The following is a 230,686-nucleotide window of genomic DNA, read 5'->3' as shown; positions in this document are numbered from 1 at the left end:
TTACGAATGGATACTTCGGATTCCGCGCCGGCCTTGACGCCGGCGCAAGCGCAGCGCGTGCTGGTTCTTCAGGGCGGCGGCGCGCTCGGCTCCTATCAGGCCGGCGCCTTTCAGGCGCTCTGTCACGCAGGCTTCGAGCCGGAATGGGTGGCCGGCATCTCCATCGGCGCGGTCAACGCGGCCATCATCGCCGGCAATGAGGGCCAGACGCGCGTCAAGCGGCTCAAGGAGTTCTGGGAGATGGTCTCGGCGCCGGTGCCGTGGAATCCGGTCTCCAATCATGACCGCGCCCGCTCGCTGTTCAACGAGACCTCTGCCGCCATCATTGCGACCTTCGGCGTGCCCGGCTTCTTCACGCCGCGCATTCCGCCGGCGCCGCTCTGGCCGCCAGGCAGCCCGCAGGCCGAAAGCTATTACGACACCTCGCCGCTGAAGAAGACGCTGGAGCGTCTCGTCGATTTCGACCGCATCAACGATCTGAAGACGCGGCTGTCGGTCGGCGCGGTCGGCGTCACCTCGGGCAACTTCAAATATTTCGACAATTACGAGTTCAAGAAGCTCGGCAAGACCATCGGCCCCGAGCACATCATGGCCTCCGGCGCGCTGCCGCCGGGCTTTCCTTCCGTGAACATCGACGGCGAACATTACTGGGACGGCGGCATCGCCTCCAATACCCCGCTCGACTACGTGCTCGATGAGGAGATTAACCGCGATCTGCTGATCTTCCAGGTCGATCTGTTCAGCGCCCGCGGGCCGTTGCCGGAGACCTTGCTGGAAGCGGCCGAGCGCGAGAAGGACATCCGCTATTCCAGCCGCACGCGGATGAACACCGACAAGAACAGCCAGATCCACAACGCCCGCATGGCGGTGCGCGACCTGATCGGCAAGCTGCCCGATTACCTGAAGAACGATCCGTCGGTCGAGCTGCTGCGCAAGGCGTCCAAGGAGAACACCGTCACGGTGGTTCACCTGATCTACAAGAGCAAGAACTACGAGAGCTCCTCGAAGGACTACGACTTCTCCCATGTTGCGATGGTCGAGCACTGGGGCGCGGGCGTCCGCGACGTGCATTTGTCGATGCGTCACAAAGAATGGCTAGAACGGCCGCAGTCCGGGGAGACCATGGTGACTTACGACCTCACGGGGGATGAACCCACGCCCCCCGCAAGCAAATAGGAGCGACCGATAATGGGTACGTTGACAGGCAAGACCGCCGTTGTAACCGGCTCGACCAGCGGCATCGGATTGGCTTATGCGCGCGCCTTCGCCGGTGCCGGCGCCAATATCGTTCTCAACGGCATGGGCGTTCCGGCCGATATCGAGAAGGAGCGTTCGGGCATCGAGTCCGACTTCAAGGTCAAGGCGATCTACTCGCCGGCCGACATGACCAAGCCCGCCGAGATCGCCGGCATGATCGCGCTCGGCGAGAAGACGTTCGGCTCGGTCGACATCCTCGTCAACAATGCCGGCATCCAGTTCGTTGCGCCGATCGAGGAGTTTCCGCCGGAGAAGTGGGACCAGATCATCGCGATCAATCTGTCGTCCGCGTTTCACGGCATCCGTGCCGCCGTCCCCGGCATGAAGAAGAAGGGGTGGGGCCGCATCATCAACACGGCGTCGGCGCATTCGCTGGTGGCCTCGCCCTTCAAGTCGGCCTACGTCTCGGCCAAGCACGGCATCGCCGGTCTCACCAAGACCGTGGCGCTGGAGGTTGCGACCCACAAGATCACCTGCAACTGCATCAGCCCCGGCTACGTCTGGACGCCGCTGGTCGAGAAGCAGATCCCCGACACGATGAAGGCGCGCAACCTGACGCGCGAGCAGGTCATCAACGACGTGCTGCTGGATGCGCAGCCGACCAAGGAGTTCGTCACCTCCGAGCAGGTCGCCGCGCTGGCCCTGTTCCTGTGCAGCGACGATGCAGCCCAGATCACCGGCACCAATCTTTCGATCGACGGCGGCTGGACGGCGGAGTAATTTTCCGGCGGGATTTGGCGGCCTAAGGAACAAGCCGGCCCTGATTGGATCAGGGCCGGCTTTCGTTTGAGGCGGCAAGCGTCGCCATCGCCCGGAGCCATCCCTTTTGGTGAAATTTTGCAGCTTTTTCCGATCGGATTCAGGACAATTTGGCGCGCCGTGGGATGATGGCATGGGCATTCCTGACGAGGAGCAAATCGGATGGAGCAGCGGCAGCCATATGACGAGGTGATGGGCAAATCGCATTCCGAACTTCGGCCCAGCTCGCAGCTACGGCTCAAGGGCGAGGTGGTCCTCGCCGGGAGCGCCGGTTACGACGAGGCGCGCAAAGTCTGGAACGGCGCCGTCGACAGGCGGCCGGCCATGATCGCCTACTGCGCGGATACCCAGGACGTGGTCGAGGCGGTGACGTTCGCGAGGTCCCGCACGTTCCCGGTGGCCGTTCGCAGCGGAGGCCACAATGTCGCCGGCCTCTCGGTCTGTGACGGCGGCATGGTCATCGACCTGTCGCGGATGAAACGCATCGATGTCGATCCGGTCAGCCGCACCGCGCGCGCGGAGGCCGGCCTCGATCTCGGCGAATTCGATCGTGCCACGCAGGCGCACGGCCTGGCGACCACCATGGGGGTCAACAGCGACACCGGCATCGCCGGGCTCACGCTTGGCGGCGGCTTCGGCAAGCTCGGGCGAAAATACGGGTTGACCTGCGACAACCTGATTGCCGCCGAAGTGGTGACAGCCGAGGGACAGGTTTTAAGGGCCAGCGCGACCGAACACCCCGACCTGCTCTGGGGCTTGAAAGGAGGCGGCGGCAATTTCGGCATCGTGACTGCGTTCGAATACCAGTTGCATCCGATCGGCACGTCGTTGCCCGTGGCGTCGACGCTTTATCCTTACGATCAGGCGCGCGAGGCCATGCAGTTCTACGATGAATTCGCCCGCAACGCTGCCGATGAGGTCAACGTCGACGCGGCCCTTGTGACGCTGCCGTCGGGCGAGCGGTTCTTCAACATCTCCGGTTGTTACGTCGGCTCGCATCATGACGGTGAGCGCGCCCTTTCGCCGATCGTCAAGTTCGGCTCGCCCGTTGAGACGCGCCTCGCAACCGTTCCCTATCTCGAGATTCAGTCGGGTGGTGATGCCCTGTTTCCGCGGGGACGCCGCTATTACTGGAAGGCGCAGTTCTTGCGCGAGATCGGTGCCGGCGCGATCGACGCGCTGCTCGACGCCTATGCGAGAGCCCCCAACACCGCGTCCTTGCTGGTTCTCCAGCATGTCGGCGGCGCAATTGCGCGGGTTCCGGTATCGAGCTCGCCTTACGCAAACCGCGATGCGGCGTTCGACTGCTTTCCGGTTGCGATCTGGGACGATCCGGCCGGTGACGAGGCGAACATGCATTGGGCACGCGAGCTGTGGAGTGCCGTCAGGCCCTATTCGACCGGCGGCGTCTATGCCAACAACCTGGGGGATGAGGGCGAAGACCGGGTGCGCGACGCCTATGGTGAAAATTACGGACGCCTCGTCGCGCTCAAGAACAAATACGATCCGACGAATTTCTTCCGCCTGAACCAGAACATCAAGCCGACGACATAGTTCTGGGCATCGGAGAAAATCCAAATGCGAAGCCGCTGGACCATTCTTGCTGCTCTGTTCGTCGCTCGTGCCACCATCGCCTTTCAGTTTCAGAGCGTCGCGGCCATCGCACCGCAACTCAGCCAGGGTCTGGGCGCGAGCCTGGCCGATATCGGCGTTCTGATCGGGCTCTACTTTGCGCCGGGCGCCCTGCTTGCCTTGCCTGGCGGCGCGATCGGCCGCCGCTATGGCGACAAGGCGGTGGTCCTTGCCGGTCTCCTGATGATGCTGGCAGGCGAACTGCTGATGACCACGTCAACGTCGTGGAGCGTGCAGATCGCGGGCCGACTGACTGCCGGCATCGGCGGCGTCCTCCTGAACGTTCTGATGACCAAGATGGTCGCGGACTGGTTTGCCGGCCGGGAAATCGCCACCGCGATGGCTATTTTCATCAACTCGTGGCCGGCCGGCATCGCAGTCGCTCTCATGCTGTTGCCGGCAATCGGAGCCACGCTCGGACTCCATGCCGTCAATCTTGCCGTCACCGGGGTGATCCTGATCGGTCTCGGCCTCATCGCTCTGGTTTATCGCGCGCCGGACGCGGCCGTCGCGGTTGAAGGCGAGCGCAGCAGCCTGACCGCCGACACGATCTGCGCTGTGATTGCCGCCGGACTGATCTGGTGTCTCTACAACATCGGCTTTGCGATGATCTTCAGTTTCGGTCCGTCGATGCTGGTCGAGCAGGGCTGGTCCGGGGCCGCAGCCGGATCAACCATCAGTATCGTGCTCTGGCTCGCCGCCCTTTCGGTGCCGTTGGGCGGCTTTCTCGCCGATCGGACCAAGCGCGACGAGGTCATCCTGGTCGCGGGCTGAATCGCCTTCGCGCTCCTGACATTGCTCCTGTCGCGCAGCGGCACGGTGCTTCCCGTCGTCATTGCTCTTGGAATCCTCTGCGGCCTGCCTGCCGGTCCGATCATGAGCCTGCCTGCGCGCGTGCTCGAGCAGAAGACGCGGCCGATCGGAATGGGAATATTCTACACCGTCTTTTACGCCGGCATGCTGGCTGGACCTGCGATCGGAGGAAAGCTCTCCACCGCGGTCGGCTCCGCGGGCGCGGCGCTCGACTTCGGCGCCGCCGTGCTCCTGGCTTGCCCGGCCGTTCTGTGGTTCTTCCGCCGCATGGTTGCCGGCCAGCATTGCGAGCGGGCGGACATCAGGCGCGCCTGACGGGCGCAAGGCTGAACGCGGTCAGGCAGGTTCCTCGGTCCGGCGACAGTCATGCATCGCACTATGCCCCGTCCGGCGCAATCCTATGACGCCGGCCGCCGCTTGCCGAATGCCAGCACGTGCAGGCCGAGGCGCGAGCGCACGACATAGAACAAGAGGATCGTCTCGAAGGTCAGCGACAGCGAGGTCGAGGCCGCGGCGCCCATGCCGCCGTAGCGCGGGACGAGGGCGATGCAGAGCCCGACATTCATCAGGAACGACACCGCATAGGCGGTCGCGCAGATCTTCTGCTGACCGAGCATGTTGAGCAGCCGCTCCACCGGCCCGATCGCGGAGCGCACCACGAGCCCGATCGCGGCGACGAACATGATGTCGTAGCCGACCACGAACTGCGGCCCGAACAGCCAGAGCAATGGCTTGCCAAGCGCCAGCAGCACGATTGTCGCGGCCAGCGACGGCCAGAACGTCCAGTTGATGGCGTGCGCCACATAGGCCGAAAGGCGCGCCTTGTCGCCGAGCGCATTGTATTCCGCGAAGCGATGCGCCGTCGTTGCCGACATCGCGTAGTGGATGAACGAGACCAGCGCCAGCGTCTTCACCACGGCGAAATAGACCCCGACCTCGTCCGAGGGACGGAATTGCTGCAGCACCAGCACGTCGGTGTAGGAGAGCAGCAGGTAGAAACTCTCGACCAGCAGGATCGGTAGTGAGACGGCGAGCCAGCCCCTGACGTCGTAGGCCTTCTCGCCCACCCCGAGATGGGCGGTGAGGCGGCGGTTGAGCACGACCATCTGGCCGATCGCCGCGATGTACACCGCGGCCGCGCTCGCGATCATCGCCGCGGTGGCGCCGAGATTGAGGCCAAGCGCCAGCGCGCCGGCGGTCAGCGCGATGATCAGCGCCTGGCGGATGATGAATTGCGGCATCAGGCCGAGCTGCATCCAGTCATGCGAGCGCGCGATGCCGTCCTGGGTGTTGGCGACGACGAAAGCAGGGAGGGTCATGCAGCCGATATAGAGCGGCACCACCGCGTTGGGATCGATCCAGGGCGAGGCGAGGTGGATTACGCCGGCCAGCAGCAGCGCGACCACGCTGGACGTCGCAAGCACCACCCAGCGGCCGCCTGAGAGGAAGCCGCGCAGCGCCGCGAGGTCGCCGCGCGTGCGGTACTCCGGGATGATCTTCTGCGCGGAGGCGGAGATGCCGAAATCCATCATGCTGCCGAGCAGCAGAACCCAGGTCCAGACATAGACATAGACGCCGTAGTCGGATGTGCCCATCCAGCGCGCAAGCAGAACCTGCGAGACATAGGCGAGCCCCGCGCTGATCACGCGGATGACGAAGATGGTGCCGGCGAGCCGCTTGGTGACCGACGCCTCCTTGGTGCCGCCGAGCGCGCGCGCGGCGAGGCTACGCAGGCGTGCGGCCCGGCCCGATGGCGCAGAGGTTGCGGATTGTGTCTCCATCACAGCCAAGGCGGAAAATTCCTAAAGCGCCGCGTGGCGGCAATGGCCTCCGATCTATCAACGAAACGTTAAGATTGGGTTGGGTGACGCACCCCTTCGGGGTCGTCCCGGGGCGATGCGAAGCATCGAACCCGGGATCTCGAGATTCCGGGTTCGATGCGTTGCATCGCCCCGGAATGACCTACGGCTCAATTCAAATTGATATTGAATTCGTAGCTTTTGTCGCCGCCGACCAGCGTCAGCTTCAGCGCGGCGCCGTCGGCCTTGGCGCCGGGCGGCAGGCCGTCGAGCTCGAAAGAAAAGCGCTTCACGCCCGGCGGCGCCTGCGCAACGAGCTTGGGCACCGGCAGCGCCCAGTCGGGCGTCGGCCCCTCGACGAACAGGCTGAGGTCCTTGCTCTCGGGCGCGGCGACATCGACCAGCACGTTGTTCTTGCCGTCGCGCTTGACGTCGCGGATCGAAAACGGGATCGGGTCGCCGATATTGGCGGGCTTCGGCACCGCGTTGAGTGCTTCCGACAGCGCGGCGTCCTCGGTCGATGCGACGCTCGCGAACGCCAGCTCGGCCTTCGCCTCCACCGGCACGCACAGCTTCTCGCACACCGCGTAGTTGATGTCGGCGCGCAGCACCAGCGGCTTGTCGGGATTCTTCGCCACGATGCGCAGCGGCAGCACCACCTGGTGCTTGTAGCCGAGCGAGGTGCCGCCGGCGCCGTCGTCGAATTGCCGCGGCGCCGGCCACATCACGGTGACCGCCTCGACGTTATCCGACCTGGAGAAGTCGAACCGCGGTGGAACGCCGGAATCGCCGGGTGTGCGCCAGTAGGTCTTCCAGCCGGGCTCGAGCTGGAACGCGATACCGCCAAGCAGGACCGCGCCGCTGCGCGATCCCGCCAACAACCGCACCGCGGAATGCGTGTCCTGTTGCCACGGCGAGGCGTCGTCGGCGCGGACCTCCGTTGCCATACATGCGACGGAAAACAGGGTGGCAACGCCAAATGCGGCACGCAAGGGAACTATGACGATCATGAGACGTCTTTACCTGTAACTTTCGGTGCAAACCATTGAATTGCTTGTGATGCATCGCCGCACGGCGGTCGATGGTTGATTGACAGAACCGCCACCCGATATCAGGATGCCAAATCAGCAGGAAAGGCCTTTGCGGATGCGCCCTGAAGGCAAAACAGGCAAGACTCGCAAGACCACCGCCGGCAGAAACCCGGCCGTCGGCGCCCATGCCGCCGAAGGTGGCTATCTCGACGGCCAGATGCTGATCGCGATGCCTGTCATGAACGACCCGCGCTTCGAACGCTCCGTGATCTACATGTGCGCGCATTCCTCCGAGGGCGCGATGGGTATCATCGTCAACCGTCCCGCCGGCAGCATCGATTTTCCCGGGCTGCTGGTGCAGCTCGACATCATCGAGAAGTCGGACCAGATCAAGCTGCCGGAGAATGCCGAAAGCATGAAGGTGCTGCGGGGCGGACCGGTCGACACCGGCCGCGGCTTCGTGCTGCATTCCAGCGACTTCTACATCGAGAATGCGACGCTGCGGATCGATGATGGGGTCTGCCTCACCGCGACCGTCGATATCCTGCGCGCGATCGCCAACGGCTCCGGCCCCAAGCACGCCATCCTCGCGCTCGGCTATGCCGGCTGGGCGCCGGGACAGCTCGAGACCGAGATCCAGAGCAACGGCTGGCTGCATTGCGATGCGGATGCGGATCTGATCTTCGGCGACGACGTCGACGACAAGTACGCGCGAGCCTTGCGCAAGATCGGCATCGATCCCGGCATGCTCTCGAACGAGGCCGGGCACGCGTAGCCTGTCGCTGAGGTCGTCGACGATCCGTCCACATTCACGGTGTCGTCCCTGCGAAAGCAGGGACCCATAACCACCGTATGCAATGCGGCACCGCGCTGGGGCCCACAGCGTCGCGCAACAACGGCGCTGCGTGGTTATGGGTCCCGGGTCGCGCTTACGCTTGCCCTGGGCGACAGCGGTGGTTTGGGTTACTGCGCCTGCTCCAGGAGGTGTCGTCCCTGCGATAGCAGGGACCCATAACCACCGCATGCAATTGCGGCACCGCGCTGGGGCCACAGCGTCGTGCAACAACAGCGCCCTGTGGTCATGGGTCCCGGGTCTGCGCTTACGCTTGCCCGGGACGACAGCTGTGGGTTCGACTACGACAGCGGTGGTTTGGCTACGACAGCCTTCGCGACCGCTACTCCGCCGCTTCCTGCGCCACCGTCGGCTCGGTTCCCGCCACCGTTGCCCTGCGCATGTCGCGAGGCTGCGACTGGTCGTAGCGGCGGACGCGGTGCATGGTCTGGCGGTTGTCCCACATCACGAGGTCATGCAGCTTCCATTTATGCACGTAGACGAATTCCGGCTGCGTCGCGTGCTCGTTCAGGTCGCGCAGCAGCAGCCGGCCCTCCGGCACGCTCATGCCCACGACCTTGCCGGCATGCGATGAGAGATACAGCGACTTGCGGCGATGGACGGGATGGGTCCGCACCAGCCGTTGCAGCACCGGCTTGAACATCTCCTTCTCCTCGTCGGTGTACTCCGTGAAGCCGAGCGATCCCCGCGAATACATCAGCGAGTGCTCGCAGACGAGGTCCTCGATCTCCGCCTTCGTCTCGTCGTCGAGCGCGTCATAGGCCGCGCGCATGTCGGCGAATTCGGTGTTGCCGCCCTTCGGGTTCACCACGCGCGCCGACAAAAGCGAGAATTTTGCCGGGATGGGACGGAACGAGCTGTCGGAGTGCCAGAGGCAGTTGCCGAGATTGAACAGATGCGCGCGGCTGTCCTTCGCAAGCGGCTTGCCGTCCTTGCCGAGATTGGAGACGTCGTTCAGGCCGGATTGCAGCCGGTAGTCCTTCTCCTTGGTCACGGTGCCGCCGCGCGCGTCCTCGCGCTGGCCGAAATTCAGCGCGAAAGCCATCTGCTGCTCGTCGGTGATGTCCTGGTCGTGGAACACCAGGACCGCATATTTGTCCATGGCCGCCTCGATGTCGATCGCTTCCTGCTTCGTCAGCGGCTTGCGCAGATCGACGCCGGAAACCTCGCCGACGAAATGCTTGTGAAGCTGCCGGATCAGGACCGTCATTGGCGTATCTCCCCGTCTGTCGCGGGCGGTTTTCCCGCTTCGTTTGACGAGAAGGCTACTCGCCGCGCGCGCGCTGTCAACGCTCGCGGGCCGTGCGCGGGTCAGGCATTGCGGGCCATCAGCCCGCCATCGACCGGAATCACCGCGCCGGTGAGGAACGATGCCGCCGGCAGGCACAGGCTCAGCGTCATGTGCGCGACCTCTTCAGGATCGCCATAGCGGCCGAGTGCGGTGCGGCGCTTGGCGTAGATGGTCTTGTGCTCCTCGGAGATGCGGTCGGTGATGGCGGTGCGGATCGGTCCGGGGCAGATGCAGTTGACGGTGATGCCCTCGCGGCCGAGCTCCACCGCCAGCGAGCGGGTGAGGCTGGCAACGCCGCCCTTCGCTGCCGAATACGGGCTGTGCAATGCGGTGGCCCCGAGCGCTTCGGTCGAGGCGATGTTGACGATGCGCGGGCTCTTCGACTTGCGCAGGTGCGGCAGCGCAGCACGGATGATGCGCGGATGCGCCGTCAGCATCACGGCGATGCCCCTGGCCCAGGCGTCCTCATAGGCCTCGTCGTCGATCGCGACACGCACGGAGATGCCGGCATTGTTGACGACGATGTCGATTGCCCCGAAATGCGCGGCGACATCGTTGACGACCTTGGTGATGGCGTCGCGATCGCTGACGTCGAGCGTCCAGGCCTTCGCCGAGCCGCCGCCTGACGAAATCTCCTTCGCCACCGTCTGCGTGCCTTCTTCGGTGAGGTCGGTGACCGCAACATTGGCGCCTTCATCGGCAAACACCCGCGCGGTGGCGCGGCCCATGCCGCTGGCGGCGCCGGTGACGAGAACGGTGAGGCCCTTCACCGAACGGCTGAGCTGCTTGTATTCGGACATGACGGACCCCCCGTTGATTTTTTGCGTTGTGAGAGACGGCAACGCTGGCACCGATCGCAAGATACGTCAAACCACTGATCCCATATCGGCATGCGCGCAGCGCGTTAACGCAAGTTTCCCGGTTGGCTTTTCGAGAAGGATCATGCTCAATCAAGACAACAGCACGAGAGAGGAACGCGCGATGAACGAGCTCGATTTCGGCGGCAAGCAGATATTGGTGGTCGGCGGCTCCAGCGGCATCGGCAACGGCATCGCGCAGGCGTTCCGCGCCAAGGGCGCGCGCGTCGCGATCTGCGGCACCCGCGCGCAGGCGAGCGACTATTCGACCGAGGAAGGCTCGCATCTCGAGGGCCTCGCCTACGCGCAGCTCGATGTCAGCAACCCGCAAGCGATCGAGGCGTTCAAGCCGTCCTTCGACAGGCTCGACATACTCGTGCTCGCGCAGGGCGCGGTGCTCTATCGCCGCGGCGAGTTCGAGATGGCCGGCTTTCGCAAGGTGGTCGAGGTCAACCTGATGAGCCTGATGGCCTGCGCGACCAAATTCCAGGCGATGCTGAGCGAGAGCAAGGGCTCGCTGATCATCGTGTCCTCGACAGCGGCCTATCATTCCACCATGGGCAATCCCGCCTACAATGCGTCGAAGACCGGCGCGGTCGGATTGACGCGGACGCTGGGCGAGGCGTGGGCCGAGGACGGCATCCGCGTCAACGGCATTGCACCCGGCCTCGTCGACACCAAGATGACGAAGGTGACGACCGACAATCCGAAGCGGCTCGAAGGCGCGCTCGCGCGCATCCCGCTGCGGCGATTGGGCACGCCGGCCGACATGGCGGGCGCGGCGCTGTTCCTGGCTTCGCCGCTGTCGTCCTACATCATCGGCCAGACGATCGTCGTCGACGGTGGGCTGATCCTGTAACCGCAGGAACCTGCGCGCCGTTTCCCGGTTAGCTCCCGGACAGATCAGGGAGCGTGACGATGGACAAGGATCGGATTTTCGGAACGGCGAAGGAGTTCGCGGGCAAGGCCGAAGGCGCTGTGGGCGACGCGACCGGCGATGCGCAGACCCAGGCCTCGGGCCGCGCGCGTGAAGCCGCGGGCTCGGTGCAGGATCTCTACGGCCAGGCCAAGGATGCCGCGCGCGACGCCGCCGACACTGCGGTCAACTACGCCAAGGACGCCTATGAGCATCGCGGCGAGACCGTTCGCAGCGGACAGAAGGCGATGGCGCATGAGGTGCAGGACAACCCGCTCGGTGCGCTGCTGGTCGCCGGCGGCATCGGCTTCGCGCTCGCACTCCTGATGTCGCGACCCGCGCGCCGCCCGCCGCCGCGCTGGCGCTATTACGGTTGAGCCATACGATGAAATCGCAGGGCGGGTTGGCGATAGCGTAACCCGCCCTCTCGCCGTGCGAGACGCCGCGCAAGACACGGCGGGTTACGGCTTCGCCTGACCCGCCGTGCAAGTTTCCCGCAAATTTCCAGCCATCAGCTAGCTTGTCGCGCGTGCGCGCCGCCTACTGCCACGGATTCCCCGGCACTGCGGCCCGCTGTCCGACACCGCGCGGCGGGCGCGGCGGCGGAGCGACCAGCGGGCGCTGCTGCGGCGCGCCGAACCCGAACAGATCGCGCAGCCAGGGCTGTGTCTGCGGCTGCTGTTGTTGCGGCTGGGCCTGGGTCTGGGCCGGACGGAACGCGCGCCTTGGCGGCTTCGGCGCGGTGATGATCGAGCCGTCGGGCGCGATCGCCGTGGTCGAGGGCGGCGGATTGGCCGGCCCGCCCGCCGGCGCGGCCGGCGTGGTCGCGGCAACCGGCACATCGCCTTTGGCTTGCTCGCGGCCCATCTCGCGGCGCGGCCAGACGAAATCATCGGCGCGGCCGGCGGGCGGCGCCAGCGCCTCGCCCTTCACCAGCGTGCGCGCGGCGAGCGCATCGACGGCGGCGGGCCGCGAGCCCGGTCCGCCGAGCAATTGATCGGTGCCGACCGTGGAGGCGACCAGCGGCAGCACCGGCCCCGCCAGCGGCCGCGGTGCGGGCTTGCCCGGCTCGGCGCTGGTATCGGGGGTGGCGGGCTCGCTCGGCAGCGCGATCGGGCCGGAGCGTGCCGCGAGCAGGCGCGTGATCTCGCGCTCGACATAATGCGCGAGCTTGCGCGCGCCGGCCTTGGTGAAATAGACGCCATCGGAGCTGCGGAGCTGACGGATCTGACCTTCGAAGTCCGGGCCCTTCTGGAGGAAGCGGCCGGCCTCGTCGACGAAGCCGTCCCACACGTCGACATAGGTGATGCCGGCCTTGGCCGCGCCCTCACGGTACAGCGAATCCAGGAACAGCGTGTCCGCGGTGCCCTTCGTTCCGCGAACAGCGGGCAGGCCGACCCAGAGCACCGGCACGCCCTTGGCCTTGAGGATGTTGGCGAGCTCCTCGATCTTCTTGCCGTAGAGCTCGACCCAGCGGTCGTCGCGGAATTCGTAGAGGCCGTTCGGGTTGCGCGCGGTCTTCTCCGGCGCGGCCGGCTGATCGTTATCGGCGTCGTCGGCCGGCAACTCGGGATCGGCGGGCTTGGCCTCAGCCTTGCCGTCATTCTTGGCGGCGGCATCGGGCTTGTCGCCGGGCTTGGCCTCCGGCTTGCCGCGCGCGTCCTTCTTCTCGTCCTTCTTGTCGACCTTCTTCTCCACGACAGATTCGCGGATCGCGGTGCGATCGTTGAGGCCGAGCATCACGACGATGGCGTCGGGGTTCTCGGTGGCGAGAATGCCCTTCGCGGCCGCGGCCCAATCCGCCGGGTCGCCCTTGGGCTGATAGCGGATCAGGCCGGAGACCGTCTTGTGCTTGCGGATCACGCCCATGTCGGGCTGCTCGCTGTAGGCGTCTTCCAGGCCGTAGGCGAGCCAGTCGGCCATGGCATCGCCGATCACCAGCACGTTGCGCTCGGCGGCGGCCTCGCGCTTGGCCGGTGCCGGAGCGCGCGAGAAATCCTCGCGCGGCCGCTGCGGCTGCGATGATTGGGGTTGCTGCTGCTGGAACGGCGCGAAGAAATCGCCGCCGAACCAGCCGCCACCGCCGTGCTGCGGCGGAGCGCGGCGCTGTGGTTGCGGCGGTCCGCCGCCGAAGCCGGGAAAGCCGAAGAATTGCGCCGAGGCGGGCTGGGCGATGCCGATCAACAGCGCAAGCGTAACCGTCAGCGCGACCAGCGGACCGGCTTCGGTGAATATGCGCAAAAAGGACTTTGGCTCTCGCATCGCGTTCGGTCGCAAATGATCTGGAAGTACGTGAGCATACTAGCGGAATCGGGCCGCAAGCGGGCAGCTTTTCCACCATAAATCGGGTGCCTCCGGCCGCCGTCAAGGTCGGCGGCAAATATCGGATTTCACGGTTACTTTCGGGGTGGAGGGGGGCGAATGTCGCCCCGACGGAACCGTGTCGCTTGCGGGGGAGGGAGAGCCGTAGCCTGGATGGAGCGAAGCGTAATCCGGGACCAGACCAGCCGCACGGCGAGAACCCCCGGATTTCGCTGCGCTCCATCCGGGCTACGGGGCAGCCGGTTCAGCCCTACCGCCCCCTGAGCCGCTCCAGCACCTCGGCGGTGGCAAAACCGTCGGCGGGGACCCCGATCGAGGCCTGGAAGTTGCGCAGGGCTTCCCGGGTCTGGCCGCCGAACTGGCCGTCCGGGGTGCCCTTGTAGAAGCCGCGCTGGGCCAGCAGCTGCTGCAGTTCCAGCCGCTCGGTGCGCGCCAGCTCGCGCTCCTGTCGCGGCCAGGGCTGCACGAAGGGCTGCCCCCCGCGCAAGCGATCGGCGAAATGGCCGATCGCCAGCGCATAGGCCTCGGCCGGGTTGTACTTCATGATGACGCGGTAGTTCTGCAGCATCAGGAAGCCCGGTCCTTGCGCGCCGGCCGGCGCCAGCAGATAGGCTTTGTCGGACGGCCGCGGGAACGGCTGGCCGCCCGGCCGCTTGACGCCGAGATGTTCCCACTGCGACAGCGTCATCCCCTTGGCGCGGTCGGCCAGCATGTAGTTGAAGCCCTGGGGCACCACGACCTCGTAGCCCCAGGTCTGGCCGGACTGCCAGCCGTCCTTCTTCAGGTTGTTGGCGGTGGAGGCGATCAGGTCGGTGGGATTGTCGACGACGTCGCGCCTGCCGTCACCGTCGCCGTCGACGGCGAAGCGCTTGAAGGCGGTCGGCATGAACTGGGTCGGGCCGAAGGCGCCGGCCCAGGAGCCGCGCAGCTGCTCAGGCCTGAGATCGCCGCGGTTGAGGATCTCCAGCGCGGAGAGGAACTCGTCCTTGAAATAGGCCTGGCGGCGGCCGATGCAGGCGAGCGTCGCGGTCGATTGCAGCACGCTGCGGTCGCCCATCTGCGTCGAGTAGTTGGACTCGATGCCCCAGATCGAGGCGATGATGTAGCGGTCGACGCCGGTGGCCCTTTCGGTGGCGTCGAACTGCGCCTTGTACTTGGCGAGAATTTCGCGGCCCTTGGCGAGGCGGTTGTCGTTCACCAGGATGTCGAGATAGTCCCAGATCGACTTGGTGAACTCCGGCTGCGAGTCCATGAGGTCCATGATGCGCAGGTCGGGGCCAAGGCCTGCGGTGAAGCGCTGAAAATTCTCCTGCGTGATGCCGCGCCGTGCGGCATCGGGCCACATCGCGGCGACGCAGTTCGGGAAGTCCGACGCGGCCTGGCGGATCGCCGCCGCGGTCATCAGCGGATGGCCGGAGGCGCCGTCTTCACCGCTCCACGGCGGTGCCGCGCCGTCCTGTCCGGTTGCGGCCTGCGGCGGCGTCGCGTTCGGTCCGGAAAAGATGCTGTCGATCAGGTTGGTCAGGCCGTTGCCCGCCGACTGGGCTTGCGTGCTGCCGGGCAGCAGCAGGGCCAGCGCGATCAGGCTCGCGCCGAAAAGCTTGGTCCTTGATGTTCCCACCGCGCGCATTTGTCGTGTGCCTGTCAAAATCGTGCTGTTCCAGAAGGCCCCGGCACGGTTTCCAATAACTTAACAAGGGCGAGATTTTGTTGCGGCCCGCATTGGCTGACGGGAACGGCGGAATTAAGCCGCACCACACATCCGCCTTTGTTGGCGGCTGCAAAACGGGGTACCAAAGGCATGATTCATTTCGTGCCGCCGTCCCACCCATTTCAAGGCTTCCGATAATCCCATGAAGATCCGCAAAGCTGTATTCCCCGTTGCCGGCCTCGGCACCCGCGTCCTGCCTGCCACCAAGGCGATGCCGAAGGAAATGCTGACCATCGTCGACAAGCCGCTGATCCAGTACGTCTATGACGAGGCGAAGGAAGCCGGCATAGAGCACTTCATCTTCGTCACCGGCCGCAACAAAAGTGTCATCGAGGATCATTTCGACCGCATGTTCGAGCTCGACACGACGCTGGCCGCGCGCGGCAAGAAGGCCGAGCAGGACATCCTGGCGCAGAACCAGCCGGAAGCCGGCGCCGTCAGCTTCACCCGGCAGCAGGCGCCGCTCGGCCTCGGCCACGCTGTCTGGTGCGCGCGCGACATCGTCGGCAACGAGCCGTTTGCCGTGGTGCTGCCGGACGAGCTCGTGCTCAACACGCCCGGCTGCCTGAAGCAGATGATCGACGCCGCGAGCAGGCTTGGTGACAAGTCGAACCTGATCGCGGTCGAGGCGGTGCCCGATCACCTGACCCACCAATACGGCATCTGCGGTGTCGGCAAGCGCAACGGCAAGATGTTCGAGGTCGACGGCATGGTCGAGAAGCCGGCCAAGGGCACCGCGCCCTCCAATCTCTCGATCACCGGCCGCTACATCCTTCAGCCCGAGATCTTCAAGATCCTGGAGACCCAGGAGCGCGGCGCCGGCGGCGAGATCCAGCTCACCGACGCCATGATCGGGCTCGCCAGGACGCAGAAGTTCTACGGCGTCGAGTTCGAGGGCGAGCGCCATGATTGCGGCTCCAAGCCGGGCTTCCTGCGTGCCAACATCGCCTACGGCATGAAGCGCCCGGAACTGCGCGACGGGCTGATCGCCGAGATGAAGAAGTATCTGGGGAAGTAGGGGGCGCGTCTTTCGCCGTGCTACGCGCGCCGGAACGGCAGTTTCGTAGGGCGGATTAGCGCTGCGTAATCCGCCGTCACGTGTCACCGCAGCGTGCGCCGGATTACGCCTTCGGTAATCCGGGCTACGGAATCGGACGATTCATTTCGCGAGAACGCGGATGTGTGAGTCACCGGCCGTGCAACAAACTTGCTGTCGTCCCTGCGAAAGCAGGGACCCATAACCACCAATGCCGATTGGCTCGCGCTATTGGAACGACGAGCCCCTCTCACAACACACGCCGCAGAGTATGGGTCCCTGCTTTCGCAGGGACGACACTTGTGGGTGTGGTCAGCATCGCGCGTCGACTACGCCTCAACGCGCGAGATCACGCCACCTTCCTTCGCCCCGCACGTTTCGCCGGCTCCTTGGCGCCATCCTGCTTCGGCGCGCGTAGGGCGCGGGCGGCGAGGCTGACGACTTCGGAGATCTGCTGGAGCTGCGCGGCAAGCGGAGAGGTCTTGCGCCAGACCATGCCGATGGTGCGCGAGGGCTGCGGATGTTTGAAGCGCGAGACCGTGACCGGCGCCGAGCGCGTCTCCACCGGCACCGCCATCTCCGGGATCAGCGTCACGCCGATGCCGGCGCTGACCATCTGGACCAGCGTCGAGAGCGAGTTGGCGTCCAGCATCTCGCGCGGCGGCGCCGACTGCATGTTGCAGAAGGAGAGCGCCTGGTCGCGGAAGCAGTGCCCCTCTTCCAGCAGCAGAAGCCGCATCTCGCGCATCATCTCGCCGCTCGGCACCGGCGTCTTGGCGTCCTCGCCCGGCCGCACCAGCAGGAAGTTTTCCGAGAACAGCGCGACCTCGGTCAGCGACGGTTCCGATACCGGCAGCGCCACGATCGCGGTGTCGAGCCGACCCTCGGCGACTTCCTTGATCAGCTTCGGCGTCAGCGTCTCGCGGACATGGATGTCGAGCTCGGGATGCAGTCGCGCCAGGTTCTCGATCACCTTCGGCAGCAGATATGGCGCAACGGTCGGGATCATGCCGACCCGCAGCCGCCCGGCAAGCTTGTCGCGCGAGGCGCGCGCGAAGTCGCCGAGCTCGTCGACCGAGCGCAGGATGTCGCGCACGCGGCGCAGCAGGTCCTCGCCAAACGCCGTCAGCGTCACCTGCCGTGCATTGCGTTCGATCAGCACGCCGCCGACCGCCTGTTCCATTTCGCGGATCTGCATCGACAGCGCCGGCTGCGATACCGAACAGGCCTCCGCGGCACGTCCGAAATGCCCATGGCGCGCCAGCGCATCGAAATATCTGAGTTGCCGGAGTGTGACATTTATCATCAGATTATCTTATTGCCGCGATCATTAAAGTCAATTTCACCTGATGGGTTGGGACGCGTAGAATCGTTCTTGGAAGAGCTCCAGCACATTCCAGAATCCATCACCTCGGAGAAGAAACATGGACGCAAAAACCGACGAAGGCGCGGGCAAATGCCCATTCACGGGCGGACCTCGCGGGCACACGAATCGTGACTGGTGGCCGGAGACGCTCGACGTTCAGGTGTTGCATCGGAACTCCAGCCTGTCCGATCCGATGGGCAAGGGCTTCGACTACGCCAAGGAATTCAAGAGCCTCGATCTCAACGCCGTGATCAAGGACCTCACGGCCCTGATGACGACGTCGCAGGAATGGTGGCCCGCCGATTTCGGTCACTATGGCGGCCTCATGATCCGCATGGCCTGGCACAGCGCGGGCACTTACCGCATCACCGACGGCCGCGGTGGCGCCGGAGCCGGTCAGCAGCGCTTCGCGCCGCTCAACAGCTGGCCCGACAACGCCAATCTCGACAAGGCGCGCCGTCTGCTCTGGCCGATCAAGCAGAAATACGGCCGCAAGATTTCCTGGGCCGATCTGATGGTGCTCGCCGGCAACGTCGCGCTGGAATCGATGGGCTTCAAGACCTTTGGTTTCGCCGGCGGTCGCGTCGACGTCTGGGAGCCGGAAGAGCTCTATTGGGGTCCGGAAGGCACCTGGCTCGGCGATGAGCGCTACAGCGGTGAGCGTCAGCTTGCCGAGCCGCTCGGCGCGGTGCAGATGGGCCTCATCTACGTCAATCCGGAGGGGCCGAACGGCAAGCCGGATCCGGTCGCTGCGGCCAAGGACATCCGCGAGACGTTCGCCCGCATGGCGATGAACGACGAAGAGACCGTCGCGCTGATCGCCGGCGGCCACAGCTTCGGCAAGACCCACGGCGCCGGCGATGCATCGCTGGTCGGTCCGGAGCCGGAAGCGGGCGCGCTGGAAGATCAGGGCCTCGGCTGGAAGAGCAAGTTCGGCACCGGCGTCGGCCCTGACGCGATCACCGGCGGTCCCGAGGTCACCTGGACCCAGACCCCGACGAAGTGGAGCAACAACTTCTTCGAGAACCTGTTCAATTTCGAATGGGAGCTGACGAAGAGCCCGGCTGGTGCGCAGCAGTGGACGGCCAAGAACGCCGAGGCGATCATCCCCGATGCTTTCGACAAGTCGAAGAAGCATCGGCCGACGATGCTGACGACCGACCTCTCGCTGCGCTTCGATCCCGTGTACGAGAAGATCTCGCGTCGCTTCCTGGAGAACCCGGATCAGTTCGCGGACGCCTTCGCCCGCGCCTGGTTCAAGCTCACCCATCGCGATATGGGCCCGATCCAGCGCTATCTCGGCCCGCTGGTGCCGAAGGAGACGCTGATCTGGCAGGACCCGGTACCGGCGCTCGATCACGCCGCGATCGACGACAAGGATATCGAGGCGCTCAAGGCGAAGATCCTGGGCTCCGGCCTCTCGGTGTCCGAGCTGGTCTCGACCGCCTGGGCGTCGGCCTCGACGTTCCGCGGCTCCGACAAGCGCGGCGGCGCCAATGGCGCGCGTATTCGTCTCGCGCCGCAGAAGGATTGGGAGGTGAACGAGCCGGCTCAGCTCGCCAAGGTGCTCGGCAAGCTCGAAGCGATCCAGAAGGAGTTCGGCAAGAAGGTCTCGCTGGCCGATCTGATCGTACTCGGCGGCGCGGCTGCGATCGAGAAGGCGGCCAACAACGGCGGCACCAGTGTGAAGGTCCCCTTCACGCCGGGCCGCACCGATGCGACGCAGGACCAGACCGATGTCGAATCGTTCGCTCCGCTCGAGCCGCGGGCTGACGGCTTCCGCAACTATATCGGCGGCAAGCATCAGTTCCTGCAGCCGGAAGAGGCCTTGGTCGACCGTGCACAGCTCCTGCGGTTGACCGGACCGGAATTGACGGTCCTCGTCGGCGGCCTGCGCGTGCTCGGCGCCAATGCCAAGAAGTCCAAGCACGGCGTCTTCACCGGCAAGCCGGGGACGCTCACCAACGACTTCTTCCTCAACCTGCTCGACATGGGCACGGTGTGGAGCGATGCCGGCCAGGGCGTCTATGAGGGCCGCGACCGCAAGACCAAGGCGGTGAAGTGGACCGCCACCCGCGTCGATCTGATCTTCGGCTCGCACTCGCAGCTGCGGGCGTTCGCCGAGGTCTACGGCCAGTCCGACTCCAAGGAGCAGTTCGTGAAGGACTTCGTCGCGGCCTGGGCCAAGGTGATGAACGCCGACCGCTTCGACCTCGTGAAGTAAGCGGCGAGCAAACGGCAATCAGGGCAGGGCGGCGCTTCGGCGCCGCCCTGTTTCATTTGGAGGACGATGAGGAAGGTTTTCGCGGTTTGCCGATCCCGTTCAATCATGCAGCTTCATGTCGCGGATGATCTCCTCGAACTCCGCCTGCGTCGGGGCCGCCAGTGCGACTTGCGGCGCGCTGCTTGTCGCGGTGGGCACGTCGCACTGCGAGGCACCGCGCGAAGGTTCGAAGATTGCGGTCAGGCTCGCCCAGCAGACGAGGAGGGCCACGATCCAGTCCAGTACATTGGATGCCGTCATTGCAGCACCAGCATCAGCATTTCCATGCCCTGACTGCGCGACGCTTGCGCAATTCGGAAGCTACGAAACGTAACTTCGGCGTTGCCGAGACGAGCGCCGACGCTGCGATGCTATCCGGTCCGCGCCCGGCGTCCCTCGATCGGATAGGCGGGGTCGTTGAAGCCCGGCGTCGAGGGATGGCCGGTGACGACGAGGCGGTCGATCAGGGCTTCGTCCTCGGCGGTGAAGCGGTAGTCGAGCGCGCGGATATAGTCGTCCCATTGCGCTTCGGTGCGCGGCCCCGCGATCACGGCGCTGACGAACGACGAGTTCAGCACCCAGGACACCGCGAACTGCCCGGCGGTGATGCCTTTGCTCTCGGCGTGGCGCTTGATCTCCTGCGCGAGCTCGAGCGATTCCGGCCGCCACTCGGTCTGCATCATGCGCTTGTCGTTGCGCCCCGCACGTGTGTCCGCGGGCGGCGCCGCGTCGGGTGCGTATTTGCCGGTGAGCACGCCGCGCGCCAAGGGGCTATAGGGCACGATGCCGAGACCGTAATAGGAACAGGCCGGGAAGTGCTCGACCTCCGGCATGCGGTTCATGGCGTTGTAGTAAGGCTGGCTCACCGCGGGTCGATCGATGCCGAGCCGGTCGCAGATGTTGCAGATCTCGGCGACGCGCCAGGCGCGGTAGTTGGAGACGCCGAAATAGCGCACCTTGCCCGCGCGGATCAGGTCACCCATCGCGCGCACCGTCTCTTCCAGCGGTGTCACGTGATCTTCCTTGTGCAGATAGTAGATGTCGATGTGATCGGTGCCGAGCCGCGTCAGGCTTTCGTCGGCGGCCTGCAAGACCCAGCGTCGTGACAGGCCGCCACGGTTCGGGTCGTTACCCATGGGGTTGGCGAGCTTCGTGGCGAGCACCCAGTTCGACCGGCTGTTGGAGATCGCGCGCCCCACGACCTCCTCGGACTTGCCGCCATTATAGGCGTCGGCGCTGTCGATGAAGTTGATGCCGGCCTCGCGCGCCTTCGCCACGATCCGCGCCGAGGTCGCCTCATCGGTCGGTCCGCCGAACATCATGGTGCCCAGGCAGATCGGCGACACTTTCAGGCCGCTGCGGCCGAGTTGGCGGTATTGCATCTGGCACTCCCTCCGGTGTCATTCCGGGGCGATGCGCCGGCATCGAACCCGGAATCTCGAGATTCCGGGCTCATCGCTTCGCGATGCCCCGGAATGACAGGATCAGCTGTCGTTCTTCAGGATCTTGAACACGCCGTTGGCCATCGCGATACAGCGCTTGTCGACGGTCACCTCGGCCGTCATGAAAATCAGGGTGCGGGTCGAGCGTACCACGCGCGGGCGGGAGATCAGGATGTCGCCGATCTGGCCGGCCTCGACGAAGTGGGTGTCGAGCTGCACCGTCGCAAGCGTCGGCTTGCCCGAGACGAAGCGTGCGGTCATGCCGCAGGTGCGGTCGGCGAAGGTCATCATCACGCCGCCCTGGACCATGCCACGGCGATTGTGGTGCTTGTCCTCGGTGATCAGCGCGAGTTCAAGCGCGCCGTCCTTCAACCGTTCCCACAACGGGCCGATCAACGTCAGGAATCCCGTGGTTTCGGCAATCTTCCAGCCGTCGGATTTGAGTTTGTCCGCGGCCTTGGCCGTCATGAGGTGGGGTCCGTTGCTTGCTGATGATTGATCGCAGGAGGCATGTGCTAGCAGTCATTTCATCAAACGCTGTTGTGTTGTAGTCAAGGTCAATGGCCCGCACATTTGACGATGCCACCCGGCGGAATATCGCAGAGCTCTGTGCCGCATTCGCACGCCTGGCGCCCGCGGACGCCGCGCCGACGCTGAAGCGCGCGGCGGTCGCGATCGCGCTGACCGAAGGCGATGACGGCAGCGGCACGGCGTTTCTGCTGACCCGCCGCAGCGCGCGCCTGCGCGCCCATCGCGGTCAATGGGCGCTGCCGGGCGGCCGATGCGATCCCGGCGAGACGCCGGTCGAAGCGGCGCTGCGCGAGCTCGACGAGGAGCTCGGGCTCGCGTTGTCGAAGCGCGACGTGCTCGGCATGCTCGACGACTATCCGACGCGGTCCGGCTATCTGATCACGCCGGTCGTGGTCTGGGCTGCGGGCAGCGGCGCGATCCGGCCGAACCCGGAGGAGGTCGCGTCCGTGCATCGCATCGGCCTCGATGCGATCGAGCCCGATGATGCGTTCAGCTTTGTCACGATCCCGGAGAGCTCGCGCCGCGTGATCCGCTTCCGCCTCGGTGGCCAGCAGATCCATGCGCCGACGGCCGCACTGATCTATCAATTTCGCGAGGTGCTGGCCGGCCGCAGCACCCGCGTCGCCGAACTGGAGCAGCCGGTATTCGCATGGAAGTAGCGACGATGACGCTATTTGTGATGCCGCTTGCGGGCGTTCATCTTCATTGATTTCCCCTGCGCACCAGGCGAATGCACCGCGACCTCGGGTTCCGGAGGCGCCCGCGACACATTCTCGTAACATGTGAAGCGTGAACGCGTATCCGGAAACGATCCGCAGTCCGGACGCTCGGCGCGCGCCGGTGCGGCGAGCGTCAACGCGCAGGCGGCGGCGAGCCAGAGTGCCATTCTCATCGCAAGCTCCAAGGCTTTCTCCAAGGCTTTCGTCGGAGAACACCGCATTGTGGCGAATATTCTGCATTGATCGCGGCATCCGGCCGCTGCGATCCGGACAATTCCGGGCTGACTTCGCGGCCGTGCTTGCTACAACGAGGCCATGCGCCCGCAATTGATTCGTCTGTGCCCTGGATTTTTCGCGCTCGCGCTCGTCGCCGGCGCGCCGTCCGTATTTGCCGGCGAGGCCGGCGCGCTGCCGCCTTCCGTCGCCAATGCGATGGCGCAGGCATCGCCGCAGGCGATCATGGAATATCGCCGCAAGCTGCAGGAATATCAGGAGGCGCGCGCCGCCTTCGAGCAGGATGCGAGCGCCTATTGGAACGCGATCGCCGAGAAGAGGCGCGGGCGCAATGCCAAGCGGCGCGACCGCGTGCAGATCTCGCTGGACGATTACGTGCTACAGCAGCCGCCGGTCTATGAGGGGCCGAAGCGGCCGGTCAATCCGGCTCCGGAAGAGGAGGAAGGCAAGCCGCCGCGTCCGCCCAAGACGCTCCCGGTGGCCTCGGATCTGGTCAGAGCGGCCGGCGAACACTACCAGTTCACGCCGCAGCGCCCGTCCAGCGAGCTCGAGTTCAAGCGCGCCTATGCGCGCTACGCATTGGCCAACGGCTTGACACGTGAGCAGGCGGTGCGGGTCTATTCGTTCGAGACCGGCGGCACCGGAAGTTACGACGTGCAGGCGGGCATCGAGCACGGCGGCAAGCGCGCGATCTCGACCGCGATGGGCTACAACCAGCTGCTGACGACCAACAGCGTCGAGCTGTTGGCCGAGCAGGGCCATGAACTCGTGCGGGATCTGACCGAGCGGGTTGCGAGGACGCAGGGGCCCGCGCGCAAGGCGATGGAGCACAAGCTCGCGGTGCTGAAGAAGATGGTCGCGTTCACGCGCACCGTGCCCGACGACTGGTCGGCGCATCAGCGCCTCGCCGATACGCCGCAGGGCTGGGCGTGCCACGCGATGGTGCTCGACATCGATATCGGCCCGATGCTGCAGACCCACAAGCTGCTGACGTCCGTGCTGTTCGCCCGCGCCAAAGGCTACACCCGACCGCTCTCCGCGGCCGAGCTCGAAATGATGAACCTCACTGGCGATGGCACCGGTCTCGACATGGTAACGATGCCGCAGGCGATGCGCGAGAAGGTGCCGACCTCGAACTTCTTCCAGCGCGGCGGCTACGAGCGCAATCCGGTCGCGATCCGCCACAACACGGTGGCCAAGCTGCTGGCGGTCACGGACGATCGGATGGACGTGAACAGCGGCAAACCCGGCGCCAGGGAATTGGCGGCGGCGTTTTGATGCCTGCCGAAAACCGTCAGGGTATTTCCTGCTCTGATCGAATCAGAACCGGAGCCCTGGACTCTTCATTTGACGCGTTTTCTTAACGCGAACCGGCGTCCACTTCGCTCGAAAACGCTCTAATTCGAGCCGAACTTGAACTTGCCGTCGCCTTCCAGATAAGGCCCGCTCCGCATGTAGAGCTGGCCGTTCTGGCCGATGAAGAACAGCGTGCCCTTCGGCACCTTCTTGGCTCCCTTCAGCAGCTCGCCGGCGTTGCTGGTACCCATTTTGTAGGAATAGGTTTTGCCGTCCCTGTCATAGGCATAGCCCATGTCGGGCTTGAGCTCCCAGGGCGCAGCCTCCTGCGCGAATGTGCAGGTCGTCATCGCGGCAAAAGCCGCAGTCGCAATAAAAGTCTTGGTCAAAAAATGCGTCATGATCCACCTCCGGCCGAGAAAACGGCGTCGTCCCCACGTTTTTTGAACAAATCACGAACGATGTTCGCGCGTCAATACGACAATCGGCGCGACCGCTCGCGGATCGGGGACTTTGTGATTTCCCGCATCAAGCTTGGCGACTATTTTCGCGTTACCGTTTACAAACGCTTTGATTGCCGGAAACACTACCTTGGGATGATCAGGATGAACCACGTCATGAAGATCGGAATCGGTGTCGCTCTGTCGTTCATGACGCTGGCGTCAGTCGCGCAGGCGGACGAGTTCAGGCTCTCCAACAACCAGCGGATCTCCTGCAGCCGCGGCCTGTCCGCCGGCAAGCTCAATACCGCGACCTGCAAGTCCTACACTTATCTCTTCAACACCAAGACCTCGGAATATTTCCGCTGCCAGGTTTCGCTGGCGCTGACCCGTGACAACAAGGAAGTGATCAACGTCCAGACCGACGGTGGCTGCACCAAGAAGTCGCGCATCTTCGAGACCGACGGAAAGTATGATTTCGACGCGACCGAGACCGAGCCGCCGAACACCAACTCGTTCTTCGGTCCCGGCGGTTATTCGGTCTGGGCCGCCGACGTCACGGCGCAGAAAGTGCGCGGCTGCATCATCATCTCCTCCGGCCTCGGCTCCGATATCTCCAAATGCCTGGACATGACGTTCCAGTGACGGCGGCGCTGATAGCGTGATGCGCAAGCTGCGCCCGGCCCCGCTGTGCCGCTCCTGGCTGTTTCTCGAAGGCGCCAACGAGGACGTGCTGCAGCACGCGGCCGCCAGTGGTGCCGACGTGCTGATCCACGAGCTCGAGGATTTTACCCCGCCATCGCTGCGCCCGAAGGCGCGGGCCCTGGCGGCCGAGCTCTACGCGGCCTGGCGCGACCAGGGCGTGGTGGTCGCGGTCCGCGTCAATCCGCTGGACCAGGACGGCATGGACGATCTCGCCGCCGTGATGCGCGGACGTCCGGATATCGTCGCACTGCCGAAGGTCGCCGAGCCGCACCATGTCGTCAGGCTCGACGAGGCGGTGACGCGGTTCGAGCGCGACTACGGTATCGCCGAGGGATCGACGTCGCTGCTGCCGAATATCGAGTTCGCGCGCGGTCTGGTGCAGACCGGTGCGATCGCCATGGCGAGCCGGCGCGTCATCGGTTGCCTGATGGCCTCCGAAGACCTCGCCGCCGATCTTGGTGCCGAGCGCGGCAGCGATGGCCTGGAGCTGGCTTACGCGCGGCAGCGCTTCATCGTCGAATGTCGTGCCGCTGATGTCGTCGCGGTCGATTGTCCCTACACCTGGAGCGACGCTGAAGGCGTCGAACGCGACACGATCTGGGCGCGGCGGCTGGGTTACACCGCAAAGAGCCTGGTCGATCCCGCGCATGCCTCGATCGTCAACGGCGTCCTGACGCCGAGCGAGGAGGAGATGCGCCAGGCGGGCAGGATCGTCGCGGCGTTCGAAGCGGCGCGGACAAAGGGCTTGGGGCGCGTCGAACTTGACGGCTCGTTGCTCGAGGTCCCGACCTATTCCAATGCAAAACGCCTGATCGCGCGCGGCGAAGCGCTGCGCGCGATCGATCGCGGCGTTCGAGCCTGATCGGCCGTGCCTCAGGAGGCCGACTCTTTCTCCGAGAAATGCATGCGTGAGCGGGCGAACTTCTTGACGCCCATCGGCTTGCCGAACAGGTAACCCTGGACCTGATCGAAATCCATCTCGTGCGCGGCGAGAAAGTCCGCGCGCGTCTCGACTCCCTGGGCAACAACCTGCGCGTCGTTGTCGTGGGCCAGCTCCACGACACGCCGGCACACCGTCTGCTTCAGGCGCTGATCCGCGCAGCCGGTGACGAATTGATGGTCGACCTTGAGCTGGACGAATGGAAAGTTCGGCAGTCCCAGCAAAGACGGCCAGTTGGCGCCGACATTGTCGATCGAGATGCCGATATTGTGCAGCCGAACGCGCCGGGCGACATCGATCGCCAGATCCAGATTATCGACCACGTCGGTGCTGTCGATCTCGATCAAAAGGCCGGCGAAGGCCGCATGATCCGGCATCCGGTAACAGAGCTCGCGCACGGCACGATCGTCGGCGAGGAAGGAGATCGGCAGGTTGATCGAGAGATTGACCGGCCCGGTCTGCTCGAGGAGATAGCGCCAGTCCTCGATTGCGCGCTCGATCACGAACTCGGACAGCGCATGAAAATGCGGATCGCTTTCGTCCGGGATGAAGTAGGCCGGCGGCACGACGCCCCAGGCCGGATGGCGCATCCGGATCAGCGCCTCGGCGCCGCTCGGCACCAGCGTCCGGAGATGAATTTTCTGCTGATACCACAGCTCGAGCCAGCCGGCCTTCAGCGCTTCGGGCACGTCCACCGCCGGGCTCGGCGCGGGTTCAAGCGGCATCAATGACGCAAGACTGTCGCGAAGGGTCCCGGCGCTGAACGGCGTCGACAGCGCCGGCAGCATGGCGATGCCGTACTCGTCGCCGATTTGCCGGACCGCCTTGACGATGATCGAGTCCGGCTGCCCGATGACGAGGACCTTGCCGCCATAGTCCTTTCTCACCAAAGTCTCGAGAATTTTACTGACTTCGATGCCGTCCACGGACACGCCGAGCACCAGGAGATCGGGCCGTTCCGCGTCCAGAACGGTGTCGAGTTCCAAGGCCTGGCTGCATTCACTGGTGATGAAGCCGAGGTCTTCCAGCGCCTCGGCGAGGAAGGTCCGAAGGTGTTTTTTGCTGTCCGCAATGCATGCGCGTGGGGTCAGCTTGCGATGTCCGAACCAGCCGGCTCGTGCGTGTCCGATGTGACTGATGTGATTCATGCCCCGCCTTGTCCGTAGTTACCCCGGCTTGACTCGTACATCCTAGAGCGGCGGCAATCATGGAAATTTCTGGTTCATACATTGATTGCCTCGCTAACCTTAAAGGATTCAATTCGATTCAAATGACCGTGGAATCGCGACGTCTCACCGCTGTTACGCGTGCAACAAATGCGTCATCTGACGGTCATAAGCGCGATCGCGTCCGACTTTGCGCATCGGCAGAAACTCTGTGCGCGTGTGTCATCGAGAGACGGCGTTAATGACTGTGTTGACGCGTCGACGCCGACGCGCAACTGCGTCATTGTCGGACATCGGATCGCATCACGCTGGGCGACTCATCGAGCGCGACCGCGAATCAGATCATCCGTTTTCTGACGCCAATGCAGATGTGCGTGACGTTGCCGCTGCCGCTCGCAACGTCTCCGGCATCAACGTGCAGTAGCCGATCAACCCGGCGCAAGCGACGGCTGCAAGGAGCAGGAATGCGGCGCTGTAACCGGCGTGGACAACAATGAATCCAGCGACAACCATGCTCAGCGCTCCGCCGAGGCTGGTTGCCGTGGCGATCGCGCCCTGGCTGACATTGAAATGCCCGGTACCGTCCGTGAGATCGGCAACCACGAGCGGGAACAACGCCCCGAATATTCCGGCGCCGATGCCGTCGAGCAATTGCACCGACACCAGCCAGTATGGATTGTCCGACAACGGATAGAGTGCGCCACGGATCGCCAGCACCGCGAGCGCGATCGCGAAGATCGGCTTGCGGCCCCAGACGTTTGCCTTGCGTCCGACCAGCATGGCGACCGGCACCATCACCACCTGCGCCGCGATGATGCAGACCGACATCAGCGATGTTCCGAGGTTGCGATTGACCAGTGCGAGCTTCTGCCCGACCAGCGGCAGCATTGCCGCATTGGCAAAGTGAAAGATCACGGTCGACACCGCGAAGATCAGCAGCGGCTTGCTGGTCAGCAGCACGCGAAAGCCGGATGGCCGGTCATGCGCTGTGCGGTGCCCTTCGACGATATCGTCGAGGCCGCGCGCAACCTGGTGATCGATGGCGGCGGGTGGGATCGACAGCGTCGCGGCAATGCTGGCGAGGGCCATTGCCGCGAGCAGCCAGAACACCACCACTGGACCGAACCAGTAGGCGGTGCCGCCGGCGATCGCGGCGGCCACCGCGTTGCCGGCGTGATTGAAGGCTTCGTTGCGGCCGGTTCGCGCCGCGAAGGTCTTGGGTCCGACAATGCCAAGCGTCACCGCGGCGATCGCCGGCGCGAACACCGAACCGGCGGCGGCCGCCAGCGCCTGGGTCGCGGCAACCAGTTCAAACCGGTCGAGCTGTGGCAGCAGGAGGCACGCGGCGGTCACGGCAATGGCGGCGGCGATCATCAATCCGCGCTTGGCGCGGCTGCGGTCGATCAGGGCGCCGGCCGGGGTCTGGGCGATGATTCCGGCGATGGCCGCGATCGACATCACCGAGCCGATCGAGGCCTCGTCCCACTGCCGTTCGGTCAGGAGGTAGATAGCCAGATAGGGGCCGAGCCCGTCCCGCACGTCGGCGAGGGAGAAGTTCAACGCATCGAGCGCCCGCCCAACGGTCGTCCCGGATGGCTGCAAGTCATACCTCGCGGCGAGATTGCGCATCTTAACCCGCCCGCAGGCGGCGAGTTCCCGCGCAGGTAAGGTAGTGTTGCCAGTGGGGATTTTCGCCGCGCATGCGTCATTTGGATGGGTTGACCCGGCGGGGGTGTCCGGCCAATTTCCGGCCGGCTTAAGGGGAGAATAATACTCATGAATTCCAAGTTGATGGCTGCCGCGATGGTGGCAGCCAACGTTTTGTCCGCGCCTGTCGCGCAGGCCGAGCAGTTCATCAACGTGCTGACCGGCGGCACCTCGGGCGTCTACTATCCGCTCGGCGTCGCAATCGGAAAGATCTACGGCGACAAGATTCCGAACGTGAAGACGCAGGTGCAGGCCACCAAGGCGTCGGTCGAGAATCTGATCCTGCTGCAGCAGGGGCGCGGCGAGCTGGCGTTCACGCTGGGCGATTCGCTGAAAGCGGCCTGGGACGGCGAGGAGGAGGCGGGCTTCAAGACCAAGCTCGACAAGCTCCGGACCATCGGCGCGATCTACCCGAACTACATCCAGATCGTCGCGACCGCCGATAGTGGCATCAAGACGCTCGCCGACCTCAAGGGCAAGAGCCTGTCGGTTGGCGCGCCCAAGTCCGGCACGGAGCTGAACTCGCGTGCGATCCTCGCGGCCGCCGGCATGAGCTACAAGGATCTCGGCAAGGTCGAGTATCTGCCCTTCGCCGAATCGGTCGATCTCATGAAGAACCGGCAGCTCAGCGCCACGCTGCAATCGGCCGGGCTCGGCGTTGCCTCGCTGAAGGACCTGTCGACGTCGAGCCCGATCACGGTGGTGTCGGTGCCGAAGGAAGCCGTCGACAAGATCGGCCCTCCCTTCGTCTCGGCGATCATTCCGGCCAAGACCTATACCGGTCAGGACAAGGACGTGCCGACTGCCGCGGTCGTGAACTACCTCGTGACCTCGAGTGCGGTATCGGACGATCTCGCCTATCAGATGACCAAGCTGGTCTACGAGTCGCTGCCAGAACTCGTCAACGCGCACGCGGCTGGCAAGGAGATCAAGCTCGAGACCGCAGCCAATGGCAGCCCGGTTCCGCTGCACCCCGGCGCGATCCGCTATTACAAGGAAAAAGGGCTGCTCAAGTAAGGCCAGTTACGCTTCGAGGGTGTCATGGCCGGCGCCCGTCCCCGACTTGATCGGGGACGACCCGGCCATCCATCTTTCCAAAGACGTTGATTTTTCGATGGATGCGCGGGTCGAGCCCGCGCATGACGTGCGGTGGGGCGCTATAAGCGCCGTTGGCACGGCGGGGGACTTAAATTCGATGCAGCAGCAGGTTGAGGGCGAGCAGCCCATCAAGGTCGAGTTCGATAATTTCGAGCATGGCTTCCCGGAAGGCTTCGGCCCGGGCGCCTGGGGGCATCTGGCTTACGCCATCGGTCTCGCCTTTGCGGTGTTCCAGCTCTATGTCGCCGCTTTCAACTATCTGCCGAGCCAGGTGGTGCGCGGCGTTCATGTCGGCTTCCTCGTTCTGCTCACCTTCGGCCTGATCGCGAACTTCACTGCGAAGAGCAATTTCGGCCGTGCGTTCGGCTGGGTGATCGGCGGCGCCGGCTTCCTCTGCGGCCTCTACCAGTGGATCTTCTACGCCGACCTGATCGCGCGCGACGGCGATCCGACCTCGATCTCGTGGTCGGCACTCTGCTCGCGGTGCTGATCTTCGAGGGCACGCGGCGCCTGATGGGCGCGGCGCTGCCGCTGATGTGCGGCGCGTGCCTGCTCTATTGGTTCTTCGGCCAGTACCTGCCGTCGCCGCTCAACCATCGCGGCTATGATTTCGACCAGATCGTCACGCATCTGTCGTTCGGCACTGAAGGATTCTACGGCGTGCCGATCTACGTGTCGGCGACCTACATCTTCCTGTTCATCCTGTTCGGCTCGTTCCTGGAGCGTGCCGGCATGATCCAGCTCTTCACCGACGTCTCGCTCGGCCTGTTCGGCCGCACCCGCGGCGGACCTGCCAAGGTCGCGGTGTTCGCCTCGGGCATGATGGGCACGATCTCCGGCTCGGGCGTCGCCAATGTCGTCACCGTCGGCCAGTTCACGATTCCCTTGATGATCAGGTTCGGTTACCGCCGCGCCTTCGCCGCCGGCGTCGAGGCGACGGCGTCGATGGGCGGACAGATCATGCCGCCGGTGATGGGCGCGGTCGCCTTCATCATGGCCGAGACGCTCGGCGTCCAGTACTCGGAGATCGTCAAGGCGGCGGCGATCCCTGCGATCCTCTATTTCGCGTCGGCCTTCTGGATGGTGCATCTGGAAGCTGGCAAGCACGGCCTCGTCGGCATGAAGCGCTCGGAAATTCCGAGCGCCTGGAAGGCGCTGGTGACGCGCTGGTATCTCGTGCTGCCGCTCGCTGCCCTGGTCTACATGCTGTTCGAGGGCTTCACGCCGCTCTATGCCGGCAGCATGGGCCTCGCGCTCACGGTCGCGCTGATCCTCGGTGCCAGCATCACGCTCGGCTTCTCCAACACCGTCGTGCGCTACATCTTCTGGATCGGACTCGCGCTCGTCGTCGCCGCGCTGTCGCGTGACGGTCTCCAGATCGTGCCGGTCGCAAGCGTCGTGGCCGGTTTGATCGTCATCGCGGCGATCACCCGCGGCGGCCGCGCCACGCTGAGAGCCTGCCGCGATGCGCTGGCCGAGAGCGCCAAATCCGCCATCACCGTCGGCATGGCCTGCGCCATCGTCGGCGTCATCATCGGCATGATGTCGCAGACTGGCGTCGGCACCATATTCGGCGGCTGGGTGATCGGGCTCGGCGAGAAGAGCCTGTTCCTGGCGCTGGTCATGACCATGCTGCTGTCGATCCTGCTCGGCACCGGCATCCCGACCATCCCGACCTACATCATCACCGCCGCGCTCGCCGCGCCGGCGCTCGCCAAGCTCGGCGTGCCGCTGATCGCGAGCCACATGTTCGCGTTCTATTACGGCATCATGGCCGACCTTTCGCCGCCGGTGGCGCTCGCCGCGCTGGCGGCGGCACCGATCGCCAAGGAGAACCCGGACAAGATCGGCTGGGAGGCGATGCGCATCGCGCTCGCCGGCTATGTCATCCCCTTCATCTTCGTCTATTCGCCGGCGCTGCTGTTGCAGACGGGCGATCCCATGGCGGCCAAGCTCGGCTTCTACGGCGCTGTGGCGCTGGCCGCCACCAAGGCGCTGGTGGCGATCGGCCTGTTCGGCATGGTTGCGATCGGCTTCCTGTTCACGCGGCTGACGCTGATCGAGCGCCTGGTCGCGCTCGGCGCTGCGTTCTGCCTGCTCGGCGAATTCCCGTTCTCGGATACGGCGGGCTTCACACTCGCCGCCGCTGTCGTGCTGTGGCAATGGCGGCAGCGTCCGCGCAATGCGGTAGCGGCGGCTTGAGCCTCTGCCTCGCTTCCGCGGGAGTCGTGAAGGCGCTGTCGATCGCGGCCTTCACGCTCGCCTGGACGCATTCGATCGAGAAGAGCGCCTGGCAGGAGGACTGGCTGGTCACGCCGGCCGGGCTCACGCTGCAACAGGCCCGCGTCAAGGGCACCGGCCCCGGCATGGAGCCGCCGCCCGAGGCGCGGCTCGTCGATGGCTGGTTTCAATGGCAGCCGAAGCGGGCGCCGATGCAAGAGGTCGTGCTCGGCAATTCCGGCGCCGCGGGCGAATGGCACCTGTGCCAGGAGGGACACTGCCAGACGTTATCGGAGATTTTCGGGCATCCGATCGGTGCTAATGTCACGACGATGAGTGCTTGCAACGATCCGTAGCCCGGATGGAGCGAAGCGCAATCCGGGAACAGTGGCCCCGGATTACGCTTCGCTCCATCCGGGCTACAATGACAAGGGAGAACAGGCGATGGATAGGCTCAAGGGCAAGGTTGCGATGGTGGTGGGCGCCGGCTCGATTGGCCCCGGCTGGGGCAATGGCAAGGCGACCGCGGTGACCTTCGCGCGCGAGGGCGCGCAGGTGTTTTGCGTCGATCGCAATGGCGCTGCGGCCGAGGAGACCGTCGGCATCATCACCGGCGAAGGCGGCAAGGCTGTCGCATTCACCGCCGATGTCTCGCGCGCCGGTGAGATCGAGGCGATGGTCGCGGCGTGCCTGAAGGCCTATGGCCGCATCGACGTGCTCGACAACAATGTCGGCATCGCCGAGATGGGCAGCGTGGTCGAGGTGAGCGAGGACAGCTGGGACCGCGTCTTCAGCGTCAACCTCAAGAGCGCCTATCTCGCCATGAAGCACGTCATCCCCGTCATGGTGAAGCAGGGCGGCGGTTCGATCATCAACATCTCCTCGATCGCCTCGATCCGCCATGTCGGCATTTCCTATGTCAGCTACAACGCGAGCAAGGCCGCGATGAACCAGATGACGCGCTCGACCGCGGTCGAGTTCGCCTCGAAGCACGTCCGCGTCAACGCGATCCTGCCGGGTTTGATGAAGACGCCGATGGTCGAGCATTCAGCGGGGCTTGCCGCCAGCTACGCCAAGGGCGACGTGGAAGCGATGTGGCGCGCGCGCGATGCGCAGGTGCCGATGGGCCACATGGGCGATGCCTTCGACGTCGCCAACGCCGCGCTGTTCCTGGCCTCGGACGAGTCGAAATACGTGACGGGAATCGAGCTCGTGGTCGACGGCGGGATCACCTCGAAGTCAGGCACGTGAAGGAGGCTATTGCGCCAGCGCCAGGATGCCGCCAGCAACGGAATGCCAGGCCGCCGAGGTGCTGATCGGCCAGTTCAACAGCTTCACCGCGACCAGTGCCAGCCCGCCATAGATATAGACCGGGTGCGGGCGGCCGCGGGTGCGCCAGTCGAACACGATCGCCACGACCAGCAGCAGATAGGCGACGAGGGCCGGTGCGATCGTGACCGGGACCGGAGGCGGCCCAACCGGTCCGGGAGGGGCGAGGAAGGTCAGGAACCAGCGCGCGATCGCGGCATCGAGGATCGAGACCGCCGCCAGCAGCATCAGGCGCTTGTGGGTCTCGCGGTCGCGCAGGCAGATGATCGCGAGCGCGAACACGACGGCGAAGAACAGGATGCCGCTGAGCGGAACGATGGCAAACGCAAGGCCCTCGCTGAGCTGTCCGATCGCAGCCGAACGCTTCATGACGCTGATCGAGGCCACGATGCCCATCATGGTCATCGCGGTCGCCAGCGAGATGCCGATCAATCCGACGCTGCGATGCCGTGCAATCCGCCCCGAGGCGGCAAGCCAGCTCTGGAACACGAAATAGAGTGTCCAGGCGAAGAACAGCAGCCCATGCAGGTGCACTACGGGAGGCGATGACAGCGAGCCTCTCGCCATCGGCATCCAATAGGTCGGGGCAAAGCCGAGAAAGGCGACCGCCATGCAGGACAGCGCCATATAGAAATAGAAGAACTTCGCCTCGACTTTCGCCGCGGCGCGCGGGGAATTGCGATCAATGAGGATTGTCATGATGTTAGGTCTGACAAACCCTGTGATGGTTCAAAGGATATTGCGGCCCGGCGCTACGCCTCCACGCTGAGCTCGGCGCGGTCGAGCTCTTCCTCGACCAGATGGAATGCGTCGTCGCCGATCGCCTCGGTGCGGCGCAGATTGAGCAATGCCTGACGCGCCGCGGCGATGGCGCGGCGGCGCAGCGGATCCGACGGCAGCTCGCGTGAGGTCAGGCCGCCATCGGGATCATTCTCCGCGCGCAGCAGCACGGCGCGATATTCGAGCCGCAGGATCTCGGCCTCCTCCGACGGGTCGGCGTCGATCTCGTCGAGCGCGGCGCGAAACACCACACCACGGGCATGGGCCGCCTCGCGTCCGACCGGATCGTCGTCAGCGAAATTCAACGCCAGGATCAACGGCCGCAGCGTCAGCCCCTGGATCACGAGCGAACCGAGCACCACGGCAAACGCCGTCAGCAGGATCAGATCGCGATACGGAAACCATTCAGGCAGCGCAAACGCCGCCGCCAGCGTGACGATGCCGCGCATTCCGCACCAGGATACGATGAAGCCGCGCTTCAGGGTCGGCACGGCGTCCACCACGTGGGCGGGCAGCAGGTTGCGCGCCTTCAGCGTGCGCAGCAGCGCGCCGTAGGGCATCACCCAGAGTATGCGGGCGAGGATCACGACGGCGAGGATCGCGGCGGCAAAGCTGCAATATTTCCACCGCACCTCGTCGTCGAGTCCGGACCAGATCGGCCGCATCTGCATGCCGATCAGCATGAAGGCGAGCACGTTGAGCACGAACACCATCGTCTCCCAGACCGCATAGGACGGCACCCGCAGCCGCGCCGGCATGCGTGCCGGCGCCGTGCGCGCGATCGCGATGGCATAGACCACGATGGTGAGGATGCCGGAGAGGCCGAGATGCTCGGCAATGATCCACACCATGAAAGTGCCGCCGAACTGCGTGATGATCGCGCTCGGCGCCTCGGTGATGCGACGCGTAATCATCATCCAGACCTGCGCGAACAGGAAGCCGGCGGCGAGGCTGCCGACCAGCGCAATCGTGATGGATGGCACGAACTCGCGGATCTTCATGTGCTCGGCAGCGACGAGGCCGACCGCGATGCGATAGATCAGAAGCGCGCTGGCGTCGTTGAGCAGGCTCTCGCCCTCCAGCACCTTCACCATGCGGTGGGGCAGCTTCACCTGGCTCAGGATCGCGACGGCAGCGGCCGCATCCGGCGGCGCGACGATCGCGCCGAGCGCGACCGCGGCGGCCCAGGGCATGTCCGGGCGCAGCCAATGTGCGACCACGGCGACCGCCGTCGTGGTGACGCCGACCGCGACCACCACCAGCGTCGAGACCGGCAGCCAGTTGTTGCGGAGATCGCGCAGCGAGGTGTCGAACGCGGCATCGAGCAGCACCGGCGCGACGAACAGTGCCAGCGCCAGTTTCGGTTCCAGCGCCCAGGTCGGGGCCCACGGCAGCAGGGTCAGCAGCACGCCGCCGAGCGCCAGGAAGGTCGGGTAGGGTACCTTGATCCGCCGTGCCAGCGCTGACAACGCCACCGCCGCAAGCAACAGCCCGATGATCCATTCGAATGTGAGCAAGCCGAACCCCCGATGCAGCCGATCGTCGCAATTGACGTATAATCCAGCGTGTGGTTTTGCGGCAAATGGCGCGCTGCCGGACATCGGAAGCCGGCGGTTCGGGCGCGGGAGAGGGACGATTTGTCGGCAATCGGGATGCGATGCAAACCTGCAAATCTGGCCGCGATGCTGGTCTGCGTCGGCCTGTCGGGCGCGCTGATGACGGGCGTTGCGCGCGCCACCGGCAGCGAGCCGGGCGAGGATGTGCAGGCCAATGCCGGCCCCTGCATCGCGGCGGCAGCGGCCGCCGATGACGACAAGACCATCGATGTCTGCGGCGCGCTGATCGACAATGAGAAGGCGGCGCGGCCCGATCGCGTCAAGGCGCTGATGGCGCGGGCAGGCGCCTATGACCGCAAGCAGTCGATCGACCGCGCGATCGCAGACTACGACACCGCGCTCAAGCTCGATCCGTCGCTTGCAGATGCGCATAATGCGCGCGGCGAGCTGTGGCGCCGCAAGGGCGACCGGCCGAAGGCGATCCTGGATTTCGGTGCTGCCGTCAAGCTCGACCCCAATCACGCCGCCGCCAGGGCCAACTACAAATCGCTGTCACTGGAGCTGGAGCGGATCGGCGCCATGATGGCGGTCGCCGGCAAGCCGAGCTTCGATTGCCGCAAGGCACACCGGCCGGTTGAGAAGGCGATCTGCGCCAATCCCACGCTTGCCGATCTCGATCGCGAGATCGTCGCATCGACGTTCCGCACCGTACGCGAGGCGCAGAATCCGCGCCAGGCGCGCGAGCTGCAGCGCGCGCAGGATCAGTTCATCGCCCGCCGCAATGCCGACTTCGGCAAGCCCGGCTACGACCTGGAAAAGGCGATGCGCGAGCGGCTGCAGCGGATCAACGGCGTCGACGGCTACTAGCCGGACCCGGCCGAAGGTCGCGGTCATTTCGGCTTGAAACGGCGCCACTTCCCGTGACAATGGTCGGCAAATGACGCGCGACCGCGCGAGGGAGAAACGCGATGAATATCCAGCAGAGCCGGTATCATGAGGTGTATGCCCGCTCGCTCCGGGACCCCGAGAACTTTTGGGCCGAAGCGGCGCGCGAGATCGACTGGATCGAGCCGGCCAAGAAGATCTTCGATCCCTCTGTGGGCGCCTATGGGCGCTGGTTCGCCGGCGCCGTGGTCAACACCTGCTACAACGCGCTGGATCGCCATGTCGCCGGCGGCCGCGCCCGCCAGGTCGCGCTGATCCACGATTCGCCGCTCACGGGCACGATCACCAAATTCACCTATTCCGAATTGTTGGAGGAGGTGCAGACGCTGGCCGCGGTGATGCAGGATTTCGGCGTGGCGAAGGGCGATCGCGTCATCCTCTATATGCCGATGGTGCCGGAGGCTGTCGTCGCGATGCTCGCCTGCGCGCGGATCGGCGCGGTGCACTCGGTCGTGTTCGGCGGCTTTGCGGCGAAAGAGCTCGCCACCCGCATCGACGACGCGCAGCCGAAGCTGATCCTCTCCGCGAGCTGCGGCATCGAGCCCGGCCGTATCGTGCATTACAAGCCGCTGCTCGACGAGGCGATCAGGCTCGCCGGCAGCAAGCCCGAGAGCTGCATCATCCTGCAGCGGCCGCAGCAGGCTTGCGAGCTCACCGCGGGCCGCGATCATGACTGGGCGACGCTGCGCCGCGCCGCGTTCGACGCCGGCAAGGCCGCGCCCTGCGTGCCTGTCGCCGCGACCGATCCGCTCTACATCCTCTACACCTCGGGCACGACCGGCGTGCCGAAGGGCGTCGTGCGCGACAATGGCGGGCATCTCGTCGCGGTGAAATGGTCGATGTTCAACCTCTATGGCGTCAAGCCGGGCGAGGTCTGGTGGTGCGGTTCCGACATCGGCTGGGTGGTCGGCCACAGCTACATCGTCTACGGCCCGCTGTTTCATGGCGCGACCACGATCATGTACGAGGGCAAGCCCGTCGGCACGCCCGATGCCGGCGCGTTCTGGCGCGTGATCTCCGAGCACAAGGCGGTGGCCTTCTTCACCGCTCCGACGGCATTCCGTGCGATCCGCAAGGAGGATCCGGAGGGAAAATTCATCCGGCAGTACGACCTCTCCAAATTCCGCACGCTGTTCCTCGCCGGCGAGCGCGCCGATCCGCCGACGGTGGAGTGGGCGGAGCAGCAGCTGAAGGTGCCGGTGATCGACCATTGGTGGCAGACCGAGACAGGCTGGTGCATCGCCGGCAATCCGGTCGGGCTCGGCATGCTGCCCGTGAAGCACGGCTCGCCGACGGTGCCGATGCCGGGCTACCAGGTCGATGTCGTCGATGAAGCGGCAAAGCCGGTCGGCCCCAACACCATGGGCTCGATCGTCATCAAGCTGCCGATGCCGCCGGGCTGTCTGCCGACGCTGTGGAATCAGGACGGGCGCTTCAAGGACGCCTATCTCAGCGAATTCCCCGGCTATTACAAAACCTCTGATGCCGGCTACAAGGACGAGGACGGCTATGTCTTCGTCATGGGCCGCACCGACGACATCATCAACGTCGCCGGCCATCGGCTCTCCACCGGCGGCATGGAGGAGATCCTGGCCTCGCATCCCGATGTCGCCGAATGCGCCGTGCTCGGCGTCAAGGACGCGATCAAGGGCGAGGTGCCCTGCGGCTTCCTGGTGCTGAAAGCGGGCGTGAAGCGCCCGCCGGCCGAGATCGAGAAGGAGATCATCGCATTGGTGCGCGACAAGCTCGGCCCGGTTGCCGCCTTCAAGCTCGCCATCACCGTCGGCCGCCTGCCCAAGACGCGTTCCGGAAAGATCCTGCGCGGTACCATCAAGAAAATCGCCGACGGCGAATCCTGGACCATGCCGGCGACCATCGAGGATCCCAAGGCGCTCGAGGAGATCGGGGAGGCGCTGAAGGGGAGGGCGTAGCTCTTGTTGCCTCGCCCCGCTTGCGGGGAGAGGCCGGATCGCATGGCAATGCGATCCGGGTGAGGGGAAGGCTCCGCACGCTCGCTGCATTCATTCTGCGGAGGCGGCCCCTCACCCCAACTCTCTAAGAGCGAGCTTCGCTCGTCTCGACCCCGCAAGAGCGGGGCGAGGGAGTGCTGGCACCTCCCGCGCCTGAGGTCGGCACCTGTGGAACAAGTCTTCCGCATTGGGAAGCAAAACGGCCTTGATTTTGATGGATTGCCGGGTCATCCCGGCCTCCCTGTCATATGCCACGAGATACGGACCCTCGGATGCGATCGATTTCCGCACGCGCGCCTCTTGCCTTGCTGCTCGCCCTGCCGCTGCTTGCAGGCTGTCTCGAGCGCGGCCGATCGCCGATCGCGGAGAGCATGGGGGACGACGATCAGTACTGCCAGGCCGGCGGCAAGGTGGCGGTCGGCTCGCCTGATTATGTCGCTTGCCGCAAGAACCGCGACGTGCAGCGCCAGAACGCCGAAGCCCGCACCGATCGAAGGCAGCGCGATCTCGGCGAATACATGATGAACAACCCCGACCGGCATTGAGCCGCGCCGACGGCCGCCGTCACGCCCATCGCATGCGCTTCCAAGCAAAAACGCGGCAGGTTGCGCTGCCGCGTTTCGTGTTCTGCGCTTCGAGTTGTGCGAGCCGCGCTTACTCCTCCTCGTCTTCGTGCTTCTTGCCGCCGAGCGTCTTCAGCTTGGCGAACACGGCGTCGACATTGAGGTCGTCGTGGCGTTCGATCGGCTGGTCGTCCAACTCGTCCTTGCGGGTGGTCTCGGAGGCCGGCAGCAGGGTCGCGCCGCCATAGGTTGCATCGATCGGCTTTTCCTTGGCAGCGCGCTGCACCTCGAAATCGAGCTCGATCTGCGAGCACAGGCCGAGGGTGACGGGGTCGATCGGGGTCAGCGCCGACGTGTTCCAGTGGGTACGGTCGCGCACGCTCGCGATCGTGCTCTTGGTGGTGCCGACCAGGCGCATGATCTGGGCGTCCTTGAGTTCCGGATGGTTGCGCAGCAGCCAGAGGATCGCGCTCGGACGTTCGTGGCGGCGCGAGACAGGGGTGTAGCGCGGCCCCTTCTTCTTGGCGGCGGAGGGCAGCACCACTTTGCTCTCCTGAAGCTTGAGGCGGTAGTTCTGGTCGCGCTCGCCGCGCTCGATTTCCTCGCGGGTCAGCTGGCCGTTGGAGAGCGGATCCATGCCCTTGATGCCCTGGGCGGCGTCGCCGTCCGCGATCGCGCGCACCTCGAGGGGATGCATCTTGGTGAAATCGGCGACCTGGTCGAAGGTCAGCGCGGTGTTGTCGAGCAGCCAGACGGCGGTCGCCTTGGGCATCAGAGGTGCGTTGCTCATGGCAAATCTCCTTTGTGCTTCGCCCACCCCTCTGGAGGCGAAACCGGTGGTCATCAGCGATGACAGGGAATTATAGGGTCTATATAAGCCCTCCGGGGGGAATGGCGCAATGGGCCAGCAAAATCGCCTTGACAGCGCCCGAAAGCAGTCCCAAGTCCTTACTCAAATTGGCCGTTCCCCGCCTGCCTGGCGAGGGGTTATTCGGTCCCGAGATTGCCCCGAGACAGCCCGATGTCAGCCAAAAAACCCGATCTTAAAATCGTGCTTTGTTCCCCCCGCGGCTTTTGTGCCGGGGTGGTCCGTGCCATCGACACGGTCGAACGTGCCCTCACCATCTACGGTGCGCCGGTCTATGTCCGGCACGAAATCGTCCATAACAAGTATGTGGTCGACAGCCTGAAGACCAAAGGCGCCATTTTCGTCGAGGAATTGGCCGAAATCCCCGACGATACCAACGCTCCGGTGGTGTTCTCGGCGCACGGCGTGCCGAAATCGGTTCCGGCCGACGCCCAGTCCCGCAATCTGTTCTCGCTGGATGCGACCTGCCCACTGGTGACCAAGGTCCACCGCGAGGCCGCGATCCATTTCAAGCGCGGCCGCGAGATTTTCCTGATCGGCCACTCCCACCATCCCGAGGTGGTCGGCACGCTCGGCCAGCTTCCGCCCGGTGCCGTGACCCTGATCGAGACCGCCGAGGACGCCAAGACGATCACGCCGAAGGACCCCAACAACCTCGCCTTCGTGACCCAGACCACGCTGTCGATCGACGATACCGCGGAGATCGTGGCGCTGCTCAAGGAGCGCTTCCCGAACATCAACGGCCCGCACAAGGAAGACATCTGCTACGCCACCACCAACCGCCAGCTCGCGGTGAAGAAGGTGGCGCCGGTGGTGGACGCCCTGATCGTGGTCGGTGCGCCGAATTCGTCGAACTCGCAGCGCCTGCGCGAGGTCGCCGAGCGCGAGGGCTGCAAGATCGCGGTGCTGGCGCAGCGCGCCACCGACATCGACTGGACCAGGTTCGGCGACATCGCCAGTCTCGGCATCACGGCGGGCGCCTCCGCGCCTGAAGTGATCGTCGAGGAGATCATGGACGCCTTCGCCGAGCGCTACACGCTGCATGTGGAGACGGTCTCGGCCGCGGAGGAGAACGAGTTCTTCCCGCTGCCGCGCTCGGTGCGCCCCGAAGCTGCCGCCGAGTAGACCTTTATGGCGGTCTACACCGACGTCGCCGCCGACGAGCTTGCGGATTTCCTGAAACAATACGATCTCGGCGAATTGCTCTCCTACAAGGGCATCGCCGAGGGCGTCGAGAATTCCAACTTCCTGCTGCACACCAGCAAGGGCTCGTTCATTCTCACGCTCTACGAAAAGCGCGTGGCGAAGAACGATCTGCCGTTCTTCCTCGCGCTGATGACGCATCTGGCCGAGCACGGTGTGTCGTGCCCGCAGCCGGCGCGCAACCGCAAGGGCGAGGTCACTAGCCGGCTCGCCGGCCGGCCCGCCGCGATCATCAACTTCCTCGAGGGCGTGTGGCCGCGGCGGCCGAACGTGGCGCATTGCTCCGGCGTCGGCGAGGCGCTGGCCAAAATGCACGTTGCCGGCCGCGATTTTCCGCTGGTCCGCAACAACCCGCTGTCGGTCGCCGGCTGGCGGCCGCTGTTCGATCTCGCCGCCGCACGGGCCGACAGCGTGCAGCCGGGCTTGCACGATTTCATCGCGCGCGAGCTCGATCATCTCGAAGCCGCCTGGCCGACCAATCTGCCGGAGGGCGTGATCCACGCCGACCTCTTCAACGACAACGTCTTCTTCCTCGGCGACAAGCTCTCGGGCATCATCGACTTCACCTTCGCCTGCAACGACATGCTGGCCTATGACGTCGCGATCTGCCTCAACGCCTGGTGCTTCGAGCCGGATCACTCCTTCAACGTCACCAAGGCGCGCGCTTTTCTCAACGCCTATGGCCGGGTGCGCAAGCTCTCCGAGACCGAAGAGGCGGCGCTGCCGCTGCTGGCGCGCGGCGCCGCGATCCGCTTCCTGCTGACGCGGCTGGTCGACTGGCTCAACGTGCCGCCGGGCGCGCTGGTCAGGCCGAAGGATCCCCTGGAATATTTCCGCAAGCTGCGCTTCCACCAGAGCGTCGCTGCTATCAACGACTACGGCATCACGCCGGCCGGGTGCGCGGCGTGAGCGAAAAGCCGCATGTGACTGTTTTCACCGACGGCGCCTGCTCGGGAAATCCCGGGCCGGGCGGCTGGGGCGCGATCCTGAGGTTTGGCGACAAGGAAAAAGAGCTGAACGGCGGCGAGCGACATACCACCAACAATCAGATGGAGCTGATGGCGGCGATCTCCGCGCTCGAGGCGCTGAAGAAGCCGTGCACGGTCGATCTCTACACCGACAGTCAGTATGTCCGGCAGGGCATCACGGGCTGGATCTTCGGCTGGAAGCGCAACGGCTGGCGCACCGCCGACAAGAAGCCGGTGAAGAATGTAGAGCTGTGGCAGCGCCTGGATGCCGCGCTGAAGCAGCACGAGGTCCGCTGGCATTGGGTCAAGGGCCACGCCGGGCACCCGGAGAACGAGCGCGCCGATTTCCTGGCGCGCGAAGGCGTGGCGATGGCGAGGTTGAAGAGTTAGGCGCGCCGCTTGTTGGCTGGGTAGGATGGGTAGAGCGAAGCGAAACCCATCATCTCAACGCACGGTACGAAGGCAATGGGTTTCGCTGCGCTCTACCCATCCTACGAAGCCGCGATCCGCGGCCATCGCCATGCCCATAACTGTCATCGCCCGCGAAGGCGGGCGATCCAGTATTCCAGAGGCGGTAGCGATTGAACCGAGACGCCGCGGCGTACCGTCGTCGCCCGGTCGAGCCGGGCGACGACAGCAAAGTATGCGGCGAAAACTCAGAGCTGCCCGAGCAGCGTATCGCCGCCGGAGACCTCGACCTTGCCGGGCATCGCCTCGAGGTTGAGCTTCTTGACCACGCCGTCCTCGACCAGCATCGAATAGCGCTTGGAGCGGATGCCGAGGCCGTTGGCGGAGGCGTCGAGCTCCATGCCGATCGCCTTGGTGAACTCGGCATTGCCATCTGCGAGGAAGACGGCCTCGTCGCGCTGGTCGGTGTCGCGCTTCCAGGCGTTCATGACGAAGGCGTCGTTGACGGAGATGATGGCGATGGTGTCGACGCCCTTGTCCTTGATGGCATAGGCGTTGAGGAAGATGCTCGGCAGATGCATCTTGTGGCAGGTGCCGGTATAGGCGCCGGGCACCGCGAACAGCGCCACCTTCTTGCCCTTGAAGATGTCGTCGGTGGTCTTCACCTGCGGGCCTTCCGCCGTCATCACGCGGAATTTGGCTTCCGGCAGCTTGTCGCCAACATTGATCGTCATCGTTGTTCTCCCTCGGTGAAGCGGAACTGTCTTAAACCCGGCGATTGGACGGCACAATACGGCCTGCTGCGAGAACGGCAATGCCGGAGGTGAGAGCATTTTCGAGCGAAGCGGATACCGGTTCGCGTGAAGAAAACGCGTCAAAACAAGAATCTAGAGCCCCGTTCCGATTCAATCGGAACGGAAAAAGACTCTGGTCACCGTTCCGTCATCAGCCGGAAAAACCGCCGGCGTCGAGAAAGTCCTGCTCCTCGGCCGTGGTCTGCCGGCCCAGCACGCGATTCCGGTGCGGGAAGCGGCCGAACCGGCGGATGATGTCGGCGTGGTCCTCGGCGTATTTCAGGTTGTCGGGATGGCAGTCATATTGCCCGAACAGCGTCACGCAGCGCTGCTGGTCGTCGAGGTCCTCCGAATGCTCGAACGGCAGATAGAGGAATTCGCGCAGCACGGGGTCGGTCCGCGCATCGACGCCGCGGTCGATGGCGCGCCTTGCCACTTCACGCGCCAGCGCATCGCTTGAAAAGGTCCTGGCGTCGCCTCGAAACAGGTTTCGCGGAAACTGGTCGAGCACGATGGTCAGCGCCAGCGCGCCCTCATCGCTCGCCTCCCATGACGACAATTCGCCGGCAGCCGCCTTCTGCCAGGTGGCGAGGAAGCGGCTGCGGATTTCGGCATCGAAGGCGTCGTCGTGCTTGTACCAGCGGTCGCGGCCGGCATTCCGCCAGAAGCCAAGCACGTCAGCCGGCGTCGCGAGGCTTGCGTCAGACATCGAACGTCAGTCCACTCACGCCTTAAGCCTCGGCCTTTTGCTCGTCGCGGAGCTGCCGGCGCAAGATCTTGCCGACATTGGTCTTCGGCAGGTCGGTCCTGAACTCGATGTGCTTGGGCACCTTGTAGCCGGTGAGCTGCTCGTGACAGAACGTGACGATCGCCTCGGGCGTGAGGTTCGGGTCCTTCTTGACCACGAAGGCCTTCACCGCCTCACCCGATTTGGAATCGGGCATGCCGATCACGGCGCATTCGAGCACGCCCGGATGGCTCGCGATCACTTCCTCGACCTCGTTGGGATAGACGTTGAAGCCGGAGACCAGGATCATGTCCTTCTTGCGGTCGACGATCTTGGTGTAGCCCTTCTCGTCCATGATGCCGATGTCGCCGGTGCGGAAATAACCGTCCGCCGTCATGACCTTCGCGGTGTCTTCCGGCCTGTTCCAGTAGCCCGACATCACCTGCGGGCCCTTGGCGCAGATCTCGCCGGGCTGCCCGAGCGGGACCTCGTTGCCGTCGTCGTCGCGGATCGAGATCCAGGTCGAGGGGACCGGAAGGCCGATCGTCCCGGAGAACTCCTCGATCGTGGCAGGATTGCATGTCAAGGTCGGCGACGTCTCCGACAGGCCATAGCCTTCCGACAACGAGATGCCCGTGACCTTCAACCATTTCTCGGCGACCGGCCTTTGCGTCGCCATGCCGCCGCCGTTGGAGATCTTCAGCTTGGAGAAGTCGAGCTTGTCGAATCCGGGCGTGTTCAGCAGGCCATTGTAGAGGGTGTTGACCGCCGGGAAGAAGTTGACCTGGTATTTCGCCAGCTCCTTGATGAAGCCGGGAATGTCGCGCGGGTTGGGGATCAGGAGATTGCAGCCGCCGGCGCGCACCGCGAGCAGGTAGCAGGCCGTCAGCGCGAAGATGTGATAGAGCGGCAGCGCGCAGACGATCATGAGCTGGTCGACATGCGGCGGCGCGGCGAGCGCCGGCTGGAGCCAGGCGTCGTTCTGCAGGACGTTGGCGACGATGTTGCGATGGAGCAGCGTCGCGCCCTTGGAGACACCGGTGGTGCCGCCGGTATATTGCAGGAACGCGACGTCATCGAGCGTCAGCGTCGGTTTGTTGAGCTTGGCGGCGCGGCCGGCCGAGAGCGCGTCGTTGAAGGCCACCGCCCCCGGCAGCGACCAGGCCGGTACCATCTTCTTGACCCGGCGGACGACGAGATTGACGATGATCCCCTTGAAGCCGAGCAGGTCGCCCATGCTGGCGACGATGACGTGCTTCACCGCGGTATTGGGAAGTACCTTCTGTACGGTGGTGGCAAAGTTCTCCAGCACGATGATGGCTTCGGCGCCGGAATCCTTGAGCTGGTGCTCGAGCTCTCGCGGGGTGTAAAGCGGGTTGACGTTCACGACCGTGTATCCGGCGCGCAGCACGGCGGCGGTCGCGACGGGGTACTGCAGTACGTTCGGCATCATGAGCGCGACCCGCGCGCCCTTCTGCAGGCCCTTGCTCTGCAGGTAGGCGCCGAGCGCCGTCGACATCTGGTCGAGGTCGCGATAGCTGATCGACTTGTCCATGCAGATGAACGCCTTGCGGTCGGCGAACTTGGTGAAGCTCTCCTCCAGAAGGTCGACCAGCGATGCATATTGTGTCGGCTCGATATCGGCGGGCACGCCGGGCGGATATTGCTTGAGCCAGATGCGCTCCATGATGGTCAATCCCCTCTCTCAAATTTGGCTGATGTCCCGGATTGCTTCCGGGTTTTCCGACCTTTGGCCGCGTTATTTCAGGCAGTATTGAGCGATGCCGCGGCCAATGGCAAGCCGCTGCGCGTTATCGACGCATTGGAGGAAATGACGGGCGGGCGCTGTGCTAGCCGGCCGGCTTGGCGTCGGCTTTCGGCTTGTCGGCAGCCTTGGGTTTGTCGGCCGCGGTCTTGGGCTTGGCAGCCGGCTTTGCCGCCGCCGGCTTGCCGGCGGGCTTTGCGGCGGCGGGCTTGTCCGCGGCGGTCTTCGCAGCTGCGGCATCCGGCTTGGCGTTGGCGTGACGGACGGGCTTGGCCGCCGGCTTGCTGTCCGACTTGGAGGCGCCCTTGGCGTCGGCCTTCGCGTCATCGGCCGCATCGGGCTTCTTGCCCGCGACGCGGCTGTGCTTGCCCTTGGCACGCTTGACCGGCTGCATCTTCTCGGTGTCGGCCTCGACCGCGGCGATCAACGCAGCACCGGTCTTGGTCGGCCCCGTATAAACCACGACCGGCTCGGAGGCCGCGGCCGGCTGCGCCAGCATGTCGGCCGGCTTGGTCGGCATCGCAGCCTGCAGGCCCGAGGCGAAGAAGCTGACGCCGCCGTCGCCATTGGTGCTGGAGCTTCCGGCGCTGGCGACGGTGTCTTCTGCGTCGTCGTCACTGGCCGGCCGCTTGCGGTGGGGCCCGCACATCTCGTCGCGCAGGTTCGGCGGCGAGGCGTCGACCGGCACGAGATTGTCGACCGTGCCGAGCGAGGGCCGCAGCCACGCCAGCCCGTTATTGGCAAAGCCGCGGTCCAGGAGCTGCGCGGCGCGGATCGCGCGCATGCGGCCCGAGGTGGCGCCGAGCACCACCGCGATCAGCCGGCGGCCGTTGCGCGTGGCCGAGGCCACCAGGTTGTACCCGGAGGCGCAGATGAAGCCGGTCTTGAAACCGTCGGCGCCGGGATAGCGGCCGATCAGCTTGTTGAAATTGCCGGTGACGCGTTTGCCGAAGCGGATCGCCGGGATGTGTACGAAGTACTCGTATTCTGGCAGGTCGCGCAGGAAGGCGCGCGCCAGGATTCCGAGATCGCGCGCGGACGTGATCTGGCCGTCGGCGGGCAGGCCGTTCGGATTGACGTAGCTCGTCTGCGTCATGCCGAGCTTCTTCGCGGTGTCGTTCATGATCGCGGAGAAGCCGTCGATCGAGCCGCCGACGCCTTCGGCGAGCACCACGGCCATGTCGTTCGCCGACTTGACCATCATCATCTTCAGCGCGTTGTCGACGGTGAGCTGCGTTCCCGGGCGGAAGCCCATCTTCGAGGGCGACTGCGAGGCCGCCGTCGGCGACACCGTGAGCAGCGTGTCGAGCGTCAGCCTGCCGTCCTTGACCGCCTTCAGCGTGACATAGGCGGTCATGATCTTGGTGACGGAGGCCGGATACCAGGGAATGGTCGCGTTGTCCGCCTGCAGCACCTTGCCGGAATCGGCTTCGACAACCAGCAGCGCCTCGGCTTGCGCCATTTGCGGCGTGGCGATGGCGAGCATCGCGACGGCCAGAATCCATTTCAATGACGGGCGAGGAAGGTGCACGAATCCGGTTCCGGTCCTTTGAGACCCGCCTTGAAATAAGGAGGTCTTGCGATTGTGACGTACGGGTTTCAAGCGTGTCCGGCGCCGCATTGCGGCGATGCAAACCCTATACCGGCTTGCCAGCAGAGAACAGAGGCCGGGGAATTATATCGTGGACGAAATCGGCTGAATTTCGGCAGCCGCCTCAATTGGAAAGGCGGGAATTATGGTGTCTCGATGCCGGCGCGCGCCTGTTCCTGAACCATGAACTGGGCCTTGGCGAGCTCGGCGAAATGGCCGCCTTTGGCCACGAGTTCATCGAAAGTTCCGCTTTCGATCACGCGCCCATTCTCGAACACCAGGATCCGCGTGGCGTTGCGGATGGTCGAAAGGCGGTGGGCGATCACGAAGGTGGTTCGGCCCTTCATCACTTCGTCGAGAGCGGCATTCACCTTGGCCTCGGTGACGGCATCGAGCGCGCTGGTGGCTTCGTCCAGGATCAGGATCGGCGGATCCTTCAGCAGCGCACGGGCGATGGACAGGCGTTGGCGCTCGCCGCCCGAGAGCATGCGGCCGCGTTCGCCGGCATTGGTCTCGAAGCCGCCGCTGCGCTCGATGAACGCGAGCGCCTGCGCGCGCTCCGCCGCCTTGCGCATCTCGGCCTCTGTCGCGTCCGGCTTGCCGACGCGCAAATTATCGGCGATCGAGCGGTTGAACAGCAGCGCTTCCTGGAACACCACGCCGATGTTTCGCCGCAGCGAGGTCAGCGTGACGCCGCGCACGTCCATGCCGTCGATCTTGATGACGCCGGACTGCGGATCGAAGGCACGATGCAGCAGCGCAATCGCGGTCGACTTGCCGGCGCCGGTCGGGCCGACCAGCGCAATGGTCTGGCCGGGCAGGGCGGTGAAGGTGAGGTCTTCGATCGCCGGCCGCTTGCCGTCATAGGAGAACGTGACGTCGTTGAACTCGACGAGGCCCGACAGCCGGCCGGCATCGATTGCGTCGGGCCGGTCGTGCACGGCGGGCACGGCGTCGAGCACATTGAAGAACTCGCGCAGGCGCGGGGCTTCCATGAACACGTTGTTGATGAAGCTCACGACCTGCTCGAGCTTCTGGATCAGCATCGTCGCGAAGCTCACGAACATCACGATTTCGCCGACCGAGGTGAGCCCCTGGTCGTGCAGGGCGATACCGAAGGTGAAGATAGCGAGCACCGTGATGGTGGTGGAAGCGCGTGTGATCACGGTGACCAGCGCCCACCACGACAGCACCGGCATCTGCGCGGCCAGCAGCTCGTCGGCGACGGAGCGCAGCCCCTTCACCTCGGATTCGACACGCACGAAACTCTGCACCAGCGCGACGTTGCCGAGCGCGTCGGAGGCGCGCGCGGAGAGATCGCTGTAATAGGCCTCGACCTCGCTCTGCATGCCGTAGGTCTTGCGCACCACCAGCGTAGTCAGCGCGGTGAAGACGATGCAGAGCACGAACAGCAGAATCGCCAGCCGCCAGTTCAGGTAGAGCGACAGCGGCAGCAGCACCACGACCGAGAGGATCGCGGCAAAATGCTCGCGGAAGAAGCCGAGCCAGAGCCGCCACAGCGCGTCCGTGCCGTTGAGCATCACCTTCATCAGCCGGCCGGAATGGGTGCCGGAATGGAAGGTCAACGGCAGCTGCAGGATATGCTCGAAATAGCTCGTCAGTACCGCCTGACGCTGGCGGTGCGAGAGCCGGTCGGCTTGCAAGGCCACGAGCGCGCTGCACGCGATGGTGAAGAGCCCGAACGCCGCCCAGGCGACGAGCAGCGGCCATGCCGAGGAGGTCGCGAACAGCCCGGTGACCGGCCGGCCCGACAGCACGTCGACGATCTTGCCGAACAGCACGGGCTCGGCGAATTGCGCGCCGGCGAGCAGCACGTTGGCGATGGCCAGGATCCAGCCGAGCCGCGCCTCCTTGCCGAGCAGTTCGAGGACGCGGGTATAGAGGCGAAGCATGGACATGCCGGCGGCACTCGTCAGCGGTGGGCGCCCGATCAGGCGGGAATGCAATTTAATCAGGGTTCGCGATGCAGGGCCAGCGGTGACAGCGCGTCATGCTCAGGGTGACGGTGATTGTGGCGACCGGCTCCCTACGCCGTCGTCCTGGCGAAAGCCAGGACCCATAGCCAACGAATTTGATTGGGAGCGGGATAGTGGCCCCAGCGTCGCGCAACAACAAACGGCTGGGGTAATGGGTCCTGGCTTTCGCCAGGACGACGCTGAACATTTGGTGCCGCTTCGCATGCTCTCAATTCACCAGGCGGCCGTCGATCGGCGGCAGAAAAGCCTCGTCGAAGATGTCGGCGGCGTGCGGCCGCTTCTGGAATTTGAAGTCCTCCGCGAGCTGGTCGACCGAGCGCTCGAAGCGCTCCGCTTCGATGCCGCCGATGCCGTCGCGCTTCACCTCGCTGGTCAGGATGTTGTCGCGGATGATGGCGTTCAGCCGCTCCAGCTCCAGATCACGCGAGCCGCCATCCATCCGGCTCGCGACCTCGCCGGCGGCGCGGGCCGGATCCTTGACCGCGAGGTTGGTGCCGCCGATCGCCGCGCGCACGAATCCCTTCACCGCATCCGGCTTCGCGGCGGCAAGGCGCGGGCTGACGATCACGGCAAAGCCGTAGGCCTCGCAGCCATAGTCGGCGAAGCGCAGCACCGCGAGATCGTCGGCGGGCACGCCGCGATCGCGCAAATTGATCGCCGAGAGATACGAGAAGCCGGTGACGGCATCGACCTGGCCGGCGGAGAGCATCGGCTCGCGCACCGCGGCGCTGATCGTGCTCTGCTTGACGCTCGACAGCTTGATGCCGTTCTGCTTCGCGACCGCGGGCCACAGCCGGATCGAGAGGTCGCCCTCGGCGACGCCGAGGCTCTTGTCCTGCATGTCGGTCAGCGTCCTGATGCCGCGGCTCTTGCGCGCGATGATCGCATAAGGCGCCTGGTTGAACAGCACGAACACCGCCTTGACGGGCGCAGCACCAGGCTTGTCGCGAAAGCGGATCAGCGAGTTGATGTCGACGAGGGCGAAATCGCTCGAGCCGTCGGCGACGCGCGCGATGGCATCCGCCGAGCTGGTCGCGACGTTGGTGCCGACGCTGAGGCCCTCGGCGCTGAACAGGCCGCCGGTCGACGCCATCACGAATGGCGCCGCGGCGGCATCAAGCGGACGGTCGAGCGTGAACTGGATGGTGAGCGGCGGTGGCAGATCGCTGGCGCGCAGCGGCGTCAACGCCGGCCACACGCCCCCCGCGAGGCCGATCATGCCGGCCAGTATCAAGCGGAGAACGGTGGTCCGACTTACCTGCATCATGACATCCGGGAGGCGAGACAAAGTGCCGCGCCGGCGCGCCTGCTTCATGACATCGAATGCGCCAGAGCAAGCGTCAATTTCAAGCGTTATTTGCAGGCATTTTGCCCCAGGCAAGGTGAACGGTCGATGACTGCCAGGCTTCGGCTTGCCATGTTTTCACCTCAGGTCGTTCAGCTTGCATTCGGTTTGGGGAACCTAATCTGGAGGCAGTGGGTTAGCTAACCAAGGCCCGTCGGGCCGGCTTCCACAAAGGATGACCGCAATGTTTGCGCGAAAAGGTGTTTTTTCGTCCATTGGCCGCGCAGCCACATTGGCAACGGTTGCCGCGGTGGCGTTGACGGCCGTTGAGCCGACGATAGCGTTCGCAGGCTCTGCTCATACAGGTAAGGCGACTGCTGTGACGACGTCACAAGGCACGAGCGGCGCGACCGACATCAGTGCCCGCCGTCGCTACTATGGCGGCGGTGGCGCCGCGGCTGCGGCTGCGTTCGCCGGGATCGTCGGCACGGGTCTCGCGATCGCCGCAGCCCAGAGCCGCCGCGACTATTACGACTCCTACGGCTACTATGGCGGCCCGGGTTACTACGGTGGTCCCGTCTACTATGGCGGCGGCCCGGTCTATTACGGCGGCGGACCGTACTATGGTTACCGCGGCTATTACGGGCGGCGGTCGCAACTGCCGTATCAGCCGTACTGACAGCCGTCGGCGGTTCTCAGAACTGTCACAAAGCATCCAATCCACCGGCCGCGGGCCGGTGGATTTTTTCGTCGTCGCCGTTAACACGCTGGCGACCCGTTTCGACTAGGCTCGAAGCATGAGTGATTCGATCGAGCGGCTTTACCAGGCGGTGATCGCGGCCAAGGATCTTGATCCGGCTACGTCGCGCACGGCACGGCTGTTCCAGCGCGGCCCGGCCAAGATGGCCAAGAAGCTCGCCGAGGAAGCGATCGAAGTCGTGATCGACGCCGTCAGCGGCAAGTCGGATGCCGTCATTCGCGAAAGCGCCGACCTGTTCTACAATCTCGCCGTTCTCTGGGCGTCCGCCGGCGTGAAGCCGGAGGATGTCTGGCGCGAGATGGAGCGGCGCGAACGGCTGCTCGGGATCGCCGAGAAGCTGCCGAAGTCGCCGGTCAAGGTGCCCAAACCCGCGCCGGTCCCGGTGGTTCGGCGCCGAATTGTCGCGCTGGAGAACCGGCTGCGCAAACGGTAGCCGTAAATCAACCAGATTCAGCTCAATCCCGGCATGGACAAATCCGCTCCATGATGGTTCATCGCGCCCATGTTGAAACGGACTTACGAGTGGTGCGTCGAGGCGGCCGACAAGCCCTATGCGCTGTGGATTCTCGCGGCCGTCGCCTTCGCTGAGAGCTCCTTCTTCCCGATCCCTCCCGACATCATGCTGCTGCCGATGTCGCTGGCGCGGCCGAAGCGGGCATGGTGGTTCGCGGCGGTCTGCACGGTGGCGTCGGTCGCCGGCGGGGTGCTCGGCTATGCGATCGGCGCGCTGCTCTACGACTCGCTCGGGCAATGGCTGATCCAAGTCTACGGCCTCGGCGACAAGGTCGACGCCTTCCGCGCCTCCTATGCGGAATGGGGCGCGGTGATCATCCTGCTCAAGGGGCTGACGCCGATCCCCTATAAGCTCGTCACCATCACCTCGGGCTTTGCCGGCTACAACATCATCCTGTTCATCCTCTGCTCGATTATCGCGCGTGGCGGACGCTTCTTCGTCGTCGCGATCCTGCTCAACCGCTACGGCGATTTCATCCGCGCCGAGCTCGAGAAGCGGCTCGGCCTGTGGGTCGCGATCGGCGCGATCGTGCTGGTGCTGGGCTTTGTTGTCGCATTCAAGCTGATCTAGCGACCGACCGCTTGCGGCTTTGCCTGCGCGCGGCTTCGGGTTACGCTCAGCGCGATGGCTGATGGAATCGCGGACCTGCTCGATCCTGCCGGGCTCACGCTCGTCAGGCCCATGCGTGCAAAGGCGCGCATTGCGCTGGCGGGTCTTGTGCTGTCGGGTCTTGTGCTGTCGATGACGCTGGCGACCCTCGACCACAGCCGGGCCCGCCTTCGCAGCAGCAACAGATCGAGCTGCCGCCGGCGCCGGTCGAGCGCGAGAATCCCGGGCTGATCAATGAAATCGGAAAGCTGTTCGAGAAGTCGAGATCGACGCTGCCACCACTGAAGAGCCCAGGCGAGACCATCAACGATCTGTCGAACATCGCGCGCCCCTCGACGGTGGTGACCGGACGCGCGGCCTGCGTGGAAGCCTCGAACGGCGCGCCGGACTGCAAGATCGGCGCCGACCGCCTGTGCCAGAGCAAGGGGTTTCGGGAAGGCAAGGGCATCGATACCGACGCCTCCGAGAAATGCTCGCCGCTGGTCTATCTGCCGGGCCACAAGCGCGGCCCGAACGACTGCAGGACGGAAAATTTCGTGACACGGGCGGTCTGCCAGTAGCCACGGCGACGCTTGCTTCTGGGATGCCAGATGCTCACGGAAAACAAGGCGTCAGGATGAGGATTTGTCATCCGTTTTGCAGCGTCAAAACGCAATACTTGACAGTGGAAAGATTGCCTTGTTGGTATGACGGCCAGCATTCGAGACCAACCAACGACCAACACTTGAGGATCCGCTTCCAATGTCCATGCCTGCCTTGTTCAAAGGGCGCCTGTCGATCCCCGTGATCGGCTCGCCGCTCTTCATCATCTCGGTGCCCGATCTCGTGATCGCGCAGTGCAAGGCGGGTGTGGTCGGCTCGTTTCCGGCGCTGAATGCGCGGCCGCCGGAGCTGCTCGACGAATGGCTGGCGCGGATCACCGAAGAGCTCGCGGCCTATGACCGCGCCCATCCCGAGAGGCCGTCGGCACCGTTCGCGGTCAACCAGATCGTGCACAAGTCGAACAACCGGCTCGACCACGACATGCAGCTCTGTGCCAAGTATAAAGTGCCGATGATCATCTCCTCGCTCGGCGCGCGCGAGGAGCTGAACCAGGCCGTGCACGGCTGGGGCGGGATCGTCTTCCACGACGTGATCAACCAGAAATTCGCGCACAAGGCGATCGAGAAGGGCGCCGACGGCCTGATCCTGGTCGCAGCCGGCGCCGGCGGCCATGCCGGCACCATCTCGCCGCTGGCTTTCGTCGCGGAGACGCGAAAATGGTTTGACGGCCCGATCGCGCTGTCGGGCACCATCTCCAACGGCCGCGCGATCCGCGCCGCGCGCGTCCTCGGCGCCGACTTCGCCTATATCGGCTCGGCCTTCATCGCCACCAAGGAAGCCAACGCGGTCGAGCGGTACAAGGAGATGATCGCGAGCTCGAGCGCGGACGACATCGTCTACTCCAACCTCTTCACCGGCGTGCACGGCAACTACCTGAAACCTTCGATCGTCGCCGCCGGCATGGACCCCGAAGACCTGCCGACCTCGGATCCCTCGAAGATGAACTTCGGCACCGACGCCTCCGGCGAGCGCGCCAAGCCGAAGGCCTGGAAGGAAATCTGGGGCTCCGGCCAGGGTATCGGCAGCATCGCCAAGGTGGTGCCCGCGGCCGAACTCATTGGCCGGTTCAGGAAGGAATACGACGAAGCCGTCGATCCGGCGCTTGGCTGAAGCACGATGAGATCATGATGAATCATCATCGCGCTTCAGCTCTTCATTTCAGCATGATCTCTTCGGAAAACCGCGTCCCATTTTTCCGGATCATGCTGTGATGGAACCGATCTTTCGCGTCGACGGCGACCGCGTCGTCACCAGTCCCGATGCTGCGGGTCCGTGGGACCCGCGGATGCAGCACGGCTCCGCGCCAGCGGCGCTGGTGGTGTGGGCGGCCGAAGCCCTTCCGACGCCGGTGCCGATGCGGATCGCGCGCGTCACCATCGATCTGATGCGCCCGGTCCCGGTGGCGCCCCTGACGATCGCGACGGAGGTTCTGCGCGAGGGCCGCAAGATCCAGCTCTGCGGGATCAAGCTGCTCGCCGACGGCGTCCTCGTGGTTTCGGCCAGCGTGCTCAAGATCAAGCAACAGACGGCCGAATTGCCGCCCGACATCGCCACGCTTGCGGTCGATCTGCCGGGCCCCGACGAAAGTATGATCGAGCCGGGCAACCTTGCGAACAGTCCGTTCGTGAAATGCATCTCGATGCGGGCCGCGCGCGGCCGCTTCGGCGTGATGGGACCTGGCGCGATCTGGTTCCGCGTCGACCGCCCGCTGATTGCGGGCGCCGTCGTCTCGCAGGCGATGCGGGCAGTGGTTGCCTCGGACTTCTCCAACGGCACTTCGCCGGCGCTCGATTTCAGCCAATGGACCTTCATCAATGCCGATCTCTCGGTGAGCCTGGCGCGCGAGCCGGTCGGCGACTGGATCCTGCTCGACGGCCAGTCCTGGATCGGGCCCGACGGCGCCGGGCTTGCAATGTCGCGGCTCGCCGATCAGCGTGGCTATTTCGGCCAGGCGGTCCAGAGCCTGGTCATCGAGCGGCGCTAGGACGCGCTGCGCTTCTTCCACCTCCCCTTGAAAAGGGGAGGTCGCCTTGTTCGCCACAGCAAAGCGGGTGGGGATCAGCTGACCCCAATCCCGACCTTCCCCCGTTTCATGGGGAAGGCGAAGACCGATCACGTCTACTGTGCATGGGGTTGTTTCACCGATTCGCGGTGCGGGAGCCGCGCCAACCGGCTGCCCCTGCGGCAAAAATAACTGCGCTTCCCGGGAACGGTTGGCGGCACGTGCGAGTTTCGCTCCCGTTAGGGGGTCCCATGATGCGTATTGATCCCGCCGCCGGCATCGTGGCCATGGCCGTCCGGCGGTTGTGTGATGTGCCGGACGGTGTCGACGCCCGGCCGCCGCAGGGACAGACGCGATGAAGCCTGGTCCGTCCTCGGAACGCGCGGTCATCCTCGCCGCGAGCGAGCGGGACGCCGTCAAGACTGCCCACCTGATCAAGGAAGCCGGCTATTACGCCAACATCTGCGCTGATCTCGCCGAGCTCGAACGCCAGATCGCAAGCGGGGCGGGCCTTGCCATCATTGCCGACGAGGTGATCAGGGCCGCCGATCTCGCCGGTCTGACGCACTGGCTGAACGAGCAGCCGTCATGGTCGGACTTTCCTATCGTGCTGATCAGCGAGAAGGGGGGACCCGAGCGCAATCCCGAAGCCGCGCGGCTCGGCCGGGCGCTCGGCAATGTCACCTTCATCGAGCGGCCGTTTCATCCGACCACGCTGGTAAGCCTGGTCGCCGCGACGGTGCGCGGCCGCCGCCGCCAATACCAGACCCGTCAGATCCTCGAGGATCTGACCGAGAGCGAAGGTCTGCTGCAGACCGCGCTCAATGCGGGTCATCTCGGCGCGCTCGAGCTTCATCTGCCGGATTTCGAGCTCGAGGCGTCGCCGACCTGCAAGACCTATTTCGGGCGCAGGCCGGGCGATCCCTTCACCTATCAGGATCTCCTGGACGCGGTGCATCCCGACGACCGCGCCCGCCGGAGCGAGATCGTCGAACAAACCTTGCGCACCGGCTCGGATTATCAGATCGAATACCGCAACATCTGGCCCGACGGCACCGAGCACTGGGTTGACGTGCGCGCCCGTGCGGTGCGTCGGCCCGACGGCGGCATCCGCTCGCTGGTCGGCGTATGCTCCGACATCAGCGCGCGCAAGACCGCGGAGATCGAGCGCGAGGCATTGCTGGCGCAGCTTGCCGCCGAGCGCACCGCACTCGCCGAACTCACCGCGACGCTGGAGCAGCGGGTCGAGCAGCGCACCGCCGACCTGATGAAGGAGGTCGCCGCGCGCGAGCGGGCGCAGGAACAGCTTCGCCAGGCGCAGAAGATGGAAGCCATCGGCCAGCTCACCGGCGGCGTCGCGCACGACTTCAACAATCTGCTGATGGCGGTGATGGGCAATCTCGATCTGCTGCGCAAGCGCTTGCCGGAGGACCCACGCCTGCGTCGCCTGGTCGACGGCGCATTGCAGGGCGCCGAGCGCGGCGCGTCGTTGACGCAGCGGCTGCTGGCATTCGCGCGGCAGCAGGATCTGCGCGCGGTGCCGGTCGATCTCGGCGCGCTGGTGCGCGATATGAGCAATCTGCTCGAGCGCTCGCTCGGACCGCGCATCATGCTGCGGCTCAACATTCCCGAGGGGCTGCCGCTTGCCTGCGTCGACAGCAACCAGCTTGAGCTTGCGGTGCTCAACCTTGCGATCAATGCGCGCGACGCGATGCCGGATGGCGGCGTGATCGAGATCCGCCTCGCGGCCTGGCAGGCGAAGAATGATCCGACGCTGCAGCCTGGCGATTATTTGAAGCTCTCGGTGGTCGACAGCGGCACCGGCATGTCGCCGGACGTGCTGAAGCGCGCGATCGAGCCGTTCTTCTCGTCGAAGCCGGTGGGCAAGGGCACCGGGCTCGGCCTGTCGATGGTGCATGGACTCGCCGTGCAGCTCGGCGGCGAGCTGGAGCTGTCGAGCGCGGTCGGCAAGGGCACCACGGCTGCGCTGGTGCTGCCGGTTGCAACGGCGGTGCCGGAAGTCGAGAGCCCGGCGCCTGCGGCGCAGACGGTCAAGCGCTCGGCGGTGATCCTGCTGGTCGACGATGATCCGTTGATCGCGATGTCCACCATGGAAATGCTGGAGGACCTTGGTCACCGCGTGATTGGCGTCAATTCCGGACCGCAGGCGCTCGAAATCCTCAGGAGCGACCAGGAGATCGACCTGATGATGACCGATCACGTGATGCCCGGCATGACCGGCATCGAACTCGCCGCGGCTTCGCGCAAGGTGCGGCCGCAGCTTCTGGTGCTGCTCGCCACCGGCTATGCCGAACTGCCCGACGGCACCCAGGTCGACCTGCCGCGGCTGGCCAAGCCCTACCACCAGGATCAGCTGCGCGACCGGCTCGATCGGTTGCTCGGGCAGGGCGCCGGTCAGCAAACTGCTGCCGCCACCGCCGATCGTCTCGCCACGCCTTCCACTCTGCCCCCGTGAGGAGCCGCGCTTGCGCGGCGTCTCGAAGGGCGACGGCTCGGTTGTCGCCGCGAGAGGAAAGTCGGGCGCTGGGAACTATTGGCCGTGCATCCTTCGAGACGGCCGCTGCGCGGTCTCCTCAGCGACAAAGGCAAAGTCTTTGCGCGGGCACGACGGGATTGGGCTCGGTGAACCTCACCCCACCATGCGGTCGCGGCCGGTCCAGAAGCGGGCCTTCAGCACCTTCTTGTCGACCTTGCCGACGCCGGTCATTGGTAACTGCTTGACGAACTGGATCTGCTTCGGCGCATGCGCCGAGCCCTTCTCCGCCTTCACAAGGCTTATCAGCTCGTCGGCGTCGGGCACAGCGCCCTCGCGCGGCACGACGATGGCGGTGACGGCCTCGCCCCACTTCTCGTCGGGGATGCCGACGACCGCCACCATCGCCACGTCCGCGTGTTGCGACAGCACATCCTCGACCTCGCGCGGGAAGATGTTGAAGCCGCCGGAGACGATCATGTCCTTCTTGCGGTCGAGGATGAACATGTAGCCGCGCTCATCCCTGCGCGCGATGTCGCCGGTGTGGACCCAGCCGTTCTTCAGCGTCTCGGCGGTGATGTCGGGTCGCTTCCAATACTCCGCCATCACATGCGGGGCACGCACGCAGATCTCGCCGGGCTCGTCCGTCTTCACCTCCTGGTCGTTGTCGTCGAGAATCCTGACCTCGCAGGCCGAGATCGGGAAACCGCAGGACAGGAACAGCTCCGGGTTCCTGGGATCGTGGTCGGCCTTGCGCAGCACCGATACGGGATAGCATTCGGTCTGGCCGTAAAGCTGCGAGAACACGGGCCCGATGCGTTCGATGCCCTCGATCAACCGGCTCGGCGACATCGCGGAGGCGCCATAGAGCACGAGCTCGAGCGAGGACAAATCGGTCTTGTTCAGGGCGGGATGATCGAGCAGCACATAGATCATGGTCGGCACGAACAGCGTGAAGTTGATGCGCTCGCGCGCGATCGTCGACAGCACCGCCTCGGGATCGAAGCCCTTCAGCATGTGCACGGTGCCGCCGCGCATCAGGGTCGGCAGCACCTTCGTCCCGGCGACATGACTGATCGGCGCGACCGTGAGATAGCGCGCAGCCTCCGGAATCTCGAAGTCGGCGAGGATCGCGCCGGCAGCCCCGCTGTTCTCGCGATGATAGCGCAGTGCGCCCTTGGATTTGCCGGTGGTGCCGCCGGTGTAGTTCAAGGTCGAGATGTCGTCGGCGCGGGCGAAATTCTTCGCCGTTGCGCTGCCGGCGTCCTCGGCCACCTGCAACAGGTCGGCGCCGTAATCCGCCGGGCCGAGCGTGAACACGGTCTTCAGGCCCTGTGCCTTCGCCGTGAGCTCGCCGCCGCGATCGCGAAACGTGATGCCGTCGACCACCAGCATCTCGGCCTCGGAGTCCTCGAGCTGGAACAGCTGGTCCTCCAGCGATCCCAGCGGATGCAGCCAGGTGATGCAGAGCCGAGCCAATTGCGCGGCGACGCCGGCGCACCAGGTATCGGCGCGATTCGCGGTGAGGAAGGCGACGCGCGCACCGGGCTGCAATCCAAGCCGCATGAACACGCCCTGGATGCGTCCGATCAGGTCGATGGTGCCCTGATAGCTCAGCGATCCGCCCGGCCATGCGAAGGCGGTGCGCGATGGATAGCGCGCCAGTGCCCGCAAGGTCTGTTCGCACACCGCCGGAAATGCATAGAGCGGATTGCTCATCTGGTTGTCCCTCCCGCCTTTGTCTTTGGCTTTTGTCGTGCCAATGTTGCGCCAAAGCTAACACAATGATGTAGGGAAGAAGCAACTTGTCCGCCGATCCTCTCGCGCATTTTCGCGGTCGCCTGCGGCTGCCGCTGATTGCAGCACCAATGTTCTTGGTCTCCGGTGTCGAACTGGTGGTAGCCGCCTGCCGCAACGGCGTGATCGGTTCGTTTCCGACGGTGAATTGCCGTGAGACGGAACAGCTCGATGCCTGGCTCGGCGACATCGCGCGCCGCCTGCAGGCGCATGCCGATGCAAGCGGCCAAGCAGCCGCGCCGCTCTGTCCGAACCTGATCGTGCACCGCTCCAATGCGCGGCTCGCGCAGGATCTCGCCGTGCTGCTGCGGCATGGGCCAGAGATCGTCATCACCTCGGTCGGATCGCCCGCGCAGGTGGTGGGGCCGCTCCATGATGCCGGCGCGTTGGTGCTGGCGGATGTCGCCTCGATCCGCCATGCGGAGCGTGCGGCGGAAGCCGGCGCGGACGGGCTGGTGTTGCTCACGGCGGGCGCGGGCGGGCAGACCGGCTGGCTCAACCCGTTCGCCTTCGTCCGCGCGGTGCGCGCATTCTTCGATGGACCGATCGTGCTTGCCGGCGGCATCGGCGACGGCCACGCGCTCCGCGCCGCAGAGGCGCTCGGCTGCGACCTCGCCTATATGGGCACCAAGTTCATCGCGACGCGCGAGAGCATGGCGGACGGCAGGTACAAGCAGATGCTGGTCGACTCCACCGCCGACGATATCCTGCTCACCACCGCGTTCACGGGCTTGCAGACCAGCATGCTGCGGCCGTCGATCGTCGCCGCCGGACTTGATCCGGACGACCTGCCGGCGCGCGGCGCGATCGACATCGTCAAGGACATCGACGCCCGCGAAAGCCGCCCCAAACGCTGGCGCGATATCTGGAGCGGCGGTCATTCGACCTCAGGGGTGACCGGGGTGCTCGGCGTCGACGAACTCGTGGCGCAGACGATCGCGGAGTATGAGGCGGCAAGCGCGCGGGTGCGGCTCTAGTGTCCCGAATCCGAAGTTCGCATCATTTGCAGCACCTTCGGAGCGAACTTCGGATTCGATAAGGACACTAGCAAACTTATGATTCTAGTGTGCTTTATGAATGCGAAGTTCGTGAAAGTGGCTGCCGCGAAATCGCACGAACTTCGCATTCAGCACACTAGAGTCGCTGCTTTGACGCGTTCCCGTCGCGCCAACCGTTGCTCGAAAGCGCGCTGGTTCGCGAAATAGCAGCACTCAAATCCCGCCCATCCGCTTAACGCGGCATTAACCATGCCAGTCCCAACAATAGCGTCACGGGTCGCCACGGCTGGTCGCCCGGCAGTTTGTGGGAATGCGACATGGCCTTTGAGGCGCTCTCCAAGACCCCGGCATCGCTCGACGAGCTCCGGACCCGGGTGTTTTACGCCCTGCAGCGGCATCCGCTGTGCCGTCAGGTCGAATTCGACATTGTCAGCACGCCGCGCACCCGCCGGACCAACTGGACGGTCAGCATGCACTCGGTCCAGCCCGGCGCGCTCTGGACGGCGCACGAGATCGTGGCCGACATCCAGGAAGCCTATGAGCTCGACGTCGCGGCCTGATTTTCCGGCCGTTTCGGGACAATTTCACCTATTTGGCGTCGTCACGGCACGGTACCGCCGCATTTCGCGCGCAGTTTGCGGTGACACCGGCCGGCAATGGAGTAGTTTTTGACCAGAGCCATCACCCTCGCCGCGCTGACATGCTTCCTCCTCGCGGGCGCCGCGGTAACAGCCATTTTGGGCCGTGACAGCCTGCCGGCGGCGCAGGCCGACATTGGACCGGTCGCCAACCGTGCCAGCAAGCAGGACAAGCTCGCCGTCACGACGCTTGCGGCGGCCTCGTTTGAGGCGCCCCAGCCGATTGAACCTCCCGCCAATCCGTCTCCGCTCCTGTTGCGGGCGCAAGCCGCGATTCCGGGCGCGACTGACACGGTGCGCCAGGCCTATGCCTCCGTCGAGCCGACCGATGTCGGCCTGCCGAAGATCACCGACCCCGTCGATGCGGCTCAGCCGAAGATCGTCGAGCCCGCGCCGGCCGCCCCGGCGCCGCCGAAGCCCAAGGCGACCGCCAAGCCGGCGCCGCAGAAGAGCTACGCGCTGCTGAGCGACGTGCAGATCGCGGGCATCAGGGATCGCCTGAAGCTGTCGTCGTCGCAGGAATATTACTGGCCCTCGGTCGAGACCGCGCTTCGCAACGTCGCCCGCAAGATCCAGGCCAAGCGCCAGGGCGATCCCGCATCCGGCAGCATGCCGATCGATCCGGACTCCGAGGAGGTCCAGCAGCTGAAGTCGGCGGCGATGCCGCTGCTGTTCCAGCTCCGCGAGGATCAGAAGAACGAGGTCCGTTCGCTGGCGCGCCTGATTGGTCTGGAACGCGTCGCTGCGATGATCTGAGCGGCAGGGTCCGGCCGCGTCGAACCCGCGCTTCGATATTCGCTTCAGCCGAGCCGCATCGACAGCTCGACGTCTCCGTTGAACGGCACCGAGGTGTAGCCGTTGGCCGGCGCGCGCACGCGCGCCAGATAGTCAGGGCTGTCATCGGCGTTGTCGGCGACGACGAAGGCGCCCGGCTTCAGACGGCTCTCCACAAGATCGAGGATATCGGGATAGAGCGCCTTGGCGCCGTCGAGCAGCACGAGGTCGATCGTATCGGGCAGACCCGTGCGCAGCGTCTGGAGTGCATCGCCCTCACGGATCTCGACAAGGTCATAGAGCCCGCCGGCGACGAGATTGTCCCGCGCACGCGCCACCTTGGACGATTCGAACTCGCTGGTGGTCAGGCGCCCGCCGCCATTGTCGCGCAGCGCGGCGGCAAGGTGCAGCGTCGAGATGCCGAATGACGTGCCGAACTCGACGATATTCCGCGCACGGCTGCCGCGCGCCAGCATGTAGAGGAGCGCGCCGGTCTCGCGCGAGACCGCGAGCGGCACATTGCTGAGCCGGCCGTACAGCGCGCGGTAGTCGGTCTTGCTCCGCATCAGGCGCGCCTGGTCCGCGTCGGAAAGGTCGGCCACCGCGAGCCGGGTTTCCTCCACCGCGGCCGAGGCTTGCGCGAACAGGCGCTCGAGCAGGTCCGCGAGCGCAGGTGAAATGAGGGTGGTCATGTCGATCTCCGGTGTGAAAGCGGCGCTCCTTGCGCCTCGCCACAAATACGAATAATTATTCGCATTCGCTAATCGCATTCCCCAGGATGTCCATGACCGAGCGGCGAAGCTCCTCAATTTCCTCGCGAAAACAGCCGCAACAGGCCCGCTCGACCGAGCTCGTCGCGGCGATTCTCGATGCGGCTGTTCAGGTTTTGACCAAGGAGGGCGCGCAGCGTTTCACCACGGCGCGGGTGGCCGAGAAGGCCGGCGTCAGCGTCGGTTCGCTGTACCAGTACTTCCCGAACAAGGCCTCGATCCTGTTCCGCTTGCAGAGCGACGAGTGGCGGCAGACCACCAGCCTGCTGCGTGACATCCTCGAGGATGCCAAGCGGCCGCCATTCGATCGGCTGCGTTCGCTGGTCCACGCCTTCATCCGCTCCGAATGCGAGGAGGCCGCGGTGCGCGTCGCGCTCAGCGACGCCGCGCCGCTCTATCGCGATGCGCCCGAGGCGCGCCAAGCGCGGGCATCCGGCGAGCGCATCGTCGAAGCCTTCATGCGCGAGGCGTTGCCGAAAGCGTCCGGCGCGGTGCGCGCGATGGCCGGCGATCTGATCACGACGACGCTAAGCACGGTCGGCAAGGATTTTTCGGAGAGCCCGCGAACGCCCGCTGAGATCGCGACCTATGCCGACGCCATGGCCGACTTGTTCTGCGCGTATCTGAGGAGCCTCGGAAAGCGCTGAAGTTCACAGATAGTGCCTGGCGACCAGCAGAAATCCGAGCACGCCGCCGGTCACGGCGAAAACCGTTACGCCATTGCACAGACTGACGTAAGCCGCCGACCAATAGGGAGCAGTCTGAGCCGTCGTCGCGACTTTTTTCGATTTCTGGGGCAAGCCAATTGGCTCCTGAAAAGGCGCCGCCATCTGGTCAACACAGATGACGGCGCCCGTCTGAGGGCTTCAGGGCGAAACCCTGTTCCAACGTAAGCCGCGATCATGAACGGTTCGTATACCGCCGGGTGTCGCAAGCTCGCGTGTCAGCTGACGCGTCGAGGTTCCCTAAAGCATGATCCGGAAAAGTGCGCAGCGGTTTTCCGAAAAGATCATGCTTAAACAACAACCCAAAGCGCGATGACGATTCATCCCAATCGCATCGCGCTTTAGAACGAAGCGTAGGCATTTCGAAATGCGATGGCGCCAGCCAGCGAGCGCGGCCGCGTGCGCACGGCATGCCCGTTGTTGCCGCTCTGCACGATCCACTGGCCGTTCTCCTGACCCACGATCTTGCCGACGTGGTGACGCCAAACCACGATGGTGCCGACCGAAGGGCCGCCGGCGTTGGTGCCGTAGCTCGCCCAGGATCGGGCCAGATTGAATTGCGGACCGGGATCGCCGCCGACCTGGGTGCGCATGAACCACCCGCACCACGCAGCTGGGCGACCGGAATGTGCATAGTGCCGATGGTGATGGTGACGGCCGCGGGCTTCGGCAGTTGAAGCGAACGCCAAAAGAACCGCCACAGCGGCCAGAAGTTTACGCATTACAAAGTCCTTCTTGCTGTTGGCAGACCATCCATGTTGTGGGGGAAGCGCAGCGATGATCTGCGATTGGCTTGCGAAGCGACCGCATCGGTCAGGCGACGCAAAACGAAGGCGGGGTATGGCCCGCGCAGGCGTTTAAGAAACGGGCTATGGCCAAAATATGGCCAGTACGTCTCGTCCGGCGGCCGCGGGTCAATCGGAATTTTGACGACGCGCTGGAGCGATCACGTCAATTCGCGTGTGCGCGTGCCTAAAGGCGCATCACGATGCTGCGCTCAAGAGACCCAAAACGACGGAGGCGCAGTGCGAGGCGACGCACGCTGGCGGAGGCCAACAAAAGCAAGGGGATTGCGGGAGTCCGTCTTCGCTCTCGCGTTGCTCAAGCTTCGCCGGACACGCTTCGCCCTTCGGTTCAGCATGGCCGCGCCACGCGTAGCCCGAAGGGCGAAGCGTGGTGCCCCTGGCCGATAATTGCCTAGAGCCATAACCATTTGAATTGAAATCAAATTTTTTCTTGTGGTGCTGCCGATACCAACACAAATACCAACAGGATGACGCGTGGTTAGCCGAAAAAAACAGCAGGCTTCCGGCCGCGGGCACGCGTATGCCATGCTGGACTCCACAATTCCCCGACTGGAATCGGACCCGCCTCTGACCCGAAATCCCGGAAGGACGACCGCGAGTTTAAGGGGAGGGCTCTTGTCGGCGCGAGGCCGACGCCGAAAGCGCTGATCGCGCGACGCTGGTCCGCGATCGTCTGGACCTCCAATGACGATGGCGCGCCAATGTCCGACAACACACTGAATAAGGCGCTTCAGATTATGGGCAGTGATATTGGCGCCGGCGGCGACCAGCGCAGGCGTGGCTACCGCTTGACCGCGTCGAGCCTGCTCAATGGGGGGTTACCCCACGACACGGAGAAAAAAGCGCCGTCGGCCCGACGAGGTGGTGCGGCGCAAGGGCGACCGGAACAAGATCCGAGCATTTACGGCCGCGCGGCCTATTGGGCCGAACGCGTGCGTTTGATGCAGCATTGTTCTAACCGCCTCGACGCCCGCGAAGTGCACTTGCGAGCAGTCTCTCTCGGTTGTTCGGAGTGGAATGATCGAAAACTGTGGGATTGACTCCCACTCTCTCCGCCATCTGCACGATTTTGTGCGCGAACCTACGATTTTGAACGATTTCGCGCCCCGTAGCGTGCTGTTAAACTACGCCATGCGCGCAAGCCCTAAGCATTAATTAAGGTCCGAACCACATGACCTGAATCCCGTAATCGCGGACCGCCTTGAGCTCTATGTTCCGTTCACGATCACGGGCCTTTCCGTGAGCAGTCATTATCGCACGGAGCAACCGCGTGGCAGAGCAGACTATCATTCGACAACCCAAAGCCCCGCACTCGAACGGGGCGCAGCGCAACGCGGCTGGGCACTGTACTTGCTCTAGCGCTGTACGTGGCCGCGCTGATCGCGTCGGAACTCATGCGCAGGCACGACTTGGCGCACGCAGATCTTGACCGCAGGGCTCGAATGGCAGCGATGCGAAAGCGGCCCGAAGCGATTCGCCCGGCGACGTCGTTTGGCTTCCGCCGGGACTAGCACTGGCATGGCGCCTCTCCACGACAGCCATGACCCATATCGCCATCTAGGAATCTCTCGATGGCAAGGCCGTCGATCGGATGGAAAAGGTCAGCGCCGAGCAATACCGGAAGTGATGATGTTCGATGTCGCGCTGATCGCTGAGTGGCGCAACTTACGCACGCGGCCCAGCCTGCTTGGCGACTGTAGCTACGCCTTCGTTTGCTACGGGATTCGGCTTGGTTTGTAATGGCTGAGGTCATGCAGCGACAGGCGGACCTCGCGGACCAGATCCACCAGCGAAAGCGTAAAGAAGCTCAACGCAATAACAAAGAGCAGGGCAACCCCGTATTCATGCCGGAACTGGAAGAAGGTGCAGACGAACGGCAGGATCACCAGTAGCGACGTGACGATCGCGCTGATCGTCGAAAGAACGATTGCCTTGTTCAAAAGCACGGCCCGGCGCCTAAGGTGCGGCACGTCGGGGTGCGTTCGAGAAATGTCGACGTCGATTGTAGCGTGCAGTGCCTGTAGCTTGTCGACGATGCGGTTTGTCCGCCCGATTAGAACCGAAACGAAAGCTGCAACTGCGCCAAGGAGAAATGCTGGCGCCGTCACCTGCGAAATGACCTGCACAGGTGTGCGGTGGTCGGTGTGTCGATCAGCATCTGGATGCTTTCCTCCGCGAACCGGGTACGCGCGCGACGACTTGCAGGCGCAGTGGGGACGTAACGCTCGGATTGAAAACCGAATAGCCCGCGCTTTCGAGATCGACTATGCAATTTCGTCAGAGCAACAGCTGGCTGATCGTAAGCTCTTGCCCAGCCTCGTCGTTCCAGCCACCGCCAGGCAGACCCGCACGATATGACAAGCTGCTCCGTCAGGGGCCTCTTTACCCGTCATTCAGCCCTCGATGGCGCAATTTTTCGCTCATGGCGGGTCCGGCGTACCGATTTTGCATAGTCGCGTCGGCTTCGCACATGCTCCTCTGCGAGAAGCAGAAGGCGGTTCAGGACCAAGCGCCTGCCCGCGATCAACGAGGCTTTTTCGAGATGATCTGGAAGCAAATGCGTGTACGAATCCTGGCTATTCTCTGCGCCCTCTGCGCATGGTCCGGCTGCATGTCTTCTGCGAGCGCCCAACAGGCATCGTGGACTCAGATCGGCATGCTGGCGTGCAAGGTCGACCCCAGTGTTGGGTTTGTCATATTCGGTCATCAGTCGATGTCATGTCGCTTTACACAAAACCCGCCGTTCCCGGTTCAACTCTATGAAGGTGCCCTCAACACCGTCGGAATCGATATCGGTGTTTCGGCAGGAGGCGCACTCGGCTGGGCGGTGCTTGCCCCGACGGCAGGCCCTCCGGTCGGAGCTCTCGCCGGCGAATATGTCGGGGCGTCGGGTGATATCGGCCTCGGCTTGGGCGCCGGTGTCAACGTTCTTGTCGGTGGCTCGGGGCGGTCATTTGCGTTGCAGCCCGTTTCGGTAGAGGGATCGATTGCCATCAATGTCACCGTCGGCCTTTCCGGCCTCCAACTGCGTCCGATCTATTGAAGCTCCGCGGTCTGATCGCCTTCTGGGCTGGGACGCGGCTCCAGTTCTTTGTGCCGAAATTGCATGAAGTGCGCGAACTGGCAGAGATAGGCGAGAGCCCACAGGGAAAACGAATCGGAAGACTCGGTGCCGACTGACCTGCCGAAAACATGGTTTGTTTCGTTTGAGGTGCCGAAGGAGGTGCGCAAAGCATCGGCGCAACGACGTCCGAGATCAAGTGAGAGCTTTCCAACCGAGCTCGACGCCCAGAGGTTTGCTCGCCAGAAGTTCGAGCAGGGCTACATCGTGACAGCGGGCACCATCAATCCCTGCACACCGCGACGGGCAATACCTTCGACTGTCATTCACCATTGGTTCGCGGAATCATCCGAGCCGCCATTGGCCGAGCCGGCCTCATTCGAGAACAACAAGGAGCCGGATCTGCCGTAGGAGCGCTTGCCGCGATGCGATGCCCTTCTGTTCGAGGAAAGCTTCTTGATCTTGTTCGAGGAATGCATCTCGCAGGTCACTGCGAAAGTTGGGGCGCGGGAGGCGCGCAATTGCGTTCGTTTCCCGTGCGTGGTCCTCGCCGTATTGATTGGCTTCTCCGGCGGAATTGCCCGTGCCGACGACGATGATTCGAAGGGGGAGTCGAGCACGCCGAACGTCTACCTCGACATGAGAACTTCCTACGCCAAAGTGCCCGCCGGCGCGCTCGCAATCGGTTTCGGTAATTCGGCCTTGCAATCGGCCGCGATATCGAACGCCGGCAGCTTGCCGGCGATTGCTGGCAGAGCGACGCTTCCGGGCGCCCAAAGCGTCGTGGTCGATCTTCCGATGTCGATCGACGTGACCGACGACGTCTCGCTTTATGCCGGCGTATCAGCAAGTTCGACCGGCACTCCAATGATCGGCCGGTCGCCTGTGGCGATCACGAGTTGGAATCTTGGTTTTCAGGCTAATCTCTACAACCAGAACGGCGGCTCGATTCCGACCTTGAGCTGGCAATCGACCACTACCCAGGCGATTCCGAATGGGCCGTTTGCGGCCACGACATTTACCAATATTTTCGAATTCGACTATGCGCTCGACCAAGAAGAGACTCGTGGGTGGATCGCAGGAATGCAGGACACGCGGGTTATCGTCGGCAGTCCACTCGCGACGATTCATTCGGATATCATGGGCTATGTCGGCGGTTACTACCAATGGCCGAACAATTGGAAGTTTACGGGCCGCGCAGGCATGCAGGTTTTCGGCGGCGCTCAGCTCTCGAACCTCGTGTCGGTCTCCTCCTTCACCCAGCCGATCCTGCGGCTCGACCTTGATCGCATGGACGACAACGACAACCGCCTGTTCGGCGTAACCGCGCAAATCATGTGGGTGCCGAAGCCTGCCTACCAGCTCACGCTCAGGACGCCGCTCTATTTCGTGCGCAATTAGGCTGCCGGTCGCCCGGTCGATCTTCGTCAAAGTTGAACCAGGCGAAGAGCGTCCGGTCGCTGCCCAACATCACCGGATTGTCAGAATTTGCGTGTTCGTCAGCCCGCTCGCCTGACACCCAGATGCGACTTGCGATGGGCCTGCGCTCAACATCGACGCGTCGATGCTTCGGCTATGGCAACTTCGCCACAGGCGGGAAAATTGAGGGAAGGCGTCCGAAACTGCATAGTGGGCTCCGCGCATGAGATGCGATTTGGTGCTGCACGAATTTCTTCAATTATTCAGGTGTGGCAATGAACAAGATTGGTAAGTTTGCAGTTGCGGTCGCAGCTGCGGGGATGATGGGCGGCTATGCAGCTGCGGCGGACTTGCCGGTGGCGCCCGCCTACAAGGCGCCGGCTCCGGTTGCCGCCGTCTATAACTGGACGGGATTTTACGTCGGCGTCAACGGCGGGTATGGCTGGGGCAATCAGGACCCGCTGGTGCTGTTCGCCAACAGGTTCGATCGTGTCGGTTACGACATCAGCGGCGGCATGATCGGCGGCACGTTTGGCGCACAGATTCAGCAGGGATATGTTGTGCTCGGCCTCGAAGGCGATCTGGACTGGGCCAACATCAACGGTTCGTCCGTCGTAACACCCAGCATTCTCGGCCTCGGGCAGGGCGTCACGCTGAACACCTCGTCGAACATCAGCGCGCTGTCGACGGTGAGGGCGCGAGTCGGTATCGCCATGAATAACGTGTTGCTCTACGCGACCGGCGGCGGAGCCTTCGTCAAGTCGACCGCCAGCGCATCGACCATCGCCGGAGTACCCTGCGGCACGGTTGGCGTCCTTCCGGATTGTTCGGGTTCGTCCTGGCGGCCGGGCATCACCGCGGGTCTGGGCGTCGAGTATGGCTTCACACCGAACTGGTCCTTGAAGGCCGAGTATCTCTACACGAAAGTCGTCGGCACCGGAGTCAGCGAGGATCGATTGAATATCGTCCGCGGCGGCATCAACTACCGATTCTGAACCGAGTGAACCGATGAACACCTTCGGTCTTGTTCGGCGCACCTTCGCGTCCGGCGGTGTTCTCTGCGCGGCCATTTTTGGGCGACGATGCGCAAGCGCGGGGCGATGACGCCCCACCCATCCCGAAAAAATGCCCGCTCATCGAATTTCGCGTCGGATGCTGGCCGCCGGCGAGGGGCGCCCGCATTCCGAAGTCCGGACCGTCTTAAATCTCTCCACATGCCATTCATTCCAAATGGGGTCACTAATGCGTTCAAGACTGCTGCTTTCCGTCACTCTGCTTGTTGCCGCCATGGCTTCAGCCAAGGCTCAGGTGCCGCTGTCCGCCTATGTCGATGCGAACGGATTCATCGATGTCCAGAAGCTGACCTGCGCGCAACTCGCAGGGACCTTCCAGGAAGACGCCGACGCGCTGACGGCCTGGTACAGCGGTTGGTACAATGGCCTTGCCAAGAAGCATTTCCTCGACCTGCGCAAGGGCAAGCTCATCGAGCACGAAGTCATCGTTTACTGCAAGGCCAATCCCGAAAAACTCATCATCGATGCCATTGCTGTCGTGTTGAAAGCGGAGCGGGAACTGATGGCAATCCAGGTGAAGTAGATCGTCTGAGAACGGCGTCGGTCGCTTGCTACAGACCGATCCGCTTGTGCGGCTTTGCCGAAGCCGCAGAGTCTCTGTTTCACCTGATGGCGCGCCATGCCAGGTGTCCGACTTGGTCATTTGTTTTGGTCATGTCGAATGGGTGGCGTGGTCGCCGCCGAGCGAAGTGTCGCCGAAGCACGATCTGCCGCTACGGCAGTTAAACCTCGTTTATCATGCGACCGTTCGCGAGAACGACGTATCAGCGATATTGGCCGATATCCTGGCGGCCCATGGCGTCACCGAGTTCGGCGGGCTTGCGGGACACTACCGCTTGCTGTTTCGCGAGTTGTCATCCGAGGTATCGCCGGTTTCGTGCAGTGAAGTCTGGGAGTTCGCTGTGAGTGTTGGAATGGTGTTTTCGTGCAACACCGCGGCGAAATGGTCCGCGATGACAGTTTTTGCATACCGAGTGAGACAAGGTCGATGGCAAATCGCTTCGGTGTTTTCCAACTTGATGAGGCTTGCAGGCAATGAAAAAAATTAGCTTACTTAGCGCGGCAGCGGTGATGTCCGTTTCGTTCACGGGTATTGCAAAAGCCGCCGACCTTCCTCAGCGGCCCGCCTACAAGGCGGCGCCGATCCCGGTGCCGATGATGTACAACTGGTCCGGCTTCTATCTCGGCGCGAACGGCGGATATGGCTGGAGCAACCAGTGTATCGATCTCACCGCCATCAACGGAATTGGCGGCGTCTTCGCGGAAGGCTGCAATAGCAAAGGCGGCGGCATTATCGGTGGCCAGCTTGGTTATCGCTGGCAGGCCGGACAATTGGTGTACGGCCTGGAAGCGCAGGGCGACTGGGCCAACATCCGCAACACGCGCATCAGCGCGCAGGATCCAACCCGCACCTACAAGTCGACCCTCGCCGGCTTGGGCCTCTTCACGGCTCAACTTGGCTACGCGGCCAACGAGGCCTTGTTCTACGTCAAGGGCGGTGGTGCGGTTGGCAGCCAGGACTTTGCCGTCATCGACAGCGTGACCGGCACGGGGCTCGCCTTTGCGAGCCGGACCCGCTGGGGCGGCGTCGTGGGCGTCGGCTTCGAGTACGGCTTCTCTCCAAATTGGACGGCCGGCATCGAGTACGACTATCTGTGGCGGGTGAATGAAAGCAACACGTTCCTGACGCCTTCACTCAGGCCGATCACGTCGATCACCACCAATACCAAGACGGACGCGAGTTTGCTCGCGCTGCGCGTTAACTACAAGTTCGGTGGTTACTGATGAAGAAGGAGGCCGGCCAATTCAGCCGGCCTCCATTCTTTTCCCATCATGACCTTAGCGCAAGACCCGACGCTACTAAGGAGCATCGGGGCCACCAAACCCCAAGTCGTTCCATCGCTGATTGTTTTCAAATCGAAGGACGCGAACATGCCGCCCGGCAAGCTGCTTGCTTCGCGGTCGAAGCTGCGGATTGCCGAATCTGCATAGCGCGTCGCCGCGTTTTCGGCCAATTGGTAAGCGGACGAGAAGACGCTCAGCGTGCCATGCCCGTCCCCCACGAAAACGGAGTATTTTGATGCAAAAGCGATCGCCCCCCAGCCCGCGTATGCTGACCAAGCGCGATTTCCTGCGATCTGCGGCATTGGCGACCATCACCGCGGCTGGCGCCGAATCAAGCCAGGCTTGGGCCCAATCGTCCGAGCGTCCGGGATTCTTCAAGGCCAAGGACATTGCCGAGGCCGGCTTCATCTACGGCCTGCCGATGGTGATGGCCTATGGCATCATGAATGAGTACGCGGTCGACAAGTCGTCAGGGCAGTACAAGGCGCCGTTCAATACGCTGTTCAACGAAGCGCGCGTCTACACATACGAAGATACCGCCGTTATCTCGCCCAACAGCGACACGCCGTATTCTTTCGCATGGCTGGACCTGCGGGCCGAGCCCATGGTCTTTTCGGTGCCGGCGGTCGATCCCAAGCGCTACTATTCGCTGCAGCTGAACGACCTTAACACGTATAATTTCGGCTATGTCGGCACACGCGCCACCGGCAGCGATGCCGGAAGCTATATGGTCGTCGGCCCGCGATGGACCGGTGTAACGCCCCCCGGCATCAAGAAAGTATTCCGGTCGACCACCGATTTCTGCCTGGGACTTTTCCGCACGCAGTTGTTCGACCCGGCCGATATCGAGGCTGTCAAAAAGGTTCAGGCCGGCTACAAGACGCAGCCGCTTTCCAGCTTCCTCAACCAGCCCGCACCCGCGCCCGCACCCGCGCTTTCTTTCCCCAAATTCGCGAAGGACCTCGTCCGCACCGAGTTCTTCGAATATCTGGATTTCGCGCTTCAATTCGCACCGGCGCTGCCGGAGGATCGCTGGATCCGCGAGCAACTCGCCAGGATTGGCGTGGGGCCGGGCAAGAGCTTTGATTTCCGCAGCCTCTCGCTGGAAGACAAGGCCGAGATCCTGCTGGGCATGAAGGAGGGCGAGCGCAGGGTCACCGAGGCCGTTGCCTCCATCGGCAAGGACAACAACGGGTGGCGTGTCGGCTCGGCGTTCGGCGATGCCTCATTCTACCATGGCGACTGGCTCTTGCGCGCGGCAGCTGCGAAGGCCGGCATCTATGGCAACGACGCGGCGGAGGCGATGTACCCTCTGGGCAAAGTGGATGCCGATGGCAAGGAACTTGACTGCTCGAAGTCGAACTACACGCTGACCTTCCCGACGGGGCAGTTGCCGCCGGTCAATGCCTTCTGGTCGGTCACCATGTATGACGGCAAGACGCAGCTTTTGGTGAAGAACCCGATCAACCGCTATCTGATCAACTCGCCGATGCTGCCGCACATGAAGCTCGGCTCCGATGGCTCGCTGACGATCTACGTCCAGAGCAAATCTCCGGGAGCGGACAAGGAAGCCAACTGGCTGCCGGCGCCGGATGGTCCGATCTATGTGGCGATGCGACTGTACTGGCCGAAAACCACACCGCCATCGATTCTGCCAGCTGGCGAGGGGACGTGGAAACCGCCTGGCTTCAAGCGCGTGTCGTAGAGATCGGATTTATATCGGCCGGATGCGCGGCGACAGTGTCGCGATGCAGGCATTTTGGCCGATAAAGGAACCCAGTCGTGCTCATCATTCTGACGCTCTACCTCGTTCTGGTCTGGCTCGTCTTCTTCAGGCTCAAGCTGGTGCGATGGGGCTGGGCGTCCGGCACTGTCGCGGGGCTGCTCGGTGCCTTCATCCTCGCGGTGTTCCTCGCGATGTTCAATTACCTGACCCCATCTGGAAGCTTTGTCGTGATTTCCCGTGTCATGGAGGTCGCGCCCAATGTTTCCGGCGAGGTGATCGAAATACGGATCAAGCCGAACGAGCCGGTGAAGGCCGGCGCGGTGCTGTTCCGGATCGATCCGGCGCCGTTCCAGTACAAGGTCAGCCAGCTCGATGCATCGCTCGCCCGGGCACGCCAGCAGGTCAAGCAGCTGAAGGCCACTTACGAACAGGCGACGGCGAATGTCGATGGGCTAACCAAGCAGCTCGCCTTTCACGCCCAGCGGCTTGCCGATTACCGCAAGCTCGTCAGCGAGGACGCGCAGACCGAGTTTAAACTGCAAGACATCCAGGTGCAGCACGACACGGTCGAGTTTCAGCTCCAGGCGGCCAAGGCCGCGCAGCTGAGCGCGCAATTGGCGATGGAGTCGGAAATCGGCGGCGTCAACACAACCGTCGCGCAGATCCAGGCTCAGCTCGACCATGCGAGGTGGGAGCTCGAGCAAACGACGATCCGTGCCATCGGTGACGGTGTCGTTACGATCATGGCGCTGTCCGTCGGCGACCGTGCGATGCCGGCGCGACCGGTGATGTCTTTCATCGCGGCAAATGATATCGTCGTCGCCGGCATGTTCCCACCGAACGGATTCAGGACCATCAAGCCTGGCGCGCGGGTCAAGCTCGTGTTCGATGACGACCCTGGCCATATCCACGAAGCGACAGTCACCGCTATCCCGCAAGGCGTGGGGCAAGGGCAGATCGCGGTCTCTGGCACGCTGGCGCGGGTCGGCTCGATCGGCGGCGCCAAGGTCTATCCGGCGGCGATTTCCATCCCCAAAACCATCGACCGCAGCCAGCTTCGGCTCGGGATGCCCGGCACCGCCACTGTGTTCGCAGAAAACGCCGGCGTCATCGGCTTGCTCATGTCGATCCTGGTATGGATCGGCTCCTACACTGCATATTTATAGACGCCTGCCGTTTCACTCCCGGCTGCCAATCGGTAGTCCGCCTATGTGCCCAGGAAGGAAAAATGAGTCTTCGATCTACAGGCGCTACTTCAGGCATCGCCTTGGTTGTGCTGCTCGCCCAGTTGTGCCCGGGCGCCCGCGGCTACGCCCAGCAGTCAACGGGCCAGTTGTTGATCTCATCGGGGTTTAACCCCATCGCCGCTACCACGCCGGAAATGTTGAATCGGCTGATGTCGTTTCCACCCAATCAATTTCAGCTGCGCCAAAAGGGCGGACGTTCCTACTACGTCTACGCCGATCCTTCCGGATGCACCTGTGCATATGTCGGCAGTGTGTCTGCAATGAACAAATATCGCGTCAGTTATGGCGCATTGTCAGGTGGCTTTACGAATCCCGAGCAGAACCTGATCGACAGCATGGACAACGACGAAGCCTCGGCCCAGTTCAATAACGACGTATTCGGCCCGGATTTTTAGGCACGCTGGACGGCAGTCTCCCTAGAAGAAGCGCCCGAAACGGCAGCCAGCAAGGCGGGACCGTCGGTCCAAGTTCTATCTTTTGATCCCCACATTCCGCTTGATGAGCTTTCAGAGATAATGCCGGAAAATTCGTGGTCCGCCACGCAACGCGATGTCGGGTTATCTGATTTCGGGCGGCTGAATGGCCGAGGAGCGGTCACCGAGCGGGACAGTTCAAGCGAGCTCGCTTGCACCATTTCTCCGCCTCTCTCGAAACTCTCGTGGCGTGCATCCGGATATCCGGCGGAAAGCGCGGGTGAAGTGAGCAGGATCCGCATAGCCCGATGCGAATGCCACATCGATGATCTTGCTCTGGGGATTGCTCAGGAGCTTCATCGCGCTGTTGAAGCGAACCCGCTCCAACAGGTCCGAATATGTCAGCCCCGCGAGCGAGAGTTTCCGCTGCAGACTCCTGACGCTCAATGCAACCATCTCGGCCGCCTGAATTATGGTCGGGCCGCCTTCGTCAAGATACGAGGGTAAAGTCAGCTTGAGGATGCTGACGATGTTGTTGCTGAAAGGCTGCCGCTCCGTCTCGGGTAAATTCGACGGGACGACATCGACGGGATTAGGAAGACTCAAGAACTGCAACGGCACTTCAATCCACGAGGCCTTCTGACCTGACATGAAGCGTGTATTCGGCCAATGCGATTGAACCTCAATGCTAGGCGCATAGTTTGCTTCAAACGCGAGCACTCTCGGAGTCCAGGTCGCTCCGGCGAACTGACGGACGATGTGCATGACGAAAATGTTTTGTAGCCAGTGGGACATCTCAAGATGGGAAATGCCCTCCGTGCCAACGAGCCTGCTGCAAATTTTCACGCTCTGGCCGCACGGCTCCAGCCATAGATGGAGATTAGTGTCCTCGATCGGCGACCATTTGCAAGCCTGCTGAAGAGCAACCAGGAGGGTTGGCGAGTGCCGGATTCGAACTCGCATGGCTTCGCTCAAATGGTCGAATGCGAGCCGCTGGGCTACCCGAAAGGCAATTTCCGACAAGCCCTGCTTTTCCTGGGCGGCCGTCGCGAAGCGAATGACTGGCAGCAGCGGCACGTAATGATCCGCTTTTTCTTCCAAAGACGTCGGCAACTGAAACTTGGCGAGAAGCGATGCGGTGGGGCCGCCTATTTCTGAATGAAGCTCGGCGAAGGGCATAAGAAACTGACAACGGGTCAATGGAATGATGGTCATTACTACCTGCCAAAAAAATAGCTGCGTTCGCAGACTAGCAGGCCGCTGATTTCCTTGCCTTGTCTTTGTCGCGTAATGCAAGGCATTGCGGGGAAGTCCCCGACTTGCTTCCCTTCGACGCAAGCTTTGGCGGCTAATGGCCAGATTCGTGCCGAAAATGCTTCTAGCTTTGAAGCATTGTTTTCTTGAGGGGGGCGCATCGCCTTCACGCCTCACATCAACCGATGAGAGCTATCCGGCTGCCTTCATACCGGACGGTCCGCGCGGCAATTGTCGTGTCGCTGCGACAAGGTGACGCAACTCTCGATAGTACTGCCCGCGCATTGAAGGTTAGCTCGCGGACGTTGCAGCGGCATCTCGGCCGCATGGGCACAAGTCACAGCAAAATGCTCGCCGAGGTTCGCCTGAACGTGGCTTGCCGGTTGCTTGCGGACTCAAGCAAGCGCCTGTCGGATATCGCAAAATTCCTTGGATATGCCAACGCAAGCAGCTTCAGCCGCATCTTCGCGCGTTTGATGAAAGTTCAACCCGTTGTTTACAGGCGGCAGCAACTTGCCCGTAAGCATGGGCAGGCGCGTCATTGCACAGGACGGTCGACCGCTGAAGTATTCCAGATGATTGGCACGAAAGGGCAAGACGCGCGACCTGAATTGGCGCGAAAGGTTTAGTGAGATCACCACGCTCCTGAAGGAGCTATCTGCTTTGATACGCAATTGCGCGGGGCGATTTGGAAAGCCGTCTGAGCCGACCGAAGAAATCTGAGCCGACCGAAGAAAAAAGAGTCCGACTTCAAAAGGAAAGAACAACCATGCCGCTTCGTTCAGTTCTGATCGCAGTTTGCGCCGCCGCATCACTGGTCTGGTCCCAGAACCTTTTTGCTCAATCGGCTCCCGAACCTAAGCCGCATGTGCCGCTTGAGAAATCCATCGGCCAGGCCAAGTCGGAAGTCGTGCCGTCTCTCTTCGTGATCAATTCGCGCGGCGCGAGCTTGAAGGACGGCAAGCTGGTGCTGATCGGGGTTTCGCCGAATGCGATCGTATTTGCCGATCGTCCGGTCCGGGCGGCCGGTCACGATCTGACAACGCGGATCGTCGAGGATTGGGGCAACGGCAGCGACAATTTCGCGAAGGATCCTCCGAACGCCACCGTTTCCGGATTCAGGAAAGACGGATCATCGGTGGCCGACGTTGTCGTCGTGCTGAAATCGCCCAAGCTCGAAGGCGACAAACTGATCTTCGACGTCGATGTGCTCGAAGGCGACCTTGCGGGAGCTGATGGACCGGCATCGGTCTTTATCGATATCATTGGGCGACCGCTTACGCCGCTGTCCTTTGCCGGCGTCGCCCGCCGGACGGCTTACCGCGGTGCTTTCTACCGGGGCGCCGCCTATGCGGGAGCGGCTGCCCTGGCTGGAGCTGCCGTAGCGGGAGCTGCGGCCTATCCGTACTACTACGCGCCACGCTGCGGATACTACCCCTATCCGCCCTGCTACTGAGCGGGGCAGGCTGGGGGCAGCGTAGCGTCATGCAGTCACTTCGCCGAACACGGGCGGCCGAACGCAAAACGAACTCCATCCGTTTCGGGCAAACAGGAGGAGCCAGGACCATGCGACGGACGACCGTCGTTGAGCTTGTGATCATCCAACCGGCGCACGCACATACCGATCTGAGCGCTTGCGACAGTCCCGACCAGCGCCTCGTCGAGGCGATCGCGGTGGCGTGCCTTGCACATGGAATAGGTTGAATGTCCAAGGGTCATCGGCTTCCGACCGTTCGGGAAATGAAATCAGCGCAACAGCGAGAGATCTGTTGCGATCTGGTAGGGCAAGCAGAGAAATTGGCTTTGAGCCGTCCCGATCAACCGCCGTCTATTTCGGATATCTGTCGTGCTCTTACCGTGAGTGAGCGTACCCTGCGCAAGGCGTTCAACGAGATCCATGGCGTCCCGCCCTGCCGGCGCCTCCGCATGTTGCGGTTGCTGCACGCCAGGAAAATGCTTCTGGCGGCCGACCGCGAGCTGACCACAGTTACCAAAGTTGCAATAGCTTTTGGCTTTAGCGAGCTAGGGCGCTTTTCTGTCGAGTATAGAAGTGCATTCGGCGAGCGTCCGTCTCAAACGCTTAACCTAAGCTGTATGGGCGCCGACCGTGATGTCAGCGCAACATCGCGGGCCGAATTTGCATAGCGAAGCTTCCGGAGTTGACATCAACTACATGGAGTATCGGACCGCAGTCGGAGGAAGATCGACGGGTCGAGGTGTATTCAGACGCGCGTCGCGCCGTCGATCTATGTGATGGGCCACCACGTATTGGCGACCGCGAGAGAATAGCCTTTCGATACCGCCGCGATCAGCTCTTCACGGTATTGCGAGCGTCGCCGCCGGAGATGGCCTGGTCGGCCGCCCGGCGCAGATCGACGGAAGATGGTGCAGAGGCTTGGGCGCAACTCGCGTGCGGGTTGGCCAATTGTTGGTAACGAGGACCGTGGGTTGCCACGCGCTGGATTGAAAAACAGCTTATCTTTCAATGGGGATTGACTGACACTCTCTCCGCCATTTTTCGATTTCTTGGCTCCGGATTGATCCCCGGTAACTGTTGGCCAGCTCATCCCTCGGGTAGCCCCGCTTTGCGCAAGCCCTCGGCTATCCGCATACGCTGTGGGAGACAGGTCGCATTGTCCGTTGGCGAACTAGCGTGGGAGTGAGCCAGAGTGAACTTGGGGTCGACGGTGAGTCCCGCCTCTATCGCGGCCCGTGCGTTCTCGACCCGCCCAAGGTGAGCCAAAGCGGCGGCAAGAAAGAAGTGAACGAAGGCGGCGACATTCCGGTTCGTTTCGATCGCTCGCGTGAATCAGCGCGCAGCGGCCTCGTCGGCTGCAAGATAGGATTGTGCAACACCAGCTGTCGCCAACCAGCTGAATGCCCTGTTGTCACGGGGGGAAAGCCGAAATGCCTCCATGACACAGGCTTCCGTTTCCTCAGCTCGGCCGAGATAACACTTCCCAAGTCCAATCCACACATAAGCGGAGGCGAGATTTCGATCGAGCACCAATGCATGCTCACATTCGGCGATACCCTGGGCGGCGCGCTTGGTAAAGATCCGCACGACACCGAGGAGGCAGTGGGCGCCGGCGTGGTCTGGCATGGACGCAATTACCTTGGTCAGAGTCCCTTCGGCTGCCATGAGGCGCGCGGCCCGGGTCGCCGGTCAACATGAGGCAACGATGGACGAAGCCCTCTATGATCAAGGCCACCGCTGCTTCCCCGAGCCGGAGCCGGCATGTTCACCAGTCGTGGACGCGCTGCGCTACCAAATCGCCACGTAGCGGAGACCAAGCGGCATATTGCACTCGGTGGCCGGCACATTGCCCGTCAGATCGAGATCATCGACATGCTGGGACGCAGCGGTCATCCCACCGACCTGGCAACACAGGTCTTGGGCACCTACCGCGAGTTACAGGAAACTCACCTCTTGCACCGCAACCAGATCCGCAAAGAGCTAGAGCGGTAAAGCGCCTCAATTGGGCAGCCTTCCTGCCACGACGCCTCGAACGGCCGCAACCGTCCGGGCCTTAAAGCGTTTAATGTCTACGCCATGGGCCGTCATCGGTGACGAGAACGTAAATTGCGCTCCACCGCAATTGGAAGGAGACCCGTCATGAGAAGACGCCGTTTCGATCAGGCGCCTCTACCAGATGAACACTTAGAAGAACCGGCCAAGCGACTGCGGAAGGAAGCGCGGGGTATCCCGCCTGGTGTTGAGCGCGAAAAGCTAATCCGCCAGGCGCGTAAGGCCGAAGCTGCCGCTTGCGTACAGGAATGGCTTTCGTCTCCCGGCCTGCAGGCACCGAAATAGACTGCCATGCCGCCAATTCCGTATCTGCCCCTGCGAAAGCAAGGGGTAAATTGCCCCAGGTCACAATCCGAGGAGCACACAACATGACCCTACAAATCCCCGAGGTAGTTTCCACCAGGATCGACCGGCGTGTCTTCGCGATCATGGACAACACAATGCCGCCCCGAGATCATCCTGATGACGAAGACGAAGACGAAGATGAAGAAGACGAAGATGAAGAAGACGAAGAGAACCGAACCGACGAACCGCCGGTCGTGCGCGAGCCGGACGGAGACTAATCAGGATGCTTATACCTAGCCTGAGCTTCGAAGAGCGTGATCTCCAGCCTACGTGCAGCGCGCTGGCGCGTCTGGTGGCTTTCAGGTCGTTCAATTCCGAGAGCAGCGGGCAGACGTTGAATGGACCGCGGTTCTCGGCGGAGCAACCTCTCGGCGTTCGCTCGTGCAGGGGGCGCGCATGATCCTCATATGGCTTGGTGTGCTCCTTGTTTTCGGCGGCGTGCTACAGATGGCGTTTCAACCAATCTGGCGAGGCCGATTGAGCGGTGGAAGGCGGCTTCGCTCTGGGCAAAACACGCTCGAACCTGAAAGACCGGCTAGCGGTTTCGGCATCAAATCGAATTGGCCCGGACTTGTGATGGTCGCGCTTGGCGGCGCTTTCTTGCTGGCCGGAGCCGCGCAGTGATCGCCAAGCCTCGGAGCGCCAGCCCGAACGAACCAAGCGGCTTGCTACCGGCATAGCGACTAAACGGCCCATCGGCGGCTCAAGGCATTTGTCGACGAGCTGATCGAGGCCCGGCGACGGCTTATAGCCACCTGGCGGTCCAAGCAGAAGTCCGGGCGCGCGCCCACGCACTTTGGGAACAGCCCGGCCGGCCCAGTAGCCGTGATCTTGAGTTTCGGTTGCAGGTAGAGCGAGAACTTAGCGAGAGTGAAAACGAGTGAGTTAACGGCGGCGCGTCCGTAAGCGCTCGCGGGCAAAATGAGGAGCAGCTACTTGTCCGAGAGAAGAGAACTGTATCGCAGTCCGAATGGAGATGCATGGTTCCTCGGGCGCGAGCCGGCAAGCGGAAATGCCTTCGCGGCGATGGCCGATCTCGACCTCTGAGCCGGAGCTGACCTAGGGCGTGTACGCACAAAATCCAGTACACGCGTACGGGAATAGCGAGGTCCGGATCGCCCTCAAAAGCAGACATCGAAGATGCTTAAGCGAATGTCCGCCAAGGGCCAAACCCGGACCTTCGCTCAGGAAAATAGGATCGCGCTCCGGCCCGAACCAAATGCTATTCCAGACGGCTGTCGGGCGTTGAGGGGACGCCCAGCAGGCTGGTGATCGCGTCCGGGATTTCAATTTCGCAATGGTCGATGCCGTCGTGATAGGCATGTGCCTCTTGCGATATCCGTAACACAATATTCGCATCGCGGTGGTTCATCGGACCACCGGACCAGAGCCGCAATGCTGTCCGGCATAGCGAACCCCTGGAACGTTCTGATCTCATCAATGAGCAATCTGGCTTGCAGCGTCGGGTACGGAATGGACTCAGGAAGGCTCCCGATGAAAAGTCGCCTGTATCCACGTAAGCTATGACGGATGAAGGCTTCCGCGGCTTCGCGCTGAAATGCTCAACGCGCTTTCTTTGCCTTTGCAATCGGCCCGGATCGGTGCGAACGGTCCATACTTGTGCTGTCGCTCGCTAAATCCGTCGGCATAAGGGCCGTAGGGCGTATCGACCGGCTTTCGCAAAAGATCAGGGAAGTCCTTGTCCAACCCAGCCATTTTCGGTCGCGACTGCGAAATGACGAAGGCCGCCACGTCCCACGCCTGCTCGACGGAAAGCTGCGGGTTCAGGTAATCTGCGCCATGCGGCATGTTGAAATGCAGGAAGTTCGCCGCGGTAATCAATCGCGCCATTCCTGCGCCGTTGTTGAAGCTGTCCGGTCCCCACAACGGCGGCATCACATACCCGAGATCCGTTGTCGGCAGGCTACGGCGGATTCCAGAACCATCTGTGTTGTGACAAGTCTGACAGGAGTTTGCGTAGATCGCCTTGCCGCGAACAGGATCGGCCGCTCGCTTAAGTTCGGGCATCGTTCCGGCACCGAGCCCAGGCAAAATCTGTCCCGCTGCAACGCCTGACGACAGAAACTTGATATAGGCGACGATCGCCTGCATCTCGACGCTATCATTCGGCAGTTCACGGCCATTCATACTGCGCACCATGCAGGAGTTGACCCGATCCTCGATGGTAATTTCAGCACCGAGCCTTGCACTGTATTGAGGAAACAATTCAAACAGGCCGAAGATCGGCAATCCAAACTTCTTCGTTCCGGCTGCGAGATGGCAGTTGCTACAGGCGAGATTGTTGCCCGCAAACCGCCTTGCGGTATCCGCGACTTCTGGGCCGATATGCGCATATGTCGCGGTGATGAGGTCGCGTCCCCTCCGCACCTGAACACCGAAGGCATCATTCGGCAACGCACCGACCTCTGGCACCGTCCAGACTGCCGGCGCCTGCGCGCGGGCCGCGCTGGACGCAGAGATTCCGGCAGCAGCGGCAAGAATGCAGGCAACCCGTAAGAGAGAAAAACATCGGCTTTGAAACAGCATGTCTGATCCTCGTGCCCGAATGCGCAACTGGATCATTCAACGACGGTTTCTGTCAACGGTAGGTAGCCTCCGTGAGCGAGCGGTCCATTCTCTCGATCCGGATCAGCCTGCGCACAAGCTACGGACTATCGGAAAATGAATGATTCACGGCGCGATGCAACTTTCTGAGCGAACGTCAGCAGCGGGTCACACTTGGAAGTTTAGCAGGCGTTCCTCCGAAGTCGCTAAGCCCCAGTCATCCGCAGACCGTGCCATGAGGTCCGAAAGAGGCCAACAGGTGACGCTCGCAGTGAAAGAGGCCACCAACTGAGGCGGCCTTACTCCGTCGGCTCACCAGGCAACTCGCGCTTCTGCGCTTCGTACTGCTTGATCAACAGCAATGCCCTCCAGGGTCAGTTGATCCGTGGTCCGCATGGATAGTGCCCTGTGGTGCGCGATCCTCTTGTCAAACTCGGCGCATTTTTCACACATGACGGCTTCTCCGTCCTGCTGCCCTCAACGCAGCCTGACGACATCGAACGCGAATCTAATCTGCATCACGGGCCCGTCGTCGTCGCGGATCTCAATCGCCATCTGAATTAGGCCGGCGGATTTTTTGCCAGCACCGTGGACCATGTCGGCCAAGGCCTTCACGGCCTCTTCCTGAACCGATCCGATGTCAGGCAACACCATTCCCTCTTCATCCGGGATTAGCGCTTCGTCGTCGCGAAGGTCAAAATAGTATCTTCACATCTGCTGAAATGCGGAGGAGGAAGCCAATGTCCGCGCGCGACGATATTGAGCGCCTCGTCCGGCAAGGAATGCTCTAACGCCTTTGGCCTCACATCCCATAGCGCTCGCACTCATACGCCGCGTTACTCGTCTGCCGGGTTGAACACGAGAATAGTTCCGCTGCTTCTTGTCTATGCCGCAACGAACGGGCCCGATGCCCATGACTTTAGGCAGCGCCGCCAAATGCATTCTGAGTTGTCACCCACCAGACCGTGTCAAATACGGATCCAAGGATCCAGCTAATCGGTCAGCCACTTGTCTGGCGGACAGCGTGGACTGCTCTTCGGGATGAAGCGAGCCGACGGAATTCACGACCAGCCCGCTACAGGCGGCAAGAACAACTATCGCAATCGCAGCGATATATTTGGTGCTCATGACGATGGTCCCTTCATCGCCCCATGAACTAACTGGGCACTCTCAGAAATGGTTCCCGCGCGCAACGATGGCATCGAGCGCGAACTCAGTAAGCCTTGGGATGCGTCGACCTCCCACTCCGGGCTCCTACGAATGGAATATCGCGTCGGATCAAAGATCAAAGGAACGAAAGCGCACGCCAGGCTTTAGAGAGATGCGAGACTGCCGCTCGCTGGTAGAAAACCGGCGCATGTCGCGGATAGCCAAAGGTCGCTACCAAAGACCCGCTGTAGTGAAAACGAGCGCTCGCGCAGATAGCCAAAAGCGGCGGTCTCCGGTTCCATTCAAAAGTCGCTGGCCGTGCCTCCATTGAGTTTGCGGAGGGCTAGGTACGATGTTGGACATAGCTGGCGTTGCCTTTACCGGAACGAGAGCAATTGCATGGACCATCGCGTTGACCTTGACCACACACACAGCCGCGCCATCGTTCGAGAGATCGGCGAGAGATTGGGCGCGTCGCTGAAGCCAGAGCCGGAACTACCCGAAGGACTTAAACAGCAAATCGACCGGCTCCGCGAATTGGAGGAGCAGTCACCATCCATCATTCCGGCGGCTGAGCGCTGGGACAAGGTTCGCCGCTGAGCGAAAGACGGCTCGACCGAATTGGATGAGCAATGCCATCGGTGAACCGCCGTGCGCCAAAAATTCTGAAGGAGTACGGCGAGGCGCAAGCCGAATTGATCGGCAAAGCCGTCGTCCTTACCGATGGAAAGGCGGGCACGATCGAGTACGTTTGGCTGGACGAATTGCACGGGCTTCGGATTTCGATCAAAGGTCACGACGGAAGATGGCCGGTCTCAACCATCAAGATCACAGAGAATTAGACCTTGCTCGGCCGCGCGCAGCACAGCGCGTCCTTTCAGATCAGTCCAATCAAGATGAAAAGAGCGATTTCGGCCAGGAAAGCGATGCTCATGATCGCGACTGTAAGGAACACGTCGCTCGCCGAGACAAGGTTCATGAATGCCTCGCATCTTGCGAAGCCCCAAGAGTAAATCATCTGGCCAGAAAATGTTTCGGTTCCAAACGCAGACGGCGCTAGATGCGAGCGGTGCTGACATCCGAGGCGGCCTGATAAAAGGTAAAGCCGCTTAGGGGCAAAAGCGCCAGTTTGAGCCTTAGCGGGCGACTTCCGGTCTTACGCCATGTTCGGACATGTCCCAGTGCCGCGCGAACTGACGCGAACAGCCAACAGACAGGATGCCCAACGAGGGCTGCTGCGCATTTGGCGATGCATGTTGGTCTCTTGGTAACGCACGATCAGTTGCTCAAGAAGATCTGGATCGGACAACCGCGATCTTCGGTCTGTGGCCGACCCTGTTGCTCGCCGGCATCGTGGTCGCGGCGATCGGCAAAGGATTCATTGGCAGACGATGCGCTGGATGCAGCCGTTGCCCAAGCGCTGGTGGGTGGCGCTGTCCTCGCGCTGGTGGCGCACGCGATGATTCCGGTGGCGCTGGAGGGAGGCCCGCTGGTGGTGCTGTCGATGGTCGCCAGATTCCTGTTTGCACCATCTCGCACTCGCCGAGTCTTTCGTTTCAGTTGACGAACGCAATAGTTTCATCCGGAATAGCCGCTGCCGGTATTGGCTTACACAACACTTTGGCGAAACCAAATGATGCTTAGCGCAGACGTATCCAGCATGCTGGATCGCATTCTAGATGCAGCAACCGACAACCTCAGATTCGCGAAGATTCTTGTCCAGATGGGTCTCGATCCCAGTAGCGTAACCTGGAACGACATCTTCAGCCGCCTGCTGGAAATCTTTCTGCACAACATCACCCTGGCAAACATGTTCGCCCTGATCGGCGCGATCTTCTTTGTCGCCACCCTGCTGACGCACACCATGGTGCCGCTTTGACCAGGCAGCGCCTATTGGAAAATCTCGCGCGGGCCGAAGCCATCATCGCGCAGAACAAGATCGCGGTGCCGACGGCCTCCGCGAGCTGACGGTGGTGCGGCTCGATAGATCCCGGCGCCTTCCGCAAAAGCTGGACCAAGCGAACCGCTCTTCCGAGCAATGGCAATCTTTGCCTTCCTCCGCTCGGCAAGCTTCGTACCTCAGGCCTTGCGGTGGAACAATTTCTTGGTCCGATAGAGCGGAACTGCCTCAAAGAGGTAAGTTCGTAGAATCCTGCCCTCGCTTGAGATCGCTTCCCGGGGTGCGTCAGGCGTCGGCGATCAGTGAGGCGATGTCCTCGAGCGGACGCCGGCTGAAGTCCTTCGCGAGCTCTCCTAAGATCTTGCCTCTCAGGTCGCCATTGAAGTGTTTGCGCATCTCCTCCAGTATCCTGGGGTCGGAGACAACGACTAGGTTTTCTATGGTCCCGTCCAGGCTGAGCTTGTTCAGGAACGCAGCCATCGCGGCCGCGAAGTCGTCTTCGACGAGCCGCCTCCCATCGGGGTTGGCGGAGCTGCTGCGATGTCGCGCGCCCGAACCTGAGCGGGCGGGCGGAGGCGGAGCCGCAGTGATCTCGACCAAGTGCACCCCCGGTTTCACGCCCGTATTGTGGAACAGGCGGATCGTCTCGCCGTCAGCGACGGCAACAGTCGTACCGGTTGGTAGAATCATCGAAAGACCTCCGTTCAGGATCTGCATAAAGGCCGGCGGGCTATGATACTTGCATGCCAGCGCTCTACGGCGCCTCTTCGATCAGTTCCTGGCCCGAAGCTCCCCAGAGCAGGGCAGTCCCGACGGCGACCGAAAGAATCGAGGCGGCCGGGCGGGATCATGAACCGGTCTCCAGGTATTTGCGCCGCTACAACATCGGCGCCGCCGTCGCTGGGCTTACGATGTGGAATACGCCGCCGTCGTGTGACCGCGTGTACGCGATCTCCGTGTCGACGATACTGCTGGAGAGCCTCGCCGCGTGCACGCGCGGGAGGAAGAGGCGCACTAGCGTGCCGGCACCCCGCTCACTCTCTATAAAGACCGCGCCGCCTCGTCCCTCAGCAAAGCGCTGGACCTGGGGGAGCCCGAGGCCGGTGCCACTGCCCGCGGCCTTTGTTGTGAAGTATGCGGTGAAGGCCTGCGAGAGGAACTCCTCGGTCATGCCCTCTCCGTCGTCGGCGACGATGATCTCGACGAACTCCCGGGCCGCGCCAGCGCGAGACTCGACGTTTCGCGCCGCGACGGTGATCGCGCCGCCGTTCGGCATAGCATCGGCCGAATTTCGGCAGAGGTTCAACAAGGCGAAGTACAACTCTTCTGGGTCGGCATTGAAGGCCCATAAGTCAGAGGCGATCTCGGTGTTGATCGTGATGTCCGGACGCAACGCCCGGTCAAGCGAGGCCGCCATTGCTGCGAGGCGATTGCCTTCGACAGGTCCGTCAATCGAGTTGGGGCCCGGTCGCGCAGCGTCGAGGAGCTGCCGGTTGAGTAACGCGCCTCGCGCGATCGCCTCCTGCATTCTGCCGATGATGGCCTTTCGCCGCGCGGCATCGTTCTGGCGCTCGAGCAGCCATAGGCTGCCGTCGATTACGGCGAGAAGGTTGTTAATGTCGTGGGTGACCAGCTGCGCCATGTCCGCTAACGCTTTCACCGTCTCCCGCCTGCGCGGGGCGACCGAGCCACGCGTGTCGGACCGCGCGTCGGTGCGGCACAAAATCCCCGAGACCTCGCCGTTGGGCCCGACAAGCGGGATCTCCACGCACCTGGGCGCAATGAGGCCGTTGCCGCGATCGCAGGCGCCCCGCACCCTTGCGCTGAACGCATGCCGCACGCCAAGCGCGACGCCGGCGCTGTCCACGAGCACGACGACATCCTCCGGCGGTGGATCTTCGACAGAGCCGGGTAATGAAACGCCGATTGTCTTTTTGATCTGCATATCGGGCCTCCTCACCTGCGATCGTTCAACGGAACGCCGACTTCGGCCTGGACACGAGAGCGGGCGACACAGGTCGAAGATTGAGTCTATCGCGGTCGAAAGGAAAATCACCTCTCGCCATGGAGTCGATAGCCGACGTTATCGGGAGTAGCTGAGAGACGCTTGGCACCGCTGCGGAGGCCGTGCGGTGCTTCCGCCTGCAAGCACTCGCCCGAGCGGAACTCTCGGCGATCGAGAAGAGATGTTCACGTGCGTGCGGCCGTCATAACGCGTGGCTATCGACTTCATGGCGTGACGTCATTTCCCATTCGCCGCGCGCAATTCCATGTTGACCAGCGTGAGCGGCAACCTTTCCCGTCACACCGACCCCCGAAAAGGGTCCACAATCAGGAGGCTACAAATGTCAGTAAAGCAGCCGGTTCTCACGCCGCCCCGCGGCGGCGAGACGGTGACCTCAAGCGGGGGCTCGAGCGTCGAGATGAAAGTGGAGAGCAGCCAGACCGGAGGCGAATATGGCGCTGTCCTGTACACGGTGCGGGCCGGGGAGGAGCCGCCGCTGCACACGCACTCGCGGGAGGACGAACTGCTCTACGTGGTGCAGGGGCAACTGATCGCGCGGGTCGGCGATACCCGCGTCGAGGTTGGGCCGGGCGCTTACGCGGCTCTTCCCCGCGGTGTGCCGCATACAATCCAAGTGGTCGGCGACCAGGCGACCCTGCTGCTCAGCTTTGTGCCAGGTGGGCTGGAGCGCTTCTTCGTCCCCCGGAAAGGCGAGCAGCCCGATCCGGCCGCTTTCGGCCTGACGTTCCCTTAGGGCCGGGCAGCGTGCGTGAACGTGCGCCCGCTCGGGCCTGAGTGCCGGCCGCGCGCGACCGGGCCAGATGATTGGCTCCACGCGCCGGGCGGGCGCGCCTAACTGCCTCCCGGCTTGACGCCAACTAGCGCACCGCTGCGGTCGTGGTGGGTGCGCCAACCTAAGCTCTTTTCACCCGCCGGAGGAAATCCGCTATGGTCACTCGCGGTTTCACAGCTCGTCAATCCGGATCAGAACCATCGGACCGGATCCCGCCGGGACAGCACCTCGTCGACAATTTTCCGGTGCTTACGGCCGGCCCCACGCCGCGAATCGAGCCCGCGGACTGGACTTTCACGCTGAAGGTCGGACCTCGTCCGGTCAAAGCGTGGAGCTGGTCAGAGTTTAACGCGCTCCCACGAGCCAAGATGACGCGAGACATCCATTGCGTGACCTCGTGGTCGAAGCTCAACACCGCCTGGGAGGGCGTGGCCGTCGATGACATCCTCGCCGACGCTGGCCTTACCGCACCCACTCCGTTTGCCCTCGCACATTGTTACGACGGATACTCCACCAACGTGCCGCTCGCCGACCTCGCAACGGGAAAGGCGATGGTCGCGCTCAAGTATGAAGGGCAACCGCTGCCGCGCGATCACGGGGGGCCGGCGCGCCTACTCGTGCCGCATCTCTACTTCTGGAAATCGGCGAAGTGGGTGAATGGGCTTCAGTTCACGGAGCGCGACGAGGCTGGCTTCTGGGAGCTGCGCGGGTACCACATGTACGGCGATCCGTGGAATGAGCAGCGATACACGAATGACTGAAGCGATTGTTGCAACCGTGCGATGGCAGAGCTGTGCGATTGTCGAGATCGCGACGAGAACGCCTGCTATCAAGAGCTTCTTTCTCCGCCTCTCCGAGACGTTCGACTCTACGGCCGGACAGCACGTTGACGTGCGGCTGACTGCGCCTAACGGCTACACTGCCATGCGCAGCTACTCGATCGCCTCGGCCCCGAGCGATTCCAATGTGATCGAGCTGGCGATCGAGCGCCTCTGGGACGGTGAGGTCTCGCCGTTCTTTCACGACGTCGCCAAGGTAGGCGACACGATCGAGCTCCGGGGGCCGCTTGGCGGACACTTTCTCTGGCCCGGCCCTTCCAACAAACCAGTGCTCTTGATCGGTGCCGGCTCCGGCGTCGTGCCGCTCATGGCGATGATCCGGTATCGGAAGGCCAGCGCTGAGCCGGTGCCTGTCGCGCTGTTGCTATCCTCCAGGACCTGGGATTACGTGCTGTTCAGGGACGAGCTCTTGGAGCTCGAGAGGTCGCTTCCCGATTTCGTATTCGCCATGGCCCTGACACGCGAGCCGGCGACGCGTCGCACCGACTTCAGCAGGCGGGTCGACAGTGGGATGGTCGCTGACGTCGCGGGGCGGCTGCCTGTGTCACCCGCCCGCGCCTTCGTGTGCGGTTCGAACGCCTTCGTCGACATCGCGGCGGACGCAGCACTCACTTTGGGACTGGAAGCCGGGGCGATCAAGACCGAACGCTACGGCGCTTGAGAAACGATAGGATAGTTTCCGCAAACGCCAGATTCTCCAGCGCGGCCTGCGGCGATCGCGGTCGTGCCGGATAAGGATACGCAGCAGTGAACGAAACGGGAGCCATCCGAATGCTGTCTAAGACGATCGATGTCGACGGTTCGAGGGTTCGTCTGCCGTGAAGGCGGCGCGCATGGCAGGGGGCACTCCGACATCAGGATCGTCGCAGCACTCCAGACGAGGGATACAGCCTGTTTTCAGTGATTTTCGAAGTCCTCCCCAACAAAGAGAACTGGGATGACTACCTCGACAACGCCAAGATGCTGCGCCCCGAAGTGGAGCAGGTCGATGGCTTCGTCGACAACATCCGCTACAAAAGCCTGATCCGCGACGGCTGGATCCTTTCGCTTTCGAACTGGCGGGACGAGAAGTCGCTCGTCCGCTGGCGTACCCACATGCGCCATCACGAGGCTCAGCAGAAGGGTCGCGACGAAATCTTCGCAGACTATCACCTCCGGGTCGGCCAGATCACGGTCGACAATCGGATCCCTGAGGGGGACGCCCTCACGGAGCAGCGGCTCGACGAGACCGAAGTCGGGGAGGGAACGACGGTCACGCTGATCAACGCAACGCGCCCCGCGGAGTGGAAGCAGACCACCAACCCGTACGACTGCGCCGAGTGGCTCGGCCTGAATCCGTGGGCGGCCGACAGCACGTCCTGGGACATCTTTGACGCCGTGCTCACGCCCGGCGACTTGATTCTGCTCATATCCTGGAAGGACGCCGCTGCAGCGCAGGCCTACGAGGACACATCCGCGCCGAGTGACAAGGCGAGGGTCCGAAGAGTGCGGATCGTGCGCGATTATGGGAAATACGACCGTCGCGAGGCGCCTCAGTACTACCCGGACGCAAAGGGCGGCGAGGCCCTCCACGCCTGACGCCGATCCCGATTATTCGCCCAGACATACTGATGGTTGACGAATTGTCGTTGGCGCTTCCTCCGCTTGTTGCCGAATGATTGATCTCTGCGCTGACGATCATGCCTTGGGATCGCATACACGCGGCGCGGTGGCCGGTCCGGTTATCGCCTACCGCGCAGCGCGCTGGCCCGGCTCTCAGAAGTTCCTGAAAGCGTGTCCGTGCGTCCAAATCAATAGGCCGAACCGTTCCAACGTGCGCACGCAAGTTGCATCTACGCCACATGATTGCGACGTGCCCGTCACGTCGTCGAGTGCGAAGGCTCGTCAGTCTCGACAGCCGCACGTTGACGGAGAACTAACAACCCATGGAGCTTCATCAAGTTCGGTACTTCCTCGCCGTCGCGTCCACGCTCAACTTCACCCGCGCAGCCGAGCAGTGCAACGTTACTCAGCCCGCCCTGACCAAGGGGGTGCAGAAGCTTGAGCAGGAACTCGGCGGCCAATTGATCTATCGCGAACGCCAGCTGACGCAGCTCACCGACCTTGGAAAGGAAGTCCTTCCGATGCTGGAGCGCACACTGGCCTCGGCAGAGGCCGTGCGTCGCCGGGCCCAGGAGTTCCAACGCAAGGAGGTCGCGCCACTCAAGATTGGCCTCGCCCCATCTATCTCGGTGTCGCTCGTCCTCGATCCTATTGCGGAGATCGCAAAATTCGTCCCTGGATTTCACGTTGAGCTGCGCGAGGGTGCGGCGGAGAAGCTTGTCGACCTCTTGCTTGAGGGGGAGATCAACGCCGCAATGGTCGGGGACGTCCAGGACATGCCCGCCCGCATCGACGACTGGTTGCTGTTCGAGGAGCGCTACGTCGCGCTTCTCGCGCCGACACACCGGCTCGCAAATCATCCCTCGATCGGCATCGACGACCTCCGTGAGACCGTCTTGCTGAAACGCGCAGGATGCGACGTCGCCCCGAAGATCCAGCGGTCGTATTTCCCCGAGAAACCGCCCCAACTCGGCCACTGCAGCGGTCACGACTTGCACCTGCAACACATGGCCGCGGCTGGCTTCGGCGTGATGCTCGCACCCGAGCACATGCCGCGCCTTCCGACGCTCAAGTCCATTCCGCTCGACGGCGACCTGGTTTCGCGGGAGGTGCGGCTGCTGGCTGTGCAGGGGCGCCGCTACTCGCCGGCGCTGGACGCTTTCGTCAAGGTCGCGCGGCTTCGCGACTGGTCGGTCGAAGCCCCAGACCGGCGTGTACTGCACGCCGCGGTCCCGGAAGCGGCGAGGGCGCCGGCATGACCACGACGCGCACTCCGGCAGCCAACCACTTCCAGCCGATCAATCCGCAGCCCGACAACTCCCAACCGATGAAAAATCAGACCAACAAGACACTTGCCCGGATTCGTACTGAGCTGTTGACGACGTTCAACGCAGCGGATTGGGAGTCATACAACCACCTAGTGCGCTGGCTCCGCGATGCCGACGTGGCATCGCACGCGTTGAAGGTCGGAGACGACGCGCCGGACTTCCTCCTGCCGGACGCTGACGGCCGTCTCCACTCCTCTGAACAGCTGCGCCGCAACGGACCCCTGGTCCTGAGTTTCTTCCGAGGCGGCTGGTGTCCGTTCTGCACCGCAGAGCTGTGCGCCCTCCAGGCAGCGAAGGACGAGTTCGAGAGCGTCGGCGCGACCCTCGCCGTCGTGACGCCCGACACGAGAGACTTCCCGCGGCAGCTCAAGAGGAGCCTGGGCTTGGACCTGAGGGTGCTCTCCGACGTCGACTACGGCGTTGCCATATCGTATGGCGTGCTGTTCCGGGTGCCCGACGAGACCAAAGCGCACTATTCCGGTCTAGGCTTCGACTTCGGCGCCCGGCACGGGTCACCGGTCTGGATGCTGCCCATTCCCGCAACCTACGTGATCGACGCAGAAGGCCGGATCCGCAGTGCATTCGTAGAACCAGACTTCACGATACGGGAGGAGCCGGCGCAAATCTTGGCCTCGCTGCGCCAGGTCGCTTTCACGTCACGATGAGGGAGGCAGAAGATGGAAAGTGACATCCGGGACAATTCGGCAATGAGCCAGTTTGCAATACCTCTCGGCGAGAGTGCGCTCGCAGTCGCCTACTCGGAGGTCGAGGAAGCTCGCGTCGTCCTGCTCCACGCGGAGCTGCGACAAGAGCTCTACGGCCTAGAGTACGGATCGAGGCTCTCGCATGGCGTTCGAAGCGTTGCGGCGGGAAAGAGCAATCGCGAAGTGCCCCTTCATGTCCTCCTACGCCGGCCGACACCCGAGTACGGCGCTTCTTGATGGCTGATCGAAAAACGAACGGAGCGTACGCGAGCACAACGCTTGGGCGACGATACCCCAAGACTATCGAATGCATGTCCAAAGGGAATTTCCGATGTCGTCGCCTGTGTCCGATCCTCAGGCCTGCTGGACCGGCCGAGCACGCGGTTGGCTCGACATTGATTGAAGCCCTTGCGCCGCGCCGCCGTGCCGCGCGCGGGCAGCAAAGGAGACCCCCATGAAATTATCGAGGACTGTCAGCCTGGCCGTCGCCGTCTCGCTGGCCGCCGGCTGCGTGGCGGCGCTCGCGCAGATCAGCGGAGCTACTCCAGCCGGGCCGACCGCAAACGTGGTGGACGCCGCCGGGCACCTGCGCGTGCCCACCGACTATCGAACTCTCTACCAAGCGCTCGGCAGCTGGGCGATTGCCGCCGACAGCGGCCAAGGCTCGAAAGAAGTCCACGCCGTCTACGCATCTCCGGGAGCGATCGACGCCTATCGAAAGACAGGCCATTTCCCGGATGGCGCCGTTCTGGTGAAAGAGGTCTTCGCGACTTCGACGAACGAGATGACCACCGGCACGGTGAGCCACGCCGACAAGCTCAAGGGCTGGTTCGTCATGGTGAGAGACAGCAAGGAAATGCACCTCGGCAATCCGTTGTGGGGCGACGGGTGGGGATGGTCGTGGTTCGACGCGGACGAACCGCTCAAGACCACCTCGACGGACTACCATTCCGATTGCCAGGGGTGCCACGTACCGGCCCAGGCCACGGACTGGATTTATGTGAATGGCTATCCGGTACTGCGTCACTAGGCGACCGAATATGTTGAGGCCTCCTCTTGCCGCGGTTTCGTGGAAGTAATGTCGAATCCCGGAAGTTGGTGCGGCAAGCTGGAAGATTGAAGAGCCTATTGGGACCATTGGTTTCGGTTGTCGATCTTTCGGGTCCGGCCGACGTACAGAGTACAAACGAGCGTATGGAGTTCGACGTGCCCTTCTCTGTCTATGATATTACGGTCCCTGTGATGGTGCACGGGCTCAACGTGATGGACGGCTATCTCCACCACGCTCAAGCGCTCGAGCGAGCCACGGAAATTGAGCCTGGGACGATTCTCGGCGAGCGGCTTGCGCCCGACATGCTGACTTTCGGAGAACAGTTTTCCGTAAGCTGCAACAAGATCGAGGCACACATGGCGAAGCTGATGCAACACGACGCGCCAGCCCCCCATAGTACCCCCATGATGTACGCGGCATTGAAGGGACGGCTCTTCGAGACGCGCGGCTTCCTGCAAAACGTGCAGCCGGACGCGATTGCCGGCGCGCAGTCCCACACATATGAGTTAAGGCCGCCGATCGTGCGAGGCTGGTTCGGTGGCGACGACTATATACGGCACCTGGTGCTGCCCGACTTCTTCTTCCACATCTCGATTGCGCACGCGATCCTTCGGCATCTCGGAGCGAACATCGGGAAACGCGACTACCTCGGCAATCTCGGCCAGCAAAGCGGCGGTGACTACTCGTGAGAGGCAGGCGCGGCGCGCGACACGGGCCCCGCCCAAAGTTCGCGCGCCGGAGATTTGCGCCTTGATGGAAACAGGCTTTCTTGTGACACCCTGGCCGCTAATGACTGCCGCCACGGCTCCAATCGCCGGCCGCTTGACGATCCGCCATCCAGCCTCGGTGATCTGCAGTGTTGGTTTGGCGTTGTTGGCGATCGGTTTGCTCCTGATGGTCTTCTTGCCGACAACTCCGGCGAAGTGGGATGTCGTATGGCGGCTGGCCCTTTGCGGTATCGGTTTTGGCCCTTTCCAGACCCCGAACAACACCGCGATGATGACAGTCGGACCCATAGGACGTAGCGGGGCCGCCGGTGGAATGAACGCCGCGGCTCGCTACATCGGATGGTCACTTGGTTCCGCGCTGGTCTCGCTGATCTTCGGCTTGAGCGGAGACCGTGGTGCGATCTCTTGTTTGGTCGCCGCAATGGCCTTCGCTCTGATGGGGGCCGCTACCAGCAGCGCTCGTCGGTTCAGATAACGGTCCAATGCGGGACGCCGGCACGTCGTCGGAGGCTGTGTGACGATATCTGCGCTATGTGCGCGCCGCCACAGACAGACGACAAGCCGTCGCCGAACCCGGGGGCTCGTGAATCGACGATCAGCCGTGGCATCCGACAGTTGGAGGATCGTTGGAGGAGGTGCCGCATGCTTTCTAGGCCTCTCCCGGGCCGCCCGCTTTCGCCGCGGCCGGAGTTGGGGTTACGGCAGCTGTAAAGGCGCCACCGATCGAGGTCGCGGCGGCTAGGGCGAGACCCACTTCGAAGCCAGATTCGAAAGACGCGACACCGGCGGCCAGTGCCACGCCGGCGAGCTGCGCAATCCGGCTCGCTGCATTGTTGATGCCGGAGGCAAGCCCTTCGTCCGTTTGGTCAACACTCGATAGGACGGACGAGGTGAGCGGGGCCACGAGCACGGCGAAGGACAGGCCAAGTAGTGTCATGGGCCCGATAACGCCGAGCATCAGGGATGCTTCCTGACCGAGCGCCATCCAAACATAAGCAAGCGCTGCACCCGCAGGCCCCGCGATGAGCATGGCCCGCGCCCCGGACTTGTCCGCCAACCCACCGAACACGCCCGAGAGAAGTCCCACGCCGAGCGTGAAGGGCAGGAATGTCAGCCCGGCGTCGGTCGATGACAGGGCGCGGCGGTCGACGAGATCGAAGGGGAGCAGGAAGAACATGATCGAAACCGCCCCATAGATCATCAGTGTCGCGACGTTCAGCCCGAGGAAGGCGCGATTCTCCACCAAGCGAGGTGGCGTCATCGGGTGTTTGCTTCTGCTCTCCCAGAACGCATAGAGAGCGAGCCCGACAATGCCAAGCCCGGCGACGATCGCGAGCACCGTGCGCGGCTGGGCTGTAGCGTCCGCGGCGGCCCGAGCGCCCCTGGGGCCGATCTGACTGAGCGCCCAGGCGAGCGCCCCGAGCGCCGAAGCGAGGATCGCGGCGCCAATCACGTCGAACCTACGCCGGATGCGGTCATCTCTAGGCGCGAAGACCAGCAGAATTCCTACTGCTACGACCGCGATCGGCGGGTTGATCCAGAACACGGATGGCCAGCCAAAGGTCTCGGTCAGCCAGCCGCCCAAGACAGGACCTCCGGCGGTAGTAAGCGCCGATGCCGCGGCCCATATGCCGATCGCCCGATTCCGCTCTGCGCGCGGATAGGTGGCCCCGATCAGGGCGAGGCTGGCGGGGGTGACGATCGCTGCTGCCGCGCCTTGCACGACGCGGGCAGCGATCAGCCAGGCGGGAGAAGGCGCCAGCGCGCAAGCCGCGGACGCCAGACCGAACAGGACGCAGCCGAGCACGAGCATACGCCCCTTGCCATAAACATCGGCAAGGGCGCCGCCGATCAATGTCAGCGAGGCGAGCGCCAGCATATAGCCGTTGAGAACCCATTGAACGGAGGCAAGGTCCGCATCGAAATTGGCACGCAATCTCGGCATTGCAACCGGCAGCGCGGTCGCATCGATGAAAGCCATTGAGGACGCGAGCACGCAGGCCATCAGCACCATGCGCCGGCACCAAGGCGGCGCTTCCCGGCCGAGTTCTCGCGGGCAGGGTTGTGCATCGATAACGCCGCGGCCGCACTGCTCTACAAACGGCTGCGCCTCGCGGCGACAAGCTCGTCGTCTCTGGCTTGTAAGCGTGGTCATTTGCAGTCTCGTTTTGGGTTGTTAGCTGCGTCTGGCAGCGGTCTCACATCTTGGCGGTCGAACCCCCGCGATGGAAATCACCTCTCGCCATAGAATCAATCGACGATCGTTATTGCCGCTCGCTGCGTGGCGTGATGCCGTCGCGGCCTACACACTTGCCTGGACTTACGAACGACAAAGAGAGCCGTCGCAGCGCTATTCCCGGCTGTTATCGAAACTATACCTGCCGGCTATTGGAAAAGTTCGTCCCGCGTTGTGATCAATAGCTACGTCGACCACCAGCAAAGCGCTCTTCCGCCTTCGCTTTCGGAAGCTACCCATGGCCGCTGGCATGGATATGTCGAACGGCCCCTTATCGACGGAACGTATTCGGCAAAGAGACGAGTAACTGAGGAGACAATTCGTATGAAGGCAATCGTCGTAACGGACCAGGCTGCGGGAACGGCCGGGATGAAGCTGGTGGAGCGGCCAGAGCCGCAGGCAGCGATCAACGACGTCGTCGTTCAGGTTCATGCGTCGGGATTTGTCAACACGGAGCTGAGTTGGCCGTCGACCTGGACCGATCGCCTCGACCGCAACCGAACACCGTCGATCCCGGGGCACGAGCTGGCCGGAGTGGTCACCGCCCTCGGCTATGGCACGACGGGGCTGTCAGTGGGACAGCGAGTGTTCGGCCTTTCAGACTCGTATCGCGGCGGCACGCTGGCTGAGTATGTGGCCGTCGAGGCACGCAACCTCGCGCCGCTGCCGGGCGACGTTGACTTCACGGTGGCTGCGAGCGTGGCGATGCCGGGCCTAACCGCGTGGCAAGGACTTTTCGTGCACGGTCGCCTTCAAGCGGGGCAGAGCGTCCTCGTGCACGGCGCGGCCGGCGCAGTCGGGTCGATGGTGGCGCAACTCGCACATGAGGCCGGCGCCTACGTCATCGGCACCGGACGCGCCGCCCACCGTCAGACGGCGCTCGACTTCGGCGCGCAGGAGTTCGTTGCCCTCGAGAACGACGCCATAGAAGACGTCGGCCCTGTCGATCTGGTTTTCGATGTCTTCGGCGGCGACATCGCGAAGCGCTCTGCTGGCGTGATCCGGCCCGGAGGAACGCTAGTGACCATCGCCGGGCCGACCGAGGCGCGGCCCGCCGACGGCTTGGCGATCGACTTTGTTCTCGTGTCCGATCGCGCCCAACTGGGTGAGATCGTCCAGCGGGTGCGGGACGGACGACTTCGGACGAACATCGGCAACATCTCGACCCTCGACGATGCCGTCGCCGCTTTCAATCCGACCAAGCGGATCAGCGGGAAGACAATCATCCGCATTCGTCCATAGCCAACTCGGGGAAGGGCGAATGATCCTGTCCTCTTCGTGGGTCACCATCGCGTCGCGGAAGATCCTGCCATGCAGCACGGCCACCTCATCAGGAGGAAGAATGTGACGTTTGATCATCCGATTTTCACAGGTCGGCTAGCGCAGTCCCCTGATTGGCTGCAATGATGTTGCGAGGAGTGATCCGCGAACGGACGCGGCGGCTCGGCTTCAGGCTGCTGGCCAATGAGCTCGCGCGCCGCGAATCGCCCGACCTGATCTGACGGATTACGTCGTGAGCAGCGCGTCCCTGATCTTGACCGACTGCGGTCTGGCGCTCTCCGAGCCTAAGGCCATCGGGCCGCAGGGCAGCGCCAAGGTGCTCGCCGCGTCAAGCCTGGGCGGGTGCCTCGTGTTTGTCAGCAGCGCCGTCGTCACGGTCGCGCTCGCGGCGATTGGCCGGGACATGCACCTGTCGCCGCTCGACCTGCAGTGGGTGATGAACGCCGAGCTCCTGCCGCTCGCGGCGCTGACCTTGGTCGCCGGCGCTCTAGGTGACCGGTTCGGGCAGAAGCGGATCTTCCTCGCGGGGATCGGTCTCTACGGCCTGGGCGCGGCCGTCGCTGGCTTCGCGCCGAGTTTGGCGTCGCTCATTGTCGGCCGCTTTCTGCAAGGCTTGGGCGAAGCCGTGATCCTGCCCAACAGCCTTTGCGTGCTTGGGCGGGCCTTCGCCGCCGACAAGAAAGCTCGTGCGGTCGGCGTCTGGTCGGCCGCCGCCGCGATCGCCAGCGGCGTCGCGCCCGCGATCGCCGGCGCGATCCTCGATGACGGATCCTGGCGGACGGCCTTTCTGATGCTCCTGCCCGTCGTCGCCAGCGCGCTGGTCGTCGGCGCCGCGTGGATATCCAAGGACGCCCCGACCGGCGACGCCCGGATCGACGTCGGTGGGGCGGTCCTGTCGACGGTTGGGCTCGGCGGGCTCGGCGCGGGGCTGACCAGCTTGACCAACGGTTTCGGTCCGAACCCTTTGGTGCTCGTCACCCTGATGGTCGGTCTGGGCGGCTTAGCCGGCCTGGTGGTGAGCCAATGGCGGTTGGGCGATAACGCCATGCTGCCTCCGTCCCTCTTCGCCTCGCGGTCGGTCGTCGGCGCAAACCTGTTCACCGCGCTTCTTTATGGGCCGTTCACGGTCATGCTAACCTTGATCCCGTTCGTCATGATCCGGGGCGCGCACCTGCCGACACTGGTGGCGGGCCTGGCCTTCATTCCCCTGCAAGTGCTGATTACCGTCGTCTCGCCGCTCGCCGGTATGCTCTGCCGCCGGTTCGGCCGGCGCTTGCCATTGTTCGCCGGCGGCGCCGTCGCCGCGTCCGGATGCACCATGGCTCTCCGCGTCGGTCCGAACGCGACCTATTGGGCGGACATCTTCCCTAGCGTCCTGTTGCTGGCTCTGGGCATGAGCCTGGCGATCGCGCCGTTGACGACGCTCGTCCTCACCTCCGTCGAGGCCGATCGCGCCGGCACCGCGTCTGGCGTCAACAGCGCTGTCTCGCGCGCCGGGTCGCTCTTTGCCATCGCCCTACTCGGCGGCGTCCTGCAGCAGGCCGGTCCTCAGCTATTCTCGGGATTCCATATGGCGATGACTGTCGCCGCGGTCACCTGCGTTCTCGCCACGCTCGCGGTGTTCATTATCGAGCCGGGGCCCCACGTCGACTTCATCCCACGAGACTGACGCGTTCGGTGTCCGCATTCGGCTGGCGAGCAAGTCCAGGAGGAAACAATGAAGAACGAAGACCGCCTATGGGCAGAAGGAAAAAGCTCATGAAGATCCGAACCATTACCGCGGCCACCTGCGCCGCCTTCGCCTTCTCGATGGCCCGCCCCATCCACGCGAATGATGGCGAAGCGCAAATCGTCACAAAGAAATTTGAGGCGGCCATTCCCGATATCCCTGGTAAGGCGTTGCTCGCCGTGGAGGTCGATTATGCGCCGGGCGCGGCCTCTCTGTCCCACACCCACGCGAAGTCGGCTTTCATCTACGCCTATGTGATCTCGGGCGCGATCGAGTCGAAGGTGAATAACGGCGGGACCCGCATCTACCGGGCAGGCGAGAGCTGGTCGGAACCGCCGGGCGCAACCCATTCGATCAGCCGCAACGCGAGCAAGACAGAGCCGGCAAAGCTGCTCGCTGTGTTTGTCCTCGATACCAATGACAACCAGCTGACCACGCCCGTCAAATAACATACTCGCTGCGCCAGCCAGAAATCTGCGGTGCTGATATCGGCCGCGAGTTTATCGCGACTGTCATCCGCCGTGTCACCGAAAGCGGAAATATGCTTCACATAAATAGCAGCATCGACCCTCTTGAAAATGCATTTGCCCGAGACGTCGTCGACGGATTATCGGCTGATGTGAAGACACTGCCGAGCCGTTGGTTATACGACGAGCGTGGATCTGCACTTTTTGAAAAGATAACGACGCAGGATGAGTATTATCTCACGCGAGCCGAAACGTCGATCTTGAGAGAGCGACAGAGCGACATCGCTGATTTTGTAGAGTCTGGCACGATTCTTATCGAGTATGGTGCGGGAGCCGGCGTTAAGACTGAGCTTGTGCTGACAGGGCTGCGTGACCCGCGAGGTTACGTGCCAATCGATATCGCCGATGCCTTCCTTACAGAAACGTCGAAGAGGATCGCTTCGCGCTTCCCGTCGCTCTGGGTTCGCCCCATCCAACGCGATTTCCTGGATGTATTTGAAGTTCCGCTTGATGGCTCCGGCGGTGGCAGGACTGGATTTTTCCCGGGCTCGACGATGGGGAACTTGAACGCGATCGAGGCGAAGAACTTGCTTACGCAGATGGGGCGACACCTGGGCGACGACGGGCGCGCCATCATCGGTGTCGATCTTCAGAAGAACGTAGATACGCTCCTGCGTGCTTACGACGACAGCGCGGGTGTGACGGCCGCTTTTAACCTCAACCTGCTTGAGCGGATCAACACCGAACTGAACGGCGACTTCCGTATCGAGCAATTCAACCACGTGGCGCGCTGGAACGAGATCGAGAAGGCCGTAGAGATGCACCTGGTCAGCTTATGCGATCAGCGTGTTACAGTCCGTGAGCACACGTTCCACTTCAGAACGTCGGAAACCATCCACACTGAGAGCTCCCGAAAACACACTGCGGAGAGCTTCGAGCGGCTTGCCCGATCTGGCGGATGGAGAATTGCCGAGGCTTGGCAAGATGCGGACGGGCTATTCGGCCTATTCGGACTCATTCGCTCCTGAACGGCCGATCGTGCGGCCCACCAAGTTTCCCGAAAAAGAGTGGTGTAAAGGAAGCGGCATGGAAGAGTCCCCCCAGATCGGCGACAGGATCACCGAAAAATCAGCGCCGCCCGATGACAACACTGTCCGCGACTGGATCGGGCCGAAGGGGTTTGTGCATTGGGCCGAGCTGCGGAATTGGATAGAAACCTACTACCCTGGTGTTTTCGCGCCGGATTGGCTCTATGGCGGCAAGAAGCGCGGTTGGTCGCTGCGTTACAAGAGATCCAAGGCTTTCTGCACTTTTCTGCCGGAATACAGGAAGCTTTCGGTCGAGGTGGTCTTGGGGACAGCAGAGCGAGAGAAGTTTGAGGCGCGGCGCTACGAGTGGCGCACGCAGCTGGTCAAGCTTTACGATGAAGCGCAAACATATCTTGATGGAAAATGGCTGAGAGTTGCTATCTCATCCGCAGCCGATCGACATGACGTGACGGAGCTTTTAAGTATGAAGCGTCGTTTTCCACGGTCGGGCCGTTGAGACGCCCGCGCCGTGGTGGTCTCCCAGATCAGATCGGCGCGCTGCGAGCGCCTTCTTGTGCAGCGGCGCGACGTCCTCGTCCTCGCGGGCAACCTGGCGGCCTAGATCGATCCCTTGAGTGTTTCATCCGAGAGCTTCGACATTGTGGTATCGAATGACGCCGCATTGTTGACGTCGATTACCACCCGCGCGCCGGCCATGGCTTCCTTGAGCCCTTCTCCGGTGACTGTGTGTTGACGCCACAGCTTTGCGCGACGCTTGCGATCGCTTCGTGGCCGCCTTGGCGAAGAATGGCGGCGGTCTTCGCGCCGATCGGCCCGGTGCGCCGGCGAGCCTTTCGTCGATGGACCGAGCAGCCGAGCTGATCCGGTTGTGTAACGGTCGCGCGGCTGCTTGTCCTCACGATTTGCCGGCGCGTTTGTTGAAGAGGGCGACTTAGCCGAACGTCGATCCGAGATCGCCCATGGCCACGTCAGCCGCTGACCGTGATGTCGATCCGGTGTGGTTCGTCGGCGAGCTCGCTGTAGTGATCGAGGAATTACGCCGGCTGGCGCATGAAATTGGATGATCAAGCATCGCTTTCTTGCTGATCCACGATCAGCGGCAGGTTCAGCTCGGTGGCGAGCACTTTGTCTACCGTCGACGTGCGGGACCTCGCTGGTAATGAGCGGTGCAGAGTCGAAAAAAGCGGATAGCGTCGGCGATATCGGTCGGTGCACCTACCAAAGGCCCGGACGCGTTCCCAAGAAACGTTACCTGGGTGCTTCCGGGCTCTGGCGTCAAGCTCACTTACATGGAGGCTCTGAGCCCCTCAGACTTCGTCGATGCGACCGGATAGAGCTCAGATCGAGCCGGCTGGCGCAACGGCGGGAAAGTCCTTCTCGGGATCGAACACGTTATTGAAAAAGTTCGTCAAGGAGTACATGGCCACCAGCGCGACGATCTCGATGACGTTCGCATCCGTGTAGCCTGCATGGCGGACGGCCCTCAGATCGGCGTCAGTGACCTTGCCGCGGGTCTCGATGACTTTGCACGCGAACTGGACCGCGGCATCGCGCTTCGGGTCGCTCGCATGGCCTTTCCGAGCGAGGATGATTTCATTGGCCGGCAGCTTGGCCATATGATCGGCCGTAAAGCTGTGAACTGTCAGGCAGTAGTCGCAGCCATTCACTTCAGAGACGGCGAGGCCGATGCTGTCGCGCGTCTTCACGTCGAGCGCCTTGCTCAAGGAGCCGAGCAGGGTAGCCCATGCGTTGAACGCGATCGGGCTTGCCGCGAAGGTCGCCATCATATTTGGGGTGAAACCGATGTTCTTGGTGAACGTCTCAAGGGTCGGTTTCGAATCGGCCGGCACCTGCTCCGGCTTTAGAGCTGCAATCCTTGGCATCACATTCTCTGTAGTTTGCTGGCTTTACTAAAAATCAGACGAGATCCAGCACATCGGCCACCGGACGGCGCGGCTTCTGCGGCCAGTTTCCGGGGCGCTCCGGCCCCACCGACAACAGCATGACCGGCACTTCGTGCTCGGCCAGTCCGAACTCGCGGTGCACCGCTTGGTCATCGAAGCCGATCATCGGCGTCGAACCCAAGCCCCATGAGCGGGCCACATAGATCATCGCAGCCGCGCCGAAGGTGCCGGTGCGTACTGCCTCGTCTCGCTGGCGCTGCGGGTAATCCTTATACAGACCGCGTGCGGGGAGTTCCCATTCCGGCACCATCTTCGCCGGCATGATGCCCGCTTCCACCACCGGTGCCAGGCGCTCCGGTACTACGCTGGAATCAGCCAACTGGCCGATGATGATGAAGGTAACGGCTGCTTCGGTGATCGCGGGCTGATTCCAGGCGATCGGACTCAGCCGAGCCTTGGCTTCAGGCGTGCGTACGGCGATGAAGCGCCAGTTCTGCAAGTGGAAGGACGTCGGCGCGGTGGTGCCGATTCTCACCAGCTCGCGGATTTGGCCGTCGCTCAAGGAGCTGGCAGGGTCGTAGTACTTGGCGGCGGTGCGGCTCAGGATACATTCGATGACGGCGTTGGTCGTGGTGCTTCCGTTAGTCATGGTGATTCCTATGCGTGAAGGGATAGGTTGAGATAGCGGGTGCTTTTGCTCTCTTTGCTGGAAATGCTGCGGGGATGGAGCCCTTTCGACATCTCATGTCAGGGGGCGTGGGTGGGTTCCCAGTGCCCCCGGCGCGGCTAAAAGGACGCAGCGGGCTGCGAGCATCGAATGCGTGTCGTTCACGGACGAACGCGGATGATTGTCTTCCCGCTGATCCGCTTGGTCGGATTGAAAGCGGCGACAGCATCGTCGAGGGTCGCGATCTTGCCGATGTTCGTCCGCAGTCGTCCGTCCCGCACCCGCTGAACGATCTCACCCAGTTGGGCGCGATCGGACTCGACAACGAAGTCGACCGCCGGGCCATCGGCGGGCCGCGCCTCGGACGGCCCGACGACAGACACCAGCATTCCTCCGGCTCGAACGAGGCGCGCGGACCGCTTCCCGATGTCGCCGCCGAATACATCGAAAACCAGATCAACTCCGCCGACGTCTTCAAGCGCGTCGTTGCTGAGGTCGACGAACTCGTTCGCGCCAAAGTCGAGCGCCGTCTGACGGTCGGCGGCGCGTCCGGTGCCGATGACGTAGGCGCCGCCCAATCGTGCGAGTTGTGTCACCATCGACCCGACTGCGCCGGCCGCGCCATGCACGAGGATGCTCTGCCCTGTCTGAAGGCGGCCGTGCTGGAACAGCCCCTGCCACGCGGTGAGGCCCGAGATTGGCAAACTCGCGCCCACCGTGAAGTCGACGTCGCCCGGGAGCGGCGCGAGGTTGCGCGCCTCCATTGCTACAAACTCCGCCAGGGTGCCGTCGCGATGCCAGTCGGCAAGGCCGAACACTCGCTGTCCCACTGAGAGCCCCGTTGTGCCATAGCCGAGCGCGGTGATCACTCCGGCCAGCTCATGTCCGGGAATCGATGGTGTTCGGTCATGCTCGAGGCGGTCGGTCCATGTCGAGGGCCATGTCAACTCGGTAGGGACGAATCCCGACGCATGAATTTGAACGACGACGTCGTTAATCGCTGCCTGCGGCTCTGGCCGCTCCACCAGCTTCATCCCGGCCGTTCCCGCAGCCTGGTCCGTTACGACGATTGCCTTCATCATCCAGCTCCCTGTCTACGGTGTGTCGTCATCTTTCAAGTGTCTTTGCAGACGAGCAAGGCTACGATCGTGAGAATCGATGGTCCAATGACCTGTGGCTATGGAATCGATGCCACCGGCCCGAAAGATCAAAGCGACTGCGCTGAGCCGCGGAGCGAATGCCCCATGAGGCGTGGCGGGTTCGCCGAACCGGAGACGCTGCGGGTATGATAGGCTACGACGCCCGGTGCAGTGATCGACGGCACGAGAGACGCTCAATCCGGATCGACATACGGGATCTGGAGTTCAGCCAGATCATCCTCATACCTGGCCTGAGTGCTTGCGTTGCGCCCGGAAATAGCAGCGTCCAAGCGCGTGCTGATATCCGCTCCAATGCCGAGAATTTGGCCTACGGGACAGAGGTTTGCGGCTTCCAGCAAGAATGCGCGGTGCTGCGCGTCGAGTTCTCCTTCCAGCATGAGGGTGCGCACGAACGAATCTCTTTCGCCCTGGGCACCGTGATGGAAACTGACGCCCACCTCCACCCTCTCCAGCGGTAGTTTGTGGCGCCGAGCCTGAAAACGAACGCTCATAGCGGTGCATGCGGCAAGAGACGCGCTGAGAAGGTCGTAAGGATTGGGTCCAGAAGAAATGTGGCCGACGTCATCTGGGCCGCCGACAGGAAACCGAGATTCGCCGACATGGCCAACCAGCGCGCCATTGGTGGGATCGCTTGCGACGACAACTTCGCGGATATTGGTCATGATGAGGTCCCGATCGTTCGAATGACTGATCCCCCGGCTTCAACGAGTGTGCACGTCAGCAGCGCCGAACGAACCTTAGAGTTCGTGCGAGATCCCAGCGCTGCGTCCGCTCCGGCTAGTGCGTTCAGCAAGTAAATCGGGCGACCATTCAGGTAAAGCTATCATGTCCATAACCGCCAGGAATGCTCTAAAAAGTCCATGTCGAAGCTCGGTGGCCGGAAAATCCGTGACACGCGCGCCGAGTTTGATGGTCTTTCCGCTCACGGACCATGCATCGACTTCTATCAAGCCGAAGCTTCAGTCGGAGGGACAACGCGCGGGAATAGAAATCATAACGGTCTGGCATTTCCCAATAATAAAGTCACCGACGTAGTCTCGCTCGGAAGGTGCTCGGCTTCGGAGCGGATGGGCGTGGACGCTTGCATACGTCGGGCGTCGTGACCGGGTGTAAACCGAGGTCGAAATCGACGACCGGTATGCGCATGCTGCGTGTCATCCACCTGGTGCTGGAATTTCTGATGTGCCTAGGCGATAACCGCGGAGAAGAGAATGCTGCTGCCCCGTCGACCGGTTCCCGAATTGCGCGTGCCCACACTTGCTCATGGCGACTTTGATCTTGCGGCAATGGTCGCCGCGCCGAAGCAATTTACATTGATATCCTTTTATCGCGGGCTCCATTGCCCCGTCTGCCTCAAGTATCTGCGCGACCTGGAAGCGTTGATTCCTGAATATGAGCGCCGCGGTACAAAGGTTATCGCGATCAGCTCTGACGTTCGCGAGCGTGCTCAGGCAATGGCAACCAAGGTCGGTTCCAACTTGCGATTCGGGTATTCGCTACCGCTCGCGGTTGCTCGCGAATGGGGGCTCTATATTTCGTCGTCGCGTGGACATTCATCGATTAACATCGAAGAGCCGCCACATTTTTCGGAGCCGGGTGTATTCCTCGTCCGACCGGACGGTACTTTATACTACGGCGCGGTTCAAACAATGCCGTTCGCACGTCCGCTGTTCTCGGAATTGCTTCAGGCGATCGACTTCGCCGTCGCGAAGGACTATCCGGCGCGTGGCGAGTATGACGGCCCTGTCTGAGCGTCAATCAATTTGGCAGCGCGCGGCCCAACGGTGACGCCGCGCAGTGTGCAAAACATTCACGTGGGTCAAAAATGACGCACAGGACCCCGCGCGCGCTTTTTGCCGTTCTCGCGCGCCATGTACGAGCTCGAATCTCGCTGCACCAAGCCGCTCCGGCATTGATTGCCTCTGCAGGATGGAAACGCCGGCTTCGAGTGTCATGCGGCTTTTGGCATTCCTCGCTCCGGCCTCACGCCACCCGGCGAGCGGCAATAACGACCGTTTATCGACTCCATGGCGAGAGGTGATTTCCGTCGCAGAGGTTGCAAGGTCACTCTCCAAAGCATGGTCGAGCCGAAACTTGCGGTTTCGCTATCGGCACGCGGAACACCATGGGAAGATTGAGGCAGTGGGTCGATATGCAAAGCAACGATGTAATCGAAATCGTCGCGCCATGGGCACGCTGACACTGCAATCCGGCGAGACTTTAGCGGCAGCGGACCATCCGGCTCCGGCGCGCAGTTCGTACCGTCGTCTTCGATGCGGCGGCGCGCCGATCGGTCTGCTGTTCGCGCTCGCGCTCGCTGGCTGCGACGTGAACGCGCAATCGCAGGCGCCACCGCCACCGTCGGTGACAGTCGAGCAACCGGTAAAACGAACGGTCACCGACTGGGATGAGTTCACCGGCCGCTTCGAGGCGATCGAGGAGGTTCAGGTCCGCGCTCGCGTCGGCGGCTTTATCAACAGCGTCGAGTTCAAGGATGGTGCGATCGTCCATGCAGGCGATCTGCTTTACACTGTTGACCCGCGACCGTTCGATGCGGTGGCGCTGCAGGCGGAGGGGCAGCTTGCAGATGCGCGCGCCAAGGCGGAGCTTGCCAAGCGCGAACTCGAGCGTGGGTTGACTCTGGTTCAGACCAGTGCTGTTTCTGAACAAGTCGTCGATCAGCGCCGTCAGGCCTTGCAGGCGGCTCATGCCGCCGAAACGCAAGCTGAGGGTACGCTGAAGGCCGCGCAGCTCAACGTCGAATTCACGCATGTACTGGCGCCGCTCACCGGCCGCGTCAGCCGCCATCTCGTCAGCCCCGGCAATCTCGTGCAGGGCAGCGACACCGGCACCTCGACATTGCTGACCTCCATCGTGACGCTCGATCCGATCTACATCTATTTCGACGTGGACGAGGCGACCTATCAGCGTAACAGCAAGCTGTGGTTCGAAGGCAAGCGGCCGAGCTCGCGCGATACGTCAAACCCGGTGCAGGTGACGCTGACCGGCGAGACAAAGCCCTCGCATGAGGGGAAGATGGACTTCCTCGACAATCGACTGGACATCTCGACCGCTACGCTGCGAAGCCGCGCGATCGTCCCGAACAAGGATCTGTCGATCCTGCCCGGGCAGTTCGGCCGCGTCCGCATCATCGGCTCCTCGCCCTATGAGGCGCTGCTGATCCCGGACGCCGCGATCGCCACCGACCAGTCGCGCAAGATCGTGTTCGTGGTCAGGGCAGGCAACACGGTCGAGGCAAGGCCGGTCGTACTCGGGCCGCTCGATGAAGGGCTGCGTGTGATTCGCGAGGGCCTCAAGCCGGAGGATCACGTCATCGTCGACGGGCTGCAGCGTGCCCGCGTCGGCGCCAAGGTGGCACCGAAAATGGCGCAAGCTCCCGCAGCGGGCAAAGCGCCGGCAGTTCCGGCAGACAAGGCGCTGGCCGGCGACAAGCCGGCGGCGGGTGCCAAGCCATGAATCTCGGAAAGCTTTCCATCAACCAGCCCATCTTGGCGATGGTGCTGTCGATCGTGCTTGTGATCGTCGGCACGATCGCCTACCAGACCCTCCCTGTGTCGGAATATCCGCAGGCGGTGCCGCCGACCGTCACGGTGACCACACAATATCCGGGCGCCTCGGCGCAGACCGTGTCCGACACCGTTGCAGCTCCAATCGAGCAGGAGATCAACGGCGTCGAGGACATGCTGTACCTCTACAGCCAGGCGACCTCGAACGGCCAGCTCACCATCACCGTCACCTTCAAGCTCGGCACCGATCTCGACAAGGCCCAGGTGCTGGTGCAGAACCGCGTCGCGATCGCGCAACCGCGGCTGCCAGAGGAGGTGCAACGCAACGGCGTCGTCACGCGCAAGAATTCGCCCGATATATTGATGGCCGTCTTCGTGCTGTCGCCCGACGAGAGTTTCGACCAGCTCTACATCTCCAACTACACGCTGCTGCAGGTGCGCGACCAGCTGCTGCGGCTCGACGGCGTCGGTGACATTCAGATGTTCGGCGCGCGCGACTATTCGATGCGGCTGTGGCTCGATCCCGACCGGATCGCCAATCTCGGCCTGACCTCGGCCGAGGTGCTGGCGGCGATCCGCGCCCAGAACGTGCAGATCGCGGGCGGCCAGATTGCCGAGCCGCCGATCGCGGATCGCGCCTTTCAGCCGAACCTCACCTTCACCGGACGCCTCAAGGACCAGGCAGTTCGAGGACATTGTGGTGAAAGCCGGTTCCGACGGCCGTACCGTACGTCTGCGCGACGTCGCCCGCGTCGAACTCGGTGCGCTGTCCTACGCCACCAGCAGCCGCATATTGCGCAAGTCGGCCGTTGCAATGGTGGTGACGCAACGGCCTGGATCGAATGCGCTCGCCACAGCGAAGGCGATCTCCACAACCATGGCGGAGCTGAAGGAAAGTTTTCCGAAGGGGCTCGATTACAATATCGGTTACAACCCCACCGAATTCATCGCCCAGTCGGTCCACGAGCTGATCAAGACGGTCTATGAGGCAATGGCGCTCGTCGTCATCGTGGTGTTGGTGTTCCTGCAGGGCTGGCGGCCTGCGATCATCCCGATCATTGCGATCCCGGTCTCGCTGGTCGGCACATTCGCGGTGATGGCGGCGCTCGGATTCTCCATCAACAATCTGACCTTGTTCGGGCTGGTGCTCGCGGTCGGCATCGTGGTCGACGACGCCATCGTGGTGGTCGAGAACGTCGAGCGACATCTCCAGCACGGCATGAGCCGGCGCGAGGCGGCGCTCAAGACCATGGAGGAGGTTGGCGGCGCGCTGGTCTCGATCGCGCTGGTACTCTGCGCGGTGTTCGTGCCCACCGCTTTCCTCGGGGGCATCTCCGGACAGTTCTTCCAGCAGTTCGCTGTCACCATTGCAGTCGCGACCGCGATCTCCTGCTTCTGCTCGCTGACGCTGTCGCCCGCGCTGGCCTCGCAGATCCTGGTCCCGCATGAGGAGAAGCGGTCGCCAGCGCGTTGGAACGTAGTCGCGCGCGGCTGGTCAGCTTTCACTGGTGTCTTCAACCGTGTGTTCGACTGGTTGTCGGATGGCTATGCGGCTGCGGCATCCTTCGTAATCTGGCATTCGACGCCAATGCTATTGCTCTATGTCGCATTGATCGGCAGCGCCGGCTGGCTGCTCGCGACCACCTCGCAGGGCTTCATCCCGGCGCAGGATCGCGGTTACCTCATAATCTCGGTGCAGTTGCCGGGCGCCGCGTCGCTCGCGCGAACCGCTGCGGTGGTGCGCGAGATCGAGCGGGTTGCGCTGGATACGCCGGGTATCGTCCGTGTCGGAGCGTTCAGCGGCTTTTCCGGCGCGACCCGCACGCAGGCCGGCAACGCCGCGGCGTTATTCCCGGTGTTCGACGAGCCGGAAGCACGGCAGAAGAGGGGGCTGACGACGAATGCCATCACGGCCGAGCTGCGCAAACGGCTGTTAGCGATCCAGGGCGCCTTCATCATCGTCATTCCGCCGCCGGCCGTGCCCGGCATCGGCACCGGCGGCGGCTTTGCTATCCGCATCCAAGATCGACAAGGGCGCGGTCCCGAATTGCTCGCGGCCGCGACCAACGAGCTCGTCGCCGCCGCGCGGAAGTCGCCAGATCTGACCTCTGTTTTCTCGCCGTTCACGGCGAACACGCCGCAGATGTTCGTCGATATCGATCATATCAAGGCGCAGAAGCTCGGCGTCCCCATTGCCAGCATTACCGACACGATCCAGACCTATTTCGGCTCGACCTATGTCAACGACTTCAACCTGTTCGGCCGCACCTACCACGTCACTGCGCAGGCCGATCTCCCGTTCCGCAAGGAGACTTCCGATCTCGCGCGGCTGCGTACCCGCAACGCGGCCGGCGACATGGTGATGCTCGGCAGCGTCGTGGATTTCAAGGACGTCTCGGGGCCTGATCGTGTCGCACGCTACAATCTATACTCGGCGTCCGAGGTGCAAGGTGAGCCGGCAGCCGGCGTTAGCTCGACGACGGCGCTCAATGCCATCAAACAACTAGCCGACGAAACGTTGCCGAGCGGCTTTTCCTTGGAATGGACCGATCTGTCTTATCAGCAGGTGACGGGTGGCAATGCCGGCCTCTACGTGTTCCCGATCTGCGTGCTGTTCGTCTATCTGGTGCTGGCGGCGCAATATGGCAGCTGGACCCTGCCGTTCGCGGTGATCCTGATCGTGCCGATGTGTCTGTTGGCCGCCACCATCGGTGTGCGGATCATGGGGCAGGATGTCAACATCCTAACCCAGATCGGTTTCGTGGTGCTGGTGGGGCTGGCGGCTAAGAATGCGATCCTGATCGTCGAGTTCGCGCGCGACATCGAGATCGAGGGCAGGCCGCGGCTGGAGGCTGTGATCGAGGCCTGTCGGTTGCGGCTGCGGCCGATCCTGATGACGTCTTTTGCGTTCATCCTCGGGGTGCTGCCGCTGGTGGTGTCGACCGGTTCGGGTTCGGAAATGCGCCAGGCGGTCGGCGTTGCCGTGTTCTTCGGCATGCTCGGCGTCACGCTGTTCGGCCTGATCTTCACGCCGATCTTCTACGTGGTGGTGCGCAACCTCGCGGAAGGCAAGAACGAGGGCAAACCGATTCAGATGATCGCGGCTGCGGCGCGGTGAGATGCAGTGATGGCAATCCGCCATGAGGCCGGAGCACTATCTCCGTCACGCTGACCCAAGGTCTGTGAGCTGCATTAGCCCGACGTTCGCGGTGGATCAACCGGCCGCGCGGCTCTCAGTTTCTGCACCCCCTGGTCAGGGCGGTACTGCTCGGTTGCACGGGTGAAGTTGAGTGTCGACGCCAGGGCGAGGAAGTAGCGAACTTGATGAAGCTTTGTCCGTCATCCAACTTTCCTTCCAGGTTGCTGTGCCCCCCGAGTCCCTTGGGATCAGCGGGCATGCGCTTGTTGACCCGCGTTTTGCCGCCTTTAGCGAGCAAAGCCTGGCAAATCGCTGCAAATTGCTGCTGAGAAGCAGGTTCCGCGTCCGCTGCAGCCGGCCAGCCCAAGGGATGAGTGGAATTTTTCGGCCGGTGGAGTAGTTTTTCCCGAGGCTGGGGGAATGGCCGCGCGCATGGCCGACGAAGAGCTTGATCAGCCGACTTCAGGCCGATGCCAGACGCCGGAGTCTGACAGATGATGCAGCAGTCGCTGAACGTCGCCTACCCGGACGGTAGTTCTGAGGTGTTGTGGGAGGACGGCGAGCGCGTGTTCAGCCGTGGTTGGCGACTGGACGACAATGGCAACCGGCTTGCCGTGCTGCTTGTTGCCCCTGCCGCCGACCACCCGTCTCGGTCAAGACTCGATCGCCTCACTCACGAATACGAGCTGAAAGATGAGCTCGACGGGGCATGGGCGGCTCGGCCGCTGGCCCTCATGCGCGACGCCGGTCGGACCGTGCTAGTGCTTGATGACCTGGGCGGCGAGCCGCTCGACCGTTTGCTTGGTGAGCCAATGGAGGTAGGACGCTTCCTGCGCCTGGCTATCGCTGTTACCTGGGCTCTGGGCAAGCTTCATCAGCGCGGATTGATCCACAAAGACATCAAGCCGGCTAATATTGTGGTGGACTGCGTGGACGGACACGTGCGGCTCACCGGGTTTGGCATTGCATCGCGCCTGTCCCGCGAGCGGCAGGCGCCCGAGCCGCCCGAGACTATCGCCGGTACGCTTGCCTACATGGCACCCGAGCAAACCGGGCGGATGAACCGCTCGGTCGACGCGCGCAGCGATCTCTACGCCCTCGGCGTCACGCTGTACCAGATGCTCACGGGCGTTCTGCCCTTCACGGCGGTCGAACCGATGGAATGGGTGCACTGCCATATTGCAAGAAAGCCGGTGCCGCCCAGCGAGCGGTTAAAAAACCTCCCAGGCTCTGTCTCCGCGATCATTATGAAGCTGCTCGCCAAGACTGCCGAAGAGCGTTACCAGACGGCTGCAGGCGCCGAGAGCGATCTACGGCGTTGCCTTGCTGAATGGGAAACCCAAGGCGATATCGACGATTTCCCGCCAGGGGAACACGACACTCCGGACCGGCTGCTGATCCCCGAGAAATTGTATGGTAGGACAGCCGAGATCGATACACTGCTTGCCTCGTTCGACCGTATCGTCGCTGGCGGAAGGCCGGAGTTGGTGTTGGTTTCCGGATACGCCGGCATTGGCAAGTCCGCGGTCGTCAACGAGCTTCATAAGCCACTTGTTCCGCCCCGCGGTCTTTTTGCATCGGGCAAGTTTGACCAGTACAAGCGCGACATCCCGTACGCCACGCTTGCCCAGGCCTTTCAGAGCCTGATCCGCCCGCTTTTGAGCAAGACCGAAGCGGAGCTGCGGCAATGGCGAGAGGACCTGCTCGAGGCGCTTGAACCGAATGGTCGGCTCATTGTTGATCTCGTCCCGGAATTGAAGCACATCATCGGCGAACAACCACCGGTCCCCGAGCTGCCGCCACAGGATGCGCAGGGCCGTTTTCAGCTGGTGTTCCGGCGATTTATCAGCGTATTCGCGCGGCCGGAACATCCGCTCGCCCTGTTTCTCGACGATCTCCAATGGCTCGATGTAGCAACGCTCGATTTGCTCGAGGATCTGTTGACCCGGCCCGATGTGCAGAACCTGTTGTTGATTGGCGCTTACCGCGACAACGAAGTTAATCCCATCCATCCGCTGATGCGCAAGCTCGAAGCGATGCGCCTGGCTGGAGCGATATTGCAAGACATCGTATTGGCACCCCTGACCTGTGAAGAGTTGGGACAACTAATCGCGGATTCTGTCCACAGCGAACCAGAGAGAATCGCGCCGCTGGCGCGGCTGATCCACGAGAAGACAACCGGCAATCCGCTTTTCGCTATTCAGTTCATTTCTGCGCTCGCCGACGAAGCATTGCTCACTTTCGATTATGGCGAAGCGCGATGGTGCTGGGACCTGAATCGCATTCACGCCAAAGGCTACACCGACAATGTGGTGGATCTTATGGTGGGGAAGCTGAACCGCCTGTCCGCCGAAACGCGGAACGCATTGCAGAAGCTCGCTTGCCTGGGCAGCGTCCCAGGGTTCACCATGTTGCGGATCGTTTACCAGGATTCCGAGGAGAAGATGCATGGTCAGCTTTGGGAAGCGGTCCGAGCAGGGCTGATCTTTCGTTCGGAGGATTCCTACAAGTTTCTCCACGACCATGTCCAAGAAGCCGCCTACTCCTTGATCCCAGAGGAATCGCGTGCCGAAGCTCATCTCCGAATAGGGATGCTGCTCGCAGCGCAGACCTCTCCAGATAAGCTGGAAGAGGCGATCTTCGAAGTCGTCAATCAGCTCAACCGCGGCTCGCATCTCATCACGTCAATTGAGGAGCTTGAGCGGGTCGCACAGTTGAATTTGATTGCAGGTAGACGTGCCAAGACCTCGACGGCGTATGCCTCGGCGCTGAACTATCTGCTCTCCGGCGGGGCACTGCTGCCAGCGGACTCTTGGGAGCGCCAGCATGACCTGATCTTTGAGCTGGAGCTGCACCGGGCCGAATGTGAGTTCCTCACTGGTGCACTGGCTGAAGCCGAGCAGCGCCTGGCACTGCTGTCGGCCCGTGCCGCAACGACGATCGAACGAGCCCGCGTCGCGTGCCTGCAGGTCGATCTTTACTTGACCCTGGATCAGGCCAGCCGCGCGATCCCAGTCGGTCTTGACTATCTCCGGCAACTCGCCATTGACTGGTCGCCGCACCCGACGGAAGACGAGGCTCGGCGCGAGTATGAGCGGATCTGGTCCCAACTCGGCTCCCGCACGATAGAAAGCCTCATTGATCTGCCTTTGATGAGCAATGCCGAATCGCTCGCGACGCTCGACGTCCTGACGAAGCTCGGGCCGCCAGCCTGGCATACGGATGCAAACCTAGCATCCCTGGTCATCTGTCGAGCAGTCAATCTCAGCCTGGAGGGTGGCAATTGTGACGGCTCATGCTACGCCTATGCGGTACTTGGCAGGCTTGCTGGACCGAAATTCGGCGACTACCAGGCGGGACTTTTATTCTGCCGTCTCGGCTATGAACTGGTCGAACAGCGCGGGCTAAAGCGCTTCCAGGCCAGGATCTATCTGAACTTTGGAAGTCTAGTCACACCCTGGACGAGACATGTCCGGGAAGGTCGTGATCTGCTGCGGCGTGCGTTTGAGGCGGCAAACCAGATCGGTGACCTCACTTTTGCGGCGTACTATTACACCCACTTGAACACGTATCTTCTAGCAGCGGGGAATCCACTCGATAGCGTGCAAGTCGAGGTCGAGCATGGTCTCGCGTTCGCGCGGAACATGCGGTTCGGTTTTGCGATTGACTCCATCGCCGGCCAGCTTGGGCTGATTCGGACGCTCCGCGGCTTGACGCCGATTTTCGGTTCCTTTGACGATGGGCAGTTTGACGAACTCCTACTGGAGTCTCGTTTCTGCAGGAACCCGGATCTGGCGCTCGCCGAGGGTTGGTATTGGGTCCGCAAGTTGCAGGGGCGCTTCTTTGCCGGCGACTATGCGGATGCCCTCGAAGCCTCATTGATGGCGCAGCAGCTGCAGCCGACATCGGCGTCTTTTTTTGAGTGCGCGGAATATCACTTCTACAGTGCGCTCTCCAGGGCAGCGTCCTGCGACTCTGCGGCAGCCGGCCAACAGCAGGAACACGTCAGAGCACTGGCTGCGCACCACCGACAGCTCGAGGTCTGGGCGACGGCTTGTCCGGCCAACTTCGAGAACCGCGTCGCGCTCGTCGCTGCGGAGATCGCCCGGATCGAAGGCCGCGCGCTCGATGCCGAGCATCTTTATGAGCACGCTATCCACTCGGCGCACAAGTACGGCTTGGTCCACAACGAGGCGCTCGCCAACGAAGTCGCTGCACGCTTTTATGCCGCGCGTGGGTTCGAGAAGATCGCGCATGCGTATCTGCGGGACGCGCGGTACGCGTACGTCCGTTGGGGAGCCGACGGCAAGGTACGCCAACTCGACGGGTTGTATCCGCATCTCAGGGAGGAAAAGCCGGTTGCCGGCTCCACAAGCACGATTGGCTCATCCCTCGAACAACTGGATCTGGCTACTGTTATCAAAATCTCGCAAGCCGTGTCGGGCGAGATCGTTCTAGAAAAACTGATCGACACGCTGATGCGCACGGCAATTGAGTACGCGGGCGCCGGGCGAGGTCTGTTGATCCTTGCGGTAGGTGACGGATACCGGATTGAGGCGGAAGTCACGACGAGCAATAATACGGTGACCGTCGGTCAGCGGCAGGCAGGTGTAACTGCCGCAGATCTACCGGAGTCCATTCTACACTACGTGATCCGGACGAAAGAGAGCGTTCTTATCCACGATGCCGCTGCCACGAACCCGTTTTCCGCCGATGAGTACATCCATAAGCATCGCGCCCATTCAATTCTCTGCCTGCCCTTGCTCAAACAAGGCAAACTGGCCGGGGTACTCTACCTAGAAAACAACTTGGCGACCCACGTTTTCACTCCTGACCGCGTCACAGTGTTGAATGTCCTTGCGTCGCAGGCCGCAATCTCGCTCGAGAATTCGCGACTTTATGACGACCTCGCGGATCGGGAAGGGAAGATTCGGCGTTTGGTCGACGCCAATATCATCGGGATCCTCATTGTCGACCGCGAAGGTCGAATTCTTGAAGCCAATGACGCGCTTCTACGCATCCTGGGATATGACCGCGAGGACTTGGTTTCGGGGCGCGTGCGCTGGCCCGAGCTGTCCCCGCCGGAATGGCGCGAGCGCGACATGCTGACTCAGGCAGAACTGAACTCAACCGGGAAAGTTCAGCCCTTCGAGCAAGAATATTTTCGGAAAGACGGCAGCCGCGTGCCTGTGCTTATTGGCGCCGCGCTGTTCAAGGAAGGAGGTGACCAGAGCCTTGCGTTCGTGCTCGATCTGACCGAGCGCAAGCGCGTCGAGGAAGCGCTTAGCCAAGCGCAGAGACTCAGCCGCACTGGCAACTGGATCTATAACGCGAGGACGATGCGTTACCTCTATTGGTCGGACGAGAGTTACAGGATCTGGGGATTTGATCCGCTCCAGGGCCTTCCAACTCGACAAAGTATGTGGGAACGCATTCATCCAGAGGACCGCGACAGAGTATGGGGAGCGATTCAGGAGGCCGTGCACCAGAAAAGAGATTTCATGGCCGAGTTCAGACTCTTGCTACCTGATGGAGCAATCAAATGGGTTGAAGGAACTAGCTATCATGTGTTCTCCCCCAAGGACACGCTGGCTGAGGTCATCACCACAACCGTCGACGTGACGGAACGAAGGCGGGCACAGGATGAACATGAAAAGCTGCGCCAGCTCGAGTTGGATTTCACCCATATGAACCGAGTGAACATGATGGGAGAATTGGCCGCCTCGCTGTCTCACGAAATTCTGCATCCGATCGCGACCGCTCGTAACAATGCCCGTGCAGGGATGCGCTTTTTGGAAATGAACCCGCCAAATCTGGATGAGACCAAGGAAGCGCTCGCTTGCGTCGTCAGGGACACGGACCGAGCAAAGGATATCGTCGGACGAATGCGCGCTCATATCAAGAAAGCGCCTCTGCGAAAAGAGCGCTTTGATCTCAATTCGGCTATCAACGAAGTAGTTTTACTGGCGCAAAGCGTGATCCGCAGGAATGGCGTTTCGGTCCAAACTCGGCTTGCAGATGGACTGCTTCCGGTTATGGGGGATTGCGTTCAATTGCAACAGGTCATGCTGAACTTGATTCTGAACGCGGCTGAAGCAATGGGCTCGGTTGAGAAGGGGCCGAGAGAACTGTTGATCAGGGCCGAGGAGGATCAGACGGGCGTCCTCGTAGCGGTACGCGATTCGGGACCGGGCATTAATACGGAGCATCTCGATCGAGTCTTCGACGCCTTCTACACCACGAAGTCCGGCGGAACGGGGATGGGGCTGTCGATATGTCGCTCCATCATCGAAGCCCATGGGGGCAAGCTGTGGGCGGAAGCGAACGAGCCTCGCGGCGCCGCATTTCAGTTTAACCTGCCAGCGGACAACGGCTCATGAATTGTCTCCAGTCGGCGTACCCGGCTGCAGAGCCGAACGCAGGCATCGTTCGAGATAGTCGTCGTCCACTGGCTTGCTGAGGTAGCAAACAACCCCGTCCTTTAGAGCTTGATCCCTGACGACTTCATCGGGGTAGGCGGTAACGAGGATCGTCGGGATCACGTACCCTGTATCGACCAAATGCCGGTGCAATTCAATTCCGGTCATCCCGGGCATGTTAACGTCGGTGACCAAGCAGGCGGTTTCAGGCAAGGCACGCGATGCCAAGAAATCGGCCGCTGACGGAAACGCTTCGACAGTGTAGCCCAGCAACATTATGACTTTTCGCATTGACTCACGATGGGGCTGATCGTCGTCAACGATAGATATCAATGTAGGGTTCGACATCGCGGGTTCCAACGGCCTCCGCCGACCGGCGGGGCAACACCTCGCGCGGCATGCGACTTAGTGTCGTGGACATTCCCCAATAGCGCAATGTCGACGTTCCTAAGCGATGGCTTAGGTCTTCGGCTATCCGCTTAGGCAACAGATATTGTTCACCTCGACAGATTCGGCGTAGAATGACGCCGGAAATAGGGAAGATGTGCTTTCCCAACGCAGGACACCGAGAATGGGCGAGACAAATCCCAGTGTCTTGGTTATCGATGACGATCCGGAGTTTCGCGACTCGGTCGTGCGTCTGTTGCGTACAGTCGGCTTACCTGCCCGACAATTCTCGTCTGTTTCCGATTTTCTAGAGGCCGATCAGCCGTGCGGTCCTACATGCCTGGTGCTCGATGTGAGAATGCCTGGGAGAAGCGGTCTTGAGCTTCAGCGCGACCTTGTCGGCGCAAACCGGCAAGTGCCGATCATCTTCATCACAGCCCACGCCGACGTGCCGATGACCGTGCAAGCGATGAAGGGCGGCGCGATAGAGTTCCTTACAAAGCCATTCCGTGATCAGGATCTGCTCGACGCCATCGAGGCCGGCCTCGCTCGGGATCGTGCCCGCCGCGAGAGTGATAGCGCCTTGGCTGCGCTCAAGGCGCGTTTCGACACGCTCAGCTCCCGCGAGCGTGAAGTCATGCTTGGTGTCGTGGCCGGTCGCCTAAACAAACAGGTTGCCAACGATATAGGCATCACCGAATCCACGGTGAAGGTGCATCGCGTGAATCTGATGCGGAAGATGAAGGCAAGTTCGCTTCCCGAACTTAGCCGAATGGCGGACCGCCTCAATATACGGCTACAGTAACCGTGGAATGTCTGAGCAGAAAGGCATGTCCTCAATCGTTTCGTGCGAAGGTGCGATCTAATCGCAAAACTCAATCTACCGCACTTCTCTGCGCCGCTGGCTCTCTTTCCTCGGGGCCCTTCCGGCTAACGGATTCGGAGCGCGAGGTATACGTCCTCACTTCTAAGCGAACGCTTAGCCCAGGTAGCGACAAGCGAACGTCGCTGTACCCTCGCGCAATCGACCGCAGCGCTCCAAGCCATCAAACTGCGCCAACAAGAATCTCGACGGAGATCAGCAATGGAACTTCATCAGATTCGTTATTTGCTCGCCGTTGCATCCACCCTCAACTTCACCCGCGCGGCCGAGCAGTGCAATGTCACGCAGCCCGCCCTGACCAAGGGGGTACAGAAGCTTGAGCAGGAACTCGGTGGCCAGTTGATCTACCGCGAGCGCAGGCTGACGCAGCTCACCGATCTTGGAAAGGAAGTGCTTCCGATGCTGGAGCGTACGCTGGTTTCGGCAGAGGCGGTGCGTCGCCGGGCCCAGGAGTTCCAACGCAAGGAGGTCGCGCCACTCAAGATTGGCCTCGCCCCATCCATCTCGGCCTCGCTCGTCCTCGATCCGATTGCGGAGATCGCAAAGTTTGTCCCTGGACTTCACGTCGAGTTGCGCGAGGGAGCGGCGAAGAAGCTCGTCGACCTCTTGCTTGAGGGCGAGATCAACGCCGCAATGGTCGGGGACGTCCAGGACGTGCCCGCCCGCATCGACGACTGGTTGCTGTTCGAGGAGCGCTACGTCGCGCTTCTCGCGCCGACACACAAGCTCGCAAATCGCCCCTCGATCGGCATCGACGACCTCCGTGAGACCGTCTTGCTGGAACGGGCCGGATGCGACATCACCCCGAAGCTCCAGCGGTCGTATTTCTCCGAGGATCCGCTCCACCTCGGCCACTGCAGCGGCCACGACTTGCACTTGCAGCACATGGCCGCGGCTGGCTTCGGCGTGATACTCGCGCCCGAGCACATGCCGCACCTTCCGACGCTCAAGACCATTCCGCGTTTTCGCGGGAGGTGCGGCTACTGGCTGTCCAGGGGCGCCGGTACTCGCCGGCGCTGGACGCTTTCGTCAAGTTCGTTCGCCTTCGCGACTGGTCGGTCGTCGTTCGCACGGCGTGAAAATCGTTGAATGATTCCAGCATCCGAAGAGCGGATGCGTCCACTGCGGCTACTTCAGAAGACGCCAAAAAATGCGCTTCGCATGAAGCAGTGGCGCATCGACCGCCAGTTCAATGGCGGCGCTTCGGTCCCAAGTCCATCGTCCCCAAGTCCATCGTCGAGAGCTTCTCGTTCTTGTCGGCTTACAAATGAACGGTGTCGTCTTACGTTCGGACAGGTCGCTCGCGGTCGCGACGGATTTGGGATTGCGCGGGCGCACAGCGGGTTGGCGGCGACGGTGCTCGGCCTATCGAGGCGCGTGGAGGTTCGCTGATCGCCATCTCGTGCCAGGCAATTGAAGAGAACGAAAGCTCGGTTTCGCGGTGCGATGCGGCTGGTGGCGTTCCTCGCTACGGCATCGTCCGGGGCGGCGAGCGACAATAACGATCGTCTATCGACTCTATGGCGAGAGGTGATTTCCCTCGCCGGCGTTGCAAGCTCACTCTCCAAGAGCAAGGTCCAATCAGTCTCTGGATCAGGCGCCGCGATAGCAAGGCGCCGGTTAGGGCGTTGATTGAACGATGAGAATGGTGCGAAAGAGAAAGAGCTGATGTCCCGGGAGAGTTACGACATTGTCATTGTTGGCGCGGGCGCGGCCGGCTGCGTCGTTGCGAGTTATCTCGCCGAACACACCGATGTGTCGATCGCGCTGATCGAAGCGGGCGACATGGATCGCGATCCGTTCATCCACATTCCCGCCGGCTTCGCCAATATACTGGTCCACGACCGGCATGTCTGGAAATACGAGACCGTTCCCCAGCACGGCATCAAGCGAGCATATCGCTCAGGCAAGGTGCTCGGCGGCGGCTCCTCGATCAACGCGATGTGCTACGTGCGTGGTCAGATACGCGACTTCGCCGCATGGCAGGATGCGGTCGGCGACACCGGCAAATGGTCGTATGAAGACCTGCTCCCCGTCTTCATGGCGCAGGAACGCAACGACACCTTCCACGACGAATATCACGGCATCAACGGTGGTCTTGCGGTCCAGCTGCCCAAGGGCATCAACGAGCTGAACCAATATTGCCTAAAGGCCTTCCAGGAATATGGGATTCCTTATAATCCCGACTATAACGGCGAGAGCCAGATCGGCGTCTCGCCGGTGCAGTCGACGGTCGGAAATCAGCGCCGGTGCAGCGCGGTCGACGCTTATCTGCGTCCGCACCTCGCCTCGGGCCGCGTCACTCTTCTCACCGGGAAGACCGTCGTTCGGATTCTTATCGAAAACAAGCGAGCTGTGGGCGTCGAACTGAAGGACAACAGTCTCGAGAGGATCATGGCCGGCGAGGTCGTCCTGTCAGCGGGCGCCGTTCATAGCCCGAAGATCCTCATGCATTCGGGCATCGGGCCAGCGGATCAGTTGCGCCAGCACGGCATTGCGGCGATCGTTGATTCTCCGGATGTAGGCGAAAATCTCCACGACCACCCGATGGTACCCGTCCGTGCCTATGTGAAGGGTGATCTCGGCTATCAGGCGGCCGCGCATGGACTCGGCACTGTTAAGGCGGGTCTGCGTTATCTCGTCACCAAGGATGGCCCGGCATCCGGCAACGGCATCGAGACGGTTACACACTGGAATCCGTCGGACTTCGCCGCCGAACCCACGATCCAATGCTATCACGCTCCTATCATCTTGAACGAGCAGCTCGGCCCGACGGGCGACCGCTCGGGCATCACCTTCGAACTCGTGGTGCTTCAGCCCAAGAGCCGCGGCTGGGTACGGCTGGCCGATAGCGACCCGACGTCGATGCCCCTGATCAATCCGAACTTCGTCGGCGAGGAGGAAGACTTAAGGGCCGCGGTGGAATCCGTGCGCGCGATCCGCGAGGTTATGGCCCAGGAGTCGTTGGCGTCGGTGATCGAGGAAGAGATGGAACCCGGTCCGCATATCCAGTCGGACGAGGAGATCGGCGAATGGGTGAAGCGTGTCGTGACGACGATGTGGCACCCGGTCGGAACGTGCCGGATGGGTCAGGATGGACGAGCGGTTGTCGACGCAAGGCTCAGGGTCCGCGGGGTCGATAGTCTCCGGGTGATCGATGCCTCGATCATGCCGAATATCACCAGCGGCAATACCAACGCTCCGACCCAGGCGCTTGCGCGCCACGCTGCGACGATGCTGGCCGAGGATCTGAAGCGGATCTAGGGAGTTCCGGCGCGAGCGGGCGATAGCGATGGCCGCGGTCTCCCGTCCGCGCTGGCCAGGGGGAGGCGGCGCCGGTTGGATGCTCTTCGCGGCTTGGGCGCGTGGACGAAGTTCGTGCTATCGTCCGCGCAGTCGCACCTGGCCCTGTGAATCTCGTTATCGGCACTTCACTCTCAGATGCCCTTCCGGGCTTTGCCCTCCTTGGCTATCCGCCGATACTCACTTGGATCTCGATTGTACGCCTTGCGAAAAGCTCGCACAAAACTTGAACGGCTCTCGTACCCCGCATTAAGAGCAATGACTTCGATCGACATCGTCGTTGTCGTCAAGTTGATCGCGGCCTGGCGCATTCTCAAGTCTCGCAAGACGACCATCGGGGACTGTCCAAAAATGTCCGAGAAACGCGCCATGAACGCCGAACGACTCAATCCTGCACTATGGGCCAGGCTTTGAACTGAATGGGCGGCTCCTGGTCGCGCCACCATATCTGCAAAAGCACGAGTGACCTGCCTGTCGGCAAGTATCGAGAATCGCTCAGTCCAACGCTGGGATGATCTGAGGGACCGTCGCACTAACGAGACAACAATTTGCTTGAGCAGAGATGCTGTCATGGCGCCAACGCCAACCTCTTGCTGTAGCAGCTCGTCCATAGCCTCGCGAAGCTTCAGATCGATCTTGTCCGCTGGCTCGAACTGCTCGATCACTGGTTCGCGGAGTTCTCCGAACAGCCTGACAGACTGACCAAAGGATGCATTAAAAAAGCCGCATATCTGAATGATTTCGGGCTTCTCATTCGGCATTGCGACGCGGAGGATGCCGTCTTGACGAGTCCAGCACTCTCTCGAAATGAGCTTCGGTGGGCCACTTCCACCGTCGACCTCGATCGTGAACGGAGCGTTTGGCGGCACGATGATGAGCAAATGAGGGCTCAACGGCATCTCGGGTCCGCCGTTGATAGACATGCGTCCTACGCCACTCAAATTGTAATGGATCCCGGGTACGTCAATCGTCCCGAATTGCACCCGATGGCCTCGCGGCACCAGTAGCTCGGTCAGCGCGACGACATCGATGGAGAGCGCCAGCATCAAGTTGTTGAGGTCTGTTGTAGACAACTTGACAGTGGCGCCCGCGGGCGGTGAAGCGTTCTGCCCGACGAGGACCTGCTTTGGAATAGCTTTCGAAGCGTGCATTTGTAGTAGCCCTTTGTTGCTCGGCTACCGGTGCCGATAGTGCTCCGAAGCCCGTTCGCCAAGGATCAGCGAGGGCGTCGCCTTGCTCATTCGTAGCACTCAACTTCGTCTCCTGCCACTAGACGAAATTAGGACCTGAAGCGAACCAGGCAGCCCTGGTTGGGTTGCCGGTCCAATCTAGGGAGCCCCAAATGTCAGCTCCGAAACGGATCCGGTTTGCAAGGCGTGACGGCGTCCTTCCGAGAAGTGATTTCTTCCGAGCAGAGAATGCGAACGTTCCCATGGTTGTTATGCTGTGCCTGACCGACATCCGTTGCGCATTGCGACGCTCGCGGGACGACGGGAAAGGACTAAGACGACGACCTCAGCGAACTTGTATCGATTGGCAGGCTGCGCACACGCTTGCCGGTCGCGGCGAAGATCGCATTGGTGACCGCCGCACTGACAATGGCTGTCGGAGCTTCACCAACGCCACCTGGAGCTTCCGCGTTCTTGATCAAGTGCGTCTCCACCAGCGGAACCTCGTCGATACGCATCGGCACATACGTGTCGAAATTGCTCTGCTCGACGCGGCCATCCTTGAAGGTGATCGAGCCATGGAGCGCAGCGGTCAGCCCGAAAAGCGTTCCACCTTGAATCTGTGCTTCGATCGTATCTGGATTGACGTACATGCCGCAATCAATCGCACATACGATCCGAGTGACTTTGACTGAGCCGTCGGGCGCTACTTCGACCTCGGCGGCCTGCGACGTGTAGCTTCCGTATGCGAATTGTACCGAAATCCCGCGGCCATGCCGTGCGGGAAGTGGTGATCCCCACCCTGCTTTTTCCGCAGCAAGCGACAGAACAGCAAGCGCTCGTGGATTATGGCCAAGCAATCCCTTGCGATAGGCGACAGGATCCTGCTTCGCGGCATACGCGAGCTCATCTATGAAGCTTTCGACCACAAAAACATTGTGAGTCGGTCCGACGCCACGCCACCAAGACGTCCGGACTCCAGGGGACTCTACCCGGACAAAGTCGACGTGGATATTGGGCAGCGCATAGGGCGGCTCGGCCGCCGCTTCGACGGCATCGGGGTCCAATCCGTCCTTGAAGTAAGGGGGATAATAGCGAGCCATGACTGAGGAGCCGGCGATCCGATGCGTCCAAGCAACCGGCTTGCCGGCCGCATCAAGTCCGGCCGACAGCCGATCGAGATAGTACGGCCGATACATATCGTGCTGGATGTCTTCCTCGCGGCTCCAGATCACCTTCACCGGGCCGTCAACGTGCTTGGCGATCTTGACAGCGAGGATCGTGCCATCGGCTTCCAGCCTTCGGCCGAAGCCACCGCCGATCAGATGATTGTGGATTTCGATCGCATCCTTTGGCAGGCCGGTGAGTTCGGCCACCTGAGACTGCGTGATCGTAGGCGCCTGTGTCCCGACCCAAATGTCGCAACGATCCTTCTGCAGATGAATGGTACAGTTCATCGGCTCCATCGCCGCGTGCGCCAGGAAAGGCACTTGATAGATGGCGTCAACCCGTTGCGCTGCCTCCGCAAGTGCCTTCCGCACATCACCGACGTTACGGGCAACAGCGCCCGGCTTTGTGGATTCCTCCTCCAATTGCTTGACGATATCGGCGTTGCTGACTTTGCTATTCGGTCCGTCGTCCCACGTGATGTTAGCGGCCTCGAGTCCCTTCTTCGCCGCCCCCATGTGATCCGCTACCATGGCAACCGCTTCACCGATATTGATGACCTTCCGGACGCCCTTCACCGCTAGAGCGGCCTTCTCGTCCACCGTTTTCGCTTTTCCACCGAGCACGGGCGAAATAGCAACCGCCGCAACCTTCATACCCGGCAGTCGCGTATCGATGCCGTAGAGCGCGCGCCCATCGACCTTTATTGCTGAATCCACACGCTTGGCACGCGTGCCGATCAGGGTGAAATCCTTCGGATCCTTCAATTTGACATTTTCCGCAGGCGGCACAGGCAATTTCGCCGCAGCCTTCGCAAGCTCGCCGTAGCTCAGATGCTTCGAGCCGGATACATCAAACACGACGCCATCCTTGGCACGGCAAGTCGCTGGATCGACATTCCAGTGTTTTGCGGCTGCCGCAATCAACAGACTACGACCCACTGCTCCCGCCTGACGCAGCGGTGTCCAGAAGGCACGGACAGAGGCGGATCCACCTGTATTTTGAATGCCTATGATCGAATTGACGTAAAGCGCATGATTTGGTGGCGCATGCTGAACCTGAATCTGGTCAAGCTTCACTTCGAGTTCTTCAGCGAGAAGCATCGACAGCGACGTGTAAACCCCCTGTCCCATTTCGATCATCGGAATGACCAGAGTCACGGCGCCGGTTGGATTGATCCGTATGAATCCGTTCGGCGCGAAAGTCCCCGTGACCTCGTCTTCGACCACCTGCCAAGCGGGCGCCGCGAAGACAGACTCCGTGTTTGCACCGGTCAGCGCAAAACCAAGCAGCAAGCCTGTACCCTGAAGAAGGGCGCGCCGCGACATCGCTGTTTCGTCGCCAATCTGCTCTTTCAAAACAAGCTCATCCATGATCTCAAACTCCTGCAGCGTGCTTGATCGCGGCGCGGATGCGCTGATAGGTGCCGCATCGGCAGACATTGCCCGACATGGCAGCGTCGATGTCATCATCCGTCGGCTTCGGTTTGTCCTTCAGCAGCGCCGCCGCCGACATGATCTGGCCGGATTGGCAGTAGCCGCACTGCACTACCTCCAGCTCCAGCCACGCCGTCTGCAAGGCCGCGCCTTGTGGCGCCTGGCCGATCGCCTCGATCGTTGTGATCGCGCTGTCGCCGAAGCTGTCGACCGGCGTCTGGCAGGAGCGGACCGGCTGACCGTCGACATGCACCGTGCAGGCGCCGCACAGCGCCTGGCCGCAGCCGAACTTGGTCCCGGTCATGCCGAGTACGTCGCGCAGCACCCACAGCAGCGGAATGTCGCCATCAACGTCGAGCTTATGGGATGTGCCGTTGATCTTTAACGTGAAAGCCATGGATGCCTCTTGAGCCCGTTGGGAGTGAGCGGCGAGCCGATGCACCCACGCATTAGAAGTCCTCGGCAGGATCAAGTCGCCGAAGCGGCATATTCGGGGAGATCGAGTTCGGACTGAGGTTTCGCTGGGTGTCGCTCGATGGAATCTCCGACAGCCGTACCGATTAATCGCAGCGTGGGGCGAGGTTTTCCAATAGCTGGCATAAATAGTTTTCATAACGGCGTGGAATATTGCTGCGGTTGGACATCTCTGCCATTCGAAAATCAAGGCGCGGATGCAGTCTGCGGCAGCATTCATTGCCGATAGATCGACTGAGCGCGGTTTAGACTTCCCTTCAGTTTTCCTGTGACCAATATTTGCAATACGGCGGCGCCGAACGCTGCGCATTGCGCCAGCGTCTTACCGCGATGACGCACTGGTCGATGCGCTCGCTGAGGCGTCGGTCGATGGGTGGAAGCGCCTCGGCTTGCCGCGGCGGCCCTACGCGCTCGCGGCCGAATGACTTCAAGTCGGGGGAGTTCGCGAATTGTTTCGACCCGCGCTTCAGTTTCGCCGCGCAGCCGGTGAGGCGCGGATCACCACAATGTCGAGAAGCGCAGCACGCCGTTTGATCAAGAAAAAGGCCGGCGGGCGCTACGCCGCCGACCTCGTCTTGCAGCTGCCGGCTGTCAGGTCCGGTTCCGCTGCATTGCATCTTCCTGGGATCGATTTTGATCCGTAGCATCCTCCGTCTGCTGGAGCCATTGCACGACGGTAGGGTCAAACCCTTACGGAGATAGGCACGCACTGCATCATCCGGTGGAGCCCGCTATCCCTTGGTTTAGGGGCAGCCCATGAGATGCTGCGACGGTCCCGATAACAACACATCTAGGTCGGCGCGGGGACGCGTCGCCGTACTTCGTCGCGCGGGTCAACAGCGAACCATGCGGCCCGCCGCATGTTGGCAGGTCCGAGCCGGGAAAAAGCACCGGTTTGAAGCGAGAAGGCACGAGTAGGCAGGCCTAAACTTAGGTTTGCTCATTCTTAGACAATGTACTGTGCGCGATCGACCTCTGTGCCATGGTTTGGTTGTTCTCTCGTGACTACGCTGGTGCTGTCAATCGCCCGATCTATCGAGCAACAATCGAGGAGTTCCAGCGATGAGAATCATGGATGCAATCGCATTGTCAGCTTTTGCTTGCAGGACGGCTGAGTCAGCCTCCGACTTTGCGAGCGTTGTTCGCAACTTGATTTTGGACGTGCGAGACAGTTACCGGCCCGAGTTGCACTACATGCGTGGCCCTGGTCCGAAATGGCGCGCTAAGCATCAACCCAGTCTGAAATTCGACCTTCGAGCAGTATCACCGGTCGAGCAGCACCAAGTATCGCCATTGCATGTGCGTCGTCGCGTTGCGGCCAACTCCACTCGATAGTCAGGCCGGGTTCACGAAACAAGGAGGCGGAAAACTCATTTTCCGGTCGTAGCTCGAACAGTGGACTTTTGTCTGACGATGCCGAAAACGCCCTATCTTTTAAGGGGGAATGACTGACTCTCTCTCTCTCTCTGCCGCGGTCCCATTGATTCTGATTTGGGTGCGCGTGCGGCTATGCACCTTCGTAGCTTGGCAAAGACGACCGAGCTGGTCGAGAGATCGAGCGAAGTCATCTGCCGCCGGAGGACTTCGCATCGCGTGACGTTGAGCGTCGGCTCTTACACCTCTTGGACCCCCGTTAAGAACCTGACCTTCTTGGCGGGCGTCAACTACGCGACCAGAAATACGCGAGCGGCAGCACCGTAACGCTGCCATTGCAGGCGAGCATCGCAAAGCCCGGTGCTTCTACGAGCTAAAGGATCAACATAGCCTCACGGTGCTACTCCACGCTCAACGCAACCGGTGAATCGCCTGAGAAATCACCAAAACCAGGAAGGAAAGCGAAGCGAACTTCAATGATCTCCAGAAAAAGCCTCCGGGATGTCCTCCGGAGGCTTTTACGTTTCCGCTCACAAAAACCATTGCGCCGGGAGTGGACGCCCTTGCCTACCACGGGGAAATCGGTAGGTAAGCCACGGCAGGAGATAAAATTATGGCGTAATTTCAATGATATAAGAGTTCACAGCTTTATTCCGAATGGCGTGCCAAATCCGCGCCATTTCATAACCTTGTCCGACGCGGCTCCGCCGCGGGAGCGTGACCTCGCGCCGGCCGCTTTGCACTCCGTGTTGTCCCGGTCCCAATCAAGCGGGCGGGCGCCCCTCATTTGCGCTATGATTGCCGCCATGACGATCGGGATTACCGGACCCGAACGGAAGGCACCACGACAAAGTGGCGTGGTCAGGCTGATCGTTGCGATCATTGTCACTGTGATCTGCTTGATCCTGCTCGCGCTCGCGAGCGATTTCCTGGTCGACTGGCTGTGGTTTTCGTCGGTCGGCTATGTGCAGGTCTTCTGGACAACAATCGGCGCCAAAGCCGCCGTCTTGGCTACGGTCTGGACGGCAACGGCCCTCATCCTCGGGGTGAACGGGTGGCTCGCGCTGCGTTTGGCCGGCAAGCGGTCGACACAGGTTGCCGCGGCTTCCGTCGGGCAGGTCGCGGGCAGCGCGCCGCCGGATCCATTTGCGCAGTTGTTCGATCGACTGCCGTGGCCCGCGATCGCCGCAGGCGGGGCAGCCTTGCTCGCGCTGCTCGTCGCGGCGGCCGAAGTCGGCTATTGGGGCATCTTCCTGAGGTATCTCTATCAGGCGCTCTATGGCGCAGACGATCCGCTCTTCAACAAGGACCTCGGCTTCTACCTGTTCTCGCTGCCCGCCTATGTTCTGGTCAAGAACTGGATGCTGCTTACACTGGTCCTGAGCGCGCTCTTCGCCGCAACAATCTATTGGGCTCGCGGCGATATCGAATACGACGTTCATCACCGGTCGATGTCGCCCATGGCGATTGCCCACGGTTCGGCATTGCTTGGTCTTCTCTTCGCGGTGAAGGCCTGGTCCTACGCTCTCGACCGCTATCTGCTGCTCTACGGCGACAACGGCGTCGTCGTCGGCGCAAGCTACACCGATGTCCAAGTGGGGTTGCCGGCCCTGTGGCTCATGATCGGGCTCTCGATCATCGCGGCGCTCGTCGCGTGGGCAAATGTGCGGGCGCGCAGCTACCGGCTTCCGGCGGCGGCGGTCATGCTCGTCGTCACCGGCGCCCTGGCATTGTCCGGCATCGTCCCGGCGCTGTTCCGGCAATTCGTCGTCAAACCAAGCGAGCTGGAGCTGGAGAAGCCCTACATCGAGCGCAATATCGCGCTCACCCGGCAGGCGTACGATCTCGACAAGATCGTAACCAAGCCCTTTGCCGCCGAACAGAAGCTCACCTTCAGGACGCTCGACGCCAACAAGGCGACAATCGATAATATCAGGCTGTGGGACTGGCTGCCCTTGTCGGATACCTACGCGCAGCTGCAGGAGATCCGCACCTACTACAAATTCCATGATCTCGACGTTGACCGCTACTGGCTCGACGATTCCTACCAGAGTGTGATGCTTTCGGCGCGCGAGCTGCGCTCCTCGCTGTTGCCGCCAAATGCGCAGACATGGGTCAACCGCCACGTGCTGTTCACCCACGGCAATGGCGCGGTGATGAGCCCAGTCACCCGCAAGAGCACTGAGGGGCTGCCGCTGTTCTATTTGCAGGACATTCCGCCGGTTGCGGACGGAGGCCCCAGGATCGTCGAGCCGCGCATCTATTACGGCGAGGAGAGCGACGACTACGTCATCGTCAAGGGAAGTGCGCCAGAGTTTGATTATCCGAAAGGCAAGGACAACGCCTATGCGCGGTATGAGGGCGCCGGCGGCATTCCGATCGGCTCAGTGGCGTGGCGAACGCTGTTCGCGTACTACTTCAACGACCCGAACCTCTTGCTCTCGAACTACATCACGCCGGAGAGCCGGATCATGATCCGGCGCAATATTCGGGAGCTGGTACCCGAGATCGCGCCGTTCCTGAGGCTCGATCATGATCCCTATCTGGTGATCAGCGGCGGGCGGATGTTCTGGATGCAGGACGCGTATACGACGAGTTCCTATTTTCCGTCGACGCCGCCCGTGCATGATTTCGATCTCAACTACATCAGGAATTCGGTGAAGGTCGTCATCGATGCCTATCACGGGACCGTCGATTTCTATTTGATGGATCCTGCGGACCCGATTGCCGCGACCTACGCGCGCATCTTTCCGCAGCTGTTCAAGCCGTTCGCGGCGATGCCCGCGGATTTGCAGAAGCACATTCGATATCCGGAGGACCTGTTCCTGATTCAGGCGCGGCTGTTCCAAGCCTACCACATGGAGGCCGCCGAAGTGTTCTACAATCGCGAGGATCTCTGGCAATTCCCGCGCCAGCCGGGCAGCGGCGGCGGCACCTCGGTGATGAGCCCTTATTACATCATCATGCGGTTGCCCGGCGAGGCGCGGGCCGAGTTCTTCCTCATGGTTCCGATGGTGCCGAGCCGCCGCGACAACATGATCGCGTGGCTTGCGGCGCGTTGTGACGCGCCCGACTACGGCAAGCTGATCGTGTACGAATTCCCGAAGGAGAAGCTCGTCTACGGGCCGTTCCAGATCGAGGCGCGGATCAATCAGAACACGGAGATATCGCAACAGCTAACATTGTGGAATCAGATGGGCTCGCGGGTGATACGTGGGGCGAACCTGCTGGCGATTCCGATTGAGAACTCGATCCTTTACGTATCGCCGCTCTATTTGCGCGCGGAGTACGGGCACTTGCCGGAGCTGAAACGCGTGATCGCGGCCTATGACGAACATGTGGTGATGAAGGAGACGCTCGGCGAGGCCTTGTCGGCTCTATTCGTCGAGCCTGGCGCGGCGCGGCCGGTCTCGAGTACGAATGAGGAAATACCTGTCACAGGCCCGTCGACGAGTCAGGCAAGGGACGCGCTCGATCGCTACAATAAGGCCGTTGAACGATTGCGGTCAGGTGATTGGAAGGGCTTTGGCACGCAGTTCGATGCAATGCGCGAGCTTTTGGAGGAAATGAACCGGCGTTCCACCGGCCGCTAGGGCGTCAATTTCTTGAGTTGGACCCTGCCTCCAACCCGGAAATTGCGAACGCGGGTAATTTCGGTGACGGTGCATTCAATATAGCAGGGCGAGATCGGAGGCGGTGAGGACAACCCGAACGCCTGACTGGCAGCCGCGGGCCCAAGCCGGGTTAGAGCACCAGATCACTAGTCGAGTACCTGCCGCGCTCCTATTCTCAGTCGTCATTCCCGGCCTTATGTATTCGACGACGAGCACCAGCGCGACGGTCACTGCGATATGGTTCGCCCGCCGGCGATGCTGGTGAAACCAAGGGAGTTAATCGATGAGGTCACTCCTGTTGCTCACGGCCAGCGGTCCGTTGCTGGTCCTCACATCCCACGAACTACTGGATGACAAGCTCCTTGGTGAGCTCAAGGCCAAGGGCATCGGCAAGTTTGTCGCCTTCGATGTTCCGCTCGGTCTCGCGAAGGAACGCTATGGTGGGCATTTCCACGCGGTCGAGAGCGATTTGCACGAAACAGACGACTTGAGGATACTCGATTTCAATGGCCAGCGGATCTTTCAGTTGTTTCGTTTCAATGAGCTCGGTGCCGCAATTTTGCAAGAACAAGCCTGAGGTCCAGGCACCCGTCTGGTTCGTGCAGGATGCGTTGAGCTTTTGAGAATACCCATCGCGGCGATCCCGAGATCCCGGCGCAATATGCCTCGCAATCGCGTTCTGCAGCCGCCAGCCAGCGGCTCGTTACCGTCGGAGCACGGCCCGAAAAAAGTGTGAAGCGGCTTTCCGAGACGATCGTGCCCGAGCACAGAACCAAAGCACGACAAGGATTTCATTCGAAATTCATCGCTCCTTAGAAGTCGGGTAGCGGCATAGGCGCATGCGTCTCGGTCTTCTTCGGCTTTTCGGCGACCAGTGCTTCCGTCGTGATCAGGAGCGCAGCGATGGAGGAGGCATCCTGCAAGGCGGTGCGCACGACCTTCGCAGGGTCAATCACGCCGGCGTTCACCAAGTCCTGGTAGTCGCCGGTCGCGGCATTAAAGCCCCAATTGTAGTTGTCGTTCTCGAGCACCTTGTTGACGATCAGCGAGCCATCTTCGCCCGCGTTCTCGGCGATCTGGCATGCCGGCGCCCGGAGCGCACGGCGCACGATCTCGACGCCCGCCTTCTGATCGGAGTTGGCCGTCCTGATACCCCTAAGCGCCTTCTGCGCTCGCAGCAAGGCGACCCCGCCGCCGGGAAGAATGCCTTCCTCAACCGCCGCGCGCGTCGCATGATGGGCGTCGTCGACCCGGTCCTTGCGCTCTTTCACCTCAATCTCGGTTGCGCCGCCGACGCGGATCACCGCAACTCCGCCGGCAAGCTTTGCCAGGCGCTCCTGCAGCTTCTCGCGATCGTAGTCCGATGTCGTGCCCTCGATCTGGCCCTTGATCTGCGTCATGCGCGCTTCGATATCCTTTCTCGCGCCGGCTCCGTTGACGATGGTCGTGTTCTCTTTCTCGACAATGATCTTCTTGGCGCGCCCGAGCGTGTCGAGCGCGACATTCTCGAGCTTGACGCCGATCTCGTCGGAGATTGCGGTGCCCCCGGTGAGGATCGCGATGTCTTCCAGCATCGCCTTGCGGCGATCGCCGAATCCCGGCGCCTTCACCGCGGCGACTTTTAAGCCGCCGCGCAGCTTGTTGACCAGCAGCGTTGCAAGCGCTTCGCCTTCGACATCCTCCGCAACGATCAGGAGCGGCTTGCCCGATTGCGCCACCGCCTCGAGCAGGGGAAGCACGGTCTGAAGTGTGGACAGCTTCTTCTCGTGGACAAGGATATAGGCGTCTTCGAGCTCGACCCGCATCTTTTCGGCATTGGTGACGAAATAGGGCGAGATGTAGCCGCGGTCGAATTGCATGCCTTCGACGATTTCGAGTTCGGTGCTGAGGCTCTTTGCCTCTTCCACCGTAATAACGCCCTCATTGCCGACCTTCTTCATGGCGTCGGCGAGGAACTTGCCGATCTCGGCGTCACCATTCGCCGAGATGGTGGCGACCTGAGCGATCTCTTCGTTGGCCGTCACCTTCCTGGCATGAGACCTCAGGTCGTTGACGATCGCGTCCACCGCGAGATCGATGCCGCGCTTGAGGTCCATCGGGTTCATGCCGGCGGCGACCGACTTGGCGCCTTCCTTGACAATGGCTTGTGCGAGCACGGTTGCGGTCGTCGTGCCGTCGCCCGCGATATCGCTGGTCCTGGAGGCGACCTCGCGCACCATCTGGGCGCCCATGTTCTCGAACTTATCCTCCAGCTCGATCTCCCTGGCGACGGTAACGCCATCCTTGGAAATGCGCGGCGCACCGAACGGTCTTTCGATCACCACATTGCGTCCCTTGGGGCCGAGCGTGACCTTGACGGCACTTGCCAGAGTATCAATGCCCCGCAGCATCCGTTCGCGCGCTTCAGTTGCGAACATCACGTCCTTGGCAACCATGATGCGAACCTCCTTTTTTCTCCTTCCATTCCTTCCGGCTCCGCAAGCGTCTCGAGCCGCCTTCGAGCCAGTGCCTTGGTCGTCTGTCGGCGACCGCTGGATCATACAACAATTTCAATCATGTAAGAGTTCGCATTTTTGTTCCGAGTGGCGCGCCAACCTGCACGATATTCCGCGATCGGAGTCCCGATCGGGAGTGCCAGCCCCATGATCGACTAATCCTGCTCATTCCCGCCCATCATGTCGGCGATCGCCTTGATGCGGCTTCTGGCGTACTTCGGCAGGCCGGCGCTCAGCGAATCACCGCTGTTGAAGGAGCTCTTGCCCATCAGCAGCTGCGCCGGCACGAGATTGCGCAGCATGGGTGTATTGCTATATTCCCTTTGCTTGTTCAGCACGTCGTTCCTGACCGCAACCAGGATGTAGACCGTCGCGATGGCGGCTTCCGGCTCGGTCGGATGCCGTTGCAGAACCGCAAGCAGCTTGCCGAACTGGATAACCTGGTTGACCCAAAAGATGTTCTGCTCGAGCGCGCTGGTGACTGTGGTGTCGAGCTCTGTCAGGCCCGGCAGCTCGGCAAGGTGCGGCTGCGTGATCAACATGATCTCACTCTGGAACTCGATGAAATCCGGAATTGGCTTTTTGCTCTCGTCGCGCAGCTTGTTGGCAAGCTGAATGCCCGCCGGAATTTTCCCTTCGAACATGTAACGGGACTGCGCGCAGATTGCCTTCGCGTCCGCGCACCAGCGGCGATCCGGCGGACGATTGTGCGCGGCGACCCCGTCCTTGTTGGGAATAGCATCCCCCGCCACGATCGGCCGGTGCTTGACCGCCGGATCGATCTGCTCGAGGAACGCGATATTCGCATACCGCGACAGATCCAATGTGGCTGCCGGTCTTGGAAGTCGAAACCGCGCTTCTCCCAGGTAGACCGAGAGCTTCAGCTTCGTTTGTTGGTTGAGCGTGGGCTCAACGAAGCCTGGGAAGAGCGAGAGAAAGCGCCGCTGAACCGGGCGCGAGCGAGCCCAATCTTCGAAAGGAATGAGTCCGCTCGAGGAGTCCGCGAGCTTATCGTTGCGTTGGTCGGCGAAGATGACGGTGCGCGGTTTGATCTGCGCGATCGGAACGCTGGCGGCTGCGGGCACGTCCTCCAGCTGGAATTTCTGCGCCGCCGCGCCCGTGCAAGCGGCCACCCAGGCGGCGATGAGGACAGCGGCACAGTGGAGTCTCATGGGCGTCAATGCTCAATTTAGCCGCCACCAGAAATAATCGGGATCGACTCGGAGCGGCGGTCGCGGGAGGCGATCCTCGGCATCGGGATATCCGCGCCAGGAGGGATATTCGCGCGGACCAAGACGCCAGGTCGGGTACGGAAAGGGCGGCTGGTTGTCGCCGTAAGGGTGGTTGTCGTAGGACCACTGCCGGAATGGCCCGGTGTAGCTTGCCGCACGCGAGACGATCCGAAATTGCGTATCATTGGTTCTGCCTGACGGATCCCGCTTGAAGTACTCGGTGAATGCGCGCCCGGAGCCGGCCGGTGCGGGATCGCCAGTATAGGGATCGATCGACAGAGTAACGAGCTGATGCATGGCTTCGCGGGAAGGGCCGTTCAACACCGTCTTGGGCGCGTGCAGCTCCCATGCTGCCTGCACGATCGGCTCGAACATCGGCAGCGCCACTTTTGCTCCGGTCTGGCCACGCCCGAGGGTGCGGCGTCCCCCGTCGCCGTTGTCGTAGCCGACCCAGATCGCGACGGTGACGTCATTGGTGAAACCGACGAACCAGGCATCGGCCCAATTATCAGTGGTACCGGTCTTGCCGCCGACATAGGGCGAGAGATGCTTCACCGTGTGCGCGGTTCCGCGAGCGAGCACGCCCTGAAGCATTGATTTCAACTGGTAAAACGATGCGCGGTCGGCGGAGCCGATCCAGTCCACCGCACGCGGATCGCGCCGGTAGATCGCGCGGCCGTCCTGTTCGATCGTCTCGATCGCATGGGGCTGGGGCCGTGCGCCTTCGTTGGCGATCGCTGCATAAAACGCCGCAAGGTCGATTAGCCGCACGGTTTGGGCGCCGAGCACGAACGGGTAATAGCGCATGCATTCCTTGTAGAGCTGCGCTTCCATCGCGAGCTCGCAGACCCGGTCGAGGCCGTGCTCGGCGCTGTCGTCGAGGCCGGTCGCGAGCAATTGCGCGGTGGCGAGATTCCGCGAGTTTTCCAGCGCACGCCGCAGCGTAATGGCGCCCGAAGCGCCGCCGTCGTAGTTCCTCGGCGACCAGAAACCGCGCTGGCGCGCGGAGCCCGTCGCGCCGATCGGTGCCAGCGTAATGGGTTCGTCCATCACCAGCGTGTTGGGCTGCAGTCCCTTTTGTAGGGCGGCGAGGTAGGTCAGCGGTTTCAAGGTGGAGCCGGGTTGCCGCAGGCTCTGGACGACGCGGTTGAGCTGGCTTGCCGGATACGAAAAGCCGCCCGCCATCGCGAGAATGCGGCCCGTTTCGTTCCCGAGTACAAGCGCCGCTCCCTGCACGGTCGGTCGAATGCGCAGATCGGCACGCGCCACTTGCTTGCCCTTGGCTTCGCCCACCTGAACATAGACCACGTCGTACGGCTTGAGACCGCGCCGGGTCGCGGCGCTCCAGGTGTTCAGCGGCAGGATGCTTCCGTCGGTCAGACCGACGTTGATCGCATCGCCGCGCTTGCCACGCGTATTCTCCAGGACGACCGCCGCTTCCCAGTGAACGTCATAGAGCGGTAGCCGCGTCGTCTTCAACGCCACGAGCCAGGCCGGTTCCGTTACCGTCAGGTTTGCCGCAATCTGACGGACAGCATCGGAAATGTTCGCCTCGGGTCCCTCGAACTTGTAACGACCGCTGTTCAGCTCGTACCGCGCGAGGCCTTCCTGCAATGTTGCCTCAACTGCGCGCTGCAAGGCCGAGTTGACGGTCGAGTGCACCGTGTAGGAGGAACTGGTGAGACTATCGAGGCCCGCGACCACCTTTGCCTCGCGCGCGATGTGATCGACGAAGTGAAAGCCAAAGTCCAGGCGCGTCGGCCGGTACTCGACGAGCTGCGGCAATACTGGTTGCGCCGCGGCGGCGTCGATCATGGCGTCGTCCTGCATGCGGGCCAGCACGTAAGCAAGGCGCTCGCGCGCGCGCTCATGGTGGTGGTCGGGATTGAAGTAGTTCGGTCCCTTGGCGAGCCCTGCGAGCAGCGCGCCCTCGACTGCGGAGAGCGCCTTGGCTGGTTTGCCGAAATAGCTGCGCGCCGCCATCTCGATGCCCCAGGCCCCGCGACCGAGATAAATCGAGTTGAGATAGAGTTCGAGGATTTCCGCCTTGGTCAGGGCGCGCTCCATCCGCGAGGCTACGATCATTTCCCGCAGTTTTCTTTCGTAGGTGATGTCGTTGCCCACCAGCAGGTTCTTGGCGACCTGCTGCGTAACGGTCGAGCCGCCCTGCGGCCGTCCCGGGTGCGTGAAGTTGCCGATGAAGGCGCGGACCAGTCCGCGCTCGTCAATGCCGGTGTGTTGGAAGAAGCGCTTGTCCTCGGCGGCGACAAATGCATTGCGCACTGCTTCCGGGATATCCGCAAGCTTGACCCAGATGCGGCGATTGTTCGGGACGTAAATCTCAGCAAGACGCTCGCTCCTGCTGTCGAGGACTATGCTGGTGCCAGGAAGCCTGAGGTGCTTAAGCTGCGCGACGTCGGGCAGATCCTTGACCGCGCTGTTGTAGAAAGTGATGACCTGACCAAGATCGACCGGAGATTCTTCCGTTTTTTCGACCTTGCAGAACTGCCTGTAGGCCACGTGGAGGTCGGCCAGCTTCAGTCCTTTGAGTGCCTTGATCTCGCTGCTCAATGCCTCCTTGTCGTCCATGGCGGTGGCAATCAGATCGTCTAGGTTGATGTCCTCGATGTCGAAAGCCTTGCGCATGTGGGCGCAGCCGGCACTCAAGAGCTCCGCCACCTCGGAGCGGTCACGTACCGCATCAAACTCCGTCTTGACCCCATCCGGCCGGGTACTGACCTGGCTGAAGGCCAGCGCCGTGGCGAAGATCTTGATGAGAATCGAGTCCATGACCTGCTGCCGGTCAAAAAAACCGTCCCGTGAGGTCCCTTCTTGTAGAACAATACTAAACAAGGCTGTTTCGAGGAAAAAGTTCCCGAGACGCTTCCGCCGCTTCCCGGCCTTGAGCACCGCTCCGACCTGGCCGGGCCGCGGAACCAACGCTGCGGTCAGTGCGTTTTGGAAATACCGCATTGGCAGCGCACTCATGAACGCCTCTCTTCCCGTCGTACTTGCCGCGGCGCTCCTCGGCGCCGCCATAGCCACGATGCCTGCGGACGCTGCTCCTCGAAAAAAGAACACGCGGGCACTTGCCGCGGTGCCCCCTGCAGCTAGCGCCGCTCAGCCCCCTGCGGACAGATTTTTGGCCTGCGACGTCCGGGTGCGCGACTATCTTCGCGAAGGCGGAGCGGCGATACGGGTGACCAAGATCGAAGTGGACGATGCCCGACTGCAGTTGAACATTCATCATGAGTACGGAGAGGCGGGAAAGTCGTCTCGAAAATACCTCCGCGGGGACAATGAAGAAGAAATGCGCAAGAATCTGCGTGGAATATTGGATGAGTTCGCTGCGGCTGCGAAGGCCGCAGCGGCTGGTCGCGCTTGGTATGTGATCGCTGCTCGCAAGGTCATGCCGGAGCTCCGCGACAATTCGGGCGACACCACGAGTCCGTGGACGGCCATCGTCCTCGCGGATTTCGATGGAAAATGCAGACCCATCACGTTCTATCAGACGGTCGAGCGGAACAAGCTCGATCCTGAACTGAGCAAGAAATTGGATGAGTGAAGTTTTGCGCGTGAAGTGATTTGCAGTCGTAGCGACCGCACCTGGACTCCATGAGAGGCGTGGTGAGGATGCTCAATTCAAGATAGCGCTAAATCGGCAATTGTGTGTGCTGTCGGCGGTGAGTTTGCCGTATTGGCGGCGAGGCTCGGGTTTCGCGCCTAGAGCATGATCCGGAAAAGTGCGAAGCGGTTTTCCGAAAATCGCCATTCAGCTTTGAGATCGCGATAAGTTCCGATCGTTCGTCAGGCATTCAAAAGCTCCCAGAGGGAGCGCTTCGCGTAGCTATTGAACGAATGACTTGCCTGACGGCGCAAGAGATATTTCGTATTGTCGTACGTTTAATTGGCTTGGACTCGCCGAATTGGGCTCACCGATCACTTTGCCTCGTCCGAGCAGTAGGATGGCCTCCGGCCCGCGCGGATGCAGGCCCGAAAGATCCCGCCCAAATGCCGCGGCCGGCAGCTTGTGCTTTACTTTGGGCGTCGGCGACGAGACGCCACCACGGCCTCATGGTGACACCAAGATATCTTCCTTCGCCTCACCGCGTGCGACGATCACTAGCGCATCGTCGGTCAACGGACGCCGCAGCGCCTTGGCCTCGTCCCATGGCGCGCGCATCCAGACATCGCGCTCCTCGTCGGTTGTTAGGACCGGCATCGCCTTGGGATGGATCGGTGCCACGACTGCATTCGGCGCCGTTGTCAGGAAACCATAGACGAGGTGGGCCCGGGGATCGGTTAGGACTTCGTCCAGCGGTCACCCTTGAACTCGGTCCAGATGCCGGCGAAGGCTGTCAGTGGCCTATCGTTTTTCAGCGCGAACCAGACGGCGTCCTTTTTCTTGGTCTCCGGGTTCGGCTCCGGGGCGTATTCAGCGAAGTTGTTGAACGGCACCAGGCACCGATTTTCCGGCTTCAGCCAGCCGCGCCAGTGCGGCGATGATGTGTTGCGGATGTTCGTGACGGGGGTCCGCCCGTGCGCGGTGGAGGCGGCAGGCCGGTGCGTTGCCGAACGATGCCTTCGGTGTTCAGGTGCGGAGGGACGCGACCTCATCACCGCGACATATGCGCATATCGGCCCGGAAGTCGCGGATACCGCAAGGCGGTTTGCGCGCAACAATCTCGCCTGTAGCAACTGCCATCTCGCAGCCGGAACGAAGAGTTTGGATTGCCGATGTCCGGCCTGTTTGAATTGTTTCCGCAATACAGTGCAAGGAACCGCGCAAACAGGCCGAACACATGGCCGCTCCGACCAACGCCGCAGGCGTGAAGAAAACCCTTGCCCGGAGCCGTCCACACATGGCCCAAAGCGTCCGGCCTCGATGCTTGCTTTGCCTTCTGCTGCTGGCGGTAGACCGGACGTCCGTGCGGCATGAACCAATCGACGCTCATGACCCATCGCGTCATTTCGCGGCGACGCCGCACTCCAGTCGCTTTCGGACTGAAGCGGATACAGAGCCACGCTCACCAATCCTGATTTAGAGGTACGCGTCCAAGGTCAGTTGACCCCGAACTACCTGCGGCTGCCGACGGCGCGCAGCCATATTGCCGCCGTCGAACGCCGGATACGCCATCGCGTCCTGTAACAGCAGCGCGCGAACCCGCCATCTGAAGCGGATTTAACCGATGAGCCCTCGTCATCCGCACTTTGACAGCATCTTTTGGAGTATTGCCTCAACCGGCTGCGGCGAAATCCCAAGTTCGACAAGGCCAGGCGACGACACGGTATCGATCTGCATCAACTCCACCTGATTGCGCGTGAGAATCGGGTCCGGGAGTATTTCGGAAGCCCATGCCAGCGCGTGCCAAACGGCGAGCGGGATCGGGACCAGGATGGGCGCGAGGCCAGCCTGATGCGCGACGATTCGGACCAATTCTTCGTAGGAATAAACGCGAGGGCCGCCGCACTCGGAGATCGTCGGTTGCGTCTCGGCTCGCTGGATGATCCGGACAGTCGCCTCCGCCACATCTTCCACATAGGCCGGCTGCAGTTTCATCGAGCCGCGGCCGAACATCGGATAGATCGGCAGTCGCCGGAGAAGATTGAGGATGGTCGTAAGAAACGCATCGTCCGGTCCGAACATGACGGCGGGTCGGACGATTTGCGCGCCGGCAAACGTAGCCCTGACCACCAGTTCACCTTCGCCGCGCGCTCGGATGTACCGCGATTGAGACGCGGCATCGGCGCCGATGCCTGACAAGTGAACGAGTCTTTTGACTCCGGCCCGGTGCGCCTGGGCCGCGACCCGTTGGGCGGACTCGACATGAACGGAATGAAACGTCTCGCGCCCGTGCTCGACGTAAAGGCTGACGGCGTTGACAGCGGCATAAGCGCCGGCAAGCGCATTTGCGACGGACCGTTCGTCGTGAATGTCGGCCTGGACGAACAGAAGTTGGGAATCATGCGGTCCAAACTGACTGCGCCCGCGATCTGGATGCCTTGACGCGATCCGGACGGGAAACTCGTGATCGCGCAGATGCTGAACGATGCGGCGGCCGAGAAATCCGGTTCCGCCGAATACAGTGACGGTGCGACCGTTCGTTGCCATCCTTTGATCTTTGCTCGAGAGAACGCGCCATAGCCCGAGCCGAAGCTGACGTCAGGGCGATGGCCGTCTGTCGGAACAATACCCTTTCGCAGCGACAGTTGGAATGCAGGCCGCTTCGAACCGCTATTGGACGGAAGCCCGATGCAAAGGTCGAGCGAAACTGAGTTCGTGGCCGTCGGGGTCAGCTAGGTGGAAGAAGCGCTCACCCCATTCGGCATCGCGGGGCACAGTCGCCGGCTGGTAACCCACCGCGAGCGCGCGTTCGTAAAGTGCGTCAACATCGGTGACGTAGAAGATGACCCGACCCCACCAGGACCAGCGCCGTTCGGCGGGCTGGTCGATGAGGTTGAGGTAGCTCGGACCTGCTCGAAAGCTAGTGAACGACGACCATTCGCCGCCATGCAGGACCTCAAATCCCAGGGCTCGGTAGAATCGGACAGCTCGCGGCATGTCATGGGTGCCCAGCGTGAGCGCGCTTATCCCCTCGATCATGGCCAGAACTCCCTGTTCTACCTCCCTACGCTTTTGAAGTCGCGGCGCAGAGATTAACCTCTCATGTGTGTCGAACGGTGAGCAAGTCAACGCCGAGCGCCCCTTTCCTTGCGTCGCCGCTCACGGCGAGCGGTAGATGCCCCAAGCTGCTCGAACCGAAAGCGCTGACGCTCTAAACTCTCCATCGCGTCGGCCAAACATCAAGTCCAGGCGCCCACACAACCAATCGATCCCAGTGGCACCCGCGAAAAGGAGCGGAGCATGAAGGGCGATAAAGACGTCATCGAATACCTCAACAAAGCGCTGCGCCACGAGCTCACCGCGGTGAACCAGTATTGGCTGCACTACCGCCTGCTCGACAATTGGGGCTACAAGGTGCTGGCCAAGGCGTGGCGCAAGGAATCGATTGAAGAGATGCAACATGCAGACAAGCTCATCGAACGCATCATCTTCCTCGATGGATCTCCCAATATGCAGACGCTGGAATCCCTCCATATCGGGAAGACCGTGAAGGCCGTGCTCGATAGCGACTTGCAAGCCGAATTGTCGGCGCACTCCCTCTACGCTGAAGCTGCGACCCATTGCCATCGGGTCAAGGACTACGTGACGCGGGATCTGTTTGAGCAACTCATGCACGATGAGGAAGAGCATATCGATTTTCTGGAAACCCAGATCGAACTCGTCGCGAGGATCGGACTCGAGCTATATGCCCAGCGTCATATCGGAGAGCTCGACCAGGACTAAAGTGCCAACGACTGCTTTCGGCCCAAATGCGAAGTTGCGGCCAACGGCGAGTACGTCCGGTTATGGGGGGAAAGCGGAAGTGAATGGCCGATTGTTAAGACGGCGCGATTGACCCCAACCGGAAGGGATTCAACGGCACTCAAGCAGTCTGCTCTTATGAATTTGTTTGGCCTCAACCTGGCCTGGATGAACGGATGTCCCTCAAACCGACCCGAACGACCTTAGCGGACATGGCAGCTCCCTGTGGCGCGACTATCGTTGTAGCGGATCATTGAGTTACACTCAGAAGCTCTCGGTTTGCTATTCGGGCATTCCGCCAGAGAAAAATCCGATTGCGGGTCCAGTGCTGGTTTGAGCCGGCAATTGTCGGAATGGCCATCTTCCCGCGATATTACGCGTCGCTTGATTGCGGAGCGCGAGCCCCCACGAACGAAAAGTGCACGTATCTGGTGCGGCTTCTGGTGCGCCGGTGGTGCTGCAGGCAACGAGAACGAAGTAAGCTATTGATCTCCTTGGTGGGCCCGGCAGGACTTGAACCTGCAACCAGACCGTTGTAAGCGGCAGAATAGCGATCAGCTTCGTCGCCCTTGCCGCGCATTCGGTCGCTTCTGCTCGCGTTTGTTACGTTTTGACGATGTCGCTCCCGCTTTGGTCGCCAGCCAGCGATCAGTCAAAACGTCTCGGTAACCTTGCTCAGGCGAGGGGGACGATCCGGGTCAAATCCGCGCGCGCATGCCGCCTGCTCGATCATCCGGTAGGCCGGAACGAGCATGGTGATCGGGTCGGTGGCGGGGTCATCCTCGACCAACCAAGGCAGCGAGCCAAGCGGTCCGCCGCAGAGATGCAGCGCGATCTTTTGCTCGCGCAATTCCTCTGCCAGTGCGTCCACCGTGGCCGCCGTTTCATCCATGACACGCATCATGACAACTGGCGTGCGCGACGATAACGCGGCACGTGGCCCATGCTGCAGTTCGGCGGCACTCAGTCCGATGGAGGGCAGGCGCATGATTTCCGAAAGCTTGAGCGCGATCTCCCTCGCCGAGCCCAGGCCCAGGCCCCGAGCCGCCACAAACACAGCTGATGCCTTGACGAGATCATCGGCAATCTCCGACCAGTCGAGCGCCAGCGCGCGGTGCAGGCGCTCGGGCAGCCGGTCGAGGGCTGACCGCAGCGCACGATCTTGCGCCAACTCGGCAACCAGTCCGGCACTGGCGGCCATCGAGCCGATCACGGTCTTCGTCGCCGCTACGGAGTGTTCTTGACCGGCTTCGATCGGAACGACGAATTCCGCTTCGTCAGCCACCGGCGACGACGTCGCATTGACGATGGCAATCGTGCGTGCGCCCGAGGCTCGTGCCGACTTGGTCGCTGCGACGAGATCCGGGCTGCGCCCGGATTGCGAGATCACGATGAACAGCGCATCGCGCAGCATCAAGGGTGTGCAAAATGCCGTGACCACCGAGGGAGCACTTGCTGAAACGGGAAGGCGAAGCCGCGTCTCGACAAGATACCTCAAGAAAACTCCGGCATGCCCGGAGCTTCCCCGACCACACACGACGCACAAGGGGGCGGAGTCAATCCCAATCCGCTGTGCGATGTCGCGCGCGGCGGGTCGGCTGCGAACAATGTTAGCGACAACATCCGCGCTTTCCCCGATTTCGCTCGCCATCGCGGATATCGTCATGGCTCAACCACTCCGCCTCGGCCGCGTCCCGCCGCTCCCTTTGGGAGTCGGTCACGATGCGAGTCACGATTCCTGGCGAGTTCGACAAACACTTGCCGAAGGTTGCCGTCACAGTTCTCCAGAACGGTCTCCGCATCAACCCTGTCGACACCGAGCGCCAGAAGGACTGCGATCTTGATGTCTCCCTCGGCCTGCTCGAGCGAGCGTGCCGCGTGCGACGGATTACAGCGCGCGATTTGCGCCACCATGGCCTCGGCGCGCCGCTTCAGCTTGGCATTGGTCGGCGGCATGTTCACCATCATGCCGCGATATACCCGGCCAAGGCGCAGCATGATCCCTGAGGAGATCAGGTTGAGCACGACCTTCTGCGCGGTGCCCGCCTTCATCCGCGTGGAGCCGGCGATCAGCTCTCGGCCGGTCTCGACCAGGATCGGAAACTTTGCCGATGCCAGCAGTGCGGTGCCGGGATTGTTGGCGACACCAATCGTTACTGCATCGAAAGACCCTGCCTGCTGCAGCGCCGCGACCGTGAACGGCGTTGTGCCGCTGGCGGCTACCGCAATCACCACGTCGTGCGGCGTGAGCCGTGCGGCGCTGATCTGCGTGACTGCATCATCGACATCGTCCTCCGCGCCCTCGATGCTGGTGACGAACGCGCTGTCACCGCCGGCAACGACGAAGCGGACGCGCTCGCGGGGCCAAGCGAAGGTCGGCGTCAGCTCGGCCCCGTCCTGGACCGCCACGCGGCCTGACGTGCCAGCGCCGACATATACAATGCGACCGCGGTCGCCCAACACCGTCTTGGCCGCTTCGGCTGCCGCAGTGATCGCGGGAAGGGCATGGCCGATCGCGGCGACCGCCGCAAGCTGGCCCTCCCACATCGCTTCCATCGCTGACGTCAGCGACCATGCATCAAGGTCGGCAAATCTGGGATCGACTTCTTCGGTGGCCATATCCGTGATCCAAGCACCATCAAACGCGGAACTTCGAAGCCTGTTCATGGTCAGTTTCTCTCTTGGGCGGGTCCAGCTTGCGCAGGTCGAGCCGCCCTCGGGCCACAAGCAGCGCGCCGGCCGCTGCGTCGGCGTCAGGACGCCTCAGGCGGGCGCGCAGATCAGGCGTTAGCCAGGGCGTAATCGCATCCGCGAGCCCGCCCACCAGCGCGAGCCGGTCAATTCCTTTAGCCAGGAACAGATCAAGCAGATCGCCAATGGCATCGGCCGCGCGTTCGACAATGCGGCGACCGACCGGATCGCCCTGATTGGCGTGCCGCATCACGGTCGGCGCGAACGCGGCGTAGTCGGTGGCCCGGGCTTCTTCAGACCACGCCACGGCCTGATAAGGATCTTGATCGAATGCGCCCAGCACCTCTGCAAGCAATGGTGTCAGCTCGCCGCGGCGATCCGCGGCCCGCAGCGCCAGTCGAACGACCTGCAGGCCAATGTCGGCGCCGCTGCCTTCGTCCGAGACTGGGAAGCCGTAACCGGCGATGCGGATCTCGCTGCCGCCAATCAGGCCGACACCCACCGAGCCCGTGCCGGCCACCACGATGGCCCCGTCCGCGCCGCTATGGGCGCCGAGACAGGCAGCTAGGCCATCGCTGACGAAGATAACGGACGCAAAGGGATGCGGGATCTCTTTGAGCGCCGCTTCCGCGCCCCGGCGACCAATGCCGGCGAGGCCAATTCCGGCGTGCATCCGCGCGAAATCCTCGCGCGTCAGTTCGGACTGTGCGGCCGCCGCTTCGGTGGCCTCCATGATGGACCGCCAGGCCCTGTCGAAGCCAATACGGGTCGTGGCAGGCCCCGAGCTCGCTTCACCGAGTACCCTGCCGTTTTCGTCCTCGACCCGGGCGCGGCAGCGGGTTCCGCCCCCATCGATGCCGAGATAGGTGGTACCTTTTGTTTCCATTAGAAGTTAACGCAAGGATTTAGCTCCGGGTCCCCCAAGCCCGTTGTGTACATATAAGGACCTGTACAGCACGGGACTCGCCTCACGAGTCCGTGATTGCCATTCTCGGATCAGCACTTATGGGCCAAGCTGGGTCTTCCGTGGTTTTCTCGATTGCAGCGCAGCACATCTTTGATGGTGCCGACATGCGCGGGCCGGGGTCGGTCAGGATATCGGAGGGGCGGATCGAAGGCATTACCGAGGAGGCGCGCGCCTCGATCCACCTTCCTCGGGATGCGATACTTGCACCCGGATTCGTCGATGTTCAGGTGAACGGAGGCGGCGGCGTTCTTCTCAACGACCAGCCAACGGAGGCCGGCGTTCGCCGCATCGTCGAGGCGCACCGCAAGGCCGGCACCACGGGCTGTTTGCCAACCCTCATCACCGATCGAAGCGAGGTCATCGAACGATTGGCTGTAGCAGCTCAGGCGTGCCTCGAAATTCCTGGCGTGCTCGGCTTTCATCTGGAAGGTCCGGCCCTCAACAGGTCTCGCAAGGGCATTCATCCGGAAGCCGAGATACGCGTGCCCGATCGGTGCGATCTCGCCGCCATTAAAAGCTTCGGGGACCGCGGTCGCTCCATGGTGACCTTGGCACCGGAATGCGTGCCCGCGTCCATGATCGATGAATTGATCGGCGCCGGATTGCGTATCGCGGCCGGCCACAGCGACGCCACCGCAGCCGAAATCGGGCAGGCGGTCGATCGCGGCGTCTCGGGGGTGACCCATCTGTTCAATGCCATGTCGCAGTTAACCGCCCGAGAGCCCGGCTTGGTGGGTGCCGCGCTGGGAGATGACCGGTTGTTTGCAGGGATCATCTGCGACGGCATCCACGTTGACCGCGCCTGCTTGCGTGTTGCCTTGCGCTGCAAGGGACGCGATCGATTGACACTGGTTACCGATGCCATGCCATTGGCGGGCACGAGCGACCGGCAATTCCTGCTACAGGGAAGGGAGATCACGTTGCACGACAATCGCCTGACTGACCGGGATGGCACGCTCGCGGGCGCTCACCTCACCATGATCGAGGCGGTGCGCAACGCTGTTGCGCTCATCGGAATCTCCCTTGTCGATGCTCTTATCATGGCTTCCCGGACGCCCGCGGCATTTCTGGGCCTTGGGTCCGAGCTTGGACGGATCGCGCCCGGATACCGCGCGGATCTTGTCGCCTTTAATCCGAACTTTGAGGTCGTCGGCACATGGATAGGCGGTGTCGGTTCGATGGGTGAGGCGAACAACGCTTCCGAGCGGGGTTAGATGCGCAACCAGCCCAAGCGGGGGGAGTGTGAGCGCCAAACCTGACAGGGGCCTGACGAGTTATCTGCGCCAGTAGACTGCGTGGTGCACGTCGCCCGGCAATTACGCCCTAGTCAGTGCCCGAAGAACAACCACAGCAGGATGATCACAGGAATTGGTACGCCCAAAAGCCAAAGCAAAACACCTCGTCCCATCGCGCTTCCCTCCGTTGTTTATTCGCGCCAATGGCAACTACGGAAGACGCGGCCACGTTCCTAGCCGGCCGATCGCGTCGTCATCACCGCCGAGCGAAGGTGAAGGGCTGATAACGGTAGTCATCCCTTAATGATGAGGCGCCCCAGGAACGCATTGCAGGCCCGCTCGGCTTCAGCGAACGAACTGAAGGGAGACCCGGATACGTGAGCCGCTGGCATATTCAGAAAGTCGGGGCGATATGATGCAACAAAGCCCGGCTCTCCATGCAATCCAGGTCCACTCCGGCTCTCGTTGCTGATGACGAATGAATAGTCGTCGCTGCTTGCGATCCATATCTCCAGTTCAGTATCGACTCGGCGGAAGTGTAGGGCCATTTCACCCTCCACAAACTTTGATCCTCCGTGATCATCCACATGGGACGCTTAGCCCGCTCTTGTGCGGTTGGCCGCTTCAGCCTCCCGCGCCAGCCGTTCGGCCTTTAGGCGCTCTCGATTATCGTGGATCGCTTTTTGCGCTTTGGCGTAATCCGTCATAGCATCCTTCGGCCTGACCGTTTTGAATGCCTTGTTTGCTTCGCGTTCCGCGGCCGTCGGCGCCCGTCGGTCTCGGTCTTTAGCCATTGTTGACCTCCCATTTGGGCTAACTAGTCAACGCGCGGAGCTAGCTTTCGATCCTATCAGCTCGGCCCACGGTCGGCTCGAGGATCTTCGACACCAAGCGCTTTGAGCCACATGGCGCCAATCGGCGCGGTCGCTATCCTGCACCGAAACCCCGTGAACAAACAGCGATAAAGGTGGTCAATCAGGATCGAGTTTCATTGCTCTTGTTGATTGTTTCGGTCGCTGATTACGTTCCGGACGTAGGGTCCTGGGGCGGCAATGGCAGCTGAAACGCTCCTACAAGGCTGATATGAACCTTTGGCTCTTCATCGTTGGGATAGGCGACTGAAATTGCAGCAGATGCGAACGCCCTCCGAGCGCACCATAATCCTAAAGCGATACGTCGTCGCTATGGGCTTCACATTGGCCAAGCATCCGGCTCGAGAATTGGTGCGCGAAGCATTTGCTACCATAACGCACGAGATGCGCCCACTGGTACCTCTGAGCGACAGCGAAAAGGGACTTAGTGCTAAGCTACATGTCTGCTTGTCGAGCGATAGGCGGCAATCGTCTCTTGGGACACCGTCAGTTTTTGGACCCGAAGCCGACATCAGCGCTTGGTGAGGCGCCGTGACTGCCTCAAACGTGCCAGCGCTATGCGCAGGCGGTTGCAGGATGGTGGCGCTGCCTCCTGCGTAGCGGTCCCACATTTCTTTTCTTCTAGATCCTCGACCAGCTCGAGCCCAGCACGCATCGGATCGTTCGCAATCTCATTGGGATCAAAACCGCTCAGGTCGCTGGTGAGGCGCGCAGCGCTGGTTAGTCAATGTTGCTGACGGTAATTCCCCGGAATTGCTGGCGCGCCGAACCCGGTCTGGGATGCCTCATTCAACGCATCCGCTTCTTGTCAAGTCAACGTCCGCCCTGCATTCGCATCGAACATATTTGGAGATGATCATGCGTAGCATAGCCTTGATGATTGCATTCGTGATCTCGTTTACCGCACCGGCTTTGGCTCAAAAAGCCGAGATCGAGGCCATCAATGCGAAATGGATTGAATTGTTCAACAAGGGCGACTTCTCTGGAGTTGCGTCACTCTACAGCACGGATGCGACCGCATTCCCGCCAGGTTCTGCGATGGTGCACGGCCGATCAGCCATCGAGGCAATGTGGAAAAGCATGGCGGAACAAGTTGGCGATCCGAAGCTCGCAACCCTTGACGTTAAGCCCCTTGGCCCATCCGCGGCGCGCGAGATTGGGACGTTCGCCCTCAAGACCAAGGGACCGACACCGAAGGATGTGACTGGAAAGTATGTCGTGGTTTGGGAGAAGGTCGACGATGATTGGAAGCTGACCACCGACATCTGGAACGAGGGCAACTAGGCATCTCTGTTCATAGCTGTGCTTCGCGCCAAACGCGGCTTTACGTTGAGTTGGCTATTGCACGGTCGAAGGCGCGCGCGCGATCGGGGCCTCATGGCATCGCTTGGCAGTGCCCACCTTTCGCCGGAGCCAATGTGTTAAACTGGCTGAGATGTCTCGCGATCGGTGCTTCCATTTGCAGATGTGCCTTCGCAGGTCTCTGCAATATGCTACTCATATCCCTATTGGCCATAGGTATACCATGACAGGTATTGCAGAGTGGCTGGCATCGATCGGTTTGGGAGAGTACGCCGATCGTTTCGCAGAGAACGCCATCGACCTCTCGGTCGTCGGCGATCTCACGGAGCAGGACCTCAAGGACCTCGGCGTCCTGCTTGGGCACCGACGCAAGATGCTGCGCGCGATTGCGGCACTTGAGGATGATGTCGCTGAATCGGACCAAGCGGCTGCCAAACCAGCGCCGCGAGACAGCGCCGAGCGGCGCCAAATCACGGTCATGTTTTGCGATCTGGTGGGCTCGTCCGCACTTTCGGCCCGGCTGGACCCGGAGGACTTGCGCTCGATAATCGGCGACTATCACGCCTGCATCGCTGAGGTTATCGCCCGGAGTGAGGGCGTTATCGCGCGCTACATGGGGGATGGCGTGCTTGCCTATTTCGGCTACCCCCTGGCGCACGAGGACGATGCCGAGCAGGCGACACGCGCGGGGCTGTCACTGGTCGATGCCGTGGCCAACCTTCAGGCAGATATCGGCACCAAGCTGCAGGTTCGCGTTGGCATCGCTACCGGTATGGTCGTCGTGGGCGATCTGATCGGCGAAGGCGCCGCCAAGGAGCAGGCGGTGATCGGTGAGACACCGAATCTGGCTGCTCGTCTGCAGCAGTCCGCCGAGCCCGGTACGGTGCTGATCTCCGAGAGTACGCGCCAGCTCACCGAAGGATATTTCGAATACTGCGATCTTGGCTCCATCGCGCTGAAAGGATGGGCCGAGCCAATACCTGCCTGGCAGGTGCTCGGGACGACTGGAGTGGAAAGCCGCTTTGAGGCTCAGCACAGGACCCGATTGACGCCCTTGATCGGGCGAGACGAGGAGATCGAGCTGCTGTTGCGGCGCTGGCAGCATGCCTCTTCGGGCGAAGGTTGCGTAGTGGTTCTAACTGGCGAGCCAGGTATCGGTAAGTCGCACATCGCGCTGGCGCTTCAGGAGCGGCTCCAAGCCGAACCACACATTACGGTCCGCCATTTCTGCTCGGCGCACCATACCAACAGTGCGTTGTATCCGTTCATCGACAATCTCGAACGTGCTGCCCGGTTCGAAAGAGGCGAAGCGCCGACGGAGAAGTTTGCCAAGCTTGAAGCTCTGCTGTTGCGGTCTGGCGCCGACGCAGATCGTGTGGTGCCGGCTCTAGCAAACCTTCTGTCGCTGCCGATCAGTGATCGTTACCAGCTGCCCGAGCTCAGTCCGCAGAAACGCAAGGAGATGACGTTGGCGGCATTCTCGGCTCAGCTCGAAGCGTTGGCTGCGCGGCAGCCAGTATTCATCATCTTTGAGGATGCCCATTGGTCGGACCCGACTTCGATGGAGCTGCTCACGATTACACTGGAGAAGGTGCCACGACTCCGAGTGCTGCTGCTCATCACCGCGAGACCAGAGTTCACGCCGCCCTGGCCTGGTCATGCACATGTGACGACCGTCTCGCTTACACGGCTGAACCGACGCAACGGGGCGGCATTGATCGAGCGCGTCACGGCAGGCAAGACGCTCCCGGAGGAGGTCTTGGACCAAATCCTCGCTCGCACCGACGGCGTGCCCCTGTTCGTCGAGGAACTTACCAAGGCGGTGCTCGAAACCGGCTTACTGCAGGAGCGAGACGACCATTACGTGGTCAGCGGTCCGCTACCCTCGATGGCGATTCCAACGACATTGAACGCATCGCTGATGGCTAGGCTCGACCGATTGGCCCCCGTGAAGGAAGTTGCTCAGATCGGCGCCGTTGTGGGGCGCGAGTTCTCGTACGAACTGCTGAGCGTGGTCGCCAAGCTGCCAAGGCAACGGCTTGAGGAGGCGCTTGCCCAGTTGGTTCAGGCGGAGTTGATATTCTGCCGAGGCGAGATACCCCGGGCGGTCTACACCTTCAAGCATGCGCTCGTGCGGGACGCTGCCGAAGCGGGACTTCTGAAGAGCCGACGCGCAGCGCTGCATGCCGCCGTCGCCAACGCTTTCGAGCAACGATTCCCGGAAATTGTGGAGTCTCAACCCGAGACTCTCGCACTCCACCTTACCGAGGCGGGATTGTTCGAAAAGGCGGGAGAATATTGGCTCCAGGCAGGCAAGAAAGCGGCCATGCGCTCCGCCAACCTCGAAGCGATCGCACACTTGCGCAAAGGCATTGAGGTCTCGGCCCATTTGGCCGACGGTGCACTTAAGGACCGGCTGGAGCTTGATTTCCGGTACGCGCTCGGGCCCTGCCTCATTGCCAGCCAGGGGCCGGCCTCGCCCCAGGCGGTGGCGACCTTTGCGCGAGCGCGCGAGCTGTGCCAGCGGCTCGGAGATCCCCCCGAGCGACTACAAATCATGTTTTGGTTGACCACCGCGAGCGTCATTCGTGGCGAGTTGCCGGTCGCCGAGGAAATGATCTCGGTGTTGCTTGATCTTGCGGAGGGTCGGGGCGATCGACCAACGTTGCTCAACGCGATGCGTGGGCAGGGGATGATACGCCTTTTCATGGGAAATCTCGTAGATGCCCAGGAGGTGATCGAACGGGCCTTCGAAGCGTTCGAAGCGAGCAGCGAGCATGACAGATTGGCGGCGCGTGCTGCCGGCCAGGATGCGGGTGTGGCCGACCTGGCTCTGATGTCATGGGCGCTCTGGCTGCAGGGCCGTGCTGATACGGCACTCGCGCGTGTAAATGCCGCCCTTCAGCGTGCCGACGTCATCAGTCATCCGCATTCGCAGGCCTATGGATGCTATTATGCATCCATTCTCCACGCTCTTCGGGGTGACTTCCGAAAGGCACACCGCTATGCCGATCGTTGTCTCGCCTTGTCGGAAGAACTCGGATTCCGGCAGTGGCGAGGATTGGCTCGCGCCATCCGGGGGATAAGCGCCACCTTCCTTGATCCTTCGTCCGCTGCGCTCGAGGAAATCCGCACGGCGATGAACGAATATCGCGGCGCGGGCTATCAGCTTGGCATCACAGCACTCTATGTGCTCCTGAGTGCGGCTTTGTTGTCGAGCCATCAAAGCGAAGCTGCGCTCGAACTGATTGAGCAGGGTCTCGCTACAACCGCCCGCAATAGCGAACGGATATTTGAGGCCGAGCTGTATCGATTGAAAGCGCGCGTATTGCTCGTCCGCGATGCACCGGAGGCCAGCACCGATGCACGATCACTGCTCGATCACGCATTGACAACTGCAAAAAGCCAACGCGCCAAGGCCCTTGAACTTCGAGTAGCAGTAGACCTCGCCAACTTGTGGATCGATCAGGACAGAACCAGCGAAGCGCTCGACCAGCTCGTGCCCATCTATGGCTGGTTCGTCGAGGGTCTTGAAACGCAGGATTTGAAGCAGGCAAAGGCATTACTCGACCGACTGCGGTAATTCCGCCTGGACTGCGGATATTGGAGCTTGGCTCAGCAGGTCGGTCTCAAGGCTGTTTTACCTTGCCGTTACGCAGCCCGCCTTCGACATTCGTGATATGCCTCCTTTACCTCTCGCCATCCCGCCTCATCGTTTTTCGCAGGATTCTCATTTATGAAATGTGGCCCGTCATGCGGCGGACGTTTTCCGTGTTCGTAGTATGCCTTGATTGCTTGTTCAGCAGCGATCCTTCCCAACTTTCTCCCGCTGTCCAGGTTGCTGTGGTTCCATTTGAAACTGATGTGCCCCGGCACATGAATCTCGACTATTGTGCCCTTCCACGGATGCTCCCCGGATTTTGGCTTGTCGTACCGCACGTGATATTTGAAGAGCTTGACATCATCTTCGCCAACGGTCGCTGCGAACAATTGGCAGAGATTTGCCAAGGCATCGTGAAGGTTTTCCGGTTTGCGGACTTGCTTTGAATCGACGATCCTGCTCACCTATATCTCGTCCAGCTCATCGCCTGGCTTATGATGCTCCTGGAGCAAGCTCTCGAAGTTGACCGTATCGACCAGTGCTCCTTCAGTAGGTAACTCCGTCGATCTCTACGGTTTCTTCGACGAAGGGAAGGGCTGAACACGCACATAAGCTGGATGCGCTGATAGGCACTTTGTACTCTTTCCCGTCGACCTTCTTGTTCTCATCGACCTTCTTGGGCATTGGGCGGTTGGAAAACAACGCGAGTTTATGCTCATCGAGATTCCAGGCGTTGTGGAATATGAATGGCTTTTCGGGTCTTCCCAGCGCGTCGAAATTTATGCTCTTCATAAACTGGCTGTGTGGATAGTTGATCCTGGAGAGGCCGGTGACTTGGGACAGATACATCATTGACGTGAGATAACGAACGAAGGGATTTGGTGCCAGCACCTGATTAAGAACCCATCTGTTTAAGTCTCCCTCATCCGGGCTCGTGAACTTCTTCCCGCCGTCCGTGTCGGGCTGTTGAGCGAACCAGAGCGACATGGATTCCCTGAAGGCAGTCGCGCCCCTGTTTGGGTCCCACAAATCCTTATAGGTATTGGGATCTGCGACGAAGTTGGTCAGAGCCTTGCCGATGCTTTCCCAATCCGGGCCGAACACCGTGTTTATGGGAAGCGCCTATAGCTTTCGTCGTCTCGAAACACGCCATTCTTGAAGAATTGATGGGTCAGTTTCGCCCTGTCTTTATTGTCAACGTTGTCAAACTGATTGTAGACGATCCCAACCCAGGCGCCGATGCAGGACAATGCCCACACGTCAAAGGTTATACCTGCGTTGGCAAGAGCTTCCAGAACTCCAATGTGCAGCCCTGCCGCCGGACCACCACCGCCGAGCGTAATCGCCCTCTTCACCATTGGTTGCTCCATCAAATTTTTTACATGGCTTATTCTCTGATCAAGTTTCTGAACCGCGTAAAACTAAAAGACTGATCGTTTGATGGGTCCGCGGGCTTTCGGCCGCACCGAATGCCGTTGAATCCAACTCGAAAACTGATTGATCGCAGCATTGCGAAACACGATACGTGCGACGGAACGGTGGACGTCGAGGTTTCGGCGCCTTCTCGAGCCTGCTGATCGCGCTGGGCGCACGCCGGCCAAGAGCTCGAGCAAGCGTATCGCGGTCTGGCCCGCCCATTTGTGAACCAATTCACGGTAGATATTTAGCGTTGATGTTAGTAGGGGAGATGTTGTCCAATTGTGGCTTCCGCTTCTAGCCCGTTCGAGACATCCAGCGACATCCGCTCTGTGGCCGCTATCGGGGGAAGCGGAAGTCCCCCGGCGCGCGCAATTTTGGGCGCAGACTGGCACGGCTATCCAGTTGCCGCGGGTCGGTTACCGGCTTCTCGCACGAGCGTTCGCGCGCCATCGCTCGGGGAGGCTCTGCGGCGAGGCGGCCGGTTTCCACTGCAGGGACACGACCCAGTTGTCGAAGACCGTGTTGAAGCTCCCGGACTGGTACGAAAAGTTCTCGTACGCCGGCCAAAAGTAACCGGCATCGGCTGCGTAGGTAAAGAGCGTCCAGGTATGGGGCTTCTTCCAGAACGCGTTGCCGCCGTCCGGGTCCCCGTCGAGGGCGCTGAAGTCGAGGAAGAGCCAGAGAGGTGCATTCTTGGTGCCGAGGTTCGTATCCGGCGAGTTGAACTGCAGCGCGTTCCAGTAGATCCCAGGTCCGGCTCCGGGATCAGCATCGTCCACGAGCTTCTGCAGCCGCCAATAGAAGCTCGCATCGCCGGTCATAGTGGTCTCGCCGGTGAACGTAATCAGGCCAGCCTGCGGGCCTGACTGGATGATGCCGCTGATGGAGGTGGTCCCGCTGATCGTGCCGCTCCCTTGTAATATGCCGCCGGGAGCAGGCGTATCGGTGCCGGTCGCTGCAATGGTGACCGGGCCCGAGACCGTCCCACCGTTCATGAACAGTGTGCCCGACTCTCCGACAACAACCGCGCCGGTCACCGTGCCGGCGACCTCCAGCGTCGCCGCGTAGGATACCAGCACCTCGCCGGCACCCGTTGCTGATCCACCGGTACCGCCGGCAATCAGCGTACCCCCATTGACCCTGATCAGACCGGAAAGCGTGTCGCTGCTGTCTGCACTCAGGGTCAGCGTGCCGGGACCGAAGATCGTCAGGCCCGCCGATCCCTCGATGGCGGCTGCGATCTGCGAACTACCGCCGCTAGCATTGGTGTAGATCAGGCCTTCTGCCGCGCCGAACGAAAGGCTCGCAGTAGCGATGCTGCCGCCGTTCATGATGAGGCCCGCGGCGTCGCCGCTCGCCTGGCTTCCGACCAGAATGCTCGCATCGCCGCCCGTAATCGCCCCGCCGTTCACTTCGAGCGCCGCCACCTGCGGCACACCGCCGCTCTCGACCGCCTGGCTGTCGACGACCTCGTAGACGGCATCGGCCGGAACGTCGTTGATGCCGACATCCGTCGAGGACACGGTCGCCGCGCTCGCGAAGCCCTCGGAGGGCGAATAGGTCAGGAACTTGCCCGAACTGGCCGCGTCGTCGTCCTCTCCGAGAATGTAGGGAGCGACGATCCCGTTCGTGATGATGGGCAGGTTTGCTCCCGTTCCTGCCACGAACACCTGTTGCGTCAGCCCAAGCTGGGCCATGCCGCCGCCCGGCACGATAACAAGAGTCCCGCCGGAGTTGCGGACAATGTTCGTCAGGGTACCGTCGTCATTGCCCCCGATTACGACGCGATAGTTGCCGCTTCCGGAAAGCTGCAAGGCGCCTCCCGTGGAGCCGATGACGAACGTCGCCAGAGATCCCGAGGCGATCTGCACATCGACCGTCGCGCCGTCCGAACGAAGCTCGAGTATTCCGCCGTTCGTCACCATCACCCTGAAGCTGCCAAATGGTGTGCCGGATGTCCGGGTACTTGCCAGCGTCCCGGCGCCTACGGTGTTGTGTCCCATCAGCTGGTTCGTGTTGGTGAGCAGGAGCGTGCCTTCGCCGTACTTGTGGAGGCCGCCCAGCCCGGAGATCGGCGCGACGACGGTCAGCGTGCCGCCGTTCGTGTTGATGACCTTAGGCTGGTTGATCGTCCACGTGCTGGGTTCATATCCGGATGTCGAGGGCAGCGCCGACGGCGAGATCGCCCAGGCTTGCCCCTGCCAGAGCACGGCGTAGACGCCCCTCCCGGTGAGCGCGTCGGTGACGACCTGGCTGTAGTCTTCGGAGGGGAGCGGCTGATTTTCCAGCGTCCATCCGCTGGGCATCTGCGCGATCTGGACGGTCTGCGGATTGCTGGACGGGAGGTTGGGTACGTTCTCGAACGAGGCGGGGAAAGCGTTGTTGATGGTGATCGTGCCGCCCGTCAGGTTCACCGTGAGCGGCGCGAGGACATGGCCGCCGATATTTTCCATGTATCCCTTCGTCGTCTGGGAAACGGAAAACCAGCCAACCGCGAAATTGGCCAAGACGATCGTCTGCGGACTCTCGGACACGTTCGGGGCCAACTGATCGGCGAGCCACGCGAGGTCCGGATTGGAAGTGCTCGTCAACTGATAGAGATCAGGCCCGATTCCGCAGGCCGACAGATAGTCGGCCATCCCGCTCGTCATGCCGTCCACGAAGCTGCCGCTCTCGCTCGACGTCTGCATCAAGCCCGCGACCACCCTTTCCAGGTTGATCGCCACGGGGTCGTCCTCGCCGTTGTAGACCGCAGGAGCAACCTGCGTGAAGCCGTTTGCCGACAGCCAGTAAAGGCCCATGACCATCGACGTCGGGCCGCAATAGGCTTCACCGTCCCCCGGCAGGCTCTGCCCGAAGGGCCCGAAATCGGTCTGTATGATCGAAGGCGTGCTCTTGATGGGGTCTTTCCACATGGGGCTGGTCCACTCCTGTCCGACAAGGCCACGGCACGCGCTTGAGCCGCAGGTTAATGTCTTGTTAATCGCGTGACACAACTTGTGGATACTTTAGTTGGTCGATGCTGTCTAAGAGTGTAGAGCGGAATCTTGAAAGTACGCAAGCTGGGTCTCCAGCTTGGCCGGGCAGGGACGGCTTCGGAGTTCAAGCGCGGGCCGCCGAGCGGCAGCATGTTCATCGTGAGTGGCGCATATCTGCCGCCAGCGGCGATGTCCTGCGGCGGGGCCTGATAACAGGTGGTGTCGCGGCCGTCCGCGTAACGCGAACGTCTACTTCTGAGGCGTGCTGCGAATCCTGGAAGTGGCACCTTTGAGATATGGCGACCGGCTCTGAATGTCCGTTCATTGGGCTAGACCGGCAGTACCCGACTGACTGCTAGAACGGCGCCTTTGACCCGAAGCGGACCATCACCCCTCTGGCACGGCGGTGAGGCGCACGTACCCTTACAGAAGCGCTCGACCCAGCAAGGTAAATCGGATTGTCGCCTTGTTGCGCAGCGAGCAAGCGACGGATGGTGAACCCGGAGTTGAGTGCAAGTCCCCGCTGTTGCAGCGGTTCGCTCATCTAGCGCGCCGGTCAAGCCCAAGGCAGCGGCGAGCGCCAAATGAGCGAGAGGATGATTGCGGTTCGCGTCAGTGCTTCTTCGTAGCCAACTGACGGCCTCGGCGTCCGAACCGAGCTGTAGCTTGGCCACGCCCGCAAAACGCATCCACCGGTAGGCGTCAACGTCGCGAGGGGAGAGATGGAAGGCCTCGAGTATATGATCTTCGGTCTCGACAGCGCGCCCCATATTGAATTTAGCTAAACCAAGGGCAGCAGCATGAACGTCGGCCGAATTCCACGCTGTAATTTCGCTGGTTTGACATCGTGACCTGACCGCAGGTTCACCCGAATGAAGACGGCGGAGGAACTTTCGGTTTCGCAGCGAGTCATAGTCATGACGCGATGCTGGCCGCCAAGGAGGGAAGCCAAGGGAGAGATCATGTCAAAGTCCGACCTTGGAATGGCTGCTGCCGGCGTTGCACTGGTCGTTCTGGGAGCGCTGCCGAGCGCGGCCGAGGCGGGCTTCCGCCTGCGCGTTGGCGGCCCCGTGAGCGTCGCGCGCTTCGCGATGGCCGGCATGCTGTCGGTCGCAGGTCTCCGCCACGCGCGGATGGCGGCGCACCACAGCCACGTCCGAATGGCTGCTTTAGGACCGCAAGATCTTCGCCCCGCCGCCGAGTCGATCCGCCCGACTGAGCGCGCTCAGCTCACTGCCGTCGCGGCGCTGGCCGGCTGGCAGGGCGGCCGAGCTGCGCAAGGCTGGTGGCAGCACTCCGACGGTTCATACGGCTGGGTCGGTCCGCTCTTCTGGCCGTTCGCCTATAGCGATCTCTATGACTACGCGCTTCTCAATGATGGCAGCGGCTTCTGGGCCTATGGCTACGGCGATCTCTACGCCGCGATCTTCTCGCCCTATGCTGCAAGCGATCTCTCAGCGTTTGCGGCCGAGCGCCCCGCCGGGAGGCGGCATCGCAAAGCGCCCTCCGTGCAGGAGCTCTGTGGCGGCGATACGGCCGAGACGACCGGCCTTCCCCTCGAGCGGATTGGCCGGGTGGTCGCGGCGAACGAGGCGCAGCGCGCAGCCTTCGACGAGCTCGCGAGCGCCTGGATTTCGGCCGGCGACACCATCCGCGCCTCCTGTCCAGCACAGGCCGCAACCACCGCGCCGGAGCGGTTCGCTGCTATGCAGAGCCGCGTCAACGCGATGCTGAGCGCAGTTGCGGCCATTCAGCCGCCATTTCAAAAATTCTACGATCTCCTAAGTGATGAGCAGAAGGCGCGGCTCAACACGCCCGAACGCGACCGCCGCGCTAACTCTGCGGCCGCGAAGCTGAAGGAGATGCAGGACGCCGCCTGCCAGGCGAGCCGCGAACCGCAGGACGAGCAACAGGCCGAAAAGCAATACCGCCAGCTCGTCGCCCAGCAATGGCCCCTCGACGACATCGCTGCCAGCCTGAAACTGACCGATACCCAACGCGCCGCGCTCGAAGTGGTGCAGGACACCACGATGGGCACCATGGAAGCCTTAAACGCATGCCCGCCAAAGGACGCGCTCACCCCGCCGGGCCGCCTTAATGCCATAAAGGCGCGGTTGGAAGCGATGCGAGAGGCGATCATGAGCGTGAACGACGCGGTCGACGATTTCCGTTGGAACCTGAGTGACGAGCAGAAGACGCAATTCGAGGGGCTCGGTCCGAAGAAGCGGGGCGTGTGATTATTCCATCCACAAGCGGCGCTGATCGGCTAAGGCAACACTTCGCGTCGCCTGTCGCATTTGCTAGTCATCCGTTAAGAAGGGCTGGACATGCGAGCATGCGCGATAGGGGCGGGCTCTAAGCAGTTCCAACGCGCGACCGAGGCGTCGTCCAACATGATCTTCGAGGCGCGCACGTGATCAACTGAACCCCTTTGGATGTCGCTTATTGGCCCTTAGCGGACTAGATTGGCGTCATGGCTGACTTCCGCTTTGCCGGAGATAGCCGACTTCACCGCCAAAGGGAGAGACTGCTTCTGTCCGTGCCTCTCCGTCGGCCGAAGGCGAGGATCGTGGGTGGCACTGTCGCGTCCACTCATCAGCAGGTGAGCTTGCCTGACGCCGATGCGAACTTTCGTGTGAACGAAAACAGCACGTATCTGGTGCGGTTTCTGGCTGCGGGCAACCAGGACCCAGTAAGATACTGATCTTCTTGGTGGGCCCGGCAGGACTCGAACCTGCAACTAGACCGTTATGAGCGGCGGGAGATCGACCGGCCTTGTTGATTTTCCCGCGGTTATGTTTGCGTTCGATCGCGTTTGTTGCGTTCCAGTCGGGTCGTTTCCGGTGCGAAACTGGTGCAGTCCGGAGGGCAGTTCTTGGCGAGTACGCAACACGCTTCCGTATCGGATGAGGGTGCGAAAGACCACCGACTTGCCAGCGTAGCAGTCGACCAAGTCACTGGTCACCGTCTTTCTTACCGCGACCTAGATCGAGACTAGAGGCGATCGACGGGAACGGCGAATACATATCCGACGCCGCGCTCGGTTTGAATCATGCGCGGTGCGCTAGGATCGCGCTCAAGCTTGCGCCGAAGGCGGAGAATTTGCACGTCAATGCTACGATCAAAAACATCCTCGTGAACGCGAGTAGCATGCAGCAGTTGCTCACGACTGAGTGGCCGCTGCGGCGCCTCCAGGAAGGCGAGCAACATTGCGTACTCACCCTTGGTCAAGGCTACTGGCAGGCCGGTGGGATCCGTAAGTTGCCGAATCCTGAGGTCGAGTTGCCAACCAGCAAAGCGAAAACGGCCACGTTCTGGATTTCGCGGCGGTGCCGTTCGTCCGGCATCGAACCGCCGGAGGACCGCACGTACGCGCGCGAGTAGCTCGCGCAGATTGAATGGCTTAGTCAGGTAGTCGTCGGCGCCGAGTTCGAGCCCAACCACCCGGTCGATGTCGTCGCGGCGGTGGCCGGTGATAATGATTACAGGTACATCGGAGTTCAACCGCACTTCGCGCAGCAGATCCAGCCCATCCTCCAGACCCAGCCGAAGATCGAGGATCACCAGATTGACCTCGTTGCCATCAAGTTGATGGACCATTTCCTCACGACTGGTTGCCGTCAGGGTATGGATGCCGTTCTCCTCAAAATAGTTTAGGATCATGCGCTGCAAGGCAAGATCGTCCTCCACAAGGAGAACGCACACTTGGCGATCAACGCTTCCGCAGGGCCCGTGTTCAATCAACGATGAAGCGTTCATTGCATCCAGTCCCTTCAACGATGCCAGCTGCGACAATGACCACTGCAAAAACAAGCAAGACGGCGCATATCCTGCTGGCCCTTTTTTGTCTGACCACTGACTCGATAGCGGCCGCTCAATCACCAGCCCTCCACGCTCACACCGATCGTGAGCCGATCACGCCAATTCCGGTCGCGCCGGTTCAGGACCCACAACGGGTTCTTCTTGGCGAGCGATTGTTTCGCGACCGGCGGCTATCCCATGGCGATACACATAGCTGCACGTCATGCCACGATATAGCGACCAACGGCGCTTCCGCCAATACCCGCGACGCGCCCGAGGGGCAACCGATGGCGCTCAATACGCCGACGGTCTTCAATGCAAGCTTGAATTTTCGTTTGAACTGGGAGGGGAATTTCCGTTCGCTCGAGGAAGGAGTCGAGAGCAGCCTCGGCAATTTTGCGATCATGGCATCGAGTGTTGACGAAGTCGTGAGCAAGCTTCGCGCCGATCCGGAGATGGTGCGAGAATTTCGTGCCGCTTATGGGATAGAGCCCGACCGCACCAGCGTCCTTGATGCAATCGCGACGTACGAACGGTCGCTGGTCACGCCAGGTAGCCGGTTCGACCGGTGGGTTGCAGGAGAAGCCGACGCTATTACTCCCGAGGAGCTGGCCGGCTATCAGGACTTCAAGTCACTTGGCTGCATTACCTGTCACCAAGGTGTTAACGTTGGAGGCAATCTATTTCAGCGACACGGCATTTTTCATCCGTTGGGTTCACCAGAACCCGTCTTGCTTCGCGTACCCAGCTTGCGAAATGTTGCGACCACAGCACCGTATTTTCATGACGGCAGTGCTGCCACCTTGCCGGAAGCGGTAAGGATCATGGGCTTCGCTCAGCTCGACCGTGTGCTCACGGATCAACAGATCGCGGGCATCGTTGCCTTCCTCAACACGCTGACTGGCAGCTATCGAGGCCAGGCTTTGAGGCCGGCCGCCGTCACTCCACGCAACGGCGGCATCCCCCGATGAAATTCCTCCCCGTTGGCCTCGGGTTCACGCTGCTGCTCGCGCTCCTGACTTGGTTACTGCTGCGAGGAATCGATACGAACGCACCCAAATACGCCATGGCACTTCGCGCGTTCGACGACTACGCGCTGGCCGAAACCTCACTTCATCGCGACGTTCTCCAGGCGCGCGCGGGCCTGCTTCGCGACTACGACAGTTTTTCCGGCGCCGTGCAGGCGATGCGGGTCGCGGTGGCCCAGCTTCGGTCCTACGCTCAAGCCGAGGGACTTGATACGCGGCCGGTTGACAGGCTCGAAGCGTCGGTCGCCCAGCAGGAAGACCTGATGGAGCTGTTCAAGACCAACAATGCTCTCCTGCAAAACTCGCTGTCCTTTGTCGCTCTCGTGAGCACCGATCCGGCTTCCCGTAGCCACGACGCTCAACTCGCGCCGGCGATGAGTGCGCTGGCGGCCGCGGTCCTCTACCTCGCGCGCGACAGATCGTCGGTTGCCGTCAAGGCGCTCCAGGATCGCATCGACCTGTTCGCTGCGCTGGCCCCCACGGCCGGGCCAGACGCGGACACAGCTCGCGCAATGCTAGCGCACACTCGCTTGCTGCATGATTTGCTGCCCGCCGTCGATGAAACCCTCCGAACCTTCACTGCCATACCCGACGCACAACCCCTCGAAGAGACCCGCGTGCTGTTTGCCCGCCATCGCTCCGTGGTTGAAGCCGGCGAACAGCGTTTCCGGCTGCTTCTGTACCTGGTATCACTGCTACTGCTCATCATGCTCGCGCTTCTCGGCCTGCGGCTGCGTGCCCGTGCTATCGCGTTGCGAACGCGAGCAGCCCTTGAGCATGTCATAGCCGAGAATTCGACGAGCCTCATCAATTGCTCGCCGGCCGAAGCTACCGAGCGGCTGAAGCAAGTGTTGGGCGAGTTCGGTCGTTTGATTAACGCTGATCGCGCCTACGTAGTGCTTGGCGAAAATCCGGTTCGCGTGCATACCTGGTCGAGGTCCGGAGAGGCGTTTCCACCGGGCTGGCCCCAACGGGCACTGGGATTGTCCGAACAGCTCGGCGTGGCTGAGCCGGACAACGTCGCCGTTACGGATATTGCCGCGCTACCACCTGGTCCAGTCAAGGAAGCGTTGACGAAGGCCGGCGCACGCGCATGGGTCAGCGTGCCTCTCGTCCGACCCGGTCGGCTGATCCGAAGCATCATGGGCTTTGACTACTCTAAACCGATACGAAACTGGAACTATCCGGCGCCGATTGTGCGACTCGCAGGTGACGCGGTGGCCAATGCGGTCGAACGTGAATTTCTCGAGCGCGACAAGGCGAAACTCACGGTGCGGCTGGAACGGGCGCGTCGAATGCAAATGGTCGGGTCGCTCGCAAGCGGAATTGCACACAACTTCAACAATATCATTGGCGCGATTGTTGGCTACTCGGAGATGATTGAGCCGCATCTCACGCGTGGCAGCAAGCCGACCCGGCATATTGAGGAAATACGGCGGGCGGCGGAGCGCGGCCGCGACCTGGTCGACAACATCCTCACATTCGGACGACGGACCGATACACTCACCCGTCCGGTGCAGGTGCGCATGCTCCTGGACGAGGCAGCGTCACTTCTGCGCGCCTCGTTTCCCTCCGGCGTCGAGCTCGTCTTCGACGAGGTTTCGCCCGACCTCGCGGTATCGGGCCAGCCAGCGCAGCTGCAGCAGGTCATTATCAATCTATGCACCAATGCCGCGCAGGCGATGGCGGACGGCGGTTGCATTCGCGTGACCGCGGTGCACCGCGAAGTGACCACGTTCCTTCGAATGAGCGACGGTGAACTCTCGCGGGGCCGCTATGCATGCATTGCCGTCAGCGACAGCGGACGTGGATTCGACAAGCGTGTGGCGCGCCGAATATTCGAGCCGTTTTTCACGACCCGATTGGGAGGCACCGGCCTCGGTCTCGCAACCGTTCGCGAGATCGTGCGTGATCATGAAGGAGCCATCGATGTGCAAAGCGAGCCCGGACGCGGAAGCCGCTTTGAGATATGTCTGCCGGCGCTGGCGGCAGACAGCGCTGCAACGGCCGGGCAGCCATCACTCCCGCTCGGGCGCGGCGAGACGGTGATGATCGTCGAGAGCGAGTCAGACCACCTCCTGCAGGACGAAGAAAGGCTCGCTGCACTCGGATACGAACCGGTGGGGTTCGAGCAGGGAGACGATGCACTCGGAGCATGCCGTTCCGAGCCCGATCGATTCGATGTGTTTCTGGTCACGCAGGGGGCGCAGACCCACGCCAGCCTGGACCTCGCACGGGCTTTACACCGCATCGCACCGCTCCGGCCGGTGCTGCTCGCCGCCGCTTCCACGATCGATGTCAGCGTCAATGCATTGACCGAGGCTGGAATTTCCGAGGTGCTGCGCTGGCCATTGACAAGCAGCGAACTCGCAGCAGCGCTGGCGCGTAGCCTTCGCAGGTCCGGCACGTTACAATTGTAACACGATAACCATCGCCTGAAATCCTTTCGTAGCGGGGAGCGGCCACTCTGGCGGCTCAACTTTGTACGCGCGTGCGCAGATTGCCGCGGACGCGAACAGAGCAAGCAAGCGCGCGCAAATGCGCTGACTATCGATTTTTCGAAAGGATCATCATCATGGCTACTACAGCTTTCTTTCGCGCCCGCCAGCTGACAGTGTTCGGCGACAACCTCAACAACACGATCATCGCCAGCCGCGATGCGGCCGGCAACGTCCTCGTTAACGGCGGGGCCGTACGCGTCCTGGGCGGCACCTCGACGGTTGCCAACACGTCACAGATTCAGATGTTCGGCCAGGGCGGCGACGACACGATCGCGCTCGACGAGGCAAATGGCCCGCTGCCGGCCGCCCTGATGTTCGGTGGCGCGGGCAACGACGTGTTGAAGGGCGGTTCCGGCAACGATCAGCTCTTCGGCGGCTCGGGCAATGATACGCTCCTCGGCAAAGGCGGTAACGACCTGTTGTTCGGCGGCTCGGGCGACGACACGCTGACCGGCGGCGCCGGCGACGACCAGATGTTCGGCGAGGCCGGCAACGATCGCATGATCTGGAATCCGGGCGACGGTACCGACCTGATGGAAGGCGGCGATGGCAATGACACTGCCGAGGTCAATGGCGGCAACGGCTCGGAGACTTTTACCATCACCGCCAACGGGGCTCGCGTGCGTTTCGATCGCATCACCCCGGGTCCGTTCTCCGTCGACATCGGCACCACGGAGAGCCTTGTTGTCAATGCCAATGGCGGCGACGACGTCATCACGGCCGGAAACGGCCTTTCCACCCTTATCCAGCTCACCATCGATGGCGGAGCGGGCAATGACACCATCACCGGCGGCGACGGCAACGACAGGCTGCTCGGCGGTGACGGAAATGATCTGATCACCGGCGGGCGCGGCAATGACACGGCGCTCCTCGGCAACGGCGATGACACGTTCATCTGGAATCCGGGCGACGCCAGCGACATTGTCGAGGGCGGTGAGGGTAGCGATACGCTTGTGTTCAACGGCGCCAACATTGTCGAGCAATTCACTGTATCCGCCAACGGTCCGCGCGCCAGGGTGACGCGCGACATCGGCGGTGTTGTGATGGATGTCAAGGGGACCGAGAGGATCGACATCAACGCCTTGGGTGGTGCCGACACCATCACCGTCAACGATCTCAGCGGAACCGATGTCGGTCTGGTCAATGTCAATCTCGGCGTGGGCGGAGCCCCCGACAACGTGGCCGACACGGTCGTCATCAACGCGACCAACGGCGATGACGTGATCTCGATCAACAACGACAACGGCGTGGTGACGATATCGGGCCTCGCCAGCGAGGTGAGGATCGCCAATTTCGACGCCAACGATACGATCGTCGTCAACGGTCTTGGCGGGGACGACGTCGTCGTGGGCGCTGGGCTGAGCGGTATGCAGCTCGTCGCCCATGGTGATGATGGCAACGACGTTCTGATCGGCAGCCCCGGCAATGACACGCTGGCCGGCGGGGCGGGAGACGACGTGCTGATCGGCCTCGGGGGACATGATTCCCTGGATGGCGGCCCCGGTTCGAACACCGTGCTCAACTCGCTCGCGGCGACCGGTCCGAATGCCGCCCTGCTCAGCCAGTTCATGGCCTCGAGCTTCGTGTCGGCGGGTGGCGGTCAAGGTGCAACGCCGGTTGCCGATCCACCGTCCGCCCAGCAGCCATTGCTGGCGCACCCCCACGCCTGACCGACCGTCGCCCTGGAGAAAACCAATGAGCACCGAAGCCAGCGCCGCAAAGCCGGCCGATCCTGGTCTCGAAGCGCTAGTGACGCTGCTGCATCTCCAGGGCGTCGCGGCCGATGCCGGACAAATCGCGCATCGGCTGGGAACGGACAAGATAGGCGCACCGGAGATGCTCCGGTGCGCCAGGGATCTCGGACTCAAGGCGCGGGTCTGCCGGACCGACTGGTTGCGGCTTGCGAGCACACCGCTGCCCGCCATTGCTCCCCTGCGCGATGGCGGGTTCCTGCTGCTCGCCAAGGCTGACGAGGAAAAAGTCCTGGTCCATTCGCCGCTGCAGCGCCGGCCCATCTTGATGACGCGGGACGAGCTTCTGGCGATCTGGGACGGCGGTCTGATCCTGATGACCCGCCGTGCCGGATTGGCGGACGTCACCCGGACGTTCAACATCACCTGGTTCCTGGCGGCAATCCACAAATATCGTCGTCTTCTGAGCGAGGTCCTGCTCGCCTCGTTCTTCCTGCAACTGCTGGGGCTGGTCTCACCGCTGTTCTTCCAGGTCGTCATTGACAAGGTGCTGGTGCATCGCTCCCTGAGCACCCTCGACGTCCTCGTTCTTGGATTGGTCACCGTCTCGGTGTTCGAGACCGTCCTGGCAATCCTCCGGACGTATCTGTTCGCGCACACGACCAATCGCATCGACGTCGAACTCGGGGCGCGTCTCTTTCGCCACCTACTGGCTTTGCCAATGGCCTATTTCCAGGCGCGGCGTGTCGGCGATTCGGTCGCGCGGGTGCGCGAGCTGGAGAACATCCGAAATTTCCTCACCAGCTCGGCGCTTACACTGGTCATCGATCTCCTGTTCACTTTCGTCTTTGTGGCGGTGATGTTTCTCTACTCACCGCTCCTCAGCTGGATCGTGCTGGCTTCCTTCCCGTTCTATATCGCGATCTCGGCGGGGGCGACGCCGCTGTTTCGGCGGCGCCTCGACGAGAAGTTCCGGCGCGGTGCCGAGAACCAGGCCTTCCTGGTCGAGAGCGTGACCGGAATCGAGACGCTCAAGGCCATGGCGGTTGAGCCGCAGATGCAGCGCCGCTGGGAGGAGCAGCTCGCCGGCTACGTTACCGCAAGCTTCCGGGTCCTGAGCCTTGGCAACAGCGCGAGCCAGACGGTCCAGCTGGTGAACAAGATCGCTACGGCCGGCATCCTGTATTGCGGCGCGAGGCTCGTGATCGACGGCAGCCTCACCGTCGGCGAACTCGTCGCCTTCAATCTCCTGGCGGGAAGGGTGAGCGCGCCGGTCCTGCGGCTCGCCCAGCTTTGGCAGGACTTCCACCAGGCGCGGCTCTCGATAGCGCGGCTAGGCGATATCCTCAATACGACCGCGGAGCCGACCTATGCGGCCGGACGTGCACGGCTGCCGGCGATCCGCGGCGATATCGAGTTCGACCACGTCTCGTTCCGCTACCGCGTCGACGGCCAGGAGGTCCTGCACGATATCTGCTTCGACGTCCCGGCCGGCCAGACGGTTGGCATCGTCGGCCCCTCCGGGTCCGGTAAGAGCACGATCACAAAGCTGGTCCAGCGCCTCTACGTCCCGGAGCGCGGACGGGTGCTGGTGGATGGAATGGATATCGCAATGGCCGATCCCGCCTGGTTGCGCCGTCAGATCGGCGTGGTCCTGCAGGAGAACGTGCTGTTCAACCGCTCGGTGCGCGACAATATCGCGCTCGCAGACCCGACGATGCCGATGGAGCGCATCGTCGCCGCCGCTCGGCTCGCCGGTGCTCACGAGTTCATCCTCGAGCTTGCCGAGGGGTATGACACCGTGGTCGGCGAGCGTGGATCCACGCTGTCCGGCGGACAGCGTCAGCGCATTGCGATCGCACGCGCGCTCGTGACCGATCCCCGGATCCTGATCTTTGACGAGGCGACCAGCGCACTCGACTATGAGAGTGAGCGTATCATTCAGCAGAATATGAGGGCGATCGCTAGCGGGCGCACGGTGCTGGTGATCGCGCACCGGCTTTCAACTGTTCGCACGGCAGACCGCATTGTGACGCTTGATCGCGGCCGCCTTGTCGAGGATGGCAGCCACGACGTGCTCATCAAGAGCGGCGGCCGCTATGCATCGTTGCACCGGCTGCAAGGGGGACTCCATGAAGCCGGCTGAACAGGCGATCGCTGCCCGGGTCGCGCGACGCGTCGTCCCGCATTCCAATGCGCGGCGCCGCCTCGAAGAACTGGCATTTCTGCCGGCCGCGCTCGAAATCGTGGAAACGCCGCCCTCACCAATCGGCCGTGCGATTAGCGCCGCCATTATTGTGTTGTTCTGTGCGGCGCTAGGCTGGGCCTGGTGGGGCACGGTCGACATCGTTGCGTCGGCGACTGGTAAGATCCTGCCGGGAGGCAGGGTCAAAGTCATCCAGCCGTTCGAGACCGGGGTTGTGCGTGTGATCCGGGTGCAAGACGGGATGACGGTTAAGGCCGGTGACGTTCTGATCGAACTCGATCCGACGGCCAACGGGGCCGAGCGCGATCGCCTGCGTAGCGACCTCTTGGCCGAGCGGCTCAATATCGCGCGGCTGCGGGCGGCGCTCGGCGCTGGCGATGATCCGCTCGCCGAATTCAAGGCCCCCGCCGGCGCAGATCCGGAACTGATCGGAATTCAGCGTCAGCTCCTGCTGAACCAGGTGACCGAGCATCGCGCCAAGATTGCTGCGCTCGTCCGTCAACAAGCGCAGAAGGAAGCCGAGCAGGCCACGATCGCAGCGACGATCCACAAGCTCGAAACGATCCTTCCGGTCATCCAGTCACGCGTCGACATTCGCAAGACGCTTGTGGACAAGGAATTGGGTTCGAAGCTCAGCTATTTCGAGGTGTTGCAGCTGCTGGTCGAGCAGCAGGAGGAGTTCGGCGTTCAGAATAGCCACCTGCGAGAGACGGAGGCCGCGATTGCCGCGATTCGCGAAACGCGTGGTCAAGCGGTAGCGGAATATCGGCGCACGATCTCCGACGAACTTGCCAAGGCGGAGCAGAAGGCGAACGGCCTCACCCAGGACCTGATCAAGGCCGAACAGCGGATGAAACTTCAACTGCTCACCGCTCCCGTTGATGGCGTGGTACAGCAGCTAGCGATCCACACGGTCGGCGGCGTGGTCACGCCGGCGCAGCCTCTGCTCGTGATCGTGCCGAGTGACAGCCGGCTGGAGATCGAGGCGATGGTGCCGAACAGCGACATCGGCTTTGTGCACGCTGGACAAGACGCCGAGATCAAGGTCGACACCTTCAATTTCACGCGCTACGGCCTCCTGCATGGCGAGGTTCTTTCAGTTTCACAGGACGCACTGATCAGCGACCGCGAACAACAGCGCCCCGGTGACCCGGCGCCGAGATCTCCGAACGAGACCAGTGAGCCGAAGGGACAGCAACTGAACTACGCCGCGCGCATTTCGCTTGATCGCGACTGGATGCAGGTCGAAGGCAGGATCGTCAGACTGTCACCCGGCATGGCCGTGACGGTCGAGATCAAGACCGGATCGCGGAACATCCTGAGCTACCTGCTTTCGCCCTTGCGTCGCTACCGCCAGGAAGCGCTCCGTGAGCGTTAAGCCCGGAAAGTACTTCGCTTGAGCTCCGACCACTTGGATTGAATCACTTGAAGCCAAAAGGCCGATGAAGATCTCTTCGAAAGTTTTGCATGGCACGGTCTCGCTTGTTTCTGTTGTTCTCGTTGTCAAGGCGTTGGCGGAACCGCTGTTGGCGTTGGACAAGAATAGGATCATCGCTACCCTTCACGCTGAAGGCGCCCAGATTTACGAGTGCAAACCAGACACCTCGATGCCGGCATCGCAGGTTCAGGCCCTGACATGGCAGTTTCGCGAACCGATCGCTACGCTCATGGTTGACGGACAATCGATTGGTCGGCACTACTCCGGGCCAAGTTGGGACCACATCGACGGCAGCGGAGTGAAGGGCAGGGTGGTCGCGAGCATGCCAGCTGCTACCACGAGCGACATTCCGTGGCTGGAAATCGAAGTCGTGGACCGCCGCAACAAGGGCATCCTGTTCGATGCGGCAACTGTTTTGCGAATCAATACCAAAGGCGGAATGGCGCGGGGACCGTGCGAAGGCGCCGGCGCATACCTCAGCATCCCGTATGCTGCGGACTACTTGTTTCTGCGCAGGAGCGATTAGGGTCGCATGTGCGCTTGGGACACCAAGGTGACAGCGTCGAAGGTCGGCTTCGCTCAAAGCATCGACCGCGCCGGCTACTTTGCATGGGGTTGTTTTTCGATATTTCGCTTGGCAGCGGGAACGGCGTCGGCCTTGCGGTTGGGAATGGTGGCCTGCCGAGCCGTAGCTTGTGAGCTGATGGCCCGCCTTCGCCCTTTGGGCTCCTCCTGGCTGCGCCACGCGTAGCCCAAAGGGCGAAGCGTGGCGGGTCCGGCAGTTATACCACTTTCATTCTCGATCAAGCACTTAGCACTTGCTAACTGCTTATCCGATGCACTGATCGATATTGGGTTTTTCCCAAATCCGCTAACGCGCTGGGCCTGCATCGGACGCGATGCGGACGTCGAAACGGAAAGCACCTGACATACGAAGCCCGACGCTCGACCAAAGCGCCGGGCTTCAACTTTTTCCGACCGGACGCAACGGCCGGGACAGATCACCATCACTCCCGCAATATGCGCCCGGCCGGTCGGCTCAGCAAGAGCAAGGTCCGGACAATGTCCAACAGCACCACCGCCTACACGCGATTCACCCTGAACGAATATGACCGATTCGAGATCGCCCGGATTCAGCATGAAGCGCCACAGCTTGCCTTCGAGAAGGCACAGTTACTGCACGAGTATCGCAACAAGTCCTACGGCATCACCCGATTGCAGTCTCATGAACTTCGCGAGTGTGAGGCTCTCGAAAAGCGGCTTGCGCGCTCCAAGGCCGAAGCCGCGATTCCGATCCGCACCAATGACAACGGGCGCGATCCATCGTCATTCCGCGCCCCGTCGCCGTCACCACTGCCGGAGCAGAACAATACCGATGAGCCTCTGACACCACTCGACATCTCTGGCTGGGACGAAGCAGAAGTCCCGCAACGCGATTGGGCTGTGAAAGATCGCATCCCGCGCCGGGCCGTGACGTTACTTTCCGGCGAAGGCGGGGTTGGCAAATCGATCGTGACGCTGCAGTTGGCCTGCGCCCACCCGCTCGCGCGCGACTGGTTCGGCTCGTTGCCCGAGCCCGGACCGGCGATCTATCTCGATGCCGAAGATGATGAGCCTGAATTGCACTTTAGGCTGGATGCGATCCGCGCGCATCTTGGCGTTACATTCAAGGAGTTGGGCGATGGTGGCCTGCACCTCATGCCGCTCGCGGGCAAAGACGCGCTGCTCGGCGCGCCGGATCGCGCAGGCATCATCCAACCAACTCCATTATTCACGCGGTTGTTGCTGACGGCGAACAACGTGAAGCCGGTGCTGATCGTGCTGAACTCTGCGGCCGATCTGTTCGCAGGCAATGAGAACAATCGCAGTGAGGTCCGGCAATTCGTTGGCCTGCTCCGTCGTCTCGCCATCGATAGCGGCGCGGCTGTGCTGCTGACGTCACATCCGAGCCTGAGCGGCATCTCGACCGACAGCGGACTCTCAGGCTCGACCGCGTGGAATAACAGCGTAAGGTCGAGGTTGTTTCTCAAGGCCAGCGAACCCGACGGCGACACAAGATCAGACCAGCGCGAGTTAATCGTTCGAAAGAACAACTACGGTCCGAGCGGCGAGACCATCCGTATGATCTGGTGCAATGGCCTGTTCGTGCCGGTGACCGCACCGTCGAGCATCGAGCGGGCCGCCACCGAGCGGAAGATCGAGGACCTATTCATGGGCCTGCTTGCCCGCTTCAGTCACGAGGGCCGGAAGGTCAGTGATAAAACTGGAACGAATTACGCTCCGGCCAAGTTCGCGGACGAACCAGAGGCCAAGGCAGCCAAGTGCAGCAAGCAGGCGTTGGCCGATGCCATGCGGCGGCTGTTCGCCGCCGAGAAAATCTGGGTTCAGGAGGATGGACCGCCGTCCCATCGACGCTCCCGGCTGGTGATTGTTGGGGGGGTCTCGTGAGGTTTCCACCGACCCTTCCACCGGCCTTCCACCGCCTTCCACCGGGGGTGTGTACCTCTCCCCCATACCCCCACAGCGGTGGAAGGGGTGGAAGGGCGTCTTGGGGACGCCACCCTTCCACCGCTTTGGACGGCGCACCGCATGACTTGGAGAACCGATCCGCCCCGATGTCGGCAGCAGCAAGGGAGAACGGCATGACGACGCTCAAGGCCCCGCGCAAGACCGGGATGTGGTTGCGGGATGCCATCCCGCATTCCGGCTGGAAGTGCATCGAGATCAAAGAGGCTCGCGGAACTTGCGAGATGTGCGAGGTGACCGAGATCGGATACGGCCATGTCATGACGCACGAGCTTCTGCCGGGCGTTACGTTGATGTGCGGTTACGTCTGCGCCGCTTACATGACCGGCAACGCCGAGCAGGAGAGGCTGCGCGAGGCGCTATTCAAATGGCGGCAGGAGCATCGCAGGCAACTGACGCCACCCGAGAAACTGCGGCGCAAATGCTGGCGCGGCACGCACTACAAGTCGGGCGCGCACGAGTGGGGCTACTGGCCGAAGGGCCAGATGTGTTCACCCTTCATCGCTGTCCGAGTGGAACATTGCGAAGGCTGGCGCTACAGCGTCAGGCGACCGTGGTGGGGTCGGTCCTGCGCCACCTACAGTGAACCCTTCGCCAGCGATGTCGAGGCGGCGTTGGCCGGGATCGCGCACGCCGAGCTGCTAGTGGCCGATCCGCAATGGATAGCGGACGAGAGCGAGGCAGAAGCCGCGTATTACGCCCTCAAGAGAATCAGACGGGAAGCCGAAACACTTCACTACGCCATCGCGCGGATGGACGAGACAGGCAATGCCGACCTTGCCACGGCGCTGAAGCAAGACAGCATCTCGATATTCGCAGCATTCAACGAAATGCGCAGGCGCGCGGTCGCCTGATGCCCCGCCGCCCGCCACCCGCCGATCGCAAGCGCGAACGAAAGCGCGCTCGTGACCGGCGTCGGTACCGGCGAGAGGTCGCCGGACTTCGGGTTGCGCCGGTAGAGTATTCCAGCACGCTAGTCGATTACCTTTTGAAATACGGGTGGCTCAGCAGGAGCGGCAAGGACGATTCCCACTGCATCGGCGATGCAATCTCTCGCGCGATGCAGGAGGCCGCCGAGACGGATCAGAAATAATTTCCGGCGCGTCGGAAGCGTCTGGCTGTAAGTCGTGGCATCCTCACGCCCGTGAGCGGACGGAGCGGACGCCATGACAAAATTCACGAAAGAGAAGAGAGCACAGATTTTAGCCGAAGCCCACAGACATCTGGCGGTTCGTCGCGCAGAGTTTGAACGGAGAAGGAAAGCACTACTACTCCAAAAAAAGAAAATGCTTGAACGTCGGCGCGCGACCGAAACTCAGCAGCTTGTCGAGTGTAATCGCGACGAGCTGCTAGGGTTCATTGCCAAGCTGAAGGGCGCGATACGATCATTCGAAGGAGGCAATAATGGCTTCAACGGAAAATAAAGGCGATCTCGTATCCCGAAAGGCCGACGCGGTCGAGCGGACGTTCGGGCTGGAGCCGGTGGAGGGGCTGCCGACGACTCTTGGCGCAGCATTGCTGGACCTTTCGAAAATGGCCGCAGCGATGCACCCGGACGACATTTCCCTGTCGCTCGATCTTCCCGCAGGCGTTCTGACGTTCAGGGCATATCGGCGCGAACGAAGTTGATCTCCGTTAGGATGACGAATTCGCTGCCATTCGAGTAGCCGCGCCGACTCTTCATCGAAGCGGTCGATGGAGGCAGCGAGTGAATGCGGTTTCAGCGAACGATGTGTCGAGAATCAGTAGGGGCGTTGTGAGCCGGACGAGGCAACGGTTATCGGGCTGCGAAATCCGCTGCGGCGCGGTGCTCAGCTCCGCATACCGATCAAAAACGATATGTTAACTCAAGGACTTGCGATATTGTGCGGGCCCACGATCCGTGGTTGAAAAGGGGACCCGAAACGCGGGTAAACTTTCAGGTCAAGGCGCGTGACGCGAAGACTTTTGGGGCCGTAACTCTATGAACGCCGTTGAGATCGAGGAGGCCATCTCGGCTCTCGCCGAGCAGCCATTCGACCCAGCCGAATTCCCCTTCCTTTTCCTTCGAGCATTCGGGAACAAGGATACAACGATCAGGCGACTGCGATCCGGCACGTCGAACAAGTCAGATTTGGGCGGAGTTCTACAGACCAGCCATATCCACCTAGTCGTCTGTTCAAATGGCGAAGTCGCCATGACCCTCACAGCGCTCAGGAACAGCCCGGCGACTGCCAGAGCAAAGGCACGATTCATCGTCGCAACCGATGGGGTGGACTTCGAGGCCGAGGATTTGGAGACCGGCGAGACGGCGGTCTGCGCGTTCACGGAGTTTCCAGACCATTTTGGTTTTTTCCTACCGCTTGCCGGTATCAGCACCGTTAAGCAGGTTCGCGAAAGCTCATTCGACATCCGGGCGACCAGCCGCCTAAACCGTCTCTATGTCGAGCTTCTCAAAGATAACCCCGAGTGGGGAACGGAGGAACGCCGCCCCGACATGAACCATTTCATGGCGCGGCTGATCTTCAGCTTCTTTGCGGAAGACACCGACATCTTCAACAGTAACCGTCTGTTCACTACCACGGTAGAGCGGATGAGTTCGCGAGACTCGATCAATACCCACGATGTGATAAGCGAACTGTTTCGGGCGATGAATACGAAGCGCGAGGATCGAGAGGGCGCTGGTATCGCCCGGTGGGCCGACAAGTTTCCCTATGTCAATGGTGGTTTGTTCTCCGGCAACATGGATGTGCCGCGCTTCAGCCGGATCGCACGCTCCTACCTTCTTCATATCGGCAATCTCGATTGGACCAAGATCAACCCCGATATCTTTGGCTCGATGATCCAAGCGGTCGCGGAGGACGAGGAGCGCGGTGCGCTGGGAATGCATTACACCAGCGTCCCAAATATCTTGAAGGTGCTGAACCCATTGTTTCTCGATGATCTACGTGAGCGGCTCCAGCAAGCTGGAGACAATCCGCGCACGCTGCTCAATCTGCGCAAGCGCATCTCAAGGATCAGGGTATTCGACCCGGCCTGTGGGTCAGGTAATTTTCTCGTCATCGCGTACAAGGAGTTGCGTTTCATCGAAGCGGAGATCAACAGGCGGCGCGGCGAGTCGGACCGCCGTACGGAGATTCCGCTCACCAACTTTCGTGGCATCGAGCTGCGAGATTTCCCCGCCGAGATCGCACGGCTCGCTCTCATCATAGCGGAGTTTCAGTGTGATGTGCTGTATCGCGGCCAAAAAGAAGCTTTGGCCGAATTCTTGCCACTCGACGCTCAGAATTGGATCATGTGCGGCAATGCCCTGCGGCTGGACTGGCTCAGCGTATGCCCCTCAACCGGGACGGGTCTGAAGCTACACGCTGATGACCTATTCCATACGCCGCTCGATCAGGCGCAAATCGATTTCGAAAACGAAGGTGGTGAAACGTATATCTGCGGCAATCCTCAGTTCAAGGGAGCGCGCAAGCAAACAAAATCACAAAAGGAGGACATGGCGCACGTCTTCGGTGGAGGAAACGAGTTCAAAGACTGCGACTATGTAACTGCTTGGTACTTGAAAGCTGCGGACTTCGCGAAACATTGCAATGCTGCCTTTGCGTTTGTTTCCACCAGTTCGATTAGTGAGGGCGAGCAGGTAGCTCATCTTTGGTCTCATCTCTACAGGCGCGGCTGCCATATCATTTTTGCGCACCAAGGTTTCAAGTGGCGAAACAACGCCTCTAACAACGCAGCCGTGCAATGCGTGATCATTGGTGTCGGGATGTCCAAGCCAGCACGGTGCACGTTGTTTGAAGGCGAGACAAAGCGCGATGTTGAGTCCATCTCTCCGTACTTGATAGCTGGTCCAGAACTATACGTGAAAACGAGAGATGAGCCGCTGTCTCAGGAACTAGACCTAATGGTTTCTGGCAGCATGGCTCGCGATGGCGGAAACCTCATTCTGACGCACGAAGAAGCAAAGGCCCTGATTCACGACGAACCGACCGCGACGGAGTTGCTAAAGGAGCTCGTGGGGTCCAAGGAGTTGGTACACTATAGGAACAGGAAATGTCTTTGGATTGATGATGAGCGATTGCCTATCGCCAAAAAAATCGCAGGTGTGTGCGAGCGCATTCAAAAAGTAAAATCGTTTCGGGAGGCTTCTCCGGCGAAAACAACGAATGGGTACGCCGCCATCTCCCACAAGTTTGCGCAGCGCGCTCACAGAAATACGGTTGCAATCGCGGTGGCGGCTGCTTCATCCGAAGAGCGCGAATACCTCCCGGCAGATGTTTTCGATCAGAACAGCGTGATATCTAACCTCGCTTTTGCTGTTTACGATCCCTCGCTTTGGGAGTTTGCGATTGTATGCTCGAAGATGCATATCGCGTGGGTTGCTACGGTTTGCGGAAAACTGGAAACTCGCCTTCGATATTCGTCCACTCTCGGCTGGAACACTTTTCCAGTCCCCCCGCTTACAGATAAGAACAAAGCCGACCTGACTCGCTGCGCAGAGGATATCCTTTTGGCGCGCGAAGCGCATTTCCCTTCGACGATCGCTGATCTCTATGATCCGGCCGAGATGCCTCCTGATCTGCGCCAAGCGCACGAGCGGAATGATGAGGTTTTGGACCGCATCTATGTCGGGCGCAGGTTTCGCAATGACACGGAGAGATTGGAAAAGCTGTTCGAGCTGTACACCAAATTGGCCGCGAAACAGGGAGCGGCCAAGAAGCGGAAGGCCGGGGCAAGCGTATGACTATCGAGGTGAAATCGATCCCCTCAGTTTCCGTTGCTTACGCTCGCAACGGCAACTCGACTAAGATCAATCGGCTCGGAATGCGACCGATGCAGGAACGTGCATATGAGCGGCGCGGCGAGCAGTATCTTCTGATCAAGTCACCGCCAGCTTCGGGTAAGAGCCGCGCGCTGATGTTCATCGCTCTCGACAAGCTTCAAAGCCAAGGGCTCAAACAGGCCATCATCGTCGTGCCGGAAAAGTCGATCGGTGCAAGTTTTCACGATGAGCCGTTGAGCAAGTTTGGCTTTTCGGCCGATTGGACCGTCTCGCCGAAATGGAACCTCTGCGACGCGCCCGGCTCGGACAATGGGGGCAAGGTTAACTCCGTCGGCACCTTCCTCGAAAGCGACGACCAAGTGCTTGTCTGCACCCATGCGACCTTCCGCTTTGCCGTAGATAAGTTCGGCGTCGAGAAGTTTGATGACCGGCTCATCGCCGTTGACGAATTTCACCATGTCTCAGCAAATCCCGACAACAAGCTCGGTTTCCATCTCAGCCAATTCGTCGCGCGTGATAAAGTGCACATCGTCGCAATGACTGGGTCGTACTTTCGGGGCGACGCCGAGGCGGTATTAGCCCCGCAGGACGAGGCGAAGTTCGACACCGTTACTTACACATATTATGAGCAACTGAACGGCTACGAATACCTAAAGCAGTTGGACATCGGCTATTTCTTCTATTCTGGCCCATATGCAGACGACATCCTTAAGGTGCTGGACCCGGCCGAGAAGACGATCGTCCATATTCCGAGCGTCAATTCGCGGGAAAGCACGAAGGACAAGATAAAAGAGGTCGAGCACATCATTGAGGCATTGGGGACGTGGCAGGGGACCGACCCCGTCACAAGCTTCCAGCTCGTCAAGGCCCGCGACGGCCGTGTACTCAAGGTTGCCGATCTCGTGGATGACGACGCCGCTAAGCGAGACCGCGTTGCGGCTGCATTGAAGGACCCTTCGCAGAAGAACAATCGCGATCATGTCGATATTATCATTGCACTCGGCATGGCCAAGGAAGGGTTCGACTGGATTTGGTGTGAGCACGCGCTGACGATTGGCTATCGGGCGAGCCTTACCGAGATCGTGCAGATTATCGGCCGCGCCACCCGCGACGCGCCGGGCAAAACCCGCGCGCGCTTTACCAATCTGATTGCCGAACCGGATGCTTCCGAGGAAGCCGTCACCGAGGCGGTGAACGATACCCTGAAAGCTATCGCCGCCAGCCTACTCATGGAGCAGGTACTCGCACCACGTTTCGAATTTAAGCCGAAGAATCCGGGCAGCGGTCCGGTAGATGGATATGAGTACGGTGACGGCGGATACGATCCAAGCAAGTGCAATGTCGGGTTTAATCCGCAGACAGGTCAGTTTCAAATCGAAATCAAGGGGTTGATGGAGCCCAAGAGTAAAGAGGCGGCCCGCATCTGTCGGGAAGATTTGAATGAGGTCATTGCCGCGTTCGTTCAAGATAGGGTCGCCATTGAGCGGGGGTTGTTCGATGAGGAGCTTGTGGCCGAGGAACTGACCCAAGTTCGCTTGGGCAAGATTATCAAGGATAAATACCCTGAATTGGGCGACGAGGATCAAGAGGCGGTACGCCAGCACGCAGTAGCGGCCCTGAACCTCACGCAACACGCAAAGCAGGCCGCACTCCAAGCAACTACCGAGGAAAAGGTAGTTGCCAATACTGCTTTGATTGACGGCGTGCGCAGATTCGCGATGGATGTGCGCGAACTCGACATTGATTTGATCGACCGAATCAATCCTTTCGGCGAGGCTTATGCGATTCTCGCCAAGACTATGAGCGAGGATAGTCTCAAGCAGGTGCAGGCAGCGATTGCTGCCAAGCGCACCAGCTTGACGCCGGAGGAAGCAAAGGAACTGGCCGTCCGAGCTTTCAAGTTTAAGAAGGAACGTGGGCGACTGCCTTCAATTAGTTCGGCGGATGTTTGGGAAAAGCGGATGGCTGAAGGCGCTGCCGCGTTTGTTCGCTTCAAGGACGAGGGCCGCTATGACTGACGTTGATCTCGACGAGCTGCGCGCCGAACTGGACGACTTCGCCCAGCCGGAGAAGGCAGGAGGGCCTTCCGCTCGGGACGCGCGCATTGTAGCTGGCTTCGAGGAAATCCAGCGATTTGTTGAGAAGCACGGCCACGCTCCGCGACATGGCGAGGACAAAGACATATTCGAGCGGCTTTATGCAGTGCGGCTCGATCGTCTGCGCGCGGTCAGCGAATACCGTGCACTTCTAAAGCCGCTGGACTATCGAGTACTTCTGGCTGAAACGGAACCGATCCCCACAGGGGCGGTCCCTAAGGAGGTAGTGGACGAGGATGAACTCCTTGCCGAACTAAGAGACGCAGCAGGTGCACAGGACGTTACGGAACTTCGTCATGTTCGCACGGTTGCTGACAAACGTGCAGCAGAGGAGATCGCAAACCGCAAGAAGTGCGAAAACTTTGATCGGTTCAAGCCTCTGTTCATTCAGGTGCAGAAAGACCTCGATTCTGGCATTCGCCAGACGCGGCCGTTCCAAACGATGGCGGAAATTAAGAAGGGCGAGTTCTTTATCGTCGGTGGACAGATTGCCTATGTCGCTGACCTTGGCGAGGAGTTCACAACGCAATACGAACGTCGCGACAGTCGGCTGCGCGTTATCTATGATAACGGCACGGAAAGCGACGTACTGCTACGCTCGCTCCAGCGAGCACTCCACCGTGATGAAGCGGGTAGGCGCATCACCGATCCTGCTGCAGGTCCACTTTTTGCTGGCGAGAGTGGCGAGGGCGACCTAGCCAGCGGCACGATTTATGTTCTGCGCAGTAAGTCGGACTACCCGGCAGTGGTCGCCCATCGCGATGTTTTGCATAAGATTGGTGTGACCGGGGGCGATGTGGCTCAACGCATAGCGAGCGCGAAACTTGATCCCACCTTCCTCATGGCCGATGTCGAAGTCGTCGCGACATACGAACTTTATAACATAAACCGCGCTCGGCTTGAGAATCTCATCCACCGCATCTTTGACGCGGCCCGACTCAATATCGAGATCAAGGATCGCTTTGGGAATCCAATTACTCCGCGCGAATGGTTCCTCGTCCCTTTGTTTGTGGTGAATGAGGCAGTTGATCGGATCAAGGATGGAACGATCACGGACTATCTGTACGATCCCCAGTTAGCCACACTGGTTCGGGTTAGCGAGCGATAACGACCTTCGTTCGGGGGCGGGGGGAGACCAAAAAAGATAATTCGCAGCATTTCCGAGCGCGGCGGCGCTCCGAATTTGCTACCGCCCGTAGTAGGCGTTTAGGGAGCCGGAGCAAGTTCTTCCCCGGATTGGAGAAGGTTATGCTACAAAGGCGAGAAGAACGTGAGGCAAGTCCATGCCGCGCCAAGCCGCCGCAGCCGTCACCTTTGCCGCCAACGGCTCGACCCGTGAGCTGCTGAAACCGCCCGACGACCTTGACCAGTTGGAGCGGGCCGAATTCGTCAGCCTCGTTGTCGGCGCTCCGCCGTCGCACTTCCTGCCGTCCGATCTGCCATTGCTCGCGGCCTACGCCAAGGCCGTCGTCGCTGAGCGGGTCGCGGCCGGTGAGCTGGCTGCCGCCTACGTTATCGAGGATAAGCCGTCGCCGTGGTTGCCGATCTGGCAGGCCAAGGTCCGCGCGCTGACGACGCTGGCGCGGATGTTATCCCTCTCTCCCGGCGGCAGGGTGCCGAGCAAGTCACCGAAGGATGCCGAGTCGGTCTCCTACTACACCCGCATGAGCCTGCTGGAGGGCCGCCGCGATGACGAGCGTGAGCGCAACTGATCGCAGGGCATTCGATCTGGCCATCGAGATTGCACGCCGGGATAAGCTGCAGTGCCGTCGCATCGATGAGCAGCTCGCCGCAGGGTACGACTATGTCGAGATCGGCAAGAGTGCTGCCCGCTTCTGCCAGAGCCAAGCATTGCGTCTGGAGCCGTGGCAATCGCCGCCCTGCCACGCCGACATGCGGGCGTTGGATGAGCCCTACGGTGACCCCAGCGGTCGTCGGGAGAGCGCTGAGCTGGCGCTGCGCATGCAGCGCCAAGGTGTGAGCCGCTGGCACCCAGACCCGGCGCGCGAGTGCGAATGCATCGAGGTGAGAGGGTCCTAATTCGATGACCACAAGTAAGTGAAATGTGAAACGATCTACCCTAGATCATTGAAGGTCAACACGGCGCTAACCACGTCGCCGCGCGACGTGTGCGTTCCCGATTTGCATATAGATACGTTGCGGGTATAGTCGCGACCCGTCACGTACAAATTGCATGGTTGCGACATTCCATGGGCCAGTCCAAGATTCCGCTGTACGCATACGTTGATGAGACAGGCAACACCGGCCACAATCTGTTTGATGAAGCGCAACCAGATTTTTTTACTGCGGCACTGATCACGAAGGGCAACTTCGACGACGGCTATAGCGAAGCAGCTCTAAAACTCACTGCCGCGCTCGGCGTTGATACCCTTCACGGCAAGGAACTTGGCGTAGGTCGGATTGAGAAGATTGCAGATGATTTTCTCGCCTTGCTGAACAGGGCTCAAGCTCATTTCTTCATCTCCCGCGTCGAAAAGAAATACCTTCTTGCGACCAAGGTATTCGATTCTCTCTTCGATTCCGGAGAAAATGCAGGCGTTGCATGGCATCACTACAATCTTCGCCCACTCCGGCTGCTGCTCGCTTTCAAGCTCGCGCTGACTGTGGATGAAGAGACGGCTCGGCTGTTCTGGCAATGCATTCTCGAACCTAGTGAAGAGAAGGCGTACGAAATGCTGCCGGGAATTTGTGCTCGGCTGCACGGAAATCTGTTGGAGGTCCCTGATCACAAGTCCCGCGAAGTTCTCGGAGAAGGACTGGAGTGGGCCCGACTGCATCCCAAGGCGATCCAAATTCACACCGATAGAAAGTTATCTCGGCAGGCACACTTCCCGAACCTTGTGGCGTTCGCAAATCTACTGGATGGCCTCGACCACTTCGCGAAACGCTTCAAGAAGCGAGTTGCGCGGATCACGCACGACCAGCAGGCCGAATTCGCCAAATCATTGACAGCGTTTCATGAGCTTTTCACTACCGCAGCGCCCGACCAGATACGTTGGGCAGGAGAGACCTTCAGCTTGCAGAAGGTCGTAGGAAGCGAATTTGAAGTTAAGGCTGATGAAAAGAGCGCGGGAATCCAAGTCACTGATGTCGTTTTATGGCTTTATAGCCAGTTTCGAAAAGAACGGGAGCTTCCTCCCAAGTGTAAGGCAATCGTCCACTATGCGCTGAGACACGGTTGGGAAAGTGATTTTTCGTTCAGCGGGGTAGACCGTGTTGTGCGAGAGAGGTATGGCGCGATCTTCAATACGCCTATCACCCCAGAGCAGGAGGCGCAGGCGCGAGAGTTGCTGGCGAAAGCGGAAAAAAATCGCTTGGCATCAATGGAGCAGTACAAGCGTGATCATCTTCCTCCGTTCATGAGGGGGCATGGGGTAGCAATGCCCGCTACCGAAGTTGAAGCGCAGATCGTGGACGAAGTTGGAAGACGCTAGGGTTTTCCCAACTGAAGCCGTGACAATCGCCGCCCTGCTACCCCGACATACGAGCGTTGGGAGAGCGCTGAACTGGCTCTGCTAATGCAGCGCCTCGACATCAGTAGATGGCATCCCGACCCGGCCGCCCACATGCGTCGAGGCTGCGGAGCGCCGAGCCGCGAAGTGAATACTCGCGGCTGATTCCGTTCAGAAATCAAAGCTGCCGTTGTCGTCGGTGCCGGTGGGCCGCTGGCGACGCTGCGCGGCCTGCCGCTCCGCCAAGATTTCGCGCCAAACCTTGTACGTATCGTCGATGGCCTTGTTGAGCAGATGTTCCGGGACCACGTCACGTTCATCAAACGTGAATACCTCGACCTCTCGTTCGCCGGTGTACTTATTCTTCGGGAAACGGATGATCTCTAATCGCGCGCCTTCAAAGTCGCCGATGGCGATGTTGTGATGCATGGCCGAAAACACAAAAGCCCGACCAAGCGTGCCGAGGCCGTCGCTTAGTCGGGGATCGAGGAAGGAAAGTACCGGCACCCCGTCTTGGATGGAGTAGAAGTCGTGCCAAAACTTGATCTTGGCACCATAGCCGACCGGGATGAATGGAAATTCCCACTCTACCGCCTTGATTTGCCGCAGCTCGTTGTACTCGAACAACAGCTTGGCCAAGGACACGTTCGGTTCGATCCAATGTCGGTTAGGCCCGCAATATCGTCTGATCGCAGTATCGATTTCAGGCCATGCGGACTTCGGCAACTCCAGCAGTGAAGGCCGTGCAGCATGCAGCGCGCCAGCAACCTTCCTGAGAGGCAACAGCGAATGCGGCGGAACGAATGACCGCACTGCTCGCAATATGATCCGCTTTTGATCGTTCGGCTGCAGCGCTACGCGAGCCAAGTCAGTTTCAGGCAACGAGCGGGGCGTCTTCATCAGGTTCCTTGTCCTTATAATTCGGCTGCTTTCCAAACCACAGGTACTTAAAACGCTCTGCGATCACCTCGTCACTTATCTTCAACGCCATGTTGGCGTTGGTCTTCGCAGAACGCACAACATGATCCCACGGCCCGTCCTTGGCATGGGTGATGTCCACCAATTCACCCGGCGACTTGCCGCCGTAGAACTGGACGACGTTGTGAACGACATCGAGGAGCGCGCGATCCGTTGGCACTACGATTGGTTGGCGCGTTCCGGTTACAGGATCGAATCTCTGAGCATCTTCTGTGATCGGCTCAGCACCAAAACCCTTGAATGCGTCGTAAGCCTCACGATGCACCGGGCCATACTGCCACGCTTCGAAACTTCCCCTGACAAGGCCACGCCCCGTCCTCACCAGATAAAGCGCATGGCACAGAAACAGCAGCTTCTGGAGCTTCAAGTTCGAGACGCATTCTCCCCGAGAGCGAGCCTCCTTCAGTAAGAGGTTAGCAACAGCTCTGGGATCAACCGGCTTAGTCAATGCGAATCGCCTTTTAAGGAAGGAATCGCTAGAACATAGCACGAACAGGCGGCATCACAAAACATGGTCGCGGCTGTCCAATGTACTTATCCCCGAGATGCTCTATCGAATTGATTGTACAAGACATTTCTCGCGCTACGAAACACTCTATTTTTATTTTTGCCGCCCCCATGGCAGAGAAGGTGATTTTCTATTCGGACGTCACTGGCGTCGGCCCAGCATCCGGCCGCTCGCATCATAGACCGTTGTCGCGTTGCCACTGGTGCTCTCGCGGCCAGTGACCTTGCCCGTCGCATCATAGATGGTCTTCGTGACTTGGCTGTCGATAGCGGCGCGGCCGACAAACTTACCGGATGCATCGTATAACGTCCGTTGCTGCGCGGACGCTGTGGCCGTCATCGCGAGCGCCAGCGCAAGCAAAATGGTGTTCTTGGTCGTCACCGCTGTGCTTCCACGATCATCTCAGCCACCATGCGCTCGAATTCCTCCTGTAAACCCCAGTGGGCCGCCAGCGCTGCCGCACGCTGGATGTGCGTTCGGGCTTCCCCCAGTTCAGTCTGCACTGCCCGCAAACGGTCTTTCTGCGTCTTGATGTCGTCCACGCCAGCGAATGTATCTTCATCGAGCTGAACGAACGCCGGGATAGTGTTCGGCTTCTTAGTCACTGCGTTCTCCTCCTTCGTGCCACTACCGCCTCGATGTGATCGCGCCATTCGGCATCAGCCTGTCGCTTGAACAGCCGCGCGATGTCCTGCGCCAGCTTCGCGCCGTCCGGCGTCCTGATCGCGGCGATGGTGGCGGCGACTTGTCCCTCGAAATCGGCCTCGCGCAGGATGCGCTCAGTGGTCTCGGCGCGGACTGCTTCCTCGATCTGGTCAGCCAGCTCCTGCTCCAGCACATTAACAGGCGGAATCAACTTGCCGCTGCCATGCGCCTCCATCTTGGCGTCGAGCCATTCGAGGAATTGGGGCGTTGTCATCGCGTTCAGCTCGACGCGATGGGTCTGCAGCCACTCGTCCCAATCACCGTCGTCACGCTCGGCAACGTATTCGGCGACGGGCCTGCGCTTCTCCTTCTCCTCCAGAGTCTCGACCTCCAGCCCCATCTCGATGGCTTCCCACGGTTCGAGGCCGAGGTTGACGATCTTGATCTTGCGCGCGCCGCGCGCCTTGGTCTCCTGCTGCAGGGTCTGGAAAATCATGGTGCCGCTGGCGTCGGCGTCGTGAACGCAGAACACCTCGACCGGCTCGTCGTGCGCGGCCAGCTTGTCGATCAGGTCGCGCGCGGCGCGCGTCGAGAATCCCTTCGACGACATCACGGCGCAATCGTGCCGCTCCAGCCAGCGGCTTTGCTTAAGCGCCTCCTGTGCGCCTTCCTTTTCGATGTACAGCAGCTTGTTGAAGCTCCACGCCGGGCGCTCGTACTCCTCGACCATCAGGGTACCGAGCGTGAAGGTCTCATTGCGGTGCGGATGCGTAATCGATCCGCGCGGCTCCCGGTACATCAGCTCGATCTCGCCGTTCTCGGCCTCGTAGTCGGTGACGATGGTTTTGAAATTCCCGATCTTCAATTCCGCGCCGGTCTGGGCCATGACGATGGGCCGCAAGGCGTAGAATAACTGGCGCTCGTTGAAGCGGTAGCCTGCCTCGCCGCTAACCAAGGCGATGACATCGTCGAGATTGTCGAGCACGATATCCTTCTGTGTGATCGCTTCCGCCTTCGCGCCGGGACGCCGCGCCTTGCGCACCGCCTTCGCCACGGCGTCGATGATCGCGGCGAGAAACGGCTTGAGGTTCGGCTCCTTGCCGTCCGACGTGATCGGCATGTAGGGCGTCGTGACGTTGAGCCAGATCAGAAAGTCGGAATCCTTCGGCGCTTCGGCAACGGTGTGCCGGAGGCCGCAGCCAAACACGTTGATTTTTCGCTTGTCGCGGACCGCGTAGATGTCGGTAGCGACCGGCGTGCGATTGACGCAGGCGATCAGACGCATGGCCGACTCTAGGGTGGCCCACGCCTCAACGATGAAGGGGATTTGGGCTAGCGGTTTGCCCGCGCCGAACGCGGCCACGCCGCTCGACGTGCCATAGGCCCAGTCTGGAAACAGATCAGTACCGACCGCACCGAGCCGTCCCGGCTTGACCACGCGCGCCTCGTCCTGCGCGAAGTCAAGCAGCCGCACCGCCTGATCGCGGCCGATGTCGCGACAGACCATGCGGCCGAGCCCGGCAGCCGCGACGATCTCGCCAGCCTTGCCGCCCGTGCAGCCGTCGAGCCGCGCCACCAGCTCGCGAACGAGTACATTGCCGCTCGCCAACAGCAGTTCGTGAAAATTGGAACCGTCGTACCAGTGCGGCGACGACTTGCCGGTGTAGGGTTGTCCGTCGGCCAAAAAAATCGCGATCTTTGCCCAGTACAGCGCGTCGGCGTCCTCTGGAATCGAGGGGCCAAATCCGACCTCGATGCGGGTGCCTTTCATATCGACCTGCGTCACGCTGACGACCGGGCTTGAGCCGTCGTGCTCGGGGCGCAGCTCGATCCGGCGATGGCCCGTGCAGACCATTAGGGAGCCTTGGGACGCCAACACAGCGCCAGCGACCACCCGGAGCCCATTGCCGAGCGCCCCGCGTGTCGGCAGCCGTAAGAGCTTGCTGGAGACCATCGGCCGGTTGATGCTGAACAGCCGGGCGATCTGTTCCGGCGAGCCGTCGATGCCGCCGCCGTCGTCCTCGACGAAGTAGCCGCCGCCGGGCAGCTCGCCGACGCGGACGTCGGCCCCGGTGTCGAGCGCGTTGTCGGTCAGCTCCTTCAGCACCAGACGGCGCAGCTTGGCCGCTGCTACGCCAGCCTTTTGCTGCAGTCCCTCGACGGTGCGGAAGCTCGTCCAGTCTTCCCGCTCAAACATTTTGAAAATCGACGACTTGCGGTTGGCTTGCTAACCCCGGTCCCGGATTTTAAAAATTATGGACCTTTCCGAAGCCGCGTGAAGTCTAGGGCAAAATGGCCTAATACGACGGATAGTCAGGGGACCCCGCCGCGACACAAGCGGCGGGGCCGGGTACGGCGAGGATCGAAAAAAAGGGCGGCGCAATGGCCGCCTTTTGGATTTAACCTGTATTTGGGGTAGGCAGTCTGAGGTCTGATATTGGCCTATCAATCTTCTTGCGCGGTATTTGATATCCGACTATCATTCTAACCATGGTTCAGAATTTCCAGTTTAGCGACGCGCTCTTTGCGTTGGACATGAAGGCCCCTGCGCTTCGGCGCTGGCTCCAACTGGGGCTAATCGGCAACACGGCGAAGGGTAAGGCCCGCGAGGGCTGGACGCTTGAGTTCACCCTGTTCGATCTAGCCGTGCTGGCGCTCGTGAAGCCGATGACGGAATTCGGGGTGCCGGTGGCTGCTGCGCACAAGCTCGCAGTTCGCGAAATGCGTGAACATGCCGGGCCATGGTCCGGTGATGAGCCAGCCCATTCCTACTGGACCGCGTGGGCACCGGACACTCAAATCCTCATCAGCCGTGCCGAGGGCAGGAACGGCAAGCCCGCTTGGAAGATCGCGATGTTCGAACATGCGGAGGAAGCATTCACCTCCGGCGCTCACCTCACGCTTTATCCGCACGCCCTGATCAGTGCGGCAATCAAGCGGGCCATCGAAGCCGTGGAGATCAAGACCAAACGAAGCGCGTGATCCAACGCAATGTTTAGCGAGTATCTCGATGGGCCATGGTCCAAGCAATTTCAAGGAATCGGATGTGAAGCGAGCGCTGCGCGCAATCGAGAGCGCTGGTCAGAAAGCAGCATCCGTCGTGATTGAGGACGGGCGCATCGAAATTAAACTCGAGAATAGCAACGGTGCGGCTGACAATAACGACAATACCAACCCATGGGACAAAGCTGATTTGTGATGAAGAGATCGCCCAAATACGTACATGGATACATCGACCGGCTCGGCAAGGCTCGCTACTACTACAAGCGAACCGGCTGCAAACCTGTACCCCTACACGGCTTGCCATGGTCGCCGGATTTCATGGCGGAATACGCCGCCGCCCATGCCGCCTATGAACAGCCGACAGCGGTGCCGCTCGGAGCCAGCCGCACTATCAGGGGTACACTCGATGCCGGGCTCGTCCGCTACTATGAGAGCGCGAGCTTTTTGCAGTTGGCGAAGGGCACTCAAGGGCCGCATCGCAGCCTGCTGGAGCGCTGGCGCAAGGGTCACGGTAACCTGCCGCTACGGCCGCTCCAGTCAAAGCACATTCAGGCCTTCATCTCGAAGCTGGGATCGCCGTCGGTCCAACGCAATATGCTGCGCGCAATCCGCCACTTCACCAAGTTTGCAAAAGGGGCGGGCCTGATCGACGATGATCCGGCCGTCAGTGTGACCCGCGCCAAGATGAAAAAGACGGGCGGCTTCTTTACGTGGACCGAAGATCACGTCGCCAAGTACGAGGCGCAACATCCGGTCGGCACCAAGGCGCGGCTGGCGCTCGCGCTCTATCTCAATCTCGGGGTTCGCAAATCAGACGTGGTGCGGGTAGGGCCGCGCTATATCCGCAATGGGATGCTGCACAATTTCCTGCCGAAGAAGGGGGAGCGTACCGCTGGCAACCGGATCACGGTCAAACTCTTTGAGGACACCAAGGCCATCATTGCCGCGACGCCCGTCACCGGCACCGAGACCTATCTTGTGACCTCGTTCGGCAAACCTTTCACCGCGAACGGGTTCGGCAACAAGATGCGCGAGTGGTGCGACGAAGCCGGGCTGCCGGAATGCACCTCTCACGGTTTGCGCAAATTGTGCCTGATCCGACTGGCGCATGCTGGCTACGGCGCGCCGCAAATCGCTGCCGTCTCGGGCCACAAAGATTTGCGAGAAATCCAGTTGTACATTGAGCAAGCGAACCGGGAAAAGATGGGGATCGAGACCTCAACCGCGTTCGAACAAGCTCAGATCGCGAACAAAAACTTGCTAACTGAGTGAGCCAGTTAGCAGAAACGAGTAAAAAACTAAGTGATCTCAAAGGGAGTTTGCGAGCATGGTGGGCCCGGCAGGACTCGAACCTGCAACCAGACCGTTGTGGGCGGCGGATATCGATCGGCTTCGCTGATTTTGCTGCGGTTTTGTTTGGTTTCGATTGCGTTCATTGTGGTTTGACGGGTCGTTTCTGACGCAAAACTGGGGTGACTTCCATAATCCAAACATCCGCCGTGCGGCTTTGCCAGCGTGGCGCTGTGGTGAGGTCGACCGCCAAATGGTGTTTTTTGCATCCACACTCGCCGGACTGTGGTAGGTTGAATTTTTCCGTCATGCAGGTGCTGCATGCAATGCCCGAGTTGTCGGGCGCAAGTGCCCGATGAGAAGCGGTTCTGCACGGAATGCGGGGGAGCGCTGCCCTCTGCTTGTCCGCGATGCGGGTGCGTCAACCCGCCAGGCTCAAAGTTCTGCGGCGATTGCGGTGCCACGCTGAGTGCCGGGTCGGCTATGGCACGGCCGGAACTGCAACCAGACGCCTCGCTGCGATCAAGTGTCTCCGCCGAGCGGCGGCAGTTGACCGTGATGTTTTGCGATCTGGTTGGCTCGACGGTGCTCGCCTCACGCCTTGATCCCGAGGACTTGCGTGACGTGATCGGCGCATATCATCACTGCGTTGCTGAGACTATTCGCAGTTTCGATGGCTTTGTAGCCAAGTATATGGGTGACGGGGTGCTCGTGTACTTCGGCTATCCTGCGGCGCACGAGGACGACGCTGAGCGGGCGATCCGCGCCGGTCTTGTACTTGTGGACGCGGTCGGCTCTCTTCCTGCCACGGAGGAGCCGCTGCGGGTTCGTGTCGGTGTCGCGACTGGGCTGGTCGTTGTCGGTGATCTTATTGGAGCCGGCGCTGCCCAAGAGCAGGCGGTGGTCGGCGAAACGCCGAACCTTGCCGCTCGGCTGCAAGCTCTTGCCACGCCGAGCGCGGTCTTGGTCGACCAACGGACGCATCGCTCGGCCGGCGGTCTCTTCGAATACGACGACCTCGGGGCAGTCGAGGTAAAGGGGTTTACCGAACCGGTGCCGGCTTGGCGCGTCCTTCGCGAGAGCGCGGTCGAAAGTCGCTTCGAAGCATTGCATCCCTCCGGGGGGAAGGTGCCCCTGGTGGGGCGCGAAAGCGAACTCGAGCTATTACTCCGATGCTGGCAGCGAGCCAAGAACGGCGAGGGTCAAGTCGTATTGCTATCGGGCGAGCCAGGCATCGGAAAGTCGCGCGTGGCCGCTGCGTTCGCACAGCGGCTTGCAGACGAGCCGCACGCAAGATTGCGCTATTTCTGCTCGCCACACCATCAAGATAGCGCAATGCATCCGACCATCGCGCAGTTGGAGCGTGCCGCTGGTTTCGCGCGTGATGACCTGCCCGAAATCAAGATCACGAAGCTGGAGACCCTGCTCACTCCGACGCAAGCCTCGGATGAGGATATCGCGCTCCTTGCCGAACTGCTGTCGATCCCGACCACCACCACGGGCCGTTACGCGGCCCCGAACCTCACGCCTCAGCGCAAGAAGGATCTGACTTTCGAGGCTCTGCTGCGGCAACTCGTCGTGCTCGCACAGCAGCGGCCGGTGTTCATGGTCTACGAGGACGCCCACTGGATCGATCCGACATCGCGGGACCAGCTCGATCATATCGTGGAACGGGTGCAGGGGTCGTCTGTGCTGCTGCTAGTCACCTTCCGCCCCGAGTACTCGCCGCCCTGGACCGATCAGGCTCACGTGACCACTCTGACCCTCAAACGGCTCGACCTGCGCGAAAGTGCAGCGCTGGTGCAGCGCATCGCAGCCAGCAATGGGACCTTGCCAGGCGAGGCGGTAGATGAAATCGTCGCGCGGACGGACGGCGTGCCGCTCTTCGTGGAGGAACTTACCAAGGCCGTCGTCGAGGCCAAAAGCGGCGCGAAGGCTCTCCTGTCCGGGACTCCTGCCTCCGCGCGCGCTGTGCCCGCGACGCTGCACGCTTCACTGATGGCTCGGCTTGACCGGCTGGGCCCAGCGGCAAAGGAAATGGCGCAGGTCGGCGCGGCTATCGGACGAGAGTTCTCTTACGAACTCATCGCGGCAGTCGCCACCCCGCGGAGCCAGACGGAGGTGCGAGATGCGTTGGGCCGGCTGGTCGAGGCCGGGCTACTTTTCCAAACCGGCATCCCGCCACAAGCGTCCTATGTCTTCAAACACGCGCTGGTGCAGGACGCCGCCTACAGCACGCTGCTGCGCAAGCAGCATCGGCAGCTGCACCGGACCATCGCGCAGAGATTGGAGCAGGACGATACGGCCGTCGCGCAACGCCATCCCGAACTGCTGGCCTACCACTACGGTGAGGCTGGTCTTCACAAAAGCGCCATCCCCCACTGGACCGTCGCCGGCGAGCACGCGGTGCGTCGTGCCGCCAACACGGAGGCGGTTCGACATTTTCGCCGAGCACTCGCATTGCTCGAAGCCGAACCCGAGACGCCGGGGCGAGCGGCCGCAGAACTCAAGGTTCTCGCACAACTCGGACCGGCGATGATGAATGTACAGGGGTGGACCGCGCCCGAGGTGGAAAGAGTCTACGACCGGGCGCTCGGGCTCGCACGTGCGATGGACAGCTCGGCCGATTTGGTGGCGCCTCTCATTGGTCTGTGGCTGTTCCACAATACCCGCGGCGAATTCGGGAAGGCGCGGGAGTCGATCCAGGAACTGTTCCGGGTCGCTCATTCCTTGAACGACCCAAATCTACTGCTCCAGGCGCACCATGCTGCCTGGCCGACGCCCCTGCTGTGCGGCGACTTCGCCACAGCGTATACGCAGGTCGAGCAGGGCCTCGCGCTGTACGATGAGCGGCAGCATCGCCATCACGCGTTCCACTACATTGGACACGACCCGGCGGTATGCGCCCACGCGCTCGGTGCGATCATGGCGTGGATGTTAGGTCATCCAGAACGAGCCGCGCAGCACGCCGAGAGCGCGGTGCGGTTCGCACGGCGAATGGAGCACGCGCCAACTCTCTCCCACGCGCTGTGGTTCGTATGCGCGTACCACATCTTGCGAGCGGATGTGGCGGCGGCCCTGGTGACAAGCACCGAGACCTTGGCGCTCTGCGAGGAGCATCAGCTCGCCCAGCCGAAAGCCGCAGGAATGCTGTTCCGCGGCTGGGCTCTGGTGCGCAGCGGCGAGATCGAGGAGGGCCTGCAACTCGCGCGCAGTGGGTTGACCGCATGGGAGCGAGGCGGGGTCGGCGCGTTCCTCCAGCAAGGCAGATTTATTCTTGCCGAGACTTGTAGCGTCGCTGGTCGTCGCGATGAGGCAATGGAGCTGTTGGAAGCGGCGCTTGGTCACGGCAATGTAACCGGTGAGAGATGGTGTGAGGCGAGGATTCATCATCTTCGAGGTGAGCTTTGTATCGCGTCCGCAGAGTGGCAACAGGCGGAGCAGTGCCTGCGGAAGGCACTTGATGTCGCGCGCCAGCAGAACGCGCGCTCAATCGAACTGCGAAGCGCCACCAGCCTCGCCCGCCTGTGGCGCAATCAGGGCCTAGGCCGCAAAGCCCGCGATCTCCTGGCGCCAATTTACACCTGGTTCACCGAAGGCTTCGATACGCCGGATCTGAAGATGGCAAAGGCGTTGCTTGAGAGTTGCAATGATTGAAACCGTCCGCTTAGGCATTTGCGGCCGAGTAAGCGACAAAGCGAAGCGCTTCTGGTGCGGTGACTCTCTACGGGGCGGTGAAATAGCCTCTGATATCTGAATTCACTGGTGGTCCTGGCGGACAATCGCCTAACAGCATAACGAATTGAAGTTGCGATATATTTCGTTATCCGCGATGGTCAATACCAACAGAAATACCAACAAGATGACGTGCGGTGATCGCCGACAAAAAATAGATGTCGGCAAGGGGCATGGCCCATCCAGTTCCGGTCTCACCAATCGCGCCAACTGGAATCGAACCTGCTTTGACCTGAGTGTTCCCCGCGGCCCGACCTAACACGCTATCGCGAGGTCAAGGGTAAGGGTGGCTGTTGTTGCCCGAGTACGACTGCCCGACGGCGCCTGAACGCTGTCACCTGCGCTATCGAGAATGCCGGCGATAACAAACCCCGTTCTGGCATCCGGGAGTATTTGCTGCGGGCTCTCCTGACCTTAAACGATGCGATCTTGCCTGAACCCATGGAAAGATACATCACGCGTCAGCAGGTCGGGGAATGACCGAAGTAGGCTCCTATGCCCATCCTTTCGCGCCGCATTGAGAACGGAAAACATGGGCTGCAAGGGGGGTAAGTTCGAGTCGGCTATGGAGAAATGGCGCACCGGACACGATTCGAACGTGTGGCCTTCGCCTTCGGAGTGCGACGCTCTATCCAGCTGAGCTACGGGTGCTTACTGCTTACGCAGTGCTTACGCGGATTTCGCGTGTGAGTGAACCCCAACGCGCAGCCCCCGCAAGCCATTGCAGTACAATACTCTTTCTTCCTCACTTTTCACATCAGCCGGCTTGACACTTGCCTTCGGAGGGCAATGCTAAGCGACTGCCTCAAGTAGCAATTTGGGATGGTTGCGCGTCCCCGCAACCAAAGTCCGGACCGACCGGTTCCGATAAAATGGCCCGCATTTTCGCGGGCCATTTTTGCTTTGGGAGGACGACAATCGGGCCTCGTGTCGTCGACCGATCGGGCGCAGATCACGGCGTTTCCGCAGCGCGGGCCGCTCCCTAGACGATGAAATGGAATTCGTGCCACGCACTCCAGCTGATGCCATCGCTGGCGCGAACCCAGAGGTCGTCAGGCACGGTACCGCCCTGGAATGTCGTGCCGGCAATTTGAGCCGCGCTGACGTTGATGGCGGTGCCGGTGGGCTGCGCATTCCCGCCAATGCTCCAGTGGCCGCTGCTTGCCGACGGCGTCGAATCCCAGAGTTGATATTGCGCGACATTGTCGCCGTCGGCATCCGCGACTGAAAACAGGCTTAAGGCGGCCACGCTCTGATTAGCCGTCGCATGGAAGTCGGACGCGGTCACGACCGGAGCGCTGTCAACCGACGCGGTGACGTGAAACTCCTTCCACGCGCCCCAGGCAAAGCCGTCGTAGGCCCTCACCCAGAGATCGTCCGAACCCGATCCGCTTTGAAAGCTTGTGCTCGAAAGCTGAGCTGCCGTGACATCGATGGCGGCATTGGTGCCTTGGGCGACTCCCCCGACCACCCAGTGCCCGCTGCTCGCATCCGCCGTCGAATCCCACACCTGATAGTTTGTGATGGTGTCGGCATCCGCGTCGGTGATCGAGAACAGCGTCGAGGCCGCGATGTCCTGGCCGTGGCTCGCCGAATAGTCGGCGGCCGTGACGATCGGAAGGTTGTCGATCGGTGCGTTGACGTGAAACTCCTTCCAGTTGCTCCATATGATGCCATCAAAGGCTCGGACCCAGAGATCGTCAGAGCCCGAGCCGCTCTGGAACGATGTATTGGCCAGTTGTGCCGCGCTCACATCGATGCTCTGGCCGGTGGGCTGCGTGACGCCGCCCACGACAAAATGCCCGCTGGCAGGATCGGCGGTCGAGTCCCAGAACTGGTGGTTGGTCATTGCATCGCTGTCGGCGTCGCTGACCGTGAACAGGCTTGCCGCCGCGATATCTTGGCCATGCGTGGCGGCCACATCCGACGCGCTTACCACGGGAGCATGGTCGATCGGCGCGTTGACGTGGAACTCTTTCCAGGCTCCCCATGTCGTGCCGTCATTGGCTCGGACCCAGAGATCGTCAGAGCCCGAGCCGGTCTGGAACGAGGTGTTGGCCAGTTGCGCCGCGCTCACGTCGATGCTCTGGCCGGTGGGCTGTATGACGCCGGCCACGACAAAATGCCCGCTGGCAGGATCGGCGGTCGAGTCCCAGAACTGATAGTTGGTGATCGTATCGCTGTCGGCGTCGCTGACCGTAAACAGGCTTGCCGTCGCGATGGTCTGGCCATGCGTGGCGGCCAGATCCGACGCGCTCACCACAGGAGCATGGTCGATCGGCGCGTTGACGTGGAACTCCTTCCAGGCTCCCCATGCGGTACCGTCATTGGCTCGCACCCAGAGATCATCCGAGCCGGAGCCGGTCTGGAACGAGGTGTTGGTCAATTGTGCGGGCGTCACATCGATGGCTATGTTGGAAGCCTGCGCGACTCCGCCGATCACCCAATGGCCGCTGACGGGATCGGTCGTTGAATCCCAAACCTGATAGCCGACGATCGTGTCTCCATCGGAGTCGGTCGCGCTGAAGAGACTCGATGCGGCGATGTTCTGGTTGTGGGTGGCCGACACGTCGGTTGCATTGGCCACCGGCGGATGGTCTGCAAATGGGGTTGCCGTGAACCGGGTCCATGCGCCCCAGAGATATCCGTCATATGCCCGGACCCAGAGCGTGTCTGAGGCTGTGCCGAACATATAACTCACTTGCGCGATGTTGGCGGCCGAGACGTCGATTTCGGCATTGGTGGCTTGCGCGACACCATTGATCGCCCAGTGCCCGTGGCCCTCGGTGTCCCACAACGCATACTGGGTGATCGCGTCGCCATCCGCGTCGGTAGCCGAGAACAGTCCCGATCCAGCCAGCGAGAGCTGCCCGTGCGTGCCGGTCACGTTGGTGGCCGTGACCGTTGGGGCGCGATCGGCCGGAGAAATCACAAAGGATTTCCAGTCGCTCCACAAATAGCCGTCGAAGGCTCGGATCCACAGCGTGTCCGAGCCGGGTCCGGCTTGGTAGCTCGTTTGGGCCAGCTGCGAAGCGCTGATGTCGATCTCGGTGTTGGTGCCCTGGACTGTTCCGTTCACCGTCCAGTGACCATAGCCGTTGCTGTCCCACAGGGCATATTGGGTAATGCTATCGCCCGCGGCCATGTTCACCGAGAACAGTGACGAGGCCGAAAAAACCTGATTTCGAGCCGCGGTCTGATCGGCAGCCGCCACGACTGGTGTCGTCCGGATGCTGTATCCGAGATCCTTCAGAACTCCGATGTCCAGGTTGGAGATCGCGTACTGGTAATTGCCGTAGAAAACGATCCCGTTCATCAGGTCCAGCGTGAGAGGATCCTGAACGGTCGAGGGACTGGCGTAGAAGTCGGATTGCTGATTGCCGAAGTGGTAGTAGTTCTGGGTGGTGCTGTTCGTGGTCAAAGGGACCGGGCCGCCGTAGGCAGCCTCGGCATTGGCACCGACAAAGTAAGCGCCGTATGCGGTCTTTTGTATCAGGGTGTCGAACGTCGATTCGTAGGCGCCGGCCAACTGGCCGCTCTGGTTGTACCAGCCCACCATGCCGAAGCCATGCATGAGCTCGTGGAGAAAAACGTCGATCGGATTGATCACGTTTCCAGGGACCTGACTGGAGTAGGTCAGGCCGTAATCCAGGTCGATGTACTGGAAGTAGCCGGGGTCGATGTTGATGGTGATGTCGCTTGTCGTGCCGGGGACATGCTGGCCGGTGGTCAGCTCGTACTGGCTGGATGGCTCATACACGGCGAGCCCGCTGCTTGTGCCGATGTAGTAGCTGGAGGTAGGCCCGCCATCGGCACGGCCAACGGCGGTCGGCAGGATGTTGAGCGACACAACCAGAGTGCCAATGCCTAGGATATATTGCTGCCAAATGTTGAGGGCCTGCTCAAGATCGTAAACGAGAGACGCGTCAGCGGATCCGCCGACGTTCGATGGATCGTTCAATGTTACTGAATAGTTCCAGGGCATCTCGGTCGGACTCTCAGTCTATGGTAGCGCGCGCATAATAAGTGACATTCAACTGACTGCCGCGGTGTAGTCAACAGACGTCAAGTGGGCCGGCGCCGACGCGGCATCGGTGCCGCGATCCGTAAGACTACGGACCTCGGCCCGAGTTCGAACGGCTTCGCGAAGGGTTCCTCGATCGGCATGATCGAGCTCGCGAAACCGGCGCGGCCGTTCATAACGCCAATTGCATCTCGCCGGAGAGCCATAGTACTCTGGCTGTCATATTCATCTGCTGCTCTTTGGTTCGCTGCGAACAGTCAGTTTGCACTGACGGCGAGGTTGTAAGGGCAGGGGCAGGGCGCGCTTACGGCAATCCCGGCTCATTCGACTGCAGTCAATTTCAGCTACTCAACAGATTAATCGCGAAATGATTGAAACGCGGAGCGGCGGCACAGCAGACAGCGGGATAGTTGCACTCGTGATGTTGCTGCGTTTTCACGGTATCCCGGCCGATGTCGACCAGATTCGTCATCAATTCGGGAATGCCTCGTTCGGAACGCCGGAGATGCTGCGCTACGCGCGCTCGACCGGCGTCAAGGCCCGCGAGGTGAGCAGCAACTGGTTGAGGCTGGAGAAGGTCCCGCTTCCTGCCATTGCCCTGTTGCGCGACGGCGGCCATCTGATCCTTGCCAAAGTGGGCGCAGACAAGATCCTCGTTCAGTCACCCCTGTCAGAGCGCCCGGAGTTGATCACGAGGGCCGACCTGGAGGCGGTGTGGGCCGGCCGGCTGATCCTGGTGAGCCGCCGGGCGGGACTGGTCAACCTTGCCCGTCGCTTTGATTTGTCATGGTTTCTGGGAGCCATTCATAAATATCGCTACCATTTCCTGGAGGTGCTGATCGCCTCCTTTTTCTTGCAGCTGTTTGCGCTCGTGTCGCCGCTGTTCTTCCAGGTGGTGATCGACAAGGTCCTCGTGAATCACACGCTCAGTACGCTCGACGTGCTCGCGGTGGGTTTGATCGGCATTGCGGTTTTTGAGACGGCCCTCGGCATATTGCGGACATACCTGTTCTCTCACGTGACGAACAGGATCGACGTCGAACTGGGAGCCCGCCTGTTCCGGCACCTCATCGGCCTTCCGATTGCCTACTTTCAGGCGCGCCGGGTCGGCGACTCGGTTGCGCGGGTCCGCGAGCTCGAGAACATTCGCAACTTCCTGACCGGCTCTGCCCTGACGGTGGTGATCGATCTGTTCTTCACCGCAGTTTTCATCGCGGTGATGTTCATCTACTCGCCGATCCTGACCTGGATCGTCCTTGGATCCTTCCCGCTCTATGTCGGTATCTCGGCCGGCGCGACGCCGCTGTTCCGTCAGCGGCTGGACACCAAATTCGAGCGCGGCGCCGAAAACCAGGCGTTTCTTGTCGAGAGCGTAACGGGTGTCGAGACGATCAAGGCCATGGCGCTCGAACCGCAGATGCAGCGCCGCTGGGAGGAGCAGCTTGCCGAGTACGTTGCCGCGAGCTTCCGCGTGCTCAGCCTGGCGAATGTTGCGAGCCAATCGGTTCAGTTCGTGAGCAAGCTCGTCACCGCGGTGATCCTTTACGCCGGTGCCAAGCTGGTGATCGACGGCAGCCTTACGGTGGGCGAGCTGATCGCCTTCAACATGTTCTCCTCGCGCGTCAGCGCTCCGGTCCTGAGACTGGCGCAGCTCTGGCAGGACTTCCATCAGGCCAGGCTCTCGGTCGCGCGGCTGGGCGATATCCTGAACACGCCGGCGGAGCAGACGTTCAATCCCGGTCGCGCGGTGCCGCCTCCCATCAAGGGCCAGGTCACACTCGAGCACGTGTCCTTCCGATATCGTGTAGATGGGCCGGAAGTGCTGCACGACATCAACATCAACATTCCCGCCGGCCAGGTGGTCGGCATTGTCGGTCCGTCGGGCTCGGGCAAGAGTACCTTCACGAAGCTGGTCCAGCGCCTTTACGTCCCGGAAAAGGGCAGGGTCCTTGTCGATGGAGTCGATCTTGCGATGGTCGATCCGGCGTGGCTGCGTCGCCAGGTCGGGGTCGTCCTGCAAGAGAACGTGCTGTTCAATCGCAGCGTACGGGAAAACATTGCGCTCGCCGACCCGGCCGCTCCGATGCAGCAGGTGATCGCGGCGGCCCAGCTTGCGGGAGCTCATGAGTTCATTCTGGAACTGCCGGAAGGCTACGACACTGTCGTAGGCGAGCGCGGCAACAGCCTGTCGGGGGGGCAGCGGCAGCGTATCGCGATCGCGCGGGCCCTTATCACCGACCCGCGCATCCTGATCTTCGACGAAGCGACCAGCTCGCTGGACTATGAAAGCGAAAGGGTCATTCAGGACAATATGAACCGGATCGTGAAGGGGCGAACGGTCTTTGTCATCGCGCATCGTCTGTCCGCGGTCAGGCGCACCGATCGAATCATCACCATCGATCGCGGGCGGCTCGTCGAACAGGGATCCCACGAGGAGCTGCTCAGCACAGGCGGAAGATACGCGTCACTGTACCGGTTGCAGGCGGGGATCCATGAAGTCGGCTCGTGAAGCGCTTCCCGCCGGGGGTAAATCGAGGGACGAACTGGCTTTCCTGCCGGCCGCCCTCGAAATCGTCGAGACGCCGCCATCTCCGACGGCCAGGCTTACCGGCGTCCTGATTGCCGCGTTGTTCTGTTGCGCGGTCGCGTGGGCCGGTCTCGGCAAGATTGACATCGTTGCCTCTGCATCGGGAAAGATCGTGCCGGGCGATCGTGTCAAGCTGGTTCAGCCGCTCGAAATCGGTGTGGTCCGGGCCATTCACGTTCGCGACGGTCAGGCCGTCAAAGCGGGTGAGGTTCTGATCGAGCTGGATCCGACGAGCAATCAGGCGGAGCTTCAGCACCTGAAAAACGATCTTCTCTCGTCATTGCTGGACATTTCGCGCACGCGCTCCGCACTCGACGGAAACACCAGCGCGCTTGACGGGGCGCCGGACGACACGCCGCCCGCCTTGATTCAAATGCACCTGGAGTTCTTGCGGAGTCAGGATTCGGAGCAGCGCGCCAAGCTGTCGGAGCTGGATCGGCAACGGGTCCAGAAGGTCGCGGAGACCAGGACAATCGAGGCCGGCATCGCGAAGATTGATGCTTTGCTTCCGGTGCTGCAGGAGCGGGTCGGGGTTCGCAAGTACTTGGCCGACAGGGAGTACGGCTCAAAGCTGCAATATTTGTCGGAGCTCCAGGAACTCGTTGGGCTGCAGCAGGACATCCTGGTGCAGCGGAGCAAGCTCGAGGAGGCCAATGCAGCCGTGGCGGCCCTCGATGAGACGCGGGCCAAGCTTGTCTCGGAATACCGCCACCGCTTGTATGATGATCTGGCCAAGGCGACACAGAAGGCCGGCAGCCTCAAGGACGAGGTGGCCAAGGCCGAGCACCGGACGAAGCTTCAGAAGCTTGCGGCGCCCATCGATGGCGTGGTGCAGCAACTGGCTGTGCACACGGTCGGCGGGGTCGTAACCCCCGCCCAGACGCTCGCGGTGGTGGTGCCGAGCGATAGCCAGATTGAAATCGAAGCGATGGTTTCGAATCGCGACATCGGCTTTGTGCACCCGGGTCAGGACGCCGAGATCAAGGTCGAGACCTTCAACTTCACGCGCTACGGCCTGCTGCACGGCAAAATCGTCAGCGTCTCGCGCGATTCTGTCTCCCGGGACAGGTCGCGGGACGCGGCCCGCGAGACGAATGGCGGAGGGACGGAAGAAAGCAGCGAGCCGAAGGGCCAGGCGCCGGCGTATATCGCGCATGTCTCGATTGACCGGACCAAGATGATGATCGACGACAAGGAGATCAGTCTTTCGCCGGGGATGGCCGTCACCGTCCAAATCCGGACGGGCGCCCGCAGCGTCATGAGCTATTTGCTGTCGCCGATCATGCGCTACCGGCAGGATGCTCTCCGAGAGCGGTGAAAGCCGACAGGTCGCCCCGTCATGACGGGGTCCGGGATTCCACGTGGCTCAAGCTTGGATCGGATTCGTGTATCGCAAGGCAGTTTTGCCCGGCGTCGTATGTCCGATATCCATGGCTGTTCAGCCTGCGAACGAGTTCAGCCTTGTCGGTCTTGATGAATTCGGCGTGGATGACGGGGTGATGCAGCCGGATCGTTGCGCCGGCTCCTTCCAGCACCTTCAATTCCATTCCTTCGACGTCGATCTTGATCAGATCGCAGCGGCTCAGCTTCAGGGAATCCAGGGTGACCATCGCCGTTTCGGTGCTGTTGGCCTCGGAATAATCGACCGTCTGGCCGATTTGCTCCGTACCCGGGCGTCGCGTCACCTCCAGGCTCCCGAAGCTGGCGGGCTCCTGGTGGCTTAAGGTCGGTACCCGGGTTTTCCCGGTTTCCGACGAAATAACTGCGTGTATGGCCTTCGCATTAAAGCAGTTGTTGATCGCGATGTTGCCGGCAAGCGCATAATAGACCCGCTCCTGCGCTTCGATTGCAAGGACCGAGCCCCAGCCGTCCATGTGCTTGGACCATTCGATGGTGTGAACGCCGATGTTTGCGCCGCAGTCGATCGCGACGACGCCATCGCCCCGATACGTTCTTCGCAGTGCAAGAAGGCCCTTCGTCAGCTCGATTTCGGTGGCATCGAACGCGCCGTGCTCGAGGATTTGGATCCCGACTCCAAAGGTGTGCTCGCCCGCCGTGTGGTAGTCCAGCCGGTTTACGATCAGCGGGCCGTGCGCTGACGCCGCGATGACGAATGGGACCTTGCTGGGGGTGCGGCTCATCGTTTGTGTTTCTTTGTGTCTGCGCCGGCGGAAGCCGCCGGGAGGGATACTCGCCAAGGTTTTCGTCCGTTGACGCGGTTGTCAATCTCGCTTACGTTCCGTCTACTTTTTAAGCGTTATTTATATTTCAGGGCAGGGGATATTCGTGAATGCCATTGCCGTCGCGCCGGCGATCGGGCTGAAGCGCTCGATTGACCATGTGACTGACCAACCCAAAGTAATCGTTGATCGTTCGACCAGCGCCGTACCGGCCAAGTCGGACGCTGTTTCGTCAGATGCCGACGCGCCGAAGCCTGCCTATCCCGCGGCCGCCGAACTGCCAACTCAAGTGGGTCCCAAGGGACTGCGCTTCGACTTCAACGATGGCGCCCGGGTATTTTGTCCCGAGGCCGAAACTCCCTGGCGGGTGCGGATCTGGGACGCCGAGTGTGGCAATCTTCTTTTCGAGACGCAGTTCGCGGGCGGCCGGGTCAACAGCTCAAAGCGATACTACGTCCGTTTCCGGATCGAGGTTCTGCAGGGCGATGAGGTCGTCTTCTCGCACGAGTACGATGCGAGGGACCGTCACGTCCTGATCCAGCTTCCGATCGGCACCCTGGGCGACACGATCGGCTGGTTTCCCTATGTGGCGAAGTTCGGGGAAGCGCATAGGTGCAGGCTGACCTGTGCGATGGCGGAAAAGTTGATTCCGCTGTTCCGGGATGCGTATCCCGAGATCAACTTCGTCACCCACGAGGAAATTCAAACCGACCGCTACTACGCCACGTACAGCGTCGGATTGTTCTTCGACGACAAGAACTTCGTGTTTCAGCCGTGCGACTTCCGCCATGTCGGGCTGCACCGGACCGCGGGATACATCCTCGGCGTCGATCCCGTCGAGGCAGCGCCCCGCATCTCGCTTGCGGACGATCGCAGACCGTTTCCCGAGCCTTACGTCTGCATCGCAGTGCAGAGCACCACGCAATGCAAGTACTGGAATAACCCCGCCGGCTGGCGGGAGCTGACCGGCTTTCTCACGCAAGCCGGCTACCGCGTGATCTGCATCGATCAGAAGCCGACACACGGCCACGAACTGGTATGGAATCACATTCCCAACGGCGCGGAGGACTGGACCGGTGATCGGCCGATCCAGGAGCGGGCGAACCTGCTCAAGCATGCGGCGTTTTTCGTCGGCCTTTCCAGCGGGCTCTCATGGCTGGCCTGGGCGGTCGGCACTCCGGTCGTGATGATCTCGGGATTCACGCATCCGACAAATGAATTTGCTACGCCCTACCGGGTCATCAACTATCACGCGTGCAACAGCTGCTGGAACGATCCGGCAGTTCGATTCGACCACAAGGATTTCTTCTGGTGTCCCCGCCACAAGGGGACGCCGCGTCAGTTCGAGTGCACAAGGCTGATCACCGTGGATCACGTCAAATCGGTGATCAGAACGATTCCTGGATTTGAGCTTTAGCCATTTTCAAGCACTGATTTTTTTGGGGGAGCGCTGCCATGAGCACAACGTTTGTGAGCTCGGGTGTTACCAGCTCAGGACTGATCGAAACGGGGTCCAATATTCTCGAGGTCCTCAACGGAGGCTCGGCAGTTTCGACGGGGCTATCTGGCGGCGGCCAGCTCCTGGTCGACTCCGGCGGCTACGCGGTCCGCACCGCGATTTCCAGCGGCGGCAGTGCCGTCATCAGCGCAGGTGGCGGGGCCGATCATCTTACCGTCTCGAACGGCGGCACGCTCAACGTGGCCGGCATGGTCAACAGCAATACCGCTGTGTTGACCGGCGGTGTCGAGAATGTTCTGTCCGGCGGGTTCATCTCCGGCGCGAGCGGATCGGGGACCGGAATTTCGGGCGGCACGGTCAACCTGCTGGCTGGCGGCTCGGCTGCTTTCGTCGGCGTGTCGAGCGGCGGCACCTTCAACGTGATGGGCAAGGTGCTCAGCAACGTTGGTATCTACAACGGCGGCGTGGAGAACGTCTCCTCGGGTGGCTTTATCTCGGGCAACAACAGTGCCGGTACCGGCGTTTCCGGCGGTACCCTGAATCTGTTGGCAGGCGGCTCGGCTGCCTATGTCGCCGTCTCGAACGGCGGCGTCTTCAATGTCGCGGGCACGGTGCTGAGCACCGTCGGGGTGTATAGCGGCGGCGTCGAGAACGTGCTGTCGGGCGGCGTAGTCCTCGGCGTGTCCGGAGGCTTCGGCACCGCGATCTCCGGCGGCACGGTGAACGTGCAGACGGGCGGGTCGGCGACCGCAATGTTCGTTTATGCCGGCGGTGCGCTGAACGACAGCGGCGTCATCACCAACCAGTTCGTGCTCAGTGGCGGTGTCGAAACCGTCTCGTCCGGCGGTCTTGCGTCGGGGGCACAGGTCTCGGCGGGCGGTCTGCTTGACATCCTCGCCGGGGGCTCGGCGACGGGTATCGGCGATGCCGGGAGGGTCGTCGTCGAAGCCGGCGGCATCGCCGACCACATCATCGTTTCGTCCGGCGGCGTGCTCAGCGTCGGCGGCACCATTACCAGCAATACCGGCGTGTTGGCCGGCGGCGTCGAGACTGTCTTGTCCGGCGGGCTCATCTCTGGTGCGGCCGGGTCCGGAACGGGAATTTCGGGCGGCACGATCAACCTGCAGGCCGGCGGCTCGGCCTTCTACGTCGGCGTTTCGAGCGGCGGCACGTTCAACGTGTCCGGTTATGTGGGCGCAGGGTCCGTATACAATGGAGGCGTGGAAACCGTTTATTCGGGTGGGCTGATCTCGGGTGGCGCTGGAATTGGAACAGGGGTCTCGGCCGGCGGCACACTGACCGTACTCGCGGGCGGCTCGGCCGCATGGGTGGGCGTTTCGAGTGGCGGCATTTTCAACGTCTCCGGCACCTTCCTCAACAATGGCGGCGTCTATGCCGGCGGCGTGGAGAACGTCTATTCGGGCGGTTTGATCTCGGGCGCGAGCGGATCCGGAACGGGAGTTTCGGGCGGCACGCTCAACCTGTTCGCGGGCGGCTCGGCCGCCTTCGTCGGTGTATCGAGCGGCGGCACGTTCAACGTGGCGGGCACGGTGCTGAGCAACGTCTCCGTCAACAGCGGCGGTGTCGAAAACATTCTTTCGGGTGGTGTTGTCACCGGCGTCACGAGCTCGGGCACGGGCATATCCGGCGGCACCGTCAATGTATTTGGCGGCGGCGCGCTGGATCACGCGACGGTTTCCAGCGGCGGCGTTCTGAACGTCTCCGCCGGTGGCACGGCGCACCACCTGACGGTGTCGGGCGGCGGCACCATGAATGTCAGAGGCACGACCACCAGCAACGTGCTGATCACGGACGGTGGTGTCGAGAACGTGTTTTCCGGGGGGCTGATCTCCGGAACGTCCGGCTCCGGCACAGTCATTTCCTCCGGCGGCATCGTGAACCTGCAGGCCGGCGGCGCTGCGGCCTACCTGACCGTTTCGAGCGGCGGCACGTTCAATGTGTCGGGCACCGTGCTCAGCAATGTGACCGTTTCTGCCGGCGGCGTTGAGAACGTCTTCTCGGGGGGCGTTGTCGGCGGTGCGTCAGGCTCCGGGACGTCCATTTCCGGCGGCACACTCAACGTCCTTGCGGGCGGTTCGCTTGCTCACGTGACGGCTTGGAGCGGTGGCGCTCTGAACGTCTCCGCCGGCGGTACCGCGCACAACATCACGGTGTCGAGTGGCGGCATCATGACTGTTGCGGGCACGATCACCAGCAGCACGACGATCACCGACGGCGGTGTCGAGAACGTTCTGTCCGGCGGCCTGATCTCCGGGGCGTCGAGTGCGGCCACCGTCATTTCCGCGGGCGGCACGCTGAACGTTCTGGCCGGTGGTTCGGCTGCTCACGTCGGCGTGTCGAGCGGCGGCGTCTTCAACGTTGCCGGCAAGGTGCTGAGCAACACAGCTATCTTTGACGGCGGCGTCGAGAACGTCTTGTCCGGGGGATCGATCTCGGGAGCGAGCGGATCCGGGACCGGGGTTTCGGGCGGCACCTTGAACTTGTCGGCTGGCGCCACGGCTTCCTTCGTCGGCGTGTATAACGGCGGCATCTTCAATGTTGCGGGCACCGTGCTGAGAAATAACGGCGTCAATGCCGGCGGTGTCGAGAACGTGCTGTCCGGTGGGCTGATCACCGGAGCCATCAGCTCCGGGACCGGCGTCAACTCGGGCGGCGTATTGAACGTCCAGGCCGGCGGCTCGGCGGCGTTCGTCGCCGTTTCGAGCGGCGGCACGCTTAACGTGTCGGGCACCGTGCTCAGCACGGTCGGCGTCTATGCCGGCGGCGTTGAGAACGTATTCTCGGGTGGCGTCGTCACCGGCACGTCGGTCTCCGGCACGGGCACAGGTATAGCCGGCGGCACGGTCAACGTATTCTCGGGCGGCGCGCTGGCCTACGCGGGGGTGTCCAGCGGCGGCGTCCTGAATGTTTCCGCCGGCGCTACGGTGCACGACGTCGGAGTGTCGAGCGGCGGCACGTTCAACGTTGCCGGCACGGTGACCAGCCACGTCGCGGTATTTGCCGGCGGCACCGAGATCGTATCGTCGGGCGGCTCCACGGGGCCGGTCATCATTTCCGGCGGCTTGCTCGAATTGCAGGCCGGCAGCGTCGCGAGCGGCGGCATCATCTTCAGCGGTTCGGGCGGGCAGCTCAAGATCGACGGCGCGTCGCTGTCCACCACCATCAGCGGGCTGGTGCTGGGCGACAGCATCGATCTGGCAGGCCTCAATTTCGCATCTGGCGGGTCGGCGACCTTGCTTCCGGGCAATATCCTGCATGTCACGGAGGGGGCTTCCACCTTCGACCTGCAGCTCGATCAGACGCCCGGCGTGCGGTTCGGCGTCAGCGCGGATTCCGGCACCGGCACACTGATCACGGCGCGTGCCGATAGCGCGCCGGTCACGTCCGCGTCCAACATACAGGCGAGCCTTGGCCAGAGTTTTGTAACGGCTTCCAGCCTCTTCGGCGTGTCGGACGCCGACGCCGATACGATCACCCAATACGCGTTCTGGGATACCGAGGGTAACGGACATTGGGCCATCAACGGTGTCACCCAGGCCACCAACGTCGAGATCGATGTGTCCGCGGCGAACCTGTCGCAGGTGAGCTACGTATTTGGTCCCACTGGATCGACGGATTCGCTCTACGTGCGGGCCAATGACGGTACGCTTTGGGGCGGCTGGACCAAATTTACGGCAACGGCATTTGCGGACACCGCACCGACCGTGAACGCAAGCAACGTCACTGCGGCGCACGGTCAGACATCGGTCGCCGCATCGAGCCTGTTCACGGTGTCCGATCCGGATCCCGATACGATGACCCAGTTTGCGTTCTGGGACACCGGCGGAAACGGCCACTGGGTGGTGAATGGTGTCGCCCAGTCCGCCGGCGTCGAGATCGACGTTCCGGCGGCGCAGTTGTCGCAGGTGAGCTACGTCTTCGGGCCGGCAGGGTCGGCTCCTGACACGTTGTACATCAGGGCGAATGACGGAACGTTGTGGGGAGGTTGGAAGAGCTTCACGGCAACGCCGGGACCCGAGGTTGCCCCGGTCGTCACGGCATCGAACGTGACCGCGCTTCATGGGCAGACGTCGGCTCTCGCCTCGAACCTGTTCTCGGTCACCGACAACGACAGCGACGCGATCACCCAGTACGCCTTCTGGGACACCGGTGGGAACGGCCACTGGGTAGTGAATGGCGTCGCCCAATCCGCCGGCGTCGAGATCGACGTTGCGGCGGCGAACCTGTCGCAGGTGAGCTACGTCTTCGGTCCCGGCGGCTCGACGCCCGATACGCTCTATGTGCGGGCCAATGACGGAACGTTGTGGGGAGCCTGGACCGCGTTCACGGCAACGCCGGGACCCGACGTTGCTCCGGTCGTCACCGCATCGAACGTGACCGCGCTCCATGGGCAGACGTCGGCTCTCGCGTCGAACCTGTTCTCGGTCTCGGACAGCGAGAACGATACGATCACCCAGTATGCCTTCTGGGACACCGGAGGAAACGGCCACTGGGTGGTGAACGGTGTCGCCCAGTCCGCCGGCGTCGAGATCGACGTTGCGGCGGCGAACCTGTCACAGGTGAGCTACGTGTTCGGTCCCGGCGGCTCGACGCCCGATACGCTCTATGTGCGCGCCAATGACGGCTCGAAGTGGGGCACCTGGACAGCGTTCACGGCAACGCCGGGGGACGACATTGCTCCGGTCGTCACGGCATCGAACGTGACCGCGCTTCATGGGCAGACGTCGGCTCTCGCCTCAAGCCTGTTCTCGGTCAGTGACAACGAGAACGATACCATCACCCAATACGCCTTCTGGGACACCGGTGGGAACGGCCACTGGGTGGTGAATGGTGTCGCCCAATCCGCCGGCGTCGAGATCGATGTTGCGGCGGCGAACCTGTCGCAGGTGAGCTACGTGTTCGGTCCGGGCGGCTCGACGCCCGATACGCTCTATGTGCGGGCCAATGACGGCTCGAAGTGGGGCACCTGGACAGCGTTCACGGCAACGCCGGGGGACGACATTGCTCCGGTCGTCACGGCATCGAACGTGACCGCGCTTCATGGGCAGACGTCGGCTCTCGCCTCAAGCCTGTTCTCGGTCAGTGACAACGAGAACGATACCATCACCCAATACGCCTTCTGGGACACCGGTGGGAACGGCCACTGGGTGGTGAATGGTGTCGCCCAATCCGCCGGTGTCGAGATCGACGTTGCGGCGGCGAACCTGTCGCAGGTGAGCTACGTGTTCGGTCCGGGCGGCTCGACGCCCGATACGCTCTATGTGCGCGCCAATGACGGCTCGAAGTGGAGTTCCTGGACAGCGTTCACGGCAACACCGGGACCCGACATTGCTCCGGTCGTTACCGCATCGAACGTGACGGCGATTCACGGGCAGACGTCGGCTCTCGCCTCGAGCCTGTTCTCGGTCAGTGATAACGAGAACGATACCATCACCCAATACGCCTTCTGGGACACCGGAGGAAACGGCCACTGGGTGGTGAATGGTGTCGCCCAATCCGCCGGCGTCGAGATCGACGTTGCGGCGGCGAACCTGTCGCAGGTGAGCTACGTCTTCGGACCGGGCGGCTCGACGCCCGATACGCTCTATGTGCGCGCCAATGACGGCTCGAAGTGGAGCACCTGGACAGCGTTCACGGCAACGCCGGGACCCGACACTGCTCCGGTCGTTACCGCATCGAACGTGACCGCACTCCATGGGCAGACATCGGCTCTCGCCTCGAGCCTGTTCTCGGTCTCGGACAGCGAGAACGATACGATCACCCAGTACGCCTTCTGGGACACTGGCGGAAACGGCCACTGGGTGGTGAATGGTGTTGCCCAGGCCGCCAACACCGAGGTCGATGTGAGCGCGGCGAACCTGTCGCAGGTGAGCTACGTGTTCGGCCCCGGCGGTTCGACGCCCGATACGCTCTGGGTCAAGGCCAATGACGGCAGCATGTGGAGCGCGTGGAAGAGCTTCACGGCAACGCCGGGACCCGACACTGCCCCGGTCGTTACCGCATCGAATGCAAACGTAACCGGAGTTCACGACCATTCGATCGCGGCCTCGAGCCTGTTCTCGGTCACGGACGCCGAGAACGACACGATCACCCAGTACGCCTTCTGGGATACCGGAGGAAACGGCCATTGGGTTGTGAACGGTGTGGCCCAGGCCGCCAACACCGAGATCGATGTAAGCGCGGCGAACCTGTCACAGGTGAGCTACGTCTTCGGCCCCGGTGGCTCGCCATCGGATACGCTATGGGTTAAGGCCAATGATGGCAGCATGTGGAGTTCCTGGAAGAGCTTCACGGCCACCGCAACGAACCAGGCGCCGACGGTCTCGGTCTCGAATGTGACGACGGTCTCGGGGCAGGTCTTCGCGGCTTCGAGCCTGGTCAGCGCGACGGACGCGGATGGCGATACCATAACGAAATATGCGTTGTGGGATTCCAACACGAACGGGCGTTGGAACGTCAACGGAGTGAACCAGTCCGCGAATACGGAGATCGACGTCACTTCGGCGCAACTTGCCCAGACGACCTATCAGGCCGGCTCCGGCACTGACCAGCTCTGGATCCGGGCCTATGATGGCAGTGCGTGGGGTGTCTGGCAGCCTTTCAACGTCACGGGAGAGAGCCCCAGCAGCGCCACCATCGCAGCGGGCACCACCCTGGAATTGACGGGGGCTTCGAACGCGGCCGTAACGTTCCTGGGTAGCACGGGGACGCTGAAGCTCGACAATTCCGCGAGCTTCACCGGAACTGTCGCCGGGATGTCCGGTTCGGACACGATCGATTTCGCGAATATCAATTTCGCGAACGTTCAAACGCCGACCTTCACCGGAAACGCCTCGGGTGGAACGCTCACGGTGACGGACGGCACTGTTACCGCCAGCATTGCGCTGCTGGGCAACTACATGGCTTCCACGTTCACGGCCTCGAGCGACGGCCATGGCGGTACCTCGGTTGTCGATCCGCCGGCGATGCAGGTCAGTCAGCTTGCGCAGCCGCAGCATGCGTGAGCGCTTGAGATAGGGCGGCCGTGGAGGGCCGGTTGCGGGCCCTCTGCAACCAAGATCGCTCAACCGGCAAAGATGAAAAGGCCCGCCTCCTGGCGGGCCTTTTTCTTGTCTTGCAGCGCTTCCGCGATGCCGCGCAACACCTAACGCCTGGTTGCTCAGTACCTGATCACAGCGACGAGCCGTTACAGGCCGCCTCCGCTGCTTGGTCGTCCACATTCGGGTCGGCCGCGGCCGTCGCCCAGGCGAGCTCCACCAGGGTCACGATCCGGCGTCCGCCGCCGTCAAGCTGGCAGACGATCAGGCCCTGCTCCTCCATATAGCCGAGCAGCCGCTGCGCGCGGCGCAGCGAATGCGAGCCGTAGGCGCGGGCGATCGCAGCATCGCCGGGACACGGCCAGCCTTCCTTGGCCGCGCGCGCGATCATCATGAACACGCCCTGCATGTCGTCGGGCAGGATCGAGGCGCGCAGCGTAACGTCCTGCCAGGCGTCGTCATCGGCGAGATCAGTCCCGAGCCCGGCGCGCGCATGCGTCAGCATGCGGCGGAATTCGTTGAGGTCCGGCACCGCCGCGCCGAGGCCCTCGATGCGGCAGCGGACCACGAACTCCTGATAGAGCACGCCGATGGCGCGGAAGCCGGCATCGGGCTCCGCGAGGATGGCGCGCAGGATACGGTCCAGCCGTTCACGCCGCTCGGCCAATTGCTCGGCGCTCGGCGGTGGCTCCGCCGCTTCGGGATCTGGCTCCGCTGCCGGCTGCTTGGCGGCCATCAACTGGCTGAGCAGGTCGGGCGACGGCACCCGGCGCTGCGGCCGCACCGTTTCCGGCGGCGGAGCGGCGAGGATGATCGCGCGTGCGTCCTCCAGTGCTGCTTCAGGCAGCGGCATCAACCGCGGTGCCGCATTGCGCGGCTGGGTGTCGGTCGGACCGATACGCAAGCGCAGCGGACGGCGCGACAGCGCAGGTCCCAGCGCCATGAACTGTCCGCGCTCGAGGTCGCGAAAGGCTTCGGCCTGCCGCCGCTCCATGCCGAGCAGATCGGCGGCGCGCGCCATGTCGATGTCGAGGAAGGTCCGGCCCATCAGGAAGTTGGAGGCTTCCGCCGCGACGTTCTTGGCGAGCTTCGCCAGCCGCTGGGTCGCGATGATGCCGGCGAGCCCACGCTTGCGGCCGCGGCACATCAGATTGGTCATGGCGCCGAGCGACAGTTTTCGCGCCTCGTCGGAGACTTCGCCGGCAATGGCCGGCGCGAACAGCTGCGCCTCGTCCACCACGACCAGCATCGGATACCAATGGTCGCGGTCGACGTCGAACAGGCCGCCGAGGAAGGCCGCGGCGCGCCGCATCTGGTTCTCGGCGTCGAGCCCCTCGAGATTGAGCACGGTGGAGACGCGATGCAGCCGGGCACGCTCGCCCGCGACCTGAAGGCCGCGCTCGGTATGGTCCTCGGCCTCGATCACGAGATGGCCGAAGCGCTCGGCCAGCGTCACGAAGTCGCCCTCGGGATCGATGATGGCCTGCTGCACCCACGGCGCGCTCTGCTCCAGGAGCCGCCGCAGCAGGTGCGATTTGCCGGAGCCCGAATTGCCCTGCACCAGGAGGCGGGTCGCCAGCAGTTCCTCGAGGTCCATGGCGGCCGCGGCGCCTGCCGTGGTCTGCCCCATCTCGATCGCAACCGTCATGTCCCCGACTCAAATTGCCCTTGCGGAGAGGCGGCTTAACAAGCTGATCGCGCCGCGTCGAGCGAACCGCACCATCATCCCCAGGCACTGCCGGGAGTCATGGTGATGCTCGCCAGACGAGATGAAGATTGATCAAGCCACTACAACGTGTTTAGCTTGCGTGTCTGGCGTATATTTTTTCGAACCAGTTCCAGTTCAGCAGCGCGATCCCGTCCGGTTCGGACCCGCTTATTCAATCAGCCCGCCGAACTCTCAGCCCGTCGAACTCTATGTCTGAGTTCAACTACGACGCATTCATTTCCTACATTCTTCCCGATCCAAACGGGAGTGATCCCTGCTTGCAAGGCCCGCGTTACCAAAGGCATCCGCCAAAAAATCGAAGGTTGCACGGATTTTATCCCCGCTCACGCGCGCATGCGGCGGAGCGATCCCGATGTCGGCAGCGAGAGGTTCGACCGCGCAAATCTTCCTGGCGCAAGTATTGATCTTCGTCGTTATCGCATTCGGGCTGGTCTTGGCGCTGCTCGGCGACGGCACCTGGGACCGGGCCTCCTGGCTCGCACTTGCCGTGCCGCTTGTCATCATCGCCTTCTACATCTTCCGGCGTTCCGCGCGTCCTTCGTAGAAGGAGCGAGCGTTCGCGGTGACGCCGAAGTGATCGGCGTTGCTATTCTTGTGCCGGATACCTCCGTCCCGTTTGCCGGTGGTGTCTCGGCACGCAAACCTCGGCATAGTCCGCCGCACAAAAGAAACGTGCGAGGAAACATGACTGAGAGCACCGTCGATACGCTTGCGCCGTCGGTCGCGGCGCCTGGCGCAGTGTCGCCGCGAAAAGTGTTTTGGGCGACCTGGTTCGGCTGGATGCTCGATGGCTTCGATTCGTCGATGTACGCCTACATCCTGGTCGGCGCGTTGAGCGAATTGCTGCCCGCCAGCGGCATCGAGCCGAGCAAGGCCAATATCGGCATCTATGGCGGGCTGTTGTTCTCGATCTTCATGCTGGGCTGGGCCTGCTCGATGGTCTGGGGCTGGGCCGCAGACCGTTACGGACGGGTCCGGATCATGTGCTGGACGGTGCTGGTCTACTCGCTGTTCACGGCGCTGTGCGGGCTTGCGACCGGTATCGTGATGTTCGCATTGTTTCGCTTTGTTGCCGGTTTCGGCATCGGCGGCGAATGGGCCGCGGGCACGCCGCTGCTGCAGGAATCCGTGCCGGAGAATACGCGGGTGCGGCTCGCCGGATGGCTGCACACGGCGACGCCGACCGGGCTGTTCCTCGCCGCCGCCGTGACGCTTGCGATCGGCAGCACGCTCGGCTGGCGCGGCATGTTCCTGCTCGGCATTCTGCCCGCGCTGCTGATCGCCTATCTGCGCAGCAACATTCCCGAACCCGAGCGCAGCGGTGCACGCGAGCAGCCGTCGGTTGCGGCCTTGTTTGCCGGCGACCAGGCGCGCACCACCTGGGCCGCGGCGCTGATGATGGCCTGCATCATCTTCGGCCTGTGGTCGTCGAACTTCTGGGCCCCGACCGTGATCTCGACCAAGCTGGTCGCCGCGGGCGCGACGCCGGCGCATGCGCAGGAGATGGGCGCGGTGGCCGGCCTGATCACCAATGTCGGCACGCTGATCGGCTGCCTCCTTGTACCATGGCTAACCACCTGGCTCGGCAGCCGGCGCCGCACCGCGGTGCTGTTCTTCATCGGCGGGCTGATCTCCGTCGTGGTCTCCTATGAGGTCGCGATCGAATGGCTCGACAGCCTGACGCTGTTCATGGTGCTGCTGCCGGTGCTCGGCTTCTTCACCAATGGTGTGTTCGGCCTGTTCACGATCTGGCTGCCGGAGATGTTTCCATCGGCGCTGCGCGGCTCGGGCTCCGGCTTCGCCTTCAGCATGGGCCGCGTGCTCGGCGCCGCCGGCCCGACCCTGATCGGCGCGCTCGCCGCCCGCACCGGCAGCTTCCCGCTGGCGATTTCGATGCTGTCGCTGATCTATGTGGTCGGCTTGCCGCTGATTGCCCTGGCGCCGGAGACGGCCGGCAAGCCGCTGGCGAGATAGCAGGCTCCTTTGCGCGTTGCGCGCGGCTTCGGCCGCGCGCCCTCACGCATCAAGCGGGGCCTTACTCCGCCGGCTTCGCGGTGGCTGGCGTCTGCGCGGCCACGGGCGTCTGCGCAGCTACGGGTGCCTTCGCCGGCGCCTTGTCGACCTTCTTCGACCAGGAGCGGTAGTAGGCGAGCGCGGTCATCAGCACGATGCCGACGATGCTGACCGCGATCTGCATCCAGATGCTGCCGGAGACCTCGACCAGCACCACATGCGCGATGACCGCGAGGAAGACGCCGGTGCAGAACACTTCGAGCGACTGCTGGCCGCACTTGATGATCGGCTGGAAGATCGGCCATTCATATCCGGGCCACTCGCGCGGCAGGAAGCGCGTGACGAAGAAGGCGAGCACGACGAAGTGCAGCACGCGATAGGGCGCGAGGTTGGTCTTGTCGTTCGGATTGAAGGCGTCATAAAGCCATGCCGGCATCGCCTGGCCAAGTTCCGGGAAGCGGCCGGCCATGGTCATGACCAGCGCGAACAGGAGATAGGCGCCGCCAAGCCAAAGGAAGGCGCGCGAGCGGATGAACGAGATTGATTCACTGGCGCCGCCGAGCGCAAACCATCCGCCGAACACGAACAGGAACTGCCAGCAGAATGGGTTGAAATACCATGAGCCGGACGGATAGGCCGGCAGGTTCCAGCCGAAATGGCGTGCCGCGAGATAGAGCAGGAACGAGGCCAGCAGCGTCAGATTGAGCTTGCGCAGCATCGCCCACAGCACCAGCGGATAGCACAGCATCAGCGCGATATAGAGCGGCAGCACATCCATGTTGACCGGCTTGAACGCCAGGATCAGGCCCTGATAGAGCGTCTCGGCCGGATTGTGCATGAAGCCCGCGACGTTGAATTCATTCTGCAGGTTCGGGTCGTGGTAGCGCTGGGAGAGATAGCCGATCTCGGCGATATAGATCACGAACAGCAGGACGTGCGCGACATAGATCTGCCAGGCCCGCTTGATCAGGCGGGTGGCGCCGATCACGGTGCCGCGCTCGAGCATCATGCGCGCATAGACGAAGGATGAGGTGTAGCCGGAGATGAACACGAACAGGTCGGCCCCGTCGCTGAATCCGAAATTCTTCTGCGTGATCCAGTTCACCGCGTTGTTCGGGATGTGATCGAGATAGATCGCCCAGTTGGCGAAGCCGCGCAGCAGATCGAGGCGATAGTCGCGGCCACGCGGCGGCAAAACAGCCTTGACGTCCATCGGTACGCTCCCATCCCGAGTCCCCGCGCGTCCGGTCGCGGGTCGCCCACGACGTCATACTAGAACAGGATTTCGACGGTTGTGTATTGGTTTTCCGGAAGCTGATCGCCGCCACAGCCGGCCAAACAGCGATGAATTTGGATCAAATCGTTCGCGCCGCGAACCACGCGGTGCGTAGGATGGGTAGAGCGAAGCGAAACCCATCGCTCCGTGCCGGCCTGACGAACGATGGGTTTCGGTTGCGCTCTACCCATCCTACGAGAGCCTGCGAGAACCGGCCGCGCACCGGCGCGGCTAACGCTGCACGAACCCGTTATGCAGCGTGGTGAACAGCGCCTTGCCCTTCTTCACCAGGTCGTATTTGCGGCCGTAAAGCAGCCAGACCGCGGTGAGGTGACACATCCCGCCCATCATCAGCGACATCGCGGTGTAGGGATCGAGATTGCGGCGATAGGTGCCGGCGCGGCTCGCCTGCTTGATCAGCTGCACATAGCGCAGCGCGTATCTGTCGACCGCCTTCTTGATCCGCGGCTCGGCGGCAAGCACGCTCGGCCAGATCTCGAGGAAGAACACCCGGCCCCAGCTCGGGTTATCCTTGATGTACTGGAAGTTGGTGAGGAAGATGATGCGGAGCTGCTCGACGGGATCGCCACCCTTGAGCAGCAGCGGCTCGGTCTTCTGATAAAGCGCCTCGAAATTGCCCTCGGGCACATCGAGCACCAGCGCGCGCTTGTCCTCGAAATAATCATAGATGCTGGAGAGCGGTACTTTCGCCGCGGCGGCGACCTCGGTGAGCGAGGTGCCGTCGATGCCTTTTTCGCCGAACAGCTTGGTGGCCGCCGTGAGGATCTGCTCGCGCCGGTCGCGGCTGCGTTGTTGCTTGAGCTTGAGTGTCGTCCCCGAAGCCACGGTGGTCTCCAAGAGCGTTTTCGCGCGAAGTGGACACCGGTTCGCGTCAGGAAAACGCGTCAAAGCAAGAATCTCGTCCCGTAAAAACAGTAAGGCAGCGGGATCGGAACACAAGCGCTATTGCGACGGCATACAGCGGTAAAGCCTGTGGGTCAGAGCGGCGCGTTCCGCCGCTCATGTGTGCGGAACGCGTCGCGGGCAATGATCTGGCGCATGATCTCGGAGGTGCCGTCCAGAATGCGGACCACCCGCGTTTCCCGCCAGATGCGCTCGATCGGCAGGTCCCTGGAATAACCGGCGCCGCCGAACAGCTGCATGGTGGTGTCGGCGACGCGCTGCACCATGTCGGCGCCGGTATATTTGGAGAGCGCCGCCGCGGCGGTGCGGGCGGCGCCATCGCCCTGGTCGTAACGCCAGGCTGCCTCATAGGCGACAAGCCGCGCGGCATGCAGCGAACTCGCCATGTCGGCGATCTGCCACTCGAGGCCCTGATGTTCGCGCAGCTTGCGTCCGAACGCCTCGCGCTCCGAGACATGGTCGAGCGCGTAGTCCAGCAGCTGGCTCGCCGCGCCGACGCAATAGGCGCCCCAATGGGTGCGCCCGGCATCCAGGCACCGCATCGCGATGGCGAATCCTTCGCCCTCCTGTCCCAGCAGATTCTCGCGCGGAACACGGCAATCCTCGAAGATCACCTCGGCATGCTCCGAGCCGCGTCCGGCGGCCATCTCGACCAGGCGGCCGATGGCAAGGCCCGGCGTCTTTGCGTCGACGACAAAGGCCGCGATGCCCTTGGCGCCGGCGGACGGATCGAGCGTGGCGAACACCGTGAAGACGCCGGCTGCGGGCGCATTGGTGATGTAGGTCTTGCGGCCGTCGAGCACGTAATGGTCGCCGTCCCGCCGCGCCCGGGTCTGGATCCGGGCGGCATCGGATCCGGCATTCGGCTCGGTCAGCGCGAACGCGCCGATCACCCGTCCGCTGGCGAGCTCCGGCAGCCATCGGTCGCGGACCGCCGGCTGCGCGTAGAACTCGATCGCCTTCGAGCCGATGTGAACGTTGACCCCGCTCAGATAGTAGAAGGCGGTGTGGGCCTTCGCGAGCTCCTCGATCGCGATGCAGCTGCCCAGCATCGAGAGGCCGAGGCCGCCGAATTGCTTCGGCGTGTTGGTGCCGAACAATCCCATCCTGCGCAGGCCGGCCATGGCGCTGTCCGGCACCTCGCCGGTTGCCTCGATGGCGGCATCGTGCGGCTGCAGCTCGCTGCGCACGAACTCTCGCACCCGGCTTTGCAGAACGCGGAGGTCGTCGGGAAGCTCAAAATGCATGGCGCACCAAAAGTCGAATAATCTTCGAAAAATGTTGCGCCGCCTTCCGGCAGATGTCAAGGTTTTGCGGAAGTTCCGGAGAAAACGGCATGCTCGCAGGCTTGATGCAGCAGGTCCGCTCACACTCAATCTGGTGAGGGAGTCGAGTGCGGCATGCGCGTCGCCACGCTGGCCTGGAACTCGCACCGTCACCTCGAGCTTTATCTCGCCGTGCCCTGCATGGGCGCGGTGCTGCACACCGTCAATGCGCGCCTGCAGGCGCTGGACATCGCAAGACTGCCCGCCCACGCCGAGGATCGGGTGCTGTTTGTCGATCGTTCGATCTGGCGAACCGTCGGGACGGAGATCGCGCTGCGCAACGCGTTTGGAGTTCACTAAACGCTTCAACCCGGCTTCCGACCATCGCATCTTCCGCCGCAACTTTGTCCACTTGTTACGGAACAAAACCACGAGTTGTGGACTGGCGACCTGTCGCTTTGGGGAGAAGATCATGCCACGTTCGTTTCAATCCAATTATTCCGTTCGGCCCTTCCTCGGCCTCGCTGCAGCCCTCATGATCGGGCTTGCCGCGCCGGTATCAGCACAACAGGCCACCGGCACCGCGCTGGCCCGCGTGCTCGTGCTCGGCACCGGCGGCACCATCGCCGGGCAGGCCAATGCCCGCGCCGGCAACGCCTATGACTCAGGCAAGGTCAGTGCGGCCAACCTGATCGCGGCGATCCCGGGCATCGACAAGCTTGCCCAGATGTCGGCCGAGCAGATCTCGTCGATCGGCTCGCAGGACATGAACGACAAGGTTTGGTTCGACCTCGTCAAGCGTATCCGCGCGGCCGTTGACAACAAGGAAGTCGACGGCGTCGTCATCACCCATGGCACCGACACGATGGAGGAGACTGCGTTCTTCCTGCAAAACGTGCTCGACACCGACGTCCCGATCGTGCTGGTCGGATCGATGCGGCCTTCGACCGCGATCGGCGCCGACGGTCCGGCCAATCTCTACGAGGCGATGCGGGTCGCCTCTGCCCCGGAATCCCGCGGCCGCGGCGTGCTCGTGGTGCTCAACGACACCATCCATGCCGCGCGCTGGGTGCAGAAGACCAATACCACCAGCGTTGAGACATTCCGCTCGCCCGATGCCGGGCCGGTCGGCTATGTCGACACCGGCGCGCTTCGCTTTCTGCAGCCGGCCGCTCCAGCCAGGGGTACCAAGCTGAAATTGCCGGATGCCCCTTCCTTGCCGCGGGTCGACATCATCTATTCGCATGCCAACATGGACGCCGCTGAGGTCGAGGATGCGGTCAGGCGCGGCGCCAAGGGCATCGTGCTGGCCGGCGTCGGCGACGGCAATTCATCGAAGGGCGCGATCGATGCGCTGGCCGCCGCGGCGAAGCAGGGCGTCGTGGTGGTGCGTTCGACCCGGGTCGGCTCAGGCTTCGTGAACCGCAATGTCGAGGTCGAGGACGACAAGCTCGGCTTCGCGGTCTCGCTCGATCTCAACCCGCAAAAGGCGCGCGTATTGCTCGAACTCCTGATCGCGAACGGCATCACCGAGCCGTCGGCGGTTCAACAGGCGTTCGCGCGGTAGACCGTCAGTTTTGAGGCGCCTGCCGGCTTCACCTGCGCGGCCTTGTTCGCCGCGCGCCGCGGCGCGAGCAGCAGGGCGCGCGCTTCCGCGATGTGCGACATCACGGTGGTGACCGGAATGCCGGTGACTTCGGCGATTTCCTTGTAGGAGAGATCGATCATCTCGCGCAGCGCGATGACCTCGCCGAGCGGGGCGGGCAGGTCATCGATGAGTTGCCGGATTGTTGCGCTGTCGCGCCGTTCTGGCGCTGCATTCTCGCCGGCGAGTTTTCGGCCGAGTTTCTCCTGGCAGACGGCTTTGAGGATCGTGAGCAGCCACGGCCTGATAGCCGGGCCGCGAAAGCCGTCGAACCGGCGCAGTGCGCGCAGATAGCATTCCTGCACGGCCAGTTCGGCGTCCGCCTCGGTCCGCATCAGCACTTGAGCGAACGCATAGGCATCGTCGAGACACGGCAGCGCCGCGTCGCGAAACTGCTGCGCCGTTTTATTCCCGGCTTTCGCACTTCGCATCATAGAGTTGCATCTCGTGAATAGCTTTACCGGCAATCGGCACAGTGGTATCAGGCTCCGCGCCGGAGTCGTGGACCGTCGCGCCAAGCGTAGGGACAGGAACGACGTGCGCACACGACATGCGCATATCGGGCAGCAAGCGATCGATCGTGTCAGCCTTGATCGATCGGGCGTTCGGAGCACGGATCATGTCCGAGACACAGGTGACCAACCGGTTCTCGATCTTCCATCACGGGCTGGCGAAAGGGCCGGCCTATGAGGCTTGGCGCGAAGGGATTTGCCGCGGCTTCTGCCGGCTCGACGTCGGACCGACCGACGACAACCGCATCGACTGCCACAACGAGTTTACGCTGCTGCATACGGTCGCCATCGCGACGCCGCGCGGCGGCTCGGCTCGCTTCGCCCGCACCCGCGCGCTTCTGCATGACGGCTGCGACGATCTCGTCCTGATCTTTGCGACGCGCGGCACGGTGCAGGTCACGCAAGCAGGCAAGGCGATCGAGCTTCAGCGCGGCCAGATGTGCCTCACCGAAATGAATATTGTCGGCACCGCCGATCTCACCCGGTCGGGCAGCTTTACGACGACGCGGTTTCCGCGGCGCCTGCTGCTCCAGATCGCGCCTTCGGCGGAGACGCAGCTGGCGCGGGTGCTCGGGCGCGAGCCGGCCTTGGGCGCGATGATCGAGCGCTATTCCGCGCTCTGCACCGAGCTTGCCGGCGATCTCGACCTGCCGGGCCAGCAGGCGGCGGCGCATCATCTCGCCGACCTGGTCGGTCTCGTGCTCGGCAGCAGTGCCGAAAGCAAGGAACTGGCGGCACGCGACGGCGTGGCGAAGGCGCGGCTTGATTTGATGAAGGCCGATGTTCTCAAAAATCTCGACAACGGCAAGCTCACGATCGAGGCTGTAGCAAGGGCGAACGCGCTCAGCACCCGCCAGGCGCAGCGCCTGTTCGCGTCCGCAGGGACGACGTTCTCGGAGTTCGTCCTCGATCAGCGTTTGCTGCTGGCGCGCCGGCTGCTGCTGCACGAAGAGGGCGCCGGCCGCAAGGTCAGCGACATCGCCTATACGGCCGGCTTCAACGATCTCTCTTATTTCCACCGCTCGTTTCGCAGGAAGTTCGGCGTAGCACCGGCGGAGATGCAGATGGAACTGGGTCGCAAGCATTGAACACCTGCTGCCGCGGCGCTAGATCAGCACACCAGCTTCATCCCAACGAGGGCACTGCCCATGCCTCTGTGGACCTGCGAACAATGCGGCGCGCAATTTCCTGAAACCGCGGCGCGGCCGCCGGCTTGCCCGATCTGCGAGGACGAGCGGCAATATGTGAACTGGAAGGGGCAGGCGTGGCTGACGCGCGAGGAACTCGCAGAGCGGCACAGACTGGTCTGGCGCGACGATCTCGGTCTCGTTGGACTTGCGCTCGAGCCGTCCTTTGCGATCGGACAGCGCGCGCTGCTGGTGCCGGATCGCGGCGGCTGCGTGATGTGGGACTGCGTGCCGCTGGCAACCGCCGAGGCGATCGCGCATGTCAGATCACTCGGCGGGCTGAAGGCCATCGCGATCTCGCATCCGCACTACTACGGCGCGGTCGCCGACTGGAGCGCGGCGTTCGACAATGCCCCGGTCTATCTGCACGGCGACGACGCGCAATGGGTGACGCGGCCTTATCCGTCGATCGTGCCGTGGCAGGGCGACAGCCATCGCATCTCCGACGACATCCTGCTGGTGCGCGGCGGCGGGCATTTCGCCGGCGCCACCATGCTGCATTGGCGCAAGGGCGCCGACGGGCGCGGCGCGCTTCTCACCGGGGACATCGCGCAGGTGACGATGGACCGCCGCTTCGTCAGCTTCATGTATTCCTATCCGAATTATATCCCGCTCAATACATCAGCGGTCCGCCGCCTCGCGCGCGCGGTCGAGCCGCTGGCCTATGATCGGATCTACGGCGCCTGGTGGGACAAGAACATCGCCTCCGATGCCAGGGCGGCGTTCGACCGCTCGGTGCAGCGCTATCTCGCGGCGATCTCGGACTGACGGTTCCGGCCGCTTTTGACAATCTTGCCACGCGGCGTGATCGCGCTATATCAGGGCTTTCCCGCCCCTTACCGATTGTCCGAGTTTCCGCATGACCACAACTGCCGCTGCCGAATCGCAGCCTTTCCAGGCCGAAGTTTCCGAACTGCTGCACCTGATGGTGCATTCCGTTTATTCGGAAACCGATATCTTCCTCCGCGAACTCATCTCCAATGCCTCCGATGCCTGCGACAAGCTGCGCTACGAGGCCATCGCCAATCCGTCCCTGATCACCGACGGCACGCCGCCGGAGATCAGGATCGTCCCGAACAGGGCGGCCAACACGCTTGCCGTGGTCGATACTGGCATCGGCATGGAGCGGCAGGAGCTGATCGATCATCTCGGCACCATCGCCCGCTCCGGTACCAAGGCGTTCGTGTCCAAGCTGAAGGAGGCCAAGGACGGCCTCGGCCTGATCGGCCAGTTCGGCGTCGGCTTCTATTCAGCCTTCATGGTCGCCGAGAAGATCGTCGTGATCAGCCGCCGCGCCGGCTCGGACGAGGTGTGGGTGTGGTCGTCGGAAGGCGGCAGCGGCTTCGAGATCGCACCGGCGAGCGAAGAGGCTGCCCAGCGCGTCGTGCGCGGCACCGAGATCGTGCTTCATCTGAAGAAAGACGCCGCCAAGTATCTCGAGACCTACGAGATCGAGCGCATCGTCACAGCCTATTCCGACAACATCCTGTTCCCCATCGAGCTCGTGCCCGAAGAGGGCGAGCCGCGCCAGATCAATTCGGCCAGCGCGCTGTGGCAGCGCGCGAAATCCGAGCTCAAGCCGGAGGACTACGCGCAGGCCTACAAGCAGATCGCTTCCGCCTTCGACGATCCCGCGATGACGCTGCACTACCGCGCCGAGGGCCGCTACTCCTACGCCGTGCTGCTGTTCGCGCCCTCGACCAAGCCGTTCGACCTGTTCGAGCCCAACCGCAAGGGGCGCGTGAAGCTCTATGTCCGGCGCGTCTTCATCACCGACGATGCCGATCTGTTGCCGGCCTATCTGCGCTTCGTCCGCGGCGTCGTCGACAGCGAGGATCTCCCGCTCAACATCTCCCGCGAGATGCTTCAGAACAATCCGCAGCTCGCGCAGATCCGCAAAGCCGTGGCCGGCCGCGTGATCGGCGAACTCGAAACGCTGGGCGAGAAGGAGCCGGAGACCTTCGCAAAGATCTGGGACGCCTTCGGCGCGGTGCTGAAGGAAGGCATCTACGAGGATTTCGAGCGGCGCGAAAAGCTGCTTTCGCTGTCGCGCTTCACCACCACGTCGGGCGAGAAGCGTTCGCTGAAGCAGGTCATCGCCGATTTCAAGCCGAACCAGACCGAGATCTACTATCTCGTGGGCGACAGCATCGAGCGGCTTAAGTCCAATCCCCGGCTGGAAGCTGCGACCGCGCGCGGCATCGAGGTGCTGCTGCTGTCCGATCCGGTCGATGCCTTCTGGACCTCGATGCCGTCGGAGTTCGACGGCAAGCCGCTGAAGTCGCTGAGCCAGGGCGATCTCAATCTCGACCTGATCCCGCTTGCCGATGACAAGGACGACAAGAAGGACGAACCCGCGGCCGACGCGGCGGCCACCATCGCCGTGATCAAGGCCGCGCTCGGCGAGCGCGTCAGCGACGTCCGCGCCTCGCAGCGGCTGACCGCGAGCGCGTCGTGCCTCGTCGCAGGCGGCGATGCGCGCGACCGCGCGCTGGAGCGGCTGCTCGCCCAGCAGAACCGCGGCGCGATCACAAAGCCGGTGCTCGAGATCAATCTGCGCCACCCACTGGTCGCGGCGCTCGCGACCGACAGCGCGCAGGCGAAGGACCTGTCGCTGCTGCTGTTCGAACAGGCGCAGATCCTCGACGGCGAGATGCCCGACGACCCCGCCGCGTTCGCTGGCCGCATGAACCAGCTCGTGCTGCGCGGATTGGGGAAGTAGAGCGCGAACTCTGAACCCGTCATCCACGGCTGCGTAGCCCGGATGAAGCGAAGCGCAATCCGGGGTCTCTCGTTCGCTGAGGCGGTCCCCGGATTTCGCTGCGCTCCATCCGGGCGACGCATTTCCGAGAATGGCAGGCTGACTGCGCCTCACCCGGCGCTTGACAGGCCGCAGTCCATTGATGTTATGTTATAACATAACATCAAGCGAATGCCCCATGTCCCGCCGCCGCCGATCCCTCCAGCAACTGTTCGATCTCCATGCCCAAACTCCCCGTCACCGTCTTGTCCGGCTTCCTCGGGGCTGGAAAGACCACTTTGCTGAACCACGTCCTGAACAACCGGCACGGCCTGAAAGTGGCGGTGATCGTGAACGACATGAGCGAGGTGAACATCGATGCGGACCTGGTCCGCGATGGTGGTGCCAACCTCTCGCGGACTGATGAGAAGCTGGTGGAGATGACCAATGGCTGCATCTGCTGCACCCTGCGCGACGATCTCCTGAAGGAGGTACGTGCGCTCGCCGAAAGCGGGCGCTTCGATTATCTGCTGATCGAATCGACGGGCATTTCAGAGCCGCTCCCCGTCGCAGCGACGTTCGATTTCCGCTCGGAAGCGGGCGAAAGCCTCTCCGACATCGCCCACCTGGACACGATGGTGACGGTGGTCGACGCCGCCAACCTGCTCAAGGACTATTCCTCGACCGAGTTCCTCGGCGAGCGCGGCGAGGCGCTGGACGGCGACAAGCGGACGCTGGTCGATCTCCTCGTGGAGCAGATCGAGTTCGCCGACGTCGTGGTGCTGAACAAGATCGATGCCGCAAAGCAGGCAGAGCGCGAGGCTGCCCGCACCATCGTGCGTGCGCTCAATCCCGAGGCCGACATCGTCGAGGCGAATTTCGCAAAAGTCCCGTTCGACCGCGTGCTCGACACCGGCCGCTTCGCCTATGAGCGCGCGCAGCAGCATCCGCTCTGGCACAAGGAGCTCTACGGCTTTGCCGGGCACGTGCCGGAGACCGAGGAATACGGCATCACGAGCTTCGTCTACCGCGCGCGGCGCCCGTTCGATCCGCTGCGCTTCCACGCCTTCCTGCGCGAGAGCTGGCAAGGCGTGATCCGCGCCAAGGGCCATTTCTGGATCGCGACGCGCCCGGATTGGTACGGCGAGCTGAGCCAGGCCGGCGCCATCGTCCGCACCGAAGGCCTCGGTTCGTGGTGGGCCGCGATCCCGCGCGAGCGCTGGCCGGATCATCCGGACTGGCGGCTGATGATGCAGCGGAGCTGGAACGATCTCTACGGCGATCGCCGGCAGGAGCTGGTCTTCATCGGCTCCGGCATGAACGAGGACGACATCCGCCGCCGTCTCGATGCCTGCCTCGTCGCCGGCAGACCGGGCATGGACCCGCAAGCCTGGGCCGGGCTGCGCGATCCGTTTCCGCCGTGGAGCAGGGCAGGCGAGGCGGCGTGAGGCAGTCACCGTACCCCGGATGGAACGAAGCGCAATCCGGGGGTCTTCCGCTGCTTGAGAGGTCCCCGGATTTCGCTGCGCTCCGTCCGGGCTACGCTTCTAAAACCGGCCCCAACCCGCACCGTATCTGCTAGAGAATCCCGCATCAGGGCGGAAACAGCGCGGCGTTGCGATGGCTGGCGGCAGCGAGATCTTCTACGGCGGCATTCCGGTGTTTCGCGGCTTCGCGCGCCTGATGGACCCGGCGCTGTATTCGCCGCTGCCGGAGGACTGGAGCATCGGCATTGCCGACATCGTAGATTCGACCGGGGCGATCGCGGCGCAGCGCTACAAGGCGGTCAACATGGCCGGCGCCGCCGTGATCGCGGCGGTGACGAATGCGTTGGGAGGACGCGAATTCCCCTTCGTGTTCGGCGGCGACGGCGCGAGTTTTGCGGTTGCGCCCGCCGATCTCGACAGAGCGCGCGAGGCGCTGGCCGCGACCGCGCGCTGGGTGCACGACGACCTTGATCTGGTGCTGCGGGTGGCGCTGGTGCCGATGGCGGCGATCCGCGCCGCGGGCGCCGATGTCCGCGTCGCGCGCTTCGGGCCGTCGGCCAATCTGTCTTATGCGATGTTCTCCGGCGGTGGTCTTGCTTACGCCGATGCCGCGATGAAGCGCGGCGCGTTCGCGGTCGATCCGGCGCCTCAGGGCACACAGCCCGATTTGTCCGGCCTGTCCTGCCGCTTCGAGGTGATGCCGTCCGCGCGCGGCCTGATCCTCTCGGTGCTGGTGCTGCCGGCGAAGAACGCCGATCCCGCATCCTTCCGCAAGGTGATCGAGGATATCGTCGTCCGCATCGAGAAGAGCCCCGATGCCGGACGGCCGGTGCCCGCAAGCGGTCCGCCGCTGCACTGGCCGCCGCAGGGAATGGAGTACGAGGCGCGCGCACGGCGCGGCGGACCGCTCGCGCTGCGGCGCGCCGTCGTGCTCACATTCGCGCTGTGGGCCTATACGCTGATGCGGTTCAACATCCCGGTCGGCAAGTTTGCACCGAAACGTTATCTGCAGCAGGTGGTCGAGAATTCGGACTTCCGCAAGTTCGACGATGGCCTGCGCATGATCCTGGATTGCACGCCGGAGCTCGCCGCCGACATCGAGCAGCGCCTCGCCGCCGCAGCCGCGCAGGGCATCGTGCGTTACGGCCTGCACCGGCAGGACGCCGCCATGATGACCTGCTTCGCGCCCTCGGCGCTGCGCAGCGACCACGTCCACTTCATCGATGGGGCGCGGGGCGGTTATGCCTCGGCCGCGACGGCGCTGAAGGCGCGCGCGGTGTAGCAATTTTTCTAACCTCTCCCCGCTCTTTTGCGGGGAGAGGTCGGACGCCACGCCTCGCGTGGCTTCCGGGTGAGGGGCAGGGCAATGCGTGGCCGCAAGGAGATATTCATCCCACTCGCGAGATCGACGGTGAGCTGACTACAATTCAGATATGCTACGCGGATAGAGCCCCTCACCCCAACCCTCTCCCCGCAAGCGGGGCGAGGGAGCACGGTCCCGTCGCGGTTGCTGCTCGGCTCAGAATTACCGGCCCACCCGCATCCAGGTCTCGCCGCCGCAGAGCGCGCCGACGCAGCCTTCGACCCGCAGCGTCCGCCGATATCAAGCTGATGCTGCTGGCATAGGTGCTGCCGTCGTCGGCATTGTAGATCTGGCCCGACCATTTGTCCGTGGCAACCGGATGCATGCCGGAGAACAGCGGCAGCCCGATGATCGGTCGGCTGGACAGCGACGGATTCGGATTCTTGTTGTCGATCTGGGGCTTGCCGGTCATCGGATCGATCGGGTCGCGCAGGCTCACCACCACGCCGCAGATGCCGCCGCCGCATTTGCTGATCTTGACGCGCGCATCACCGGCCTGCGTCTGCCAGACGCCGACCGGCTCAGGTGCGCCCTGCGCATGCGCGGCGGGGACGGCGAGCGCCGTCGCAATGATTGCGATCATGAATCCGAATCGGCAGGCCATGGCTTATTCCCCCAGAGCATGATCCGGAAAAGTGCGAAGCGGTTTTCCAAAAAGATCATGATCAACAAAGAGCTAAAGCGCGACGACGATTCGACCCAATCTCATCGCGCTTTAGAGGTCGGCCTGCATAACAAGTCGAAGAATTTCTGCAATGTCATATTCGCGCGATCAGGTGAGCGCGCTCCCAAAAAAATTTGGTGCCTGTTTCCGGAGCAGTCATGCTCAGGCAACGCTCCGGTGCGAGGGCGCCGCGTCGTATTATCCCCAGCGGGTCAGCCGGATCGAAATGATGGTGGCGAGGCCGAACGCCACCATCGCGCTGCCGACCAGCGCAAACAGCGTCCATGCCGGGGCGCTCACGGTAGCGAGCCACCAGCCGCCGATGCCGACCAGCAGCAGGCGGATGGTGCCGGCCAGCACCGGTCCGCCGACCTTGGCGGCGCCCTGCGAGGAGAAATAGAGACAGACACCGACGCCGAAGAAGCCGAAGCCCGGGCCGGCCAGCGCGAAATAGGACGAAGCCGCGGCGGTCACGCCGGGATCGGTGGTGAACAGCGCGATCCACAGCGTCGGCTTGAGTGCGACCACAAGTCCGACGAGGCCAACGACAAGTCCGGCGACGGTGCCGGCGGTCCACGCCACCTTGCGGGCGCGGGTCACGAGTCCCGCGCCGATCGCCATGCCGACCATCGGCACCGAGGCGATGCCGAAGGCGAAGGTGATCGGGATCAGCAAAAATTCCAGCCGCGATCCGATGCCATAGCCTGCCAGCATCTCGGTGCCGAAGGTCGCGAGAATCTTCGTGAAGATCAGGATGGTGAGCACGGTCTGGAGCGGCGACAAACAGGCCACCGCGCCGACCTTGAGGATGTCCAGGAACATCGCGCGTTGGAAGCTGAAGGCGGCGAAGTCGAGCTTCAACCGGCTGCGGCCAGAGGCGAGATACCAGGCGAGGAAGATCGCGCCACACGTGAAGGCCGTGAGCTGTCCGGCGGCGACGCCGCGCATGCCGAGACCGGGCATGCCGAACAACCCGAGACCCAGCACGCCGCCGACCGCGATCTGGATCATCGAGACCGTGATCAGCGTCATCGAGGGAATCCGCATGTCGCCGGTGCTGCGCACCACGGAGGCGAGCGTGTTGACCAGCCAGATCGAGATCGCGCCGGAGAACAACACCTGCGAGTAATGCATCGACTGCTCGAGCACGCCGCCATGTCCGCCGAGCAGCGCATAGAAGTTGCGGCCGAAGCCCAGCATCATCACAGTGAAGAACAGTCCGGCGCATCCGCCGATAATCGCCGCATGCAGCGCCAGATCGGCGGCGCGGTCGCGGTCGCCTGCACCGAGCGCGCGGCTGATCGCGGAGGAGACGCCGCCGCCCATTGCGCCTGCGCTCATCATCTGCGTCAGCATCGCGAACGGAAACACCAGTGCGATCGCGGCGAGCGGAATGGTGCCGAGCCGGCCGATATAGGAGGTCTCGGCAATGGCAACCAGCGTGCTGCCGACCATCGCGATCATGTTGGGAATCGCGAGCCGCAGCAGCGTCGGCAGGATCGGCGCAGTCAGAAGGTCGTTGACCGGCGTGGCGGGCGCGGCCGTGGCCGGCTGCACGTCGTCGATCGAGGCATCAATGGTCATGCGTCACGGCTCACTTCGCAAGCGGGAGAGGGGCGCACTGCAATCCAACGCCAGTGAACCGGGCTCGCAATCAATAAATGATGATCGACATGTTACGAGGTTGCACCGTTCATCGCCACCGCCGCCGATGCAGGGCTCACCACGGCAGGCCGCATAGGTCGATCGTGCCCAGCGTCGGCGCGCGCACGATGTCGAAGACATACGGCGCCATCGCCTCGAAACGGATCTGCCCGGAAGGCTGCTCGCAATAAACTTCGCCGCTGAAGGGATGCCAGCCGCGCGCCTGGTAGAACGCGAAATTGTGCGGCTCGCAGAATAAGATTGCAAATTTCACCGCGTCGTTGGCACGAATGGTGTGCACGGCGGCATCTAACGCGAGTGACGCATAGCCGCGCCGCCGGCAGTCCGCACGGGTCGAGACTCCGCCGATGCCGCCGACATGCACCTTGTGGCCATTCCAGGTGATGGTCCGGAAATAGATACCGACATGGCAGGCCAGCCCGCTGTCGTCGGGCGCATCGAGCAGCACGCGCAAATCCGCGT

189 protein-coding genes, 1 tRNA gene and 7 pseudogenes (1 of these 197 running past the window's edge) are annotated in these 230,686 nt (G+C 62.3%); 122 read left to right on the top strand and 75 right to left on the bottom strand.

Features of this window, described 5'->3' with window-relative positions:
• Positions 1–6: 6 nt before the first annotated feature.
• From RX327_RS35905 to RX327_RS35885, 5 genes are all read left to right on the top strand, one after another.
• Positions 7–1,176 (top strand): patatin-like phospholipase family protein, encoded by a 1,170-nt coding sequence (locus RX327_RS35905; RefSeq protein WP_317248703.1) that lies wholly within the window; start codon positions 7–9, stop codon positions 1,174–1,176.
• A 12-nt stretch (positions 1,177–1,188) separates the two neighbouring features.
• On the top strand, positions 1,189–1,977 hold the full coding sequence (locus RX327_RS35900) for a 3-hydroxybutyrate dehydrogenase (RefSeq protein ID WP_317248702.1): 789 nt from the start codon (positions 1,189–1,191) through the stop codon (positions 1,975–1,977).
• Between the two features lie 201 nt (positions 1,978–2,178).
• Positions 2,179–3,570, top strand: a complete 1,392-nt coding sequence (locus RX327_RS35895; protein WP_082190786.1) for an FAD-binding oxidoreductase — start codon at positions 2,179–2,181, stop codon at positions 3,568–3,570.
• A 24-nt stretch (positions 3,571–3,594) separates the two neighbouring features.
• Positions 3,595–4,422: a CynX/NimT family MFS transporter gene (locus RX327_RS35890; RefSeq protein WP_244482580.1), complete on the top strand. Its 828-nt coding sequence runs from the start codon at positions 3,595–3,597 to the stop codon at positions 4,420–4,422.
• A gap of 45 nt (positions 4,423–4,467) precedes the next feature.
• Positions 4,468–4,776, top strand: a complete 309-nt coding sequence (locus RX327_RS35885; protein ID WP_410712121.1) for a hypothetical protein — start codon at positions 4,468–4,470, stop codon at positions 4,774–4,776.
• Between the two features lie 83 nt (positions 4,777–4,859).
• Here RX327_RS35885 and RX327_RS35880 read toward each other — a convergent pair whose 3' ends face one another.
• Together RX327_RS35880 and RX327_RS35875 are read right to left on the bottom strand one after the other, a co-directional pair.
• Positions 4,860–6,242 (bottom strand): oligosaccharide flippase family protein, encoded by a 1,383-nt coding sequence (locus tag RX327_RS35880; protein ID WP_317251402.1) that lies wholly within the window; start codon positions 6,240–6,242, stop codon positions 4,860–4,862.
• A gap of 188 nt (positions 6,243–6,430) precedes the next feature.
• On the bottom strand, positions 6,431–7,270 hold the full coding sequence (locus RX327_RS35875) for a protein-disulfide reductase DsbD domain-containing protein (protein WP_317248701.1): 840 nt from the start codon (positions 7,268–7,270) through the stop codon (positions 6,431–6,433).
• A gap of 136 nt (positions 7,271–7,406) precedes the next feature.
• On the opposite strand from RX327_RS35875, the gene RX327_RS35870 reads away from it, so the two are divergent.
• Entirely contained in the window at positions 7,407–8,066 is a 660-nt protein-coding gene (locus RX327_RS35870; RefSeq protein WP_317251401.1) for a YqgE/AlgH family protein, read from the top strand.
• 400 nt (positions 8,067–8,466) lie between these two features.
• Here RX327_RS35870 and RX327_RS35865 read toward each other — a convergent pair whose 3' ends face one another.
• Both RX327_RS35865 and RX327_RS35860 read right to left on the bottom strand, forming a co-directional pair.
• Positions 8,467–9,354, bottom strand: coding sequence for a TauD/TfdA family dioxygenase (locus RX327_RS35865; RefSeq protein ID WP_317248700.1), 888 nt, complete (start codon positions 9,352–9,354; stop codon positions 8,467–8,469).
• Positions 9,355–9,455: 101 nt separating this feature from the next.
• Complete coding sequence (locus tag RX327_RS35860; RefSeq protein ID WP_317248699.1) at positions 9,456–10,235, bottom strand: SDR family NAD(P)-dependent oxidoreductase; 780 nt, start codon at positions 10,233–10,235, stop codon at positions 9,456–9,458.
• Between the two features lie 181 nt (positions 10,236–10,416).
• On the opposite strand from RX327_RS35860, the gene RX327_RS35855 reads away from it, so the two are divergent.
• Both RX327_RS35855 and RX327_RS35850 read left to right on the top strand, forming a co-directional pair.
• A complete protein-coding gene (locus RX327_RS35855; protein ID WP_317251400.1) occupies positions 10,417–11,151 on the top strand; it encodes an SDR family oxidoreductase in 735 nt (244 codons plus the stop codon).
• 59 nt (positions 11,152–11,210) lie between these two features.
• Positions 11,211–11,585 carry a CsbD family protein gene (locus RX327_RS35850; RefSeq protein WP_317248698.1) on the top strand — a complete coding sequence of 125 codons (375 nt, stop codon included), beginning with the start codon at positions 11,211–11,213 and terminating at the stop codon, positions 11,583–11,585.
• Positions 11,586–11,748: 163 nt separating this feature from the next.
• On the opposite strand, the gene RX327_RS35845 is transcribed toward RX327_RS35850, so the two are convergent.
• Together RX327_RS35845 and RX327_RS35840 are read right to left on the bottom strand one after the other, a co-directional pair.
• Positions 11,749–13,470, bottom strand: coding sequence for an SGNH family hydrolase (locus RX327_RS35845; RefSeq protein WP_317248697.1), 1,722 nt, complete (start codon positions 13,468–13,470; stop codon positions 11,749–11,751).
• 310 nt (positions 13,471–13,780) lie between these two features.
• Positions 13,781–15,160: a lytic murein transglycosylase gene (locus tag RX327_RS35840; protein WP_317248696.1), complete on the bottom strand. Its 1,380-nt coding sequence runs from the start codon at positions 15,158–15,160 to the stop codon at positions 13,781–13,783.
• A 223-nt stretch (positions 15,161–15,383) separates the two neighbouring features.
• Between RX327_RS35840 and RX327_RS35835 the strand changes: the two genes are divergently transcribed.
• Complete coding sequence (locus tag RX327_RS35835) at positions 15,384–16,259, top strand: UTP--glucose-1-phosphate uridylyltransferase (RefSeq protein WP_317248695.1); 876 nt, start codon at positions 15,384–15,386, stop codon at positions 16,257–16,259.
• A 367-nt stretch (positions 16,260–16,626) separates the two neighbouring features.
• Here RX327_RS35835 and RX327_RS35830 read toward each other — a convergent pair whose 3' ends face one another.
• Positions 16,627–17,583 carry a hydrogen peroxide-inducible genes activator gene (locus RX327_RS35830; protein WP_317248694.1) on the bottom strand — a complete coding sequence of 319 codons (957 nt, stop codon included), beginning with the start codon at positions 17,581–17,583 and terminating at the stop codon, positions 16,627–16,629.
• 118 nt (positions 17,584–17,701) lie between these two features.
• Between RX327_RS35830 and katG the strand changes: the two genes are divergently transcribed.
• On the top strand, positions 17,702–19,867 hold the full coding sequence (gene katG / locus RX327_RS35825; RefSeq protein ID WP_317248693.1) for a catalase/peroxidase HPI: 2,166 nt from the start codon (positions 17,702–17,704) through the stop codon (positions 19,865–19,867).
• A 99-nt stretch (positions 19,868–19,966) separates the two neighbouring features.
• Here the strand turns inward: katG and RX327_RS35820 are convergent, their stop codons facing one another.
• The 3 genes from RX327_RS35820 to RX327_RS35810 form a co-directional block, all read right to left on the bottom strand.
• Positions 19,967–20,167, bottom strand: a complete 201-nt coding sequence (locus RX327_RS35820) for a hypothetical protein (RefSeq protein WP_050387232.1) — start codon at positions 20,165–20,167, stop codon at positions 19,967–19,969.
• 110 nt (positions 20,168–20,277) lie between these two features.
• The gene (locus RX327_RS35815) at positions 20,278–21,288 is read right to left on the bottom strand and encodes an aldo/keto reductase (protein ID WP_317248692.1); all 1,011 of its coding nucleotides are present in this window, start codon (positions 21,286–21,288) and stop codon (positions 20,278–20,280) included.
• A 102-nt stretch (positions 21,289–21,390) separates the two neighbouring features.
• On the bottom strand, positions 21,391–21,816 hold the full coding sequence (locus tag RX327_RS35810) for a PaaI family thioesterase (RefSeq protein ID WP_317248691.1): 426 nt from the start codon (positions 21,814–21,816) through the stop codon (positions 21,391–21,393).
• A gap of 92 nt (positions 21,817–21,908) precedes the next feature.
• Between RX327_RS35810 and RX327_RS35805 the strand changes: the two genes are divergently transcribed.
• A complete protein-coding gene (locus RX327_RS35805) occupies positions 21,909–22,538 on the top strand; it encodes a CoA pyrophosphatase (RefSeq protein ID WP_317248690.1) in 630 nt (209 codons plus the stop codon).
• 11 nt (positions 22,539–22,549) lie between these two features.
• On the opposite strand, the gene RX327_RS35800 is transcribed toward RX327_RS35805, so the two are convergent.
• The gene (locus RX327_RS35800) at positions 22,550–22,765 is read right to left on the bottom strand and encodes a hypothetical protein (RefSeq protein WP_244482583.1); all 216 of its coding nucleotides are present in this window, start codon (positions 22,763–22,765) and stop codon (positions 22,550–22,552) included.
• A 148-nt stretch (positions 22,766–22,913) separates the two neighbouring features.
• Between RX327_RS35800 and RX327_RS35795 the strand changes: the two genes are divergently transcribed.
• The gene (locus RX327_RS35795; RefSeq protein WP_317248689.1) at positions 22,914–24,110 is read left to right on the top strand and encodes a hypothetical protein; all 1,197 of its coding nucleotides are present in this window, start codon (positions 22,914–22,916) and stop codon (positions 24,108–24,110) included.
• A 119-nt stretch (positions 24,111–24,229) separates the two neighbouring features.
• On the opposite strand, the gene RX327_RS35790 is transcribed toward RX327_RS35795, so the two are convergent.
• Positions 24,230–24,529, bottom strand: coding sequence for a hypothetical protein (locus RX327_RS35790; RefSeq protein ID WP_410712120.1), 300 nt, complete (start codon positions 24,527–24,529; stop codon positions 24,230–24,232).
• Between the two features lie 204 nt (positions 24,530–24,733).
• Between RX327_RS35790 and RX327_RS35785 the strand changes: the two genes are divergently transcribed.
• Together RX327_RS35785 and RX327_RS35780 are read left to right on the top strand one after the other, a co-directional pair.
• Positions 24,734–25,213, top strand: a complete 480-nt coding sequence (locus RX327_RS35785) for a hypothetical protein (protein ID WP_410712119.1) — start codon at positions 24,734–24,736, stop codon at positions 25,211–25,213.
• Between the two features lie 19 nt (positions 25,214–25,232).
• A complete protein-coding gene (locus RX327_RS35780; protein WP_063779987.1) occupies positions 25,233–26,135 on the top strand; it encodes an HpcH/HpaI aldolase/citrate lyase family protein in 903 nt (300 codons plus the stop codon).
• Between the two features lie 11 nt (positions 26,136–26,146).
• Here the strand turns inward: RX327_RS35780 and RX327_RS35775 are convergent, their stop codons facing one another.
• Complete coding sequence (locus RX327_RS35775) at positions 26,147–27,361, bottom strand: EAL domain-containing protein (protein WP_050387237.1); 1,215 nt, start codon at positions 27,359–27,361, stop codon at positions 26,147–26,149.
• A 360-nt stretch (positions 27,362–27,721) separates the two neighbouring features.
• Positions 27,722–29,008, bottom strand: coding sequence for an MFS transporter (locus tag RX327_RS35770; protein WP_050387238.1), 1,287 nt, complete (start codon positions 29,006–29,008; stop codon positions 27,722–27,724).
• A gap of 147 nt (positions 29,009–29,155) precedes the next feature.
• Here RX327_RS35770 and RX327_RS35765 point away from each other — a divergent pair, with 147 nt between their 5' ends.
• The 4 genes and pseudogenes from RX327_RS35765 (at position 29,156) to RX327_RS35750 (ending at position 33,655) form a co-directional block, all read left to right on the top strand.
• Positions 29,156–30,103 carry a TAXI family TRAP transporter solute-binding subunit gene (locus RX327_RS35765; RefSeq protein WP_317248688.1) on the top strand — a complete coding sequence of 316 codons (948 nt, stop codon included), beginning with the start codon at positions 29,156–29,158 and terminating at the stop codon, positions 30,101–30,103.
• A 178-nt stretch (positions 30,104–30,281) separates the two neighbouring features.
• Positions 30,282–32,386: pseudogene (locus RX327_RS35760) on the top strand (TRAP transporter permease).
• Entirely contained in the window at positions 32,347–32,760 is a 414-nt protein-coding gene (locus RX327_RS35755) for a DUF1850 domain-containing protein (RefSeq protein WP_317248687.1), read from the top strand. The pseudogene RX327_RS35760 and the gene RX327_RS35755 overlap by 40 nt, the downstream one beginning before the upstream one ends.
• Positions 32,761–32,848: 88 nt before the next feature.
• Positions 32,849–33,655, top strand: a complete 807-nt coding sequence (locus tag RX327_RS35750; protein ID WP_317248686.1) for a glucose 1-dehydrogenase — start codon at positions 32,849–32,851, stop codon at positions 33,653–33,655.
• Positions 33,656–33,661: 6 nt separating this feature from the next.
• Here the strand turns inward: RX327_RS35750 and RX327_RS35745 are convergent, their stop codons facing one another.
• Together RX327_RS35745 and RX327_RS35740 are read right to left on the bottom strand one after the other, a co-directional pair.
• Entirely contained in the window at positions 33,662–34,432 is a 771-nt protein-coding gene (locus RX327_RS35745) for a hypothetical protein (protein WP_317248685.1), read from the bottom strand.
• Between the two features lie 53 nt (positions 34,433–34,485).
• Complete coding sequence (locus tag RX327_RS35740; RefSeq protein ID WP_317248684.1) at positions 34,486–36,030, bottom strand: sodium:proton antiporter; 1,545 nt, start codon at positions 36,028–36,030, stop codon at positions 34,486–34,488.
• Between the two features lie 135 nt (positions 36,031–36,165).
• On the opposite strand from RX327_RS35740, the gene RX327_RS35735 reads away from it, so the two are divergent.
• The 3 genes from RX327_RS35735 (at position 36,166) to RX327_RS35725 (ending at position 39,529) form a co-directional block, all read left to right on the top strand.
• Positions 36,166–36,936 carry a tetratricopeptide repeat protein gene (locus tag RX327_RS35735; RefSeq protein ID WP_317248683.1) on the top strand — a complete coding sequence of 257 codons (771 nt, stop codon included), beginning with the start codon at positions 36,166–36,168 and terminating at the stop codon, positions 36,934–36,936.
• 101 nt (positions 36,937–37,037) lie between these two features.
• Positions 37,038–38,945, top strand: coding sequence for a propionyl-CoA synthetase (locus RX327_RS35730; protein WP_317248682.1), 1,908 nt, complete (start codon positions 37,038–37,040; stop codon positions 38,943–38,945).
• A 311-nt stretch (positions 38,946–39,256) separates the two neighbouring features.
• Positions 39,257–39,529 (top strand): hypothetical protein, encoded by a 273-nt coding sequence (locus tag RX327_RS35725; RefSeq protein ID WP_075969207.1) that lies wholly within the window; start codon positions 39,257–39,259, stop codon positions 39,527–39,529.
• A 109-nt stretch (positions 39,530–39,638) separates the two neighbouring features.
• Here the strand turns inward: RX327_RS35725 and RX327_RS35720 are convergent, their stop codons facing one another.
• Complete coding sequence (locus RX327_RS35720) at positions 39,639–40,337, bottom strand: DUF1013 domain-containing protein (protein WP_317248681.1); 699 nt, start codon at positions 40,335–40,337, stop codon at positions 39,639–39,641.
• Between the two features lie 231 nt (positions 40,338–40,568).
• Between RX327_RS35720 and ispH the strand changes: the two genes are divergently transcribed.
• From ispH to rnhA, 3 genes are read left to right on the top strand one after another with little or no spacing between them, the layout of a single operon-like run.
• Positions 40,569–41,540, top strand: a complete 972-nt coding sequence (ispH, locus tag RX327_RS35715; RefSeq protein ID WP_317248680.1) for a 4-hydroxy-3-methylbut-2-enyl diphosphate reductase — start codon at positions 40,569–40,571, stop codon at positions 41,538–41,540.
• A 6-nt stretch (positions 41,541–41,546) separates the two neighbouring features.
• Positions 41,547–42,527: a homoserine kinase gene (locus tag RX327_RS35710; RefSeq protein WP_317248679.1), complete on the top strand. Its 981-nt coding sequence runs from the start codon at positions 41,547–41,549 to the stop codon at positions 42,525–42,527.
• The gene (gene rnhA / locus RX327_RS35705) at positions 42,524–42,976 is read left to right on the top strand and encodes a ribonuclease HI (protein WP_317248678.1); all 453 of its coding nucleotides are present in this window, start codon (positions 42,524–42,526) and stop codon (positions 42,974–42,976) included. Before RX327_RS35710 ends, rnhA begins: the two co-directional genes overlap by 4 nt.
• A 266-nt stretch (positions 42,977–43,242) precedes the next feature.
• Here rnhA and RX327_RS35700 read toward each other — a convergent pair whose 3' ends face one another.
• The 6 genes from RX327_RS35700 to RX327_RS35675 form a co-directional block, all read right to left on the bottom strand.
• On the bottom strand, positions 43,243–43,728 hold the full coding sequence (locus RX327_RS35700; protein ID WP_317248677.1) for a peroxiredoxin: 486 nt from the start codon (positions 43,726–43,728) through the stop codon (positions 43,243–43,245).
• Positions 43,729–43,939: 211 nt separating this feature from the next.
• A complete protein-coding gene (locus tag RX327_RS35695) occupies positions 43,940–44,497 on the bottom strand; it encodes a DUF924 family protein (RefSeq protein WP_050387245.1) in 558 nt (185 codons plus the stop codon).
• Positions 44,498–44,519: 22 nt separating this feature from the next.
• Positions 44,520–46,202 (bottom strand): long-chain fatty acid--CoA ligase, encoded by a 1,683-nt coding sequence (locus tag RX327_RS35690; RefSeq protein ID WP_317248676.1) that lies wholly within the window; start codon positions 46,200–46,202, stop codon positions 44,520–44,522.
• Positions 46,203–46,365: 163 nt separating this feature from the next.
• Positions 46,366–47,811: a D-alanyl-D-alanine carboxypeptidase family protein gene (locus tag RX327_RS35685; protein ID WP_410712118.1), complete on the bottom strand. Its 1,446-nt coding sequence runs from the start codon at positions 47,809–47,811 to the stop codon at positions 46,366–46,368.
• A gap of 203 nt (positions 47,812–48,014) precedes the next feature.
• The gene (locus tag RX327_RS35680; protein WP_317248675.1) at positions 48,015–49,790 is read right to left on the bottom strand and encodes a glucan ABC transporter ATP-binding protein/ permease; all 1,776 of its coding nucleotides are present in this window, start codon (positions 49,788–49,790) and stop codon (positions 48,015–48,017) included.
• A gap of 286 nt (positions 49,791–50,076) precedes the next feature.
• On the bottom strand, positions 50,077–51,132 hold the full coding sequence (locus RX327_RS35675; RefSeq protein ID WP_050387298.1) for an ABC transporter substrate-binding protein: 1,056 nt from the start codon (positions 51,130–51,132) through the stop codon (positions 50,077–50,079).
• A gap of 265 nt (positions 51,133–51,397) precedes the next feature.
• Between RX327_RS35675 and RX327_RS35670 the strand changes: the two genes are divergently transcribed.
• The 7 genes from RX327_RS35670 to RX327_RS35640 all read left to right on the top strand — a co-directional run bounded on the left by RX327_RS35670 (position 51,398) and on the right by RX327_RS35640 (position 58,117).
• A complete protein-coding gene (locus RX327_RS35670; RefSeq protein WP_028334773.1) occupies positions 51,398–51,832 on the top strand; it encodes a hypothetical protein in 435 nt (144 codons plus the stop codon).
• A gap of 118 nt (positions 51,833–51,950) precedes the next feature.
• Positions 51,951–52,346 (top strand): phosphoribosyl-ATP diphosphatase, encoded by a 396-nt coding sequence (hisE, locus tag RX327_RS35665; RefSeq protein WP_028334774.1) that lies wholly within the window; start codon positions 51,951–51,953, stop codon positions 52,344–52,346.
• A 69-nt stretch (positions 52,347–52,415) separates the two neighbouring features.
• A complete protein-coding gene (locus RX327_RS35660) occupies positions 52,416–52,997 on the top strand; it encodes a YqaA family protein (protein WP_317248674.1) in 582 nt (193 codons plus the stop codon).
• Between the two features lie 401 nt (positions 52,998–53,398).
• Positions 53,399–53,596: a hypothetical protein gene (locus RX327_RS35655; RefSeq protein ID WP_244482585.1), complete on the top strand. Its 198-nt coding sequence runs from the start codon at positions 53,399–53,401 to the stop codon at positions 53,594–53,596.
• 181 nt (positions 53,597–53,777) lie between these two features.
• Positions 53,778–54,749: a nitronate monooxygenase family protein gene (locus RX327_RS35650; RefSeq protein ID WP_317248673.1), complete on the top strand. Its 972-nt coding sequence runs from the start codon at positions 53,778–53,780 to the stop codon at positions 54,747–54,749.
• A gap of 100 nt (positions 54,750–54,849) precedes the next feature.
• On the top strand, positions 54,850–55,623 hold the full coding sequence (locus tag RX327_RS35645; RefSeq protein WP_317248672.1) for a thioesterase family protein: 774 nt from the start codon (positions 54,850–54,852) through the stop codon (positions 55,621–55,623).
• A 373-nt stretch (positions 55,624–55,996) separates the two neighbouring features.
• Positions 55,997–58,117: an ATP-binding protein gene (locus RX327_RS35640; RefSeq protein ID WP_317248671.1), complete on the top strand. Its 2,121-nt coding sequence runs from the start codon at positions 55,997–55,999 to the stop codon at positions 58,115–58,117.
• A gap of 174 nt (positions 58,118–58,291) precedes the next feature.
• Here the strand turns inward: RX327_RS35640 and RX327_RS35635 are convergent, their stop codons facing one another.
• Entirely contained in the window at positions 58,292–59,854 is a 1,563-nt protein-coding gene (locus RX327_RS35635; RefSeq protein ID WP_317248670.1) for an AMP-binding protein, read from the bottom strand.
• 149 nt (positions 59,855–60,003) lie between these two features.
• Here RX327_RS35635 and RX327_RS35630 point away from each other — a divergent pair, with 149 nt between their 5' ends.
• The 3 genes from RX327_RS35630 (at position 60,004) to RX327_RS35620 (ending at position 62,324) form a co-directional block, all read left to right on the top strand.
• Positions 60,004–60,909, top strand: a complete 906-nt coding sequence (locus RX327_RS35630) for an NAD(P)H-dependent flavin oxidoreductase (protein WP_410712222.1) — start codon at positions 60,004–60,006, stop codon at positions 60,907–60,909.
• A 338-nt stretch (positions 60,910–61,247) separates the two neighbouring features.
• Positions 61,248–61,490, top strand: coding sequence for a hypothetical protein (locus RX327_RS35625; protein WP_028337105.1), 243 nt, complete (start codon positions 61,248–61,250; stop codon positions 61,488–61,490).
• 108 nt (positions 61,491–61,598) lie between these two features.
• Positions 61,599–62,324: a hypothetical protein gene (locus RX327_RS35620; RefSeq protein ID WP_317248668.1), complete on the top strand. Its 726-nt coding sequence runs from the start codon at positions 61,599–61,601 to the stop codon at positions 62,322–62,324.
• 44 nt (positions 62,325–62,368) lie between these two features.
• Here RX327_RS35620 and RX327_RS35615 read toward each other — a convergent pair whose 3' ends face one another.
• The gene (locus RX327_RS35615) at positions 62,369–63,034 is read right to left on the bottom strand and encodes an O-methyltransferase (RefSeq protein ID WP_050387254.1); all 666 of its coding nucleotides are present in this window, start codon (positions 63,032–63,034) and stop codon (positions 62,369–62,371) included.
• 92 nt (positions 63,035–63,126) lie between these two features.
• Here RX327_RS35615 and RX327_RS35610 point away from each other — a divergent pair, with 92 nt between their 5' ends.
• Positions 63,127–63,759: a TetR family transcriptional regulator gene (locus tag RX327_RS35610; RefSeq protein WP_050387299.1), complete on the top strand. Its 633-nt coding sequence runs from the start codon at positions 63,127–63,129 to the stop codon at positions 63,757–63,759.
• Positions 63,760–63,762: 3 nt separating this feature from the next.
• On the opposite strand, the gene RX327_RS35605 is transcribed toward RX327_RS35610, so the two are convergent.
• Together RX327_RS35605 and RX327_RS35600 are read right to left on the bottom strand one after the other, a co-directional pair.
• Positions 63,763–63,912, bottom strand: coding sequence for a hypothetical protein (locus tag RX327_RS35605; RefSeq protein ID WP_157345851.1), 150 nt, complete (start codon positions 63,910–63,912; stop codon positions 63,763–63,765).
• A gap of 266 nt (positions 63,913–64,178) precedes the next feature.
• Complete coding sequence (locus RX327_RS35600; protein ID WP_317248667.1) at positions 64,179–64,430, bottom strand: hypothetical protein; 252 nt, start codon at positions 64,428–64,430, stop codon at positions 64,179–64,181.
• Between the two features lie 914 nt (positions 64,431–65,344).
• Here RX327_RS35600 and RX327_RS35595 point away from each other — a divergent pair.
• A complete protein-coding gene (locus tag RX327_RS35595; protein ID WP_152977880.1) occupies positions 65,345–65,683 on the top strand; it encodes a hypothetical protein in 339 nt (112 codons plus the stop codon).
• A gap of 675 nt (positions 65,684–66,358) precedes the next feature.
• On the opposite strand, the gene RX327_RS35590 is transcribed toward RX327_RS35595, so the two are convergent.
• Positions 66,359–66,751 carry a DUF2721 domain-containing protein gene (locus RX327_RS35590; RefSeq protein WP_317248666.1) on the bottom strand — a complete coding sequence of 131 codons (393 nt, stop codon included), beginning with the start codon at positions 66,749–66,751 and terminating at the stop codon, positions 66,359–66,361.
• A gap of 362 nt (positions 66,752–67,113) precedes the next feature.
• Here RX327_RS35590 and RX327_RS35585 point away from each other — a divergent pair, with 362 nt between their 5' ends.
• From RX327_RS35585 to RX327_RS35540, 10 genes are all read left to right on the top strand, one after another.
• Positions 67,114–67,686 carry a DUF992 domain-containing protein gene (locus RX327_RS35585; protein ID WP_050387256.1) on the top strand — a complete coding sequence of 191 codons (573 nt, stop codon included), beginning with the start codon at positions 67,114–67,116 and terminating at the stop codon, positions 67,684–67,686.
• A gap of 126 nt (positions 67,687–67,812) precedes the next feature.
• Complete coding sequence (locus RX327_RS35580) at positions 67,813–68,115, top strand: hypothetical protein (RefSeq protein ID WP_317248665.1); 303 nt, start codon at positions 67,813–67,815, stop codon at positions 68,113–68,115.
• Between the two features lie 45 nt (positions 68,116–68,160).
• Positions 68,161–69,105: a hypothetical protein gene (locus RX327_RS35575; RefSeq protein WP_317248664.1), complete on the top strand. Its 945-nt coding sequence runs from the start codon at positions 68,161–68,163 to the stop codon at positions 69,103–69,105.
• A gap of 293 nt (positions 69,106–69,398) precedes the next feature.
• Positions 69,399–70,118 carry an outer membrane protein gene (locus RX327_RS35570; RefSeq protein ID WP_152977881.1) on the top strand — a complete coding sequence of 240 codons (720 nt, stop codon included), beginning with the start codon at positions 69,399–69,401 and terminating at the stop codon, positions 70,116–70,118.
• A 157-nt stretch (positions 70,119–70,275) separates the two neighbouring features.
• Positions 70,276–70,719, top strand: coding sequence for an HdeA/HdeB family chaperone (locus tag RX327_RS35565; RefSeq protein WP_317248663.1), 444 nt, complete (start codon positions 70,276–70,278; stop codon positions 70,717–70,719).
• A 103-nt stretch (positions 70,720–70,822) separates the two neighbouring features.
• Positions 70,823–71,245 (top strand): hypothetical protein, encoded by a 423-nt coding sequence (locus RX327_RS35560; protein WP_152977882.1) that lies wholly within the window; start codon positions 70,823–70,825, stop codon positions 71,243–71,245.
• Positions 71,232–71,981: an outer membrane protein gene (locus RX327_RS35555; protein ID WP_050387259.1), complete on the top strand. Its 750-nt coding sequence runs from the start codon at positions 71,232–71,234 to the stop codon at positions 71,979–71,981. Before RX327_RS35560 ends, RX327_RS35555 begins: the two co-directional genes overlap by 14 nt.
• Before the next feature lie 325 nt (positions 71,982–72,306).
• The gene (locus RX327_RS35550; RefSeq protein ID WP_028337095.1) at positions 72,307–73,746 is read left to right on the top strand and encodes a DUF1254 domain-containing protein; all 1,440 of its coding nucleotides are present in this window, start codon (positions 72,307–72,309) and stop codon (positions 73,744–73,746) included.
• 77 nt (positions 73,747–73,823) lie between these two features.
• A complete protein-coding gene (locus tag RX327_RS35545) occupies positions 73,824–74,933 on the top strand; it encodes an HlyD family secretion protein (protein ID WP_028337094.1) in 1,110 nt (369 codons plus the stop codon).
• A 62-nt stretch (positions 74,934–74,995) separates the two neighbouring features.
• The gene (locus tag RX327_RS35540) at positions 74,996–75,409 is read left to right on the top strand and encodes a hypothetical protein (RefSeq protein WP_152977883.1); all 414 of its coding nucleotides are present in this window, start codon (positions 74,996–74,998) and stop codon (positions 75,407–75,409) included.
• Positions 75,410–75,625: 216 nt separating this feature from the next.
• On the opposite strand, the gene RX327_RS35535 is transcribed toward RX327_RS35540, so the two are convergent.
• Entirely contained in the window at positions 75,626–76,642 is a 1,017-nt protein-coding gene (locus RX327_RS35535; protein WP_317248662.1) for an AraC family transcriptional regulator, read from the bottom strand.
• 365 nt (positions 76,643–77,007) lie between these two features.
• On the opposite strand from RX327_RS35535, the gene RX327_RS35530 reads away from it, so the two are divergent.
• The 7 genes from RX327_RS35530 to RX327_RS39450 all read left to right on the top strand — a co-directional run bounded on the left by RX327_RS35530 (position 77,008) and on the right by RX327_RS39450 (position 81,439).
• A complete protein-coding gene (locus RX327_RS35530; RefSeq protein WP_317248661.1) occupies positions 77,008–77,310 on the top strand; it encodes an AraC family transcriptional regulator in 303 nt (100 codons plus the stop codon).
• A gap of 140 nt (positions 77,311–77,450) precedes the next feature.
• Positions 77,451–78,137: a hypothetical protein gene (locus tag RX327_RS35525; RefSeq protein ID WP_244482597.1), complete on the top strand. Its 687-nt coding sequence runs from the start codon at positions 77,451–77,453 to the stop codon at positions 78,135–78,137.
• Between the two features lie 248 nt (positions 78,138–78,385).
• Positions 78,386–78,826 (top strand): helix-turn-helix domain-containing protein, encoded by a 441-nt coding sequence (locus RX327_RS35520; protein ID WP_080667247.1) that lies wholly within the window; start codon positions 78,386–78,388, stop codon positions 78,824–78,826.
• A gap of 514 nt (positions 78,827–79,340) precedes the next feature.
• Positions 79,341–79,856 (top strand): hypothetical protein, encoded by a 516-nt coding sequence (locus tag RX327_RS35515; protein ID WP_152977884.1) that lies wholly within the window; start codon positions 79,341–79,343, stop codon positions 79,854–79,856.
• Positions 79,857–79,919: 63 nt separating this feature from the next.
• A complete protein-coding gene (locus RX327_RS35510) occupies positions 79,920–80,150 on the top strand; it encodes a hypothetical protein (RefSeq protein WP_050387264.1) in 231 nt (76 codons plus the stop codon).
• Between the two features lie 428 nt (positions 80,151–80,578).
• The gene (locus RX327_RS35505) at positions 80,579–80,773 is read left to right on the top strand and encodes a hypothetical protein (RefSeq protein WP_050387265.1); all 195 of its coding nucleotides are present in this window, start codon (positions 80,579–80,581) and stop codon (positions 80,771–80,773) included.
• 492 nt (positions 80,774–81,265) lie between these two features.
• A complete protein-coding gene (locus RX327_RS39450) occupies positions 81,266–81,439 on the top strand; it encodes a DUF2934 domain-containing protein (protein WP_082190791.1) in 174 nt (57 codons plus the stop codon).
• A gap of 338 nt (positions 81,440–81,777) precedes the next feature.
• Here RX327_RS39450 and RX327_RS35500 read toward each other — a convergent pair whose 3' ends face one another.
• From RX327_RS35500 to RX327_RS35490, 3 genes are all read right to left on the bottom strand, one after another.
• Positions 81,778–81,927 (bottom strand): hypothetical protein, encoded by a 150-nt coding sequence (locus RX327_RS35500; RefSeq protein WP_157345859.1) that lies wholly within the window; start codon positions 81,925–81,927, stop codon positions 81,778–81,780.
• Between the two features lie 149 nt (positions 81,928–82,076).
• Positions 82,077–83,102 carry a c-type cytochrome gene (locus tag RX327_RS35495; protein WP_317248660.1) on the bottom strand — a complete coding sequence of 342 codons (1,026 nt, stop codon included), beginning with the start codon at positions 83,100–83,102 and terminating at the stop codon, positions 82,077–82,079.
• A gap of 495 nt (positions 83,103–83,597) precedes the next feature.
• The gene (locus tag RX327_RS35490) at positions 83,598–83,774 is read right to left on the bottom strand and encodes a DUF6894 family protein (protein WP_244482588.1); all 177 of its coding nucleotides are present in this window, start codon (positions 83,772–83,774) and stop codon (positions 83,598–83,600) included.
• 894 nt (positions 83,775–84,668) lie between these two features.
• Here RX327_RS35490 and RX327_RS35485 point away from each other — a divergent pair.
• The 4 genes and pseudogenes from RX327_RS35485 to RX327_RS35470 all read left to right on the top strand — a co-directional run.
• Positions 84,669–84,869, top strand: coding sequence for a hypothetical protein (locus RX327_RS35485; RefSeq protein WP_038377878.1), 201 nt, complete (start codon positions 84,669–84,671; stop codon positions 84,867–84,869).
• 32 nt (positions 84,870–84,901) lie between these two features.
• Positions 84,902–85,111, top strand: coding sequence for a hypothetical protein (locus RX327_RS35480; protein ID WP_028337087.1), 210 nt, complete (start codon positions 84,902–84,904; stop codon positions 85,109–85,111).
• A gap of 539 nt (positions 85,112–85,650) precedes the next feature.
• Positions 85,651–85,833: a hypothetical protein gene (locus tag RX327_RS35475; RefSeq protein WP_050387268.1), complete on the top strand. Its 183-nt coding sequence runs from the start codon at positions 85,651–85,653 to the stop codon at positions 85,831–85,833.
• 69 nt (positions 85,834–85,902) lie between these two features.
• Positions 85,903–86,145, top strand: a pseudogene (locus RX327_RS35470) (cyclic nucleotide-binding domain-containing protein); the annotation flags it as partial.
• Positions 86,146–86,454: 309 nt separating this feature from the next.
• Here RX327_RS35470 and RX327_RS35465 read toward each other — a convergent pair.
• Together RX327_RS35465 and RX327_RS35460 are read right to left on the bottom strand one after the other, a co-directional pair.
• Complete coding sequence (locus RX327_RS35465; RefSeq protein WP_317248659.1) at positions 86,455–86,859, bottom strand: host attachment protein; 405 nt, start codon at positions 86,857–86,859, stop codon at positions 86,455–86,457.
• Positions 86,860–87,046: 187 nt separating this feature from the next.
• Entirely contained in the window at positions 87,047–88,114 is a 1,068-nt protein-coding gene (locus RX327_RS35460) for an ATP-binding protein (RefSeq protein ID WP_050387270.1), read from the bottom strand.
• Between the two features lie 400 nt (positions 88,115–88,514).
• Here RX327_RS35460 and RX327_RS35455 point away from each other — a divergent pair, with 400 nt between their 5' ends.
• From RX327_RS35455 to RX327_RS35410, 10 genes are all read left to right on the top strand, one after another.
• Positions 88,515–88,928 (top strand): cupin domain-containing protein, encoded by a 414-nt coding sequence (locus RX327_RS35455; protein ID WP_317248658.1) that lies wholly within the window; start codon positions 88,515–88,517, stop codon positions 88,926–88,928.
• A gap of 194 nt (positions 88,929–89,122) precedes the next feature.
• On the top strand, positions 89,123–89,728 hold the full coding sequence (locus RX327_RS35450) for a sulfite oxidase-like oxidoreductase (protein ID WP_317248657.1): 606 nt from the start codon (positions 89,123–89,125) through the stop codon (positions 89,726–89,728).
• Positions 89,721–90,467: a ferredoxin reductase gene (locus RX327_RS35445; RefSeq protein ID WP_317248656.1), complete on the top strand. Its 747-nt coding sequence runs from the start codon at positions 89,721–89,723 to the stop codon at positions 90,465–90,467. Before RX327_RS35450 ends, RX327_RS35445 begins: the two co-directional genes overlap by 8 nt.
• A gap of 239 nt (positions 90,468–90,706) precedes the next feature.
• On the top strand, positions 90,707–91,384 hold the full coding sequence (locus RX327_RS35440; RefSeq protein WP_317248655.1) for an antibiotic biosynthesis monooxygenase: 678 nt from the start codon (positions 90,707–90,709) through the stop codon (positions 91,382–91,384).
• A gap of 347 nt (positions 91,385–91,731) precedes the next feature.
• Complete coding sequence (locus tag RX327_RS35435) at positions 91,732–92,667, top strand: LysR family transcriptional regulator (protein WP_317248654.1); 936 nt, start codon at positions 91,732–91,734, stop codon at positions 92,665–92,667.
• Complete coding sequence (locus RX327_RS35430) at positions 92,664–93,401, top strand: peroxiredoxin-like family protein (protein ID WP_317248653.1); 738 nt, start codon at positions 92,664–92,666, stop codon at positions 93,399–93,401. Before RX327_RS35435 ends, RX327_RS35430 begins: the two co-directional genes overlap by 4 nt.
• 12 nt (positions 93,402–93,413) lie before the next feature.
• Positions 93,414–93,677: a hypothetical protein gene (locus RX327_RS35425; protein WP_317248652.1), complete on the top strand. Its 264-nt coding sequence runs from the start codon at positions 93,414–93,416 to the stop codon at positions 93,675–93,677.
• A 217-nt stretch (positions 93,678–93,894) separates the two neighbouring features.
• Positions 93,895–94,470 (top strand): cytochrome P460 family protein, encoded by a 576-nt coding sequence (locus RX327_RS35420; RefSeq protein ID WP_317248651.1) that lies wholly within the window; start codon positions 93,895–93,897, stop codon positions 94,468–94,470.
• A gap of 164 nt (positions 94,471–94,634) precedes the next feature.
• Entirely contained in the window at positions 94,635–95,180 is a 546-nt protein-coding gene (locus RX327_RS35415) for a DUF1993 family protein (protein WP_317248650.1), read from the top strand.
• Positions 95,181–95,244: 64 nt separating this feature from the next.
• Positions 95,245–95,694, top strand: coding sequence for an MFS transporter (locus RX327_RS35410; RefSeq protein ID WP_317251396.1), 450 nt, complete (start codon positions 95,245–95,247; stop codon positions 95,692–95,694).
• Positions 95,695–95,868: 174 nt separating this feature from the next.
• On the opposite strand, the gene RX327_RS35405 is transcribed toward RX327_RS35410, so the two are convergent.
• Positions 95,869–97,233 carry an MFS transporter gene (locus tag RX327_RS35405; RefSeq protein ID WP_317248649.1) on the bottom strand — a complete coding sequence of 455 codons (1,365 nt, stop codon included), beginning with the start codon at positions 97,231–97,233 and terminating at the stop codon, positions 95,869–95,871.
• A 546-nt stretch (positions 97,234–97,779) separates the two neighbouring features.
• Between RX327_RS35405 and RX327_RS35400 the strand changes: the two genes are divergently transcribed.
• The 5 genes from RX327_RS35400 (at position 97,780) to RX327_RS35380 (ending at position 102,477) form a co-directional block, all read left to right on the top strand.
• Positions 97,780–98,697, top strand: coding sequence for an NADP-dependent oxidoreductase (locus tag RX327_RS35400; RefSeq protein ID WP_317248648.1), 918 nt, complete (start codon positions 97,780–97,782; stop codon positions 98,695–98,697).
• Positions 98,698–98,968: 271 nt separating this feature from the next.
• Positions 98,969–100,405: an MFS transporter gene (locus RX327_RS35395; protein ID WP_317248647.1), complete on the top strand. Its 1,437-nt coding sequence runs from the start codon at positions 98,969–98,971 to the stop codon at positions 100,403–100,405.
• An 89-nt stretch (positions 100,406–100,494) separates the two neighbouring features.
• On the top strand, positions 100,495–100,914 hold the full coding sequence (locus RX327_RS35390) for a cupin domain-containing protein (RefSeq protein ID WP_317248646.1): 420 nt from the start codon (positions 100,495–100,497) through the stop codon (positions 100,912–100,914).
• Between the two features lie 92 nt (positions 100,915–101,006).
• Positions 101,007–101,960, top strand: coding sequence for an L-histidine N(alpha)-methyltransferase (gene egtD / locus RX327_RS35385; RefSeq protein ID WP_317248645.1), 954 nt, complete (start codon positions 101,007–101,009; stop codon positions 101,958–101,960).
• A gap of 58 nt (positions 101,961–102,018) precedes the next feature.
• Entirely contained in the window at positions 102,019–102,477 is a 459-nt protein-coding gene (locus RX327_RS35380) for a DUF3788 domain-containing protein (protein ID WP_317248644.1), read from the top strand.
• A gap of 841 nt (positions 102,478–103,318) precedes the next feature.
• Here RX327_RS35380 and RX327_RS35375 read toward each other — a convergent pair.
• The 4 genes from RX327_RS35375 to RX327_RS35360 all read right to left on the bottom strand — a co-directional run bounded on the left by RX327_RS35375 (position 103,319) and on the right by RX327_RS35360 (position 106,374).
• Complete coding sequence (locus RX327_RS35375; protein WP_317248643.1) at positions 103,319–103,864, bottom strand: carboxymuconolactone decarboxylase family protein; 546 nt, start codon at positions 103,862–103,864, stop codon at positions 103,319–103,321.
• Between the two features lie 34 nt (positions 103,865–103,898).
• On the bottom strand, positions 103,899–104,534 hold the full coding sequence (locus tag RX327_RS35370) for a nitroreductase family protein (protein ID WP_317248642.1): 636 nt from the start codon (positions 104,532–104,534) through the stop codon (positions 103,899–103,901).
• A gap of 179 nt (positions 104,535–104,713) precedes the next feature.
• Entirely contained in the window at positions 104,714–105,631 is a 918-nt protein-coding gene (locus tag RX327_RS35365) for an NADP-dependent oxidoreductase (protein WP_317248641.1), read from the bottom strand.
• A 254-nt stretch (positions 105,632–105,885) separates the two neighbouring features.
• Positions 105,886–106,374, bottom strand: a complete 489-nt coding sequence (locus RX327_RS35360) for an OsmC family protein (RefSeq protein WP_317248640.1) — start codon at positions 106,372–106,374, stop codon at positions 105,886–105,888.
• Between the two features lie 549 nt (positions 106,375–106,923).
• Here RX327_RS35360 and RX327_RS35355 point away from each other — a divergent pair.
• From RX327_RS35355 to RX327_RS35340, 4 genes and pseudogenes are all read left to right on the top strand, one after another.
• Entirely contained in the window at positions 106,924–107,463 is a 540-nt protein-coding gene (locus RX327_RS35355; RefSeq protein ID WP_050385584.1) for a peroxiredoxin-like family protein, read from the top strand.
• Positions 107,464–107,665: 202 nt separating this feature from the next.
• Positions 107,666–109,189, top strand: coding sequence for an efflux RND transporter periplasmic adaptor subunit (locus RX327_RS35350; protein ID WP_410712117.1), 1,524 nt, complete (start codon positions 107,666–107,668; stop codon positions 109,187–109,189).
• Positions 109,186–112,357, top strand: a pseudogene (locus RX327_RS35345) (efflux RND transporter permease subunit). Before RX327_RS35350 ends, RX327_RS35345 begins: the two are co-directional and overlap by 4 nt.
• A 515-nt stretch (positions 112,358–112,872) precedes the next feature.
• The gene (locus tag RX327_RS35340) at positions 112,873–118,758 is read left to right on the top strand and encodes an AAA family ATPase (protein ID WP_317248639.1); all 5,886 of its coding nucleotides are present in this window, start codon (positions 112,873–112,875) and stop codon (positions 118,756–118,758) included.
• Here the strand turns inward: RX327_RS35340 and RX327_RS35335 are convergent.
• The gene (locus RX327_RS35335) at positions 118,753–119,145 is read right to left on the bottom strand and encodes a response regulator transcription factor (RefSeq protein WP_317248638.1); all 393 of its coding nucleotides are present in this window, start codon (positions 119,143–119,145) and stop codon (positions 118,753–118,755) included. The genes RX327_RS35340 and RX327_RS35335 overlap by 6 nt on opposite strands.
• 223 nt (positions 119,146–119,368) lie before the next feature.
• Between RX327_RS35335 and RX327_RS35330 the strand changes: the two genes are divergently transcribed.
• The 3 genes from RX327_RS35330 (at position 119,369) to RX327_RS35320 (ending at position 123,331) form a co-directional block, all read left to right on the top strand.
• Entirely contained in the window at positions 119,369–119,989 is a 621-nt protein-coding gene (locus RX327_RS35330) for a response regulator transcription factor (protein WP_317248637.1), read from the top strand.
• 279 nt (positions 119,990–120,268) lie between these two features.
• Positions 120,269–121,156 carry a LysR family transcriptional regulator gene (locus RX327_RS35325; RefSeq protein WP_317248636.1) on the top strand — a complete coding sequence of 296 codons (888 nt, stop codon included), beginning with the start codon at positions 120,269–120,271 and terminating at the stop codon, positions 121,154–121,156.
• A gap of 579 nt (positions 121,157–121,735) precedes the next feature.
• Positions 121,736–123,331, top strand: a complete 1,596-nt coding sequence (locus RX327_RS35320) for a GMC family oxidoreductase (protein WP_317248635.1) — start codon at positions 121,736–121,738, stop codon at positions 123,329–123,331.
• Between the two features lie 173 nt (positions 123,332–123,504).
• Here the strand turns inward: RX327_RS35320 and RX327_RS35315 are convergent, their stop codons facing one another.
• The 4 genes from RX327_RS35315 to RX327_RS35300 all read right to left on the bottom strand — a co-directional run bounded on the left by RX327_RS35315 (position 123,505) and on the right by RX327_RS35300 (position 128,263).
• Positions 123,505–124,521 (bottom strand): AraC family transcriptional regulator, encoded by a 1,017-nt coding sequence (locus RX327_RS35315; RefSeq protein ID WP_317248634.1) that lies wholly within the window; start codon positions 124,519–124,521, stop codon positions 123,505–123,507.
• Positions 124,522–124,871: 350 nt separating this feature from the next.
• Positions 124,872–127,079 (bottom strand): xanthine dehydrogenase family protein molybdopterin-binding subunit, encoded by a 2,208-nt coding sequence (locus RX327_RS35310; RefSeq protein WP_317248633.1) that lies wholly within the window; start codon positions 127,077–127,079, stop codon positions 124,872–124,874.
• A 4-nt stretch (positions 127,080–127,083) separates the two neighbouring features.
• Entirely contained in the window at positions 127,084–127,539 is a 456-nt protein-coding gene (locus RX327_RS35305) for a (2Fe-2S)-binding protein (protein WP_317248632.1), read from the bottom strand.
• A 334-nt stretch (positions 127,540–127,873) separates the two neighbouring features.
• On the bottom strand, positions 127,874–128,263 hold the full coding sequence (locus RX327_RS35300; RefSeq protein ID WP_152977708.1) for a hypothetical protein: 390 nt from the start codon (positions 128,261–128,263) through the stop codon (positions 127,874–127,876).
• 1,533 nt (positions 128,264–129,796) lie between these two features.
• Here RX327_RS35300 and RX327_RS35295 point away from each other — a divergent pair.
• A complete protein-coding gene (locus RX327_RS35295) occupies positions 129,797–132,583 on the top strand; it encodes a UPF0182 family protein (RefSeq protein WP_050385607.1) in 2,787 nt (928 codons plus the stop codon).
• 304 nt (positions 132,584–132,887) lie between these two features.
• Positions 132,888–133,181, top strand: a complete 294-nt coding sequence (locus tag RX327_RS35290; RefSeq protein ID WP_028337056.1) for a hypothetical protein — start codon at positions 132,888–132,890, stop codon at positions 133,179–133,181.
• A 235-nt stretch (positions 133,182–133,416) separates the two neighbouring features.
• On the opposite strand, the gene groL is transcribed toward RX327_RS35290, so the two are convergent.
• The 3 genes from groL to RX327_RS35275 form a co-directional block, all read right to left on the bottom strand.
• Positions 133,417–135,039, bottom strand: coding sequence for a chaperonin GroEL (groL, locus tag RX327_RS35285; protein WP_050385589.1), 1,623 nt, complete (start codon positions 135,037–135,039; stop codon positions 133,417–133,419).
• A gap of 215 nt (positions 135,040–135,254) precedes the next feature.
• The gene (locus RX327_RS35280) at positions 135,255–136,271 is read right to left on the bottom strand and encodes a hypothetical protein (RefSeq protein WP_050385590.1); all 1,017 of its coding nucleotides are present in this window, start codon (positions 136,269–136,271) and stop codon (positions 135,255–135,257) included.
• A 12-nt stretch (positions 136,272–136,283) separates the two neighbouring features.
• The gene (locus RX327_RS35275; RefSeq protein ID WP_244482279.1) at positions 136,284–139,319 is read right to left on the bottom strand and encodes a penicillin-binding protein 1A; all 3,036 of its coding nucleotides are present in this window, start codon (positions 139,317–139,319) and stop codon (positions 136,284–136,286) included.
• Here RX327_RS35275 and RX327_RS35270 point away from each other — a divergent pair.
• Positions 139,318–139,896 (top strand): hypothetical protein, encoded by a 579-nt coding sequence (locus RX327_RS35270; protein ID WP_028337052.1) that lies wholly within the window; start codon positions 139,318–139,320, stop codon positions 139,894–139,896. The genes RX327_RS35275 and RX327_RS35270 overlap by 2 nt on opposite strands.
• 507 nt (positions 139,897–140,403) lie before the next feature.
• Here RX327_RS35270 and RX327_RS35265 read toward each other — a convergent pair.
• Positions 140,404–140,911: pseudogene (locus tag RX327_RS35265) on the bottom strand (SOS response-associated peptidase family protein); the annotation flags it as partial.
• Here RX327_RS35265 and RX327_RS35260 point away from each other — a divergent pair.
• A pseudogene (locus RX327_RS35260) lies at positions 140,900–141,110 on the top strand (cystathionine gamma-synthase); the annotation flags it as partial. The pseudogenes RX327_RS35265 and RX327_RS35260 sit on opposite strands and share 12 nt — an antisense overlap.
• 421 nt (positions 141,111–141,531) lie before the next feature.
• Here the strand turns inward: RX327_RS35260 and RX327_RS35255 are convergent.
• Positions 141,532–142,443, bottom strand: coding sequence for a complex I NDUFA9 subunit family protein (locus RX327_RS35255; RefSeq protein ID WP_028337655.1), 912 nt, complete (start codon positions 142,441–142,443; stop codon positions 141,532–141,534).
• Between the two features lie 123 nt (positions 142,444–142,566).
• Positions 142,567–142,935, bottom strand: coding sequence for a VOC family protein (locus RX327_RS35250; RefSeq protein WP_028337656.1), 369 nt, complete (start codon positions 142,933–142,935; stop codon positions 142,567–142,569).
• Positions 142,936–143,196: 261 nt separating this feature from the next.
• On the opposite strand from RX327_RS35250, the gene bfr reads away from it, so the two are divergent.
• Complete coding sequence (gene bfr, locus RX327_RS35245; RefSeq protein WP_028337657.1) at positions 143,197–143,679, top strand: bacterioferritin; 483 nt, start codon at positions 143,197–143,199, stop codon at positions 143,677–143,679.
• Between the two features lie 670 nt (positions 143,680–144,349).
• Here the strand turns inward: bfr and RX327_RS35240 are convergent.
• The 3 genes from RX327_RS35240 to RX327_RS35230 all read right to left on the bottom strand — a co-directional run bounded on the left by RX327_RS35240 (position 144,350) and on the right by RX327_RS35230 (position 147,274).
• Positions 144,350–145,195: an SIS domain-containing protein gene (locus RX327_RS35240; protein ID WP_244482281.1), complete on the bottom strand. Its 846-nt coding sequence runs from the start codon at positions 145,193–145,195 to the stop codon at positions 144,350–144,352.
• 164 nt (positions 145,196–145,359) lie between these two features.
• The gene (locus RX327_RS35235) at positions 145,360–146,316 is read right to left on the bottom strand and encodes an N-acetylmuramic acid 6-phosphate etherase (RefSeq protein ID WP_028337659.1); all 957 of its coding nucleotides are present in this window, start codon (positions 146,314–146,316) and stop codon (positions 145,360–145,362) included.
• A 19-nt stretch (positions 146,317–146,335) separates the two neighbouring features.
• Complete coding sequence (locus RX327_RS35230) at positions 146,336–147,274, bottom strand: BadF/BadG/BcrA/BcrD ATPase family protein (protein WP_028337660.1); 939 nt, start codon at positions 147,272–147,274, stop codon at positions 146,336–146,338.
• 119 nt (positions 147,275–147,393) lie between these two features.
• Here RX327_RS35230 and nagA point away from each other — a divergent pair, with 119 nt between their 5' ends.
• Positions 147,394–148,569 (top strand): N-acetylglucosamine-6-phosphate deacetylase, encoded by a 1,176-nt coding sequence (gene nagA / locus RX327_RS35225; RefSeq protein WP_050385592.1) that lies wholly within the window; start codon positions 147,394–147,396, stop codon positions 148,567–148,569.
• Between the two features lie 617 nt (positions 148,570–149,186).
• Here the strand turns inward: nagA and RX327_RS35220 are convergent.
• Positions 149,187–149,384: a hypothetical protein gene (locus tag RX327_RS35220; protein WP_080667310.1), complete on the bottom strand. Its 198-nt coding sequence runs from the start codon at positions 149,382–149,384 to the stop codon at positions 149,187–149,189.
• A 936-nt stretch (positions 149,385–150,320) separates the two neighbouring features.
• Between RX327_RS35220 and RX327_RS35215 the strand changes: the two genes are divergently transcribed.
• Together RX327_RS35215 and RX327_RS35210 are read left to right on the top strand one after the other, a co-directional pair.
• Positions 150,321–150,746 carry a YybH family protein gene (locus RX327_RS35215; protein ID WP_028337662.1) on the top strand — a complete coding sequence of 142 codons (426 nt, stop codon included), beginning with the start codon at positions 150,321–150,323 and terminating at the stop codon, positions 150,744–150,746.
• 241 nt (positions 150,747–150,987) lie between these two features.
• Entirely contained in the window at positions 150,988–154,347 is a 3,360-nt protein-coding gene (locus RX327_RS35210; RefSeq protein ID WP_050385593.1) for an adenylate/guanylate cyclase domain-containing protein, read from the top strand.
• A gap of 68 nt (positions 154,348–154,415) precedes the next feature.
• On the opposite strand, the gene RX327_RS35205 is transcribed toward RX327_RS35210, so the two are convergent.
• The 4 genes from RX327_RS35205 to RX327_RS35190 all read right to left on the bottom strand — a co-directional run bounded on the left by RX327_RS35205 (position 154,416) and on the right by RX327_RS35190 (position 158,699).
• On the bottom strand, positions 154,416–154,829 hold the full coding sequence (locus tag RX327_RS35205; RefSeq protein ID WP_244482283.1) for a hypothetical protein: 414 nt from the start codon (positions 154,827–154,829) through the stop codon (positions 154,416–154,418).
• Positions 154,830–154,911: 82 nt separating this feature from the next.
• Positions 154,912–155,469: a hypothetical protein gene (locus RX327_RS35200; RefSeq protein WP_244482284.1), complete on the bottom strand. Its 558-nt coding sequence runs from the start codon at positions 155,467–155,469 to the stop codon at positions 154,912–154,914.
• A 5-nt stretch (positions 155,470–155,474) separates the two neighbouring features.
• Positions 155,475–155,723, bottom strand: a complete 249-nt coding sequence (locus RX327_RS35195) for a patatin-like phospholipase family protein (protein ID WP_244482285.1) — start codon at positions 155,721–155,723, stop codon at positions 155,475–155,477.
• A 477-nt stretch (positions 155,724–156,200) separates the two neighbouring features.
• Positions 156,201–158,699, bottom strand: a complete 2,499-nt coding sequence (locus tag RX327_RS35190; protein WP_317248631.1) for a hypothetical protein — start codon at positions 158,697–158,699, stop codon at positions 156,201–156,203.
• Between the two features lie 1,025 nt (positions 158,700–159,724).
• Between RX327_RS35190 and RX327_RS35185 the strand changes: the two genes are divergently transcribed.
• Positions 159,725–160,999, top strand: a complete 1,275-nt coding sequence (locus RX327_RS35185) for a Spy/CpxP family protein refolding chaperone (protein WP_410712116.1) — start codon at positions 159,725–159,727, stop codon at positions 160,997–160,999.
• Between the two features lie 757 nt (positions 161,000–161,756).
• On the opposite strand, the gene RX327_RS35180 is transcribed toward RX327_RS35185, so the two are convergent.
• On the bottom strand, positions 161,757–162,521 hold the full coding sequence (locus tag RX327_RS35180; protein WP_050385597.1) for a response regulator: 765 nt from the start codon (positions 162,519–162,521) through the stop codon (positions 161,757–161,759).
• Positions 162,522–162,556: 35 nt separating this feature from the next.
• Between RX327_RS35180 and RX327_RS35175 the strand changes: the two genes are divergently transcribed.
• The 16 genes from RX327_RS35175 (at position 162,557) to RX327_RS35100 (ending at position 184,269) form a co-directional block, all read left to right on the top strand.
• Entirely contained in the window at positions 162,557–163,534 is a 978-nt protein-coding gene (locus RX327_RS35175; protein ID WP_082190657.1) for a cytochrome-c peroxidase, read from the top strand.
• Entirely contained in the window at positions 163,531–166,011 is a 2,481-nt protein-coding gene (locus tag RX327_RS35170; RefSeq protein WP_050385598.1) for a two-component system VirA-like sensor kinase, read from the top strand. Before RX327_RS35175 ends, RX327_RS35170 begins: the two co-directional genes overlap by 4 nt.
• Positions 166,012–166,166: 155 nt before the next feature.
• The gene (locus tag RX327_RS35165) at positions 166,167–167,762 is read left to right on the top strand and encodes a calcium-binding protein (protein WP_082190658.1); all 1,596 of its coding nucleotides are present in this window, start codon (positions 166,167–166,169) and stop codon (positions 167,760–167,762) included.
• A 25-nt stretch (positions 167,763–167,787) separates the two neighbouring features.
• On the top strand, positions 167,788–169,929 hold the full coding sequence (locus tag RX327_RS35160; protein WP_317251394.1) for a type I secretion system permease/ATPase: 2,142 nt from the start codon (positions 167,788–167,790) through the stop codon (positions 169,927–169,929).
• Entirely contained in the window at positions 169,916–171,367 is a 1,452-nt protein-coding gene (locus RX327_RS35155; RefSeq protein ID WP_317248630.1) for an HlyD family type I secretion periplasmic adaptor subunit, read from the top strand. The genes RX327_RS35160 and RX327_RS35155 overlap by 14 nt, the downstream gene beginning before the upstream one ends.
• A 64-nt stretch (positions 171,368–171,431) precedes the next feature.
• The gene (locus RX327_RS35150) at positions 171,432–171,953 is read left to right on the top strand and encodes a DUF3455 domain-containing protein (RefSeq protein ID WP_050385602.1); all 522 of its coding nucleotides are present in this window, start codon (positions 171,432–171,434) and stop codon (positions 171,951–171,953) included.
• A gap of 536 nt (positions 171,954–172,489) precedes the next feature.
• The gene (locus tag RX327_RS35145) at positions 172,490–173,875 is read left to right on the top strand and encodes an AAA family ATPase (protein WP_317248629.1); all 1,386 of its coding nucleotides are present in this window, start codon (positions 172,490–172,492) and stop codon (positions 173,873–173,875) included.
• Between the two features lie 194 nt (positions 173,876–174,069).
• The gene (locus tag RX327_RS35140; protein ID WP_317248628.1) at positions 174,070–174,807 is read left to right on the top strand and encodes a hypothetical protein; all 738 of its coding nucleotides are present in this window, start codon (positions 174,070–174,072) and stop codon (positions 174,805–174,807) included.
• A 312-nt stretch (positions 174,808–175,119) separates the two neighbouring features.
• A complete protein-coding gene (locus tag RX327_RS35135) occupies positions 175,120–175,377 on the top strand; it encodes a hypothetical protein (protein ID WP_317248627.1) in 258 nt (85 codons plus the stop codon).
• On the top strand, positions 175,358–175,582 hold the full coding sequence (locus RX327_RS35130; protein WP_317248626.1) for a hypothetical protein: 225 nt from the start codon (positions 175,358–175,360) through the stop codon (positions 175,580–175,582). The genes RX327_RS35135 and RX327_RS35130 overlap by 20 nt, the downstream gene beginning before the upstream one ends.
• A 334-nt stretch (positions 175,583–175,916) precedes the next feature.
• Complete coding sequence (locus tag RX327_RS35125) at positions 175,917–178,679, top strand: class I SAM-dependent DNA methyltransferase (protein WP_317248625.1); 2,763 nt, start codon at positions 175,917–175,919, stop codon at positions 178,677–178,679.
• A complete protein-coding gene (locus tag RX327_RS35120; protein ID WP_317248624.1) occupies positions 178,676–180,736 on the top strand; it encodes a DEAD/DEAH box helicase in 2,061 nt (686 codons plus the stop codon). The genes RX327_RS35125 and RX327_RS35120 overlap by 4 nt, the downstream gene beginning before the upstream one ends.
• Entirely contained in the window at positions 180,729–181,922 is a 1,194-nt protein-coding gene (locus tag RX327_RS35115) for a GIY-YIG nuclease family protein (protein ID WP_317248623.1), read from the top strand. The genes RX327_RS35120 and RX327_RS35115 overlap by 8 nt, the downstream gene beginning before the upstream one ends.
• A 175-nt stretch (positions 181,923–182,097) precedes the next feature.
• Positions 182,098–182,526, top strand: coding sequence for a hypothetical protein (locus RX327_RS35110; RefSeq protein ID WP_317248622.1), 429 nt, complete (start codon positions 182,098–182,100; stop codon positions 182,524–182,526).
• Positions 182,504–182,854: a hypothetical protein gene (locus RX327_RS35105; RefSeq protein WP_317248621.1), complete on the top strand. Its 351-nt coding sequence runs from the start codon at positions 182,504–182,506 to the stop codon at positions 182,852–182,854. The genes RX327_RS35110 and RX327_RS35105 overlap by 23 nt, the downstream gene beginning before the upstream one ends.
• 170 nt (positions 182,855–183,024) lie before the next feature.
• Positions 183,025–184,269, top strand: coding sequence for a DUF3800 domain-containing protein (locus RX327_RS35100; protein WP_317248620.1), 1,245 nt, complete (start codon positions 183,025–183,027; stop codon positions 184,267–184,269).
• A 189-nt stretch (positions 184,270–184,458) separates the two neighbouring features.
• Here the strand turns inward: RX327_RS35100 and RX327_RS35095 are convergent, their stop codons facing one another.
• The 5 genes from RX327_RS35095 to RX327_RS35075 all read right to left on the bottom strand — a co-directional run bounded on the left by RX327_RS35095 (position 184,459) and on the right by RX327_RS35075 (position 188,615).
• Positions 184,459–185,187, bottom strand: a complete 729-nt coding sequence (locus tag RX327_RS35095) for a hypothetical protein (RefSeq protein WP_317248619.1) — start codon at positions 185,185–185,187, stop codon at positions 184,459–184,461.
• On the bottom strand, positions 185,162–185,755 hold the full coding sequence (socA, locus tag RX327_RS35090; RefSeq protein ID WP_410712115.1) for a type VI toxin-antitoxin system SocA family antitoxin: 594 nt from the start codon (positions 185,753–185,755) through the stop codon (positions 185,162–185,164). Before socA ends, RX327_RS35095 begins: the two co-directional genes overlap by 26 nt.
• Before the next feature lie 159 nt (positions 185,756–185,914).
• The gene (locus RX327_RS35085; RefSeq protein WP_317248617.1) at positions 185,915–186,154 is read right to left on the bottom strand and encodes a hypothetical protein; all 240 of its coding nucleotides are present in this window, start codon (positions 186,152–186,154) and stop codon (positions 185,915–185,917) included.
• Positions 186,151–186,378, bottom strand: coding sequence for a hypothetical protein (locus tag RX327_RS35080; protein WP_317248616.1), 228 nt, complete (start codon positions 186,376–186,378; stop codon positions 186,151–186,153). Before RX327_RS35080 ends, RX327_RS35085 begins: the two co-directional genes overlap by 4 nt.
• Positions 186,375–188,615 carry a hypothetical protein gene (locus tag RX327_RS35075; protein ID WP_317248615.1) on the bottom strand — a complete coding sequence of 747 codons (2,241 nt, stop codon included), beginning with the start codon at positions 188,613–188,615 and terminating at the stop codon, positions 186,375–186,377. Before RX327_RS35075 ends, RX327_RS35080 begins: the two co-directional genes overlap by 4 nt.
• Before the next feature lie 293 nt (positions 188,616–188,908).
• On the opposite strand from RX327_RS35075, the gene RX327_RS35070 reads away from it, so the two are divergent.
• From RX327_RS35070 to RX327_RS35055, 5 genes and pseudogenes are all read left to right on the top strand, one after another.
• Entirely contained in the window at positions 188,909–189,400 is a 492-nt protein-coding gene (locus tag RX327_RS35070; protein WP_317248614.1) for a hypothetical protein, read from the top strand.
• 28 nt (positions 189,401–189,428) lie between these two features.
• Entirely contained in the window at positions 189,429–189,617 is a 189-nt protein-coding gene (locus RX327_RS35065) for a hypothetical protein (protein ID WP_317248613.1), read from the top strand.
• Positions 189,617–190,693, top strand: coding sequence for a tyrosine-type recombinase/integrase (locus RX327_RS35060; protein ID WP_317248612.1), 1,077 nt, complete (start codon positions 189,617–189,619; stop codon positions 190,691–190,693). Before RX327_RS35065 ends, RX327_RS35060 begins: the two co-directional genes overlap by 1 nt.
• Positions 190,694–191,032: 339 nt before the next feature.
• A pseudogene (locus tag RX327_RS39445) lies at positions 191,033–191,110 on the top strand (zinc-ribbon domain-containing protein); the annotation flags it as partial.
• Positions 191,111–191,269: 159 nt separating this feature from the next.
• Positions 191,270–194,368, top strand: a complete 3,099-nt coding sequence (locus tag RX327_RS35055) for an AAA family ATPase (protein WP_244482289.1) — start codon at positions 191,270–191,272, stop codon at positions 194,366–194,368.
• 652 nt (positions 194,369–195,020) lie between these two features.
• Here the strand turns inward: RX327_RS35055 and RX327_RS35050 are convergent.
• Together RX327_RS35050 and RX327_RS35045 are read right to left on the bottom strand one after the other, a co-directional pair.
• Positions 195,021–195,097: transfer RNA gene (locus RX327_RS35050), tRNA-Arg, on the bottom strand.
• Positions 195,098–195,428: 331 nt separating this feature from the next.
• A complete protein-coding gene (locus RX327_RS35045) occupies positions 195,429–198,431 on the bottom strand; it encodes a hypothetical protein (RefSeq protein ID WP_317248611.1) in 3,003 nt (1,000 codons plus the stop codon).
• A gap of 406 nt (positions 198,432–198,837) precedes the next feature.
• On the opposite strand from RX327_RS35045, the gene RX327_RS35040 reads away from it, so the two are divergent.
• Entirely contained in the window at positions 198,838–200,979 is a 2,142-nt protein-coding gene (locus RX327_RS35040; RefSeq protein ID WP_082190660.1) for a type I secretion system permease/ATPase, read from the top strand.
• A complete protein-coding gene (locus RX327_RS35035; protein ID WP_317248610.1) occupies positions 200,963–202,375 on the top strand; it encodes an HlyD family type I secretion periplasmic adaptor subunit in 1,413 nt (470 codons plus the stop codon). The genes RX327_RS35040 and RX327_RS35035 overlap by 17 nt, the downstream gene beginning before the upstream one ends.
• Positions 202,376–202,394: 19 nt before the next feature.
• Here the strand turns inward: RX327_RS35035 and RX327_RS35030 are convergent, their stop codons facing one another.
• A complete protein-coding gene (locus RX327_RS35030) occupies positions 202,395–203,198 on the bottom strand; it encodes an FkbM family methyltransferase (protein WP_050385605.1) in 804 nt (267 codons plus the stop codon).
• Between the two features lie 145 nt (positions 203,199–203,343).
• On the opposite strand from RX327_RS35030, the gene RX327_RS35025 reads away from it, so the two are divergent.
• Together RX327_RS35025 and RX327_RS35020 are read left to right on the top strand one after the other, a co-directional pair.
• Entirely contained in the window at positions 203,344–204,654 is a 1,311-nt protein-coding gene (locus tag RX327_RS35025) for an autotransporter strand-loop-strand O-heptosyltransferase (protein ID WP_244482287.1), read from the top strand.
• 38 nt (positions 204,655–204,692) lie between these two features.
• On the top strand, positions 204,693–211,721 hold the full coding sequence (locus tag RX327_RS35020; RefSeq protein ID WP_317248609.1) for a hypothetical protein: 7,029 nt from the start codon (positions 204,693–204,695) through the stop codon (positions 211,719–211,721).
• Between the two features lie 166 nt (positions 211,722–211,887).
• Here RX327_RS35020 and RX327_RS35015 read toward each other — a convergent pair whose 3' ends face one another.
• Positions 211,888–213,402, bottom strand: coding sequence for an ATP-binding protein (locus RX327_RS35015; RefSeq protein WP_317248608.1), 1,515 nt, complete (start codon positions 213,400–213,402; stop codon positions 211,888–211,890).
• A gap of 433 nt (positions 213,403–213,835) precedes the next feature.
• On the opposite strand from RX327_RS35015, the gene RX327_RS35010 reads away from it, so the two are divergent.
• Together RX327_RS35010 and RX327_RS35005 are read left to right on the top strand one after the other, a co-directional pair.
• Positions 213,836–214,027: a hypothetical protein gene (locus tag RX327_RS35010; RefSeq protein ID WP_050386134.1), complete on the top strand. Its 192-nt coding sequence runs from the start codon at positions 213,836–213,838 to the stop codon at positions 214,025–214,027.
• 140 nt (positions 214,028–214,167) lie between these two features.
• Positions 214,168–215,457 carry an MFS transporter gene (locus RX327_RS35005; protein ID WP_050386133.1) on the top strand — a complete coding sequence of 430 codons (1,290 nt, stop codon included), beginning with the start codon at positions 214,168–214,170 and terminating at the stop codon, positions 215,455–215,457.
• Positions 215,458–215,518: 61 nt separating this feature from the next.
• On the opposite strand, the gene RX327_RS35000 is transcribed toward RX327_RS35005, so the two are convergent.
• The 3 genes from RX327_RS35000 to RX327_RS34990 form a co-directional block, all read right to left on the bottom strand.
• Positions 215,519–216,709 carry an OpgC domain-containing protein gene (locus RX327_RS35000; RefSeq protein ID WP_317248607.1) on the bottom strand — a complete coding sequence of 397 codons (1,191 nt, stop codon included), beginning with the start codon at positions 216,707–216,709 and terminating at the stop codon, positions 215,519–215,521.
• A gap of 294 nt (positions 216,710–217,003) precedes the next feature.
• A complete protein-coding gene (locus RX327_RS34995) occupies positions 217,004–217,618 on the bottom strand; it encodes a TetR/AcrR family transcriptional regulator (RefSeq protein ID WP_050386137.1) in 615 nt (204 codons plus the stop codon).
• Positions 217,619–217,770: 152 nt separating this feature from the next.
• The gene (locus RX327_RS34990; protein ID WP_050386131.1) at positions 217,771–218,943 is read right to left on the bottom strand and encodes an acyl-CoA dehydrogenase family protein; all 1,173 of its coding nucleotides are present in this window, start codon (positions 218,941–218,943) and stop codon (positions 217,771–217,773) included.
• Positions 218,944–219,096: 153 nt separating this feature from the next.
• Here RX327_RS34990 and RX327_RS34985 point away from each other — a divergent pair, with 153 nt between their 5' ends.
• Both RX327_RS34985 and RX327_RS34980 read left to right on the top strand, forming a co-directional pair.
• Positions 219,097–219,321, top strand: coding sequence for an AMP-binding protein (locus tag RX327_RS34985; protein ID WP_050386130.1), 225 nt, complete (start codon positions 219,097–219,099; stop codon positions 219,319–219,321).
• 112 nt (positions 219,322–219,433) lie between these two features.
• Positions 219,434–220,528, top strand: coding sequence for an asparaginase (locus RX327_RS34980; RefSeq protein WP_244482422.1), 1,095 nt, complete (start codon positions 219,434–219,436; stop codon positions 220,526–220,528).
• Here the strand turns inward: RX327_RS34980 and RX327_RS34975 are convergent.
• Entirely contained in the window at positions 220,507–221,151 is a 645-nt protein-coding gene (locus RX327_RS34975; protein ID WP_317248606.1) for a sigma factor-like helix-turn-helix DNA-binding protein, read from the bottom strand. The two genes, RX327_RS34980 and RX327_RS34975, sit on opposite strands and share 22 nt — an antisense overlap.
• Positions 221,152–221,225: 74 nt before the next feature.
• Here RX327_RS34975 and RX327_RS34970 point away from each other — a divergent pair, with 74 nt between their 5' ends.
• From RX327_RS34970 to RX327_RS34950, 5 genes are all read left to right on the top strand, one after another.
• Positions 221,226–222,206: an AraC family transcriptional regulator gene (locus tag RX327_RS34970; RefSeq protein ID WP_317248605.1), complete on the top strand. Its 981-nt coding sequence runs from the start codon at positions 221,226–221,228 to the stop codon at positions 222,204–222,206.
• A 60-nt stretch (positions 222,207–222,266) separates the two neighbouring features.
• Positions 222,267–223,073, top strand: a complete 807-nt coding sequence (locus tag RX327_RS34965; RefSeq protein ID WP_317248604.1) for an MBL fold metallo-hydrolase — start codon at positions 222,267–222,269, stop codon at positions 223,071–223,073.
• Between the two features lie 91 nt (positions 223,074–223,164).
• The gene (gene htpG / locus RX327_RS34960; protein WP_317248603.1) at positions 223,165–225,027 is read left to right on the top strand and encodes a molecular chaperone HtpG; all 1,863 of its coding nucleotides are present in this window, start codon (positions 223,165–223,167) and stop codon (positions 225,025–225,027) included.
• A gap of 260 nt (positions 225,028–225,287) precedes the next feature.
• Positions 225,288–226,493, top strand: coding sequence for a zinc metallochaperone GTPase ZigA (gene zigA, locus RX327_RS34955; RefSeq protein ID WP_317248602.1), 1,206 nt, complete (start codon positions 225,288–225,290; stop codon positions 226,491–226,493).
• A gap of 172 nt (positions 226,494–226,665) precedes the next feature.
• Positions 226,666–227,814 (top strand): DUF3095 domain-containing protein, encoded by a 1,149-nt coding sequence (locus RX327_RS34950; protein ID WP_317248601.1) that lies wholly within the window; start codon positions 226,666–226,668, stop codon positions 227,812–227,814.
• A 243-nt stretch (positions 227,815–228,057) separates the two neighbouring features.
• Here RX327_RS34950 and RX327_RS34945 read toward each other — a convergent pair.
• From RX327_RS34945 to RX327_RS34935, 3 genes and pseudogenes are all read right to left on the bottom strand, one after another.
• A pseudogene (locus tag RX327_RS34945) lies at positions 228,058–228,499 on the bottom strand (DUF2147 domain-containing protein).
• 258 nt (positions 228,500–228,757) lie between these two features.
• Positions 228,758–230,143, bottom strand: a complete 1,386-nt coding sequence (locus tag RX327_RS34940; RefSeq protein ID WP_317248600.1) for an MATE family efflux transporter — start codon at positions 230,141–230,143, stop codon at positions 228,758–228,760.
• A gap of 136 nt (positions 230,144–230,279) precedes the next feature.
• Positions 230,280–230,686, bottom strand: partial view of a GNAT family N-acetyltransferase gene (locus RX327_RS34935; RefSeq protein ID WP_317248599.1) — the 3' portion only. It continues 124 nt past the right edge of the window; only the last 407 of its 531 coding nucleotides appear in the window; the start codon falls outside the window, past its right edge — the gene reads right to left on this strand; it ends in the stop codon at positions 230,280–230,282.

It is taken from the genome of Bradyrhizobium sp. BEA-2-5, assembly GCF_032918025.1.
In the GTDB taxonomy this organism is placed as follows: Bacteria; Pseudomonadota; Alphaproteobacteria; order Rhizobiales; family Xanthobacteraceae; genus Bradyrhizobium; species Bradyrhizobium pachyrhizi.
The sequence above is the reverse complement of the archived record's forward strand: the minus strand, read 5'-3'. Positions and strand labels throughout refer to the sequence as shown.

What these genes read in the sequence shown, in the direction of transcription:
- RX327_RS35905 (WP_317248703.1), top strand. Translation starts at nt 7, where the DNA reads ATGGATACTTCGGATTCCGCGCCGGCCTTGACGCCGGCGCAAGCGCAG.
- RX327_RS35900 (WP_317248702.1), top strand. Translation starts at nt 1,189, where the DNA reads ATGGGTACGTTGACAGGCAAGACCGCCGTTGTAACCGGCTCGACCAGC.
- RX327_RS35895 (WP_082190786.1), top strand. Translation starts at nt 2,179, where the DNA reads ATGGAGCAGCGGCAGCCATATGACGAGGTGATGGGCAAATCGCATTCC.
- RX327_RS35890 (WP_244482580.1), top strand. Translation starts at nt 3,595, where the DNA reads ATGCGAAGCCGCTGGACCATTCTTGCTGCTCTGTTCGTCGCTCGTGCC.
- RX327_RS35880 (WP_317251402.1), bottom strand. Translation starts at nt 6,242, where the DNA reads ATGGAGACACAATCCGCAACCTCTGCGCCATCGGGCCGGGCCGCACGC.
- RX327_RS35875 (WP_317248701.1), bottom strand. Translation starts at nt 7,270, where the DNA reads ATGATCGTCATAGTTCCCTTGCGTGCCGCATTTGGCGTTGCCACCCTG.
- RX327_RS35870 (WP_317251401.1), top strand. Translation starts at nt 7,407, where the DNA reads ATGCGCCCTGAAGGCAAAACAGGCAAGACTCGCAAGACCACCGCCGGC.
- RX327_RS35865 (WP_317248700.1), bottom strand. Translation starts at nt 9,354, where the DNA reads ATGACGGTCCTGATCCGGCAGCTTCACAAGCATTTCGTCGGCGAGGTT.
- RX327_RS35860 (WP_317248699.1), bottom strand. Translation starts at nt 10,235, where the DNA reads ATGTCCGAATACAAGCAGCTCAGCCGTTCGGTGAAGGGCCTCACCGTT.
- RX327_RS35855 (WP_317251400.1), top strand. Translation starts at nt 10,417, where the DNA reads ATGAACGAGCTCGATTTCGGCGGCAAGCAGATATTGGTGGTCGGCGGC.
- RX327_RS35850 (WP_317248698.1), top strand. Translation starts at nt 11,211, where the DNA reads ATGGACAAGGATCGGATTTTCGGAACGGCGAAGGAGTTCGCGGGCAAG.
- RX327_RS35845 (WP_317248697.1), bottom strand. Translation starts at nt 13,470, where the DNA reads ATGCGAGAGCCAAAGTCCTTTTTGCGCATATTCACCGAAGCCGGTCCG.
- RX327_RS35840 (WP_317248696.1), bottom strand. Translation starts at nt 15,160, where the DNA reads ATGCGCGCGGTGGGAACATCAAGGACCAAGCTTTTCGGCGCGAGCCTG.
- RX327_RS35835 (WP_317248695.1), top strand. Translation starts at nt 15,384, where the DNA reads ATGAAGATCCGCAAAGCTGTATTCCCCGTTGCCGGCCTCGGCACCCGC.
- RX327_RS35830 (WP_317248694.1), bottom strand. Translation starts at nt 17,583, where the DNA reads ATGATAAATGTCACACTCCGGCAACTCAGATATTTCGATGCGCTGGCG.
- katG (WP_317248693.1), top strand. Translation starts at nt 17,702, where the DNA reads ATGGACGCAAAAACCGACGAAGGCGCGGGCAAATGCCCATTCACGGGC.
- RX327_RS35820 (WP_050387232.1), bottom strand. Translation starts at nt 20,167, where the DNA reads ATGACGGCATCCAATGTACTGGACTGGATCGTGGCCCTCCTCGTCTGC.
- RX327_RS35815 (WP_317248692.1), bottom strand. Translation starts at nt 21,288, where the DNA reads ATGCAATACCGCCAACTCGGCCGCAGCGGCCTGAAAGTGTCGCCGATC.
- RX327_RS35810 (WP_317248691.1), bottom strand. Translation starts at nt 21,816, where the DNA reads ATGACGGCCAAGGCCGCGGACAAACTCAAATCCGACGGCTGGAAGATT.
- RX327_RS35805 (WP_317248690.1), top strand. Translation starts at nt 21,909, where the DNA reads ATGGCCCGCACATTTGACGATGCCACCCGGCGGAATATCGCAGAGCTC.
- RX327_RS35800 (WP_244482583.1), bottom strand. Translation starts at nt 22,765, where the DNA reads ATGGCACTCTGGCTCGCCGCCGCCTGCGCGTTGACGCTCGCCGCACCG.
- RX327_RS35795 (WP_317248689.1), top strand. Translation starts at nt 22,914, where the DNA reads ATGCGCCCGCAATTGATTCGTCTGTGCCCTGGATTTTTCGCGCTCGCG.
- RX327_RS35790 (WP_410712120.1), bottom strand. Translation starts at nt 24,529, where the DNA reads ATGACGCATTTTTTGACCAAGACTTTTATTGCGACTGCGGCTTTTGCC.
- RX327_RS35785 (WP_410712119.1), top strand. Translation starts at nt 24,734, where the DNA reads ATGAACCACGTCATGAAGATCGGAATCGGTGTCGCTCTGTCGTTCATG.
- RX327_RS35780 (WP_063779987.1), top strand. Translation starts at nt 25,233, where the DNA reads ATGCGCAAGCTGCGCCCGGCCCCGCTGTGCCGCTCCTGGCTGTTTCTC.
- RX327_RS35775 (WP_050387237.1), bottom strand. Translation starts at nt 27,361, where the DNA reads ATGAATCACATCAGTCACATCGGACACGCACGAGCCGGCTGGTTCGGA.
- RX327_RS35770 (WP_050387238.1), bottom strand. Translation starts at nt 29,008, where the DNA reads ATGCGCAATCTCGCCGCGAGGTATGACTTGCAGCCATCCGGGACGACC.
- RX327_RS35765 (WP_317248688.1), top strand. Translation starts at nt 29,156, where the DNA reads ATGAATTCCAAGTTGATGGCTGCCGCGATGGTGGCAGCCAACGTTTTG.
- RX327_RS35755 (WP_317248687.1), top strand. Translation starts at nt 32,347, where the DNA reads ATGGCGGCAGCGTCCGCGCAATGCGGTAGCGGCGGCTTGAGCCTCTGC.
- RX327_RS35750 (WP_317248686.1), top strand. Translation starts at nt 32,849, where the DNA reads ATGGATAGGCTCAAGGGCAAGGTTGCGATGGTGGTGGGCGCCGGCTCG.
- RX327_RS35745 (WP_317248685.1), bottom strand. Translation starts at nt 34,432, where the DNA reads ATGACAATCCTCATTGATCGCAATTCCCCGCGCGCCGCGGCGAAAGTC.
- RX327_RS35735 (WP_317248683.1), top strand. Translation starts at nt 36,166, where the DNA reads ATGCGATGCAAACCTGCAAATCTGGCCGCGATGCTGGTCTGCGTCGGC.
- RX327_RS35730 (WP_317248682.1), top strand. Translation starts at nt 37,038, where the DNA reads ATGAATATCCAGCAGAGCCGGTATCATGAGGTGTATGCCCGCTCGCTC.
- RX327_RS35725 (WP_075969207.1), top strand. Translation starts at nt 39,257, where the DNA reads ATGCGATCGATTTCCGCACGCGCGCCTCTTGCCTTGCTGCTCGCCCTG.
- RX327_RS35720 (WP_317248681.1), bottom strand. Translation starts at nt 40,337, where the DNA reads ATGAGCAACGCACCTCTGATGCCCAAGGCGACCGCCGTCTGGCTGCTC.
- ispH (WP_317248680.1), top strand. Translation starts at nt 40,569, where the DNA reads ATGTCAGCCAAAAAACCCGATCTTAAAATCGTGCTTTGTTCCCCCCGC.
- RX327_RS35710 (WP_317248679.1), top strand. Translation starts at nt 41,547, where the DNA reads ATGGCGGTCTACACCGACGTCGCCGCCGACGAGCTTGCGGATTTCCTG.
- RX327_RS35700 (WP_317248677.1), bottom strand. Translation starts at nt 43,728, where the DNA reads ATGACGATCAATGTTGGCGACAAGCTGCCGGAAGCCAAATTCCGCGTG.
- RX327_RS35695 (WP_050387245.1), bottom strand. Translation starts at nt 44,497, where the DNA reads ATGTCTGACGCAAGCCTCGCGACGCCGGCTGACGTGCTTGGCTTCTGG.
- RX327_RS35690 (WP_317248676.1), bottom strand. Translation starts at nt 46,202, where the DNA reads ATGGAGCGCATCTGGCTCAAGCAATATCCGCCCGGCGTGCCCGCCGAT.
- RX327_RS35680 (WP_317248675.1), bottom strand. Translation starts at nt 49,790, where the DNA reads ATGTCCATGCTTCGCCTCTATACCCGCGTCCTCGAACTGCTCGGCAAG.
- RX327_RS35675 (WP_050387298.1), bottom strand. Translation starts at nt 51,132, where the DNA reads ATGCAGGTAAGTCGGACCACCGTTCTCCGCTTGATACTGGCCGGCATG.
- RX327_RS35670 (WP_028334773.1), top strand. Translation starts at nt 51,398, where the DNA reads ATGTTTGCGCGAAAAGGTGTTTTTTCGTCCATTGGCCGCGCAGCCACA.
- hisE (WP_028334774.1), top strand. Translation starts at nt 51,951, where the DNA reads ATGAGTGATTCGATCGAGCGGCTTTACCAGGCGGTGATCGCGGCCAAG.
- RX327_RS35660 (WP_317248674.1), top strand. Translation starts at nt 52,416, where the DNA reads ATGTTGAAACGGACTTACGAGTGGTGCGTCGAGGCGGCCGACAAGCCC.
- RX327_RS35650 (WP_317248673.1), top strand. Translation starts at nt 53,778, where the DNA reads ATGTCCATGCCTGCCTTGTTCAAAGGGCGCCTGTCGATCCCCGTGATC.
- RX327_RS35645 (WP_317248672.1), top strand. Translation starts at nt 54,850, where the DNA reads ATGGAACCGATCTTTCGCGTCGACGGCGACCGCGTCGTCACCAGTCCC.
- RX327_RS35640 (WP_317248671.1), top strand. Translation starts at nt 55,997, where the DNA reads ATGAAGCCTGGTCCGTCCTCGGAACGCGCGGTCATCCTCGCCGCGAGC.
- RX327_RS35635 (WP_317248670.1), bottom strand. Translation starts at nt 59,854, where the DNA reads ATGAGCAATCCGCTCTATGCATTTCCGGCGGTGTGCGAACAGACCTTG.
- RX327_RS35630 (WP_410712222.1), top strand. Translation starts at nt 60,004, where the DNA reads ATGTTCTTGGTCTCCGGTGTCGAACTGGTGGTAGCCGCCTGCCGCAAC.
- RX327_RS35625 (WP_028337105.1), top strand. Translation starts at nt 61,248, where the DNA reads ATGGCCTTTGAGGCGCTCTCCAAGACCCCGGCATCGCTCGACGAGCTC.
- RX327_RS35615 (WP_050387254.1), bottom strand. Translation starts at nt 63,034, where the DNA reads ATGACCACCCTCATTTCACCTGCGCTCGCGGACCTGCTCGAGCGCCTG.
- RX327_RS35610 (WP_050387299.1), top strand. Translation starts at nt 63,127, where the DNA reads ATGACCGAGCGGCGAAGCTCCTCAATTTCCTCGCGAAAACAGCCGCAA.
- RX327_RS35600 (WP_317248667.1), bottom strand. Translation starts at nt 64,430, where the DNA reads ATGCGCACCCAGGTCGGCGGCGATCCCGGTCCGCAATTCAATCTGGCC.
- RX327_RS35595 (WP_152977880.1), top strand. Translation starts at nt 65,345, where the DNA reads ATGTCCGACAACACACTGAATAAGGCGCTTCAGATTATGGGCAGTGAT.
- RX327_RS35585 (WP_050387256.1), top strand. Translation starts at nt 67,114, where the DNA reads ATGCTCCTCTGCGAGAAGCAGAAGGCGGTTCAGGACCAAGCGCCTGCC.
- RX327_RS35570 (WP_152977881.1), top strand. Translation starts at nt 69,399, where the DNA reads ATGAACAAGATTGGTAAGTTTGCAGTTGCGGTCGCAGCTGCGGGGATG.
- RX327_RS35565 (WP_317248663.1), top strand. Translation starts at nt 70,276, where the DNA reads ATGCTGGCCGCCGGCGAGGGGCGCCCGCATTCCGAAGTCCGGACCGTC.
- RX327_RS35555 (WP_050387259.1), top strand. Translation starts at nt 71,232, where the DNA reads ATGAAAAAAATTAGCTTACTTAGCGCGGCAGCGGTGATGTCCGTTTCG.
- RX327_RS35550 (WP_028337095.1), top strand. Translation starts at nt 72,307, where the DNA reads ATGCTGACCAAGCGCGATTTCCTGCGATCTGCGGCATTGGCGACCATC.
- RX327_RS35540 (WP_152977883.1), top strand. Translation starts at nt 74,996, where the DNA reads ATGAGTCTTCGATCTACAGGCGCTACTTCAGGCATCGCCTTGGTTGTG.
- RX327_RS35535 (WP_317248662.1), bottom strand. Translation starts at nt 76,642, where the DNA reads ATGACCATCATTCCATTGACCCGTTGTCAGTTTCTTATGCCCTTCGCC.
- RX327_RS35530 (WP_317248661.1), top strand. Translation starts at nt 77,008, where the DNA reads ATGGGCACAAGTCACAGCAAAATGCTCGCCGAGGTTCGCCTGAACGTG.
- RX327_RS35525 (WP_244482597.1), top strand. Translation starts at nt 77,451, where the DNA reads ATGCCGCTTCGTTCAGTTCTGATCGCAGTTTGCGCCGCCGCATCACTG.
- RX327_RS35520 (WP_080667247.1), top strand. Translation starts at nt 78,386, where the DNA reads ATGTCCAAGGGTCATCGGCTTCCGACCGTTCGGGAAATGAAATCAGCG.
- RX327_RS35510 (WP_050387264.1), top strand. Translation starts at nt 79,920, where the DNA reads ATGTTCACCAGTCGTGGACGCGCTGCGCTACCAAATCGCCACGTAGCG.
- RX327_RS35505 (WP_050387265.1), top strand. Translation starts at nt 80,579, where the DNA reads ATGACCCTACAAATCCCCGAGGTAGTTTCCACCAGGATCGACCGGCGT.
- RX327_RS35500 (WP_157345859.1), bottom strand. Translation starts at nt 81,927, where the DNA reads ATGAACCACCGCGATGCGAATATTGTGTTACGGATATCGCAAGAGGCA.
- RX327_RS35495 (WP_317248660.1), bottom strand. Translation starts at nt 83,102, where the DNA reads ATGCTGTTTCAAAGCCGATGTTTTTCTCTCTTACGGGTTGCCTGCATT.
- RX327_RS35490 (WP_244482588.1), bottom strand. Translation starts at nt 83,774, where the DNA reads ATGGTGTTGCCTGACATCGGATCGGTTCAGGAAGAGGCCGTGAAGGCC.
- RX327_RS35485 (WP_038377878.1), top strand. Translation starts at nt 84,669, where the DNA reads ATGGACCATCGCGTTGACCTTGACCACACACACAGCCGCGCCATCGTT.
- RX327_RS35480 (WP_028337087.1), top strand. Translation starts at nt 84,902, where the DNA reads ATGCCATCGGTGAACCGCCGTGCGCCAAAAATTCTGAAGGAGTACGGC.
- RX327_RS35465 (WP_317248659.1), bottom strand. Translation starts at nt 86,859, where the DNA reads ATGATTCTACCAACCGGTACGACTGTTGCCGTCGCTGACGGCGAGACG.
- RX327_RS35460 (WP_050387270.1), bottom strand. Translation starts at nt 88,114, where the DNA reads ATGCAGATCAAAAAGACAATCGGCGTTTCATTACCCGGCTCTGTCGAA.
- RX327_RS35455 (WP_317248658.1), top strand. Translation starts at nt 88,515, where the DNA reads ATGTCAGTAAAGCAGCCGGTTCTCACGCCGCCCCGCGGCGGCGAGACG.
- RX327_RS35450 (WP_317248657.1), top strand. Translation starts at nt 89,123, where the DNA reads ATGGTCACTCGCGGTTTCACAGCTCGTCAATCCGGATCAGAACCATCG.
- RX327_RS35445 (WP_317248656.1), top strand. Translation starts at nt 89,721, where the DNA reads ATGACTGAAGCGATTGTTGCAACCGTGCGATGGCAGAGCTGTGCGATT.
- RX327_RS35435 (WP_317248654.1), top strand. Translation starts at nt 91,732, where the DNA reads ATGGAGCTTCATCAAGTTCGGTACTTCCTCGCCGTCGCGTCCACGCTC.
- RX327_RS35430 (WP_317248653.1), top strand. Translation starts at nt 92,664, where the DNA reads ATGACCACGACGCGCACTCCGGCAGCCAACCACTTCCAGCCGATCAAT.
- RX327_RS35425 (WP_317248652.1), top strand. Translation starts at nt 93,414, where the DNA reads ATGGAAAGTGACATCCGGGACAATTCGGCAATGAGCCAGTTTGCAATA.
- RX327_RS35420 (WP_317248651.1), top strand. Translation starts at nt 93,895, where the DNA reads ATGAAATTATCGAGGACTGTCAGCCTGGCCGTCGCCGTCTCGCTGGCC.
- RX327_RS35415 (WP_317248650.1), top strand. Translation starts at nt 94,635, where the DNA reads ATGGAGTTCGACGTGCCCTTCTCTGTCTATGATATTACGGTCCCTGTG.
- RX327_RS35410 (WP_317251396.1), top strand. Translation starts at nt 95,245, where the DNA reads ATGGAAACAGGCTTTCTTGTGACACCCTGGCCGCTAATGACTGCCGCC.
- RX327_RS35405 (WP_317248649.1), bottom strand. Translation starts at nt 97,233, where the DNA reads ATGGTGCTGATGGCCTGCGTGCTCGCGTCCTCAATGGCTTTCATCGAT.
- RX327_RS35400 (WP_317248648.1), top strand. Translation starts at nt 97,780, where the DNA reads ATGAAGGCAATCGTCGTAACGGACCAGGCTGCGGGAACGGCCGGGATG.
- RX327_RS35390 (WP_317248646.1), top strand. Translation starts at nt 100,495, where the DNA reads ATGAAGATCCGAACCATTACCGCGGCCACCTGCGCCGCCTTCGCCTTC.
- egtD (WP_317248645.1), top strand. Translation starts at nt 101,007, where the DNA reads ATGCTTCACATAAATAGCAGCATCGACCCTCTTGAAAATGCATTTGCC.
- RX327_RS35380 (WP_317248644.1), top strand. Translation starts at nt 102,019, where the DNA reads ATGGAAGAGTCCCCCCAGATCGGCGACAGGATCACCGAAAAATCAGCG.
- RX327_RS35375 (WP_317248643.1), bottom strand. Translation starts at nt 103,864, where the DNA reads ATGCCAAGGATTGCAGCTCTAAAGCCGGAGCAGGTGCCGGCCGATTCG.
- RX327_RS35370 (WP_317248642.1), bottom strand. Translation starts at nt 104,534, where the DNA reads ATGACTAACGGAAGCACCACGACCAACGCCGTCATCGAATGTATCCTG.
- RX327_RS35365 (WP_317248641.1), bottom strand. Translation starts at nt 105,631, where the DNA reads ATGAAGGCAATCGTCGTAACGGACCAGGCTGCGGGAACGGCCGGGATG.
- RX327_RS35360 (WP_317248640.1), bottom strand. Translation starts at nt 106,374, where the DNA reads ATGACCAATATCCGCGAAGTTGTCGTCGCAAGCGATCCCACCAATGGC.
- RX327_RS35355 (WP_050385584.1), top strand. Translation starts at nt 106,924, where the DNA reads ATGCTGCTGCCCCGTCGACCGGTTCCCGAATTGCGCGTGCCCACACTT.
- RX327_RS35350 (WP_410712117.1), top strand. Translation starts at nt 107,666, where the DNA reads ATGCGGCTTTTGGCATTCCTCGCTCCGGCCTCACGCCACCCGGCGAGC.
- RX327_RS35340 (WP_317248639.1), top strand. Translation starts at nt 112,873, where the DNA reads ATGATGCAGCAGTCGCTGAACGTCGCCTACCCGGACGGTAGTTCTGAG.
- RX327_RS35335 (WP_317248638.1), bottom strand. Translation starts at nt 119,145, where the DNA reads ATGTCGAACCCTACATTGATATCTATCGTTGACGACGATCAGCCCCAT.
- RX327_RS35330 (WP_317248637.1), top strand. Translation starts at nt 119,369, where the DNA reads ATGGGCGAGACAAATCCCAGTGTCTTGGTTATCGATGACGATCCGGAG.
- RX327_RS35325 (WP_317248636.1), top strand. Translation starts at nt 120,269, where the DNA reads ATGGAACTTCATCAGATTCGTTATTTGCTCGCCGTTGCATCCACCCTC.
- RX327_RS35320 (WP_317248635.1), top strand. Translation starts at nt 121,736, where the DNA reads ATGTCCCGGGAGAGTTACGACATTGTCATTGTTGGCGCGGGCGCGGCC.
- RX327_RS35315 (WP_317248634.1), bottom strand. Translation starts at nt 124,521, where the DNA reads ATGCACGCTTCGAAAGCTATTCCAAAGCAGGTCCTCGTCGGGCAGAAC.
- RX327_RS35310 (WP_317248633.1), bottom strand. Translation starts at nt 127,079, where the DNA reads ATGGATGAGCTTGTTTTGAAAGAGCAGATTGGCGACGAAACAGCGATG.
- RX327_RS35305 (WP_317248632.1), bottom strand. Translation starts at nt 127,539, where the DNA reads ATGGCTTTCACGTTAAAGATCAACGGCACATCCCATAAGCTCGACGTT.
- RX327_RS35300 (WP_152977708.1), bottom strand. Translation starts at nt 128,263, where the DNA reads ATGCTACGGATCAAAATCGATCCCAGGAAGATGCAATGCAGCGGAACC.
- RX327_RS35295 (WP_050385607.1), top strand. Translation starts at nt 129,797, where the DNA reads ATGACGATCGGGATTACCGGACCCGAACGGAAGGCACCACGACAAAGT.
- RX327_RS35290 (WP_028337056.1), top strand. Translation starts at nt 132,888, where the DNA reads ATGAGGTCACTCCTGTTGCTCACGGCCAGCGGTCCGTTGCTGGTCCTC.
- groL (WP_050385589.1), bottom strand. Translation starts at nt 135,039, where the DNA reads ATGGTTGCCAAGGACGTGATGTTCGCAACTGAAGCGCGCGAACGGATG.
- RX327_RS35280 (WP_050385590.1), bottom strand. Translation starts at nt 136,271, where the DNA reads ATGAGACTCCACTGTGCCGCTGTCCTCATCGCCGCCTGGGTGGCCGCT.
- RX327_RS35270 (WP_028337052.1), top strand. Translation starts at nt 139,318, where the DNA reads ATGAACGCCTCTCTTCCCGTCGTACTTGCCGCGGCGCTCCTCGGCGCC.
- RX327_RS35275 (WP_244482279.1), bottom strand. Translation starts at nt 139,319, where the DNA reads ATGAGTGCGCTGCCAATGCGGTATTTCCAAAACGCACTGACCGCAGCG.
- RX327_RS35255 (WP_028337655.1), bottom strand. Translation starts at nt 142,443, where the DNA reads ATGGCAACGAACGGTCGCACCGTCACTGTATTCGGCGGAACCGGATTT.
- RX327_RS35250 (WP_028337656.1), bottom strand. Translation starts at nt 142,935, where the DNA reads ATGATCGAGGGGATAAGCGCGCTCACGCTGGGCACCCATGACATGCCG.
- bfr (WP_028337657.1), top strand. Translation starts at nt 143,197, where the DNA reads ATGAAGGGCGATAAAGACGTCATCGAATACCTCAACAAAGCGCTGCGC.
- RX327_RS35235 (WP_028337659.1), bottom strand. Translation starts at nt 146,316, where the DNA reads ATGGCCACCGAAGAAGTCGATCCCAGATTTGCCGACCTTGATGCATGG.
- RX327_RS35230 (WP_028337660.1), bottom strand. Translation starts at nt 147,274, where the DNA reads ATGGAAACAAAAGGTACCACCTATCTCGGCATCGATGGGGGCGGAACC.
- nagA (WP_050385592.1), top strand. Translation starts at nt 147,394, where the DNA reads ATGGGCCAAGCTGGGTCTTCCGTGGTTTTCTCGATTGCAGCGCAGCAC.
- RX327_RS35220 (WP_080667310.1), bottom strand. Translation starts at nt 149,384, where the DNA reads ATGGCTAAAGACCGAGACCGACGGGCGCCGACGGCCGCGGAACGCGAA.
- RX327_RS35215 (WP_028337662.1), top strand. Translation starts at nt 150,321, where the DNA reads ATGCGTAGCATAGCCTTGATGATTGCATTCGTGATCTCGTTTACCGCA.
- RX327_RS35210 (WP_050385593.1), top strand. Translation starts at nt 150,988, where the DNA reads ATGACAGGTATTGCAGAGTGGCTGGCATCGATCGGTTTGGGAGAGTAC.
- RX327_RS35195 (WP_244482285.1), bottom strand. Translation starts at nt 155,723, where the DNA reads ATGGTGAAGAGGGCGATTACGCTCGGCGGTGGTGGTCCGGCGGCAGGG.
- RX327_RS35190 (WP_317248631.1), bottom strand. Translation starts at nt 158,699, where the DNA reads ATGTGGAAAGACCCCATCAAGAGCACGCCTTCGATCATACAGACCGAT.
- RX327_RS35185 (WP_410712116.1), top strand. Translation starts at nt 159,725, where the DNA reads ATGTCAAAGTCCGACCTTGGAATGGCTGCTGCCGGCGTTGCACTGGTC.
- RX327_RS35180 (WP_050385597.1), bottom strand. Translation starts at nt 162,521, where the DNA reads ATGAACGCTTCATCGTTGATTGAACACGGGCCCTGCGGAAGCGTTGAT.
- RX327_RS35175 (WP_082190657.1), top strand. Translation starts at nt 162,557, where the DNA reads ATGACCACTGCAAAAACAAGCAAGACGGCGCATATCCTGCTGGCCCTT.
- RX327_RS35170 (WP_050385598.1), top strand. Translation starts at nt 163,531, where the DNA reads ATGAAATTCCTCCCCGTTGGCCTCGGGTTCACGCTGCTGCTCGCGCTC.
- RX327_RS35165 (WP_082190658.1), top strand. Translation starts at nt 166,167, where the DNA reads ATGGCTACTACAGCTTTCTTTCGCGCCCGCCAGCTGACAGTGTTCGGC.
- RX327_RS35160 (WP_317251394.1), top strand. Translation starts at nt 167,788, where the DNA reads ATGAGCACCGAAGCCAGCGCCGCAAAGCCGGCCGATCCTGGTCTCGAA.
- RX327_RS35155 (WP_317248630.1), top strand. Translation starts at nt 169,916, where the DNA reads ATGAAGCCGGCTGAACAGGCGATCGCTGCCCGGGTCGCGCGACGCGTC.
- RX327_RS35150 (WP_050385602.1), top strand. Translation starts at nt 171,432, where the DNA reads ATGAAGATCTCTTCGAAAGTTTTGCATGGCACGGTCTCGCTTGTTTCT.
- RX327_RS35145 (WP_317248629.1), top strand. Translation starts at nt 172,490, where the DNA reads ATGTCCAACAGCACCACCGCCTACACGCGATTCACCCTGAACGAATAT.
- RX327_RS35140 (WP_317248628.1), top strand. Translation starts at nt 174,070, where the DNA reads ATGACGACGCTCAAGGCCCCGCGCAAGACCGGGATGTGGTTGCGGGAT.
- RX327_RS35135 (WP_317248627.1), top strand. Translation starts at nt 175,120, where the DNA reads ATGACAAAATTCACGAAAGAGAAGAGAGCACAGATTTTAGCCGAAGCC.
- RX327_RS35130 (WP_317248626.1), top strand. Translation starts at nt 175,358, where the DNA reads ATGGCTTCAACGGAAAATAAAGGCGATCTCGTATCCCGAAAGGCCGAC.
- RX327_RS35125 (WP_317248625.1), top strand. Translation starts at nt 175,917, where the DNA reads ATGAACGCCGTTGAGATCGAGGAGGCCATCTCGGCTCTCGCCGAGCAG.
- RX327_RS35120 (WP_317248624.1), top strand. Translation starts at nt 178,676, where the DNA reads ATGACTATCGAGGTGAAATCGATCCCCTCAGTTTCCGTTGCTTACGCT.
- RX327_RS35115 (WP_317248623.1), top strand. Translation starts at nt 180,729, where the DNA reads ATGACTGACGTTGATCTCGACGAGCTGCGCGCCGAACTGGACGACTTC.
- RX327_RS35110 (WP_317248622.1), top strand. Translation starts at nt 182,098, where the DNA reads ATGCCGCGCCAAGCCGCCGCAGCCGTCACCTTTGCCGCCAACGGCTCG.
- RX327_RS35105 (WP_317248621.1), top strand. Translation starts at nt 182,504, where the DNA reads ATGACGAGCGTGAGCGCAACTGATCGCAGGGCATTCGATCTGGCCATC.
- RX327_RS35100 (WP_317248620.1), top strand. Translation starts at nt 183,025, where the DNA reads ATGGGCCAGTCCAAGATTCCGCTGTACGCATACGTTGATGAGACAGGC.
- RX327_RS35095 (WP_317248619.1), bottom strand. Translation starts at nt 185,187, where the DNA reads ATGAAGACGCCCCGCTCGTTGCCTGAAACTGACTTGGCTCGCGTAGCG.
- RX327_RS35075 (WP_317248615.1), bottom strand. Translation starts at nt 188,615, where the DNA reads ATGTTTGAGCGGGAAGACTGGACGAGCTTCCGCACCGTCGAGGGACTG.
- RX327_RS35070 (WP_317248614.1), top strand. Translation starts at nt 188,909, where the DNA reads ATGGTTCAGAATTTCCAGTTTAGCGACGCGCTCTTTGCGTTGGACATG.
- RX327_RS35065 (WP_317248613.1), top strand. Translation starts at nt 189,429, where the DNA reads ATGGGCCATGGTCCAAGCAATTTCAAGGAATCGGATGTGAAGCGAGCG.
- RX327_RS35060 (WP_317248612.1), top strand. Translation starts at nt 189,617, where the DNA reads ATGAAGAGATCGCCCAAATACGTACATGGATACATCGACCGGCTCGGC.
- RX327_RS35055 (WP_244482289.1), top strand. Translation starts at nt 191,270, where the DNA reads ATGTTTTGCGATCTGGTTGGCTCGACGGTGCTCGCCTCACGCCTTGAT.
- RX327_RS35045 (WP_317248611.1), bottom strand. Translation starts at nt 198,431, where the DNA reads ATGCCCTGGAACTATTCAGTAACATTGAACGATCCATCGAACGTCGGC.
- RX327_RS35040 (WP_082190660.1), top strand. Translation starts at nt 198,838, where the DNA reads ATGATTGAAACGCGGAGCGGCGGCACAGCAGACAGCGGGATAGTTGCA.
- RX327_RS35035 (WP_317248610.1), top strand. Translation starts at nt 200,963, where the DNA reads ATGAAGTCGGCTCGTGAAGCGCTTCCCGCCGGGGGTAAATCGAGGGAC.
- RX327_RS35030 (WP_050385605.1), bottom strand. Translation starts at nt 203,198, where the DNA reads ATGAGCCGCACCCCCAGCAAGGTCCCATTCGTCATCGCGGCGTCAGCG.
- RX327_RS35020 (WP_317248609.1), top strand. Translation starts at nt 204,693, where the DNA reads ATGAGCACAACGTTTGTGAGCTCGGGTGTTACCAGCTCAGGACTGATC.
- RX327_RS35015 (WP_317248608.1), bottom strand. Translation starts at nt 213,402, where the DNA reads ATGACGGTTGCGATCGAGATGGGGCAGACCACGGCAGGCGCCGCGGCC.
- RX327_RS35010 (WP_050386134.1), top strand. Translation starts at nt 213,836, where the DNA reads ATGTCGGCAGCGAGAGGTTCGACCGCGCAAATCTTCCTGGCGCAAGTA.
- RX327_RS35005 (WP_050386133.1), top strand. Translation starts at nt 214,168, where the DNA reads ATGACTGAGAGCACCGTCGATACGCTTGCGCCGTCGGTCGCGGCGCCT.
- RX327_RS35000 (WP_317248607.1), bottom strand. Translation starts at nt 216,709, where the DNA reads ATGGACGTCAAGGCTGTTTTGCCGCCGCGTGGCCGCGACTATCGCCTC.
- RX327_RS34990 (WP_050386131.1), bottom strand. Translation starts at nt 218,943, where the DNA reads ATGCATTTTGAGCTTCCCGACGACCTCCGCGTTCTGCAAAGCCGGGTG.
- RX327_RS34985 (WP_050386130.1), top strand. Translation starts at nt 219,097, where the DNA reads ATGCGCGTCGCCACGCTGGCCTGGAACTCGCACCGTCACCTCGAGCTT.
- RX327_RS34980 (WP_244482422.1), top strand. Translation starts at nt 219,434, where the DNA reads ATGCCACGTTCGTTTCAATCCAATTATTCCGTTCGGCCCTTCCTCGGC.
- RX327_RS34970 (WP_317248605.1), top strand. Translation starts at nt 221,226, where the DNA reads ATGTCCGAGACACAGGTGACCAACCGGTTCTCGATCTTCCATCACGGG.
- RX327_RS34965 (WP_317248604.1), top strand. Translation starts at nt 222,267, where the DNA reads ATGCCTCTGTGGACCTGCGAACAATGCGGCGCGCAATTTCCTGAAACC.
- htpG (WP_317248603.1), top strand. Translation starts at nt 223,165, where the DNA reads ATGACCACAACTGCCGCTGCCGAATCGCAGCCTTTCCAGGCCGAAGTT.
- zigA (WP_317248602.1), top strand. Translation starts at nt 225,288, where the DNA reads ATGCCCAAACTCCCCGTCACCGTCTTGTCCGGCTTCCTCGGGGCTGGA.
- RX327_RS34950 (WP_317248601.1), top strand. Translation starts at nt 226,666, where the DNA reads ATGGCTGGCGGCAGCGAGATCTTCTACGGCGGCATTCCGGTGTTTCGC.
- RX327_RS34940 (WP_317248600.1), bottom strand. Translation starts at nt 230,143, where the DNA reads ATGACCATTGATGCCTCGATCGACGACGTGCAGCCGGCCACGGCCGCG.